A 223054-nucleotide genomic window follows, 5' to 3' on the forward strand; every position below is an offset into this window, starting at 1 on the left:
TAGATAATGCTGATCACGATGCCGGCGTGCTGATCACGGGCTATTGGTTCGGGTGATCAACTTCATCGGTGTCCCCAATCAAGCTTGTAGTCGTGTTCATCGTCACAGCCGGGAGTGGACTACCAGCCACGGTAGATCGGTGCGCTCACCGCCGAACATCGGAACGGTTGCGTCGGTGGCTATGGTTTCGGCCGCCAAGAAAGGGAAAGCCCGCCGGATGGCGGGCTTTCGGTCGAGAGTGGAAAACAGGGCGATCAGCTGCACCCGCCGCAGGAACACCAGTTCTGCGGCGTGATCGGATCGCACGGGTTGGTGGGCTCGCCTTCGGCCCCGACCGCGTGGGCGCCGAACCCGAACCCGCTGAACGCGTGCCCGATGACCGGACGGACGCTGATCGGCTGGGCGAGGTAACTGGCCGTCGGTGCGATCATGCCGCTGGTGGAGATCGGCGTGGCGATGGTCGGCAGGGCCACCGCGGCACCGAGCGTAAGGGCAATGGCGAGGACGGCAGTGCGCAGGACGTTCTTCATGGCTTACTCCGTTGGCTGTCGCGAACGTGCGACGCAGCCAGTGAACCCCGGCACCGAGCCGTCGGAAGTTGCGCCACCTTCTGCCGCCGCTTTCGGTGACGGCCGAGTGCTGGGCCGCGCTGCCGTGTCCGGACTCGACTGAACTGCACCTAGCAGGCACAACGCCAGCGCTCGAAGAAAGACGCCCGCGTCGCTGTCGTCATCTGGCATGAGGTCGAACTCCACGCCACCCGGCCCGGTCAGATGGATCGCGTCAGGGTTGCTGACCCAGCGGGAGGCAGACCACCCCGCCGGCCAGCCGAACGATGCGCCGGTCAAGCGCGCACCGGCCACACCAGCGCCTTCAGGCACTCGTGCTCCACGCCCTTCAGCTTGGCCATGGCGAACGTGTCGACCTCTTCGATATACGCGTCCTCTTCCCACAGGCCGGTGGCCACGTTGATGGCGAACTCCTTCTCGAAGGAGACAGCCCAACGAATGCACGCCGCGGACACTTCGCGACTGTCTTCCGGCACCCACTCGAAGTAGCCGGCCCACGACGCCAGGTTCGCGACCGTCTCCAGTAGCCTCGTATTGGAGACGGCGCTCTCGGCATCGGCCGCTTGAGCTGCGATGGTGCTGTTCGTGGCGTAGGACATCGGGCGGCTCCGGTTCGGGAGCCTCATCATTACCCGGTGGCAGCGGAGTCGAAGATCTGCCCAAAACTCTGCACGGGCCGGCCGTGGTGCGACCGAGCCGGGATGCTCACGAGGCGCCGAGCTCGCGCAGCGTCTTCTCGGGCCACATGGCGCAGGCTGCCCCGAACACCATGTTCTCGATGGGCATGTCGCCTACCTCCGGTCGGGCGCTCTCCATCCCCCGCAACGTCCTGACAATGTTCGCGACCGTCTCCGCTGGCTCCGGGTCGCCGGGCGGCACGCACAGAGTTTGCCCCCCCATCGCCCGCGACTGCATCATGGCGAAGTAGGCCCCAAGAACGAAGATCACCTGATTGTCCTGACTGGTTGCCAGAAACTGGTTCAGCGTCACGCCGGATCTGATCTTCCGGGAGAGCTCTGCCTTGTCAGCGGCCTGCGCCGTCGCGACCACGACCAAGCTGATGACCAGTCCCACAATCCACTTCTTCATTTGCCGCTCCATTTTTCAGTGAGTACCTTCGTGTTTGCAGGGTGTTCATGGCAGGGGGCGTGGACACTGCACGAACCGAAAGCCCTGCTTGTGCAGCAGCGCTGCATAACTGTCGTCTTGGGACACGACCACCATCGGTCCGTGGAACACCGTCCCGTAGTGACGTAGCTGCCGGATCAGATCGCCACGCGATGGAAGTACCGACTTGGCCTCAATCAGCACGCCAAAGTGGCCCCCGATGCGCGGCCAGCTCACGCCGATCGCCAATGGGCCGGCACGGCGATGCTCCGCGATGTCCTGCTCCTGGACGTAGATCCTCGGGTAGGTCGCGCTGATGATGAGGTCTGCGAAGCAGACGCTGCGCTGGTAATGGCTCGGGCGATGCCTGTCATCGCGAAGTGGGCTCTCCCACACGCTTCCCTTGACGCGCGGGTCCTCCCTGGGCGTCGCTCGCATGAACGCTTCGACCTGCTCCATCGCGGCGGCCCGCGCGGCGGCCTCGATTCCCCACTCGATGTCGTCTGGGATCCACCCCCTGCCATAAAGCTCGGGAAACGCCCGGCTCATCACCAAGTCGGCATTGTCGTCGACCCACACCATGACGTCATCGTGTCCGGCGGTGGTGACCTCCTGATCCCAGAAGCCCTGCTGCTGCACTTTGTCCCGTGACTTCGCCATCGTGTCCTCCTGGCATCAGTTCGCCGTGGCGGAATGAGCCCGCCATCCTACATGGCGGGCCGATCGCTGAGGTCCGCGCGGGTCGCGGTGCATCAGCCGATCGGGAGGCCGCGGCCTATTGCGGGTGGTCGGAGGTTCCCATCACGTACACGTGTCCAGGCAGGTCAGTCGACATACCATCCCCTGCCCCGACGAGCACGGGCTTGATCCAGGTGCGGCGTCGAAGCGACATCCGCTCCCCGTATGCTTGTTGCCGCCAATGGCCGCGGCGCCAGTGCACCTTTCGATTGGTTCCGGTCGCCGTTGTCGTGGATGGACTTTCGACTTCAGCGCCCACGAGGTGGACGACGGCGTACCCCTCGGCCGACAGCGCGGATCGCTGCTTTATGCGCTGGCGCGGGTTGGACGCGGCCCACTTGGCGACCAGCGTCGGCGGCGTATCACGTCCCGGCCCTGCCGGTGGAAGGTGGTCACGCAGGCTCTCCAGGTAGAAGAGGGCATTGACGACCAGGCTGGCGGCCTGGCGTAACGTGTCAGCGGCCTCCAGGTCCGCTTCGCGCACGTAGCTCATCATCGCTTGATAGGCGTCGGTCGCCCCGTGCGCGGCTTGGTGGGCTGCGTGCCGCCTGGCCAGTGCCGCCTCGATCGCTTGGTCGACCGGCAGAATGCGCTCCTCGGGTCGCAGATCGAAGAAGAGGCCCGGGTACATCACGCCGGTCCCGTCTTCATGGACCGTCGAGAAGCCCATCTTGATCCGCTCGCCACCGTCAGTTCCCCAGGGCGTCAGGGCGACGAATACGCCGTCCATGTACTCGTACGTTCCCTCCTGCGAGTCGAACTCCTGTCGGACGTCCAACAGCTTGCCGAAGTGGATGTAGATGCACGGATAGGGGAAATGGATGTCCTCGAGAGTGCACTCGCCTGTGTCGGTGTGGCGAAGCAACTCGGTCAGGGCCTCGTGCAGGTCGAATATCTGGCGGCCGCATAACTCGTACTGGCCGACGAGGGGCACCCAATCACTGTAGCTGAACTGCTTCGCGAAGATGGGTCCGATGGCATCCGGTGGGATCTCACCGCTTCGATAGCCCTGCATCACCAGCTCGACCTGCGGGGTGATGAGGTCGCGCTCAATGATGTGGTGGAGGGAGGCGCTGATCCGCCCGTCGGCCACAAGCTGTCCGGACTGGGCCACCGCCCGCGCGAACTGGAAGTACGACTGGCGTCGCAGGCGGATCGGCGCGTAGGGGGACGACTCATCTTCCACGGGGCAGATCTCCGCTGAGGGGATGCGTTCCAGAAGCTACCCGTCCTCGGACTGGCGCGCCAGCCTCTGGAGGTTATGGCCCAGTCTCCGGCGTCGTCAGGGGACAGCCTGAGTCGGGCGACGTACCTCAAGAAGAGCGGCACGCACACGCTCCAGTTCCTCCCGGCTGTGAGGCGTACCGCCGGCGTTCAAATCCAAATAATGCTGGAGAAGGTCGGCGCGCCACTGGAAGGTGTAGACCATCACCCGGAAGCGGAACTGCGAGGAGGCACCCGCCACGCGGAAAGGCGACCCCTTGAGCTGATCGACGTGCAATCCAAATGGCCGAACCGCGCCGGCGATGAAGCGCCGCACCGCGGTCAAGCGCTGCAAGCCGTCCATGCACTGCACGGTCGGGTCGAGGTCACCCACCGGATCGCTCTCCCACGCCGGCGCATTAAAGCGGATCGCGAATCCGGCCTGGTCGATGACACCACGCAGTGCGTTCTCGATGAACGCCTGTTGTTGGGATTCGGTCCAGACGTGCCCGCGCTGAAAGTCCGGGTTCAGCTCCACCGCCGCTCCGGAACCCTCCGCCAGCCACACGAGCATGCGTTCCACCAACGACCACGAGTAGTCCACCGCGTAAGAGGCAACGGACAAGGGGCGAATGCGCGCAACGAGTTCGTCCGGGGAGATCGGCGCCTGCGAGCTGCTCATCGCTTGTCGTCCGTCGACTCACCCATGACTCGGGGGCACGACCCGTGGACCAGCGCGACACGGCCGGGAAACTGCTCCGCCAACGCGGCGAAGGCGGCCAGCTGATGCTCGATCGGGCCGTCGCAGGACGGCCACCCGGCCGCATTCAGCCGATCATGATTGGCCACGAACTGACAGTCGCAGATGGGCGTGCCGTCGATGGTGAAATGGGCAACGTTCTTGGCCATGGGTTCTCCTGGCGGTGACGGGTGGCGAAGGCCATCATGTCGCTTCGTTGCCGGGGTGGAAGATCGGGCCAGAAGGGATAGAGGTGACCTCAGAGGCACACCGTATGCCTGGCTTCGTTGGCCGCGAGCTGATCGTCGAGACTGATGCCGGCGACGATCTGCAGCACGTCAGCCCACAACGCACGCGCCTGCACGCCATGCACCCCGTACTCCTCGGCGAGCATGTCCTTAATCTCGGACGCCTGGGCGTTGGACAGGACCATCGGCACCGCGACGCGACCGTCTGGGGGCGTCTGTGCGGCGCTCGCTTCCCGGATGATGCTCGACGAGTTGCGTTCGCTGGGCGGCGTCTCGTCGATGGTGCTAAGCGCAACGTTGTGTTTCATTGCAATCATCCTGGGCGGTCATTGGCGGAGCACGATGATCGTGCCGCGACGTCGGCGACGCGAAAGGTCGGGCAACATTTCACGCAGTCGCGACCACGCGCACAGCCAGTGCCGCGTCCCGTGCAGTCACGATCATGTCTCGCGTCCCTGGCGAGTTCCCGTGCCAAGCGCCTGGCACATCCGAACCTACAGGATGACGCGTATCCCGCGTTCCACCATCGGTGCGCTGCTGGCCACCCAGGTGCGGCGCATGCGCTGGCGGGTCCGCCCCCAGGCAGCCGGCGAGGCCACGGCTGCGAGCGCGCGCAGTGCATGACGCCAGCTGCAATGCGAAACGGGGAGCGGCTCGAGCTCGCGCAGCCAGAGGAGCAGGACCCTCGTGGCTCGGTCGATCTCCCGAGGGGTCAGCGGATGCCAGCGAACCCCTTGCAGGTGCCTGGTCGCATGTCGCACCAGGTGCTCCATGACCGCCGGCGTGACGTCCGGTGACGCCACGCGTATGGTCCGCACACCGCAGGCCTGCAGTCGGTCACGGTGGCCGGCGATCGCGTTGAAGGCCAGGGCGACGTTGCTCACCCGTTCCGGCAGGCGCTGCCGGAAAAGCGTCAGGCAGCCGTCGGTTCGGCGGACGTGCAGACTTATTTCCGTGGCGGACTCGCGCAGGAAGGTGACGGCGTACGTCGCGTTGATCCGGGCGCGGTGATGCCCCGCGGGGGATTCGACGGGAACGACCAGCCAGTGGAAAAGCGGCACGACCATCGCGACGAACATGACCTGCATGACGATGTCCAGTGTGAGACGCTCCGCCGAGCCAGGCACGTTCCCGCCCGTGCCTCTCACCAGGATCGCCACGCACGTGAGCGCCCCTGTCGCGATCGCCAGCAGGCAAAGCCTCGTCGGTATCCAGCGCAGCCAACCATAAGCTCGCCACCGCGACGGCGCGCTGTGGCGGGTACGTGTCACGAATACCCAGCGGGCGAGGTACAACATCAGCGCGGCGTCCACGCCGAGCATGAGGGGGCGAAGCATGTCCTGTGTTTCCTTCTCGGTCCCTTCTGAGATCGGCACCGACTACCGTCGGCTTGAACGGTGCCGGTCGCGCGGTCAGGCTGCCAGCGGTAGCCCGCTGGCTAACGCCATCATGAGCTCGCGAATTTTTACGCTGGGCCAGCCCGGCCGCCCGTCGTAGAGGCACTCGAAAATGCACTCCTCCCCGATACCTGCCGCCAGCGCGTCGCGGATCGCACAGGCCTGGCCGACCAGCTCGTCGCGCCGGGCGTCATCGGGGACGTTGCCCAGTGGCAGGTGTGTCGCATCGGCCAGCAGCCGTTGCAGCGGGTTGTCATAGATCATTGCGCGCTCCTTCCTTTCCTTCGCGTGAACTAGGCCGCGACCGACTGCTCGTAAGCGGCCACCTGCCGGCACACTGCGGCCGCAACGTCTCGTTTACGCCGCCACGTATCTTCGGCTGATGGATCAAACCCCAGCCGCTTCGTGTCGCGATCCGACAAGGCGAACATGTAGCGCACCCGCCCGTCCAGGCGCGAACAGCTCACGAACCAGCTGTCGAACCTGTCGAACCGGATGTAGGCGAAGGGTTCCCCGTCGAGCCCATACAGGCGCACGCCGCAGCGGTCGCGTTTGTAGCAGCCGGCCACAACCTGGCCGGTCGTGCGGGCGTGACGCAGTGCCTCGGCGCTGGTGACGTAGATCTGTCCGTTGATGGTCAGCGACAGCGCGACGGGAGCGGCGGTGGACACAGGGGAGATTCTCGATGGCGAGGGCATCGAAAGAATCCCCCCTCGGCGACTGGAGCAAAGACCGCCCAGGTTCTGCCGGCCCCCGGCTCAGCCAACCGTGCTGTGCCGCATTGGTGCTATAGGTGGCCGGCGCCACGCCATCGCACGCACCGCTGGCCAGATTGCTCCGCTCGCGTCTTGATGGGGCGGGCTAGATGTCCCGGGCCGCGGCGTCGGCGATGCGAAAGGTCGGCCCCCATTTCACGAGGTTGCGACCACGCGCACGGCCAGTGCCGCGTCGCGTGCGGTCTCGATCATGTCTCGTGTCCCTGGCGAGGTCCCGTCCCAGAACGCGACCAGGTGCGATGCGGCCCACGCCATGTCCCGGTTGCGGAGCATCCCTGCCGGTCGACCGTGGCGATCCCAGGCGGCCGGGAAGCGATGCACCGGCCATTGGTGCGCCTTGGCGTAGCGCTCTCCCATGCGGTCGGCACCGCGCGCCGTGCCGCTGACGACGTGCACGCCATCGCGCAGGCCACCCAGAAGGAGGTCGAGCTTGGATACCAGCAGGGCATAGTCGCGAAAGTCTCGAGAGCCGGCGATGATGACGCGCGCCAGGCGTGTCCTCCCCAGCAGTCGGTCCCAGACAAACGGAAGCCGGCAGTTGGTCGGCGCATCGGCGAACGCCGGCGCGATCTGCTCGTCTTGGAATCCAGCCAGGCCGCAGCCCACACGCGTCACCTTGAAGGTTGTGTCCGCTCGCGACGACGCGACATCCTTGAACCGCTCGATGGCCGCGAGCACCTGCGCCAGCGGCAGCGACTGCAGCGCCGCATCCTTGGTCGGCAGGGCGTAGGCCCGGCCGGTCAAACCCTCGCCGACACCGGGTACCGCCCCATGCCAACGCCGCGCGTCGGCCGCCGCACCGCGCCCGTGTCGTCCGGCGAGGTTGGAGCCAAACACCATGACCACGCCGGGATGGTCACCCGTCTCGCGACGTGCGGCAGTGTTCATGTCGCCGGCAGAGCCTTGCGAATGGGCGTCTTCTGCATCGCGTTCATCCGAGCCAGCATCTGCGCCAGCTCCGCCTCCCGCTCCGGGGTCAGCTCCGGGAGCTGGCTCGGCGGCGCCTCGCTGGCGAAGAGCCCATTGACCTGCACGAAGGCCTTGAACGTCACCTCCAGCTCCCTCTCCCATGCCGTTCGGATCACGGCAAAGGCGAAGGTGGCCTGGGCGTACTGCGAGCGCGTGAGCATGAAGGCCACATGCTTGCGTGACCTGCCACGCCGGTACTGCCGCACGTCCGACGTGTTGGCCACCATGGCGACCACCTGGCGCAGCAGCCTGGCGTCGAGTGACCCGGTCACCTCGAACTTGCACAACCCCACGGATCCGCCGTCATCGGCGGTGATGTCGTCCATCGACAGGCCGTGATGGCGCAGAAGCTTGTCCAGGTGTGTCCTGGCGTTCTCGCGCTCGCCCGCCTCTCCGCGTTCGGCCAGCGCGAGGATCTTGCGCAGCCGCCGCACGACGCCTTCGGTCGATGGGTCAAGCATCGGGACGATCACTGGGCAACGGGCCCAGCTCCACGGCGTCAGCGCGCGTCTCTGGCACGATGCGCACCGCTCCCATGTCGGCGAGCGTCACGGTCTTCGCTGGGCGAGCACGGGCGTCCCATTCGGCGACGAACGCGGGGCACTCTGTGCAAACGCCCTCGCCCGCCGAGCGATCGAGCCGCAGCCAACCGCATGGCTCACCCGTCAGCTCGTTGACGCACGCGCTGACGTCCGTGCAGCCACACCCCACACAGGTCGCGATCGCATGCCGTAGGCACGGGACGATGTGGCTTTCGGGTTCCGGATAGGACACAGCAACCTCCTCAGCGTGCTGACGGGCACTCGGTCCATGCGACCGACGTGGCTGTTGACGGTACTGGCGTATCGCCTCGTGGCGACGCCAAAACGCACGGGTTGCTGCTGGGTCTTTCATGGGCCGCCGCAGGCCGTCGGTGCGCTCGAAGCGGTCACGCCGCCACGTGGTGCGCCGTTCGCTGGAACTCCTTCTCGGCCATCTTGCCGGCGTAGTAGCCGCGGTCGACGGGGACGTAATGCACGGCCCTGCCGCGCCCAGCCTTCGCGATCGCGCGCACGCACACCTTTTCGCTCCAGTCGCCGTGATCGAGGACGTAGGTCTCCCCGATGGCGATCGCGTCCTCGCCGCTCGCCGCGGCCTGCGCAGCGTTGCTCATGCCACTGCCCCGGCGATCAGCTCGGTTGCCAACGCTTCGGCCTCGGCGTCGGAGAGATCGCCGTCCGCGATCATGCGTTCGGCGAGCATCTCGCCGAACGGTTCGGCGACCTCGTAATAGAACATGCCGCCGAACTCCCTGCCTGCGGCCAGCCGGTCCATCATTGGGGCATGGCGAATCAGGGTTTCCATGAACTCAACCTCGGCGCGATCGACCAACCGTCCGGGGCTCCCTTGGGGAACGGTCAATGCAGCGGCGGCGCCCATCGCGATGTACGCAAGGGTCAGCGGGTCCGTGGTGGTGGTGGTGGTGGGCGAAGCGGTCATGTCGGCTACTCATGTCGGCGGGTTGACCACCATCTTGAGGGCCAGAGCCACGCGCAAAACATCAGGACGTTTCGGCAGCGCTAGCCGACGAGCCGGCGCGCCCGGCCCAACGCCACGGCCCTTGCCTCCTCGCTACGCAGTACGGCGGCCGGGAGTTCGGCGCGCCCTATTACGCGGATGCGTGCGATCTCAGCGAGACAACCGGCGATGCCGCGCCCGGAGACGTGGGTCGCCTCTTCGCGCAGGCACCACCGGAAGCGCACGCCGTCGCGCTGGTACGCCGCGTCGTAGAGCAGCTCGTCGAGGAAGTCGTCCCACTCTGGCCCGGGCTTGGGCGGGTCGGCCGGGCGAAGCCACCCCGTGCACCGGTACTTGGCGCCGTTGTAGGTGAACACGGTGCCGACGGCCGGCGCGAGGCGTTTCCCACGCCCGGCGATGCGTTCAGGCGGGAGGCGCGCCTCCTGCCAATGCGCGTCCGTGGTGGACGGATCAGCGCGCGTCACGCCGTCGCCGGAGTTGTTGGTCATGGTTGGTCCGTGGTCGTGGAAGGCCACCATCGTCAGCCGCTGCGCGCCGCGTCGAAGTTGGCGCCGCTTCTTCGTACCAATAGTCCTGGGCAACCGCGCCACCGCCTCGCGCTACACCCTTCGGCTGCCTATTACATGCCCGACTTCGGCCGGCCGGGCCGCGCCTACCTGAGGGCGAGCAAAGCGCCTTCATGGATGGCGAAGGTCGCCTGGGTCTTCCCGCCGCCGACCAGCGACCACACCTCGGCACCGGGCTTGCCCGGGACCCGCGCGTTGACGCACAACACGCCGGTGTAACTGGTGCGCTGGGTGCTGAACGTGGCCAGCGCGGTGTTCCCGTCTTGGATTGGCCCATCCACAGTGAAGGCGCGGCCCTTGATGGTCAGGTCCGTGCCGTTGGTGGCGATGTAGGCGGCGAGCTGAGTCATTCGCTACTTCTCCATAGTGGTGCTAGTGGCGCGCGGCTACTCGCGCTTCAGGTTCACGTACCCGGTCAGGGTGTACGTATCCACCCACGACGCATCGCATTCGTTGCAGTAGACCTCCTGCGTTGCGCGGCCGCTCTCGACTTCGACTCCATCGCCGGTGATGTCGGTGCTTCCGCAGCAGGGGCAGTGTGCGCCGCGGTCGGTGGCGTAGTCGGTTGGGGTCTTGGGGGTCTGTTCTTCCATTTCATCTCCTTGGGTCAGCTTGAGGGGGGCACGCTGCGCACGGCCAGGTCGCTATGGCGGCTGGCGTCCTAGTCGCAGCGCCAGCGCCCCGCAGGGATGAACTCGTCCGCGATACCCATGGCTTCGTATCGACGGTACCGAGCCAGCTCAAGGATCTCCACGCCGCCGACGCGGGTGGACCGCGGCGACGCGGGCAGTGCAGGCGGCAGCACGCGCTTGGGGAGCGGTGGGACGCTGTGCATGCGTGCCAGCGCGGCACTTCGAATACCTGGCGCCGCCACATACCCCAGTGCGAGGGCGGAGATCACTGTTGCAATGCTGAGGACGTCCATGGGATGGCTCGGTTGGCCTGTATGCCCTCATTTTGTCCGAGCGGCTCCGACTTCGAAGATCGCGCACCTATCTGAAGCCGATGCCGTCGGTGGCGCCCCCTTCCCGGCCGGCGAGCTGCACGCTGTTCACTTGAGCTGTGCTAGTGTCTCATTTGAGCCATACCGGAACGCAAGCAATGACCGAAGCCAACCGCCGCCCTCCGAAGTACCGCAAGACCCCTGCGACCGGACAGTTTGTCGCTACGCCTGTCGCGGTCGGACGCCACGCTGAAAAGGTACATGGGGTCAAGGAACTCCGGCTGCTCGGCGCTGCGGGTACCTTCCGCAAGTCACCTGCATCGGGTCTGCACTACCGGGCAATTTTCGAGTCCTCACTCGACGAGCGCGTCTGCATCGCCAAGGCTGGCCTGATGCCGCTGACCGTCAAGACCCTTTCCAGCGACATGAAAATGGACCAGAACAAAGTGGCCCTCATCCTCGGTGTGCCACGGGCAACGCTCAACAGGAAGCTGAAGGCTCGCCAGCGCCTCGATGTCCCTGTGAGCGAACGGGTGCTCGGCCTGGTGCGTCTGGTGGGTCAAGTCAAGAAGATGGTGGAGGAGAGCGGCAACCCCGAAGGCTTTGACGCCCCCACGTGGGTGGGCGAGTGGCTCGAACGGCCCCTCCCCGCGCTCGGAGGCCGAAAGCCTGGCGAGTTCATGGACACGGCATCCGGACAGGAGCTGGTGTCCAACCTGCTCGCCCAGACGCAGGCCGGCGTCTACGCATGAGCGTGCCTCTATGGCGCATCGGTTCGGACACTCCCGACTACACCGCAGATGACATCAGCGGCGCGGGGGCCAAGAAGACAGGAGGTCGGTGGAATCGCCCTGGGACACCTGTCGTGTACGCCTCGCCAAGCATCGCCCTGGCTTGCCTGGAGACGATCGTTCACCTGGGTGCCTCCAGCCTCCCCTTGAACCGCTTTCTCGTCCGCCTCGATGTGCCCGATGCCGTCTGGAAGAAGCGCATAACGCTCGACCCGCCGGTCGGGTGGGAGGCCGAGCCCGCCGGTGCGGTGTCGCTCACCGCTGGCGACCAATGGTTGTCGAGCATGGACTCGGCCCTGCTCCTGGTGCCGTCGGTCATCATTCCGGAAGAGTTCAACGTGCTGGTGAATCCGCTGCATGCCGGAGCCCGGAGGATCGTGGTGACCAAGCTGCGGCAGTTCCGCTACGACACGCGCCTCATGGGCAAGTAGTCGGAATCGCTCCCCGAGGCGGCGGTATCGCCCTCGCCACCACCTGTCCGCTGGCGACTACAGATGCACCGGAAGGCGGCCGGCATGACCGACGGCGAACACAGGCCGCCTCCTGCGCCGTGATGGCCACGTTCCCCTGCAGCATGTGAGTGTATCCGCGTGCATGCTGCAGTTCCTGCCAGGAGGCCATCGGCGCCGTCAATGGCTGCACCCGGCCGGCCGCGCCGTTGGGCGGCATGACCTCCCCGTCGAAGCGAACCACGACCTGGCCCGCCTCCCGGGTCACACGCAAGACCGAGTCGGCAGATGTTCGTCTCTCGATCAACACCACCGCGTCCGTGCTCGCCACCGACTTCTGTCGACTGCTGTTCATCTGTTGCCCTGCTGTTGTTGTGCCCGGGTGGTCCGTGGGTGTCAGGCGGCGCGCGGCCACCGCTCGACGGCGGCGGGCATCTCGAACCCTTTGGCGTCACGGAACCGCTCGGCCCCGGCACGAAGGTAATCGAGGACCCGATCGGCGACCAGCCAGCGCCGGCCAGCACGTTCGGCGGCCAGGCCGGTGGTGCCCTTTCCGCCAAAAGGATCCAGCACGAGCTGGCCCGGCTGCGTGAGGTAGCGGATCAGGAAGTCGGCGACCGACGTGGGCATGACCGCGCCATGCGAAGCCACACCCAGCCGCTCGGCGTCGCGTCGCGTGGCGATGGCATCTGCACAGCGATGACCACGCATCAGCACGTTCTTCGGGATGCGCCCGGCCGTCTCGCGACCAAAGGCACCGGCCCGACGACGGTAGGCGCCGTCGGAGTGGTTGACCGCCCGCGCGGTACCGCCGGCGGCGATCAGTTGCAGATGCTTATCCGTGTGCGGCTCAAGGACTCGGCGATTGTCCGCATAGGACGCAAGCGGGTCGTTGCACATCAGCACGATCGGTTCGTAGCCTACGTTGAGGTGAATGCGTTCCTTCGAGGCCCAGGCGATCGGACCAGGCGCCTTGCTCAGGTTGACCCAAGGCATGCGATCCATCAGGTGCAAGCCGCAGCGATCCTCCAGGGCGATGATGACGCGCTCGATGTACGTCGAGCGGGCCGGGCTGCCCGGCTCGAAGACGTCGTTGGAGAAGTTGAGGGCCAGCGATGCACCCCGGGCGAGCGTGCGCACCAGCGGCTCGATGGAGCGCACGATGAAGTCCACGTAGTCGGACAGTGGCACGTTGCCGTAAGCCCGCGGCTTGCGAAGCGGGAATGGCGGCGAGGTCAGCAGGAGGTGTACCGGTTCGTCGAGTCGCGTGACGACATCGGTGTTGTCGCCCCAGATCGCGACACCCAGGTCGGTGGAGAACGCCACCAGCTTCACCGGCACAGCCGGCACGTGCAGGCCCTTGCGCGTGCGTTCCACCAGCTCCCATACACCTCGCTCACCTTCCACGCGGCGCAGCACGCCCATGTGCTTGAGGGTCTGCGTGTGCCAGCGAATCGCGCGCTCAACGCGACTGTGCAGTTGGCCAGCCTGTCCGATCGGTGCCCGCGCCCTGCGGGCGGCCTCGCTGATGCCGGCGCGCTCGGCGACCACGCGATACAGGGTCGTGTTGTCCAGCCGGCCTTCGTCGCTGTCGGCATAGGCGGACGCGACGTGCGCGAAGAGCGGGTGGGCGATCGCGCTGTCCATGGCGCTACGCCGCCCGGGCCGTGCCGTTGACGATCACGGTCGGGCTACGCTGCGGGGACGGCTCGCCTGCCAGCCGCGCAGCCGGGATGGTCGCTGCGTACCGCTTGGGCGAACCGCGCTTGGTCAGGTTGAGCGTGACGGCTCCGGACTCGGGATGCACCGACTGCACGATCGCTGTGCTGTAGGTGGTCCCGGCCACGCGGACGTTGCGCAGTCGCATGCCGACCTTCAATCGCATCGAGGCGATGGCGGCGGCAGACGCCGCATGGGCGCGATCGGCCTCCACCACGTGGCGGAAGTGGTAAATCTCCATGCCGACCATCCTGTCGACCACGGCACCGAACGTGGGTACGTCGTTCCAGCCGTCGGTACGACCGTGCACCTCGCCGAAGCCGTCATGGATGAGGGTCAGGTACCACTCGCCCCCGGTGGGCTTGGCGCGCCGCACCAGCGCCCACGCGCCTCGCCCGGCTGCCGCCAGCGTCTCCTTCAGACGACCTACCTGCTCCTTCTGGACGTCCAGCGCGATGCCGGCAGCCTGCATCAGGTCGGGGAAGCGATGCTCCGTCACCGGGAGAGCCGCATCCCACGCCGGGCGGCACGAGCGTGCGAACTCGTCCTGGTAGAACACCTTCGCATCCAGGGTCTGCTCGACGACGGCGCGCAAGGCGGTCTGGGAAAGAAGCTGGGCGGTGGTCATGGCGGTCTCCGGCGTGGGGTAGTCGGAGAACAGATTGAATGAGGCCAGCGTCCCTCGAAGATGGGAGCGATTCCGCGACGTTGGCCACGGCGTCGCGGCGCAGCGCCCCGTGCCGACGTGCTACTGAGGCTCGGCGGCGTGCTTCTCGAACAGCGCCCTGCCTTCCGCCTCGGGCAACTCGTTCAGGATGACCACGTCCGGCCCGTGCTCGCGGCGCAGCGCCTCGCCCATCGCGGCGAGGTACGGGCGCGGCAGCGTGAAGAGACCCTCCCCGGTCAGGAAGAGGCAGTGCACCTTCATGTGCCGCTTGAACTGCCGGTCGATGTCGCGCCGGGCCAGCTCGTCGGCGACCAGCACGTCGAGGTAGCTGTCGAGCGAGGTGTGGTTGTGGGTCTTGCTGTCGTAGGTCCACGTCTGGGTGAGGGCGAACTCGCGCGCCCGGTCCAGCAGCTGGCGAACCTTTGGGTCGGAACTGACCGGGGTCACGTTGGTCGACGCACCGAAACCGCGGTTCTCCAGTTGGGCCACGCGAACGCCGTCGACGTACAGGGTGGCCACGAAGCAGATCGTCTCCTCGGACATCTGCTTGAGCTCGCGCAGGCTCTTGAACTGGAAAGTGGGGGCGGACATGCGGCGCTCCGATGGCGGGAATGGACCACCACCATGCGGCCGGCTGCTCGGCCCGAAACATCGAGCACTTCCAGCAGGCGGGTGGGTTCCGTGCCGCCGGCCGTTGGTCCGGTGACGACGCCTCCACCCGCCGATTCAGGTCCGGTCCTGTGCGAGGAAGGCTTTGGCTGAGTTGCGATCCACCACGTCCACCTCGCCGATGAACTGCTCCACCAGGTCGACCACTGCGAGCAACTCGCCCAGCTTGAGGGGACGAAGGCGATAGCCAAGGCCGCCGGCGTCGGCGCCCTGCCCTTCGCCACGTTCCGCCGCGTGCTGCAGCTTCACCGGGAGGATGAGCGCAAGGTCCGGTTCGGACAGATCGGTTGCAGCCACCAGCTTCGCGAGCAGCACCAGCTCCGCCGGGGTCAACTCGAGGCGACGCGGCAGCGCCTCCCTGACCAGGACGTTGTAGCGGGCGACCACGCGATCCAGTCGCTTGGAGATTGTCTTCGCCGGTACGCGCCCGCTCTGGAGCAGCTCGCCCACGTGAGGGCGGATGTAGATCGACGTGCGGTTGTCACTCGCGGTGGTAGCCATGGACGTTCTCACCAGTTGGTGCGCGTAAGGTACTCGGTTACTCATACCTTTGCGCGGCAGGCACTCGCGTGCGCCCGAGGCGTACTCGGCGGCACCAAACAGCGGCGGCCACGCAAATGAGTGCTCTTTTCCTTTCCTTCCAATCACTTAGTGTGGCTGGCGCAACGGGTCGCTTGGCGACATGCGAAACACGCCTCGCCCGTGAAACATTGCGGCGAATGTTCCACGGCTCTTTTTCCTTTCTCACATCAATCGGTTGCGTGCGTGCGCGCGAAAATGTTCCACGGCGACCCTATTTCAGCAGCCCACTGGCTTGGCGTAGACCCAGTTCGGCGTGGCGTGAACCACGATCCAACGGTGACCCTCCCACGCAAAGCCGTCACCGGACACCGCCTTGCCGCGCGTCTCGGTTCGCGTGAATTGCCCGCAGTCGTGCCACGGGTTCGCACTGTCGACGCACCGGCGCTGGCGGGAGCCGTCCGGGTTGCGCGGGCAGCTGCAGACGTATTCGGCGGGCGCTGGCGTCACTCCCACGCGTCGTCGTCCCAGCTGACGATCTCGACGTCGCCGGCGATCACGCCCAGCACGACCAGATCGTCGACCGAATCCTCCCAGTCCGAGGCGGTCTCGGCCAGAGCGAGCTGCTCGGCTTCCGCCGGCGAGGCCGCGTCGTGCGACGAGACGTGCGTCGTTCCTCGTCCATCGGCCTGGCGCACGAACACCGTGTAGGTGGCCAGAGAAGGAACCACAGGCAGCTCGCGGTCGTCGATCCCAACGTCGGCGTCGCAGTCGTCGCAATGGCCGCTCTTGTCGTAGATGGTGGTGATGCACCACTCCTGCGCGTCGACGTCCCAGCGTACCGCCGCCTCCATGACGACATTCGTGCCGCCGCATTCGGCGCAGACCTTCTCCACGCGGGGTTCAGAGGGGGATGCGGCCGTAGCGGTCGCGGTGGGTTCGGTGGCGGTCATGGCGCGCTGCTCGTGGTGAGGAGGCCTCGACTATCGCCCCGATGCCAGGCGATCAAAGTTCAGGCAAAAAAGAAGGCCGGTTGCCCGGCCCGACTATCGACTCCCCTGCCCTGCCGCTCAGGCGACCCGGCGCTGTCCGCTGGCGACGATCCGTTGTCCCGTCTCGCAACGGGAGAGATAGGGACACTTGCGGCACGCGCCCGGAGTGGACGGCCCGCACGCTTTCACCTGCCCGCGCACCACGGCGAAATAGCGCGCATGCAGGTTGGCCAGCTCCTCATCACCCAGCAGCTCCACCCGCTCGTACCTCACCGTGCCCTGGCAGACCAGCCGAATCCAACCGCAGGGGGCCACGGGCGCATCCGCTCCCGGCACGCGCCCATGCCGCAGCACCGCCGCCTGGACGGACAGCTCGATCTGGTCGTATCCGTACACCGCCCGCCGGCCGCGCCGCTTCGTGTCGACCGGATACAGGAGGCCGTCCGTACCCATGAATACCTGGTCGAACCGCGCCCCGAAACGACGCGGGACCTCCGTGCGGTGGTAGGTCTCCGACAGGATCAGCCGCCCGCCGGCGATCATGGCCGGCATGGCAGAACGCTCCTGCCGCTCGTACACGGCCTGACTGCTCTCCCGGCCGGCCCGGCGCGCCACGTCCGCCCGGTAGAGCAGATAAGCGGCGGCCAGGCCAAGCAGGAAGAGGACATCGAGCCAGGACATCAGCCCTCCTCGCTTGGGATCGCCGCGTCCCATCCAGACGGGAGGTTGCTCACGACCCAGTGCGTGCGCTGTGCCGACTCCGATTCCCACGTCACGTCCGCGTCCGCAAGCGACTTGCCGTCCATGCCGGTGATCGCGCCCAGCCGGGCGAGCCACGCTGCGCGGCGCTCCTGGACGTAGGCGTGCAGCCAGTGGGCGGTCTTGTGGAGACGATCGAACCCGGTCCCGTACAGCAGGCCGTTGGTCTCCCAGGCCGCCGAAAGGGCCGCGTCGGTGAGTGCCCGGCCGATCAGGGCGGCGTTGGCGTGCACGCCCAGGACGTACTGCGCCTTCTCGCGAACCATGTCGACGTCGCCCAGCGCAGCCAGCCTCCAGCCGGTCTCCTTCCGGCTCTGGTCCGTTTCCCCACGGATGGCGAGGATCTGCGCCTGCAGGGACTTCACGGTCGCGCGGCCCGCGTCCGCTGCCGACAGGACGAACTCGCCCGCCAGATCGACCTGCGCCTGGGTCTCGGTCGCCGAGAGACGGTTCCTCGCGTCCATGAGCGCCCCGTGGACGTGCCGGTAGTGACGCTCGGCACGATCCTGCTCCTCGAAGAGGACCAGGTCCCGGGTATCGGTCATTTCCACACGCAGCTTCACAGCAGTCAGCTCGTTCTCGATGGCCATCGTCGATTCCTCCTTGATTCTCACCCAACCAGGGCGCGCCGTATCCGTTCCAAGGCGCGCTCGGCTGGGCCGTGCAGCCCTGGCCAGCGCTCCAAGAGCCTGACCATCCACGGGCTGATTGCATAGTAGGCACGCACCACGCCCCGTCCAAACGCATGCGTGAGCAGCACCCGGTCACGCCAGTCCCGCAGCTGCTGGGTGCGGGGATCGTGTCCACCCCAGACCGCCGTGGCGATGAAGCACCGGCGGTCCTGTGCGGGCTTGGGCTGGTTGTGGAGCGCCGAAACCTCCTGGTGAAAGCGCTCGTGCTCCTGGACCCCCGCCTTCGCCGCCTCCGCCTGCTGGGCCGTGGTCAGCTTCCCGAAGCGCGCCTCGTGCAGGATTTTCACCTCGCAGAAGCCCAACCCGGCCAGTACCGTCGCCGGGAGGTAGTCCCGTTCGCTATAGGCCTTCACTCGAACCTCGGCTGGAGCACGTCCGACAGCACCGACCGCAGGGTCTCTTCAAGGCCCAACAAGCGCGTCACGGGCGGGCGGCTGTCGTAGCGGGACACCTTCAGCCCCTTGAACTCAGTGGTTTTGAGCTCCTCGAGCACCGCTTGCTTGTCGATCAAGCCCATCGCCAGCGCTTGGTCGGAGGTCCACACACGGCCAGAGGCGATCTCCTCCCGGCTCGCATGCAGCCGCGGTCCGCGCGTGGCGAAGAGGTCCTCGACGAAGGCGGCCCCCATCGCCTTGACCATCTCCGTGTTGAGCGCCGCGTCCTCGGCCGACGTTTTCGACCACGTCGAAACGCCGCCCTTGAGCACGCCTGAACGGAAGACGTGCTCGGTCAAGCCGAACCGGGCCGCTGCGTCGCTGGCGTCGAGATAGCGCATGATCGCGCCGATCGAGCCGACTACCGAGTACTTCCCGGCGTACACCCGGTCGGTGTGCATCGCCACCATGTAGGCCGCCGAGGCGCCCATCTGGCGGATTAAGGCATAGATGGGCTTGTGGTGCGTGGCACGGCACTGGTTGATGGCTGCGACCATCCGCTCTGCCTCGGTTGGCGACCCGCCCGGGGAGTTGATGTCCAGCAGCACGATCTTGACCTTGGCGTTGCCGCAGGCCCGCTCCAGCATCCCTGCGACCTTGTCGGCAGAGGCCTGCGACGCTCCGGAGATCTCGCCCTCGATCGGGATGACGGCCACCGCGCTCGTGGTCGGGTCCGGGTCGGTAGCCGGCGTTCCGGCCAGACTACGGATGAACATCCCGTAGGACAGCATGGCGCCGAGGGCCAGGCCGATGAACACGCCCCGCTTCAGCTTGCGCCAGTTGGCTTCCCTGCGTTCCCGCGCCTCGCTGCGCACCATGTGGTTCGCCACCGCCTGCGCTGCGTCGACCACGGCGATCCGCCAGTCTCCCTGCTCGACGCCCTTCTGGTCGTGGTCTTTCGTGTCGGTCACTTCGATCTCCTCGTGGGGTACGCCGGCAACGCGGCGCGTTCGGGTCCATCTGGCCCGGTGGTGGTCAATTTGCTTGCCTCGGTACCGGCGACGGGGCGGGCGCGTGGGTTGGGAGGACGCGGACCGTTGCGTGCGTGGTGCCGGTCGCGCTTGGCCCGCCCGCCAGGTTCAACAGGCACCGCCACGGCGCCCGGAGCAGCGCGGCTAGCGGGACATGGTGGCCTCGGTGATGCGAGAGGTAGTGCCCGACCGTGGCCCACACGGTGGACGAGGCGTTGTCCGGCGAGACCGGCAGCGGGCGAACGTTGCGTAGCTGATCCATGGTTTCCTGAGGCGTCCTGCGATGTGGGGTCAGATGTAACCCGACAGATCACCGGCACCAAACGCCATCGCGGCAGCCTCCCCCTGTTCCGCCGCCCCCGCTTGGCCGAGCGCGATCTGCTCCTCGTACTGCTTGACCAGGCGTTGGGAGGCTCGGCGCAGGTCGACCAACGCCGCCCGCTTGGTGCGAAGAGCCGCTGCCCGGTGCTCGGTCTCCCGAACCAGGTCCCTCTCGTACGGCCGAGCGTGGGCTAGTAACCCGGTCACCTGATAGCCGTAACCAGATCCTTTGCCACCGCGTCCTAGCGGGATGTAGCGGTATGCCGTTCTGCCCGTCGCGGCTTTGTTCTGCGTGAACCAGTAGATCTCCAGGCCACCCTTGTGTGCCCGTACCCCGAGGTTGAGGGGGGAGTATTTGCCGGCCTTGCTGTCGACGGCCTCGCCGGGCGGTTGAGTGGCGGCTTGATTGCGCAGTTCGAGTCGAGCCTCTCGGAAGGCTGTCATCAGGGCTGTGGCTTCGGCCTCGACCAATGCCTCGGCCAGTTGGAGGTGGGCTGCGATAGCTCGCAGCTCTTCGAGGCCTTGGGTGGCCTCTACGGGGGAGAGGCTCAGGTGCGTCGTGTTTTGGGGCGTGTTCCCATTCATCTATCTATCATGGGGAAACTGAGTTTCCCCAATCAGGAGAAACCGGCCCGTTTCGGCCGCCCGTTTCGGTCATGGCGGCGAAGGGCTTTCCCCATGACAGACATGGGGAACGGGGGTGTTTCCCCATGGGGGGGCAAGTGCCGGACCGGTTCTGGCAGGCGCTGCGCATAGGGGCGGCGGTAGCCATCTGTCACCCGGCCGGGCTGTCCGATCACCCCACCCGCCGCCGCCCTAATGGCCGTAACCGCCCTCTCCAGAGCCTTCCTTTCGCCGGCCGGAATCCGCTGGTGCAGATTCTAATGCCCGGCAGACGGCGTCACTGCGCGGTTTTCCAGGTGTGCACCCACAAGATGGTGCAGAACATGGCCCGGTTTGGTGACCGCATCAGCGCATGCGACGTTTTCTGCACCACCTCCGCGGAGCCACTCGCTCGGGTGGCAAATAGACGCTCATATTCAAAGACTTATACTCAAGGAGTTGGCATGGAAAACTGCACCACCCCCCCCGCGCTTGTCGGTTTGGACGTGGGCTACGGCAATCTCAAGGCCTGCGGCATGGTCCCGGGCTCCGATTCGTTGGACGTGGTCAAGCTGCCGGTTGGCGCAGCACCGCTCGATCAGGCCCCCACGCTCCTCAACAACGAGCCGGACCTGCGGGGCGGCGAGGCGGTTACGATCCAGGGCCTGCCTTGGGTGGCGGGCACCGATCCGATGATCTTGCAGGGCTTCACGCGTCAGGCCGACCGTTCGTACATCACGTCGCCCGAGTACCTGGCGCTGTACTACGCCGCCCTGGCCCGGCTGGGATACAGCCACGTCGGGATCCTGGTCACCGGCCTGCCATGCGACCAGTACGACGGCCCGGACAGCAAGATGATCCGGCAGCGCCTTGGCGAGCGCCTCAAGGGCGAGCACCGGATTTCGCCGAACCGTACCGTCAAGGTCGATCGGGTCTTCGTGATGGCCCAGCCGATGGGCACCTATGCATCGGTCTTCCACGATCAGTCGAGCCTGGACGACGGGCGAACGGTGCTGGTAATCGACGTCGGGTTCTACTCAGTTGACTGGGTTCTCATGCAGGGCGGCTCCGTTCGCGGTGGGACCGCGCAGACCAACCCGGCGGCGACCGGCCGTATCCTCGAGCTGGCCGCGCGCCAGATCTCCGAGAACCACGGCGGCGCGCAGCTCAGCGTGAACCGACTGGAGGCAGCCTTCCGTGCGAGCCACGATCAACTACGCCTCGGCGTCCATACGGTCGCGTATCGTCAATATATCGACCAGGCCGCAGCCGGTGTCTCCCGGCAGGTCCTCTCCGCCGTGCTGGCGTCGGTGCGTGATCTGGGCGATGTCATCGACTGCGTGATCCTGACCGGCGGCGGCGCCACCTTGTTCGAGCCGGCGGCGCGTGGCTGCTTCAGAGGGTCCGAGGTTCGGGTGACGAACGACCCCGTGATGGCCAACGCCGAAGGGTACCTGTGGCTTGCACGGCGCGCACATCGTGAAGCCCAGCGCAAGGCGTCGCAGGCCGCGCAGGCTGCGCACCAGAAGCGCGCCTGACCATGGCGCGCGCACCTGGCAAAGCCGCGCGGGCGCGGCCTCGCACCATCGTCTACTGGGATCGCGATGGCCGCGACGGCGAACTCCTCGGGGAGCTCGATCGCTATCAATCGCGAAGCCGCGGGGCGCGGCTGAAGTACCTCGCTCGTTTGGGGCTCCTCGTCGAGGCCAAGGGTGGCTTCTTGGAGGGACGCCGTCTGGATGGGGCGCTGGTCTTGCCATTGCCGGGCGGCTACCCCCCTACCCCGACCACGCAACGTGAACTCGGGGAACCGCCCGAACCTGTCGAGCCAGGTGGCGTGGACGACCTCGCGGGCGCTGGCTTGGACGGCCTTTTGGCGGCAATGGAGGAGGTTTAGCCTCCCTCCGTTCGCCCTGCGTCCTTTTCGGCATCACTCCTGGTCTCTCGCGACAGCCGTTTGTTCTCCGCGTCACCCACATTTTTGGGTTTCATTGCCAGAAATGTGGGTGTAGCCTCGCGGGGAATCAGCCGTATTGGCTATTTTTTGCCCATTTTCCAACGAGGTTGTACCCGATGGCCCTCACCCCTGATCTAGCCGCCGAGCTACCGGAACCGCTGGCCGCGACTGCCGATGACTTTTGCCGATGGGCCGAGGAAGGCCAGTCGATGCTGCAGCGCCTGTCTGAGGCTACCAACGAACCGAACGAACGGCGTGTACTCCGTACGTTCCGAAAGTATGAGGCGCTTGATCTCGGCGGGATCAGCGAGTTCCGCTGGAAGGAAGCCCGCCGCAAGCTGGCCCTGGGCGATGGTACCGGCACCCAAGCTCGGGTCACCCTGGAGGAGATCCACAAGATACAGGAGTTGGCTGGGGTCCGTCCCCACAAGCCCTTGGGTTCGCGGACAGCTCGCGTCGCGGTCGCGAACTTCAAAGGGGGGGCCACCAAGACAACCGTCGCGCTGCACCTTGGCCAGGCGTGTCCGCTTCGCGGCTACCGCACCTTGCTTGTTGACGCCGATCCCCAAGGGACGCTCAGCCGCCTGATGGGTTTTCGGCCCGAGACGATCGAGCCCGAAAACACCCTGACCAGCTTGTTCGAGAACATTGCGCGAAAGGACGGGGAGAGGGTCGGTCTGCGCCCACAGCCGACCCACATCGACGGCCTCGACATCATCCCCGCCTCCCTCGATATGACCGGTGCCGACATCCACATCGCCGCAGCGTTCATGCAAAAGCTCGAGGGCGCTTCGGAGTTCTACCGGCTCTTCGACGCTGCGTTGGAGGAGATCGAGGACCGTTACGACATCATCATCATCGACACGGCGCCGGCCTTCTCTTTTCTCGCGCTCAACGTCCTCTGGGCCGCAAATGGCCTTGTAATCCCCCTGCCCCCGAGCTTTCCCGACTTCTCGGCCACCGTCGACTTCTGTGGCATGTCGGGCGACCTGGTAAAAGCGCTTTCACGACTCAAAGGCATGGACAAGCGATGGAGCCCGTGCGCCTTCACCCATTCCCGATCGGACAACAGCGGGTCGGCGAACATGGTTCGGGAGTTCAGTAGCCACCTTTTCGGCAAGTACCGGATCGACCAGGGCCTCCCCAAGTCGTCCGCCTTCGAAGCGGCGCTGGGGCAGATGCGCTCCGTCTACGAAGTAACCAGCCACGACGTGGACAGCCGCGCCCTTAATCGCGCGCGCGATGCGTCCGATCAGCTGGCCAGTCGGCTCATCGGGCTCATCGAAGCCGAATGGGCTCTACAGATCGCGCAGGCGACCACAAAGGAGGCAACTGATGAGTAAGGTCAGCGACCGTCGTAAGGGGATCCTCGGGTCCGTGCTCGCTGGGGTCGCGCAGCCGGCTGCGCCCGCGCAAGGGGCACAGCCCGAAGCCGAAGCCCCCTCCTCCGACCAGGCCGGTGTCGAGGCGCAGGGCGCTCCAGCCGCCCCAGCCCCCCAGCGGCGCTCGTACATGGGCGGCCTGTTTACCGGCGAGGCCGCTGGTCTGGAAGCCCGGGTAAAGGACCTCGAGGCGAAGTACGAAGGCGCCCTTATCGTCAAGAAGATCGACGCCTCGCTGGTCAACATCGGCCCGTTCCGTAACCGGCTGCAAACGTCCTATGACCGGACGCGCTCCGAGGCGTTTAGACAGCTCGCCGAGCAAATCAAGGCAAGCGGTGGGAACGTCGACCCGGTTTGCGTGCGTGTCGCCGACGAGGGCTACGAGATCATCTACGGGTATCGCCGGTGGCAGGTGTGCCTGCAGGACTCGCTTCCACTCCTCGCGATCGTTTTTGAGACCCTGACCGACGAGGAGGCGATGGTTCTCCAGTACTACGAGAACCAAAGTCGCGAGGACCCGTCGATCGTCGAGCTCGGCCGCCAAGCCGCGGACTGGTTGAAGGAGGCTGGGTATGGCAACCGCGACAAGGTTGCGAAGCTCCTGAGTGTTTCGCCCCAGTACGTTTCCAACTTGGCTTTGATTGGCACCCTTCCGGACGAGCTGATGGATGTCCATCCCGACGTCCAGACCATTTCGTTTCGGTCAGCGCGAATCCTCGCGACGATGCAGCGGGACAACGCGAAGGGATTGCACGAGCGCCTGCAGCAGCTTCGGCGCAAGGTGCCAATTCCATCACCGGCTGAGGCGACTGCGTTCCTTGTCGCGGCGACGGCAAAGCCGGCACCGAAAAGCGCCGCGTCGGCGCGCCCGCGTCTACAGGCCGAAGTAACGAATGGAGTGTTCAGCATCCCGACGCGCGAGCTCAGCGACGGCGATGCAAAGCGACTGATGAAGGTGCTGCGGGAGGCGGCCAAGAAGGCAGGCTTCGACATCGCAATTTGAGCGACTTGTAAAACACGTTTTACAAGTGGGTGCGGAATCCGACTTGTAAAACGTGTTTTACAACCTCCCTCTACGAACTTGTAAAACGCGTTTTACAACTAGGTCCGACCGTTTCGCCACAGGCCTCCATCGTCGAAGACCGGGGACCTGCGGCAAAGCGGCCAACCGCTGAATAGCCATCCAACTGGATGGACCTAAAGAGAAACCGATGAGCTAACTGACGAACGGCCAAAACGAAAAAGCCCCCGGAGGCAACCGGGGGCTCGATCGAAGACTTGGTGCAAACACACTAGGAACACGTTCTGGCTAGGAACGGTTCAATCCTACCGGTGTGATCGCACAAGGTCAAGGTCTGCTCGTCCTCAAAAAAGGGAGGACACCATGACGACCCATCACCAACCGGAACCAAGCATTTGCGCCACCGCCGCGCATCACCTTCAACTCCTGACCCGTGTGCGTCAGCACATCGCCAGCGTTGCCTCGGCCGTCGTGTTCTTTGCCTTGGTCGAGAACACCCCCCTGGACGACGGGGAGAGCACAACCGCCTTGTCGGCATTCGAACTGGCAAGCCTTACCGGCATGACCCCGTCAGCCGTACAGCGCGCGCTGAACAACTTGCGCATGGCTGGCCTGATCGCGCGCCATCAGCTCGTCAAGCAGAAGGGCTGCGTGTCCCTGACACTCATTACGCCAAAAGGACTTGACATTATAACGCCATCCGTGGCAGGCGTGAATAGCACCTCGTTGCCGGCCAGCGTTCTCGCGGAACTGGTCGGCGAATCGCTCGCTACGACCCAAGCCTGCGCCCGGGCCTGGGCTGAGGGCACACTCCCCAGCTCCATCGACCTGGCCGACTACCGGGGTGGGGCGGCTGCCTACGAGAGGCTCATGGCGCTCCTGCGAGCCAACGTCGAGACGCGGACGCGCGCCCTCGAGCAAGCCATTGCCGATACGGAGGCAGCCAAACAGGCCGAAGCGCAGGGCAGGGTAACCGTCCCGCTCTCCGACGGCTCCATGCTCGAACTCGATTCAGCAAAATTTGCTGAAGTTTCCCCGCGATCGGTCGATTTAGCTTTCGTGAAAGACGTCCTGTTCCGCGTGATGGCGCGCGGGCACCGACTGACCCCGGACCTCGCCATTCGGTTGGCGGGCGAAATCTGCTATTCCCGCGCCGCCGGCTTCGTACGCGACCACGCTTGGGAGGCCGGGGTAGCGGTGCTAGCTTCGTGTGTAACGCGACCGACATGGACCAAGCCCCGTAGCATTACGCCGGCCTGGTACGCGTCGGTAGCCAAATGCAGCTCCGTTCGTAACTTATCCACAGCCCCTTCGGATGTCGTTCACTAACTGGTTTTGCTTCTAAAACAGCTTCTCTCTAGAAACCAGTTAGACATCGCGAACCGACGAGCCTGTTCAAATCGAGCACCACGCCGACCCATGAGTACAAGCGAATCCGTATTCTTCCAGGACCTCGTGAGTTACGGCGAGATCGCGATGGCGTTCATCCGCCGGCTCACCAGCGTCGCGCCGGATGCCACGCAGAGCATCTGTCAGCTGTCGAACGCACGACTGCTCTACGTCCTCGAACGGCTCGATCAGTCCGCGGTACGCCGCCTGCTCAACGAGTTCGGCTGCCCATTCCGCGCCCAGGAAGCAGACGTTGCCTCCGCGATCGCTGCCATCGACGCCGGCAAAGCCCCGGTGACCACGACCGCCAATGTGCATCCTTACTTCGCGGACAACCCGACATTCGCCCAGGAGCTCGCGTCACTCCAGCAGCAGTATTGGACCCTCGTGCGATACGAGGCCGAGCGCTACCCAATGGCCGCAGCCTCGGTCTTCGACTTCACCGACCGCGCATTGGTCGCCCGGCTGGGCCGACTCCGCTTGCAGGAGATCCGGGCGCTTTCGCGCTATCCTATTGCGATGCGTCTCAAGGAGTCACCGGCTTTTGAGCTGGCCGTCGGCCTTGAAGGGCAGGGCGCTACAGAGCCTCGCCGCCTCGCCGTCGCCGGTATGGCCGCAGCCTGCTATGTTCCCCCGTCCTCCCCGGTACTCCAACGATGACCAACCCCCGCCCACTGCGCTCGCGCCGCCTTGTGGCCAAATCTCTGGCTGACCCGGCCATCATGTTGACGGTGCTGCAGGCGAAATCGCTCGCCGGCTACCACCCGGCGAACTACGTGCAGCAGGCCGAAGACCTCGCGATGTTGGGCATTCGCGCAAGCCTGGTCGCTGAACTCACCGGGCTGCCGCTCAGCAACGCCACGCGCATCGCCAAGGCCGTCGGCAACGCCAAGACCGGCCGCCGTAAAACCAGCCTCGATGACATTTTCCGCACGGCCTACAGCCAACAGCAGACCTCGGTGTTCCTGGTCATGATCGAGCGTCAGCTAGCACTCAATCCAGCACCGAGGCTCCTGTCGGTACACGTCCTGGACGCCATCCGTTCGCTATGTGCATGCCTGCCGTCACAGCGGAAGCAAGACTGGGAACGCATGGTCGAGGCCGCCATCCACTTTCAGGACGAAACATTGGCCTTGGTCACCTGCAGCGCGTGCCATACACGACACGTCGTACCGGCCGGAGGCGCCACCTCAGCCGGCGCCCGCATCAACGAGAGCGACCGATCCTGCCCGCTTTGCCGCATCGCCGCATCTTCGACTGAGATCGTGCGCACAGGCGGGACTGAGGCCGTGGTGGTTGGGGCCCGGGTTCGCACTTCGACCAAGACCGTCATCCCCACCTTGACCGCGGACCTGCACGAGCGACGCCAACGCCTTCGCGCCGCACTGCCGGCCATGCCGTCCACCATCGTCCGGTCGGCCGGGAAACGGTAGCTCCATACCGGCTCGTTTCACCCTTCGTGGTCGCGACCTCCGCCCTAGCATGCGGGAATGCGCGCCCTCTCGATCATCCTTCCGGTTCTGCTGGCCCTAGCGGGCGTTCACGCGTCGGCATCCGCCCAGGATGCCCATAGCAGCGCAGGGGTGAGTATTACTCCGCCGGAACGCGGGTGGTTCTTCTACCACGACCCCAAGCCTGAGCCGCCGAAGGCCAAGCCGAAAAAGCCTCAGCCTTCGACCGCCACCGCGGCGCCGACGCCGCCGAGGGTCGGCTCGGCCGCGTGGATCGCCGCGAACATCGACAGGATTCGCGAGGAAGCCATCGACGATCCGACCAATAAGGCCAAGATGGAGCTGTACGCGTACGTCCAGAAGCTGGCGATGGACAAGTCGGAGGTATTCGCCAACGCGTACATCCGGACGATGAGCTCCAATCCGTCTCTGGATGAGACGATCAGTAACCCGACCTCGAGTTTTGCACTGCGCGAGATGGGCGATCAGCGCGAAGCGAACATGCAGGAGGTGCTGAAGAAGATCGCGGCCGAGACTTCCCTCTGGTATTTCTTTCGCAGCGACTGCCCTTACTGCCACCGGGAAAACCCGCTGCTCGGTTTCCTGCAACGCGACACCGGAATCTCCATCCTGCCGATCAGCCTGGACCGCAAGCCGATGCAGGACGGTAGCTTTCCTGATTGGATCCCAGACGCAGGGCAGGGCGCTTTCCTCAACATCGCGAGCACGCCGACGATTTACCTTGTCCACCCGGCGACCCAGAAGGTGGCAAGCCTCTCGGTTGGACTGCGATCACTCCCAGATCTACAGCGGCGCATTGTAGAGATCGCGCGCGAACAGAACTGGATCGACGAGGCCGACTACCAGCGCGCCATGCGTGGAACGCCCCAGCGCTTCCTGACCACAACCTTCGACCCTTCGAGCATCACCGATCCCAGCGACCCCGCTCAGGTATTGCAGGCGCTTCGCGCCGCCGGCACCCACGGCGCGACGGAGGCGGCAGGGGATCTCCACTCGATCAACGAGGCGTCGAGCGCCAATTCAACGCCCTGGACGGAAAAGGAATAACCCGATGCGAAGCCTCCTCCTCATTCTGCTTCTGTCCATCCTCACCGTGACCATTGGGGGGCTGGCACCAGTCGCAGCCCAGGACATCGGCGTTGGCAAGCAGTCGAGGAACATCTTCGATTCCATGACCAACACCACCGATCCCAAGGTGGTAATGGGTGCACGCCGGGGCGTCATCACGGGCGGGTCCTTCGTGGCCAAGAACCGCATGATGAACGTCCAGCTCGTCTCGATGAACGCGCCAAGCGTCTCGGTGGGGTGCGGCGGCATCGACGCCTTCATGGGCAGTTTCAGCTTCATCTCAAAGCAACAGATGGTCCAGGCACTGCGTTCGATCGCATCGGCAGCCGTCGGCTACGCGTTCAAGCTGGCCCTGGCCAGCATGTGTCCCAGCTGCGAGAAGATGATGGCCACGATGCAGGACACGATGAATGCGCTGACCTCGAACAACATCAACAGTTGCGAGGTGGGGCAAGCGCTAATTCAAGCCGGGGGCGACAACTCGATCGCCAGTGCGATCGAGAAGGCGGGCGCTCCCATTCGCTCCAGGATGGGTTGGGCGGATGACTACGAGGCGTCAAAGAACCAGGGCGGAAGCCGGACGCCGATGATGGACGTGCTGAACAAGTCGCCTCAGATCTACAGCCAGGTTGTCTCCGGCAACATCGTTTGGCAGTCGCTCACGGCCCAAGGCACGGGCCTATGGTTTGGCGATGACTCCCACGAGCTGCTCGAGGACATTATCTCCCTTACCGGCACGATCATCGTGTGTATGCCCAAGAACCCCGGTTCGTCTGGGCCCGACTGCGTAGTGTCCAAGACAGGCACGGAGACCAAGGACCAAGATGGCCGGCTCGTGCAGAGAGTCATCGAACCCTCGCTGACCTTGGAGGAGCTCGTCGACGGCTCGACCGGCAACAAGGCCATCAAACGCTGGACATGTGCCGGTCAGGACACCTACGACCCGAAGGGTTGCAACGACATGGTGCTAAAGGACTACACCAATTATGTAGGCATGCGCCAACGCGTACGGGACGTGTTCCTCGGCACTGGGGCCAACAGCACCGGCGGCATGATCGACGCCATGGCAATGGGGGACCGCACGCCGACCGCGATGGAGAAGGCCTTCATGAGCGGAGGCGGCGCGTATACGCAGATGGCGCTGAACCTCGCCAAGAAATCGCCGACAGCAGCGAAGATGTTTGTGCAGCAATTTGACGATCTCATCGCGGCCGAACTCGTGCGGAACATCGTCTTCGTCAACATCGACGCCGCGCTGTCTGCCCTGTCACGCCGCGATGGTGCGGACACTTCCGAAGTGCGCAAGCTCATCGGCGAGGCGATGGATCGCAACCGTGCCCAGCTGGGTGAGTACTACCACCGCGCGCAAGGCCGCAGCGCGATGTTCGACTATTTTTCGAACCTCAACTCTGTCGTCGAGAAGCGCGATCCCATTCAACGCCCGATCGGCTCGCTGAACTAAGGACGGCCATGCTCATTCCGCTCTTCCACAATGTCGGCGGCACGTGGACGATCTACTCCGTCGGCGACGGCCTCTTCATGAAACGTGTATTGGACGGCGTGGCCGCCATGTCCAATAGCGGGCTCTTCCTCTCACTGGGCGCGCTTGGCCTGATGCTGGGGTTGTTCATCGTCGCCTTCCAGCATGTGGTGTCAAACGGGCAAAAGCTCGAAGTGGGTTCGCTGCTGGTCGCCTTTGTGATGTTCTGCATCTTCTTCGGCATGCGAACCAACGTCGTGATCGAGGATCTCGGCGGCGCTCCTGGTTCGGTGCAGAACGGCGTCTATGCGGTCGACAACGTACCGTTCGGTCTGGCAGTGGCGGGGAGTCTCGTGTCGACGGTGGGCTTGACCTTGTCCGAGAAGATGAGCCAGGGCTATGGGCTCCCCGGCGGACCGGCTGACGAGAATGGTGTCAGCGGGTTCGGGCGCAGCCTTGAGTGGATAAATGCTGTCCGCAACTGGGAACTCCCGGAGTTTGCGGGGTCTGGCAGCGGCGACGTGGTGTCGCGGTTCAAGCGGAATGTCACCGACTACGTCGCGAACTGCACGCTTGTGGGCGCGGACAACGGCAAGATCGACCTCCCGCGGGCGTTTCAAGCGGCCGATCCCTTTCAAATGGGCAGCACGAGCGGCGGCGGAATCGGGTACGACAACATGTATGCCACCACAAAGTGGCAAAACCCCGACGGCTCTATTGGCGATAAGGATTGTGCGAGCGCCATGACGGATCTCGCCTCCGACGCGCATGGCAACGCATTGTTCTCTGCGTTCGCGAACGCAGCGGCACCCCGGATGAAGCGGCTGGCGCCTGGTGTCCCCGCCGACACGCAGATGATGGATGCATTTGCTGACCTCGGCATCTCGGGCGACAAAGCGGCGGACTACATGGCCGCTTCCGCGGTGAATGCCGTCTGGACCATGGCGCTTAGGAAAGGAAGCGATCCGTCCGGGATGGACGTCATGTCACAGGTCATGATTAACCAAGGCACCGAGCAGCGCGCGACGCAGTGGGGTGCCGACGAGAGCATGTTCCGGCAGGTGATGCGCCCGACGGCGGCGTTCTTCGAGTCGATGATCTACGCCATGGCGCCATTCATGGCTCTGATGATTGGTCTCGGACCGTGGGGCATCCGCAAGATGGGCCAGTACATGATTCTTACGATCTGGGTGGCGCTATGGCAACCGGTTCTCGCCGTGGTCAATCTGTTCCAGATGACGATGGTCGAGCACGCGGTCGTTGCCATGTCGCAGGTACCGCCGGGCGCCACGCCGCTTGCGATGACCAGTCTGGCCGGCGCAGCCAACTTGCAGCACCAGATCGTGAATTGGATCGCAACTGGCGCGACTATCGCTGCGGCGACGCCCGCGATCACCATGATGTTGATCTTCGGTGGTGCGGTAGCTGCAACGTCGCTATCCGGTCGGCTGCAGGGCGCGGAGTTCAGCAACGAGAAGCTGGCTACTCCAGACATCGCCAAAGACGCGCCGGTGATGGAGATGAAGTCTATGCAGACGCATAGCCAGACGGCGGGTACGCACGTGACCGGTGCAGACAAGGTCCAGCCGACGTTTAGCGGCAGCGAAGTCAGCGAGCAGGCGATCAGCTCGACCAGTTCGGCGCTGCAGTCCGCGTCGACCACGATGACTGCCCAGAACGCGAAGGCGATCCAGGCGGGTATTACAAATCGCGAGGGCGTCACGGTGTCCGGTGGGTCGGCCATTTCCTCAACGGCGACGCAGAACCAGCAGGAGGCCGCGAACTTTATCAAGAGCCAAGGGATGACGATCGGCGCCAATCAGGAAGCTGCATGGGCAGCCGTGATGGCGATCACCGCGCAGGGTGGTGTGGACGCGGGTCTGTCCGCGGCGAAGGGTCTGGGCCTGAACATGGGCGCCGGCGCTCGTGGCTCGTCTAGTTTCTCGGAGAAGGATGCGAGGACGTTGCTCGAGTCGGTCCGCAACGAAGTCAGTCGTGGGGGCTCGTTCAGCGCAACCTTGGCGAAGGCGTCCACGGACTCCGTGAACCAGATGGCGAGCAACGGTTCCGAGTCCGTCCAGTCCGTCATGGGCTCGAAATCGTTCCAGGCGGCGCGCAGCGACATGCAACAGAAGCAGGACGCGTACCAGGAGGCGGTGTCGAGTCGCGGTTCCTTCAATATGGGGCAGACGCTAGGGAGCCTGGAATCGGCTCATCTCATCCAAAAAAGCGGACACGGCGCCGAAGTAGTGGCGAAGGCACAGGAGTTGGCCGGTGCCGATGCCATGCGCGATGCGCAGCATATGGTCGATAACGCACCGTGGGGATCGAGTGACGCGGGTGAGCGCAGGATCCAAGCCGCACAGTTGGCTCTCAAGGGTTCAGACCTCCCAGACCAGAGTGTCCTGCGACCCGGCACCGACACCGATCGCCAGGTCGCGTTGATGCAGTCGCTCCGTTACGCCGGCGGCGCCTTTGGTGGGGCGGTCAACGCAGCCGCAACGGGTAACGCGCGCGCGAATGAAGGCTTGGCTAGCGACGTTCACCAGGGGGAGGCTACGACGGCGGTTAATCGTGCCCGCCCTGGGACTGATGCCACCGAGGGATCAATCTCGGGGCGTGCCTCGGCGTTCCTTTCGGGTGACACAGCGGGTGCCTGGAGCGCGGTCGCGAACAAGGCCGGCGTTGGGGATGTCGAAGCGCTTCTAGGCAGCAAGCAGACACTGGATGAGTTCCGACAGAACCCGTCATCCGGTGCACTCCTCACGCAAGTGGATGGATACCACGATCAGCACCTCCAGGAGCAGAAGGAGGCCGGCAAACCCGTACGCGAAGCCAATACGTCGCGGGCGCTGGAGAACGATACGGGCGGATTCGCGCGCGCCTTCAAAACTGGCTACAACGACCTTGGCCAGGCTGTGAAGAACAATTCGCCCCTGAGCATCGGCGCGTCGCTAGCTGCAGCACGAAGCGCTGCCAATGGGGTGCCGGCCGGTCAAATTGAGCAGAGCTTGAAGGGTTACAACGAGGAGTCCACGCGGTTCTTGGGAATGAGCATGGCCTCGAATGGCCTCGGCCCCATGGCGGGGCTAGCTGTCGCGAACCTGGCAGAGCATGGCATTTCCTTGACCGGCCTCCACGGTACGACGGAATCGTCGATGCTCGCTGCCGCGACCGACCAGAAGGAAGGGGCGCGTATCAATAGCGCCTTCCAGGAGCGCCTGGCCAGCTTGCAGGCGTCAGACGGTGCTTATCAGAGTCCGGCGCTTGTCACGGCACGGGCTGTGGCCGACACGATCTATGCGAAGCACGGTGCCACGCCTGAAATGGCGAAGGCCTACGACCAGGCCTACGCCAACCTTTCCGACAACGAGAAGACCTACTTCACCAGTTACGTCGGCGTGTCGAACAACAGCAATATTGGCGGTGGTATCGGGGACATGAGCTCGGCGCAATCGCGCGCAGGACTCAACCCGGATGGGCTTGTGAACCCGATGGCTGCGCATCCTCTACCGGGTACGACGGAAGGGGCGAATGGCGCGGGCAACTGAGGGTTAGGGGCGCCTTGCGACGTGGATCTGCGGCCCCCAAAGGCACGGTGTGCTCCGGGCCACTACCAAAGGTTGCGCCGATCGAACTCCTCGGAGATGCCCATCGCCTCGTAGCGGCGGCGGCGCGCCATCTCCAGGGCGACATCGCCCTCATCGTCCACCATGCGAGGCAAACGAGGCGGCAGGGCGCGCTTGGGGAGGCTTGGCACCCCATGCTTGCGGAGCATCAGAGCGCGGCGAAGCTTCGGCACGACGAAATACCCCAGCGCGATGATGCTGATTGCCGTTGCGATGGTGAAGATGTTCATCGTCGTGCTCTCGGTGTGGTTACGCTTCAACTATACGTGCGGCCAGGTGGGCGGAAGTTCGCGGCGAAATTGACAGCTGCGGAAACGCCAAGTAGCCTCACCAACAGTATGGCATCCCATGGATGCTTAGTGCCGAGGCCCACTCATGGCCGCACCTGTCCTCCGAGACAGGCCACACGATCAGCGCACTTCGCCCGTGCGCCATTTGGCGGTTCTTTCCGCCAAATGGCGGAAGAACCATTTTTTCATCATCTTCGTCAGGAGAGCTGACATGGTTCTTGCGTCCAATGTTCTTACCCTAGATGTTCTTACCCTGGTCGGCTTCTGTGTTCTGGGCTTCTGCCTCAGTCGCATGGGCACCGTCCGTCGTTCCAAAGTTGCTCCGCCGCGACTTCCGGTTGGCAGCAAGGCCGCGATCGTGGACGTCATTTCCGAAGGCTGGGAGCCGCTGTCGAGTCGCGAGCTCTTCGTCAAGCTCGGGATGGCGGACGGCTTCGCGATGGCCGAGTACCCGCTCTCGAGCAAGGCCCTTTTCGAAAGGCTGGGCATGGCGGATGGGTTTCCGGCCGCACCCGAACCGGAGCCCGCCAAGGCACAGCCCGCCAAGGAGGTCTCCGTGGATCTTCCACCCGAAATCCTCTGTGAGGAGGAGCCTCTGCATCAGTGGGAAATTGCCTACGTGGAGCGTGCAGACGCCTAAAGTTTCACCTTAACCACTTAAAGCCGAATCCCTTGGGGTTCGGCTTTTTTTTGTCTCCAGCTCGGTGCGAGTCCGGCGCCGACACGATTCTGCCGAAAGGAGGGCTGCAGGAGGCTTTGTTTTAACCGTCCACATCGAGGGGTGCGCCGTACCTTGTGCGCTCCAACGCTTGGAGCCCATCCCCATGGAACGTGTTTCGCTTCCGCGCCACGTCGACGCACCGCAGCGATTCCTGCTGTGGACGGTCGACCAGGCCATCCCTTTTCTCCTGTTCGTCGGGTTCGGCATTGTCCTCGACATGCTCATGCTCTCGATCATCGGCGGCATCGCGGTCAGCTACTACTTCAACCGCTACAAGGAGTCGAGGTCGGACGGCTTCATCAAGCACATGTTCTGGTGGTACGGCATGGCCCACACCGGCGCGAAGGTTCGCTCCGTGGTCAATCCCTTCATGCGGAGGATCTTCCCCGCATGAAACTCTCGACCTATTTGGCCAGCTGGGACGCCACGCGCCTGGAGAACCGCTTCGGGCGGTACGTGATGGTCCTTTTGTCGGCAACGACGCTCCTGCTGACTGCCTTCGTGATGAACAAGGACCCAATCATTGTCGAGATCCCGCCCGGCCTCACGGACAAGGGCACCGTGATGGTGGACGACGCGAGTGACGCGGTGAAGGAGTCATGGGCGATGTACTTCGCAGACCAGCTCGGCAACGTGACGCCGCGTACGGCCGACTTCGTAGACAAGAAGCTTGCGCGACACCTTTCGACGTCGATCAGCACACAGGTTCGCCAGCTTATCGCCACGCAGGCGAAGGAGGTGAAGGACGAGCAGGTCACGATCCAGTTCAGCCCGACCGACGTTTTCTCGCTCCCCGACAACACGGTCGTGGTGACTGGTGAGTACACGATCCGCGGTGTCCGCCAGGACGAACGCCGGTTCGTGCAGACGTTCGAGTTCGGCATCCGCGTGCGCAACTACCTCGTCGTTATGACGAGCCTCGACGCCTATGAGGGGCCGTGGCGTCCGCTGGAAGAGCGCCAAAAGAGGGCAGCGGCCATCGCCGCCCGTGAGAAGAAGCAATGAGGAGAGCAAGGATGCGTAAGTCCTGCACCAAAATCGTCGTCGCTCTGAGTGCGATCGCCCTTTCGAGCATTGCCGCGGCACAGGTTACGCCGGGCTTGCCCGTGCAGCCGCTGAATCCACCGTCGGCACCGGCCGCTACACAGCAGGCGCCCGCTTCGCGCCCGGCACTCACGCCGCAGGAGCAACAGACCATCGCTGGCCTGACTGGACCGGCGCCGCAGAGCGCCGCGAGCACGCGGCCCGCGGCCATCCACGCGCCGCCGCCGACCCTGACCGTCAAGCCCGGCGTGACCACGATCTTCGGAATTGCGCGGTCTCAGACCAATCGTCTGGTGGTCCCGTTCAGGACGCCGGCCATCACCACATCCAGCGCGGCCGACATCAGCGTCGATCCCGCTGGGGTGGTGTACGTCAAGACCGACTCCAACGAGCCGGTATCGCTATTCATCTACGATAAGCCTGATCCCACCCTTGCCATCGCCGTCTCGATGGTCCCGGCCGATATCCCTCCGGTCAGCGTGCAGCTGCGCGTGCCCAACTACTACCCGCGCGCTGCTTCCGAGCCGGAGGTCACGCGCGCAGGTGACCGCGCAGCCGCGAGGGGCTGGGAGACCGAGCAGCCGTTCACTGAGACGGTCAAGGGTCTCTTCCGTACGCTGGCGCTCGGTAAGGTCCCGGATGGCTATTCGTTCGGCAAACCGGACGCCGGTTCCGTCGCTCGCGCACGTTGTGACATGCCGGGGCTGACGATCGAACCCATGCAGCTGATGACCGGCTACAACATGCTGGTCGTGGTGTCACGCGTGACCAACCTTCAGCCGGTCGCGGTGGATGTCGTGGAGACGGGCTGTCGAGGTGACGACGTCATCGCGGCCGCCGCATGGCCGGCGGTTCGGCTCAGGCCCGGCCAGGCGACGGAACTGTACGTTGCAATTCGGGCGCAGGTTGAAGACGTAGGCAGTGAGTCGCGGCCGGTATTGGTTAGGGAGGGCCGTTGATATGTTCAATCCGAAGAAGCAGTGGGACGCCCTCAGCGCAACCAGGAAGCAGTACGTCGTGTGGGGTATCGGCATCGTGATGCTTATGGTGCTGGGTACCTTCATCTTCGGTTCGCCCGCGCCGAAGCATGCCGCGCCCGGTGCAGTCAGGTTGCGCATGGCCAACGAGCTGCTGCCCGCTGGGGCAGCGCGCGACCTTGGCGTATCCAGCCTTGCCACCGGCCTGGCCGAGCAGGCGCGCGACCAGAAACAGCTGTTCCAGTCGGTGGACAAGCTCCGCCAGCAGCAGGAAGCCCAGAAACGTCAGGGCCAGACCAGCGCCGAGCGCGATAGCGCCCAGCGCACGCAAGAGGAACTGGCTGCCCTACGGAAGCAGATCGAGACGTTGCAACAGGGTGGCGTCGCTGCGGGTGCCACAGCAGGGCCGCAGCCCCCGACCCCAGCGGCCCAGGGCGACCTTGCTCCCATGGCGGGCACGGCGCCCGTGTCATCGTTCCGTCCATCGGGCGCGTCCAGCGGCGCGATCCGCGAGATCGGCATCGCGCCGGCGCCGGCGGCAGCCTCCGCTGGACAACCCGCTGTGGCCGGGCGTCCAGAGGTTCCCCCAGTACCCGGCACCGCGTCCCGCGAAGATGCGACGAAGACGCCGCAGGCCGACAACAAGGTGCCCACGCAGTACCTCCCCTCCGGTTCCATGATGCAGGTGGTGAGCATCACCGGCATGGATGCGCCAACCGGCAGGCAGGCCATGAAAGACCCTCTGCCGATGCTCTTCCGCGTGAAGGCCTCGGCGGTGCTGCCCAACAGGTATCGCGCGGACGTACGGGAGTGCTTTGTGGTCGCCTCTGGGCACGGCGACCTCGCGAGCGAACGCGCCTATCTGCGCTCGACCAGTATCTCGTGCATCCGAACGGATAAACGCGTCATCGACGTGCCGGTGGAGATGGTCGCGATCGGACCAGACGGCAAGGCAGGCATTCGCGGCCGGCTGGTGAGCAAGCAGGGTCAGATCATCGCGAAGGCGGCGGCGGCGGGCGTAATGCAGAGCATCGCCCAGGCGTTCAGCGGCAGCAGTTACCGGCTGAACTTCGGCGCCCAAAATCAGGACTACGGGACCGCGCTCGAGCAGGGTGTCGGCGGAGGCGTCGGCTCGGCGTTCGATCGGATCGCCAAGTACTACCTGGACATGGCTGACCAAATGTTCCCCGTGGTCGAAGTGGACGCAGGCCAGAAGGTCACCTTCATGCTGGTCAAGGGCGCCCAGATGGGCCTCGTCAAGTAGCCGGAAACGCACCCAGGTAATCCCCCCGATTCTCGGCTTCGCGCCGCAGGGACTCGCCCATCATGGCGACGTCAAGGAGACACGCATGTCCGCTATTCGCAATCTCACCCTTGGTTCTCTCGCTCTGGCATTGCTTGCCGGGTGCGCCGCCTCCGGAGGCAGCAAGTTCGCCTGCCCGAATCCGACGGGCGTCACGTGTATGAGTCCCATGGAGGTGTACGAGGCGACCAACCACGCCGACGAGGTCAAGGGCGTCGACCCGAAAGAGGCCGCGAAGCTCTCTCGTGAAGGCCGCGCTGCGGGAAAAGTTGCGGGAGCTGAGCCGGCGCAGGCCTCCGTCGTTGCTTCGCCGGCACACGCTCGTTCGCAAGCGTCCGCGCCAAGCCGCGCCGTCACCACGGCACGGCGCCCTTACACGAAGGCGCCGCCGCTGGCCTTGGCACTGGATGGCGCAACGCTGGCGGTGGTGGCGCCGGGTACGGCGCGCCTGGCCACGACTTCGACACCGTCGCTGCCGCCCGCTTCGTCGACCGCTGTCCGCCCGCGACCGGGTGTACCGGCGTTGGGCGCTGATGGTTCGCCGGATGCGTTCCGGCAAGCAGCAAAGATCATGCGGATCTACCTGCGCCCTTGGGAGGACGACGCTGGCGATCTGCACATGAGTGGATTCATTTTCACGGAGATTGAGCCGCGGAAGTGGTCGGTAGCGCAACGCGTGACCGACGACTCTGGTCTGTTCCGTCTTCTTGGAACCCCCGGTAAGGACGCGGCGCAGGACGCATCGGCTGGCGTTGGTAAAGCCACTCCGACGGCACACCGCACGGGATCAGAAGGTGGCGAATAACCAAGGATTCCCGACATGAACGCAACGACCATCAACCCGGCCACGGCCGATTCCCTGACCGACGCGTCGCAGCCGCAGAAGCAGCTGTCGCACGCCGACCGCGCCACGCTGTTCATCGCCGATTACGGCCTGCTGATTCTGCTGCTGTGCATTGCAAGCGCGACCGCCTTCGCCGGCACCGGTGACGGCGCCGAGTTCGACGACATCTACGCAAAGATCCGCGGATGGCTGGAGGGGACGCTCGGCAAGGTCATGGCGGTATCCGCCTTTGGCGTCGGCATGGGCGTCGGCATCGTGAAGCAGTCGCTGATGGCCCTGGCCATCGGCATCGGTTTCGCAGCTGTGCTCGCCTATGCCCCGAAGATCATCGACACGATCTTCTCCTTCGCCATCTGACGCGGTGGCTGGGCCGGCCCGTTCTGGGCCGGCCCGTTTCAACGATTCCCACAGGATTGGAGGGCACGTGCCTAGTTACGCTGAGCGCCAGGAGGCGCTGATTCGCCAGTTTGGCGTCGTCCACGCCTTTGACGCCGACGAGGGACTTTTTGTCATCTCGCCCGACCGGATCGGATTCGGCGCGATGGCATCGCCCCTGTCGGGCATCGACACGTCGACGATGGAGGCGCTCAACACGCTCCTCAACGTTCCGTACCCGACCGGCGCGCTGCTGCAGGTGATGCACTACGCGTCGCCCGACATCGAGTCGACGATTTGGGACTTCAACGAGCTCCGCAAGCACGAGCAGGAGCCGACGCTCCGCATGATGTCGGCCGAGCGCGTGCGCTACTTGCGCGAGCTGACCCTCGAGCCGGCCGGCCAGGTCGCCGGCGCGCGTCTGCGGCAGCTCCAGGTCATGATCTGCGTGTCGCTCCCTCATGGCACCGGTCCAATGGGCGACGCGCAGTTGCAGAAGATCCGTGAGCTGCGACAGAACTTCGAGGCCGCCTTGAAGGCCGTCCGTCTTCCCTTCCGTCGACTGACCAATCGCATGTACGTGCGGTTCATGGAGACGGTGCTCAACCACAGCCCCAACGCTATCTGGCGGCGCACAGCGGTTGCCGAGTGCGAAGAGGACGTCTTGCTCTGCAACCAGATTCTCGACCCGGACACGGCCATCGAGTACAGCGCCGATGCGATCAAGCTCGGCGAGCACGCTCACGTGCGCGTCATGAGCGTCAAGCGCTACCCGGATTCGCTCTTTCCCGGCATGGCCCAGTACTACATGGGCGACATCATGCGGGGCACAAAGGCCATGCGCGATCCGGTGCTCTACACGGTGAATATCCTCTACCCGGATCACGAGTCGCGCCGCAGTGCGTTGACCAACGACTTCGGGTGGGCCACCAAGAATGCCAGCGGCCCTCTCGCGCGTTTCGTGCCCGAATACGGCCGGCGCGCCGAGAGTCTGCGGCTGATGGTCGAGGCCTTCGACAGCGGCGATCGCATCATCTACGCGTACCTGGGCGCCGCGGTCTTCAGCCGTACAAACGACCTGGCCATTCAGGCCGCCGGCGACGTGCAGGCGATGCTGCGCACGCTTGGGTTCCAGGCGCTCTCCGACCGTTACGCGCTCCAGCCTCTGTTTGCCCAGCTCTTGCCCTTTGCGGCGGAGGGGGCCATCCAGAAGTTTCTGACGCGCTATCGCACGTACGCCACTCGGCACGTCGTGCCCATGCTTCCCGTGATCGGTAGCTGGCGCGGCACGCGTCAGCCGCTGCTGACGCTCATCAGTCGCGATGGTCAGCTGATGCCGTGGTCGCCGTACGACACCGACTCAAACAACAACTTCGTGATCGCGGCGAAATCGGGCTCCGGCAAGAGCTTCATGGCCAATGCGATCGTCAGCAACTTCATGAGCATCGGCGGCCGCGCCTGGATCATCGACAAGGGCTTCTCCTACAAGAAGACCTGTCTTGACCGCGGCGGCCAGTACATCGAGTTCGAGCCGGACTCGGACATCTGCATCAACCCGTTCTCGATCGTGAAGATCTTCGAGGACGAGGTGGAGATCCTGCTGGGCATCCTGCAGATCATGGCCGCGCCCAAGGGCGGATTCGACGAATACCAGAGTCCGGGCGTCCAGCGGGTGCTGACGGAGCAGTGGGCGATTCACCAGCATGGGCTCATGATCGACCACCTGGAAGAGGCCCTGCTAGCCGAGCCGGACACCCGCCTGCAGGACGTAGGGCACCAGCTGTTCCCGTTTACCTCCAAGGGCCAGTACGGGCGCTACTTCAACGGCCCGTCGAACGTGAACCTGGACAACCGTCTGGTGGTGCTGGAGCTCCAGCAGCTGACCGGCCGCCAGCACCTGCAGCGCGTGGTGCTGCTCCAGCTCATGTATCAGATCCAGCAGGGCATGGATAACCTGCCGGTCGAAATGCCGAAGGTCCTGCTGATCGACGAGGCCTTCAACCTGATCGCCACCGGCGAGACCAAGGACTTCATCATCAGCTGGTACCGCCAGCTGCGTAAGTTCGGCGCGGCCGCTGGCATTTGTACGCAGTCTGTCAACGACTTCTACCAGAACGAAGGCTCGGCGGCGATCGTCGAGAACTCGGCGCACAAGCTTCTGCTCGCTCAGGAGCGCGACTCGATCTCGCTGGCCAAGAAGAACGGCCGCCTGTCGCTGTCGGAGGTCGAATACAGCCTTCTGGAGACGGTGCACACGGTGCAGGGCGAGTATTCCGAGATTCTGCTCGTCGGCCCATTCGGCACAGGCATCGGTCGCCTGGTCGAGTCGCCCTTTAACACTCTTATGTTCTCCTCGCACGCCAAGGACAAGGCGGCAATTGCCAGCTACCAGCAGGCGGGCCTGTCGCTGGAGGACGCGATCTGGGCTGTGATCCGCGACCGCAAGGGCGGCGGCGAGGGGCGGAGGTCGGCGGCATGAGCATCGAGATGAGCAAGACCCAAGGGTCGGTCTCGTGGGGCGCGGTGCGCTGGGCTGTCGTTCTCGGATGGCCAGTCGTGGTCGCCGCCGTGGCCTTGCGCCTGGCCGGTCTCACGGGTTTGTCCGAAGAGCTGGCCGAGCGCCCACGCATCGCGGTGATGGACGTCCAGGCCGCCGTCCAGGCGTCCCTGCGGCCGGGCAGCACTGACAAGGAGCTGCAGGACGCGGTCGCGCGAGTGCAGGACGCGGCGCGCCGGCTACGTTCGGCTGGCTACGTTGTGTTGGATACGTCCTACGTCTACGCCTTCCCCGGCGAGTACGAGGCGCGCCTGCCGGAGCAGGAGAAGGCTGCGGGGAGTGCCCATGAACAGCACCGCTGAGCTTGAGAAGCCGCGCTGGAGCCGGAGGAAGGCGATCAACCTGACGTGCCTGGTCGCCATTGCCTGGATCGCGCTGATCGAGACCGTGGGCGCGTTCGTTCACCTCGGTTACGACCCGCAGGTGACCCGGTGTCTACCGTGGAAGGTCTACGCGGTTGGCCAGCACCGCCCGGACGCCATCGAGGCAGGGAGCATCTATGTCTATCGCGCGCACCGCATTCCACTGATGCGGGAGGGGTCGCACGTCATCAAGTACGCCGCGGCTGTCGCCGGCGACCGGGTCCACGTGGACGCCGCTGGTATCGCGATCAACGGGCGCTACTGGGGGCCACTCAATCCCTCGGTCATGGAGAAAGGAAAGGTAGGCATGACGGATGTCACGAAGGACTACACGGTGCCCAATGGGTACGTGCTGATGCTCGGCACGCAGCCGCGGTCGTGGGACGGACGCTACTGGGGTCTGCTCAAGACCTCGCTGATCGTCGCGAGGGCTCGGCCGCTATGGTGACGAAGCAATGCATTTCGGTGGTGGCGTTCGTGCTAGCCATCCACTGCGGGCTGGCCACAGCGCAGACGGCGCCGGCGGGCGCCGCCTCCGTGAACGCGGCCGACCGCGCCGGGCTGGTGCGCGCCGCCGATGCTATCGACCATCCGGAAGCCTACGCCGGGTCTGGGTGGCAGGCGTCTGCCGACGCGGCGGTCGCGGCGCAGAGGGCCCGCAATGGCGAGGATCTCAAGGCGATCGCTGACAGCTCGCCGGAGGCCATGCGCAAGGTCCTTTCCGACGCCGCGCGCACGATGAACCTGCCGTCGCCGGTGGCGGCCGCGTCGGGCAAGGTATTTGCCGAACGACCGAAGGAGCAGCGCACCTATCGCCTCTATGTCTCCCAGTCGATGGGGGCGGGCGGACTTCGCGCGGCCATGGCTTACGCCGCCGGGCGCGCCGACACCGTGCTGGTGCTGCGCGGCCCGCTGAAGGGGCAGACGGTTTCCCAGCTGCAGGTATTGCTGGCCGGGTACGTCAAGGACCAGGCGGTCAAGCACGAGCCCATCCCGAACATCGAAGTCGATCCGACCGTCTTCACCGACCACAAAGTGACCTCGGTGCCGACGCTCGAGAAGCTGGACGCCAGCGGCAACGTGGTGGCCAGCGTGCGCGGCGTGCTGGATTTGGCGTGGATTGACCGAGAGGTCGCCGGTGGTGCTAAGGGCGACCTCGGCTCACACGGTCAGACCTACCCCGTGAGCGAAATCGACCTGCTCCAGGCGTTCGAGCAGAAGGCACAGGACTTCGACTGGGAGACCTGGAAGGCGAAGGCGGCCGAGAGCTACTGGAAAAAGGCGCCGTTCACCGAGCTTCCGCTCGCGACCGCGCGCCGCGTGCGCGAGATCGACCCCACGGTCGTCGTGCCGAAGGACATCGTGACGCCGGATGGCAAGGTGATCGCGAAAGCGGGGGATGCCTTCAATCCGCTGGAGTCGATCGGCTTCCACCAAACGCTGGTCATCTACGACGCGACGGACCCTGCGCAAGTGGACTTCGCGCGCCAGGCGCTCGCCGCCGCGCGCGGTGCGAAGGTCAAGCTCATCACCACAGCGGTGGACCGGGAGAAGGGCGCAGACGGCTACGTCGACATGGAGGTGGCGATGGACCATCCGGTCTACATGCTAAACGCCGCGGTGCGCGACGCGTTTCATCTGGAGCGCGTGCCGAGCACCGTGACGGCAACCAAGAATCGTTTTGTAGTGACTGAGGTGCCGGTGCACCAGGGAGGGAAGTGATATGGCGTTGCTGTTGACGCGCCGGCGAGGGCAGGGCGTTACCGTGGAGATTCCGAAGGGCGACGGCACCGTCGACCGCATGCACCTCAAGTTCGTCCAGTTCCAGAGTGGCGCTTGCCGTGTCGCTTTCGACGCCCCGGCACACGTCACCATCATTCGCGACGAGCTCATTGCCGATTCGGCGAAGGATGGGCAACGTGGGTAGGACGAAGCTGAGAGCCCTGCTACTGCGCGCGATCGTCGGCGCGAGCCTACTTCTCGGGGCGGCGACGATCGCCCATGCCGGCGACGCGAGCGACATCACCGGGACTTCGGCCACGTGCCCTGACTCGAAGTTCTTCTCCGGGGCGATGATTCGCAACGTCTGCTGGAAGTGCTTCTTCCCCATCAAGATCATGGGCATCCCGATCGGCGGTGGCCAAACGCCGGACGACACGGCCGCACCCTTCTGCCTATGTCCGGGCAGGACGATGGGCATTCCGTCGCCCGGTATCACCTTGGGCTACTGGCAGCCGCGGCACCTCTTCGAGATGGTGCGTCAGCCCTGGTGCAGCCCGGTGTTCGGCAGGGCGCTCATCCAGAAGAAGGCCAAGCTTGGCGTCACGGGCCTGGCGCGCTGGGGTGGTTATGAGCCCGGCGGCCAGCAGCATCACGAGTCCGAGGGCAGCTACTACAACTGGCACTGGTGGGCGTACCCGGTCAACATTCTGCTCGATTCGCTGATCGGATCGGTGTGCACCGGCAAGGGCGGGTACGACATCGACATCATGTACCTGAGCGAGATCGACCCGACGTGGAACGACGACGAGCTGTCGTTCTATACGGCCCCGGAGTCCAAGCTGTTCGCCAATCCGATCGCGATCGCGGCCTGTGCCGCCGACGCGGTTGCATCTACCGTCCACAAGCCGATCCAACTCTTGTTCTGGTGCGCCGGTACGTGGGGGCACGCCTATCCGTTCAGTGGCAACGTCGTGGACGACGACAGCCCGCCGCGCACAACGTCTCTTCTCACCTTCCGCGCGTTGGGTGCTCTGCATCGCCGGACGCTCGCGAAGAAGACCTACGGCAATAGTGCCGTCTGCCACAACATGATTGAGCCGATCATTCCGAAACAGCAATATAAACTTCAGACGTTTTATCCCATGCCGGAAAAGCGCAGTAATCACTGGTTAGGGGCGAGCACGTTTGAATGGGGAGAATGGCGGAATATCCCAGTCAAGGGCGAAGATTACGTCATTATGGAGTGGTCTTACACCGAATGCTGTATGACCTTCTGGTGAGCTTTGGGCGGTTATCTAGGCGTAATGTAGAGTCTAATTAGAATAATGGAAATGGATTATCTGCCGTGATTATTTCGCCATCTCGGTACGTCGCCTTGGCGCTCTGCGCCGCGCTTTCCTACGCGGTAAGCGTCGGCGCGTTTGCGCAGGATACGACGCCCACCGTGGCGCCTCTGAGCGCACAAGCCACTACCTCCGCCACTCAGAGCGGCAGTAGCGATGGCGACGCGCTGCTCGCGGCCAAGCCGAACGTCGGCTACACGGAGGGTGGCGAGGCGGGGACCGGGGTGGCCAACATCAACGGCACGCAGATCGACATGAATCGCCTTGTGCCCGGGTCAAGCACGACGGACAAGGACTACGTCAAGAAGCTCCAGGACGCCAACAATCATGAGGACCTGCTTGACCTCAAGGCGACCTACGACCAACAGAACGCGATCTCCGGCAAAGGGACCAGCGTCTTGGAGCAGGCATCCAGCACGGTAGGTGCGTCGGCGACCAACAACAGCGTGACGAAGGCGGACGTCGCGAACGACGGTACGCTGACGGGCTCGTTGGACACCCTGGCCAATGCCCAGAACGGAAACGTGCTCGGCGAGGCGTTCTCGGACTGCAAGGACACGACTGTCGTCACGCCGGTGCAGAGCGAGGGCTACATTACCGACTACAAGACGTGCGAGAAGATCCTGACGCCGCGGGAGCAAGGTGTCGTTTGCACGCGCACCCGCGTGGGTACCGTCTCTACGCCGCGTCAGCCGGGTACCAAGACGGCGGATCTGCTCGTCGAGCAGGGGGCGACTGGGCAGGTGTGCACCCGCAAGACGACGGCGAGCTACTACCGCGACACGCTGCACCAGACGCGTGACGGCGACCTGAACATCACGACGGAGACGGGCGGGCTTTCGTGCCGGCGCATTATGAGCGCGAGCTCGTCCAGTGCGACCACGACGGGAACTGCGCAGGGCGATCTGCCGATCAGCACGGAGATGGGTGGGCTCTCATGCACGCGGACGATTAGTGTCCAAGGAACCGTATCAGAAGCGTACGCGACGTACTTCACCTTGAGCCATTATCAGGGCGGACCGCCTGGCCAGGTTGGGCTGGTTACCAACAGGTCGGTTGATATGTCTGTCTATAATGCGATCACCAATACGACACCAGTTCCTGCCGGCACGGTGTTCAACCGTTATGTTTTACAGGCCGATCCGGGCGTTTCCATTACGAATGTCGTACTTCGTGGTTCGGTTGTTAGCTGGACCGAAAAGATACTTACGCAGTACAACAATGGATACTTTTTCTCCCTTTATTACAACGTCGGTTCAGTAACCGCTTCCGTGGGTGATAGCGGCAACTGCGGTGACCCTGGTAGTTCTCAGTGCCCGACGAAATGGTCTTGCAGCGCATCGGCGCCCTACGTTGTAAATGGACAGACGGTCACCACGGCACTTGCTCAGAGTAAAGCGCCGCTGTATCCCGGCGCCTCCTCGACATGCGTCGTGGCCGCGTTGAATCGTACCTGCGGCGGCACTGCGTCAATGGGGTCGTCCATCTCGATTGGCGACAAGGTGCCGACCGGGGCGACCTACGGACAGTTCGTGCCTGCAGGGCGCACGAGCCTCGGCGAGGCCCTGTTCAACTTCGTCCTGCCCGTCGCTCAGGCTGGCGAAGTGAGCTCGATCCGAGTGACCAATTTCCAATGGTCGGTCACCAACCCGCAGCGCGGTGTAACGGTCTCGCTGACCCAGACGCCGACGCAGGCCAACGGTTGGGTCGCGGGCTTTTCTGTGGCCCGTACGGACTTCTCGTACGTCCCGGCAAAACCCCACATCGTGATGACGTGGAGCGTCACGACTGCGACCACCAACGTGAGCGTGGGTGACACGGGAAACTGCGCGGATACCGGCAGTACCGCGTGTCCCACTAAGTGGACGTGCACGCAGAATGCCCCGACGACGCTCAATGGGCTGGCAGTGTCAACGACGCTCGCGGCGTCGAAAGCGCCCCTGTTCCCTGGTGCGGCGAACACCTGTGTGGTCGGCGAGCTGAACCGCGTGTGCAATGGGTCATCCTCGATCGGCACCAGCATCGGTATCGGCGACCTGCTGCCGGCCGGTACGACCGCAATCTCGGCCTTCAAGTGGTACGTGACCAATCCCGACGCGAACTTGTCGGTTGGCCTTGTGTCGGCGCCGACGCTGCAGAACGGCTGGACCGCCACCTTCAACGTCACCCGCAAGTACATCAGCGGTGGGGCGACACCGGCCAAACCGCATATCCACATGACATGGGATGTGCTCAGCGAGCAGAAGATCGCGACGGGGACGGTGGATGCGGGTGACTGTAACGCTTCGGCCGAGAGCCCCAGCTGCAAGATGGTGTGGACGTGCACCAAGAAGGCACCGGGAACGACTGACAGCGGCGTCCCGCTGACCTATAGCGACATTGTCAACACCGGACGGGGCGAGCTCTACCCGGGCGAAGGCAACACCTGCATCAACGCCGAATACGGCCAGGTGTGCTCTGGCACCGGCGGCAAGCGCACATCCGTGTCGATCGCGGACCAGGTGCTACCCATCACGCGCCAGCTCTACAGCTTCAAATGGGTGGTGTCGCTTCCGATCACCGGCGTGACCGTCACGATGGTGCAGGCGCCAAGCTACGCCAACGGCTGGATCGCTGTGTTCGAGACGACGCGCACCTCTTGGGCAGCCGAGCCACCGGGGCAGCCGAAGGTCACGCTGACGTGGGATATGGACGGCTACCCGGTGTACGGGTTCGAGATCAAGGACAGCGGCAATTGTTCTTTGATGGGCGATGCGTTCTGCCGCGTGTACTGGACGTGCGACACCCGCGCGCCCGTGACGGTCGCTGGCGGCGTCATTCCGGCGGACGTCGTGCAGCAGCAGCCGCCGCTATTCGATGGCGATGGTGGCACGTGCATGGTGGCCACGCTTCACTACGACTGCCAGGGCATTACCCAGACCGAGGGCACGGTGTGCTGGGATGACGATGACGGTACGCGCCATTGCGTCGAGGCGCCGCCGCCGGGGTCCGGTTCGCCTGATTCCTGCGAGGATCTCGAAAACGATCCGACCTGCAAGCTCCAGTCCACCGACTGCGCTGACGGCGGCCGCGGCTCGAACGGCTTCTGCTACATCGAGACCAATCAGTACGCATGCACGAAGGGCGTTCCGGTCACCGATCACACGGTCACGGAGGTAACCACGTGCTCGGGCAACCAGGCGTGCCTTGACGGCTCCTGCACCTCGCCCGACAAGAAGGACGAGGAGTCCTACTCGCGGAACAAGACCCTGGCCACGCAGGCGAAGGCCAACACGGTGTTGACCGACTGGCAGTACACGGGCACCCCGTCGGCCCCGACATCCCTGCAATCGACAACGACCCAGACGACGGACCCGTCGCTGGTGCCCGCATGGGCGAACCCGTAGGAGGCGGGTAGGTAGATGAAGAAGATTCTCAGGAAGCTCGCTGGGCTCTTGGCCGGCATGGCATTGGCCGGCCTGGCCTACGGACAGTCCACCACCAAGCCGCAGATCCCGCCCGGCTGGACCGAGCAGGAAGCGATTCAGTGGCAGACCCAGCACCAGGACAAGTTGCCCGATGGCATGGGCGGTGTGGAATCGCTCAACCTCGACCTGAACAAGCTGACGTTCATGGCGGGCAAGAAGCTGGACTGCAAGAACATGCTCGGTGGCCTGCTCAAGTGCTGCAAGAAGCCCGTCCCGGATGCGAACAAGAGCTGGTGGGACGCTTACCGGAAGAACCAGAAGAAGGCGACCGCGGTTAACGCCACCAAGCTGCTGGATCATGTGCAAGGCGCCTGGTCGCAGATGGACGCCGGTGCTGACCACTGGGATCTGTCGCAGTCCTTCACCTCGAGCTTCGAGAACCTTCTCGGTGGCGGCGGTGATGTGTCCGGTAACGAAACCGGCAACATGGCCGAGGTCAACAAGGCCTTCATGAATGACCAGAACACGCGGGTCAAGCCAAACCTGCAGTGGTATTGCGACGACTCGGACTTCGAGACGGCCGTGCAGCGTAACGCGGGTACCTGTCATTACCTGGGTTCGCGGTGCCAGAGCAAGGTGCTGGGCACGTGCCTTGTGAAGAAGGAGATCTACTGCTGCTTCAATTCACCGATGAGCCGCATGATGCGCGAGGAGCTCCTCAAGCAAGGCGTGGGAGACATGGGTACGGCCAAGAACCCCAACTGCGCCGGCATTCCCATGGCCCAGATGATGAGCCTCAACATCGGCAGCGAGGATGATCTCAATGAGATTATCGGGCGCATGCAGATGGGTGGCTTTCTACCCGACGACGTCATGGACCCGAAGGTTGCCGAGGACCTCTACACCGGCTCGGGCAACAACTACGGTAACCCCAACCGCGTCCCCGTCAGCGGTCGCACTGAGCAACGCCTTGACGACATGGATTATCAAGGCTCCACCGCGGCCATTGAGGCCGACGTGAACAAGACCGTCCCCACGCAGACGTCCGATGCACCCACCGGTCCGGGCGAGATCACTTTCGCCACCGGGTTCTACAGCGTCACCGGCGGCAGTCCGGTCGCTGTTTCGATCACGCGCAATGGCGGTAGTGGCATGGTGTCGGTGGTGGTGTCCACGCAGTCTGGTACCGCTCAGGACGGGCGCGACTACAGCGGCGTCAACCAGACCGTGTACTGGGGCCAGGGCGACGTGGCCAGCAAGACGGTCACGATCAATACCAACGCCTTTACCGGGACGGCCAAGCGCGTGTTTCGTGTGGCGCTCAGCCAGCCGACAGGTGGTGCCGTGGTGACGCCATACACGACCGACGATGTTGAACTACTTCCGGAGAACTGATCGTGAGCCTGATGTCCGCCGCGGCGATGCCGCTGTTCTACGAAAACCTTGCCGGGGAGCTGCCCCCGGACGCCGGCAAGCGACTGCGCCAGTTCCTGTGTACCGAGAAGGCGCTGGGTGACGGCCTGGTGGCTGCGGTGCGTCGCGCCTTTGCCGCCTCAGGAGCCACCCCTAGCGACTCGCTGGACCGTGATCGCCGCGCGTTCGTGCTGCGCTGCGTGAGCATGGTGCTCGATCCGTTCGCGCCGCCCACCTTCGGTGACGGTATCAACTGGCAGAAGCCCGAGTTCCTGGCCATGCTCGAGGCCTGCGCCCTGTTCAGCGCCCACCTCATGCGCGACCTGTTCGCGCGCTTCAGCCAGGTCTCGGGCGCGGCCGACGCGGACAAGCGTGATGGCGTGATCTACCTCAACGGCCGGCCGCTTTCCCCAACCGACGTCGCCGAGCGCATCTTGATGGTCTACCAGCTCACCCACGTCGAGGCGATGGAGCGCGTGCTCGATGCGGCATGGGAGGAGCGGACCAGCGCCCGCTACGCCGACCGCGCCGTCACGACGATGGTCGACGGGCGTGTTGTGTGGTCGACCGATCGGGACGCTTTCAGTGCAGGGCCGGACGGCCTGGTGTGGCAGCGCAGCGGCACGACCTGGTTCGGTGCAGGCCACGTGTTCGGGTCGCGTCCGGACGTGGTTTTCGCGGATCACGCCGTCATGCGGATGAGCCACGCTTCCCTGCAGTCCACAAAGGATCTGTGGCGGGCCGGCCCGCAGGCCGCTCGACCGCAGCTGGTGTAAGTCGTGAGCCGCGAGCGCTGGCAACAGGACTTTGACGAGCTGCGCTCGCGCCGGCCGACCCGGTGGGCGCCGTGGATCGGGGTGCACATCGTGGTGGTGCCGGCGATCGTCGGGCGTGTCTTCGGCCTCGTCACGATCGCGTTCGGGTACCTGATGGTCAGCCGGGCCATCCTTGGCGCGCCGGCCTACGTTCGGCGCTTCCTGCTCGCGCGGGCGTGGGGCAGGGTGGTACGTGGCCACCTCCTGGCCTCCATTGGCGTTCTGCTCTGCGCCGGCGCGGCCGCGCTGATCGGCGCCGACCGGGGCTTCGATGAGGTTGCGCTGGCTGCCGCGCTCAGTGGTGTCGTCTGGCTGGGCTGGCTCGGCCTCAGCAAGCGCGTCCGCGAGGCAGATGCTGTCGCCGCATCGCTTGTCGGGGATGCCGGCGTGCGCGCCGGCCGACGCTGGTGCGGATAGCTCCAGCCGTTCTCCGTACGGGTGGTAGCCCAGTCCGATGGCGCGGCCTCAGCCGCGCGGAGAGAATCCCGATAGGGTGCCTTCCATCGGCACGTCGACCGTGAAGGGGGGGAAGCACACCTGCGGCTCGACCACGTGGCAGCCCTGTAGCCGCACCGACACAAGACCCGTGGCCGTGGCCGCAACCGGAATGCGCATCGTAAAGGGTTCGAGGTATTCCTCGGCCGTGCCACCGAGCCCGTCGGCAGCCATGACTCCTCGAGGCAGGAACGGTGCGCCGGTCAGCGTGCCGGACGCCGATGCGCGTACCTGGATCCGGTCGCGGTAGACGGCGTAGCCGGGCGCAACGGCCCACGTGAGCACTAGCCCGGTGTCGATGCGCGTCGCTCCAACCAGGTGAAAGGCGTCTCGCGCTTCAAGCACCTCAGCGGCCGATGCCGCGATGGGCGCCAGCAGAGCCAGCACGAGGATCCAGCGCATCAGTGCGCCTCGGTTCGGTAGGTGTTGTGAAGCACGGCGTCGCTGCGTTGCTCAAGCACAAACTTGAGCACGCAGGCGTCGTTCGCGGCGTCAACGGGGTCGCGCGTTAGAGCCGCGGACAGGCTCGCCTTGAGCCAGTTGGACGTCGAGGGGTCGGCCAGGATGGCCTCGATGGATGGTGGCATGACACAGGCTCCGTGGTGGAGTTGGTACAGTACGGTCGCTGCCACGGTCCGGATGGGCGAAACACGGGCATCCGTGCGCCATGTTCTGGTCCGGCGCGGCGGTCGCTGCAGCGCCGCGCCAGACAACATCACCGCTTCGCCGGCTCTTGCGGGAACTGAATCATGACCAAGCCGACTGCCACCGGCCTTCGCCGCTATCCCCACACCGACGGGTATTTCCCGGACCTGAGCGCAGCCGAGACCGCGCCCGATACAGCGCTGCCGTGTGTGTGCACGGACCATTGTGCCGATCGCTGTGCCGGTGAGTGCGGGTGCCAGGCGTGCGGGACGGCTTTCAGCGAGTTCTGCAGTGAAGCAGGCCAGTTCGGTGCGGACGGTCATATTGTGGACGAGCAGCGGGCGCTGGCGAAGTATCGAAATATCGGTAACTAAGCTTCCGCGCGGCACATTAGCCGGCAGGCGTAGGACGGTAACGTGCCCAGCTGGAGGCGTCCTCGATCGTCAGCCGACCGCCCGCCGACGCGGCGCGTTCGGTTCGCTCCGTGTTTGCCGCGTTCCATGTCGGCCGCCGACAAACTTCCGCCGGCGCGCCGTTCGTCCAGAGCACGACGACCCAGTCGCCTTCCAGGTTTGAAGCGGTTTTTGTCATGCGCAGTCGAGCTAGAGGAGAACCTGCGCAATGCTCCCACCGGCCTGTCTCAGTGCGTGCGAGGGCGCGGGCCAGACTCAGAAGCCGTATGGCTCCGCTTCCCAATCCTTGAGCACGCGGTAGTCGCACTCGGGCATGACGATCGTTCCGGCTTCGGCCGCGCGGATGACACGCCGGCCGGCATCGGCCTCGACCCGGTTGCCGTGCAGCATGTAGAAGAACCAACCGAAGGGGACGCCCGTGCGCCGATCCAGCTTTTCCAGCGTGCCGTAGAACTCGTAGTCGCTGCCTTTGGCCGCGTTGACCTTGGCAAGCGGGCGGTTGAAGGCCCACATGGGGACCATGTCCAGGGTGCGGCGGCCATTGCGCGGATCTGTCCAGTCGGTGAGCTGGAGAACCCACTGGTCGCACAGGCGGTGCGGGCGGGCGCTGGAGCGCTGCCAGTCGCGGAAGAAGCGCCGGTGCTTGGCGGGAAAGCGATCCCAGCCTGGAAACAGCTCGTCTGCGGTCTGGATCGTGGACCCCGGCCCCGACGACGACGTCACCCGATAGCGCCGGCCGCGGAACTGCTCGCGCTTCACGTCCTCCATCGCGTCCGCCACCTGCAGCCAGGCCTCCACATCGACGATGCGGCGCAGCCGGTAGGCGCGCGGCCGCACGGGCAGGCGTTGGGCAAGCGGGAGTTCGAGGCCCTGGTCAGCCTCTCGCTGGAGTTCGTCGAGCGTGCGCGGCATGCGCCAGGCGCCACCGGGCCGCAGTTCGCGATCGAGGACCTCCTCCTCAAGGTCCACTTCGATCTGCAGGAAGTCTGACGGGTCGCCACTGTGTCCAGCGACGACTGCGTACAGCGTCGTGATCTGGCACTTGCTCAGGCGGTAGCCGGCGGCGTCGAGCCGAGCGCACGTCGCCCGCACGTTGCCGCCATCGCGCGCCACTTGTCCGGCCAGCCACGCCTCGTGATCGTCGGCGACCAGCGTACCGTCGGCGCCGAACACCTTGCGGCGGTGCAGCCACGTGTCGCCGCGCGTCGTGGCCAGGCGCGCAGTGGCCAGGGCGGGCTCGCGGCGGAGGTGGTCGAGCAAGGCCGAATGGTTGCGTGTGGGCTGGCACGTGGACACCGCCTCTTCGAGGCGTGGGTGTTGGCGGAGGTAGGAAGGAACCGGTTGCATCGCGTGTGTGACCAGACTCGCCAGGTGGGCCGGGACGCCAGGCGCGCCGGGAGGCGAGCCTCTAGTACTGCGGCGTCGGCGCAACCGCGCGCGGACGCTGCACGGAGAATAGCGCGTAGCTGGCGGCCAGCAAGGCCATGGGTGCAGGCACCGGGTGTCGCTACGGGCGCCTATTCACGCCGCGTTGGAGCGCAGATAGTGGTCGTAGGCCGGGTTCAGGCAGATCTCCTCGCCAGCCCAGCGACGGTTGAGAATGCCCAGCAGGCGTCCGTGTAACGCTTCTATTCCTCTTGGTCCCGCTCGCGTCTGATCCACGCTGGTGTGTTCTTGTTGACGGGGTTACCTAGCAGGACGTCTGGGTGGTAGGGGGCACCGAACAACTCCTCGAGGACGCTTTTCAGTTTATTTGGGAGGTGCCCTTCGTAGGTCAGCGGCGGGGCGCCAGCCTCGCGGAAGAACTGCGCAGGCGTGCCGGCAGTAATTCCAAGCGACCCGCGCGCGTTGACGATCAGGTGGGCGTTCTCGGCGAAGTCGGTCGTCTCCAGCACAAAGAGGATCCCCATCGGCGGCGGCGCGTGACGCCGATCTGGGAAATGGTGGACTGCCGCGATACGCGCCCTGACATCGAGTACACGCGAAGACTGCTGCTCGGCCGCTTCCCATACCTGCGCCGAAACGTCTTCAAAATCCAAGTCGCCGGAGCCGATGTTGTGCCTCCTGTAGATCGTGGTCTGATCAATCACGTCGTTGGCTATCCGAAGTTTGCCGGCTGGCACCATCAGGCTCGCCGCCAGCACGTCGGCCAGTCTCGCAAAGTCGACCCGATCGTAATTGACCCAGGGCAGCGAGGAGTCGGCGAAGGCGCTTAGGTCGGGCGCGACCATCAGGACCATAGCTGACCGGTTGAGCCGCCGAGGTTTTGGCGGGACTGCTGATAGAGCCTCCGTACGATGCCGTAGTGCCTCCAGCCACATGGGATCGAACGCACCGAGCGGAAGGCGCTTCGCGAGGCGATCAAGATCTCTCATAAGGCTTCGCCCATCAGAAGAGATGGCGTTGTCGAGGATGTCGTGGAACTCGTCGCTGGCCTCATTTAAGTCTAGAAGAGCATCGGTTCCAAATTGGTCGAGCAGATCGTCGTTGTCGAGGAAGGAGGCCCACGCGGCACTGCCGTTTGCGATCGCTCGCTCGACGCCACCGATCACAGTACACAAACCGCCAAACACATCGACGTCGTCGTAGCCCGTTTCGTCGTCGTCGTCGATCTCGGTGGTTTCCAGATCAAGGGCGGCCATGGCTGCGTCCCACAACAGAGCGACGTCGACGCCGTACTTGTGGGCCACAGGCGCAGCGGAGTCCACGTTCGGTTTTGGAACGAGACTCGCGCCGGCTTTTTCGGCGGCTATTGCGGAGCTGTATGGCTTGCCATACAGAAGCAAAGAGATCGCATTCCTTGCTTTGGCTAAAGGCAGGGCGAGACCAAACTCTTCGACTGCCGCCAAACGAACGGCGTCGACTGTCGATTTCACAGAACTGGTCATGAGGTGCTCCAGAGCGGCATGCACGAGCGATCCGTTTAAGGCTCAAAAAGCCGCCACTGGAGGAAACGAAAGTGGTTTGCTTTGCGCGTCGGAGTCGGATCAGCTCACCCTGCGCGGGGTCCGTCAATACGGCTGTCGGTAGGCTACTACAAGCCTGCGGACAGGGAAAAGGGCTGCCAGCAGGCTGTCGAATGGATCTCATGCGCTGTGTGATGGCTACGTGCCAGCCAATTGCCGGTAGCGCTCGAATAGAAAGGCCACGCGCGCCGCATCGTCTTTGGCGCCACGGTATTTGTATGCAGCGTCCACCGACTTATCCAGCGCGCGATGCGCCTCGCGAAGATCGCCAGGCATCGCGTTGGGATCGTAGAGGGCGGCCAGCGTGGCATCCGGATGCACCCGGCGCGCCGCCAGAACGGCATCGGCAGCCTGGGCGATGGCGCGGCGCTTTTCCTCGGCAACGTCCTGGGGCCAAGGATAGTTGTTGTAGACGATGTTGACGGAGTACTGGTAGTCGCTCTTGAGTCGACCCGTGACACAGCGAACCCACGACATGTGCATCGTGCTCGTCAGGATACCGAAGTCGAAAAGCGTCGCACGATCGACCAGGCGAAGCTTGTCCCCGCAGAGGACGGTGTCGTCCAGGAAGGCAATAGGGATGAACTCCCGCCGCTCCGACGAAACTTGCGGCAGCGCGAGGTAGTTTGCGCTCGGAATGAACTCTGTGTGGAATCGTCGCGGCGTGTCCGCGAGCTTGAGCGTTGGCGCGCTCTTGCTCTGGGCACGGAAATGACGAACGGCGGCAACTCGCCGCATGGCCAACGGAAGGGTCTTGAGGGCGTCAGGTTCGGCGTCCCCCAGCCACAAGCACCAACGTTCCAGGCCATTGAGGAACTCTTCGCCACCGAGCCAGCGGCGAAAGTAGGGTGCCGCTCCTGGCTCCTTGGCAATAAACTCGTCACGCTGCTCCGACGTGAACAGGTAGTTGCCGCCGTCGATGGGCTTGTTGCCCGATACCATCTCCGGTACCGCGCACAAGGGCTTGCTTCGTCGTTTCAGGACCACGTTCGGCGCGTCGGCTAGATACGGATTGATGTGCTTAGCCGGGAGCGCTGTCGGTTCACCCTTGATCCCGTTCTGGTACAGGTAAAGGGTGTGCTTCTCCGGCTCACGCAGTCCGAAACCGACGATGACGCAGTGCACCGCGGCTACCCCCTTGCCCTCATTCGTCCACTGGAACGTGCGGTGCGCGAAACGGATGTGGACGTTGTGTTCCAGCATCCACGGCCACAGCACGCCTACCTGTTCGCCCTGGGTGATGCTGTTGGTCGAGACGAAGGCCACATCGATGTGCGGGTGGCCTTCGATGTACTGCGCCGCTTTGACATACCAGGCGCCGACCAAGTCGAGCAGGCCTCCGTTGGGCAGCTTCGCAAACACCGGCGCCACGTCCGCTCGCTGCGCGTCGGACATGTACTTGGCGCCGACGAACGGAGGATTACCGAGGACGTAGTTGCACCGCTCCGGGGGCAGGACGTCGCGCCAGTCGGTCTGCAACGCATTGGCACACAGGATCGTCGGCGAGGCCACCAGGGGCACGGTGGCGCGCGTGGTGCCAAACCGCTCGGCCGCCTCCAGGTTCATCTGGTGGTCGGTGATCCACAGGGCGACACGCGCAATGTGAACGGCCGCGTCGTCGATCTCCAAACCGTAGAACTGCCGCACACTGACCCGGCAGAGGGTCGACACGTCCAGCACGCCGCGTTCGTTGCCCCACAGTTCGGTGATGAGCGCCATCTCCAGCCGGCGCAATTCGCGGTAGGCGATCACCAGGAAGTTGCCACAACCGCAGGCTGGGTCGAAGAACGTCAGCGTCGGCAAGCGGTCGTAGAGAGCCCGCAAGGAGGCGCGCGTGCGCTTGGGCGCCACCAAGGCCTCGTGCAGCTCGTCCATGCACAGGGGGTTGAGGAGGCGCAGGATGTTTCGCTCGCTGGTGTAGTGGGCGCCCAGCTCGCGGCGGGTGGCGGTGCGCTTGTCTGTCGGGTGCTGCTGTTCCAGCACGCCCTGGAACATGGCGCCGAAGATGGCTGGTGAGATGCCGGTCCAGTCCAGATCGGCGCACAGCAGCAGGAGTTGCCGCAGCGCATGATCGAACGCGGGGATGCGGGTGCGCTCGGCGAACAGGCTACCGTTGACGTATTCAAACGCGGCCAGATCGGCGTCGAGCGTGGACTGGCGCTCTTCGTGAGGCGTGTCGAGCACCTGGAACAGCTCGGCGATCCGCACACCGAGATCCTTGCCGTCCTCGCGACTGTGCTGCACCAGCCGCGTGAACTGGCCGTTGCTGCCGAAGATCCCGGTGTCGTCGGCGAACAGGCAGAACAGCAGTCGGGTCATGAAGACTTCGAGGTCGTGGCCGGTGAAGCGGGCCTCGAGCAATGCCTGGTGCAACTCGGAAACCTGGTAGGCGGCCTTGCGGTCCGCTTTCGACTCCTCGGTGATGGCGGCCGCGTCGTCGACAAGGAAGCCGAACCAGTCAGCACGCTTGGGCAGGTCCTTCAACGCGCATTCGTGCGTGCTGCCTTCGCGCAGATCAGTGAGGCGGAAGCGAGCGAAGTCGGAGGTGATGATGTAGCGCGGCCGCTCCGCCTCGTGCAGGGCCAGTGCGTAGTCACTCGCCTGTGCGAAGGCCGCCTCCAGATCCTTGCCGCGGCTCTTGTGCTCAACCACCAGCAGGCCGGGAATGAAGCTGTCGATGAAGCCGCGGCTGCCGCCGAGCTTGGTCACTGCCTTCTCGTAGAGGGTCGCTGATTCGGGCTGGATACCGAAGCACTCGTAAAAGCGTGCCCAGAATAGCTTGGCGTCAGCCTGCTCGCGGGCTGCGCTGGCCCAAGTCTTGGCGAAGGCGCTGAGGCGCCGGCGGATGTCATTACGGGTTATCGCGGCCATGCCGGCCTTTCCTTTCCGTGGGGTCTGTGTGCGGCAAATACGAACCGGCCACTATCACGTTACCACTGGATCGGGCGACGCCCGAAAGAAGAGGCCAAGGGCTGGCAGGAGGCGGTTCGCCCTCGCGCGAGGGGGGGCGCTTCCAGGCTGGCGTTGGTCGACGGTGTGGGCCTGGGAACCGGTAGCAGGCGCCGTTGGAGTGCCCCTGGCAGGAGCCGTCGAGGGTGGGTGCGGGTGCCGCCGGGAGGAAGCGGCGAAGGGCGCGTTCGGGTTCGAGAGAGGGCCGGTGTCGCGCGGAACCGGCCGAACCGCGACGCCAATTCAGGCCGTGTCGGCGCGTAGAAAATGGTCCTCGTAAGCTGGGTAAAGGTGTACTTCCTCGCGGGTCCAGCGGAGGTTGAGCAGTCCCAGCAGACGGCCGTAGTTGCGGGCGAACGCCAGATCACCTGCACCGTGCTGCCAGCTCTCGAAGAGCGCGAGGATCTCGCCGGACAGGTGCCGCATCTCAGCCGCGTGGGTCTGCGCAAGCGCTTTCGTCGCGGGATGGCGCTGCAGCGACGTGAGAAGCTCTGCATCTTCGCGCCGGACGTGTTCGACGATCAGCCCGCGTACCTGACGCAGCCGCGCGCGGCCGGCTTCCTTACCGAGGCCGAGGTGGCGAATTTCATCGAGCAGCTGCCGCATCCAGACGTGCTGGTCGCGCAGGAGGTCAGTGAGCGGTTGCATGTAGGGGATTCCGTTAGGGGAACCCGCAGTGTGGGCGGTGAGGACCGCAGCGGGCACTGATGCAGGTCAGTTCGCAGGAGCGACTTGCCGCATGCGCATGCACGGACCAGACGGTGCGCGCTTTGAAACCGCTGATACCGCCGGCGCTGTAGGTTGGCCATCAGAATCGCCGTCAAGTTTGGGGACCGCCAGCCGCTAGTGGATAGTGGTGTCTCTCAACCACGACAGGACGAAACATGAAGGTACTCAGACTCGCTCTCGCCATTCTATCCACCGCGGTGCTGGCAGCGTGCGGCTCCGCCAGGGATGCAAGCAAGAGCAACTTCGAAGCGGCCATCAACAAGCACTTCGCGGACGACTGCACTCCGTTGAGCTTCGGCTTTGGCCAGCTCACAGGGGTCAAAGGCACCGATCACGGCTACCCGGTGATCGTCCGCGACACGAATTACGCTTTACAGCCCAACACCGCGGCGCGCACAGCATTCGACGCGCTGGCAAAGGCAGGACTACTCACCTCCAAGCCTGCACAGATCCCCTCGTCCGGGCAGGAGCCGGAGACCGGCACGGCCTACGCTCTGACCGAAAAGGGCAAGCAATCGCTGGTCAAGCCCGGCAGCGTATCTTTCTGCGTGGGGCACCGTCGCGTCGATGAGGTGGTGCAGTTCAGCGAGCCGTCCGACGGTCTGGGTCAGACCATGTCCGCGGTGACCTACACCTACACCGTTGTCGATGTTCCGGAGTGGGCCAGCGATCGGGCCGTTCGCGCTGCCTTCCCCAGCCTCAACCAGCTGCTAGAGCCGCACCAGAAGGCGCAGGCCACCATGGTGCTCATGAACGACGGTTGGTCGATGTAAGCCGACCAAGGTGGGGACAGCTGCTGTCCCCACTTGCATCACGAGCGCGCACGGACCACTGGCGAACGCTGTGTGGCAACTCGGAGCCTCGTCGGTCACTCCCGGTCGGGATCGTCAAGCCATGTGTATTCCGCGCCGGCGAGCCAGGCGGCCATGCGCCGCGAGCCTCCGGCGCGTCGAGTGCGACGGTTTCCTCGACGTCCCACTGGCCGCGGTCGAAGGGCGGCTGCTAGAGCAGGTAGACGCGCGCGCCACGCCGTCGTGATAACGCGCCCCGGTCGGGGAGCGCAAGGGGAATCACCGCCAGTTCCTGACGCAGGCGCAGCAGAGACAGGCGCTGGCCCGCCAAGCGGTAGAGCGAGTCCCCGTCGCTGAGCGCACTGAGACTGAGGTATTCGGACCGGGATGGCGGTACTGCCGCTGGGTGGCCTCAACGATCGGGGTCCTCGGCAGGCCAGAGCCGCTGCAGCTTCCGGAAGCGGCGCTCGCCGGCGCGCCGTGCTTCGGGGTGGGCGGCGTACTTCGCAGGCATCCGTGGATCCTTCCACCGCCCAGCCTGCTGCACCTCGGCGTCGGTTGCTCCGGCCTCGACCATGTCCTGGGCACCACCAACCCGGGTCGAGTGCCCACTCAGGTGCGCCACGGAGACGCCCGCCAGGCGCGCCGCGCGGCGGAAGATCACGCCAACTTCCTGGGTGGTTAGCGGTGGCCAGCGTACGCGCTCGCGGTCGGCGGCGTCGGTGATGGCCTCGGGTACAGGCCGAGGCTCGTGGTCCGCGTCGTGCTCGCGCACCGCGTGGAAGACGAACGGCGACGGCCCAGCGACGGAGCGCCACGCCTCAAGGTCCTGCACAGTCTCGGGACGAAGGTAGCGGATGAGGCCAACTCCCTCCTGATCCGTCTTCGTCTTGCCGAAGCGGTAGGTGCCGCTGCCGTTCGACTCCACCGCAATGCGGTCCCACTCGGCCGACACCAGCTCGGCCGAGCGCATCATGAGGTCATAGGCGGTGTTGATCAGCGCGGCGTCGCGCAGGTCGCGGCGGCGCTGGGCGGCAGCAACCACCTCGCGGTCCTTTGCCTTGGCGCGTCGGCCAGGTCGCGGCCGCTCAGGATCGCGCAACCACGCCGTGGCCTGCTCGACCGCGCCGAAGCCGAACGGCTTGGCCTGCTTCTGTTCGCCGGACAGTTTTTTCCGCACGCGATCGCGCCACCACAGTTGGGCGTTCTTGCCGTCCATGGGATCGGGGCAATGGCAGCGCCAGTTCATGTGGGTAATCGACCACAGGTGGTGCTGCAGCGTGGCCTTCTTGCGTCCGGCGGCGATCAGGATGTCGATGAAGTCGGCGACGTCGTCGAACGCCGACGGCAGCACCACGCGATCGAAGTGGAGGCAGAAGGCCAGCCAGTTGAGCCAGTCGGAGGCCAGGCCGCGCGCGCTGTTGGCCGCATGGACCTCGTAGTCGAAGCGCTCGCGGTGATCCCGGTCCGCCCGGGTCGCCTTCACCTGATCGGCGGTCAGCTCCAGGCGCAGCTGGTCCACCGTACGTGGCGCCAGGCCGGAGCCACCGGGCACAGCCACTTGTTCCGGGGATCCCAGCAGCAGCGCGACGGGTGGGCTATGCCGTGCCCGCGCCCTGAGCTGGGCACGCTCGGCAGCCCAGGGTAAGGGTGGGTAGCGCGGCTCCTTTGGGGCGCGCGGTTTTGGCGGCCGCCCACGGCGGCGCGGCGCGGGCGTCTCAGTCATGGGAGCTAATCCAGCCGTCAATCGCCGCTTTCAGGCGCGCCTCGGCGGCGCGCTTGTCCGAGGGCACGGGCGATGCCGCTTGCTCGGCGGCGCGCCACGCGGCGGCGGCGGCCAGCACGTCGCTCGCCGGGGTGGCGCCGACGCTCAGCAGGGCCGCGGTGTCGCCGGCTTCGGCGCGCTGCCAGCCGTCGGGCGCGCCGCGCCAGACTTCGCCCGTCTCGCGGTCGACGGCGAGCCACTTGCCTGGCGCGCGAGTCCTGAGGGAAAGGGTGACGGAGTCGGTCAGCTCCGGCACCGTGCCGCCGTCGCGCAGCCGCCGGGTCGGGGTCACCGCATGTTTGCGGAAACACGCGATGAGATGGGTGTCCGTGAGCCAGCGGCCCGCGCCGTCGCTGGCCGGATCGTGAAAGCGGCGCATGTAGTTGGTCAGCGTGTAGCGCTGTCCGCAGTAGGGGCAGGGGCCAACGACGTGGGTTCCGCTCGGGTGGGCCATCTCAGGCGTGCTCCGGGTTCACGGTGAAGCTGGCCAGCTGGCGCTCCGGCGTGCGTTGGGCGTGGGTCTGATTGAGGCACTTGCGCTCCCCCACGCGGCCGCGGCCGGCCAGCAGGCCGGTGCGGCCCCCGGTAGGTGGTGGTGTCGTCGCGTGTTGCAGGTTTTTCATGGTTGCCATCGCGGTCTCCTCACGATCAGTCTTTGCGGTCCTACGCCTTCGCTTCGGCCAGACCGCCCAGCGCGGCGCAGCGTGCGCAGTAGCGTTCGTTGAGATGCGACCGCGTGCCCCACGCCGCCAGCGGCACGGCGGTGGCCATGGTGCGGGCGCCGCACAGGGCCAGGACCGCCTTCGGCGCCCGCGACAGGTGGTAGTGCCAGGCGCCGCTGATCCCCTCGGCCAGGGCCAGCGGCCCGTTGAAGTAGCGCAACGCCTCCTTCGGCGCGGCGAAGCTTGGTTCGGCCAGCGTGGCACCCTCGGGACTCTGCAGCTGCCAGCGGTCGTTACTGAGGCGCTGCACCAGCGCCAGCGTGGCGGCTGCGAGCGTGATCCGCTGGACGTTCCGATCGACGCGGTGAAGAGTCGGGGCGGGGAGCCGTGCCGGCGCCGGGTCGCCCGGCTCGGGGCGGGAGCGCGCCAGTTTTTGGTCGGCTAGGCGTCCCGTCCGGCCGGCGCTCTGCCGCCGGCGGCGGCCGGCGCCCTCGGGGTCGATGGTATGCGGCGTCGCCGGCAGAGTGGGCGGCGGGCTCGCGACGCCAGCGACAACATACTCCAGCGCGGCGCGTTCGACCGCGCGCTCGGCCAGCTGCAGGGCGTCGTGCTCGCTGAGCGGGCGGAAGATCTCGCCGAGTTCGCGCATTCGGCCGGCGGGGAGCGCGCCGGTGGTGCGCCACGTGAGGAGATCGCGGGCGCACGGCACCAGGTGGTCTCGCGCAAACGACCGCGCGGTGTGCAGGATGGCGTGCGGCTCAGTGGGCGCCACGGGGCGACTCCTTCACCCGACCAGGAGCCGGGCCGACGGTTTCCGCGGCGTCGCCGGCGATCGCCGCACGCACTTGCGCTCGAATCGCCTCGCGCGTAGCGTCCGGGGCGCGATCCCACAGGACATCCTTGGCGAACGTCAGGAAGCCCTGCAGTTCGGCATCGTCGCGGCCGCTGGCCACGTCGATCGCGCGCTCCAGCGGCGAGCGCCGCGTCGCCAGCGCGGTGCCGGCGAGGCGGTCGTACTCGGCCCGCAACGTCGGATGCGCCAGCGCCAACTCGAGCACGTAGTGCAGCGCTGCCGCTTCGACCGCCACGCGGTCTCTGACCGCCCTCGGCACACTTTCCATGGTTTCCTCCCGCGCCCGGCCCATCCGGCACGCCGAGTGTACGCCCTATTTATCATGCTGCAACAAGGGCCATTGTCTATGCATGATACATATCTCTCGAAGGCGTTAGCTGTACGCCAGTAATGCAGTGCTTTTCAGCGTTATTGACAGCGGATCGGCGCGGCGCGCATGATGCGGCCCAACGCGGCCGTCAGCCGCACTCGAGTGCCGATTTCATGCCCCCTTCGCCCCGTTCCCGCCGCAACGGCGCCGACAGAGACGCTCAGGCACGCGCCGCGTGGCTTGCGTTGATCGACCAGCTCACCAATGGCCAGCCGGGCGCCCGACGGACCTGGACTGGCGATGAACTGCTGGTGGCGCTCTGCGCATTCGGCGACACCGGCCAATCGGTGGTGGCGCTGACAGGACGCCTAAACGCGTCCGCGTCGGCTGCTCCGCGGGCGCGGGAGCAGGTGGACGTGGAGCGCTTCGGGATGGTGCACTTCACGCCGGAGACTACGCCCGCCGGCCGATCCGTCGTGGCCTTCCCGACCGTGAGTGGGCAGGTCTGGCTTACCCCCGCCGCGCTGACCTACCTGCCGTGCCCGGCGTCGCCGGCGGACGGCGTCTTCGTGCTCACCGTTGCCGACCCCGTCACCGCACCGCCGGGTCAGAAGTTGCCCGCGCCCGCTTACCTGCAGGAGGCCGACGGCGCGGGGCAACGCCCGCGATGGGTCGCCGGCGGCCTGGTGCTGGCCAAACACGGCAGCGCGGTCGAGACCGGCATTCTCGCGGCGCCGGACGAAGTCTGGTTCGATTTCCCAGCTCTGGTGCGATGGGTCGGCCGGACCCTCGGCACACCGCCGCCGCGCACCACGGCCGAAGGCCTCGACGATCCGGCGCTCTTCGACACGCTCGTGGAGGCGCTGGCGCGCCACCGCGCCACCGCCGGCGCCGCACGCCAAGGCGCGAAGGCCACTCAGGGGGACGTTGACGCGATCGCCCGCGCCGCGATCGCGATCGGCCTGCAGCCGACCGTGGCGATGCTGACCCGTGTGCTCGGCCGCGGCTCCGCGTCGACCCTGCACCCGCTGCTCAAGTCTTTCTACAGCCGCGCCGTGTCCGAGGGCTTGCTGCCCGGGGCCGAGGCCGTGCCCGTGCACGATGTGCCCCCAGCGTTCCTGACCCTGCTCGATCAGCTGCGCGCTGCGGTCCGCGCGGAGGCCGAAGCCGCGCTCGCGCCCCAGCGCGCCGCGCTCGCTGAGCGCGAGGCCGCCGCCGCGGCCCGCGAGGCGGCCCTCGCCGCCGACCAGAGCGCCCTGGTGAAGGAACGCGAGGAGTTGGCCACCGTCGAGAAGGAACGTACTCGCTACGTCAGCCACCTCGAAGCCCAACTCGCCGAGGCCATCCGCGAGCGTCAGGAGGCGCGCGACATCGCCGCGGGCCACGAGGCGCTCATTCATCGGCTCGAGGCGGAAGCCGCCGCGGCGCGCATGCAGCAGGCCGACGTGGCGGCACGCACCGCAGCCGAACTCGACCAGCTCCGCGAGGAGCGGGCCGCGCTGGCGGCCAGCGAGCGCGCTCAGTTGCAGACGATTGCGCGTCTCGAAAGCGAACGCGACAGCCTCCAAGCCGCGCGCCAGGACCTCGCCGACCGCCTCGCCCAGGCCGGCCGCGACGCCGCCGCCGAGCGCGAGGCTGCCGAGCGCCGTCTGGCCACGGCCCAAGCGGCCGCCGAGGCGCGCTGGCAGGCCTCCCACCAGCAAACCGTCGACGCCCTCGACAGCGCTCGTTTGCAGTGCGATACGGTCACCCGCAAGATGGGTGCCCTGCAGTCCGCATTCGACGAGAAGCGGGAGGCTCTCGCGGTCGCCTTGGCGGAACGGCAGGCGGCACAAGAGGAGCGCGAGCGACTGGCCGCGCTTCTTGGCCGCTTGACGGACGCACCCACTCCCAGCATAGCGAGCGGTACCGATGAGCAGTGAGAACAAGCGACCCGGGTTCATTACCGGGCGGCAGGTGGCCTACGTTGTCGCCGGCATCGCGGCCGTCCCCGTGTTCGTCGGTGGATTGGTTCTGTCAGCGATGGGCATTGACGTGACCGGCAGCAAGAAGGCGAAGGCGTCCGCCGCCGGCACCGCGGCGCCTCCGCCGGGGCCGTCCCTGGCCGAACTGATAGCGCGGATCCAGCAGGGCGCGATGTTCGCGATCGACACCAACATCCTGATGGAGAGCGGCTATCTCGGCGCCTTGGATCGCTTCCTGGAGGCGTTGGCGGCACGTGGCGCCCACATCACCATCGGCGCCGCGCAACGCGAGGAAATCCAGAAGCTGCGGAAGGCGGGCACGCCCGAACAGCAGTCGAAGGCTTCGGCCGCGAGTCGTTGGTTGACCGCCGGCACCCAGCGTCAGGTCATCCGGTTCCTGGATGCCTCGTCCGGTCGCCGGGAGACCTATCTGGACGACGTCCTGGTGCGAGAGGCCCGCGCGCACCTTGCGCACGCCGCAGAGGAACACGCGTTCGTGTACGTGGTGACGGACGACGTCGAACTCACCGGGCGGCTCTATTCGATACCTCTGGCGCTGCAGCGCGATCCGTCGGCCCTCGTCGTTGTCACGGGCCGACAATTTGCAGCGCTCACATCGCATTCGCTGGACTGACCGCCACGCTCCCGTTACGCCACGCAAGAGCAGTGCGTTACCCGACGGCGGACGGCCCGTCTCTTGCATCGCGGTCAGCGGAACGTTCAAGTGAGCATGGGACGACAAAATCGGTCATCCGGATTTGGCTGTGTTTCACCACAATGAAATCCGGTTTATCAGCTGATTAGTTTTTAAGGAGTTGAGCCGTGGATGAGCGTCGAATTGGCCGGTTTTTCGTCCGGCAGGAGCTGTTCGAGCGGGTGAAGGAGTGCATGGGTATTGCGCTGAAAAGACCTGTATCAGACGAGGAAGCAGCGGGCTTTCTGGCGCGGGACCCGCCGCTTCTAGGCCGCATCGTCGGATACGACGAGGTGGACACGGAAGATAGCCAGCGCATTTGGGAAGGCTGCCGTGCTGACCGATCTCTATCACGCTGACGTGTGGTTGACCACACTCGAATCCGGATTCCCAAAAAATGTCCGTTCCATTCGTTGAGGTGTCCTCCCACGATCACGGCACCCTGGAAGGTAGGGCGCATGCGATCCAGGAGGCTGCGAGAGCCGCGTTCGTCGCGATGTAGGGGTTTGGGGAGCAATGGAACGGAAAACCGGGATAAGGATAAATATTCTTTGTCTGTCATGGATTTAGGGTCGTGCCCGGATATGGGAAAAATTGGGTCATAGGCCTCAAACATGGCTTACGCATCCCGCTGCTTGCCCCGCTTATTAGTCGATGGAAAACCCCCGGCTCTGCCGGGGGACTCTCAAAGTTTGACGGCTCCGGGATTTCGCTCCGCGCTGTGTTGCTTTGTGCTCTTGATCTTCGCCGATTGCGAATAGGCCCCTTTGAGGGGCCAGCAATCGTAAAGCCCCCGGCTTTGCCGGGGGATACTTACTTCGAGCCGTCGCCGGCGATGCCTGCTCGGCCAGCTAAGCAGTAAGGCGCGACTCGGCGGCGGTAGCCCGAGTTTCAAGCGACCGCATGGCTAATTTTGCCCAACCCCCAAAAATGTAAAGCGCGTCTTTCGATGTTCAATGTTGCCGGCGTTTTCGAGGCGGTGCAGGTGTCTGAGTTAACCGAGCCTCTGCGGCTTTCGCCCGGGCTTCGAGCGACTGCACCGCCGTGCCCATCCCTTCCAATTGACCGCGAACTGCGGCCAACTCGATGACCATCCGATCCCGCTCTGCGACAGTAGTGGCCAGTGCTTCAAGGCGGATATCACGCTCAGCCAACTCGCGACGATGGCGCCCTGCATCCAAGCGTAACTCCGCCAAGCTGGCCTGCTGCTGTTCCAGTCGCTCTCGCGCTTTGGTCAGCTGGTTTTCCGCGCGCCGCTGGCCTTCGCGTGCGGCGTCGATCTCCTGCAGCATGCGTGCTTGCGCGATCTCCAGTCGCTCATTCGCTTTATCGCGTTCGATCTGGAAAGCCGCATCTCGGCTCGAGATCGCGGCTTGGAATTCCTCGGCCTGTTCGGTTTGAGCTTGACGGATACGTTCGATCTGTTCAGCCGTCTCGGTCTGCAAGGTGATGAACCTTTGTTGCAGCGCCTGCCCATCCTGCAGAGCTTGGTTCTTCGCACCCATCTCGGTCTCCACACGCGCTTGCTGCGCGGCAACTTCATGTCGAAGTGTTTCGCACTGTTCGGTCAGTGCTGTCGCCATCTCCATGGCATCGGCGCGCGTTTGCAGGGCTGCATTCCGCTGCTGCTCGGCCTCCGCCAAAGCGGTCTCCAAGGCGCCCCGCTGTTCGGCAAATACCGCTTCGCCCTGCTCGACAGCGGACACCCACAGGGTGCGCATCGCATCGGCCACAGCGGCCGGGAGATCGGCGCCGAGGGCGTCCGCTTTTGTACGTTCGTCCTTCCACAGCTTCAACTCGTCATTGATCGTCGTGCGGCTGCCCTGCTGGATGGCCGTATAGATCTGGTCGACCGTGATTTCGTGGGGTCGTTTGCCGCCGACAACGAGCTGGGCAGCGGCTTCGCGGGTACGTTGGCGGGTATCACTGACACGGCTCATGGGCATTCTCAGTTGCTGGCGGGTCAATTTCGCAGGATATGAATCATGTATATCATAGTATTACGTTATATGTGTAATGATTAAATCAAGAAAGTTATGATAATCCCTATAATCGAAAGTAATTCAGCAGTACGCTGGTGGTCCCGCGGCATTGGACATCGGTAAGCATGACTGAACATCCTTTGAGCCTCGCCGTACCCCAGGCCCTGCCTCCTGTCCTGTCGGGATGCGCCGGAACCAACCGTGCTCCGGCGAACGTGGCCAGACAGATTGCGGCCAATGACGACGTGGCGGCGATCGGCCTGTGGCTGGCGGAATATCACGACTCGCCCCATACCTTTCGCAGCTACCGCAAGGAGGCAGAACGGCTGCTGCTCTGGGCCACGCAAATACGTGGCAAGCCGGTGTCGAGCCTCACCCGCGAGGATGTGATCGCCTACGAAGCATTTCTCTGCCATCCGCCCGCCACTTGGTGCGACGACAGTCTGGCCCGTCGTGGTGAGCATCGGCGCCTGTTCACGGGACCATTGGCCGAGCGCAGCCGACGTCAGGCCTTGGGCATCCTCGCAGGGCTGTTCAACTATCTCGTACGCGCCGGCTATCTCGCCGGCAGTCCGTTTGTGTTGCAGCGGCGACGCGCGCGTCGCGGGATGCCCCGTGCTATCGAGCGCTATCTGGACCGATCCCTTTGGGACGACGTGCTTCACAGCATCGACGGTTGGCCACGGTCGACGAACCGGAATTGCCAACGCTACGAACGCGCTCGTTGGGTACTGCGTTTCCTGTACGAAACGGCTTTACGGGCTTCCGAGGCCGCCGCGGCCTGCGAGAGCGATTTCCAGCGCGTTCGTGGTCGGTGGTGGCTCCATGTCGTGGGCAAAGGCGACGTCGAGGGTCAGATCCCCCTCAGCGACCATCTCATGGAGGATTTCGCGCGCTATCGGGGCTTCCATGGGTTGCCGCCCGCGCCGGCCGACAATGGCAAGATACCGGCCATTCTGGGGATCGCCGGCCGCGCTTCTGCGCTCACTCCCACGGCGATCTATCAGATCGTCAAGGCCACCTTCCGGCATGTTGCGGATACGCTCCAAAAGGAAGATGCCGCCAAAGCCTCCCGAGTGCGGCGGGCGTCGACTCATTGGCTACGGCATACGGCCGCTACGCATCAGGCCGAAGACGGAACACCGATCCACCACATCCAGCAGAATCTTCGCCACAGCTCGATCGGCACGACATCGATTTACCTCCACGCAGAAGAAGATTCACGGCATGCAAGCACAACGAGAACGCGAGCCGACGCCTCGCAGCAAAGAGAAGGAGACCTGCCATGACTGACCCCGACGATCGTTTCGGCATGCCCGCCAGTGCTTTCAAGGCGGCCAGGGAAAGTCATGGGCTGGATAGCCCCGTTTTTCGGGCGGGCATGTATGTACCCACCCGGCATGAAGTGGCCACGTTGTCTGCCACCCAACTTTTGCCGATCGTGATCGACTGGATGTGGGAAAGTCCGTCCGAACTGATTCCAGACAATAAACAGATTGGGGAACTTCGCGCCCTGCTGGCGGCCCGTCCTGATGCGGATGAGCCGACACTGCGAGAACTCATCACCGCGTGTGATGATTATTTGAAAATTTGATAGCGTGCTCTTTTCAACCGGGTTCAGTTGGAAAATTCGTCCGAAGGGTGCGGTTGTTTAGTTCGCCTTCGGCAGGCCTTCGCGACCGGCGGCCAATTCGCTGGCTGGCCATATGGTCAACCACACGCCACGAAACGGCTGTACATAAAGAGCTATGCGTCGATCGAGAGATGTCACCGTGGCTGGGTAGCTCACGATCAATCCTTGTGGATGTGCTTTTGCCCACACCTGCACCGATTCGCCTTCGGACAGCTGCGCAATAGGTAGTGTCAATCGGCCCAGAAAGTCGAACTGACCGTCGTACGTTTCCAGATTGGCGACGGGTCGACCCTGAGCTTCGGCACGTGCCAGTAACACGGCCACAGGCTTGAGATCGAAAGCTGGCCACCAGGTGAGCGTGAATAGACCATTGGCGGCAACGGCACCCAGAAGGCCCACCAAGGCAATGCGGTGCAACTCACTCCTTCCTGGCAGAAGCAGACCACCCAGCAAGAGATAGAGCACGCCGAACGCGGTGCTGAAAGCCCCCAACGCGACGAGTTGCGTATCACGTATCAGCCCGTGCGCGATGAGCTGCGGAAGCGCCATCAGGAACAGACCGGCGCCAACGGCTAAGACAGCCAGTGGCCAGGGACTCAGCCAGCGGCTGGTCGCCAGCGACGCATGGTTCGGCTGCCATCGAGTCACGGCGGCGGCGAACAGCAATGCGAAACCTGCACATTCGGGCAACAGGTAATACGGCTGCTTGCCGCTGATCAGGGAGAACACCAATAACACCGGGACCAGCCAAGCGAACACGAAACGCAGTCCCGGTTCGAACGGACGACGCAGGGCACACAGCGCGAACCACAGCCTCGGCCAAAGCGCGAACGGAAATACCAACAACGGTAGCACCGGCAGGTACCACCAGAGCGGTTTCGCATGCGCGAACGCTTCCACGACTCGCCCTGCCGTTTGATGAAACAGCAACTGCTCGCGATAGGCCGGACCACCGATCGAGGCAGCCGTGAGCGCCCACGCTAGCAACATGGCGCATCCGGTCAGCACCGCCAGTAGTCCGCCGGCGTACCACCGTCGTGACTCACGCCGCGCCCAATCGTTCCACAGTGGCCCGAGCAACCAAGGGAAGGCGACGTGCAACAGCATCACCGGACCTTTGGTAAGCAACCCGATTCCGAGCGCCAGGGCGAACCCAATGAAACGGGGCGCTTCACGACGCGAGCTAGGGGTAAGGCTGACCAAGGCAGCAAGAACACAGGCGGCGAGCAGCACTTCGTACATCGTTTGCAGGCCGAACAAGAAGGCGTAGGTGAAGGCGCATAGCACCCACGGCGTGGCTTGCGCAACCGCCACGCGTTCAGGGAACAAGCGGCGTGCGAGCACGGTGGCAAGCACCAGCTCGGCAGCCCCCATCATGACTTCGAGTACACGGGGCCAGATGTCGCCCACTCCGGCGATGGCCCATCCCGCATGAATCAGCCAGTACAGCATCGGCGTTTTATCGCTGTAAGGTGCGCCGTTGAGCATTGGCACGATGAAACTGTGCTGATGCCACATTTCCCAGGCGACCGAGAGTGTCCGGGTGGAATACATCGGCATCGGGCCGTGCATGAAGATTGCGGCCAACGCGGCAGTGATCCACAGCGGAAGCCAAGGCCATAACAGACGCAGCGCATCGAAACGGTTTGAATGGGACTGCATAAGGCAACCGGCTAGTGGAGAAAGCGTGCGACAAAACACGCATGCCAAAGTGCTCTACATCGACCGAACGTATTCGGTCGATGCGATGACCCTGTCAATGGTTGAAGGATGACAAGGGTGGCGAAGCCGTGGGTATGCCGAAACTCAGCCACTCGGCAGTGATGGCAGCCACGTCTGAAGCACTCATGGTCTCGGTATCGATGGCCGTATTTTTTTGCCCGTATGGGCCGTATTTTCTCAAACAAGTCACCGAGAACAAGCCTAGTGTTGGGGTGCCGCTGGCGACGGCCAAATGCATCACGCCACAGTCTGCGCTGATGAAACCGTCCATGTTTGCGATCATCGAGGCAAGACGACGCAGATGACGCGTGTAGTAAGAAGCAAAGTTGCCGTCTAGCAGTGTCTGGCCATGTTCCGCGATCAGCTCGACGATCAGCACTTCGGGCTTCAAAGTTCGCAGAGCACCGACATATTGCTTCCACCAATCTTCACCGTATCGTTTGGCACCAGTGGCGTTGGCGAATATCCCGATAACCGGTCGGCTTATTCCTGACCGCTGTCCTGAGGCGTCAAGTACAGCGACGAGCGCCTGCCGGGCTTGCTGCTTCTCGCTATCTGATAGCCCCAAATTGAGTGGTGGGTAGGCTCGATCTACCTTTCCCGTGTAGGCTGTGCGAAGCAAAAAAACACTGCGATGTGCGAGGTGCTCCGGGCATGGCCAGTTGTGCCAAGCCGAGTCCCTTTTCCCGAGGGCATCCGGAAAGCCCAATTTGAAACGGGCCTTGACGAAGGCCAGCAGCAGCCGTCCGGACTGCGAACCGCTGCAGGCGTCGATGGCCAGATCGTAGGAATTGCTTCGCAGTTGCCGAAGCAGCGTGATCGTCAGCCATAGATGTCGTGCGATTTTTCGCGGCAGGCTGAATACCCGGCGAACCTGGAAGCGGTGCGCGAATAAGTCCTCCGCTGCACCACCGCCACAGACCAGGTCAATTTCCGATCCGGGATACAGCGCCTCGATTTCGGCGAGCAACGGACTGAGCAAGATGGCATTGCCGAGCCGGTGATTGGGACGACATACGAGTACACGGTGGATACCGCGAGTTGGCAGCTGGCCCGGCTCGCAAAGTCGGCTTCCGACGGCGCCAAAAAGGCGGCCAAAACATTGCGCAACGACGCGATGGCGCAAAGCCTCCCAGCGCCGAGAAGTGGAACCTGTTGGTGAGTGGGATATCTGGGATGGTGCGTCGCTATTTTTCATCGAAATTTTATCAATACTGTCAAAAGTGGGGCTGTCGCTGCAGCGGCCCTTGCTTAGCCTCCGCTTAAAATCACAAGAGGCTTCTTGAATTTAGTTTTCGTGAAACACCAGCTTTGACTGTACGACATAGGAAATCAAAGCGCCTGTGACTCCCGCGATGAGGAATATCAGGCCCCCCGACAGTCCCATTTTTGTTCCCAATGCGGTGAGCCCCGAGACGACTGCCGCATTGCCCAGCTGGAGCACCGCATAGCGCGGAAGCGCCTGTCTCTTTGGCGTATCACTTTGGAACGTGAGCCGGCGCTGCATCCAGAATGTCGGCGGGATCGGCAGTAAAGTTCCAAAGATCGCCGAAACGACCTCGCCGACGCGAAACCCATAATGCAAAACCATCGAAATGCAAAAATAGAGTAGGAATCCCGTACCACCTGCTAGAAGAAAGAAGAAGGTTCGGCGGACGCCATCATTCAAGGTGATCGATCGGAGGAACATGCTTGAATAGCTCATTGAATGTTGACGCGGAGAGGGAGCACTTGCTTTTCGCTGGCGATAGCCGATTGAATAAGCACGCTATCCATCCTTCAGATAGTTGCCGCACGCTGTGTCGGCAAGATCACCCACAACAGTACCCCGCTCACGATGGCCAGGACGCCGAACACCCCGAACGCGATGCCTGCGGTGGACTGCTGCCAAATGACGCCGAACATCAACCCGGCAGGGATGGCTCCTAACCCCGAAATCATCGTGAACCATCCGAAGGCGGTGCCGCGGTCCGCTTCCGTCGCCAATGTGCTGACCAGCGTTTTTTCCGCGCCTTCGCCGATGCCGCTGAGCAAGGCATAGACGACCACGACGATCCACAGGCCCAGGATATTTTCCACGAACGCGAACAGCAGCAAGCCCACGCCGTAGGCCAACCAGGTGGAGGCCACGACCGTGACTTTGTTGAAACGGTCGGAAACCTTCCCGGCACGCCAGGCGACCCCGGCTTGCACGGCGCACAACACGGCCCAAAGCAGGAGCACCTGGACGTTACCCATACCGATTTCGTGAGCACGTAACAGAATGAAACTCTCCGACGCACTGGCGAAGGCAAAAAGCAGGAAGACGGTCAGGAAGCGCCGCGACGGAACAGTCAACGCACGCCAACGCAAAGGCGCTGGCGTCGTTCCGGGCTTGATCGTTTTCGCCGGCACATCCTTGACGAGAGTCATCAAAACCACCAGCGCGAGGGCCGCGGGAATGGCCGACAGCATGATGACCACGCTGATGCGATGGCTGATCCACAGCAATGCCGCTGCAGCGATCAGGCTGCCGCCGACCGCACCGGCGTAATCCAGGGCGCGATTGATGCCGTACGCATGCCCTCGCAATGCCGCCGGCGTGGCATCGGCCACCAACGCATCGCGGGGGGCACCACGCACCCCCTTGCCGACGCGGTCGAGACTGCGCAGCAACATCACGACCGGCCAGTTGAGCGCGAGTCCCACGAGCGGTCGCGCGATGCTCGACAGACCATAGCCCATGACGACGAAGATCTTGCGCCGGCGCCCACGCACATCCGAGCGACGACCGGCCCAAAGACGAACTCCGCTGGCGACCGCGTCCGCCACGCCGTCGACCAGGCCCATCGCCACCGGACCCGCACCCAACGTCGTGACCAGCAACAGCGGAATCAGCGGCGCAACGATCTGCGATGACAGTTCGTTGAGGAAGCTCACGAAGCCGAGCACGATGATGGTCTTGGAAACGGTTGACCTCATCGGTCGTCTTCAGCGAACCGGATGCGGTTCCGTACGTCCCCATCTTCCGGGTTAGAAGCAGTCCGTGGCTTATCGGGTCGGCCGTCATGCATGGTTGGAGTCCGCAAGGGTGAGCGTTAGCGGCTCACCGGACTGCTGTGGCCATCGCACCGTCCATCCCAACCGTTCGCAAAGACGACTGATCAAGCTCAACCCAAAGCCATTGTCGGACCGCCGTTGGTCAATCCTCGCGTTCGTCATCTCACCAACCTGCGGCCATGGGCTCAGCTCGATGCCCGTGGATGCGATGACTATGGACACCACGGCCCCGTCCGAGAGCTCGCCCGCTCGGCGTAGCAATTGCCCAAACACCAACGTCACAGCACGTTGGGGCGCCAACACGGTGATGCTTGCATCGCCGTGCAGTTGCACGGGTGTCGATGGAGGCATCGTCTGTGCGTCGACGAGGCGCTGCCATGTGGCACGCACAGGAATGGGTTCGGCAACGATCGCCACCTCCGTCTCGTGACGGGCCAGGTAAAGCAGCGTATCGAGCAGATCCGTCAATTCGGCGGTACGTCGACGCACGCGCTGGATGGCGCGCTGACCGGAAGGACCTACCGTGGCGTCTTCTGCGAGCAGATCGACGCTGGCCTGGATCACCGACAGCGGTGAACGCAATTCATGGCTGGTGTCGGCGGTAAACTCCCGTTCGCGCGTCAGGAACGCATCCAGGCGTGCCTGGTAGTGCTCGAAGGCGACCGCCAGCGCACCGACCTCGTCATTGGCGAAGTGGGTGCGAAGGCGATCGTCGCGGCGGGGCGGCGCCGATGCTTCGACCCATTGCGCCAGTCGCTGAACCGGTGCAATCAACCGCCCGGCCAAGAGCAGGCCCAGCGCGCCGGAGACCAGCGTACCTATGAGGATGACACCGGCCATCAACCAACGCAGAAACGTTTCGCGCTGGGCGATGTCGCTCAGATCGATGACGAAGTACAACCGCTGGGTGCCGTCGTCGGAGACGGCGACATACGTCTCCCGATCCCCTTCGCGATCCAGTATGTGTGTCCCCGGTGGCAGGGCGGCCATTTCCGCGGGCACATCATGGCGGTCGCTCGCCCGACTCACATACGCATAGATCCGCTGGGAGGCTGGCAGGGGTGTACTTGGTTGAGTGTGGAGGTGCGCGATGAGGTTGCTGGTTTCGACCTGCAGCAACTCCGTCATCAGGATGCGTTCGAAGTCGGCCATGGAGGTCAACGCCACAGCGGCGAACAAGCTCGACAGCACCACCCCGAAGGCGAGGAACGCCAAGACAATCCGGGTGCGGAGCGTGAATCTAAGGCGCATCGTCATCCGCCAAACGGTAGCCGATCCCGTGCACGCTATGCAGCAGCGGCTTGTCGAACGGCTTGTCGATGGCCTGGCGCAGGGCATGCAGGTGTGTGCGCATGGCATTGGCGTCGCCCACTGCCTCGCCCCATAGTGCCCGGGCCAGGTCGGCGTGGCTGACCACGAGCGGCGAACGACGCATCAAAACCTCCAGCAAGCGCAGGCCTGCACGGGATACCGAGACGGAAACACCTTGGCGCCTGACCCGAAAACGGGCGGCATCGTATTCGAGATCGGCGACCCGCAAGGGCGCGCCAAGGGGGGGCTGCACGCGCCGATGCAGAGCATGCAGCCGCGCCACCAGTTCCTTCATGGCGAACGGTTTGACCAGATAATCGTCCGCACCCTCGGCGAAACCGCGCAGCTTGTCGTCCAGCGTCTCGCGAGCGGTCAGCATCAACACCGGCACATCGTGCTGGGCGGCGCGAAGCTGGCGGCAGACCTCCAGACCATCCAGCCGCGGTAGCCCCAGATCCAGCACGATCAGATCGTGCGTGCCCGTCAACGCCAAGCGCAGCCCGGTCATACCGTCGAAAGCATGATCCACCGCGAAGCCATGCAGCTCCAGGTAATCCCACAGAGTGGTTGCCAAGTCACGGTTATCTTCGACAAGCAGCACACGCAACATGGCCGCTAAGCCTCCGCGGGGTGGGTGTCGCCCGGCGTATCGCGCTGGAAACGACCGTAACGCAGGGCCAGCGTGGGCAGCACCAGCAGATTGAGCGCGGTGCTGGTGACCAATCCGCCGAGAATGACCAGCGCCATCGGCCCCTCGATCTCGCGACCCGGAGCGCCACTGCCGATCGCCAGCGGCAACAGCCCCAAGGCCGTGACCAGCGCGGTCATCAAGATGGGCGACAGGCGTTCTTGCGCACCGCGCAGGGCAGCCTCCGGTCCCCATGTCATGCCTTCGACATTGACCAGATGATCGTAGTGCGACAAGAGCATGATCGAGTTGCGCAGGGTAATGCCAAACAAGGTGACGAAACCCACCATCGAGCCGATGGAAAGGCCGCCGCCGGTGGCGAACACCGCCAGTACCCCACCGACCAGCGCGAACGGCAGATTGACCAGCACCAGCAACAAACTGCGCGTGCTGCCGAGCACCATGAACAACAACAAGATGATGGCAACACCGGCGATCAGCGAATTGATCAGCAGATCATGCGTGGACTGGCTCTGCGCCGCAGCCGCACCGCCAAACTCCACGTAGCTGCCGGGCGGCAGCGCGACCTTGGCGGCAATCTGCTGTTGGGCGGCGGCGACAAAAGCCGAGACGTTGCCCCCGCTCACGTTGGCGGTCACGGTCTGCACGCGCCGGGCACCATCATGCAAGACGACGTAGCGCCCCGCATCCTCATAGACGTCGGCCAGTTCTTTCAGTGGGACATACGTGCCGGCGGCGTTGCGAATCGGCAAGGCACCCACTTCGGCCACCTTGCCACGTTGTTGGGGCGCGAGGATGACCGAGACATTGAACACGCGGTTCCCGTCGTAGACCTGGCCGACCTGATCGCCTTGGTAGGCGGTGCGGATGGCGTCGAGCACCGTCACCGCATCGAATCCCCAATGCGCCAGCGCTTGCTTGCGCAAGCGTACGACCAACTGCGGCGTACCCGGCGGTGACTGCACTTGGACATCCGCCGCGCCGGGCAGCTGCGCCAGAATCTTCGCGACGTCCGCCGCCTTGGCGTCGAGCGTGTCCAGATCGTTGCCGTAGATATTGACCGCCACGGCGGCGGTAAAGCCCGACAGGGTTTCTTCGACACGCTCGGTCAGGAAGGTCTTGACCGCGAAGTTGACGCCGGGAAATGGTGCCAGCGCCTTGCGAATATCCGAGACAGCCGCTTCTGCCGCATCACCGCTGAGAGGTTTGAGATCGACGTTGAACTCGCTGTATTGCGTGCCCCACGTGTCGTCGGCCTTTTCGGCACGCCCGGCATTTTGCGACACCGAACGGACGAAGGGCAGCTTCAGCAGTGCGGCGGTCACATGGTTGCCGATGCGTATCGACTCCTGCAGCGAGGTCCCCGGCACCGCCGACATGTGCACGATGAAATGGCCTTCGCGCAATTCCGGCAGAAAGCTGCCTCCGAAGAACGGCAGCGCCGCCACCGCCATCAACGTCACCACTACGACCACCGTCATGACCACGCGATAGCTGGTCTCCACACGCAACAGCATGCCGCGATAACGATCCTTGGTCCAACGCACCAACGGCGCTTCGCTTTCCGGCAAGGGGCGGTTGGCCAGCAGCAAGTAGCACAAGGCGGGGGTGACCGTCATGGCGACCAGGAGCGAGGCCAGCGTCGCCAATACATAGGCAATGCCCAAGGGCGCGAACAGGCGCCCTGCGATGCCTGACATGGTCAGCACGGGAATGAACACCAACGCGATCGCCAGCGTCGCGTAGACCACCGCGCTGCGCACTTCCAGCGAAGCGTCCAGCAGCACCGTGAAGACGGCGCGGGGTACCTCGGCATGCCGATTCTCGCGCAGCCGGCGGTAGATGTTCTCCACCACGATCACCGCATCGTCCACCAGCAAACCGATGGCGATGGCCAGGCCGCCCAAGGTCATGGTGTTGAGGCTGAAGCCGAAATATTCCAATACCGTCACGGCGGCGAGCAACGACAACGGGATCGCCACCAGCGAGATCGCGGCCGTACGCAGGTTGTACAGGAACAGCATCAGCACGATCACGACGAGCACGCCGCCGATCATCAGCGAAGATTTGATGTTGCCTGTCGCCGTCGTGATGAAGTTGGCGGGACGAAATAGATCGGCATGCAAGGTGATGCCCTGCGCGGTCAGGCCCGGCTTCATACTGGCCAGCGCTTTTTCGACGCTCTGAGTGACCTCAAGTGTATTGGCACCGTACTGCTCGGAAATCACCAACTGGACGGCCGGATGGCCCATGATCGAGGACGCCCCGATGGGCGGCTCCGGGGCAACGACCACCTGCGCGACGTCACCCAAGGTGACATTTCCACCCGCCTGATGCCGCACGATGGTACCGGCGATTTCCTGCACGGTGAGCGCTTGCCCGGCGCTCTGCAGGACGATGCGCTGATTGGATGTGTCGATGAACCCGGCACCACGCACACCCGTGGCCCGACGCGCCGCCGTCAGGACGTCGTCGACCGCGAGATTGTATTTGAGCAATTGCTCCGGGTGGATCTGGACCTGGTATTCCTTGGTATCGCCCCCGAACACCGCAACCTTTGCGACGCCCGGTACCGCCAGCAACGCCGGTTTCAGCGTCCAGTCGGAGAGCGTGCGCAGCTCCATCAGCGATCGCTTGTCGGAAGTCAGGCCGATATCCAGCACCACACTGGTGGAGGAGGTCAGCGGCGACATCACCGGCACCTGCACGCCTTGCGGCAACTGGGTGGCAAGCGCACCGAGACGCTCCCCGAGATTCTGCCGATCCCGATAGATGTCGCTGCCCGGATTGAAGGTGATGGTGATCACCGACAAGCCCTGGATCGATTGCGATCGCAGCGCCTGCAGCCCCGGCAGGCCGTTGATCGCGTTCTCGATCGGTTGGGTCGCCAACACCTCCACCTGTTCGGGCGCCAACCCTGGCGCTTCGGTCTGAATCGACACCTGCGGCGGGGCGAATTCCGGAAACACGTCGTATTTGCTACGCGACAGTGTGAGCGTGCCATAGACAATCAGGATGCCCGCCAGCACCAGCACCACACCACGAAACCGCAACGAGAAGCGGACGATCGCCGCCAGCAGCCCCGGCGCGTCCTGCCTCATTGCTTGTCTCCGTCTTCACCTACGGCAATGCGTGACCGCTGCTCTTCCGAGAGCAACAATTGCGCGCCCGTTGCCACAATCGGTTCGCCCCGAGCAAACCCCTGGGCCACGAACCAGCCGCCGTCCACCGGGTTGTCGACCGGTAACGCATGGCGCACGAAACGGTCAGGCTGGTTGCGGCTATAAATCCACGATCGACCCTGCCACCACACAACCGCCGAGCCGGGAATCATCGTGCCTTGTAACGACGTGCCCGAGGGCAGATACGCGGTGACCGCCATGCCCGGCAAGAGACCTTCGGCCGACACGGCATAGAAGAAACTGGCCCCCTGCAGACGGGGATCGGTGCGTGGCGCGGGCGAGATCAAGGTGGCGGCGTGAAAGTCACCATTGACGCTCTGCACGCGCGCTTGGGCAGGGGGCTGGGCGAGTGCGGTGGTCGCCGGCAACACCACCTGGACCAGGACTTGCTGGCGAGTGACCAGACGCGTGAACAGCGGCATATTCGCATCCGCCGCCTTGGCCAAGACGTCGCCCCATTGCTGGCTTGCGGTCTGCTGCGCGGCGGTCAGCGCGGCTTGCGCCGCCCGCCAAGCGGCTTGGTCGGCATGCCATACCGCGGCGGCCGCCTGCAAGACCTTGTCGGAAATATTGCGTTCGTCGCGATGCAACGATTGCAGTCGCTGGTATTCGGCGTGGGAAGCCTGCAGCGCCGCCTCGGCCTTGTCCACCTGGGTTTGGGCGGCGACGTTGGCGTTGCGCAACGCGATCAGATCCGCTACATCCAGCACCGTTCCGAACGTTTGCAGCATCGGACGATGGGCCATGGCCTGTTGCGCGACCACGACGATCCCGCTCTGCTTCTGATCCGCCGTATCCAGCGTGACCGCCGTTTGATCCTGCACCTGCGACACGCGCGACGGCGCCTTCACCGGAGCCTCGCGCTGGGCCTCCGTGGCGCGCTCCTTCTGGCCAGCCAGGAATCCCCAGACCGCCAGAGCCAGCACGATGGCGCCCAGGATGGCCGCGAGAATGGATTTCTTGTTCATGGCTGGGAATCCTGCATGCGGGGCGCGTTTTCAAGGGTGTGAATGTCGGTCGCAAGTGCACCCAAGGGGTGCCGCATGGCATCTTCGAGCGCGCCCAGCGATTGCTGGGCCTGCAGGAGGGTATCGAGACGGGCCAGTTCGGCCGCGGCCAATTCCACCTGGGCGCCGATCAGACTCAACCGATCCGTTTCGCCCGCCTGATACAGCGCCTCGGCTGAGCGCGCCGCTTTGCGTTGGGCCGCCAGCAAGGTATCGGCGGTACCAAGTTTGCCGACAACCTGGCGATAGCCGGCCAGCGCTTGGTCGACTTCGCCGATCGCCTGCGCTTGCACGGCAAGAAAATTGGCGGCCGCCTGCTGGCGATGCGCCTGGGCTTCGGCGATCGGCCCCTGATTGTGGTTGAACAACGGCAGCACCAGCGATAGCCCCAACGACCACTTGGCCTGTGCGGCATCCCACAGAAAACCCGGACCGAGCGTGATGTCGGGATATTGCTTGGCCACTTCGCCTTGCAACGCGGCCTGACTGGCTTCGTAGTCGGCCAGCGCAGCGCGGACATCGGGGCGATCCCGCAGCGCTTGACGTTGCACGTCATGCGACGGCAACGCGCTCAGGGGTGGCATATGCTCGAACGTCGTCATCGACAGCGTGACGCCATGGAGCGCACTCACCGGCAGACCCAACGCCGACGCCAACTGCACCCGGTTTTCAGCAAGACGCTTCTGCGCTTCCTGCAGATTCAAGCTGAGCTGGTTGAGCGTGATGTGCGCCTGGATGAGCTCCGGCTGCGACGCTTCCCCCGTTGCAGTCCGCCGTTCGATCAACCTGACCAGCTCCGCTTGTCGCTCCTGTTGTCGACGCAGCAAGGGCACGGTGGGATACACGCCAAGCAAGCTGCTGCGCACGCGACGGCGGACTTGCCACGCGGTCTCCGCGATATTCAAGCGTGCCGCTTCGGCCAGTTGCTGCGCCTGTCGAATCCGGTCGCCGCGTTTGCCTGCCGTCTCGATCGGTACATTGATTGTTGGGCCCACCGTCCAGGGCGACACGCCAGCAGGGGCATCGACGTTGTATTGATTGGTGAAATCCAACGTCGGATTCGGACGGGCGCCGGCCGTGATCACTGCTGCCTCGGCGGCGCGCCATTTGGCGCGTGCCACATCGAGATCCGGCTGATAGTACAGAGCCACCCAAGTGAGGGAGCGCAGATCCCACGAGGATGGCCCCGTGGTCGGGTGGTACGCGGAGTCGTTTCGCTGCAGAAACGCCTGCAGACTCGGATCGTGCAACGAGCGGTGCTCGAACGCAGTGACGGTGGCGGCCGGTTCAATCGGCCGTGGCCGATAGCTTGCGCAGGCTGTCAAACCGAGTGCCAGGCCGACGACCACGATGCGTGTAACGTGCTTGTTCATGAATCTTCCGCGCAGGAGATCAATCGGTTCTTCACGGGAACGTGCCTGGTGCGACATACGCCTTCGGGCAACTGCCATCACGCATCATCGGTGTCCCCCTCATGGCATCGCCCGTGGGGGTGGTGCCGTTTCGTGTCGGCTGATAATGACACCGGTCGCTTCGCGGCCCAGCTCACGAAACGGCAGCCCCTCGCTCCGCAGTTGTCCCACCAGGTTGTCCGCGACCAGGGCGATCGCATCATTGCTGGAGCGCCAGCGCTGTTCGAACGTGGCGAGGTCGGCGATGTAGCCGTCCGGCCGCGACGCCAAGCCGGGCGTCAGATCATCGGAATTTTGGTCGACCACGGTGATGGGGCGCCCAAGGTAAAACGGCAACCCTCGTAAATACGCATTCACCGTGAATACCTCGGTGTGCGGCCCGAGCTCGGGCTGGATGAGACGAGCGACGGGTGCGGCGGAGCGCATGTCGACGAAGGGCTGCGATGCCACCAGCGAAAGCTGCCATCCGATCAGGGTGGCCAAGGCAAGCCCATGAATGGCGGTGCGGCGACGGTCACGATGCAAGGCCCACGTACCCACCATCGCGGCGACCGCCATCAGCAACAAGGCCAACGACACCCCGCTCAACACGTCCTCCAATACCTGTTTCGGAATCGCCGTGCGTGCAGCGAGCATGACCACGATGGCTATCGCAGCGCTGAGGGTCGCCAGAGTGGCGATCAACCAAAAACGGCGCGCCAGGGCCTGCAGCGGCAGAACCGTGGCCGCGCGTCCCAGCAACAGCGCCAAGGCAGGAAACACCGGCAGAATGTAGAACGGTAGCTGGGAATGCGAGGCCGAAAAGAACACGAAGACCACGCTCACCCAGACCAACAGGAAGCGTTGTGCGGGTTGGCTGGCACCGATAGCACGCCACCCGGTCCTGTTCCATGGCAACAGCAACGTCCAGGGAAACATGCCGAGGATCACGACGGGGAGAAAGAACCCAAAGACCTTGGAGCGACCGTCGGCCGAGGTCAAGAACCGCGTGAAATGCTCCCGGATGAAGAAATAGTCGAAGAAATCCGGATGCAGGCGGCATATCAAAATGAACCACGGCGCGCACAGCACCAGCAGCACCAGTACACCGGGCACGAGGGACACGCGCCGCAGTACCCCCCAGTCACGCTGCCACAGCATGAAGATGCCCAGGATCATGCCGGGAAACACCACGCCGATCAGTCCTTTGGAAAGCACCGCCAGGGCCAGCGCTGCCCACATCAGCAGGTTCAGTCGTGTGCGCAGATGCCGCGCGGTCGGATCGAACTGCGCCACCAGAAAACACGCCATGCCCACCGCGAGAAACGCCGTGACCCCCATATCCAGCGTGTTGATATGCGCGGCGAAAGCGAACAGTAACGAACTTCCGAGTATGGCGGCCGCGTAACCGCCTGCTTCACGACCGAATAGCCGCGCACCGGCCCAGCCGATCGCCACGATCGCCAGCAATCCGGTGAGCGCGCACCACAGGCGTGCGCTCCACGGATGCGCCCCGAAGAGCGCATAGGCGGTCGCGCTGGCCCAGTAATGCAAGGGCGGCTTATCGAAGAAGTTGAAACCATCCAGGCGGGGCGTGATCCAGTCGCCGCGGGTCAACATCTCGTAGGCGACTTCTGCATACCGCCCTTCATCCGGTTCGCCAAGCGAGCGGCCTGCCAGTCCGTAAAACCAGGCCGCGAGCCACCCGATCCCCAGCAACAAGGCGGCCCCGCTGAATCGCGCGTACCAGGCACCCGCGGTGCGAGCGTCATTTTGAACCGTGTGCTTGACGCTCATCGAGGATCCTTGATGGGGAGCGATGCGGCGACCACCGATGGCGGTGTGTCGGTGCCGCGTGGCGAGGGCATCGCCAGCACCTGACACGCCGCCTCGATCAGATAGATCGGCCGCTGTTTGACTTCCGCGTATACACGGCCGAGATATTCGCCGAGCACGCCCAATGCCAGCAGTTGCAGACCGCCCAGCACCAGAACCACCACCATCAGTGAGGGATAACCCTTGACCGGATCACCCCACAGCACCGCCTTGATAAAGACCCCTGCGCCATAGCTGAAGGCGCACACCGACGTCGCAACACCCACGGCCGTGGCCAGTCGCAGCGGCAGAATGGAAAACGACGTGATGCCTTCCACCGCCAGATTGAACAGCCGCCAGTAGTTCCATTTGGTGCGACCTGCTTGGCGAGGGCTGCGCTGGTACATCACCGCCGTATGGGGATAGCCGATCCAGCCGAACAGGCCCTTCATGAAACGTTGGCGCTCACGCAACTGGCGCAGCGCGGCCACCGCACGCGCCGACATCAGGCGGAAATCACCAGTATCGTGCGGCACGTTGAACGCCGCCATGCGCGCCATCAAACGGTAGAAGAGATGTGCCGTCGCTCGCTTGAACCAGCTCTCGCCTTCACGGTGTTCGCGAGTGGCGTAAACCACGTCGTAGCCAGCGCGCCAGCGCGCCAGCAGTTCAGGAATAAGTTCGGGCGGATCTTGCAGATCGGCATCAATGATGACGATGGCATCGGCCTCATCCGTCACGGCGTCGAGACCCGCGGTCAGTGCGGCTTCCTTGCCGAAGTTGCGGCTCAAGCGCAGCGCGCCGATGCGCGGGTCTTGGCCCATCAGCCGGTTGAGTACGAGCCATGTGCCATCGCGACTTCCGTCATCGACATAGATCACCCGCGCATCGAGCGCCATCCCATCGAGCACGCCGACAAGACGCGCATGAAACAGGGGGAGCACTTCCGCTTCGTTGTACGCGGGCACCACAACGGTGAGACGGACGGATGGGGCCACGAATATCCCTGCGCGCTATGACATCGTCGGCACAGTAATGAGCAACCCGCGCGTCCCCACTCAACGACTTCTCAATTATTCGTTAAGCGTGCTCTGGACAATTGAATCTGAAACGACCGGCCAGCGGGTCGTGTGGACGACGACGATTGACTGATCGCCTGGCACATTCACACCGGGTATCGTCACCACCTCGTTCTTGACTCTATGCTGGCACTGACGAAGCAGCGATAACGAAGCTCCTGGTCGCTGCAAAAGAACAAACTCTCCGGGCAATTTGAATGACGTCGGCCTCTGATTCTCACCGTCTGAACATCCTCACTTCTGAAGAGGTTGAAGACCTGTATGGACTGCCCAAATTTACCGACGACGACCGGAACCTTTACTTCGACCTAAGCCCAGCGGAAAAGGCCGCTGTCGACGCACGCACTCCTGCCGTCGGCCTGTATTTGGCATTGGAGTTGGGCTACTTCAAGGCCAAGCGACAGTTCTTCACCTTCGAGCAGGGCGCCGTGGCCAATGACCTGTGCTACCTGCTCGGGCAGTATTTTCCGGGCCAGACCGTCGAATCGATCAAGGCGCCATCCAGGCCCACGCGCGGTGCCATCCAGCAAACCGTTCTCGACCTATTTGGGTACCGCGTGTGCGACAACGTCGCCAAGACGGAGCTGGAGCAAAAAGCCCAGCGAATCGCAACACTGTCGACCCAACCGCTGTACATCCGGCGTGAGTCACTGCAGCACCTGAGCAACGAACGGATCGTGGCGCTGCAGTACACGACGATGCAGGACATGGTGGGACGGGTGGTGACGCACGAACGCCATCGCGTCACCCGCCTACTCGAACAGGCGATGACCCCAGCGGTCGAGCGAAGTCTCGACGACTTGCTGCGGGCCGACGAACAGATGTATCGGATCAGTGCGCTCAAGCGTGAACCGAAGGACTTCAGCTACAAGGAGCTCAAGCGCGAAGTCGAACGGCGAAAATTCTTCCAGCCGCTGCACGAGTTCGCCCAGAGCTTTCTCGTCGCGGCCGGCTTGTCCAACGAGAGCGGCAAGTACTATGCGTCGCTGGTCAAGTTCTACACGGTCTACAAACTGCAGCGCATGCCCAAGGGCACGACGCGCCTGTACCTGCTCTGTTTCGCTTTCCATCGCTTCCGACAGATCAACGACAACCTCATCGAGGCGTTCATTCATCTGGTCGACCAGTATGAAAAGCAGTCCAAACACGCCGCCGAGGCGGCGATGCAGCAGACGCTGGTGGACGCCAGCGAACACTTGCAGGCGGCGGGCGAGGTGCTTCGCCTGTTCATCGACAAGTCCATCGCCGTCGACAGCCCGTTCGCCACCGTCCAGAAGAAAGCCTTTGAACTGCTGAAGCCGGAGCGCTTTGCGGCAGTGGCCGACTACCTGCGCAATGTCGCTTTCGACAAGACTGCCTTCCAGTGGTCCTACTACACCACAACGCTGTCGCACCGATTCAAGCGCAACCTTCGGCACATGTTCTGCGAACTGGACTTCGCCGGCCGGGTGGAGGATGCGCCGCTACTGGATGCGGTCACGTTCCTGCAGGAGCTGTTGCGCGCGGGCAAGTCGCCGCGACAGACCCAACCGTCACTATTTCCCACGGCGATGATTCCGAAGAGCCTGCAGCGCCACCTCTTTGCCGAGACTGACGAGGCAGGCGATGCGAAGGATCAGGGCAAGCGGTTGGAAGTCGATCGTTATGAGTTCCTCGTCTATCGGCTGTTACGGAACGCGCTGGAAGCCGGAGACCTGTTCGTCAAGGACAGCAACGAATTTCGTCGCTTCGAAGATGACCTGATTAGCGACATGCGCTGGGAGCAGCGCGAAACAGTCCTACAGGAGATTGGTGTACCGCTCCTGATGGCCCCCATCGAGGACACGTTGAGCACGTTCCGTGAGGCGCTGGAAACCCGGTTTGCGCAAGTGAACCAGCGTATTATCGACTCCGCCAACAAACACATCAAAGTCACCGGCCGTGCCGAGAAACGACGGTGGAAGCTGATCTACCCGACGCCTGAAGAACCCGTCAGCGGCTCGTTCTATAGCCAGTTACCCGGCACCGGCATAGCCGACCTGTTGAGATTCGTTGCGGGAGCGACGGGCTTCCTGGGGGCCTTTACCCATGTGCTCGATCGCTATGTCAAGCATGCCCCCGATGCCCGCGAAATCCTGGCTTGCGTGGTCGCGCTTGGTACCAACATGGGCTTGTGGAAGATGGCGGAAGTTTCGGGCCTGAGCTTTTCGTCATTACAGGGCACCGCACGCAACTATCTGCGGCTGGAAACCCTACGGGCCGCCAACGATGCCATCACGAATGCCATTGCGACCTTGCCGGCGTTCCATCTGTACGACATCCGCGACGAGATGCATTCCAGCAGTGACGGGCAGCGCATCGAAACTCAGATCGATACCATCAATGCCCGATACTCGCCGAAGTATTTCGGGTTGCAGAAAGGCGTGAGCGCGTACACGCTGGTGGCCAACCACGTACCGATCAACGCCCGTATCATCGGCACGCACGAGCACGAGAGTCACTACGTTTTCGACCTGCTGTACAACAACACGTCCGATATCAAGCCGGAACGACATTCGACCGATACGCACGGTACCAACCAAGTCAATTTCTGGATCTTGCGCACCTTCGGATATGGCTTCGCGCCGCGGTACCGCGATCTGCACAAGAAGATGCAAACTCTGGTCGCCTTCGAGCATCCCAGTCATTACGCCGACATGTTTATCAAGCCGGCACGCAAGGTCTACGACGAACTCATCGTGAAGGAGTGGCCCAACATCCAGCGCATCATGGCCTCACTGGCGCAGAAGGATGTGACTCAGGCCACCATCGTCCGCAAGTTGAGCAGCTACGCCCGCCAGAACCAGACCAAGAAGGCCCTGTGGGAACTCGACAACATCTGCCGCACGCTGTACATCCTCGACTTCATCGACGACGTGGATTTGCGGCAAAGCGTGCAAAAAGCGCTGAACCGAGGGGAGGCGTATCACCGGTTCCGCAAAGCGGTCGCCTACGTCAACGGCGGCAAGTTCCGAGTTCACACCGAAGCCGAACAGCAAATCTGGAACGAGTGCTCGCGCCTGATTGCCAATGCGATCATCTTCTACAACACGGCACTACTGTCTAAGGTATATGCACAGAAGGTGGCCGCTGGCGACCAGGAGGCTATCGCCATCTTACGAGGAATCTCCCCGGTAGCTTGGCAACATATCAACTTGTTTGGCACGTTCGAATTCAACGAAACTACCACCAAGGTCGACATTGATGCGCTTGCCGCCAGATACGCCGATCCAGACTACTGGAGCAAGGCCTTGAAGGAGATGCAAGAAGTGCCTCTCGGCTGATTTTACATTTTTGGGGGTTGGGCAAAATTAGCCAACCAGAGGCGGTGGGGCCGTCTCCGATGCGCCGCGTTCTGCCGGAGGCTCGGCTCCCTTGGCAGCTGGCGCACGAACGGTCGTGAGGAGTTCGCGGGCGCGTGCGAATACGGCCTCGTTTTCCTGGTAGGCACGGTCTGATCGCTCCCGGGATGCCGGGCTAGGCTTCCAAATGGCATGGACGAACCATCGCGTCCTCCCCGGCTCGGCCGGGGCCAGGGGTACCCCGTTCTGCCAAATGCGGGTGGCGATGAGCGGGTATCTTCGCGCCGCGATGCTTGGTAGGGCGTTTGCAACGTCAAGCCACCGGCTGGATCGTGCAACGTCGTCGGGGAGGGACGCGCGAAGCGACATATCCACCGGCAGCCATGTCAAGTCGCCCTCGTTATACATGGGGTTCGGGGAGCAATGGAACGGAAAACCGGGATAAGGGAAAATTACCACTTAAAAACATTGATTTAGATGTTTTTCGGATGATGACATCTCCCCGTCAGTCATCCTCGCCATCGTCCGGATTCCGTAACGGACGCAACTCCCCGCGGGCTACGGCCTCGGGCACGGCAAAGGAATACCGTCCAAGCATGTTGATGTGGTCGTGGGTTAGCGGCGAGAGTCGTGCGACATCCTCATCGCGTACGGGAAAGCCTTCTTGACGTAACTGGTCCAATGCCGCCTCCATGTAGATGGTGTTCCACAAGACAACCATGTTGAGTACCAGACCCAGCGCCCCTAGCTGGTCCTCCTGACCTTCTTGGTAGCGCTGCCGAAGTTCGCCGCGTTTTCCATGAAAGATCGCACGCGCAACGCTGTGGCGTCCTTCACCGCGATTGAGCTGAGTCAGTGTTCCGCGTCGTTTCGCTTCGTCGTCGATATAGGTCAGCGTATGTAGCGTTTTTTCAATCCTTCCAAACTCCGCCAATGCTTGTGCCAGGCGAGTGGGACGGTCGCCAATCTGCAAGGTCCGCATGATGCCGTTTGCCGATACGCACCCCAGTTTCAACGAGCCCACGAGCCGCAGAATGTCATCCCACTGCTGCTCGATCAATGGCATGTTCACACGCTGGCGTGCCACGGCGTTGAGATCACCATAGTCCGCCTGCGCATCAATACGCCAAAACCGCGTGCCGCCGACATCGGCCAAGCGCGGACAGAATCGATACCCCAATAGACGGAATAATCCAAACACCACATCGCTGTAGGCGCCGGTGTCGGTCATGATCTGGGTCGGTTGCAATTCGGTCGGCTGTTCCAGCACGACGCCCAGCAAGATCAAGCTGTCGCGTAACGTGCCCGGCACGGTGATGTCATTGAGGCCGCTGAACTGATCAGAGATCAGGTTGTACCAAGTCACGCCGCGCTCTCGACCAAAATACTTCGGGTTGGCGGCGGCATGGACGGTGCGCACGGGAACGACGAAGCGCATGCCGTCGGCCGAAGCCACCTCTCCCCCTCCCCACTGCTGGGCGAGTACCAAGCGGTTCTGGGCCGCCACCAAGATGGCATTGGCCGGTGTGATGGTGTCGTTGCGGAAGTAATTCTGGTCGACCCACGACAGACGCGACCGCTTCAGGGCGGCCATATCCGAGCGAATGAGTGGTTCGAATCCGGTATTGCTCGCTTCGGCCAGCAAGACGGCGCAGATACTGATCGGGAGATCCGCGGCGCGAGCGGAGCGTTCAGTGAGATGCGTGAAGGCATCGGTGAAACCGGTACGCGCGGCGATCTCCAGCAAAATTTCCTCGATGTCCACACGCGGAAGACGCGCATTGACCGCGGTGCGCAATGCCAGAAGGGACGCGGGTTCTTCGAGCTTGTCGAGGGAACTGACGACCAATTCGTTCGTTCCTTCGAAGCGCACGGCTGGGTTGTCCGGCAGTCGGGAAGCGACTGCTCGATAGGTGTCATCCAGTTCTTTGGTGATCGCGAGGAGCGTCGGCGAGGGTGTCGGTGATAGACCCAGCGTGCGGCAAATGATGGGACGCGCGGTTTCCCATTCATTGCCGTTGAGCAAGCCTGCGCGCGGATCGGCATACTTCCAGCTGGGAGCGACGAACACGTCACGTCGGCGCAATGACGTGTACAGTTCATCGAGCACGCAGAAGGTATAGGCCCGGTGATCGATACTGCCGTCCTCGCGTACTGCATAGCGCTGCCAGCGTTTGCGAATCACCTCGCGAGGGACATCGTCATCGACCTTGAATCGTCCGGGGTGCGTACGAAGCCACTCATAGGCAGCAACAACCGCCTCACCCGCCGGACTTGCTCCGAAACGAAGGTTCTCCAAGACGAAGGGCAGAAAGCGGCGAATGCGTCGGTAGCGCTCACTCAGTTCGCTATAAAACACATCGTCGGGTGGCCGCACCAAGTTGCTCACTTCCTGAAGCGCCCGTGCAAGGATGTCACGAGGCACCTTGGCGAACAGCGTCTTGCGCAACGTCTTGTCAGGGAGTGTGGTGTCCAACACCACTTGGCAGGCATCGGCCAATAGGGTGGCAGCCCGATCAAGGTCTTTCAGCGTGCGCAAACGCGTCTTTCGATCCTCTTTCCGTGCCGTGGCAAATACGTCCCGCAGTAGCATTTCCAAGACTTCGACGGCATCGTCGTGCGCGGTGGCTTCCAGGCAGTGCACGAAAGCTACCAGGGTGGCCAAGCGCCGAATATCGGGCAAACGGCTAACCGCGCTGGCTTTGGCAGCTCCCGCAAAGCGGGCCAGTGCCGTGACTCGACTGGCCGGAAGATGGGCTACGGTAGGTAGCTCGATGCCGAGTTCGCGGACCACCTGCAGCCGGGTCAGCGCTTGGATGAGTGACGGGCCACTGACTCGGACGGGACCTGATCGCAGCTGATCCAGATGCGAATTTCGGCTGCCGGCCGGCACGGTCAGCAAGCGCTCCAGTCGTTCGCGCTGCTCATCGGAGAGGCTGGTTCCCAATCGCCGCCATAGGTGCTCTTCGACGCGACTCTTTACACGGGCGACAAACCGTTCGAGCGTGCTGCGACCGGGCAGCAGCACCTTATGTGTCAAGAGCCATGCCGTTGCCCGCTCAAACAGAACGCTGGGTCGCTCCGTTCCCGTCCAGCACAACGCATACAGCCAACGCCCCAATCGAAAGCCGACGGACGGTTCGGTGATTTCGACAAAGCCGCAATGACGACGAATATCACTCTGATGATCCCATCGTAGCTCCCCCGTGCGATAGCCATGGAGGGAGGGATCGGTGTCCGTAATCCCCAACTGTTTGGCAACGGTGGACAGCACCAGCGAAGGAAGATCCAGTGGGTCATCGAGGAACGCGCCAAGGTAACGGAGTGTCGTGAGCTGTAACGCGATACCTAGACGATTCGCGTGGCCGCGCCTGCGAGCGATATACACACGATCTGCATCGTCGAGATGGAAATAGCGCGCCAAATCATCGCTGGAAGGTGGGCCGTTGTATCGACCATAGCTCTCACGTTGTTCCTCGGTGACGTAGCTCACAGGCATCAGGGCTTCTTCCATAGAAAGTCGATGCGGGTATGCCATCACAGAAAAATGTGTCTGACCAGAGTGTGCTGCCATCTACCCCGTTCACTCACTCGGCAAGGCCTTATTCCCAGCGACAATCGTTCGCAGTGTTGCGAATCGACGCATCGAGTGTGTCTTAACGAACAGTTGAGAAATGGTTGAGGGGCAGCACGAGCCTCGCTCGCTACTGTGCCGCGGATGTCATAGCGCGCAGGGATATTCGTGGCCCCGATCCGCCTCACCGTTGTGGTGCCCGCGTACAACGAAGCGGAAGTGCTCCCCCTGTTTCATGCGCGTCTTGTCGGCGTGCTCGATGGGATGGCGCTCGATGCGCGGGTGATCTATGTCGATGACGGAAGTCGCGATGGCACATGGCTCGTACTCAACCGGCTGATGGGCCAAGACCCGCGCATCGGCACGCTGCGCTTGAGCCGCAACTTCGGCAAGGAAGCCGCACTGACCGCGGGTCTCGACGCCGTGACGGATGAGGCCGATGCCATCGTCATCATTGATGCCGATCTGCAAGATCCCCCCGAACTCATTCCGGACCTGCTGACACGCTGGCGCGATGGCTACGACGTGGTTTACGCCACTCGCGAACACCGTGAAGGCGAGAGCTGGTTCAAGCGAGCGACGGCACATCTCTTCTATCGATTGATGGCGCGCATGGCGGCGTTCAACGTGCCGCACGATACCGGTGATTTCCGCCTGATGTCGGCGCGTGCGGTGGCCGCGCTGCGCCAGTTGCGCGAGCGCCAACGTTTCATGAAGGGCCTGTTCGGCTGGATCGGCTATCCCCATACGGCGGTCATGTATCAGCGCAGCCCGCGCCAGGCGGGTCGCACCAAATGGAACTACTGGCGGCTGTTCAATCTGGCAGTGGAAGGCATCACTTCGTTTTCCATTTTGCCACTGCGACTGGCCACGGCAGTGGGTGTGGCCACATCGGTGTGCGCTTTCAGCTACGGCGCAGGGGCCTTCATCAAGGCCGTGCTGTGGGGTGATCCGGTCAAAGGGTATCCCTCGCTGATGGTCGTGGTCCTGGTGCTGGGCGGTCTACAACTGCTGGCATTGGGCGTGGTCGGCGAATACCTCGGCCGTGTGTACGCCGAGGTCAAACAGCGGCCGATCTATCTGATCGAAACGGCGTGTCAGGTGCCGATGATGCCCCCGCTACACAGCACGGCACGCGCCGACGCGCCGCCATCGGTGGCCGTCGCATCGCTTCCCACCAAGGACCCTCGATGAGCGTCAAGCACATGGCTCAGAACGATGTTCGTCCAGCGGGTGCGTGGCACGCGCGATTCAGCGCAGCCGCCGTGCTACTGGGGATCGGATGGCTCGCGGCCTGGTTCTACGGATTGGCTGGCCGTGCGCTCGCCGAACCCGACGAGGGACGGTATGCGGAAGTGGCCCACGAGATGTTCACGAGCGGCGATTGGATCACGCCCCGCCTGGATGGCTTCAATTTCTTCGACAAGCCGCCCTTGCATTACTGGGCCAGCGCGACGGCCTATGCGCTCTTCGGTGCGCATCCGTGGAGCGCACGCCTGTGGTGCGCGCTTACCGGTTTGCTGGCGATCGTGGCGATCGGCTGGGCCGGGGCGCGGCTTTTCGGTCGTGAGGCGGGCGGCTACGCGGCCGTCATCCTCGGCAGCTCGTTACTGTTCGTCTTTGCCGCGCATATCAATACGCTGGATATAGGGGTTGCGGCGTTTCTCGCCGTGGGCATGGCGTGTTTTCTGGTCGCGCAATTCGATCCGACCGCACGGCATCTGCGCACGCGACTGAATCTGCTGATGTGGGCAGCGCTGGCCTTGGCGGTGCTGTCCAAAGGGCTCATCGGCGTGGTGTTGCCCGGCATGATCCTGGGCATCTTCATGCTGTGGCAGCGTGACTGGGGGGTACTGCGGCGCGTGTCCCTCGTGCCCGGTGTACTGGTGCTGCTGGTGCTGTGCGCGCCTTGGTTCATTTTGATATGCCGCCTGCATCCGGATTTCTTCGACTATTTCTTCATCCGGGAGCATTTCACGCGGTTCTTGACCTCGGCCGACGGTCGCTCCAAGGTCTTTGGGTTCTTTCTCCCCGTCGTGCTCCTCGGCCTGTTTCCCTGGACGTTGCTGTTGCCGTGGAGCAAAACCAGTTGGCGTGCCATTGGTGCCGGTGGTCCCGCACAACGCTTCCTGCTGGTATGGGTGGGCGTGGTCTTCGTGTTCTTTTCGTTCTCGCATTCCCAGCTGCCGTTCTACATTTTGCCGGTGTTTCCTGCTTTGGCGCTGCTGCTGGGTCGTGCAGCCACGGTGCTGTCGCTGCAGGCCTTGGTGCGCCGTTTTTGGTGGGTCGCCACGCTCACGACCCTGGGTGCCGCCACCGCCACGGCAATCGCGCTCGCCGCGCGCACGGCGATCCCGAAAGCCGTGTTGCAGGATGTGTTGAGCGGCTTGTCTTTGGCCTTGGTGCTGATGGCGCTCGCCGCGATGGTGGGCACCTGGGCGTTGCATCGCGGCCGGCGCCGTACGGCCATCCATGGGCTTGCCCTGGCCACCTTGATCGCGTGGCAGCTCACGCTAGTGTCATCGCAGCCCTTGAACGACATGCGTTCCGCGGATCCGGTCGCTCGCCTCATCCAACCGGAGCTCGGACCGCACACCGAAGTATTCACGGTGCATGCCTATTTGCGGGCGTTGCCGTTCTACCTCGGGCGGCCAGTTACCGTGGTCGACCAGGATTCCGATGATCTGACGCCCGGCTTGGCGTCGCGGCCTGATGGCTACATCGCCGACCTCGCCACGTTCGAGCAGCGCTGGCGCGCCAGCCACGATGCGATCGCGTTGGTCGCGGACGACCTGGTGGGACAGCTGCGCAGCGAAGGGCTGCCGTTTCGTGAGCTGGGCCGGGAAGCCACCGGTGTCATTATCACGCGACACGAAACGGCGCCGCCCTTGCGGTCGACGCCATGACGGGGCGCCGATGATGCGTGATGACACTGACGGGAAGGCAGGGTTCGCACGATGCCCTTTCCCTCGAAGGAACCGACTGATCTCCTGCGCGGAAGATTCATGAATAAGCACGCTACACGCCTCCTGGTCATCGGACTGACGCTCGGTTTGACCGCCTGCGCAAGCTATCGGCCACGACCGCTGGAACCGGCCACCACCGTCGCTGCCTTCGAGCAACGGTCGCTGCGCGATCCGGGGCTGCAGGTGTTTCTGCAACGCCATGACGCCACGCCGACCACGACCACGACGCCATCCTCCTGGGATCTGCGCTCCCTCACGTGGGTGGCTTTGTACTATCAGCCGGATCTTGATGTGGCGCGCGCGAAATGGCGCGTTGCCGAGGCGGCGGTGATCACGGCCGGCGCCCGTCCGAATCCGACGTTGGATTTCACCAATCAGTACAACGTCGATGCACCCGCTGGCGTCGGGCCCTGGACGGTGGGCCCGACGCTCAATGTGCCGATCGAGACGGCAGGTAAGCGCGGCGACCGGATTCGACAGGCGCAGCAACTGGCCGAAGCGGCACGCTTGAATATCGCGGAGACCGCGTGGCAGGTACGCCGTCGCGTGCGCAGCAGCTTGCTTGGCGTGTATCCCACCGTGCCCTTGCTGCGTCGACAACAGGAGCGACAAGCGGAGCTGGTCAGGTTGATCGAACGGCGCACGGCAACCGGGGAGGCATCGCAACCGGAGCTCACCCAGGCACGCATCACGCTCAACCAGCTCAGCTTGAATCTGCAGGAGGCGCAGAAGCGTCTCGCAGAAAACCGGGTGCAGTTGGCCTCGGCCCTGGGCCTGCCCGTGAGTGCGCTTGATGGCATCACGCTGTCGCTGACGGCGTTCGAGCAGGTACCACCCCTGAGCGCGCTGCCGTCGCATGACGTGCGACGGCAAGCGCTGCGGGATCGACCCGACGTCCGCGCGGCACTGGCGGACTACGAAGCCAGTCAGGCCGCGTTGCAAGGCGAAGTGGCGAAACAATATCCCGACATCACGCTCGGTCCGGGCTTTCTGTGGGATGCCGCACAGGCCAAGTGGTCGTTGGGGTTGTCACTGGTACTGCCGTTGCTCAACCACAATCAGGGCCCGATCGCCGAAGCCCGAGCGCGTCGTCAGCAAGCGGCCGCCAACTTTCTTGCCGTGCAAGCGCAGGCGATCGGCGAAGTCGATCAGGCGCTGGCCGGTTATCGCCAGGTCGTCCGCAAACTCGCCACGGCCGATGCCTTGCTGGCGGCCCAACGCAAGGCATCCCTTTCCGCCGAAGCGCTGTACCGGGCGGGCGAAACGGATCGGTTGAGTCTGATCGGCGCCCAGGTGGAATTGGCCGCGGCCGAACTGGCCCGTCTCGATACCCTCCTGCAGGCCCAGCAATCGCTGGGCGCGCTCGAAGATGCCATGCGGCACCCCTTGGGTGCACTTGCGACCGACATTCATACCCTTGAAAACGCGCCCCGCATGCAGGATTCCCAGCCATGAACAAGAAATCCATTCTCGCGGCCCTTCTGGGTGCCATCGTGCTGGCGCTAGCGGTCTGGGGATTCCTGGCCGGCCAGAAGGAGCGTGCTACGGAGGCCCAGCGCGAGACACCGGTGAAGGCGCCGTCGCGCGTCTCGCAAGTGCAGGATCTGACGGCGGTCACGCTGGATGCCGCGGATCAAAAGCAGAGTGGGATCGTCGTGGTCACGCCACAGTCCATGGCCCATCGTCCGATGCTGCAGACGTTCGGTACGGTGCTGGATGTGGCGGATCTGATCGCGTTGCGCAACGCCGACGTCGCCGCCCAGGCCCAGGCGGACAAAGCCGACGCCGCGCTGCAGGCTTCCCACGCCGAATACCAGCGACTGCAGTCGTTGCATCGTGACGAACGGAACATTTCCGACAAGGCCTTGCAGGCGGCCGCCGCGGTGTGGCATGCCGACCAAGCCGCGTCGCGGGCAGCGCAAGCCGCGCTGACCGCCGCGCAACAGACCGCGAGCCAGCAATGGGGCGACGTCCTGGCGAAGGCGGCGGCCGCGAATACGTCGTTGTTTACGCGTCTGGCCACCCGCCAGCAAGTCCTCGTCCAGGTGGTGCTGCCCGCGGTCACCGCACTCGCCCCCCCTGTCCAGGCGCGCGTGCAGACCGTCAACGGGGACTTTCACGCCGCCACCTTGATCTCGCCCGCGCCACGCACGGACCCCCGTTTGCAAGGGCTCAGTTTCTTCTATGCCGTGTCCGCTGAGGGTCTCCTGCCTGGCATGGCGATCACCGCGTATCTACCCTCGGGCACGGTGGTCCAGGGAACGATGATTCCCGGCTCGGCGGTGGTGTGGTGGCAGGGTCGCTCGTGGGTCTATAGCCGCAACCAGCCCGATCGTTTTGTGCGCCATGCGCTGCCGGTCGACAACCCGGTGGACGGTGGCTGGTTCGTGGCCCAGGGATTTGCGCGGGGCGAACCGATCGTGGCGACGGGCGCGCAACTGCTGCTGTCGGAAGAGCAGCGTTCACGCATTGCCGTCGGTGAAGACGGAGACAAGCAATGAGGCAGGACGCACCGGGTCTGCTGGCGGCGATCGTCCGCTTCTCGTTGCGGTTTCGCGGCGTGGTGCTGGTGCTGGCGGGCATCCTGATCGTCTATGGCGCGCTCACGCTGTCGCGCAGCAAGTACGACGTGTTTCCTGAATTTGCCCCGCCGCAGGTGTCGATTCAGACCGAAGCCCCGGGGTTGGCGCCTGAACAGGTGGAGGTATTGGCGACCCAGCCGATCGAGAACGCGATCAACGGTCTGCCGGGACTGCAGGCGCTGCGCTCGCAATCGATCCAGGGCTTGTCGGTGATCACTATCACCTTCAATCCGGGCAGCGACATCTATCGGGATCGGCAGAATCTCGGGGAACGTCTCGGCGCGCTCGCCACCCAGCTGCCGCAAGGCGTGCAGGTGCCCGTGATGTCGCCGCTGACCTCTTCCACCAGTGTGGTGCTGGATATCGGTCTGACCTCCGACAAGCGATCACTGATGGAGCTGCGCACGCTGGCCGACTGGACGCTGAAACCGGCGTTGCTGGCGGTACCGGGCGTCGCGAAGGTCGCGGTGTTCGGCGGTGACACCAAGGAATACCAGGTCCAGATCCGCCCGGAGCAATTGCTCAAATACAATCTCGCGGTTGACGACGTCCTGACGGCGGCGCGGCGGGCCACGGGGGTGCGTGGTGCCGGTTTCATCGACACGCCCAATCAGCGCATCGTCCTGCAGAGCGACGGTCAGGCGCTCGCCGTGCAGGAGATCGCCGGTACCATCGTGCGGCATCAGGCGGGCGGCAATGTCACCTTGGGCGATGTCGCGCAGGTGGTCGTCGCGCCGGAGCCGCCCATCGGAGCGTCCTCGGTCATGGGCCATCCGGCTGTGCAACTGGTGATTTCCGAGCAATACGGCGCCAATACGCTTGTCGTGACTCAGAGCGTGGAAAAGGCGTTGGCCAGCATGAAGTCCGGTCTGACCGCGCAGGGCATCACCCTGCATGCCGATCTGTTTCGTCCGGCCAATTTCATCACGACCGCAACCGGCAACATCAAGTCCTCGCTGCTGATCGGCGGCGTGCTGGTCGTGATCGTGCTGATGCTGTTCCTTTACAACCTGCGCACGGCCGCGATCTCGCTGGTGGCGATCCCGTTGTCGCTGCTCGCCGCCGTGACGGTGCTGGAATACTTCGGCTTCAGCCTCAACACTATGACCTTGGGTGGATTGGCCATCGCCATCGGTTTGCTGGTGGACGATGCGGTGATCGTGGTGGAGAACATCTACCGCCGACTGCGCGAGAATCGCCATGCCGAGGTACCGCGTCCCGTCTTCGCGGTGCTGCTGGACGCCTCGCTGGAAGTGCGCAGCGCGGTGGTCTATGCGACGCTGGCGATCGCGCTGGTATTCATTCCCGTGCTGACCATGTCGGGCATCGCCGGCCGTCTGTTCGCGCCGTTGGGCATTGCCTATGTGCTGGCGACACTCGCCTCGCTGCTGGTGGCCATGACGGTCACCCCAGCCTTGTGCTACTTGCTGTTGGCCAACCGCCCGTTGCCGGAACGCGAGGCTCCCTTGGTGCGTTGGACCAAGGACCGGTATCGCGGCGTGCTGTTGCGGGTAGAGACCAGCTACCGTGCGGTCATGACCGTGGTCCTCGTGCTGACGCTGATGGCGGTGGCGGCGCTGCCGTTCTTCGGGGGCGGCTTTCTGCCGGAGCTGCGTGAGGGCCATTTCATCGTCCACATGTCGGCGGTGCCGGGAACCTCGCTGCAGGAGTCGATCCGTATCGGCAACCATGTGACTGCCGCGCTGCTGAAGCTGCCCTTCGTTCGTTCGGTGGCGCAGAACGCGGGACGTGCCGAAAAGGCGGATGACACGTGGGGCACGCAATACAGCGAATTCAACGTCGATCTCAAACCTCTCAGCGGCGATGCCGCCGAAGCGGCCGTCTCGGATATTCGCAAGGCGCTGGCACCGTTTCCCGGCGTCAACTTTGCGGTCAAGACCTTCCTGACGGAACGTGTCGAAGAAACCCTGTCGGGCTTTACCGCCGCCGTGGCGGTCAATATCTACGGCAACGACCTGGACACACTCGACACCAAGGCGGCGGACGTCGCGAAAATTCTGGGGCAGCTGCCTGGCGCAGCGGATGTCCAGGTGCAGTCACCGCCGGGGACGCCGCAGTTGGTGGTGCGCCTGCGCAAACAAGCGTTGGCCCGCTGGGGGTTCGATGCCGTGACAGTGCTCGATGCCATCCGCACCGCGTATCAAGGCGACCAGGTCGGTCAGGTCTACGACGGTAACCGCGTGTTCAATGTCTCAGTCATCCTCGCGCCTCAACAACGCGGAAAGGTGGCCGAAGTGGGGGCATTGCCGATACGCAACGCCGCCGGCACGTATGTCCCGCTGAAGGAACTGGCCGACATCTACGAAGATGCGGGGCGCTACGTCGTGTTGCACGACGGCGCCCGACGCGTGCAGACCGTGACCGCCAATGTGAGCGGGGGCAACGTGTCGGCCTTTGTCGCCGCCGCCAAACAACAGATTGCCGCCAAGGTCGCGCTGCCGCCCGGCAGCTACGTGGAGTTTGGTGGTGCAGCGGCGGCGCAGAGCCAGTCCACGCATGATCTGCTGATCAACTCACTGATCGCCGGTGTCGCCATCGTCTTGTTGTTGTTCATGGTGCTCGGCAGCATGCGCAGTTTGTTGCTGGTGCTGGCCAACCTGCCGTTCGCGCTGGTCGGCGGCGTGCTGGCGGTGTTCGCCACCGGCGGCGGCCTTTCCATCGGCTCGATGGTGGGCTTCGTCACCCTGTTTGGCATCACCTTGCGCAACTCGATCATGCTGCTGTCGCACTACGACCATCTGGTCAACGTCGAAGGCATGACCTGGGGGCCGGAGGCCGCCCTGCGCGGCGCGCAAGAACGCCTCTCGCCCATTTTGATGACGGCGCTGGTCACCGCCTTGGGGCTGCTTCCACTGGCGATTGGCAGTGGTGCTCCGGGTCGCGAGATCGAGGGACCGATGGCGCTGGTCATTCTCGGCGGGCTGGTTACCAGCACGGCGCTCAATCTGCTGGTGCTGCCCACGCTGGCCCTGCGTTACGGTCGTTTCCAGCGCGATACGCCGGAAGACGCCAACCCCGCGGTGGCCTAACGATCATGTTGCGCGTGCTGCTCATCGAAGACAATCGCGACTTGGCCACCACTCTGTGGGATTACCTGGAGTTGCATGGTTTCGCGGTGGATCATGCCTACGACGGCATGACCGGGTTGCGTCTGGCGTTGACGGGCACGCACGATCTGATCGTGCTGGATCTGGGGCTGCCACGTCTGGATGGCCTGGAGGTCTGCCGTCATCTGCGCGCTGCCCAGCACGACATGCCGGTGTTGATGTTGACGGCCCGCGAGACCCTGGACGACAAGCTGCGCGGTTTCGCCGAGGGTGCGGACGATTACCTGGTCAAACCGTTCGCTATGAAGGAACTGGTGGCGCGGCTGCATGCGCTGCATCGACGCGTGCAGCCCCTGCTCGGTGCGCCCCTGCAGGTCGCTGATCTCGAATACGATGCCGCTCGTTTTCGGGTTCGCCGTGGGGGTGTTTCCGTCACGGTGACCCGTGCCGGCCTGCGCCTGCTGGAGGTGTTGATGCGTCGCTCGCCGCTCGTGGTGAGCCATGCGGATTTGGCACGGGCGCTGTGGGGCGAGGCGGTGGGTGACCCCAATGCCATGCGCACGCACCTGCATGCCCTGCGGCAAGCGATCGACAAACCCTTCGAGAAACCCCTACTGCACAGCGTGCATGGTATCGGCTACCGTTTGGCGGATGACGATGCGTCCTAGATTCACTCTCCGCACCCGGATTATCTTGGCGTTCCTCGCCTTCGGCGTGGTGTTGTCCAGCTTGTTCGCCGCCGTGGCCCTCACCTCGATGGCCGACTTCGAACGCATCCTGATGACGGAGTTGCTGCAGGTCGAAACCAGCAACCTGATCGCACACCTTCACATTCAACCCAGTACGCCCCTACCAGCCTCGCAGCGGATCTATGCGTATGTGAGCCGAGTGAGCGATCGCCATGATGTACCCGCAGAAATGGCCGGCCTGCCACCGGGGACACACATACTGGATCGCGAAGGGAATCGGGAAACCTATGTCGCCGTCTCGGACGACGGCGCACAGCGGCTGTACTTCGTCATCGATCTGAGCGACATCGCCCAGCGCGAAGTTTTCCTGCGCTGGTTGATGGCCGGTGTCATCCTGATCGGCACGCTAGTCTCAGGCGCGCTGGGCCTTCTCCTGGCCGGTCGGCTGATTGCCCCGGTTCAGCGACTGGCGCAATGGGTCGAGGCATCGGCGCCGCCCCGTCGTGATAACCGGCTTCGTACCCACTTCGCCAATGACGAGGTCGGTGCATTGGCGGTCGCCTTCGAGCACTACCAGGCACGTTTGGATGCGTTCCTGACGCGCGAACGGGAGTTCACCGCAGACACCAGTCATGAATTGCGTTCACCGCTGTCGGTGATACAGGCAAGCGTCGATCTACTGGCGGAAGACCCCACGGTAAGCCTTCCCGGCCAACGTGCCATCGAGCGGGTGCGGCGGCGTACCACTGAATTGACCGATCTGCTCGATGCACTGCTTTACTTGGCCCGTCACGAGACGGACATGGCGATCGTTGCCGAACCTGTTCCGGTGTGGGCCATATGGCAACACCTCGTCGACGAGCAGATGCAGGCCACGTCGACGTCGGTGAAATTGCACGGCGATGCCAGCGTCACCGTGCTGGCTCCCCCACGTGCCGCATCGTTGGTGTTTGGGCAATTGCTACGCCGAGCGGTCGAACTTTCGAATGGGGCCGCGGTATCCGTTGCCATTACCTCCGCGGGCATCGAACTCAGCCCCTGGCCGGAGGCTGGTGAGAAGACGCCGCCGAATGTCGACCAACAGCGGTCCGACAATGGCTTCGGGTTGACCTTGATCAGTCGTCTATGCGAACGGTTGGGATGGACGGTGCGCTGGCCACAGCAGCCCGGTGAGCCGTTGACGCTCACCTTTGCGGACTCCAACCATGCATGACGGCCGCCCCGATACGTCACAGACCGCCGCTGACTCGGGAAAGAGGGACCCATGGGACCCCATCCCGTTCGTTGAACGCGAACGATGAGGCCAACCGTTTCCAAGACCGTCATCGTGCTCGGCGTCGTGAGCTTTCTCAACGAACTGTCGTCGCAGATCGTTGCACCGCTGATCCCGCTGTTGCTGGTCACGACGTTGGGTGCGGGTCCGGTGGCGATGGGCCTCGTCGATGGCGTGGCGGATGCGGTCGCCAGCGGGTTTCGTTTGTGGGCCGGTCGTCGCTCAGATGTGCGTGGGCGCCGGCGCAAGATCTTCGTCATCATGGGCTATGGTCTGTCGAGCATCGCGCGACCGCTCGTGGGACTGGCGCTCAACTGGCCGATGGTGCTGTTGCTGCGCAGTCTCGACCGCGTCGGCAAGGGGGTGCGTGGTGCCCCCCGCGATGCGTTGGTGGCCGATGCCACGCCGGCGGCATTGCGGGGGTATGCGTACGGCATCAATCGCGCCTTTGATTACGCCGGCGCGGTCGGCGGCAGCCTGATCGCTGCGGCGGCATTGCTGTGGATCAGCCATCGCATCAGCGTGGTCATCATGCTATCGGCCATTCCCGCGGCCCTCGCGCTGGTGGTTTTGATGACTCTCGTCAAGGATGTGCCGGCGAAAACGATCAAGCCAGGAACGGCGCCAGCGCCTTTGCGCTGGCGTGCGTTGACCGTTCCATCGCGGCGTTTCCTGACCGTCTTCATGCTTTTTGCCTTCGCCAGTGCGTCGGAGAGTTTCATTCTGTTACGTGCTCACGAAATCGGTATGGGCAATGTCCAGGTGCTTCTGCTTTGGGCCGTGTTGTGCGCTGTGCAAGCAGGGGTCGCCTGGCGTGCCGGAAAGGTTTCCGACCGTTTCAACAAAGTCGGGGTCGTGACCTTCACCTGGTTGGCCTACGGCGTGGGCTTGCTGCTGTTCGCGTTCGTGGAAAATATCCTGGGCCTGTGGATCGTCGTGATCGTCTATGCGTTGCTCAGCGGCGTCGGCGAAGGCGCGGAAAAAACGCTGGTCAGCACCTTGGCGACGGAAGCTGACCGCGGTACCGCCTTCGGGTGGTTCACGATGATTTCGGGGTTGGGAGCCATCCCTGCCGGGTTGATGTTCGGCGTCATTTGGCAGCAGTCCACCGCAGGTACCGCGTTCGGGGCGTTCGGCGTCCTGGCCATCGTGAGCGCGGTACTGTTGTGGGTGATCTTGCCGACACGGCGTGCGGCAACTATCTGAAGGATGGACAGCGTGCTTATTCAATCGGCTATCTCCAGCAAACATGCGACTGCTCTCTCGTCGCGTCAACACTCAATGAGTTATTCAAGCATGTCTATCAGATCGATCGCCTTGAATGAGGGCGTCCGCCGAACCTTTTTCTTCTTCCTCGCGGGCGGTACTGGATTCCTGCTCTATCTGTGCATTTCGATGGTCTTGCATTATGTGTTTCACGTCGGCGAGGTCGTTTCAGCGATCTGCGGAACGTTACTGCCCATTCCGCCGACATTCTGGATGCAGCGCCGGCTTACATTTCAAAGTGATGCGCCGAAGCGACAGGCACTCCCACGCTATGCGGCGCTCCAGCTGGGCAATGCGGCACTCGTTTCGGGGCTCACCGCATGGGGGACAACCATGGGATTGTCGGGAGGTCTGATCTTTCTCATTGCAGGAATCACGGGCGCTTTGATTTCCTATGTCGTCCAGTCAAAGCTGGTGTTTCACAGCCACTGATACGGTAATTGCATCGACCGAATGCGTTCGGTCGATGTAGTGCACTTTGGTGCGCATTTTCCGCCGCACCATGTCTCCCATTAGGGATGCTCTGATCAATGAAGTTCGAAACAGCCGTCCAGACGGCCGTGCCAAAACTTCCGGTCTTGTTACATAGAAAGATGACTTTTGAGCAGTTCCAGCACTGTCACGGTGCCGTTTTGCGCCGAATCACCATGATTGGGTGCCTCACGGGCGCACCTCCCCTACGGAAGTCAGCAACGTTCGCCGTGCCATCCAAAGATTTGAGAGTGCGAACAACGTCAGTACCTGCGCGGTGTTCTTGAATAGTCCCTTGAAACGCACTTTTTGATAGCCGAACTGGCGCTTCACCACCCGGAACGGGTGCTCTACCTTGGAACGAACCGCTGCCTTCATGTGTTCGGTGTGCTTCACCGCTTCCTTCAACTCACCTTCGGGCATCGCCTTGACGCTGCCGCGTTTGGCAGCGATGTACCAAGTGCGACCGCGCTTGGCTGCTCGCTTCTCGGCACCCTGGTAACCGGCATCGGCGTACACCGTCTTCTCTTTGCCGTGCAGCAGCTTGTCTACTTCCGTCACGTCACCCACGTTTGCTGGTGTGGTGGTCACCGTGTGCACCAAGCCCGATTCAACGTCCACTCCGATGTGCGCTTTCATGCCGAAGTACCACTGCTGGCCTTTCTTCGTCTGATGCATTTCGGGGTCGCGCTGCTTGTCGCGGTTCTTCGTCGACGACGGAGCCTGGATGATCGTGGCATCCACGATAGTGCCCTGACGCAAGAGCAAGCCCTGTTTACCGAGGTAGGAGTTCACCGTTTCGAGAATCCGAACCGCCAAGCCGTGCTGTTCCAGAAACCGGCGGAATTTGAGAATCGTTGTCTCATCCGGGATCGCCTCCTCGTTCAACTCCAACCCAGCGAAGCGCCGCATTGACTCGATCTCATACAGCGCGTCTTCCATCGCAGGATCGCTCAGCGCATACCATTGCTGCATGAAGTGGATGCGCAGCATGGTCGCTGCTGGCATGGGCGGTCGGCCACGTCGGCCAGACGTCGGATAGGCGGGTGCGATCAACGCCAACAGCGCTTCCCACGGCACCACCTTGTCCATCTCTCCAAGAAATTTCTCCCGCCGCGTCGGCTTCTTCTTGGACTCGAAACTGAGCGAGGCAAAGGAACGTTGCTTCATCGACGGGTGCTTCCTGAGGTCTGTCGCTATGATGCCGCAGATCGGGAATAAATCAGAGCATCCTTAGCTGGTTGTCTTATGTCATTCCGTTCAAACCGTTTCGACGCGCTGCGCATGCTGTGGCCCTGGCTCCCCCTGTGGATGGCTGTCGCGTTGGTCGCGATCTTCATGCACGGCCCGATGCCGATGTATTCCACCCGTACGCTCGCGGTGGCGTGGGACATGTGGCATCGGCACAGCTTCATCGTGCCATCCCTCAACGGCGCGCCTTACAGCGACAAACCGCCCATGCTGTTCTGGCTGATTCATGTGGGATGGGCTGTCGGAGGCGTGGGCGACGTCTGGCCCCGTGTGCTCGAAGTTTTGATGGGGGCTGTCGAGTTGGTGCTTGCCACCGTGCTCGCACATCGTTTGTTCCCCGAACGCGCGGCGGTCGCGCGAACGACTCCATGGGTGTTATTCGCCTTCAGCTATGCGTTCTTGTTCGGCCTGCAAACCATGTACGAAGTGCTGCTTGCCGCCAGTGTTCTTGGTGCCTTGGTCAGTCTTGCCCCGAGCTCGCGTCGTGAAGCGCCTTGTTTCATCGGATTCGCACTGGCGATCGGCGTGGGGTTGCTTACCAAAGGCCCGGTGATGCTGTTGCACGTCGCCTTTCCCTGGTTACTGGGTCCACTGTGGAATGACTGGGCGCGGCGTGAATCACGGCGGTGGTACGCCGGCGGTCTGCTCGCTGTACTGACCGGATGCGGCATGCTGCTAGCGTGGGCGCTCACGGCCGCCTCGATCGGTGGCCCCACCTATCGCGAGCAATTGCTGTTCCACCAGACGGCAGGGCGCGTGGTGGAAGCGTTCGCGCATGCGAAACCGCTCTGGTGGTACCTGCCGCTACTGCCGCTGTTGGTGTTTCCGTTCGCGCTATGGCCGAGGCTGTGGTTCGCACTAGGGGCCCTGCGGCGTCCGTTCGAACCAGGACTGCGTTTCGTGTTCGCTTGGCTGGGTCCGGTGTTACTGGTGTTCTCGCTGATCAGCGGCAAGCAGCCGTATTACCTGTTGCCGGAATGTGCGGGTTTCGCCTTGCTGTTCGCCGCCGCCGTGGCTCGGAAACATGCTCCTCCGGGAAGGAGCCGTTGGCTCGGTCCGTGGCCGTTGGCATTCTTGTCCGTGGGAGCTGGTCTGTCCCTGTTTGCACTTCCGCAGCTCATTGCGCGCGGGGTAGTCCGTGATCCGCAGCTCGCCACGCTGGGGGCTTTCAGCAGCGCGTTCGGCGTGTTCTATATTTTGCTCGGTGGCCTGCTTCTGCCAAGAAGGGGCGAGTTGCACCGCATTGCTTTGGTGGGCCTTGTGGGTGCCGTCGCCGCCAACGGTCTATTCACGCTCACCTGGTGGCCGGCTTTCGATCTCAAGCCGGCGGCGGTGTTACTGGCACGTGCCGAAGCTCAGGGCAGACCCATCGCCAATGTGGAAACGTACGACGGTCAGTTCGACTTTCTGGGCCGATTGACACGGCCCATGACGCAGCTGTCCGAAGGCGAGTCGGTGCAAGTGTGGGCAAAGGCACATCCCCGAGGATGGATCGTGAGCTACCCAGCCACGGTGACATCTCTCGATCGACGTATAGCTCTTTATGTACAGCCGTTTCGTGGCGTGTGGTTGACCATATGGCCAGCCAGCGAATTGGCCGCCGGCCGCGAAGGCCTGCCGAAGGCGAACTAAACAACCGCACCCTTTGGACGAATTTTCCAACTGAACCCGGTTGAAAAAAGCACGCTATCAAATTTTCAAATAATCATCACACGCGGTGATGAGTTCTCGCAGTGTCGGCTCATCCGCATCAGGACGGGCCGCCAGCAGGGCGCGAAGTTCCCCAATCTGTTTATTGTCTGGAATCAGTTCGGACGGACTTTCCCACATCCAGTCGATCACGATCGGCAAAAGTTGGGTGGCAGACAACGTGGCCACTTCATGCCGGGTGGGTACATACATGCCCGCCCGAAAAACGGGGCTATCCAGCCCATGACTTTCCCTGGCCGCCTTGAAAGCACTGGCGGGCATGCCGAAACGATCGTCGGGGTCAGTCATGGCAGGTCTCCTTCTCTTTGCTGCGAGGCGTCGGCTCGCGTTCTCGTTGTGCTTGCATGCCGTGAATCTTCTTCTGCGTGGAGGTAAATCGATGTCGTGCCGATCGAGCTGTGGCGAAGATTCTGCTGGATGTGGTGGATCGGTGTTCCGTCTTCGGCCTGATGCGTGGCGGCCGTATGCCGTAGCCAATGAGTCGACGCCCGCCGCACTCGGGAGGCTTTGGCGGCATCTTCCTTTTGGAGCGTATCCGCAACATGCCGGAAGGTGGCCTTGACGATCTGATAGATCGCCGTGGGAGTGAGCGCAGAAGCGCGGCCGGCGATCCCCAGAATGGCCGGTATCTTGCCATTGTCGGCCGGCGCGGGCGGCAACCCATGGAAGCCGCGATAGCGCGCGAAATCCTCCATGAGATGGTCGCTGAGGGGGATCTGACCCTCGACGCCGCCTTTGCCCACGACATGGAGCCACCACCGACCACGAACGCGCTGGAAATCGCTCTCGCAGGCCGCGGCGGCCTCGGAAGCCCGTAAAGCCGTTTCGTACAGGAAACGCAGTACCCAACGAGCGCGTTCGTAGCGTTGGCAATCCCGGTTCGTCGACCGTGGCCAACCGTCGATGCTGTGAAGCACGTCGTCCCAAAGGGATCGGTCCAGATAGCGCTCGATAGCACGGGGCATCCCGCGACGCGCCCGTCGCCGCTGCAGCACAAACGGACTGCCGGCGAGATAGCCGGCGCGTACGAGATAGTTGAACAGCCCTGCGAGGATGCCCAAGGCCTGACGTCGGCTGCGCTCGGCCAATGGTCCCGTGAACAGGCGCCGATGCTCACCACGACGGGCCAGACTGTCGTCGCACCAAGTGGCGGGCGGATGGCAGAGAAATGCTTCGTAGGCGATCACATCCTCGCGGGTGAGGCTCGACACCGGCTTGCCACGTATTTGCGTGGCCCAGAGCAGCAGCCGTTCTGCCTCCTTGCGGTAGCTGCGAAAGGTATGGGGCGAGTCGTGATATTCCGCCAGCCACAGGCCGATCGCCGCCACGTCGTCATTGGCCGCAATCTGTCGGGCCACGTTCGCCGGAGCACGGTTGGTTCCGGCGCATCCCGACAGGACAGGAGGCAGGGCCTGGGGTACGGCGAGGCTCAAAGGATGTTCAGTCATGCTTTCCGATGTCCAATGCCGCGGGACCACCAGCGTACTGCTGAATTACTTTCGATTATAGGGATTATCATAAATTTCCTGATTTCATCATTACACATATAACGTAATACCGTGATATACATGATTCATATCCTGCGAAATTGACCCGCCAGCAACTGAGAATGCCCATGAGCCGTGTCAGTGATACCCGCCAACGTACCCGCGAAGCCGCTGCCCAGCTCGTTGTCGGCGGCAAACGACCCCACGAAATCACGGTCGACCAGATCTATACGGCCATCCAGCAGGGCAGCCGCACGACGATCAATGACGAGTTGAAGCTGTGGAAGGACGAACGTACAAAAGCGGACGCCCTCGGCGCCGATCTCCCGGCCGCTGTGGCCGATGCGATGCGCACCCTGTGGGTGTCCGCTGTCGAGCAGGGCGAAGCGGTATTTGCCGAACAGCGGGGCGCCTTGGAGACCGCTTTGGCGGAGGCCGAGCAGCAGCGGAATGCAGCCCTGCAAACGCGCGCCGATGCCATGGAGATGGCGACAGCACTGACCGAACAGTGCGAAACACTTCGACATGAAGTTGCCGCGCAGCAAGCGCGCGTGGAGACCGAGATGGGTGCGAAGAACCAAGCTCTGCAGGATGGGCAGGCGCTGCAACAAAGGTTCATCACCTTGCAGACCGAGACGGCTGAACAGATCGAACGTATCCGTCAAGCTCAAACCGAACAGGCCGAGGAATTCCAAGCCGCGATCGCGAGCCGAGATGCGGCTTTCCAGATCGAACGCGATAAAGCGAATGAGCGACTGGAGATCGCGCAAGCACGCATGCTGCAGGAGATCGACGCCGCACGCGAAGGCCAGCGGCGCGCGGAAAACCAGCTGACCAAAGCGCGAGAGCGACTGGAACAGCAGCAGGCCAGCTTGGCGGAGCTACGCTTGGATGCAGGGCGCCATCGTCGCGAGTTGGCTGAGCGTGATATCCGCCTTGAAGCACTGGCCACTACTGTCGCAGAGCGGGATCGGATGGTCATCGAGTTGGCCGCAGTTCGCGGGCAATTGGAAGGGATGGGCACGGCGGTGCAGTCGCTCGAAGCCCGGGCGAAAGCCGCAGAAGCTCGGTTAACTCAGACACCCGCACCGCCTCGAAAACGCCGGCAACATTAGAACATCGAAAGACGCGCTTTACATTTTTGGGGGTTGGGCAAAATTAGCCTGGTTGAGCCATTTCCTACGGTGGCAAGGGAACGGGACGTCCCGCATGTCGCCAGGGTCGAAAGCGGCCCCGCGCCTGCTACCGAGGATGGCGCCGAGGCATTGACGCCGCCCGCCACGCTGGCGCCGCCGAAGGTCCAGCTCGACTCGACCACCGCCCTGCCGGTGTTACCGGCGATCCCGCCGGATGAGGAGCCAGGTGGTGATGGCCTCTCTGCGGCGCCGCACGATGCGGCACCGCCACCACCACCGCGCCACCTCGATGTGGCCGACACGACGATCGTCGCCTCATCGACCCGCTATGTCGCCGTCTCCCAGGTCCAGGGGACGCTGCGCTCGGGCAGCAAGAAGCCGGGCGCGGTCCGCAAAGTTGCGATCGACCAGGTGATCGAGTGGCTGCGTGGTCGCAAGGGCGTCGCTGTGCCGGCGGACTGGCGCGAGCGATCGTCATGGGAGGTCGGGACCGACACCGGCGCCAAGCAGTGCTGGTGGGAGACGGATGGCAGCCATGTGGCGATGCGCCTGGATGAGCCTTGTGGCCAGCTGCCGGGACGCCATTGGCGCGTGGAGTTCGTCCTGGCGCTCACTGCGAAGGAGGTTGTCGTCGGCACCCGTCTGAGCGTGCTTGTCCAGCGCGGGGTGGAACCACAGGTCAAACCCTCTGTTCCAGGCCTGGTCCGCCTGATGAACAGCAAGCTGGAGTTCCTCGCGGACGGAACACCGGGCAACGGCACGGCTGAGTTCGTCGCCAGCGACGCCGACGTGCGCCATCTTGTCGGGTTGATTAGCGACCGCCACCGGACCATCGCGCTGGTCATCATTCACACGGCCACCGCGCGCTCACGGGCGGCGATCTCGGCGGCGACCCTGGCCAAGAGGGTCGCCGGCATTGCTCGCGTGGTGATGATCGACACCGGCGGAGCGCAGCGGCTCGCGCACGCGCTCGGTCCGGCAGGCGTGATCCCCCGCAACGGAGTGCGCCTCTACGGTCGCCAGTTCGACGCGGATCTTGCCAGCGCGAGCTGTCCCGTCCTTCCGCCCGAAAGCTGGCCAGGCCGGGACGCTGTGGGCCAACTGGAGGACGCCTGCGCAGTGGTTTCGGTGTCGGTCGACGACGCCGAGATTGACGTGCCCTCCTTTGCGCATATCCGGCAGCTGATCGCGCGCGAGCGGCGACGCCAAGAACGCGAACGCCTGACCAGTGCCAGCGAGGAAGTCGTCGACGAGATCGCGAGCCTCCGCGCGGCCCTGGCGGCGGCCGAAGGCGACGTAGCCGCCGCCGAAGAACTCGCCGCCGAGCAACAGAATCGCGCCGAGGAGACCGAAGAGCAGCTGCGCAGCGCGTTGGCGAAGCTGATGATCGCCTCGGAGCGGATCGACCAGCTGCAGGCCGCGCAGCGTGCCGCCGTCAACGACGTGCCGCTTCCGGAAACTTGGGCCGCGTTGGAGCGATGGACGGTGGAGCAATTCCAGGATCGGGTGGTCTTGACCGCGGGCGCGATGCGCGCCGCCCGCGCGTCGGTGTTCGAGAACATACCTCTCGTCGCCGAGACGATCGCCCTGCTAGGCAACCAGTACTGGACGGTAAAGACCACCGGGTCGGAGGAAGCGCGCCTCGATCTCGTGGAGGCGCAGAAGAAGTTGTACGTTGAAATCAGCCCCGCAGGCGAAGCGCTGAACAACGCCAAGCTGAAGGGGCAGTACCAGACCACGTATCAGGGGAGGCGTTATACCCTGGACCAGCACGTGAGTGGATCCAGCTCGCGCGATCGCCGCCGCGGTTTTCGTCTGTACTTCACGTGGTCGGACGACTTACAGAAGGTGATTATCGGCAGCTTGCCTGAGCATCTCGACAATACGCTCACGTGATCGGACAAGCGCCACTTTTCTTGTGGCGAAAATTCCACCCGATACAGCGAGATCCCGGCCGTTCGCCGGCTAGGCCTCGCCGATCGCTTCGGATAAAAGGGCCGACAGTCGCTCGTGCACCCAGGCTTCGTCGGCCGGTCCCGCGGCGTCCTGCACGACGTCGGCCTCGCCGGCGAAGGCCATCATCAGGTCGCCGTTGTCAGGGTATTCGGCTCGGAGCGCCGGCAGCCGGGCCGCGAGGCTGGCGATGCTGCTTTCGAGTTCGGCGCGTGATGATGACATGGCGCCATTTTTCCCTTGCGCGCCATCGACGCGCAACTGTAGCGGCGCTGATTACGCCATGGCTTGCGCATCAGGGTGTCGTCGGCTCCGCGCTGTCCCCGGATACGAAAAAGCGCACCTGCGCCATAGCGAGGTGCGCTTCAGATCATGGGCAACCGAACAGCAAGATCAGGTGACGGTGCTGCCTTGTTTTAGGTGCAAAAAGTAACGCTTCGCGCCATTCGGCAACACATTGATTGTATTAATAAAAAGATCTTGCGAGTTTAGCAAATATCATTTCAATCAAAGAGTTGCTGTTACCCCTTTTTGAGACCCTAATTCGGGCTGATCGGCGGTGGTCCGCGATGATTTTGCTGCAAATAGTGACACTTCGACCTTGCGGTGGGTCGGATTGACTCGGCGGGGCCGGCATCGTCAACGGGAGGAACGCGTGCGAGGCCTGGCCGATTTTGCGGCCTTCTTGGCCGCTCCTGGGCGCTTAACCTTCGTGGCCTGACCTTGGGCCCGAAGGATCGCGGGCAGATCGCCCAACGTGGCCCATTGGCGCTCCAGCGTCTCGACACGCGCCCGGTACGCCGCCACGTCTTGCTGCGCCGTGGTCAAACTGGCGCGGACGGTGGTCAGTTCGTGCCGATGCTTCTCGCGCTCGGCAGCACGTTCCTTCTCCACAGCGGTCAGCCGGGTGCGCCATCCCTTGCTCTCCTGGCGGGCGCGATCCACCTCGGCGTGGCCATGATCTTCCGCGGCGCGCAGTTGCTGGGCCAGCGATTCGCGTTCGGCGGCCGCGGTGGCTTCCTGGGCCTGCAGGCGCGCTGTGACGCTGAGGTACTCCGCTTCCAGTCGCCCGTTACGCGCTTCCAGCGCTTCCCGCTGCTGGGTCAGATCCGCCAGTTGTGCGGCTTGCTGCTCGACGAGCCGTTGAATATCGGCCAAGCGTGCCGCCATGGCCGTTTCGGCCTGCTGCGCCTGCGCGAGCGCTTGCTGGAGTTGCGCGTGCGCCTGTTGAAGGGTCTCTCGTTCACGATCAAGCGCCACGCGATCGTCGGCGAGTTGTTGCCGCTCACGGGCAAGGTCGGCATGCACGGCCTCGCGCGCCTGCTGCCACGCCTGTGCCCACCATTGTTCCGCCAGGGTGGCGATTCCGGCGGGGACGTCGGGGATCGATGCCATCGCCTGCTGTGCGGTCAATCGGGCGCCCAGCGCCTGCCACCACGAATCGAGTAGCCGGGTGACGGTGTTCGGCGAGCCGGTACCGAGGTGGGCGCGGATCCGCTCCACCGTGGGGCGCTCGCCGGCGGCCACGAGGGCGTCGGCGGCGGCGTGAACCTGCGCTTCGGTGATGCCTTTGGCCATGGCGAAGCTTTCCTCTGTGCGGCGTGACCGGGTTTGGTGCTATACAAGCGATAATAGATCGTTATCGCAAGTAGGCCTTTCTAATCGTTACTTATCTTACATACTACATATGAAAAGAAACAGCGATTTGCGACTTCCCACCCTGCCTCCTATCGCTCCGCCGGAGCAATTGGCCACGGAAGCGGCGGCGGCCGTGCGCGACATCCTGGCCGAAGCGGCGTCGGCGAACACCGCGCGCAGTTATGCCAGCGCGCTGCGCTACTGCGCCGCCTGGTATCAGGGCCGCTACGGCCAGCCGTTTGCCCTGCCATTGCCCGAGGCGGTGGTGATCCAGTTCATCGTCGACCACCTGGCCCGTCGGAGCGAATCGGCGCTCACCTGGGAGCTGCCGCCCGCACTGGATGCCGCACTGGTCGAGGCCGGCCTCAAACAACGCCTGGGGCCGCTGAAGTTGAGTACGATCAGCCATCGGATCGCCGTGCTGTCCAAAGCGCACCAGTGGCGTCGCGTGGCCAACCCGTGCGAGCAGCCGGCCGTCCGTCACCTGCTGGCCCGCGCCCGCCGCGCCGCGGTCAAACGCGGCGACCGCCCCACCAAGAAGACCGCGATCACCCAGCCCGAGCTGGCCGCGCTGCTGGCCACCTGCGATGCCTCCCTGACCGGGGTGCGCGATCGCGCGCTGCTGCTGTTCGCGTTCGCCAGCGGCGGGCGCCGACGCAGTGAAGTGGCCGCCGCGGACCTGAGCGATCTGCGCCGGGTCGGCGAGCGCGCGTTCGTGTACCACCTGGGGCACAGTAAGACCCAACAGGCCGGACCGAGCGTCACCGCCACGCCCGACAAGCCCATCCTGGGTCCCGCGGCCGACGCACTGGCCGCTTGGCTGGCGGCGGCTCAGCTCACGGACGGCCCGATCTTCCGTCGGCTGTGGCGGCACCGCATTGGTGGCGGCCTCTCACCCGCCTCGGTCGCAGCCATCGTGCAACGCCGCGCCGCGATGGCTGGGTTGGAGGGGGACTTCGGCGGGCACAGTCTGCGCTCGGGCTTTGTCACCGAAGGCGGCCGCCAAGGCATCGCGCTGCCGGCGTTGATGGCCATGACCGAGCACCGCGCGGTGGGCAGCGTAATCGGGTACTTCCAGGCCGGTGGCGTGACCGACAATCCCGCGGCGCGCCTGCTCGACGATGGCATCCTGCATGCGTCGCACGCATCGTCCCCCTCATCGGTTTCGGGCGACGATGCGTCATGACCGCCGGCGCGTGCTCCACGCGGGCTATCCGCGCACAAACATCACCCCGCCTGGCGCATCCGATGACCCGATTCAAAAGATGGCCATGCGGGTGCGTAAAAATTCCTCATCCGACACGGACAATTCCGCCAGGTTTTTCAGTGCGGGCAAACGACGCACGTCATCCATGGCCATCGGAAAATCCAGACGCGGGTTGATGCGGTGGTAGGCGGTACCCAGCAGGCCCGCCGCCAACAGATTGGTGTACTGCGACTGGCTTTCGTCGATGACGTTGTGGAAGTGCGCACCCCAGGCCAGCAAACCGCCGTTACGCAAGCGTTCTGGGGTATAGGGCATGGCACATTGCTCACCGGTGCCTATCGACAATACGGCCAGTTGTGCCAGGCACGTGGCACCAAGGTCGTGAGGCGGCGCGATACCGCGCCGACTCGGGCGGCTGAACTGGAACGCCTCCACCACACCGAGTAGCGCGGGGTTGTTGGCGTAGAGCCCACCATCGACGAGATCGCTCAGGCGTTCCGTCGCGTGGGCGGCGAAGAAGGTTGGCGCCGCCGAGGTGGCTAATGCCAGATCGGCGAGACGATCTTCGCCACGCCATGGGCCTGGCTTCGCGTAATCGCTGCGGAAGAGATGGGGTCGTGCATTGGTCAGCGAGGCCGCGGTGACGCAGACATCCGTCTGCACCGCGCCTAAGGTGAGGTCGCCGAAGAACGCATGCATCGCCTCGCGTAAGGCGTCGCTGCGGTAACGGGGGCGGAAATTTCTCATCCACCCGAAGCGCCGCATCGTTGAACCGAAGATGCGCGGCACGTGTCTTTCATACAGGGCGGATATCTCGCTCACCGGTCGGCCCAGTGCCAGCGCCAGTGCGATGATCCCGCCCGTCGACGTACCACAGATGAGGTCGAAACGCGCCCCCAGCGGCAGCGCGTTATCAGTCAGCGTATTCAAATACGCTTCGACGCATTCGAGAATCTTGAGTGTCAAATAACCGCGGGCGCCGTCCCCATCCAGGGTGAGCACCGAAAACAACCGGGCGGTACCGGCACGAGGCGATGGGGGTTGCGCTAAATGCATGGCAGAGGGTGTGCTGGCTTGGACTCTTCGATGCATGAGAGGAAACGCGAAGGCTGCCCTTGTCTTGACGAGTTCGTTATGCGCCTCGCGTGGGTTGAGGTGCTGCACTAGGTCACGTCAGGAAAGCTACACGCCGTGCGGACTTTTTGCTTGGCGCGCCTGCTACACCATCGAACTGATGTCCGAGGCATAGCTGGGATAGGCAAAGATGATGCCCTTGAGCTTGTTCGCCGTCAGTCCAGCGCCCATGGCCATGGCGAGCAGATTGATCTGTTCCTCGGCGCCGGGGCCGATCAGATGCGCGCCCAGGATGTTCCCGCTGCCTTTCTCGACCAACACCTTGTAGGCGCTGTGTCGCGCGCCCACGCGCAGGGAGGAATACCACTGCGCGGTTATCTCGAAATGCGCGTCAAAGTCCAGCCCCTGCTCGCGTGCCGCGTCTTCGGACAGCCCGACGGACGCCACGGGCGGAAGCGTGAAGACGACGCTGGGGATCGGCGGGTAGTGGATCGCGCGCTCGTCTTTTCCGGCGAGCAGGTTCTTGCCCGCGATCCGGCCCTCGTTGGCCGAGACCGGGGTGAGATTGGGGCCGCTGTCCGCGCAGTCGCCGGCCGCGAAGATCGCCGGGTTGGTCGTGCGCATGAAGGGACTGACTTGGATGCCCTTACGGCCGTAGGCCACGCCCGCGGCGTCCAGGTTGAGATGCTCGATGTTGGGCACGCGCCCGGTGGCATGCACCACCCTGTCGCAGGCAATGGTCTGGGTGCCTTGCGGCGTTTCATAGGTCACGATGAACCCGGCGCCGTCCTGCTCGATCGTCAACACCCTGGCCTCGGTCCGCAGGTCGATGCCCAGATCGGCGGTCGCTTCGGAAAGCATGCCGACCATGTCGGGGTCGAAATTGCCCAACGGGCGCTTCATCATTTCTAGTACCGTGACGTCCCTTGAGCCGGCGCGTTTGCAGATGTGGGCAAATTCCATCGCGATGAATCCGCCGCCGACGAAGACGACCCTGTCCGGCCGCTCCGGCAATTCGAGGAAGTCGGTGCTGGTGATCAGCAGGTTTTCGCCCGGGATATTCAAGGTCATCGGCCGGGCGCCGGTGGCAAGGTGAAAATGCCGAGCGGTCAGGAGTTCGCCATTCACTTCAATCGTGTTTGGTCCGGTGAAGCGGGCCTGGCCATGCAGGGGAACGACACCGGCCCGCTGCATCCCGGCTTCGATCCGACCTGACATGAGGTCGGTAAAGCTGCGCTTGAAAGCGATCATGTCGGGCCAATCGACAGCGGTTTGCGCCCGAAGCCCCTTGCCTTTCAAGTTGCGCGCCCAGTCGACGCCCTCGGTCACGGCGATCAGCATTTTTTTGGGGTCACACCCGCGTAAGGCGCACGTACCGCCATAAGGCAAGCTATCGACCACGGCGACCTTCCAGCCTGCCGCCGCAGCCATGCGGGCGACGCCCGTACCGCCGGTACCGGCCCCGATCACGATCAGGTCGAAACTCTCATTTGGGTTCATGCCATGCTCCTTTACTTCCGACGGACGTCGAGCAGCGCTTCGAGGTTGACAGCGATCGTGGACGCAAGGCGCTTGGCCTGGATGGCGGCGTGCCCGCGGAATTGCTCGTCCACGGTTGCCACAAATAACGCCAACCACCGCTGAAAGTGGTGGTGGTGCAAGGAATGTCGCGTGTGCAGCGCCATGTGCTGGGCAATCATGTTGCGTCGATAGCCCTCATGGTCACCGAGCAGCATCTTGCGCCAATACGCGCGAATCTTTGGTATATGTTGCTGCAGGTCAACGTCTTTGAAGATCGGTCCAAGCGCGGCATCAACCCTCACCTTGGCGTAAAAGGCGTCCACGAAGTCGGCAATGGCCTCCGGTGAGTTCAGTTCACGCGAATCCATGGCGATCGTTTTCACCTGGCGCTCAAGGGCATGCGGATGCGTCCGATCGGCCCTCGACGAATTCAAGCCGGCCGTGCATCAAACCGCTCATACGCGTCCTCCAAACGCACGTATCGCCCGCCACACGGATAGCCCGAACAAGCTGATCAACCCCAGTGCCGCGATGACCCAGTGCGCACTGAAAAAGGCGCCGGCCGTCGTACCCGCCAAGAGCGCGGCCAGGATCGGGAGGTGACACGGGCACGTCAGCACAGCCAGCCCGGCCCACAGGTAACCCGTGATGGATTTGCGCTCGTGACCGTTCATCGCCGTGCCTCTTCGTGTCGACCAACCTCTGCCCGCAGCGCGCTCAATTGCGCCTCCAACCCCACCAATGCCTGCCGCCGCTCATCGACGATTCCGCCTACCTCTGCCAGGCACATCACCGTCTTATCGGCATTCGATGCATCCAGCGACCGGCACAGTCGCGTCACGACGTCCAGGCCGACCCCTGCCTCGACCGCGGACCGCACGAAACAAAGCCGGTGCAGGGCGTTCGCGTCGAACACGCCATAACCTCCATCGGTGCGCGCGGCCGGATGCAGCAGCCCGCGCACCAGGTAGTCACGCACGATATGCACGCTCACGCCGGCGTCTTTAGCCAGCTGTGACACGGTGTAGGCGTTCATCGAACACCCCGTCTCCTCATCCGGCACAGCAGGAAAGTTGCTTGACGTCCTTGGTGAAGGTCTGTGCCGCCAGTTTCAGGCCCTCGACCATCGTCAGGTACGGGAACAACTGATCGGCAAGCTCCTGCACGGTCATGCGCGCCCGGATCGCCAGTGCGGCCGCCTGGATGATCTCGCCGGCTTCCGGCGTCACCGCCTGCACCCCGATGAGCCGGCCGCTACCCGCTTCGGCCACCAGCTTGATAAAGCCATGGGTGTCGAAATTGACGAGCGCCCGCGGCACGTTATCGAGTGAAAGTGTGCGGCTATCCGTCTCGATACCCTGCAGGTGCGCTTCCGCCTCGCTAAGGCCTACGGTCGCGACTTGGGGCTCCGTGAACACCACCGCCGGCATGGTGGTGAGATCCAAGGTCGCCTCGCCCCCCATCAGGTTGATGGCGGCACGTGTACCGGCGGCGGCCGCCACGTAGACGAACTGCGGCTGGTCGGTGCAATCGCCCGCAGCATAGATGTGCGGCGCACTGGTTCGCATACCGCGATCGACCACGATGGCGTTTTGAGCATTCACCGCAACACCCGCCGCCTCCAGCGCGAGGTCACGCGTGTTGGCGGTCCGGCCCGTGGCCACCAGCAACCGATCGGCACGCACTTCGCCGTGCCCGGTGGTGAGCACGAATTCACCGTTGGCATGGGCAACTTGGCTGGCCTGGGTGTGCTCCAACACCTCGATGCCTTCGGCACGGAACGCCGCCGTGATCGCCTCGCCGATGGCCGGATCTTCGCGAAAGAACAAGCTGCTGCGCGCCAAGATGGTGACGTGACTGCCCAACCGCGCGAAGGCTTGCGCCAATTCCACCGCAACCACTGACGAGCCGATGACGGCGAGCCGCGGCGGAATCGCGTCACTGGCTAATGCCTCGGTGGACGTCCAATACGGGGTGTCCTTCAAGCCGGGGATGGGCGGCACCGCCGCGTGGGCACCCGTGGCGATCAGGCAGCGATCGAAAGACACCTCCGATTCACCACGCCCCGTCGTCGACGTGACGACGAGCGTGTGTGCGTCCTTGAAACGCGCTTCGCCACGCAGCAGCTGGATGTTGGGGTTGGTATCGAGAATCCCCTCGTACTTGGCGTGACGCAGTTCGTCGACACGACCTTGCTGTTGGGCGAGCAGTCGGTCACGCCGAACCACCGGCCCCGTACTGGAGATGCCGTCATCGAACGGACTGCTTCGACGCAGGTGGGCCACGTGCGCGGCGCGGATCATGATCTTCGACGGCACGCAGCCGATATTGACGCAGGTACCACCGACGGTTCCGCGCTCGATGACGGTCACCCGGGCGCCGAGTTCAACGGCCTTCAGCGCTGCCGCCATGGCCCCGCCGCCCGTGCCGATGACAGCAACGTGCAGTCGCTGCTCCGAAGCGGTGGGCGTGCGGTCGACATCGCCACGCGGCTTGAACCAACCACCCAGCGAGCCCAAGGCCTGGTCGAGCATGGAGGACTTGCGCGCGAGTGTGTCGGCTTGCGGTGCCGAGGCGGCGGCGATCCGGTAGTTTTGCGGCAGACCCGCGTTGAGTTGCTCCACCGTCAATGGCTGGGTACTACGGACGTGCGCCACATTTTGCGGGTAGGCGACGTCAGCGGCGACGACGTCAGGCAACGCCCGGAGCGCTTTTTCAACATGTCGGGCGCAATCGGCGCACGTCATGCCGATCACAGAGAGGGTTTGTTCGTTCATGATGTTCCTGGCAAATGAACGCGTGTCGCTTCGGTTCGAAGCAGAGCGGCACACCGTTGAATCAATAGAGGGCCCCATCAACCATCGCAGTGACGGCACCTTCCGTTAGCAGCAATAGGGCACCACGACGATCAACAAAAGCACGATGCCGATGACGATCGCGGCCGTGATGAGGTCGGTTTTCTTGGCACTCAGCCATGCTTTCATGGGTGTCATCTCCGATAGGGTGATCCAACGAACGCCGGTACTCCACGGGGTTTGATCCCACATCTCCACCCGCGGAAGGTGGGGTGAGTGTTCAACAGCAGGCGTCGTCTCGCTTCGCACCGCGGTGCCCCTTTCCCGGCGGCGATACCAGATCCCAGATGGATACCGCGACCATCAAGACCAGCCCGGGATAGAGCAGCCACGCCGCCATGCGCAAGGCCCCGATCAGCACCAAGACCGGTCCGATCACGCCAAGGGCCATGCGTAACCACTGCCGATGACGGAAGCCGGCGATCCCGTTGGCAAGCAAGGCGACCATCGCAAACAGTGGCAGCAAGTAATGGATGAATACGCCCTCGTACTGGCTCAGAAAGCCCAATCCGATCGCGGCGCCCAGGCTGGCGAGTGCAGGAAAGCAAGCAGCGCATCCCATCGCTGTGACGATGGCCCCGATTACGCCCGCTTTGTCGGCGGTGCGTGTGAGTGGAGTGAGAGACATGGGAATGACCTCGGGCGCTTCAATTCTTAACGGTGGAGGGGTAGCCCGCATCCGTCGTGGCGCTGACGAGTGCCCGGGTGCTGGTCTTGGCATCATCGAAGGTCACAACGGCTTCCTTCTTGTCGAACAGGATCTCGGTCTTTTCGACACCGGGAACCTGGGACAGCGCTTTCTTGACGGTGATGGGACATGCGGCACACGTCATACCGGACACCGACAGGGTGGCGGTCTTCGTAGCCGCCCAGGCAGGCGCGGAAATGGCGGTGGCAAGGACGATGAGAGCGGCAAGTTTCTTCATGGGTGGATCCTCCGACGGGTCAGTAAAACAGCGTGGCGAGATAGGGAAAGGTCAGCGCCACGAGCACCAGGGCTGCGACGATCCAGAACAAGACTTTGTAGGTGGTCCTGACCTGCGGCACAGCGCAGACGTCACCAGGCGCGCACGCCGTAGCAGGCCGGTAGATGCGTCGCCAGGCGAAGACCATCGCGATCAGCGCTGCACCGATAAAGTACGGGCGGTACGGCTCAAGCACAGTCAGGTTGCCGATCCAGGCGCCACTGAACCCAAGGGCGACCAAGACCAGGGGACCAAGGCAACAGGTCGACGCCAGTAGTGCGGTGATACCCCCGGCCAGAAGAGCGCCGGAACCTGTTTTCTTGACGACTTGGGTATTTTTCATGGAGGGCTCTGCGTGGATGGGGGCGACTATGGGAGCACTCTATTCGCGTACTTAGGTACAGAGTCAAGCGCAAGAATTTTTAGCGTCAACCCGCTGCAATCAGTTGGTGCTTCAGCAGACTGCGCAGACAAACCGCGAGATCGAATGCTCCGTCGATGGCCCGAGCCGCCGCATACGCGGCCTCCAGATCACGCGTATCGATCAGCGCGGCGATGCAGGCGAAGCTCGCTGCGTCCAGCACGGTCATCGCCACCTCGCCGCCGTCACGCCACAACACGACCTGTTCGCCGCGACCATCCAGCTGCAGCCGCTCGCCTTCGGGGGCGGTGGCGTAACGCCAGATCGTCAGCACCGGATGCGTACTGCCCAGCAGGCGCACGCTGGGATGCAACCGCCAGGACAACGATGTCGTGTCATCGAGCGTGGCCGGAGCCAGTGGCGATGCTTCAGCGGCCAGTGCGGACTGCTGGCGTAGCCACTCCAACTGCGCCACATCAGGCAAATAGGCAAGTGCTGCCGCTTCGGGCATCGTGGCCAGAAACGCGGCGAAGGCGCCGCCGAACGCCTGCAGGTTGCCGCGCGTCGACGGATGATGCAGGCGATAGCGCGTCGCTGCGGCCTCGAAGAAGGCCTCGCCGACCAGCGCTTGCACCGCGGGGTACGTGGCGCGCAGCGTTTCGATCTGCGTACTGGCGATGGCGTTGCCGTACACCTGCAACCGTGCAGCGGGGGCGAGGCCGGCACCGACAACCCACTGCGCGAGGTCACTGCCGCGATCGAGCACGGCGTTGGCGAAACCGCGTTGCAACTCAAGCAATGTGGGTGCGGTGACCATTGAGCAGGGCCTCCGCGCGGCCGGCTTCCGCCAGCAACACCTCAAGTTCGGGGATGTCCTGATCCCACTCAATCAGGGTGGGTACGGGGCCGAACAGATCCAGTGCCCCGGCATAAAGCGCCCAGACTTCGGCATCCACCGGCCGGCTGTGGCTGTCGATCAATAGCGGTACCGCGAGATCGGTCTTGCGAATAAATCCACCCAAGTGGATCTCGCGCACCGCCGCGCGCGGCATCGCACGCAGATAGGCATGCGCGTCGAAGCCGTGATTGACGCTGTTGACGTAGACATTGTTGACGTCGAGCAACAGGCCGCAGCCACTGCGACGTATCAATTCGGCGACGAACTCCCACTCGCTCATCTCGGCGTGTTGGAACGTGAGATAGCTGGAAACGTTCTCGACCAGGAACTCGCGGCCCAGCGCGTCCTGCACCTGCTGCACGCGCGTCACTATCAGGTCCAGCGCCTCCCGGGTGAACGGTAGCGGCAGCAGGTCGTTGAGGTGGATGCCGCCGATCGCGCCCCAGCAAATGTGATCGGAGACCAGCCCCGGTTCGAAGCGTTGCACCAGCGCACACAGCGTCGCCAGATGCTCGTCGTCGAATGTGTCGGCTGATCCCAGCGAGAGGCCGACACCGTGCAGGCTCAGCGGATAGTCGGCGCGCACATGCTCGATCGCCGCATGCAGTGCTCCGCCGTCGGCAAACAAATTCTCACTGTGCACCTCGAACCACGCCACGCGCGGACGTTCGCTCAACACCCGCTGCATGTGTGGCGCACGCAGACCGATCCCGACTCCAGAAGGAGCCGAGATCGGTGGCGCCGCGAGCGTGCTCGCGTCGTGCATCGTGGTGTTGCTCAGCCCTTCTGTGCCGGTTCGAGTTTGCCGCCGTCGATCTTCTCGCACAAGCCCTTGGGCACCGCGACGAAAGAGTTTGGATCGCGGGCCTTGGTGTCCTGGCTGGCGCAGGAGTGGCCTGCTGCTTTGCAGTCGTTCTTCTGCGCAGCGTTGATGCCGTAACACTTCTCCATATGACTCATTGACATCGGTTTGCTCTGCATGCCTGCGGCCGCTGCGACTGTGGTCAGACCCAACGTGAGTCCTCCCGCCAGAACGGATTTCAGAATCGATGCGGTATTCATTCTCAACTCTCCAGTACGTGGCCAGAAACACTCTGGCCTTCTTTGAAAATGACAATCGGTAACCCATGCAGAAACTTTCCCGTGTCGACCAGCAGCCATCCTCATCTTCGAACCGCGCGTCCGGTCAATCTCCGCCCATGGCGCAGAGCCTACTGCCGTACTTCGGTACGACATCAAGCGTGGATTGCCAAGACCGCGGGAGCCTTGACCGACGTCCTACTGCCCATCGTGGCTCGGCCTGAGATGGAAGGTCGGATGTGCGCATGCGATTTCCGTGATGATGTCGCTTAGCAGCTGGCGTGCTTCCTGCTCGCAGCCTCCGCAGCCACCCGAGCAGCCGGTGAGCCACTGCAATGCTTCGAAACTGCGCACCCCGGCCACCACCGCGTGGCGAATGTCCTCCTCGGTCACGCTGTGGCACACGCAAACGTCAGTCATGATCCAACTCGCGTGGCGGAGCCGTCCTGTCGTAGCCTGAGACGCGGCGGATCGCAGATGTCGGTCCTGAAGCACGGAGTCGTACCCACGATCTGACGCGAAGTCGGCACGTCAACCCGCGGCCTCGGGCAGGAGCGCAGCGGGCGTCAACCACGCCTCCAGCTGCGGCAGCGCGTTCGGTCCGAGATGCTGCTGGAATGTGTTTCGCGCCACCCCGAGTAGCCGGGCAAGTCGAGCTTCGATAGGCAAGGCCTCGTCTGCCACAAGAACCTCTAGCAGCGCACACGCGAGATCGCATTGCAGCGCGGCCCCATCGGGCAACGGAACGCGTGCTTGCGACAGCCGCTGGACGAGACGGGCGGCCATGGTGTGCGCCTCCTCCTGACTGAGCTGATCGACCGTCTCGCGCCGGTACCAGTATGAAGGGTTCGGAAATGTGGCAAGCAACGCCGACGCCGTCGTGGCAGCTACCAAAGCAACCTGGCTGTCACCGCCGAGGGCAGCACGCAGGAGGCCGACCTGCTGGTCGACCCGAAGCTCACGCAGCCATTTGATCGCGATCACGTCACCGCGATGGTGCAGCCAAACCTCTGCAATATCAGGATGAACCTCCAGGCGTGCCAAAACGGGTTTGGCAAGGCACCCGCAACCGATCTGCGGCACCGCCTCGCACACGAGCGGCACCGTGTAGAAGTGAATGAACACGAACGTCTCCCAGGGGGTGAGGTGGGTGTACGCTATGTCCGTAGTCATGTACGGAGTCAATGGGTATGGGGAAGCCATCGGAACAACTGACCATCGGTGCGTTTGCCAAAGCCGCGGGGGTCAACCTGGAAACCATCCGGTTTTATCAGCGCAAGGGGCTGCTTCCGGAACCGGACAAACCCTATGGCAGCATCCGCCGCTATGGTGATACCGATGTCGCTCGTGTGAAATTCATCAAGTCAGCGCAGCGTTTGGGCTTCAGCCTCGACGAAGTCGCACAGTTGCTCGCCCTGGAGGACGGCACCCATTGCAGTGAGGCGGCACAATTCGCCGCGCAGCACCTGGCCGACGTGCGGGGACGCCTGAAAGACCTCAAGCGCATGGAAACCGTACTGGCTCGATTGGTCGCGCAATGTCATTCGCATCGCGGCACCATTACCTGCCCCCTCATCGCCTCCCTGCATGGCCGTTGAGACGTCCTGCCGGCGACGCCTGACAGCCTGGCGCACTCTTTGGTGGATCAGCCGGACATGAAGGCAAGCTGTTCGCCGGCTTATCGGCAATGCCCCGTCAGCAGCCGCGTGATGCGCGACCGAAACTGGTCAGGGGTCAACGTCGTGATCGGTTCGCGCTGCGGCCATACCTTCAGGATGGCGGCTCGGAAATTGGCGGGCGTGCTGCCTTGCTCGGGACCAATGATGTAGGTCGGCACCGTGGTGACCGCGTAGTGCGGGTACATCTGCCGCGCGACGTCTTCGAACCGACCATGATCGGTGGCGCCTTCGGCAAACACCAGCAAAGCCACCCATGCACCGCAGCGGTCGCAACGCACTTCTTCGACGGGGATGGTGCCGCCGGGCAGCGAGTGCTTTGCCGCCAAGGGTGGTGGTGGCGTACTGCTCGGACCGCGAATGGACTCCAGCGCCGTCACGATCTGGTGCGACAGGGGTTCCAATATCGCGCGCCGCTGGGCAAACATCGCCTCCCGTTCGTCGCCGGCGATGTCGGTGACCACGCAGGTTTCGCCGGACGCGGTACCTGTGACGCGCAGGCGTCCCAACTCCCCCAGTTCGGCGTGCCGAAAGACGTAGGCGATACCGTCCGGCAAAGGGTCGCGGTGAAAGGACACATCCGGTGGCAGCTTTAATCCGGCAGCCGCTTCGGCGGGCGATTTGCGTTGGGAGGTCATGCGGGATTCCGTGCGAACGCGTGGCGGCTTCCAACGACGTTAACGCATGTTCCGCAGCACCGGCCTGACCGGCTGCAGGGTGGGCAGCAACCGCGCCATGTACCGCTCGACCGGGAACAGGAACAGCCCGCGAAAATTCACGAGACGCTCCTGGATCGGCGCGATATGGCGCAGGTTCTCGGGCACCGCGAGGGCTGCGATGTCGGCGGGCAAGGTCGCGAGCGATTGCTGCATGCGCGCCGTGGTCCACGCCATGACGATGTTGCTCAACAGCGTGATGGCGGAGGAGACACTTCGGAGGCGCGCGTTGTGGCTCATCTGATGCCGCGGCACCTTGCCCGTTTCCAGCGCATGCTCCAGCACATGGACACGTTCCCCGTGATTGAGGGTGCGCAGGATTTCCCGGCGGAAGTCGGGTAGCGTGAACCAGCGGCACAGATAGAGCGTGAGTAGCAATCGGCCGATCTGGACGCCCGCGTCGTACAACTGCTCACCGGCCGCGGCGGAGCCGAAGCGGGACAGGATGTCGACCGCGCTCGCTTTGCCGACATGGGTGGAGGCCGCCATGCGGACCCATTCATCCCATACGGGCTCCACCTTCTCAGGATGCGCTCGGTTCTTGGCGATCACGCTGCGCAGCCCCTCGGGCACCGTCATCGCCGGGGTCACATACAGCTTGTGTGCGCTGGCATCACGCAGCCGTGGGCACATATCCTTTCCCACCGTTTTCGCCAAGAACATGCCGAATTCGGTTTGACCGTGCGTATCCACCGCCAATTGGTTGATCGTGACCGTGCTTTGGCGAAGGACCCCTTCCAAGGCCACACCCTGTTGCCGTTCGCCGAGCACGACGGGCTGGTCGTGAAAGATGCCCCAGCGGTCATGGATGTGCGTGTAGATGCCAATCGACTTCTTCTTCGTGCGCGGGTCGCGACGTGCCAGGGGGCTGCTCTTGACGGTTTCACGACTCATCATGTCCGCGGACGCCAGATCGGCGCGTCCCCAGGATTCGGCAATGGGGTGGCTGTGCATGTACTCGAAGACGGCGGTATTGGCTTCCCGTAAGCGCTTTTCTTGGGCGATCCAACGCATGCTCTGATTGACGGCATCCGCGGAGAGGCCCGGCATCATGCGCGCCGTATCGGCGGCGGACAATGCCGTGCCGTGCGCAAGAAGACCGGCATACACCAAGCGCAACTCATCGATCGAGCGCGGCTCGCGGCCCAGCAGCGTCCAGCTGAAGCGGGTGTGGCTGTCCACTTCCATCATGACGCCCGGCAGCTCTTCCGCTCCCATGCGCTCCATCAGGGCATCCCGAAGCACCATCACGGCTTCCGGCACGTCCTCCGCCGGGAGTTTGGGCAAGTGCACACCGTCTCTGTCCACGGTGACGTCGCCAGCCTGCGCGGCTTCACTCAGGTGCTGGAGCTGCTTGGACACTTCCTCGACCAGCGGACCGGTGAATTCCTTCGCGTCGCGGGGCAGCTTCAAGCGCGCGTAATGATGCGTCTTGCTCTTGGTCCATTCCGCGGACGGAATCAGCATGCTTTCGCGACTGCGGAAGCTGAAACTGTGCGCGACATACACGCTGCCGTTCTTCAGGGCACGGCGTAACGCCAGCAGCGTCGCCACCTCGAAGGCCTGCAGGGCACGTTGCCGGTCGGGATTTGCCAGCATGTCGTCCCACACTTTGCCGAGGTGAACCGGTATCGCCTCGGGCAGTGCTGGTTTGCGCTGCAGATAGATCTCGCGCAAGGCGTCCAGCGCCTGACGAACCGGGTGCGGCGCCACGCTCTCAAAGGGAAGCGCACACAGCATTTTCAACAGCGAGCGCGAGTGGCGGTTGTTTTTGAGGAGGAGTTGTTCACGGGTCAGGTGCGCTCGGCTGAGTTTCTTGCCGCCGCCGACCTGTTCCACCGCACGCAGAATCGCCGCACGCAGATCCTCTTCGCGAAGGGAGCGATCGAGGGCCAGCTCGCGGACTTCCTTCGCAAAGGTGGTCAGCGTGCGCGCACGCGCCTCGGCGGATTGGACCACGGCGCGCATCCCGTTGCCCCAAAGATCGGCTACGTGTTGGCGCGTCATGGCCAGCACCCGGTCCGTGGCGGTGCACAGCGCCGTCTGCAGGTAACAGGCGACCTCGATGGTCCGGCGCGTTGCCGCAATACGCTTACTCGCCGCGGGTGGCCGATCTGCCATCGCCTGGGCGTAATGGCGCTTGATGTGATCCGACACGGAAGGCATGGGGTGTGCGGCCACACCGAGTTGGGTCAGGTATTGGATCCGCTCGAACTGTTCGCGAATCTGGGGGAGCGACTGCCGGCGTGGTGCTTGCGCAAGCCATTCCTGAAAGGAAAGACCAGAGCGATGGGGTTCGTCGCAGGCCCGCACCCACGCATCGAGGACAGTGAAAGGGGCGTCCTTCTGCAGCACGGTGCCGAGTTCATCCTCGGCCAGCTTTAGCGCGACATCGATGGCGCTCTTCAGTGGGCGCTCGCCCTCAATGAGGATGCCGTGCTCGTACAGCCACGTTTTGACGTGTGTTTTCAAACGATGACGATCGAACTCGGACAGCACCTCGACACGCAGGTAGCGCACCAGGGCACGGCGCTGGTGTTCGGACATGCGACCAAAACCCAACGTTTCCATGGCGGCGTTCTGGTGCGCGAACAAGGTCGGCCGGCGGCGATATAGCGAGCGGAGCGAGGCAATATCCGGCGTCGTGATCTCCAGCGTTTTGCCTAGATGTGCCCATAGCTCGGCAGGGACTACTTTGACGGCCGCAAGCACGCTGCCAGTCATCCGGATGAAGCCGATCTGCAACGCCAGGCCCAGCCGGTGCAGCGCGTCGCGCTTGGCGAGAATGACGCGCCGTTCCTTGGCCGAGTAAGTGAAGAAGGCATGGAGCTCGAACTGATTGAGCTCCTTGGGAATGGTGCGCAGCCCAAGATACGGCGCCTGCCAGTACTGCATGCCTACCTCCGGCCTTTCCGTGGAGAAGATCTGAGGCTAACAGCAAACTGTTGATTTTATGAAGATTGCTTCCCGGGCGCCTACATTATTCCCCGTCAAATCAAAGAGTTGCTTGACGAGGCTAAGCGTTACTATTTGCACCTAAAACAAGGTGACACCATGAACAGCAAGCTGGAGTTCCTCGCGGACGGAGCGCCGGGCAACGGCACGGCTGAGTTCGTCGCTAGCGAGGCCGACGTGCGCCATCTTGTCGGGTTGATTAGCGACCGCCACCGGACCATCGCGCTGGTGATCGTTCACACGGCCACCGCGCGCTCACGGGCGGCGATCTCGGCGGCGACCTTGGCCAAGAGGGTCGCCGGCATCGCTCGCGTGGTGATGATCGACACCGGCGGAGCGCAGCGGCTCGCGCATGCGCTCGGTCCGGCAGGCGTGATCCCCCGCAACGGGGTGCGCCTGTACGGTCGCCAGTTCGACGCAGAGCTTGCCAGCGCGAGCTGTCCCGTCCTCCCGCCCGAAAGCTGGCCAGGCCGGGACGCTGTGGGCCAGCTGGAAGACGCCTGCGCGGTGGTTTCGGTGTCGGTCGACGACGCCGAGATTGATGTGCCCTCCTTTGCGCACATCCGGCAGCTCATCGCGCGCGAGCGGCGACGGCAAGACCGCGAACGCCTGACCAGTGCCAGCGAGGAAGTCGTCGACGAGATTGCGAGCCTCCGCGCAGCGCTGGCGGCAGCCGAAGGCGACGTAGCCGCCGCCGAAGAACTGGCCGCCGAGCAACAGGATCGCGCCGAGAAGACGGAAGAGCAGCTGCGCAGCGCGCTGGCGAAGCTGATGATCGCCTCGGAGCGCATCGACCAGCTGCAGGCCGCGCAGCGCCCCGCCGCCGACCAGGTGCCCCTTCCCGAAACGTGGGCCGCGTTGGAGCGTTGGGCCGAGGAGCAATTCCAGGATCGGGTGGTCTTGACCGCTGGCGCGATGCGTGCCGCCCGCGCGTCGGTGTTCGAGAACATCCCTTTCGTCGCCGAGACAATCTCCCTGCTAGGCAACCAGTACTGGACGGTAAAGACCACCGGGTCGGAGGAAGCGCGCCTCGATCTCGTGGAGGCGCAGAAGAAGTTGTACGTTGAAATCAGCCCCGCCGGCGAAGCGCTGAACAACGCCAAGCTGAAGGGGCAGTACCAGACCACGTATCAGGGGAGGCGTTATACCTTGGACCAGCACGTGAGTGGATCCAGCTCGCGCGATCGCCGCCGGGGTTTTCGTTTGTACTTCACGTGGTCGGATGATTTACGCAAAGTGATTATCGGCAGCCTGCCTGAGCATCTCGACAATACGCTCACGTGATCGGACAAGCGCCACTATTCCTTGTCCGAGCGGCGAAAAGGGCATGGGCTGTGGGTAAGAATAGACGTCAACGCATTGTTTCTACGGCGACATTGGGATTCTAGCTGTCAAAACTACACGTATCTCGGCTCAATCCCTTTTTGACAACCGGCTCAATGCAAGGCAGCCTTAGTGCGCGGCTGCGGCAGCCGCTGCCGTCGGAGTGGCCTCGGCTACCGTCAGAACCCGCGAGGGGCCGCACTACGTGGTTAGTGGCATCACCTTTCCGCCTCTCCTGAGCGCGCTCACGAGGCCCAGCAAGCGGCAATCCGACACCGCGGCTGATCCGACTTCGTGCACGCGCTGGAGATCGGCTATGAGTGCTCTTCCCCGTTCTGAATCGCGCTTCCTTCCCGACTCGGCGCTGGACTACTCCCGGCGCGCGAAGCATCTCGCGTGGGTCATTCAACGCCCCTTGCAGGAGGCCCAGGAGCTGCTGGCCAAGGCCTACGGTTACGCCGATGCCCACGAGCTTCGGGCGCTCCTGCAGCGCACGCTCGAGGTTGCCGAGTCGACGACGGAGGATCCGTTGACCGAGGCGAGTCGCCGTATGCAGCAGGGCTTCACGGTTGAGAATCGCCTCCTGCACCTCCTCGCCGGTGGCGACGAGCCCACCGTTCTGGCGAGGCTGAGCTCGCGCGAATGGCTGGCGCGAGACATCGGGCTGACGAATGTGTGGCCGTGGCACAAACGCGAGTTCGCCCGCGTCAAGGCCTCGATCCTCGTGGAGGAGGCCGCGGAGCCACGGGATCTTCTGGGAGCCACGCCCTTGGACTACGGCCGGGCATACCGGACCAGTGCGGGCGACTACACCATCGCGCTGACCGCTGCGGGACAGGCGGTGAAGGATGTCCTGTCGCGCTGGTACGAGCAGCAGGATGGTGTCGCACGGCCGCCGCGAGAGCACGCGGCAAGGCTGGCAGCCTTGCGAGCACGGCATCCGGCCAACCCGTGGCTCCACGCCGATAGGGTGCTTGGCATGGGCTATGACCTCGCAGTAGCTGGCGACCACGAAAGCGACGGCTGGGTGGACGTCCTCGCGGAGGCGAGGATCACGATCGGGATGTTCGAGCGCATCCTTTCGGTCGAACAGGCCGCCAGCTATGCAGGGGCCAAGCTGGTCTCAAGCGGAATGGGGTTCGGCAATGAGGCCTATTCCTACCCGTCCGTCTTGTACTACGCCGGCGTCGCTGCGCGCAACAGCGGCCACCTGGCGGAGGCCATCGGCCACCTCGAGCGGGGCTACATGATGGATACCCGCGATGGCGCCGGCACGCGGTTCGCGCTCCTCGATGCGTACGCCCGGCGCGCCCGGCGGGCGCAACCGGCCGCCTCGTGGGATGAGCTGACGTTTGGCCATGTGCTGCGGGCCGTGGGGCACTTCGAGGCAGGCGACTCCGAAGGGGCCGTGGAGTCCTTCGCCTACGCGCTGGTCGAGCGGCTCTGGCAGCAATTCAACAACGGGTACGAACACGCGTCACGATCGCTGGCTGGCCTGCTCAAGGCCGCGGCGCCCGTCGCCGGTGCGCATCCTGCGGCCTGGCACATGCTCGCTGCCATTGCCGACGACGCGGCGGCCAAGGCTGCGGTGAAAGCATTCACGGCCGAGGCGCTGCGATTCCAGATTGTAGATCTCGAGCCGGATGCCCAGGCGCTTGCCGAGAAACTGATGCCCGTGCTGGAACGCGTGGACTATGCCTAGCGGAACGCGTTGCGGAGCGCCTGACGGGAAGCTGCGCGTTGAAACGCGTACTCTCTGTCGTGCGTATAGTCTGGACATGCCGACGACCAGATTCACTAGCATGGAGACCCTATGGCACTGAAACTCGATGGCATGTCGCCGCGCGACCTCGAAGCGCTCATTCAACAGGCACAAGCTCTGCTGGCCACCAGCCGTAAGGCGCACCTCATCGCGGTACGCGCGAAGGTAGCAGCGCTGTGCGAGGCAGAAGGGCTTCAAATCAACGATGTATTTCCGCGGGCAGGCGGTCTGCCGTCCGGGCGCGCTGGCACCGGCACACCGAAGTACCGTAATCCCGAGCAGCCCAGTCAGACATGGACAGGGCATGGCATGCGGCCGCGGTGGTTCGCCGCCGCCCTGAAAAAGCCCGGAGTGAGTGCGCAGACGCTGCTGATCGACGCGCCAGCGCGTGGCCCTGATGCCTCCAAGCCCGCGAAGGCAGCGGCAAAGCGTGGAACAGCCCGTCGTTAGAACTAGGCGCAGCTCCGTGCCGCGGTTTGCTCCCCTATCGGGTAACTCCTAGTGCTCGGCGATCGCAACGGATAAGAGAGTGGACAATCGCTCGTGCACCCAGGCTTCGTCGGCCGGTCCTGCGGCGTCCTGCACGACGTCGGCCTCGCCGGCGAACGCGATCATCAGGTCGCTGTCGTCGGGGTTTTCGGCCCGCATCGCCGGTAGCAGCGCCGCGAGGCGAGCGATCATACGTTCGAGCTCGGCACGTGACGTTTGCATGGCGCCATTGTTAACGTCTGCCTGGTGGCGTGCAACCTCCCCGTCTTTGCGCCGATGACTGCCCTCTGCGACGCCCGTGCTACGTTATGTCCTCGCGGCAGGTCGGACGAACCGGTCGAAGAACTCGCGCAGCTGACCGCTTCGATGTCAGCTTGTGTCTGCGCCACGCGGGCCGACCTGGCGGAACGAATTGAGCAGGTGCCGATGACTCCCTACGACGAAGCCCTCGACTGGGTACGCCATCACCCCGAGGCACCTGAAGCACTCGGGCTGGCGAAGCTGATCCTCTCCCTGCACCACCCCGCTTATGCCTTTTCCTTTCGCGAATGCACCGATGGGATGAGGGATGCGCGCATGGCACTGTCTCTGCGCGTGGTCGGCCAGTTTGTGCGGATCGGGCGGGAAGACGAATCAATGCTGGCGGCGGCCTGTACGGTGGCCGAGTGGTACCCGGTCCTCACCCGACGCGCCGAGCAGATGGAGGAGGCCAAGCAGGCTATAGAAGCGCTGGCTGAATCCGAGGGCGAGGTCGACCAACGACGGGCCGACGACCCGGAGATTGCATGACGACGCCATTGGCCCAGGGCCAGTGGCTGTTCGAGTACTCGGTGGCTTCGGCCGGCTTCATCGGGGCCTTGGAGTCCGCTGCACGGCAGGCCCCTATCCTCGACGCGGCCGATGGGTTGGAGATCATTGCCCTGGCGCACTTCTCGCGCGGGAGCGACCGGATCTCGCAGTTCAGGCGCTGCAGCAGGTTCTCCTGGACGAATCGGCTTTCGCATGATCCCGGTGTCCTCGGGCAGCTGACTGGCCTCTATGGCGTCACCTTCACGGGCGTGTACGTGATCCGAGTGGCCACCGCCAGCACGCGGAGCTATTCGTCCGGCCACATGCACGAGTACGCGATCGACAGCGAGCTTCTAGATGGCCAATTCGTGCACGTGCCCGTGCAGCTCGTGACACAGGGTGGTCAAGCACACTACGCAGTGGCCTGAGGCGAGGCCGGTACTCCAACCTGCTACAGGCACGCGGGACGGACGATTGCGGCGATCAAGTGCGTGACGCCGTCCACGTGTTCAATGCGCCCATCAATGGCCACAGCCGCGCTTGAGCGGAGCACGAGGCGGCATCGCTCGGCGACGTCGGGCCAGACCACGACGTTGAGCCAGGCGGTCTCGTCCTCCAGAGTCAGGAACGTAACGCCGCCTGCCGCTGGCGGGCTCTGGCGCATGCCGATGATGCCCGCGACACGGAGCCGTCGCCGGTGGCCGGCGCGGGCGGCCTCAGCGAGCGTGGCAAGACCAGCGCCGCTCAGCGAAGCACGGAACAGGGCCATCGGATGACTGGCGGGCGAGAGGCCCATCGACGCGTAGTCAGCGGCCATCTCTTCACCAGCGGTCGGCGCGCGTAGCGTTACGGACGCCTCAGCCGTTCCGCCGAACAGTGGCAACGTCGCCTCGATGCCGCTGGTGACCCAGCGTGCAACGTGCCGGTGTCCGGCGAGGCCACCCAGTGCGCCGGCGTCAGCCAGTAGTGGCAGATCCCGCTGATCCAGTGCCGCGCGGCGCGCGAGGTCGGAGACGTCGCGGAAAGGCGCTTCACGGCGCGCTCGCAGGAGGCGCGCGGCGCTGTCGGCGCGAAAGCCAGAGATCTCCCGCAGACCCAGACGGATGGCGGCGCGCGGCCCGTTTCCCTCCAGCTGTGTCTCCCACCCACTGACAAGGACATCCGGCGGGCGCGTGGCGATGCCATCCCGGCGTGCCGCCTGCAGAAGTTGTGAACGCGTGTAGAACCCGAGGGGCTGGGCGTTGAGCAGCGCAGCGAGGAAGGCGCTCGGGTAGTGCGCCTTGAGGTAGGCAGACGCATAAGCGATGAGAGCGAAACTCGCCGCGTGCGACTCCGGGAATCCGTAGGCGCCGAAGCCGCGGATCATTTCGAACACCTGCTCCGCGAAGCCCTCGGTGTAGCCGCGCTCGGTCATGCCGGTCAGCAGCCGCGTGCGGAAGTGCTCCAGCGTGCCGTGGCGCTCCCACGCGCCCATCGACCGGCGCAACTGATCGGCCTCGCCCGGCGTGAAGCCGGCGGCGACCACGGCCAACTGCATCACCTGCTCCTGGAAGATCGGCACGCCGAGCGTGCGCTCCAGCACGCCCTTGACCGCCTCCGACGGGTAACTCGGCGCTTCCCTGCCCTGTCGACGGCGCAGATACGGGTGAACCATGCCGCCCTGGATCGGTCCGGGCCTGATGATGGCCGTCTGAACCACCAGGTCATAAAAGCACTGTGGCCGCATGCGCGGCAGCATCGCCATCTGCGCCCTGCTCTCGACCTGAAACACACCTACCGTGTCGGCGCGCCGGAGCATCGCGTAGGTGGCCGGGTCCTCGGCCGGAATGTCCGCCATCGACAGGGAGACGCCGTGGTGGCGCCGGATGAGGTCGAACGTCCGGCGCAAGGCGGACAGCATGCCCAGTGCCAGGATGTCGACTTTGAGCAGGCCCAGGGTCTCCAGGTCGTTCTTGTCGAACTGGATGATCGTGCGCCCTTCCATCGTCGCCGGCTCGACCGGCACCAGTTCAGCGAGTGGCGCGGCGCTGATGACGAAACCGCCGACGTGTTGCGAAAGATGCCGCGGCGTGCCGACCAGCTGCATGGCCAGCACCAGCAGGCGGCGCATCGCCGGCGTGTCGGTGTCGATACCCGTCTCGGCCAGGCGCGTCGGCATCGTCGCGGCGTCGCCCCATCCGTCCATCGCACGGGCCAGCCGGTCGATCAGATCAGGATCGAGGTCGAGCGCACGGCCCACGTCGCGCACCGCGCTGCGTGGCCGGTAGGTGGTGATCGCTGCGGTCAGCGCCGCGCGGTCGCGGCCGTACCGCGCATAGATGAACTGAATGACTTCCTCGCGCCGTTCGTGCTCGAAATCGACGTCGATGTCTGGTGGTTCATGGCGCTCTTTTGATAGGAAGCGCTCGAACAGTAGATGCCCGCGTTCGGGGTCGACCTCGGTTATACCCAGGGCGTAGCAGACTACGGAGTTCGCGGCCGAGCCGCGGCCCTGGCAGAGGATCTGGCGCGATCGCGCAAAGGCGACGATGTCGTGGACGGTGAGGAAGAACGCCTCGTATCCAAGGTCGGCGATCAGCGCCAGCTCGTGGTCGATCTGTGCCGCCTGCGGCGCCGGCACCCCGTTGGGCCAGCGCCGCGCCGCGCCCTCGGCCACCAGCGCGCGCAGCCACGCCGCCGGCGCAACACCGGCCGGCACGCTGTCCAGCGGCGGCCGGCACCCGAGCGTGCCGAGATCCAGCCGGCAGCGTGCGGCGATGCGCAGTGTCTCGGCGATCAGCGCCGGCGGGTACAGTGCCGCGAGATCCGTTGGCGCGCGCAGGTGGCGCTCGCCGTTCGGGAACAGCTCGCCGGCGGCGGCAGTGACGGATTTGCCCAGGCGGATCGCGGTCACGGTGTCCTGCAGCGCACGTTGGCTGCGCGTGGCCATGTGCACGTCGCCGGCGGCGACCAGCGGCAGGCCGGAGGCATCGCCGATCGCGTGCAGGGCCGCCAGCGTTTCCACGTCGCGATCGCCGCGATGCAGCTCGACGGCGAGCCAGGCACGGCCGTGGAAGGCATGCGCCAAACGACCTGCCCACGTCGCCGCGCCGGCGGGCACGTGACCGTGGTGGTCGGCGCCGCACAGAAGGGCGAGCAGCCCTTCCTGGTTCCGAATCACCTCCTCCCAGCGTGCCGCGTAGCTTCCCTTCGCGGCGCGGCCGCGCGCGGCGGTGATGATCCGGCAGAGGTTCGTGTAACCGGTGCGGTCGCTGGCCAGCAGCACCAGGCGCGCGCCGTCTTCCAACTTGAGCTCGCTGCCGACGATCAGCGGCACGCCGGTGGCGCGCGATGCCTCCAGCGCGCGGATGATGCCGGCGAGGCTGCATTCGTCGGTGATCGCGAGGGCCTTGTAGCCCAGCGCTGCGGCGCGGTCGAACAGTGCGCGTGCGCTGGCCACCCCGCGCAGGAAAGAGAGATTCGAGAGGCAATGCAGCTCGGCGTACATCAGGCGACCTCGACATACGGAAGGCCGAATCGCTGTGCTACGATCCTCCCCGGCGCCGGCCAGCGCCCGCTGCTCACCGACGGCAGACCCTCGCGGGATGGCATCCAACCCATACCACCTGATTCCCCTCTGCAGGCGAATCTTGGCAGTGAGCACCGGGCGTTCGCCTCCAGCGAGGAGTCAGCGTCATGCGTTTCATCCACACCACGACCGCGAAGGTCGAATCCCTCAAGAAGCAAGCCAAGCGCATCCAGCGCAACGGCGGCGGCAAGCATGCCGACCTGCTGAATCGCGTCGCGCGCACGGCCGGATACGAGCACTGGCACCACGTCACGCTGTGCCAGCGCGAGACAGAAGGTGTCAGGGAGGACCGATCGCTCCGCTCCACCATCGAGAAGATCCTCAACCTCGAAGAGCGCGGCGAGGTCGCCATCGTCGGCACCGGGTCGGAGACGTCGACCACGCAGCCTTTCCTCCTCTTTTCCACCGGCTTGGGCGACGCATGGCTGCTGGACCCGATCGGGCACAAGGCCTGTTGCCTCATGTGGCGCGGTGAGCGGCAATCGCCCACGATCCGCGACGAGCCGGAGCGACTGGAAATCCTCTGGGAAGGGCACTACGAGTTGCGTGGCGCGTTTTTTGAGGTCGATCTGGACCATCCTCTGATCGGCCACCGCGCCATTGGGGGATACCCGATGGACGGGCTGCGGGAGTTCCTGCTCCCGGCGCAGCCGGCCGAGGAGTCGATCGGCCAGGTGTTTGGCCAGGACGATGCTGTGCCCCTCACGCCCGACTTGATTCGGCAGTTGGAGCATGAGGGTTGGCAGGCGGAACAGCTCACCGCAGCAGCACGCCAAGGCGCCCTCTACTCGCCCACGCGGAACGGAATTCTCTTTCCGTCGATGCAGGAGCCGAAGTTCTAAGGACGACACGGCGCTACCCGAACCAGCCGTGCACGAACCAGGCGTCCGTGCGCAGATCCTGGTAGACCCACCACGTGGCGCCGGCGTCGCCGCGCGCCACGTAGTAGTCGCGCCGGCTGTCGGCGCCGTCCCACCAGCCCGACTCCATACGCTCCGGCCCGGCCAGCAGCCGCGCCGGATCGCACCGCCACGGCATCGGTGCCGGTAGCAGCCAGGCCGGACGCCGCCGCGGCGATACGGGCGCTGCGTCCTCACCGGCCAGCGCGACGCGGCGCTGCGCGCGTTCCGGCCGCGGATCGGCGACGGCGGCCAGGCCGTAGACCGCGGCATCGCCGAGCCGCGCGCGCAGGCGGTCGAGTAGCCCAACCAGTTGCTCGTCGCCGTCATCGCCGAAGAGCGGCGCTACCCCGGGTGCTTCCCGTGTCGCATCAAGACAGAGTTGCAGGGCGGCTACCGGCCCCGGCCACGATGCGGTGCCCACGCGGGCGACCGTGAGATCCAGCAGCTGACGGGGATCGGCGGTGCCAGCGGCGGCCGCAATGGCGATCACAGCGGTAGCGTGAGCGTCGGTACGCAACATCAGCGACCAGGCTGTCGCGCGCTCGCCGCGGCACGCCACGTGGGCCGCCAGGTCACCCAGCAGGCGCCGCAAGGGGAACTGCAGGATCTCCAGGCTGGTCAGCGGATCGTCCCAGGCGATCTCGCGCACGAACCGCGCCGGCGGAACCCAGCTCTCGCGTGGGTCGGGACGCTCGCCCAGCAGGCGCTCCAGCAGCGTCACCGCCGGCACGCCGAGTCGGCGTGCAAGGCCCGCACGCGGCAGGGCCAGGACGTCGCTCACTTGTCGGGCACCGATCCGGCGCAGCAGCTGGTGCGCGGCCGGCAGCAACGGGAGCGCCGACGCCGGCAGGTCGGCCAGCGCCGCGCGCAGCTCCTGCAGGTTGGCCACCGTGGCACCCGGCCGATGCCCGGCCAGCATGGCGGCCGCCGCCGGCGTCGGCGCGATCGCGGCGCGCCAAGTCACCGCGGCATCCTCGAAGGCGCCCCGTGCCGCCCGGCGCACGCCGGCCAGCCCGCCGAGCATCCGCCGGCTCCCGCCTACCTCGCCCAGCAGCGTGTCCGTTTCCGGCACCAGCACCACCTGTGATGTGATCGTCGCCAGCCTCGGCGCAAGGTCGGCCAGCGCCCTGCCTCGCGCGGCGGCATCGGTGTGGCGCACCTCGAGCGGCGACAGCAGCGCACGCGCGGTAGCCACGCGCATGCCCGGCCGGATGCCTGCCGCCAGCGCCAGCGGGCAGGCTTGCCGCACTGTGCCGTCGACGGCGACCCGGCCGACGCCGGCGGCGCCGGGCGGCACCTCAAGCGCGAGCGAGGGAAACTGGCAGGCGAGCCACAGCATCGCCCCACTCCAGGTGCACCGGTCCCACCGGCGGGCCGCGGCGTTTCATGACGTCGACCTGCAGCGCGCCGGTGCCGGCGCTGCGCAAGCCCAGACGCAACGGCACGCCGTTGGCGACGCCGGAAGGCCGGCAGAAGACGAATCCGAGGCCACCGCCGGCGGCGATCGCCAGGCCGAGCCGGCGCGCGAGGCGATCGTCCAGCGGCGACGGCCACCACAGCAGTGCCGCGGCGAACGCGCCGCTGCGCAGCACCTGCTCGGCCACCCAGCGTTGATCGCGGGCCTCGCGCGGGCGGGCGATGGTGATTGCCCGCGGCGAGAGGCCCAGATCCTGCAGAGCAGCCAGGCCAGGCTCCGCCGGCGGCGCGAGGAAGACCACCCGCCCGGCGCGCTCCGGCGACGCCAGCGCGCTGGCCAGCAGCCTCAGCTCACCGATGCCGGCGTTGGCCAGCTGCAGCTCCACCAGTGCGCCGCGCGGCCAGCCGCCACCGGGCAGCACTGCATCGAGGGATGCATACCCGCTGGGTACCGTGCCCCGGGGCTGCGCCGCCACCTCGCCGGCGCGGCGGACCCCGGCGACGCGAAGCTCGCCTTCCCACGGCAGATGGTGGACGACGGCAGACATACTTGACCTTCACCTGCGCGGCGCCGCGCGGCCCCGCCGGCGGCCGAAGGTGCCGATCACCACCCCGAGGATGTCCAGCGACTGCTTCGGCCGCAGCGGCTGGTAGCGTGGGTCCGTGTTGGCCGGCTGCAGGAAGCGGCCCTTGTCATCGCATGCGAGCAGCTTGAACGTCTCCTCGCCGTCGATCAGCGCGTACACGATCTCGCCCACATCCGCATGCTGGCGCACCTCATACACGGCGGTGTCACCGTCCAGGAGCCCCATGTCGACCATCGAGTCGCCGTGGATGGGTGCAAGACGGGTGATGAGGGGATTGGGTGCCAGCCAGGCGTCGATCGAGCGGCGCTCCTCCGGCATGGCGTCCCCGGTGTCCGGCACGCCGGCGGGCACGGGCCGGCCGATCGGGAAGCCGGCGAAGTTAGGGCCGGGCTTGAGCCGACCACCTGGGGCGCGGCCGACGATACCGGCCTTCTCCAGCCGGTCGATGATCCAAGCCAGGGTACCCTTGCTGGTGATCTTGTGGGACTGCAGCGCCTCGAGCAGTTCGCTGAGGCTCGGCAGGATGCCGTGCTTGGCGTAGTAGGCGCGCAGCGCTTCCTCAACCGCCGGGGCGGATTGCGCAAACGGGATAGTGCGGCGCGCAGCGGGCATGACGGCGGGTCAACTTGAACGGGCGTTCAAGCCTACTCGGTCCGGTCAGGACTGCCAAGCCCTACTCCGGCGGCGTGAACGGGTCGAGCAGCTGCGGATCGTCGTCACGCGCCGCGTTGACCCTGCGGGAAACCGGCCGCACAACCAGATCCGGCACCGGCGCCGCCAGCATCAGGGCCATCGCGTCGTCCGGCGTTGCACGCAGGTATTCCTCCACCAGCTCGGCCGGGATGCACACCGGCATGCGGTCGTGGATCGTCGCGGCGGCGCCGTCGGATGCCGTGACGATGATCGTGCAGGAGCCGGCCTCATCCTCATCCTGGAGCGGGTGCCGAGGCTCCCAGAGCCCAGCCGCGAACAGATCATGGCCGTCTGCCCTGGTCAGGTAGTAGGGCTGCTTCACCTTCCCTTCCAGTCGCCACTCGTAGTAGCCGGCCATGTGGATGACGCACCGGCGTGCCTTGAACGCCGCGCGGAACGCGGGCTTCGTGGCCACCGTCTCAATGCGGGCATTGAACGTCGAGTAGGACTGCTTGAGGTCCTTGACCCAGAACGGGAGCAGCCCCCACCGCAACCGGCGAACCGCGAGCTGATCGTCGGCGTCGAGAACCACCGCCGCGCGCTGGGTAGGCGCCAGGTTGTAGCGCGGCGTGAGGTTCGCCAGCTCGTCGGCCAGCGCCGGCGCCGGAAGGTCGCCGGGAAAGCGTAGAGGGAGCTGGACGAAGCGGCCGCACATGGGCGGGAGCGTAGCACCAGCGGCGGGACGCCTCTCTACCGCGGCCGCATCCGCCGGATGTCGGCGAGAATCCGCCGGCGCGCTGTCGGCGTGAACTCGAGCATACGGGCGGCGCGCCGTACCTTTTCGGGCAAGGTCTTGGCTGTCAGCTTCGCCAGCTGCTCACCGCGGCCCTGCGCCAGCTCGAACACCAGGTAGTCGCGCGTGGCGACGGCGAGAGCCCACAGGCGACAGATCACTTCCGGGTCGACGCAATCCTCGCCACGCAGCGGGAAGCGAAGCGTCCTTCCGTATGGGAGCGAGGAGGCCTTTGCCTCGAAGAACGCCCGGTCGCGCGAGGACCAGTTGAACATCACGCCTGGCCGCCCCGTGCGGACGGACTTGTGGTCGCGCTCGACGCTGTCGGTGTGCTTGAGCGCGCCTTCCCTGCGCAGCCCTTCGCGGCGACGCGCCAGCTCGGCGGTCGCCATGGCCAGCCCGGATGCCGACTCCCGCGCCGGGAAGTATTGCTGGCCGAACCGCCGGCTTGCAAAGGTCACCCGCCACAGGCGCGTAGCGCGCATGTAGGAGATGCCGACCGGGACCTGATGCGTCTTCCCATCGGCCGTGGTCAGTTCGCGGAGTGGGCCATCTTCCATCGGTCTGTTGTTGTCTCTTGGGCGCTTTTGTTGGTGGTGAATGATCGCTTCGAAGGAGGCATGTCCAATGCGCTCCAGGCTGCATCCCGCTACGGGTCGTGGGCAACGATGGACGCAGCACGACTCCCCCTGTTCCGGCTCACGCCGGCAAGTCACCGAGTCAAGGAGGACGCCGGGGCATGCCGATCATCCGGCCAACTGCCGCTGCATGTCTCGCGGCACGCCGAACTGGATGGTACGGAGCACGCGCGGTTCACTGGGTTGGGCGGCAAACCTGCCGCCGGCTTCGATTGACTTCGCTATAGGCAAGCACATCATCCCGGCGCAACTCGCCAACGCGCAGAGCGTGGCCCATAGGCCACGACAGTTCGACTGCACCCCATTCGCCCGGCGCTGCGTTCTTCAGATGCGCCCCGCCATTGCCTGCAACTTTCGGTGCGCAGAGACAGAAAATCTAAGCTGTAGTTTACAAATTGAGAATGGAGGGCAGCTAGCGATGAAATATAAGCCAGAGTTTAGAAGAGGGACCTTGGAGAGATGGCGGTCTATCCCGCGCATGCCATCAGTCGGCGGCTACCGGCTCCACAACGACAACGCTGTCCATGAGCGACAGGGCAAACGTGCGCCGACCATCGACGCTGCAGTCGCCGACGAGACAAAGCGTGCGCTTCCCCGCCGCGTCGGCCAGCTGTAGCCACCGCGGCCGCACCGTTCGCTCGCCCCGAGCGGTCACATCCCCATCGCGGTACTGAAAGACGATCCAGCACCCGGCAGCCATCACGCGACGCAGGTAGCCCTGGAGATCCTCGCCGGCCACCCTCACCGGCGGTGCCGCGTTCGCTGGTACTGGAGCCCTTGCCACTTGCTCCCATTGCTTGCGGACGGCATCGCGGCGCCGCTCGGCGCGTCGCTCTTCCAGCGCCTCGAGCATCCCGTACGACAGCATGCCCGCGAACAGACCAGCGGGGACGCCAAGGAAGGTCCAGCCGGAGCTGACGCCGCCGTGGTGCGAGCACGCACCGCGGCGACCAATGGCGTTGGATGATGTCCCATCCGCACAGCGGTCTCCCGGTACGACCGCGGCCACGCCGCCGAATACCGCCAGCCCGACGATAATACCCAGTACCCATGGCCAGCGAGGCGGGCGATTGGTTCGCTTAATCAGTTTCACGTTTACCTCGACCGGGATCCGGCGGCGCGTGCTGCTTCACTCGAGCGCAGCCTCGCTGGTACAAAAGGGGCCGGCATCAGGTCGCTATGGGTCATCGTGAAGGTCGCCGTACTCGTAGAGGTCGCTTGCCTTGTAGTACACCCAGATCACCGCCGCGCTGAAGACGAGCAGCGCCCAATCTCCAAGCCCCAAGGCTGCGAGTACCCAGACGCATGCAGGGACGGCGATCACGCCCGCGGCCATCCAGCGAAGTCGGCTGCGGTAACCTGCGCGACGGCGCCTTTCACGTGCTCGTACAACCCACATGCCATTCCCGCCGCCGTTGCACGATCCATCGGTGCCTCTTGGTCACAGCTCAACAAGGTCATATCCACGCGCCGCATCTGTCCTTTCAGGCCGCCGATGTAAGCCATCCGCATCGCGGCCGCCGACCATATTACCGAAGGTCGGCCGGTTGCGGCCGCGCCGAAGCGCATGACTCGAATTGCCACTTCAATTCCCTATTGTTGGGACTAGAACCCGGCGACGAACGTGTCCGCGACGCCGTGAATCGCACTCTCGAAGCGCGTGAACTTCGAGAGGAACGCGAGCTTCACGGTATCGGTCGGCCCATTGCGCTGCTTGCCGACGATGACCTCCGCAAACCCTTTGTCCGGCGAGTCTCGGTTGTAATACTCGTCCCTGTAGATAAACATGATGACGTCGGCGTCCTGCTCGATCGCGCCCGACTCGCGCAGGTCCGACATGACCGGACGCTTGTCGGCGCGCTGCTCCAGCGAACGGTTGAGCTGCGACAGAGAAACCACGGGCACGTCCAGTTCCTTGGCCAGCGCCTTCAGGCTGCGCGAGATCTCCGAGATTTCCGTGGCGCGGTTCTCCGAGCTGCCCGGGACCTGCATCAGCTGCAGGTAGTCGATGACGATCAGCGCGAGGCCGCCATGGTCGCGATGGATGCGGCGCGCCCGCGAGCGCAGCTCGCCAGGCGACAGGGACGGCGTGTCGTCGATGAAGATCTTCGCGCTGGTCAGCTTGGCCACGGCATCGGTGACGCGCGGCCAGTCTTCCTCGGCCAGATCGCCAGTTCGCAAATGCTGCGCGTCGATCCGACCCATCGACGAGATCAGCCGCAAGCCCAGCTGCGACGCGGACATTTCCATGGAGAACACCAGGACGGCCTTCTTGGTCGTGACCGCGGCGGACTCGGCGATGTTGAGGGCAAAGGCTGTCTTGCCCATGGAGGGGCGCGCCGCAACGATGATGAGGTCGGCGGGCTGCAGGCCCGCGGTGATCTTGTCCAGGTCAGTGAAGCCCGTCGCCACGCCGGTCAGCTGCCCACGGTTCTCGTAGCGCTGGACGATCAGCTGGAAGGCTGCCTTTGTGATGTCGGTGGAGTTGTGGATCTCCTTTCGACCCGTGGCGTTGCCTTCGGCGATCTTGAAGATGGCCTGCTCGGCCTGCTGGACGACCTCACCGACGTCCACGGTGAACGGCGCGAGGGCGCTCTGCGTGATCCTGGTGCTGGCGTCGGCCAGTCGGCGCAGCGTCGCCTTGTCGCGGACGATCTCGGCGTAGGCGACGATGTTCGCGGCGCTGGGAGTCACGTTGGCCAGGTGGATGACGTAGCTCGGGTCGATTCCCTGGGCACCCTTGTGGTTCGCCAGCCAGTCGGAGAGCGTCACCGCGTCGGCCGGCGTGCCCTGGTCGGCCAGGTCGCTGATGGCCTCAAAAAGCACGCGGTGGTCGCGACTGTAGAAGTCGTCCGCGGACACGATGCCGGCGATGGCATCACCCGCCTCGGTGCTTAGCAGCAGGCCACCAATCACCGCCTGCTCCGCCTCACGGGAGTTGGGCGGAACGCGGATGGCCCGGGTGGGCTCCTCGTAGGATGAAGGGAGATCGTGCAGCTGTGCGTTCATGGGCTCGGCGGTGGTGGCGACGCATCCAGCCTGCATCATGTTTTTCTGGTCACCAAACGGCCGCGTGCGGACGATCAGCTTGATAGGACGAGCTTCAAGCCTTCGACGTGCTCTTCCAGAACGCCGCGCGCGACATCCCACACGTCCGGCGCCAGGTGAAAGGCGATGCGGTCGCGATGGAGCATCAAGCGAACCGCGGTACCGATGGCATGCAGGTCGCCGTCGCCATACTGCGTCGTCGTGTAGCGCAGTCGCTTGACGATCGCGTTGCCCGCCTCCTGCACGCTCGCCGCGTGATGGCCCTGCCCGGAGACGGCGCACATGGTCGCGATCGCGATCAGCGCGCGGTCGATGCCGACCACCTGTGCCGGCGTCAGGTGCCAGGGCATCTCCTGCTCCTGCCGACTCAGGTGGCTGTAGACCACGGTGCCGAAGTCGCTGCTGCCGTAGGAGAGCACCCACGCGGTGGGCATGCGCATGCCGACGCTGGAGATCAGCTCCTCAGCGGCCTGCTTTCGCGCGTCGTCCGGGACACTCTCGGGGGTCAACCGTACGACGATGCGACGCAAGAACTCGGTCAGCGAGTGTCCACGCGCGTAGTGGATCTTCTGGACGGCGTGCTCCAGTGCGCTGAGGGTGTGCCGCGGCGGTTGGCCGGTCCAGTCGATCAGATCCTCCACCGGCACGCCGGTTTTGCGGCCGGTCGGGTCGAGCGCTGGCCGCGCGCGAAGTATCAGGAGGCCGGCCAGGTGCCGGAAGATGTCCTGTGCGGACGCTGCGCGCTCCAGAGCATTGGTGAGCATCGCAGTCTGCCCCGGGAGATAGCCCATCCCACCCAGCGTGCCCGTGAGGGCGATCGCGTCCTCAGCGCTCGCCTGCATGCGGTCCAGGTGGCTGAGATAGAGGGCGTCGAGGGAGGCAGCAAGAGCGGCCAGCTCGGCGGCTGGCGTGGCGGTGCTGGTCTGCATGGGCCGGCGTCAGTAACGAGCGCCATAGGGCTCGGACTCATTCCAGAGCCGGCGCCACTCGGTATCGTAAGCCGAGACCATGCCCGGTGCGCCGGCGACCACGATGACGTTCTCCGCGTTCCGACGCGCCGCCGAGGCCGTGTAGTTGAAGCTGCCGGTCTGCACGGTCGTTCCGTCGATCACCATGAACTTGTTGTGCATGATCGAGTAGCGCGCGTCGACGCGGACGGGGATCCCCATGTTTGCGAGGAACGTGGCTGAGGTGTAGCGCTCGGTTCTCTGGCTCTTGTCCACCACCACCTTCACGTCCACGCCGCGCTTACTGGCGGCGACGAGGGCGGCGGCGATCGGCTTGCTGGTGAAGCTGTAGGCGGCCAGTCGGATCGAGGTCCTGGCGGCGTCGATCGTGTCCACCACGACCGCTTGAGCGTTGCCGGGGCTGAAGCCGACCGTGACCGTCGACAGAGCCGGGCCAGGGGCGGCGGCGAGCGCTGCGTGATCGCCATCGTAGGCGAACGCGCTCACGAGAAGCCCAAGGGCAAACGCCGCGGCGAGGCCGGGAATCAGGGAAATCAGAGGACGTTTCATCGGCACAGGATGCCTCGCCTCCCGACCAGGCGCACGCCGAAATACCCCCATCCGCGCGCCTCGTTCTTCAGTGGAGCCGCGCTCCGCTGGGCGCCTTGGGCGGTGCCGCGCCAGCGATCGAATACGGCAGGGCGACGGTTTGGCCTGGCTGGAGGATCGTCGTGGCGTTGATGGTCGGGCCGTCTTGCGTCATCGCCAGCTCGCCGATGTGAACGGCCGCGTGGCCATTGGGCTCTTGCAGGTGGAACAGGATGCACGCACCGCTGCCATCGGCCACCGGTGCGCTTGCCACCACACAGTACGGCCGTCCGGTTGCGCCTTCGATGGCGTTCAAGATGCGCTCCACGCCCATCGCATCAGGCACCGTCTGCACGAAGCGCGCGTGGTTCTGCTCGGTGGTCAGCAGCAGGAAATGCACGTCCTGCAGCGCCCGCTCGACGGTATCGAGTGACTCGACCAGCGCGCGAGCGATTCGGCGGGCCTTGGCCAGGAGTTCGTCGCCGGCGGCGGATACCGCGGCTGGCTGGATGGTGAGGATGGCTCGGCTCATTTGCACTCCCTGTGAGATTGCATTTTATCCATTAGCGTAGCGCTGCTGCGGGGCGCCCTGTCCGCTCTGACCCTGACGGCCGCCGTACCCGCCGCCCTGCCCGCCACCTTGCCCGCCGCGTGCGTCCTGCTGGGCCGAGTAGGACGCGGCCACCTGCTTGACGACACGCTCCACCAGCAGTGGACCGACCTTGAGAAGCGTCGAAGTCTGGCGAATGAACAGGCTGTGGACCTCGCCCATGTCCGCGTAGCTGAGCTGCACGGTGCGCGGCTTGAACGCATCGGCCTTGCCCTTGCCCATGGTGAACTTGATCGTGCCGGCGTACTGCCCTTCCTGGTGCTCCACGTTCAGCCACTTGTCGTCGTGGCCGGACAGGTGGAGCTTGCGCAGGTGGCCGTACAACAGCGCGGTCAGGAGCTGCATCTCGACCTTGGTCAGCTGGAAGACGATCTTGTCCTTCCAGTTGTAGACCTTGTTGGATCCGGTCGCAGCGTCGATCTGGACGGTCGGGTTGTTGCCACGCGTAGTGCTGGCCTGGAACTCGAGCGCAGCGCGGCCGCCGTAGACGTGAGTGGAGTCGTACTCCCGCGGCTCGCCACGTTCGGGCGTGCGTGGCGCTGGCGCCTCTCGCGTCGACTCCTGCTGGGCAGACGAACGGAATGGGGACTCCGGCCGGCTCGATGGGGCCGGCGATCGAGCCGGCTCGGGGCGTCGGTCCTGGGCACCCGGGTGTCCGCTCTGGCGCGGGTTGTCCGCCGATCGCTCACCCTGCTCCGGGCGCCGGGTCGAAGATGCATCCTGCGCGGCGGGCGGGGTTGCCCGCCTCACTTCGCCCGTCGGAGTGTGCGGCGCCGGCATCGCGCGGTTGTACCGCGACAGCACGGCCACGTTGTTCGCCGGCTCGGTTTGCTGGCCGTTCGCTGCGCCCGTGCGCGGCGCCGTCGGCGACCACGGGCGATCTTGCCCGTTGGGCGCATTGAGGAGCCACTGGCTGATGTCACGCTTGGCCGTGCCGTCGCCGCGCAGTGCCGCCGTCGCGACCGTGCGGGCACGTTCCGGGCCCTGCTGCATCAAGACGCGGAAGGCCTGCTCGAATCCGGCGTCACCGAAACCGATGCGGTAGAGCGTCTCCAGAAAGCGGGCGGCCGTGATGTAGCGCGCCAGCCACTTCACCCCTTGCTCATTGCCGCTGTCGGCGAGCTTGAGCACGTCCTCCAGCTCGCCGCCGACCAGCGTACACAGGCTGATGAAGGCGTCCGGGTGGTTGAGAACGGGCTGCCCAGCCTTGGCGGCGATGGCATTGAACTCGGTCAGGGTGGTGGTCATGGCAGTCCTCGCGGTTTGGCGAACACGAGGCTACCGGGTGGCAGTCTCGTGGGGTGCGACGCCCCCGTTGTACCTCTGTCGGGTTGGTGCGAAAGATCGCACAACTTTTGCAGGGCGGTACCCTCTCTCCTCAAACGGCCGGGGGCAGCGTCGCTGGGAAGACCCAGCCACTCGCGCGATCGACCACGGAACTGAAACGTTCATCGTTGTCCAATCGCCGCATCATGTAGACGGGCGGATACAGGATCTCCGCCACCTCGCAGGTGCCGTGCTCGGGGTGATAGAACGCCTCGCCCTTGCGCGGCTTGTGGCCCTTCGGAATCTGCCCGCAATCGACCACCCTCGCCTCACGCACCTGGCGTGCCTGCGCTTCGGGCGTCAGCTGAATAGTGATCGGCACACCCAGTGCCTGCATGTAGTCCGTCATCGCTCGATCCTGTCGGACGATGATTGTCCCCGTAGCCCCTGCCTCGATCAGTCGGGCGGCCATCTGCACCGGGCCGTGGTCGCCGTCGAAGAGGTACGGGCTGGCTGATGTCTGGTCGCTCGGCCGATGATGCCAGTCGAGTTCCTTGATCGTTCGGTCGAGGGTCGCGTCGTCGGGGTGGTACAGCACCAGGCGCTCCATGGCCCGCGTGATTCCCACAAAGCACAGCCGGCGTTCCTCGTCGGCATCCTTGTCCGGTACCGAACTGGGGAATACGCCTCGGGTGAGGCCGACCATCATGACCAGCGGCCATTCCAGGCCCTTGCTGCGATGGAGCGTGGTCAGCATCACGTGGTCGCCCACAGGCGGCTCGTCGCCCTTGTGCGCCGCCATGGGGCCGAGTACTTCCAGAAACTCGTCGATGGAGCCTGCCCGCTCGGCGAGCTTCACAAAGGCGTCCAGGTTGGCCAGCGACTCGGTCGCCTGCTCCGGCGACGGCGCGGCGCGCTCGATCACGTCGCGCATGCGGGTGTGAGCCATGTAGGCGCGCACGATCGTCGCCGCCGGCGCGTGCGCCAGCGTGCCGCCCACCAGCAGGCGCAGCGCATCGGCGCGTTCGTCGAGGCTCTGGGCTCCTCGCGCATTCTTGGCGCGCATGGCGGCGGCGGCCTTGGCCAGCATGCCCGGCAGGTTCGCCCGCTCGGGGCCTTCAAGGAACGGCTCCATGTCCTCAGCCACTTCACCCAGAACCTCGTAACTGACGAAGGGGCTTGGCGTGGTGAGTAAGGAGAAGATGAAGTGGACGCGGTCCTCCGGCTCGACGATCCAGCGGCCGGCTACCAGGCTGACCGCGCATACCAGCGCGGCGATTTCAGGGAGGAACAGGAGGCCTTCGCGGCCGTACACGTGATACGGCACGCCGGCCTCCGCCAGCTCGATCTCGAACGGCACCAGGTGGCTGAAATTGCGCGCCAACATCGCGGTGTTGCGCAGGCAGCCGGCGTGCTCGTAAGGGGCCAGCAGTTCCACCACGCCCGAATCCTTGCCGTTCTTGAGAGGCACGCGCTCCACGCGCGTCCTCGGATTCGAGTTGTCCGCGACCACCAGGCCGAGCCCCTTTTCCTCGCTCAGCGTGATGAGGTTGTTGGCCATCATCGCGACCTCGTGACCGAAGCGGAATGTCCGGGTCATGGGGTAGCGCGTGCACGGTTGGAACACCTGCTCGAAGTGGCGGGTCATCAGCGAGACCTTGCCGCCGCGAAAGGCGTAGATGCTCTGTTTGGGGTCGCCGCAGCCGAGCACCGAGCCCCGCGTCCCTGCCAGACCCTGCACCATGAAGAAGCTGATCGGGTTGATGTCCTGGAACTCGTCGACGACGATCCGGTCATAGCGGTTCGCGAACATCGACCACAGCTCCGGGTGCGCTTCGAGGAACACCATCGGACGGTAGATCAGGTCGTCGAAGAAGATCACCTTGCGCCGCAGCTGGTCCTGGACGAGCAGCTCGAAGGCGGGGATGTACGCGCGGCAGTCGGCCGTGAAACCGCTCTCCTCGAAGATCTCCGCCGGCGGGCGCAGATCGGCTTTGACGAGCGTGATGAACTGGCTGAATCCCTGGTGCTGGGCTTGTGACGGCGGGAAGGAGCCGCCGGCGCGCGACCAGGCTTCCTTGAGTGCGCGGCGGGCGAACGCGTCGGCCTTCTTGCCTGACGTCTCGAGCTTCTCGCGCGGCAACATGCCGCCGGACACGAGCTGGGCGAGGATGCGGTTGCCGATGGAGTGGAACGTGCGCACGTCGGGGACCGGACCCTCACCGAGCGCACGGCGAAGGCGCGCCTCGAAGCTGAGCTGGGCGCTCTTGTTGAACATCAAGGCCAGCATGGCGCTGGGGTTGCCGCCGGTCTTGACCTGACGGCGCAGGTAGGCGACGAGCACGGTGGTCTTGCCCGATCCCGGCGCTGCCTCGACCAGCGCATGGCCGGTCTCGTGGCGCACGACGGCCTTCTGCTCCTCCGTCAGCTCTCGACGTCCTGTGTGACTCATGCCTGCCTCGTTCTTGCGTTCTACCCATGACGAATAACACGGCTTTCGCGCCCACCAAACTCACGTGGGTATTGCGCGGCGCCGGACAAAAGGACTCAGCCATACGTCCGCTCTGGGGCGCATGGATCAGGACTTTCTGACCACGAAAATGCCCGGGGCCGCAGATGCGGCCCCGGGGGTTTGGAGTGCTTACTTCGGGTGTCGGGCGGCCTTGATCGCCAACTGGTTGAACGGTTGGAGATGGGCGCGTTGGGTGTCGATGCCGATGTCGGCCGTGGTGAGGCCAGTGTCGGGTGCAAGCCGCGCGTCACGCGCACGAATACCGCGCGATGAACGAGGGAGAAGCAACGGCGCATTGCCGTACCGCCGATCCTGTTCAAGCATGGCCAGCACCCCCTTGCGGGTTGCCGCCAGCAGTCGCGTCAGTTTCATCAGGCACCTCCGGCCGTTGCCACAGCTGCATCCACACGATGCGGCTGCCTCGGATGAACACGCCATCCGATGTCGCCATCGGGATGATGCGCCCCTGAGGGTCGTAGACGCAAACCTGAGACAGAAAAATGTCCGGGTAGCGATCCGATCGGCTGGTGGCGCTGCGTGCGTCGTAGACGCCGGCGATGGTGGTTCCGTCTTCCAGTCCCACGATCACCGTTCGCGTCTGGCCCGAGTTTAACTGCAACCAGACGGCGTCCCAAGCCTGCACGAGTGTCGGCAGAGGCGCCACCCGCTGCAGCGTCCACTTGCCCTCGGTAAGCCATCGCAGGACCGCACCGGCGAGCCGGAACGGGAGAGCGACGAGGTTGTAGCGCGTGCTGACCGCCGACAGGAAGCCGAGCACCGTCGGGACGACCACGATGGTCATGCCCCAGGTGAACGGCGAACCGATCAGCAGTACCGCCAGCTCGTTCGCCGACCGCGTCTTGAGGACAGCGGAAGGGTCTTGACCGACGCTGGCCAGCACGGCCCAGCCGATGGCAAGCATCACCAGGCTGTGCACGAAGTAGCCGATCAGTGCGTGGTTGAGGTCCTTGGCCTCTTCCACAATCGCGAACCGGCGTCTGGTGCGGGTGAAAATGTATCCGGGCACGATCGCGATGACTATCACGAGCAAGCCCTTTAGGGTTGTTACGAACTCCATAGGGTCTCCTTGGCTGGCCATGCCAGCGGTTGTGAAACCCGCGGACGCACCTCCCCCGACGGGGAAGTGTCCCCGCGGGGTGGTGGGTTGCGCCGGCGATGCCGGCGGGGAGATGACGCCACGAGGGCGTCAGGGGTCAGGCGGCGTTGAGCACGATGGCGCGCTGCTGCCGGAGTCGGTCGAGGGTGTGGCTGGCGAGGACGTCGATGTTGCCATCGTTGACGACGTGGATATCGCAGCGTTGTGCCTGGTCCGGCTCGGTGTAGGTGCCATCCGAATCGACGCCGCAGCGACTGACCCAGATGACCTGGCCGCCGTTGCCGTGGATCCAGTGGAACTCCTCATCCAGTCGCACGCCGGTGACGATGACGCCGCGGCCGGCGAGGAGCGAGGTGGCCACCGTGGCCGCCATCTTGTCGATCCAGTACGAGTTCAGCACCTGACGGCGCTGCGTCCCGTGACGGATGAGGAGATCGCGGAAGGTGGTGCCGGGCGAGCCCGGCACGGGCTGATCCTTCATCGCGTCGGAGATCTCGAAGCCGGTAGCGGATCGGACCTCCTCCACGATCGCGTCGGACATGCCGATGATGCGGTAGCCATTGAGCTGCCGGATCGCTCGCGCGAGGGTGTCTTTGCCGGCACGCTTGAAGCCTGCGATGCCGATCAGTGGTGCGTGGGTTTCGTGGTTCATGTGTAGCTCCTGGTGAAACCCGCGGCGACGCAATGCCCCGAAGGGGCGTTACGCCCCCGTGGGGTGGTGGGTGATGCCGGCGATGCCGGCTATTTGGTATTGGCGCGCTTGAAGGCCGCGATGTCCCGCTCGCGTTGGTCGCACACCTTGGCGAAGGCCTTCTGGAAGGCTTCGGCGTAGGGGCCGACCACGGTCAGCGTCAGGCAGCGGTAGGGGCCGGTGAAGGAGTGGGCCATGAACCGAAGTTCCTGCTCATTCCCCTTCAACCAGGCCCAGTACGCTTTCGTGTCGCCGTCGAAGCCGGCGGGCGGGGAGAACATGGCGTTCTCGCCTACCGCGCCGGGGGTGGTGTCGATGCGGGAGTAATCGCGAAGCACGACTACGCCTGCACTTGCCTGCGTGAATTCAGGCGCTCGGTTTCACGCAACACCTGCTTCAGGCGCGAACGCCATTGCTGGAGCTGCATGATCGCGCGCGCGGCCTCCACACCCATCGTCATCACGACGTCGTTCCAGTCGATCGACTTCTCGCCTTCGGGGATGGCGAACGGCGGCAGGAGTGCCGTCGCGCGTCGCCCCGTCTTGCGAGCTGCCTCAACGAGTTGGTACGAGGATGCCTGCCCTGCCATGGCGCGATCGCGATCGCCGAAGACGATCAGGATCTCCGCCCAGTCAGGGAGGATGAGGTTGCGCATGCCGTTGGCGTCCAACGTCGACCACATCGGAATGCCCAGGTCTTCCACCAGCCGTCTTGCAGCGATGGAGGATTCCAGACCTTCACCCACGGCCAGCACACGGTGCGTGTGCCGGTCCAGATGAACCGCCGCGCCGCTTGGATCGCGGTCGGAGGTATGGCTTTCCGCCTTCCTGGCCATCGGCACGTCCGCCTTGCGGCGACCGTCCGGGGACAGGTAGGTACGATGGACGGTGACCGGCGTCCCGTCGATGTGCTGCAGCAACGCCACCTGAGCGGGAAACTTGCCCAGGTACTCACCGGTGTCGTAGTCCACGTACGGCAGCGCCGGGTGGAACCGCAAGTTGCTGAGTCCCTGCGGGCTCCCCAGACCACGAGCCTCGAACCAGTTGCGCATCGGTTCGGAGCGCGCGTCGCTGGGCGACAACGTGGTGTTCCATGTCCGCTCAAGACGCGTGCGGATGAGGGCGTCCTGTTGGGCGATCTCCTCCTTGTTCGGCGTCTTGATCGGCGTCGGCGGTGGCAGATGGTTGGTGGTGATGCGGCCGCCCAGGTGGTCGATAACCATCTGCTTGGCCTCCATGAAGCTGCAGCCGAAACGTGCCATGAGCACGCGAAAGCCGTTGCCCATTTCGTTGTTGCAGGTGCAGTGGCATCCGCCGGTCGAGTCGAAGTCCTTGGCGATCCGGAAATCGGGTTCCACGCGCCGGCGAGGGGCCGAGGCGTGAGGCGTGTTGCCGGAAGCACTGGAGGTGCGTTTCCCGCCACCGTGATCGGAGATGGGGCACTGGACCTTCTTGCGATGTCCGGCATCCACCGCGGCCTGCAGGCCGGGAATGAGTGCCGAGAGCACCTCTCCCCAACGACCACGCAGGTTGCGCAGCAGGGTGTTGGTGATCTCCCGCTCGCGCTCGTACGCCTGTCGGCGGGCTTCTTCTTTCGTCTTCATAAAGCCTCCTTCAGTGGGCCGTGGTGGATGGGGTGCCTCGCGTTGCTGTGTTGTAGGGCATGGTGTCTCCTCTGGATCAGCGGAAACCGTGCCCTGGCGGGCATGGATTCCCGCGTGGGTCGTGACGGCGTGGCCGTCGGTTGGTGTGTCGGACTGTGAGGCTCCGATTACCTTTCGTGGCAAGCCACGGAAAGCGCAGAAGGAAGGATGCCCTTCCCTATGCCCTCTCAAAAATGCGCCGGTGCTACCTCCCCCCGCTGTAGCCGGGGAGAGGTAGCGCCAGTGCGTCAGGCGGCCTTGAGCAAGCGCGACCTGACCAGGTTGAGCAGCACGAACGGCAACTCGGCGACGTCCGTGATCGAGTGCCAGTGCCGGAACAGATCCCGGCCTGCGTCGGTCTGGATACCGAGTCCGAAGACTTCGATACCCGCAACCTCAGCGGCCACGATCGCCAGCTCGGCTTCCGCCTTGCTGTCCGGTTCGCCATCGGTCAACACGATCATCATGCGCCGGCCGACCTTCTGGCCGAGAAGCATGCGATGCGCGAGGAGAACGCCCTCATCCAGCGGCGTGCTCCACCCCTCAGCTGCGAGGTGGAAGTTCTCCAGGTGCTTGAGCGCACCCGAGCCGAATGGCTTGAGCACGTGGTCACCCGGGAACGCGGTAGCGGCACACTGGACGCCGTCGATGCCGGCCATGGCAACGGTGGTGGCGTGGAGTGCCTGGCAGGCGAGTTCGATGCGGTTCTGGCTCGTCATCGACCCGGAGACATCGGTCACCAGTACCACGGCGGTGTCGACCTCCACGACTTCGGACTGGCGACGGAAGATCCGACCGTCACCTGTGCCAATACGCGACAGGTGCCGGTTGGAAATCTTCCGGCCCCGATCGTGAATCGACACGTCACGCTGGGTGAGTGCCTGCATCTCGGATACCAACTTCATGCGAAGCTGGCCCGTCACCGCCGTTGCCTTCCCCATGTCGTAGGGCGTTTGCGCCAGCTTGATGTCGCCGCTGGGCCGCGTCACGTCCTTCTGGTCCGTCAACTGCGCCAGGGAGACGGTACCGTCGGAACCCTTGTCGAGTTCGTCGGCCAGCTCCTTCAGCGCCTTGGCGATCGCGTCGCTCTTGTCCCCCAGCGCCTGGTCGATGTCCTGACCCGCGTTGACGGCTTCGAGGTTGGCGATAATCTGGGCGAGTTCATCGCCCTGCCCGTCTTCACTGGACTCCTGCGATGGTGCCGCAGGCTCAGCGTCGTCGGTGCCGTCGGTGCCTTCGTCGGCGTGGTCCGCATCGTCCTGCGGATCTTCTTCGGTAGCGTCAGCGTCCTCCTCTGCGTCGCCCGTGGGCGTTGCCGAGGGATCGGCCTGGTCACCGTCTTGGTCTTCGTCGTCGTCCGCACCTTGCGGCGTTGCTGACGGATCGGGTTGGGCGTTGGCTTGTTCGGCCTCTTCCTTCTCCCTCTTCCGTTCCTCCAGCTCGGCTACCACCAGGTTGCGGATGTCTTGCGACAACTCGATGGCGTCGGTCGTGTCACCCAGGTGCCTGATCCGCGGCAGGAGAGCGTCCAGCCGATCAATGAAGCGATCGGAGAACAACTTCCTGACGACGGCCTCGGCCTGTTGGGCGTGCAGCACGATCGACCCCACGCCGCGGTAGTCGCACCAGCACCGGTACGCGAGGTAGCCGGTCAATGCCACCACCGCCGGTACGCCATCGCCCACGTCCGCATAGTGTCCCGTCACGAACATCGCGTTGTTCAGCGCGTCGAGGTAGGGCTTGGCGGCGGGGTATTGGCGCAGGTGCGCATGCTCCTCGCGGATGTCCTCGATGACGCCGAGGATCCGATGGGTGAGCGGGTCCCCCGTGGCGGAGCGGCGGAACGCCACAAAATCGGTCGAGTTGATGTGCCCGACTTCGTGGTGCAACAGGCCGTACGCCAGGGTGAGCATGAGGACGAACGTGTCGATGTCCGTCCGGTTGCCCGGGATGGGAAGGTTCATCAGGTAAATCGTCTGGCCATCGGTGGCGCCGAGCGTGTGTCCGTGCTTGACGTTGACGCGCTTGGTGCCGCAGGTGGTCAGTGCGTTGGCGAGGATCGGCAGAGAGCCGAGCGCTGCCTTCGCAGAGCGGATCATGTCCTCGGGCCGCAGAGCGGCACCGAGGAACAGATCACGCAAGAGCTTCTTGTGCTCTTGAACGTGCATGGTAGGAACTCCTTACAGGGTGAGCGTCAGACCACGGCGACGGCCGGGGAACGACGGGGTGGGTTCGACAGAAGGTGCTGCGTCGGTGACGACCGCTTCCTCGGGCATGGCCGGGATGGCCAGCTCGGGTTGGACGGAGGTCTGCTTTGCCTCTTCCAGATAGTCCTGGAGCAAGGCCTTGCCCTTGGCGAGCAGCTGGTGCGGGTTCGACAACTCGGTCAGCACCGACACGGCTGTGTAGGTGTTGGTCATGTTGAGCGTGCCTTGAGCGGGCATGTGGTCCAGCACGTCCTGCAGCGAGTCGGCAGCCGGGCCTACGTCAGGGTGCAGAAAGGCGAATGCCTTCAGCTTTTTGACGAGCTTGCGGATACCGTCCAACTGCGACTGGAGCAGCTTCGACTTGCCTTTGACTTTCGTCAGCAGCTTGTCGGCGCCGTCCTGGATGGACTGGAGCATGTCCGGCAACGCCTGCTCGGCCATTTCCCGGTAGTGCTGGTTGGCCAGGCTTCCCGGGTTATCGCCGTCCGGCGCCGCCATCCGGAAGATGGAGATGCCGAACTTGCAGCGGTTGCGGACTTGCATTTCGGTGGGTCGGGACTGCGCGAGGATGAAGGCCCAGTCGGGATACTTCTCCTCCTGGTCCTGGTACGCCTCGGGCAGCCGTGCTACGAGCTTGTCCAGCGCCTGCTGGAAGTCGCCCTCGAAACCCGGAAGGGCGTCGATGAACTCCTTGGCCCGGTCGGAGGACACGGCAATGCCGGTACCCGCAAACGAGAAGCCTTCGGCCTTCAGGAAGCGCTCGATGGCCTTGCGGACGCTTTCCATACCGGCAAGCTCCTTGGGGTCGACGAGCACTTTGCGACCGTCGGACATGAGTGCCTTGGGGGGCATCTTGTCCTTGTCGACGTCCGGCAGATCCTGGTCGCGTTCGACCTTGACCGTACCGCTCCAGACGCGCAGGTTCGAGTTGATGATGACCAGGTGCTCCGCAGGGAGCACGGTGGTTTCGGTGGGGTTGTTCATGGTGGTGAGCCTCGGGTGTGTGACCGCCCAGGACTCACCCCCGAACGGGAGGAAAGTCCCGGTCGGGGTGGTGGTGGTGTGCAGGCTATGACCCCCTGCGTGGGTTTCTGCAAGCGACGCTTGCGAAAGGCTCCGCCACGGCTTGACGGTGCACACCCATGGGATGTGCACGGCGAAGCGGTGGGCCGGAGGAACCGGGTGCCTTGCGGCACCCGGTCTTCCGTGGACATCACATGGTCATGCGAAGTCCGGTCCTACGGTTACCCTGGCGAGCGCCGATGCGAATCGGGCGCTGCAGGACGCGAAGAGCGTACAGGCGTTCGAGGATGGCTTCGTCAACCATCCCCTTGGCCTGCGCTTCCGCGATCAGCGGTCTCATCTCGCGCGGGTTGCCGTCGAGGTTTCTGACATCGACGTCGGTTCCTGCGGTCAAGGCGAAGAGCAATCCGGCGCCCGCGGCATACGCTGCGGGAACCTCGCAGGTGAGGATGCGATCGTTGAACTTCGTGTCCAACGCGACCGACGCCCCACCAATCACCCACCAACTGGATTCGACAAGAGCCAGATCAGACAGCTCCCTCTCTTCCAGTTTCAGTAGATGCAAGGCCTGCACAAGCCCTTCAAGCTCCAGGGTGCCTCTGAGCTTGAAGGTCAGCGTGCCCTGGCTACCGGCGACTTCGTCGATGATGAAGTAGAACCCGCGTGCCAAGAACTCCTCCACCCGTGCGGTGACGAACGAGCCCGTAGGCTCGTTCACCAGTGCTGGCGGAAAGGTTTTTGACTTCATCCGGTTCAGGCTGGAGCCTTCCTGGACGACAACGGAGCCATCTTCCTTCGCCTCGATCTGAGCGTGCTGCCCCGACTGCCTGTTGTACAGCCGGATCATCACTTGCTCCCCGCGGTACCAAACACCAGGTCGTACAGTGCATGCACCGTGGCCTGTTCGGCGTCCGCGAGGACGGCGGTGTAGACCGGGCGCAGTGCGTACAGCGGCACATTGAAGCCCGGCTTCTCCAGGTACTCGAACGACGCGGTCAGGTCGAGCCAGTCGATCAGGTTGCGTCGACCGAAGTCCAGCGACAGGCGGTGCGTCAAGCCCTTGCCGTCCGCATAACCCGACATCGGGTCAGCGGCCTTGTGGATCATGGCCATGAACTTCGCATAGCCCTTCACCACATCGGCGTCCATCTCCGGATACAGCTTGGCGATGAACTCGGCCTCCTTCTCCTCGCTCGCATGTTCCATCACGAACTTGAAGAAGCGGTCCAGCACAGCGATGTTCTGCTGCCGGGTGCCGGCGTATCCCCCTGCCCGATCCTCCATGAACATGGAGTTGCAGGTGGCGAACACGCAGAAGCCGCGCTTGGCCACGATCACTTCACCCGTTTCCGGGATCGTGTAGCGGCCGCGGTCAATCAGGTCGTTGAGCGCCGCCAGCTCCGCCGGCTGCGCCAGGTCGATCTCCTCGATGATGGCCGGATAGCCACCTTCGGCCGCCTGCCACAGCGAGCCCGGTTCGACGACGATGTCCCCGCCCACAAGGGTGCGCGAGTAGACCGAGTCGGCCGAGGTCATGTTCGGCCCCCAGCTCATGCGTGCTGCCGGGATGCCTTGGCGGGCGAGCCGCTGTTCCAGGTAGGTCGACTTGCCGGTGCCCTTGGGCCCCATGATGAGCAGGCCACGGCGGGGTGCCGAGGGAAGACGCTCCCACTCGCGGTTCAAGCACACCGTAATCATCCGATCCAGGTCGACGTTGTCGAACTGGTAGTCGGGGTTGAGCGGTGCCAGGTGCGGATGGGTTTCGGTGCCGGTGTAGACGTACACGCCGTTGCCGGCGTAGGCGGCCAGGCCCAGCTTGCCGAGATCGGTGGTGGCGACCTTGTAGCGTCGCTTTTCGATCGCGTTCGCCTCGTACAGCTCGGGGAACTCGGTTTGTTGCTTGGCGAGGACGGCGTCGCTCACCATGATCGTGTTGAGGGCGGTGTTGTACATGGGTCTCTCCGAAAAAAAAGGAGAGGCCGCCCCCGAGGGGAGCGGTCTCCCCGTTGGGGTGGTCAGACGGCGATGGCCATCTGGTAGGACGGACCGAAGATCCGGTCGATGATTTCGTCGATACCGCGTTCGAGCGGGTCAACGATGGTGGTTTTCAGCCTCACTTCCTTCCGTGCGTCTTCGGCATCGAACCCGAGAGCATCGACGCACTCACGAAAGGACAGCGGCGCCTCCTGATCGGAGAGGATCCACGCGATGGCATCCTCGTTGCCAGCTTCGGCGTCGAGGATGGCCTGGCGCAGCACCTTCGCATGCGGCAGTTCCGCACCGTAGGCCTTCCTGATCCACAGACGCGCCTGATTGCGCAGGACGTCTGGGTCTTGCTGGCCAACGTCGACCAGCTCGCCCGTTTCCGGGTCGGGAAGCTCCATCTTGAACAGGCGGCAGCACTCCTCGAACGAGAAAGTCTCCGCCGCGTTGCCGCGGAACATCCAGGCGATGATCTCGGCAGCTCGTACCGACTTCCGCTCGCACATCGCCCGCAACGTCTGCAGGCTTTCGTTCAGGAGGATGGAGTGCAGACGGTACATACCGTCCTCGCTCCAGGTGTAGCCGTTGACCTCCTCCTCCTTCCGAGCGTGAGCGCGGTAGGCGATCTTCCGCGGCTGTGCGCGGAAGGAGAGCTTGAGGCGGTACTGGCAGCCCTTGACGCGCTTGGCCTTGGGCTTGGGTTGGCGATCCCGTTTGGCCCGGCCGCCGTCGCCGAACAGGAGCAGCTGGCAAACCTCTGCCTGCTGCTGCTCGGTGATGGTGGGGGTGGGATCGGGGCGCCTCCGGACGGAAGCGACGATACGACGACGAGCGCGCACCACAACAGGCGTGCGCAAGCGTGCAGCCCAGCGGGCCGCAATCTTGGTGAACATGGGTGGAACTCCTCTGGCGAAAGGCCGAGAGGAGTCCCGGGCGGGATCTCGTCCCGGCCGGGTGGGTGGTGTTACGTGCTGACTGTGACCCTCAGCGTGGGTTTACCTGCAGCGCAGGTAGGAACCGTATCGAGATCGCCAGAGGAGTGGGATTCGACGCGCTAGATTTACCACAACCGCGAGCAAAAAAAAACCAGGGCCGAAGCCCTGGTTGTAGGTGATGACGCAAGTGACTCGCGTCGAAGGTTTCTGGCTCAAGCGGCCGCCTTGATCTCCTGCAGCCCACCCTTCTCGTCGAACCGCACGATGAAGCTGCGGCCGGCGAAGCGGGGTGACTGGTCGGTAAGCTCATTGGCACGCTTGAGGCGCATCTCCAGCAGGTGCTCGGGCGATGTCGCCACCAGTTCCGCGTACGCGGCTTCCAGCTTGGCGACGTCGGCGTCCTCCTCGGTCTCCTGCCAAGCATCGAAGTCGTCTGAGTACGAACTCAGGAGACGAATGCCCGAGCGGATGGCCCCTTGCTTGACCACGTGGATGACGATGCGCCAGGACTCCTGGGGATCGGCACGGACGATCATGTCCACCTCATGCGCCTCGCCGGTGGCGACGTGCGTGATGCAGATGCGTTCGACGGCCGAACACCGGACGAGGTACTCGGTGAGGTCCACCAGCTGCGATCGCCCTTCGTCTTTGACTTCGACCTGGAAGGCGCCATCGTCCTGCTCTTCGGTTGCTGCCTTCATCAGCCAATGGTTCTGGCTAATGTAGGCGGTGGTCTCCAGCGTGTAGTGGCCGCTAGCGGCCGTCCAGGCCTGCGCCACCGAACAGTCATCGTCAGGAAGGAACACCATGCCCTTGGCCAGGATCTCCTCTTGGGAGAGGATCCCGTCAAGGGTCGGCCGCTCCTCTTCGGAGTTGGTCCAACCTGGCCTGCGTTCCTGCCAGTCCACGAACCACTCGCCAAGCGCGAATGGCACATCGTCGAGCAGCTCCTTGCAGTCCCACGTGGCACAGTGCACGGCATGCAGCTTCAGGAAGACTTGCGGCTCCATCGTTGCCTTGAGGCGACGCAACTTCTCCTGGGCGGCTTCCATGAGGCCCTGTTTGATCCTCTGGCGCGAGCCGGCGGCATCAACAAGGTGCAAACGGTCGGGTAGCCGTGCGCGGAAGGTCCGGTCGGCGTGGATCACCGTCTGGCCTCCGCGCTGGCGGTCCGTCTCAACGGGGAGTCCCTGCACGTAGATCGTGCCGAGGGAATCGGACAGGCTCAGGCGAACCTTGCCGATGCTGGTGGTGATGAACGAGTCGTCCTCGGCATCCGTGCGGGAGAGGAGCGTGCCGTTGAAGGCTACGGGTACCGGGAAGCCGCGGGCGACCTTGCCGAGCATGCCAGCCACGCGGGTGATGCGTTGCTCCCCGGTGCCGGACTCCAAGCCTTGCAGCTTGAAGCCGTAGAGCGTCACCGTGGTCCCCGCTTCGCTCTGTGCAAGAGGAACGATCGCGACAACCTCGCCGGCAAGCACGTGCTCCGTCATAGCGATGAAACCCCGCCCGAGAGTATCGGCCGTCCGAGTGGCAACCCGGATCGAGTCGCAGGCATAGAGTGCCGAGAGGAAACCCAGACCGAACGGGCGGTCCTCCTCCATCACGTCGGCCGCCCACTCGGAGGTTGCCTTCAGGAGCAGTTGTTGCAGGTCCGCGATGCCGTGGCCGTTGTCAGCCACGGAGAGCGTCTCGCCGTCGAAGGTCACGTCGATGCGAGTTGCGCCCGCGCGCCGTGCGTTCTGGAGCAGCTCGCCGTACACGCTGGCCGGCGAGAACGCCTCACGGAGGTTCTGGAACAAGGCCCGTTCGTCGGCCTGCAAGCGGATGGTGCTGGTATTCATGGGGTGTCTCCTTGATGGAAACGCTGCCCGAGTCGAATAGACCCGGGCAGCGTGGTGGGTGGGCCGCACGTGGCGGCATAGGGAGGGAACTGCGGTTACAGGGGGAAGCCGGAGATCCGGAAGCATTGGCCGTCGCGCAATCGCTCGACGTCATACGTCCCGTAGGGGCGCCGAACGAGCACACGGCATGCTTCGCGGTGGCCGTAGATCAGGAAGTCCGCCTGGCTCCCGGCGGCCAGCCTGGAAGGCGCTGATGCCGGAATGTCACCTTTAGCGGTCGTCATGGTCGATTCCTCGTGGTGAAACGCCACGGCGCAAGGCACGTGGCGTGTGGGGTGGTTGATACAGGTAGGGTGCCGCCGCTAGCGCGCCGGCGAAGTTGTGCTGCTTACGCTGCGCGGCGGTGGCGGGTCAGGAGCGCATCGACGTAGCCGAGGTCCTTGAGCCAAACGTTGATGCTCGGGAACGCCCGACTCAGGGCATGCACGTGGGCCAGCGTCTGGATGACGTTGTCCGCGTGGTCGCCCTCCGGCGTCAGCCGGATCGCCTTGCGGTCGTAGGACCAGGGTTCGACGCGTCCCTGCTCTGCCATCGACGTGAAGAACGCCGACTGGGCCAGTGCGTCATCCGCACCGTCGAGCACGACCTTGGCGTGGAACAGCGGCATCAGGCCGTCCCAACCGCCCGTCGCGTTTGCGAGGAGGCGGCGGTACTTCCGGATGTACTGTTCGGCCGTGATGTCACCGGACGGGCCACGAGTGCCCATGCAGGTGCCACCGCTTTCAGCCGAAGCCGAGGCGATGCAAACGCGCTCCATCACGTCGTCGTGGTCACCCAAAGCCGCAAGCAACCAGTCCCTGGCGAGGACTTCGCGCGTGCGACCATCGGCGCCGCGCTTCATCGTGGTCACGTTCGAGTCGCCGCCCTCGACGAGGGCCACGTAGAGCTTTGCCGGCGTGTTTGCGGGCAACGCGACGCGGGTGGCGACGGCGGTGGTGTCGATGACGATCGCCGCGTGGCGATACTCGAGGAAACTGCTCATGGTGATCTCCTGAAAAGGTGATCGCCGAGCACGCCACGCCCCAGCGGGCAGTGAACATGCCCGGCGAAGGGGGTGGAAGGAAGGGTTAGAACAGCGACGCCATAGCGGGCGCCGTGATCTCGGTAAGCCGTTGCTGGCTCACCGGGTCGAGGGTGACTGTGGAGCGGTGGAGGTCAACGATCTTCACCAGCCCGAAGGCGTCGGTTTCGAGGTCGGTTCGCGACGTGGCCTGGCTCAGCACCATGTCGAGTTCCCATCCTTCGTTCCGACGGCTCGGGGCCCAACCGCGCGCAGCGAACCACGCCTGGTCGGGGCCCTCCACGCTGCCGTAGTAGGCAAACGATGCGTGCAGGCGAACGCCCGAAAGCACTTCCAGTGCCTCGCCACCCGTGAGGGCATCGTCCATCGCCTTGCGGTGCATGGCGATGTAGTCCTCCGGGAGCATCTGCCGCTCGCTACCCGAGTCGCCGACCAAAAGGTCGCCGCGAACCGTCGCCGCTGAGCTGTGGCAGGCCACCTGCATCATGCGGTACCGAGCCAAGGTCGCGTGCAGCGACCAGACAGGGGCCAATCCAGCGACAGGTTCTTCCTGGATGAAGCTCACCCAGACGGCCTGGCCGGGGTAGGCGATGCTGTAGCCCATGCCGGGCCACAGCGCGTCGATCTCGCGCTCGAGGTGCTGGACGTCCACGCGAAGGTAGACGTGGCGGCGCTCGATGCGAGGAGTGGTGCTGATCGGGTTCATTGCGTTTCCTTGGGTTTGGTGCCCAACGGACTCGCTGCCCGGCGGGCAGGAGTAGCCCGTGGGCGGTGGTGGTGTGCCGACTGTGAGCTTCGGCGTAGCTTCGACCTGCAGCGCAGGTGGAAAGGTCTTTCCGATGCCGCTCAGAGCATGGGAAAGACCTCTCCCGTGAGGGAGAGGTGCTGGGTCATTCCGTGGCCGGTTCCGCCTCGGGGATCTGGCTGACCTCCGCGTAGTAGGCCATCCACGCGTTGATCGCCGCCGGCGCCGCCGCGAGGGCCGCGGTGGCGTCTGCATACGGTCCGTGCACGAAGGCTGGGGCGAACCCCATCGTGCCCCTCTCGCGCGCGACCACGGCCATGTAGAGGCCGTGTGGGCGGTGATCTTCAGTCAGGTGCTGGGTGGTGGTCTTCACCTCCCAGAGCTGGTCCTTCGTCGGTTGCCACGTGTCGTGGTGGTGGGTCATGGTGAATCCTCAGTGGACAGCCGCGTTGCCTCGTGGCTGTGTTGGGTTGCTGGGTTGACGCCGGATCGGTAGGCTTGGCGCCCCGCACGGAGGCCCGCCTTTTTGAAACGACGCGATGATGGATTGCTGGAACTGGATGCCGCCGAGCGGACACTGTTCGGTGCGTTCGTTCGACCCGACGTTCCTTCGATCCTTTCCGCGCAGGAACTGGCGCGGTGGATCGAGGAAGCGCGATCGGCGATGACACCGGCGACGCGGCCCGATCACTTCATCGTGCTCGGGCTCTTGACGCAGCTTGCCGACGAAGCCGGCGTGTCAGTGCTTTCGGGGCGTTGTTAGCACCGGCGCAACTTGCACGCGGCACTCTTCGTACAGTTCCGGGCACTGGTTCATGATCTTGGGCGTCGACTCCATGATCGCCATCACTCGTTTGGCGATGCGGATGTCGCTTCGCACCACGTCGATCAGGATGGCCAGGCCACGCTTGATCTCCGGCATTTCACCGAAAATCACCAGAATCATGGCCTCGGCCATTTTTCGCGTAACGGCGCCGTCGCTCCACAGCTCGTCCTGCCGCGGCTTGCGTTCGTAACTCATAGGATGTCCTTTTGGCGACGGATCACCCCCCTGCGGGAGTGACCCGCGTGGGTGGTGGTGGTCGCTCAACCTGCCAGGTGGCGGGATGGGTTCCGTGCAAAACGCAACTTGCCGTTGACGGCGCGCGTGAGGATCTCGCCCTCAGCGGCCTCGAAGTACGACTGCGCCTTCACAGCCGTGGTCTCGCCGCGCAGGACATGCAGCACCTCGTCGAGGGCCGCGTGTCGCTGCAACAGTTCGTCGTTATCCAGGCTAGTGAAGGACGCAAAGTCGAAGTCAGGCGTCATGTGTGACATGGGGTATCTCCAGCTCGGCGTGCCGACCGAGTAAGAAAAATGAAACTCCCCGTGGCACGGCGGGGAGGTTGTGACCCGCCGGTGCAGACGCATGCCCGCGCGGGCAAGATCGGCCCGGCTGGCAAGGTGGTTAAACGCAATCGGCCGCGGCGAGACGCCGTGGCAAAAAGAGGTGTTGCTGGGTGGCTGTCTCGAAGGACAGGTTCGGCCGTGAGGTGGGCCTCGTCACCAGAGGGTGCTTGCGCACCACTCGTAGAACAGTCGTAACGCTATCGAGTCAGGCGAACGCTGTCAACGGGCCTTCGCGCTGCGCGCGACGATGGCGGTTAGCATGCGCTGGAGCTTGGCCGGGTCATCACCGGGATGGTGTTCAACCAGGGCGATCACGCCGGGTAGCTGGCGCATGCGCGGGTGCGTGCGCGCCTTGGAAGCGAGATAGTCCGGATCGTTCGTCATCCCCATCGTCTCGACCAGAATGCGTTTGCGGTCGGGGAGCCACAAGATGAAGTCCGGATGGCAGACGGTGCCGTCTTCCAACAGTTCGGGGAACAGGGGCTTCTCCAACTGCACTTTCACGCCCAGACCCTTCTCGCGTGCCCAGTACGCCATCTGAGCCAACAGCAGCTCGGCGGTATCGCGCTCCAACGCGCTGTCTACCGGGAGGAGCACGGATTTACTCAGGCACGGGTGCGCGTAGGCGTTGACCACGACGTAGCGGCTCTCACCCTTGGGCTTGGCGATCTGCGCGATCGCCCAGTACGGCCCCTGCTGTCCGGTCGTGCGCCCCGGCAATTTGACGCTGCCCCGCACGCGGACTATGGCCGCGCGGTTCTCCGCTCCGCCCTGCCAGAGCAGCTGCCCCTCCGTCGCCGAGACCTTGACCACCTCGTGCACTATGCCGACGAACAGGCCTTGCGGCCGCAGGTTGGCCGGGAACTTCGCTTCCAGACCGGACATGGTGTGCAGGAGCCTCGGCAACGCTGGCAGGTACGTGCAGCCGACATCGCGAAAGCGCAGTCCGGGCGCGACCTCGCGCCCGCGAAGCGCATCCAGACCGGCATAGGAATCCTTGAGTCGACTGCGAGCGGGTTGGTCGCGCGCGGTCACGATGTCGTCGGGCGAAACGACGGTGTAGTCCGCATCGGTCAGTGCGGTGAAGAGAAGACGCGCGATCGCAGGGACGTTGCCGGCGGCGCTGTGCGGCGCTTCGCCGGGTGTCGGGGGGGTGGGTGCGGAGCCATCACTGGCCGGCTGGCGCAGAAGCAGCCACGGCCCCGCCGTGGCACTGGCAACCGCCGCGGGCGCCGGGCCTTCGTGTTTCCCTTCCGTCTGGCTGGCCTCGACCCAGAAGGGGCAAGCCGCGGCGTGCGGCGTCTCGCCGTGGCGCCACACGTGGATCTGACCTTCCCGCAGTCGCGGCGCCATCAGCGGCGGTGGGTCAGCATCGGCACCGGCACAGCTGCAGGCCAGCCACTGCTGGTGATCGCGCAGATCCATCAGCGCCTTTGTGGCCACCTCTTTCTCCGCGTCGGTGGGGTGCGGATCGTTGCCGAAGCAGTGCACAAGGGCAGCCGTCACCGCGCCCGGCAAAGGACGCAGTACAGCGTGGCGATCATGGACGTTGAGGACGGTCATGGAGTACCTCGTAAATGACCTGGTTCGAGCACACCAACAGGGTGTGCTCGAAAAAGGCCACTCAAAAGAGTGGCGAGGTTGGAGGTGCAAGCGACGGCCGTTGCCGGCCGACGCTCGCGGGGTTTTTATGGCTGCCGCTTCCGTGGCGGACGGACAATGAGGCCGTCGCGATCGCCAGTAGTGCAGATTTTTCTGAACTCACATAGGGTGCACGGCGAGTTGTATGCATCCAGACTTCGCTTGGCGAATCGCTTGCGACGGATGTCGTCGGCAACCCACAGGCGGGACTGAATGTACTCCTCGACTTGCCCCGGTGTGCGGGCATCGACCAGGTCGACGGGAGCGATGACCGGGCCTTCGCCGCGCTTGCCGGTGGGCACGGGACGCTTGATCGCGTTCAAGAACCCTAGCTTCTCGACGCGCTCGATCCCAAGCTCTTCGGCATGCGCTTCGACGACCAATTGCTGGCCCGTCAGCTGCCCCGAGGTGAGGACAAACCCTTCCGGGCAATCGGCACTGGGCGTCTTCACGTCCAGGATGCCTACCTGCCCTTCCGGCGTCATGACCATCAGGTCGAGGATCGCGGTGTAGACCACGTTCCTCGGAAGCTTCACACGCAGCTCGCGCTGGATGATCGGCTTACCCTCGCGATCCAGCATGACGCTGAAGCCCGAGCCCTTCCACCACTCGACGAAGCGGGTAATCAACAGCTGTCCCGATTCGACGATGGCTTCCTGGCCCTTCCAACGCGTGCTGATCTCGACCACGTGCTCGGAGGCCCATGTCGTGTACGTCTCCGTGAATGCAGACGCGACGTCGACATCATGACCGTACACATCCCCCACGAGGAAGGCGGATACGGCTTCGTCGAACGCCTTGCCGAAGCCCAGATTCACCGATTCCGCCTGCGACTGCAGGCGATCCCGGTAGCGGTAGGCGTAGGCCGCGGGGCACTTCTCCATCAGGGTGCTGGAGGAGTGCGAGAGGTAAACCACATCCTCGGCCACCGGCAAGGTGGTCACGGATGCCTGCGGCGCAGATGCTGCGGACATACTCATTCCTCCTCAGTGGTGGTGGTTGGCGTGGACTTGCGGGTGCTGCACAGCTCCCGATAGGTCACCCGTAGGTGCTCTGCCGAATCGAACTGCGCGGGCAGCGTGACACCCTTGCTACGCGCGCGGGCGATCGCCTGACGCACCAGGGCCGGCTGCAACTTGTCCCCGTTCAGAGCGGTATCGCTCGGTTCGGGATCAGTGGTTGCCGCCGGTGCCGCTGCCGGTATCGGCTGTGATGCCGCCGGCACGGCCGAGACGGGGGCGGCAGCGGCAGACGGGGACGACGTGTCCGAGCTTGCCGGTACCTCCTTTGCATCGGCCGGGACCAATGCCTCGGCCTCAGCCGTGGCGAGGATCTCCTTTGCCTTCGCAGGCAAGTGTGCCGTGCCGCTGCCGATGGCAACCGCCGAAGCGGTGGCGGCCTTCGGTGCAGCCCTCGGTTGAGCGGGAGTCGCTACCTCGATCTCGCCCGAGGCGCCGGGCAAGCCCAGTGCCTCGTACAGCCGCCCCCGGGCCAACGTCTCGCCTTCCTGGTGGGAAGACAGGCTGTTGATGACCTTGAGGTAGCTGGCCGTAGCCAGCGTGCGGTTGTTGGGGTCGATCAGCCGTGCGGTGAACTTCACGGTCGGCTGGTTGGCCATCCGCTGTCCGCCCTGCCCGTCAGGTACGAGCGTGTCGGGGTCGGGCAAATCGAATGCCCCGGGTTCGGCGACCACGTCGATGCAGTAGCCATCGAGCGGTGAGAACTTCTCCAGCACATACGGCGTGCGCTGATGCACACCGAAGGACTGAACGGGTACGCCGTCGCGAAGCACCGGCTGGCCGGAGCGATCATAGAGCGAACGAATCTCGCCCTCAGCGGGGGTGATGCCTGCGAACAGGCCGCGGGTAATTTGCATGGTGATCTCCTTGGTCGAGCCCAGGCGAACCTGGTGTCCTTGCTCGACTGCGTGTAATGCCCGGACAGGCGTAGGGGGTAATGAGTCAGAAGTTCACGGGGTCGAAGTGCGTGTCGAATGCGTCCGCCGGGAGGCAGGCCGCACGCTTGCGTGTTGCCTCGTCATCCTTGCCGTCGGCGTGCGACGGACGGGATGGCCGCAGTGGCGCGCGCCGGCCGGTGTGCTGCGGCCGCTGGGCCTGGGCACGTGGTTCCGGTGGCGACGCCTGTCGCTGGAGCGACGGCTCGGGGGGCGGCGCGGCCTCAGCCTTGGGTTCCTGGGGAACCGGCGGCTTGACCTCCTCCTCGGTAGGTGCCTCCACGAGCACGTTCACCGTGTGGGCACGGATGAACTGCCAATAGCGGCGACCAGCGGGGCCGTCCTCTTCGTCGACGAGTTGCTCGCCGACGATCAGGACACGAGCGCCCTTCTTCAGCCTCTCCTCGAAGTAGGTATGCCCACCTTCGGATGCACTGAATTTGACGTTGAACCAGGTCACCCTGGTACGGACGTCCCTACCGACGCGGTAGGACTTGCGGCAACCGATCCGAAAACGGCATCGGACCATCGGATTGACGTCGTCTGGCGACGGCGCGAGGAACTGTGCATCCTCCTTCAAAACTCCGGAAATGGTGTGTGTGTTGGTGTCATTGATCGCGGTCATGGACCACTCCCAATCGGTCGGTGGCTCGTCTTGCGAAGAGCGGATGGTCTCTGCCGTCCCAGTAGAACAGCCCTGGTGACGACGAGAAGGTGATGCGGGAATTGAAGGCTCCCACTGACCTTTTTTGTGGCGATCGCCACGAAAACCTGTGTTCGACAACTCCGCTCCTCCGCCGCGCACCCATGCGCGCATGGAAAAACACCCGGCAGGGATGACCTACCGGGTGTCTGGGTCAAGCGTTGCGCCACGCGTCATGCGGCGGGCGCCATCGGTACGGTCTCGCGGATGTTCTCCATGAAACCGGCGCGACGCGCCCAGCACATGATCGCGCCCGGCTCGATGCTCTTTTCCGAACGGCGGATCAGCTCCTCTGCCGTCGGCCGAGCAAGCCCATTGCGGCGCTCGTTGTCTTGCGAAATGACCATGATGTATCTCCGTCGGTTGAGGGGCCAAGTCCCCTCCCAAACGGCCGCAGCGCAGCGGTTTGGGAGGAGACTTGACGCCTCAAGACGAGGGAAAGGGATCAGCCCGGCCAAGGGACACACGGCGTACCGTGTGTCCCGGAGTGGGTGGGTTACTTGCTGCAGTTGTCGACCGGCGCCACGCCGCTGGCTGCGGCATCGACGCGAGCGTCGATGGACGCGGTGCCCTTGGCGTAGGACACGAGGCTGATCGTGCAGGAAACCTGATGATCCGCGAGGTCGCGAGCCGCCTTTGCACCGTGAACACCTTTTCCCACGAGTGCAACGACGAACAGACCGAACGCAATACCGATGATGTAACGCATGGTGAGCTCCAAACCCGCTGTGCCGATCGGGAAAAGAAAAAGACCTCCCCGTGGCACGTCGGGAAGGAGAGAACTCCCCGAGCGCACATGCGTATCCCGAAGGATGACGATGCACCCTCGGGGTAAAAGAAGACTGCGCAGACGTCGCCGTGATGAGCGCGCTGCCCGAAGGCATGATCTGCGGAGGTGTTGCATGCCTGCGGACGCCGGTGACCAGAGGTCACGTCGGGCAATACGCGAGACAGGAGCACACCACGATCCACGCAACACCATCCGGAGCTGTCCGGGGTGCGAGGATCGAAGTACATACGTCGGGGGTCACGTCATTCCCGTAGGAATGGGCGCACACACGCACACGTATGGCTGGCGAAGGCCAGGCTTTGATGGCAGCGGAGGCTGCTAGGGATCGCGCACGCTGGAAGCAGTGGCGAAAGACGTCGGCGCGATGGCCGTGAGTTGGATCAGAGACCTGTGTCGGGCACAGGAGCGGTCGGGATTAGAGAGTGGACCTCGTCACTCTATCGAGACATGCAAAGCATGCTCGTCAAAACGATGGCGTCAGGTTATGAGGTGAATCGCGGCGCTGTCAAGGCCTTTCGTGCGTGCGGTGAAGGGTGCGACGAAATCCTGCACGCAGCGTCCCTGGGTCCCTCGCCGACACTGGAAACGGCGTGGGGAAATGCGCCCGATTTGCGCCGGCGCGCCGACATCGGCTCTCGACAATGGCCCTACCCTAGCCGAGGAGCACCCTCATGAGTACCGAGCAAGCCCAGGCGCCAGCGCCTGCCGAGACCGCACCTGCGCGACCCACGCTCGATCGCGCCGCCGCCGCGGCTGCCAAGCGCCGCCGTCGCGAGGAAGAAGCCACCTGGCGGCCGGATCACTCCACGCCGTTTTGGATGTACCAGCTGAACCTGCAGACCGACAAAGCGGCCTACGTGTACCACATGGCCCTGGTCAAGGCGCAGCAGTCCCTCTACTTCTTCTACCACACGCTGCCGGACAACGTGGACGTGGTGGCTGCCGCCGAGAAAGACATCAACAGCCGCTTCGAGCTGATCGAGAAGCAGATGGGTGACGAGCTGGCACGCATCAAGGCGCTGGCCGACTCCGTGGCCGCCACGCCACCGACCGCGTACACCAAGGTGGAGACGTTCCAGGTCGCCATGTACACGCCCGAAGCCCGTCGCTTTGCGAGCATGGTCGAGACCTTCGACCAGCTCGTGCAGACCCTGGATGTGCTGTGGTTCGCCGCGGCGATCAATCGGCGGACGAAGAGTCAGCTGGTGCAGCAGTACCGCAACCTCCTGGTGGCCTTCGCTCGGGAGATCTACGTCAAGAGCCGGCGTGCCAAGAACGCCGTACGCGCCAACCGCATGCTTCGCGATGCCGAGCGCATCGAGCGGGCCAAGGCCAAGATCGACGGCATCAGGCTGCCGGAGGCTGACGCAAATGCCGAGGCCCAGGAGCTGGCTGCCGCCTGATGCTCAACGCCGCGCAGGAACAAGCGGTTCGGATGCAGGGGCATTGCCTGGTCACGGCATGCCCCGGTTCCGGCAAGACCAAAGTGCTTGAACACCGCGCGGCTCACCTCCTGTCCGAACCCGACGCCAACGTGCTAGGCGTCACCTTCACTGCCGAGTCGGCAGCCGAGCTTGAGCACCGCATCCGCCAGCAGGCGCCGCGCGCCGGCCGCCGCCTCCTCACCGGCACGTTCCATGCGCTCAGCCGCAAGATGCTCATCAAGGCCAACGTCCGGTTGCGCCTCATCAACGACTTCCAGCAGACCGACCTCCTGCGGCGCGCCTACCGCGACGCGATGGATCCGAGTCTGCAAATCAGCTTCGACGATGCGCGGGCGTACATCGACCGGATCAAAGCCCAGGTCGACCCAGTGCTACCCAGCCACGATCTCGAGCCCTGCGTCGACGTCTACCTGCGCTATCAGGAACTGCTGCGGCAGAGCGGCTCAGCCGACTTCGCCGATCTGATGCTGCTGGCGGTGCGCGGCATGCGCGACGGCAGCGTGCCGGCGTACAAGGCGAAGTTCATGCTGGTGGACGAGTTCCAGGACACCGACGCCGTGCAGTTCGCGTGGATCCGCGAGCATATCCGCCAGGGCACCGCCGTTACCGTGGTCGGCGACGATGACCAGTCCATCTACGAATGGCGTTTCGGGATGGGCTATCAGGGCATGGAGGACTTCCGCCGCCTGACCCAGGCCGCGCACGTGAGTCTGGACACGACTTACCGCTGCGCGCGGGAGATCATGGATCCGGCGGCGCGGCTGATCGCCTTCAACACAGAGCGCGTGCACAAGTCGCTGAACACAGCCAACCAGACCAAAGGCTCAGTTCAAGTGAAGCCCTTCGCCGACAAGGAGGAAGAGCGCTCGGCCATCGCCCAGGCCATCGTCGCCTCCGGGAAGCCGGGGGACTGGGCAGTGCTTGCGCGCACAAATGCCCAGCTGGAGTTCGTCGAGCAGTTCATCGCCGGTCGCCTGCCGGTGATTCGCTCCGGCGGAACGTCGTTCTGGGAGCTTCGCGGGCCGGCCATGTACCTGTCGCTCTGCCGCGCGCTGTGCAACGGCGCGATGGGCGACCTCGACCCCGTGCTCAAGCGCTCCGGCATCTCCGAGAGCCGCATCGAGACCATGCACGCGGAATACCGCAGCCGCGAGGCCGGCGCCGTTCAGCGCTTCCTGGCGGCCAAGAAGGGTGGCTCCTCAAAAGACCCCGAGGATCGTCTGCGCATCCTCATGAACCAGTGGCGTTCGATGCTGGCCAGCGGCGAGACGAACCTGGCCCTACACGGGATCGCGCACTACATGAAGACCAGCATTCGGCTCTACGAGCGCGACCGCAAGCCGGAGGACCAGGTGAAGGATGACCTGCGCATGGACAACTGCGCGGCGGCCCTCGCGCGTATTCATGGCACTCTGCACCAGCGCCTGCTCCTGCTCCAACAGGAGTCGAAGAAGACCGGCGAGGCCGTGCGGCTCATGACCTTCCACTCGTCCAAGGGCCTCGAGTTCCCGAACGTGTGGATCATGGGCTGCGAGGAAGGTGTGATTCCCTCCAGCAACAGCCCGCTGGAGGAAGAGCGGCGCCTGTTCTACGTGGGGATGACGCGTGCCAAGAGCCACCTTTTGCTCTCCTACGTCATCAACGAGAAGGCGCCGCCGTCTCGTTTCCTCAAGGAAGCTGACCTCCTCTGACGGCGGGACTGGCGCTCACCACCCGTACCTGCAGGCGATCGCTGCGCGCAATACCGATCATCGCGCGCGTGCCGGGTGATTCCCCGTCCCAGAACGCCACCAGGTGCGACGCCAGGAAGCTCATGTGCTGCTTTCGGATCACGCCGGCGGGGCGACCGTACCGATCCCACGCGGCTGGCACGCGTATCAGCTCCAAGCCTCGATCGGCCGCGCACTGCTCGCCCAACTTGTCGGCGCCCGCGGTCCGCCTCCTGTTGTGGTCTCGCGGGCGACCCGCCGTCGTGGGCGGGTCACCGTTGGTAACGGAGCGTCAGCGTGAGGCAGCCTGGTGCGGCGGAAAGAACAGCGCAGACCCGCGACGCCCTGGGTGCGCCACCACCGGCGCTAGGCGCGCTTCGCGAAGTGCGCGATCGCCAGCCACAGGGCGGCGCTGATGCCCACGATGATTACCGGTGCCGTCATCGGGTGAATGCGCATGGGCGAGAGCAGCAGGAGAAGGGAAAGGAGCGGCAACGTCACCATGGCGTGTCGCGCGGCGACGTAGAGCGTGGGAGACGCCATGCCGAACGTCAGTGCCTTGACCTTGCGCATGACGACGCCGTCGACGGCGCAGGGGATGGCCACCACCATGGCGAACTTCCACCACAGCCCCAGCACGCAGACGCGAACCAATAGCTGGTACAGCAGTGACCACGCAACGTTGAGGCGCGCTGCCGCCCACTCGCGCACGGGCTTGATGAGCCGGTTGATGCCTGCATCGCCTTCGTCGTGCTCCACCCCCGGCGTGAAGATCTGGTAGGACGCCTCGATCACGCGCGAGTTGACGAATGTCGGGTACCAGACCGCCTTGGCGGCAGCTTCGGCTTCGCCGGCTGCAACCACGCCGAGCACGGCCTGCGTGCCGGCCCGCTCCAGCTGGATCTCTCGCTCGATCCAGCCTTCCTTTACCAGGGCAAGGTAAAGGATCGCCCAGATCGTGATGAACATCAGGCCCCACTTCCACAGGGTCAGCTCTCGGCCGGTGGCTGTCGAACTCACGCTGCCTCTCCCAGTTGATGCTCAACCGTGCGCGGGTGCGCGTCGCCGCCGACATAGCGCATGTCACGGGGATTGAGGATGCGGTACGCAATCGTCGCGGCGAACCGGCGAGGACTGTAGAGCTCGTAGGCAGAGCCCTGCAGCACCCGCACACTGGCCTGGCCGTGGAGATCCATCCACTCAAGCAGCGGAGCGTCGGTTGTTGGATTCCACCGTTCCTCGGCGGTCCCGATCTCCAGCTCGAGGAGGCGGCTGATGTTCGCTACGAGGTGGGAGACGAACAACGCGACGGCGACGTCGCCGTTCGAGCCGGATGCGACCTGCACCGCATCGCGCAGGCAGTACTCGGCCAAGCTGGTGCGGGTGAAAGGGTAGACCACGCCGGGTGGCACCAACCAGATCAGGCGAAGCGCCGCTTCGTGGATCGTGGGGACGCGCTCAAACAGATCCCGGGCCACCTCGGACATGCGCAGGCTCGACATCAACGCGTCCAGCAACGCCGCCGCTTCCTCGGGTGGTGCGATCGCCCGTGGGGCGGTCTTTTCCTTGGTTTCCATGAGGTCTCCTTACGCGGCCGCCTTGGGCGCGAGTTCATCATTGAGAATGGGAATACGCCCCTTGAGCAGCCGCCCGCCGCTCACCTGGGCGAAGAACTCGAGGTTGGGTAGGCAACCCAGCAGGTCAGGCGACACGATGGGCACCTCGGTCTCCTTCATCGCCTCCGTCAGCTTGTAGCCGAACGCACCCGGGGTGTCGGACTTCGCATCGGTTGCCTGCGAGTACTCGATGTGGCGCACCATCGTCTGCGGGAACGTCTCGGAGACATATTCCTGCGTTCCGCCGTCGATCGTGCGCAGCACGATCTTGTTGTTGAGGTTGCCAAGCACCATGCGGGCCTTCGCCTCGCTGCCGACCTTGGCCGAGAAGTCCGCGAAGGTCTGCGTGGCGATGACCAGTCGGATCTGCGAGCCGCCCGCCTTGTTGAGCAGCTGGATCAGCTTGTCCGAGCACAGCTCGGCCGCTTCGTCGATGATGAGGGTGACCGGGCGCAGCTTCTCCTTCGTGGAATCCTCACGCTGCGGACCCACCTCTCCCTTGGCCGTCAAGAACTTGATGAACTCGGCATTGTCCTCGTAGTTGTAGCGGTCGCCCGACACCGACGTCATGTCGGAGATGAACATCGAGCCGATTGCCGAGGCCACCATCGAATCGGACAGGCTGTCCAGGCCCAAATAGCAGACCTGGCCGTTGCGGATGATGTTGGCGAAGTTCGTGATGGGCCGGCGATCGTCGAGGTTGCTGGTATCCGGCGAGAGCAGCTCACCCAGCGATCCGGCCGTCAGCATGGTGAGCACAGGCGTAAGGCTCGCGGTCATCTTCTGCTGGTGCGAGCGATCATGCTTGAGGTCGCTGAGAAGACCCTCGATCACGCCGCTCGGCGCCACACGCTGCACGACCGACAGGTAGTAGTTGTCGTACGCCACCGCCAGGCTCTTGTCGTCCTTGCTCGCCTTCAGGAACTGCGAGGCATCCTTGCGCCAGTCCGGGATGTGCTTGTCGAAGTGCGCTTCGCATGCGCGCGCCACGAGCCATTCCGGGCCATTGTCGACGAAACGCTTCAGGAGACGCAGCGTCGGCTTGGCGTTGAGCATCAGCAGGCCTTCGATCAGGTTCGTCAGAATCATCCACGAGTGCGCCGTGAACGGGTCGGCACCGGTCTCAGAGGGGATCAGGGAGGCGATGCGCGTGGCCAACTCGGTCGCGCGGTTGAAGTTCTTGAGCGGATCGAGGCGCCAGCTGTGCTCCGGGAACGCCGGATGGAAGAAGACGAAGTCGTTGCCCTTCTTCTGGCGCAGGCATGCGTGGTACGCGGAGGTGGCCAGCCCCTTGTCGCCCTTCGGGTCCCAGATCAGAACCGCCTCGCTTCGCGCTACCGCCTGGTGGATGATCGTGTCCAACATGCGGCTCTTGCCGGCGCGCGTGGTGCCCACGAGGAGCGTGTGACCGGCCGTGTGGGAGATTGGGATCGAAATCCGCCGTTCGTTGATGGCACCGAGCCCATGAATCCAGCCTTGCCCCACATCTTGATCGACTGGCGGCACCAGCATGGCGGGATCGCGCCGGCGGATCATGTGCGTCATCTGGGCTTCGGCCTGCCCCCAGGGGAAGCCGTAGCCGAGGAAGATCTCTTCCTTTCGCGTGGCGATGATCTTGTCGAGCTGGTCGCGCGACATGAAGGACAGCGGCACCCCTGTCAGGTGTTTCTGGATTCGGTGCATGCGCCATGCGCGCCGGCCGCGCAGCGTAGCCATAGCAAAACAGAACAAGGTGAAGGCGACGAAGACGGGGGCGCGCAGGTCCGTCGAAAGGCCCATCAGCGCGGTGATGACGCCGGAAGCGCCCCATGCGGCGGTCGAGTAATACTCGTAGATCGGCCGGAACGGATCTTCGAAGCTGAATACCGCAGCGCTCATCGGGTGATCTCCTGGACGGAAACGTTGGCTGCGGCGGCTTGCTGGTCGAGCGCCTCGTTGTAGGCGGTGTTCATCTGGAGTGGCGTCGTAGAGAGGTCGCCGCCGGCGCCCGGACCTCGGCTATCGACCAGGTAGGCGTTCTCTGCACCCATGAGGTGCAGCTGGAAGATCGTCGACACCAGACCGTGCTGTTTGGCGAAGTCGCGCGCGAGCTTCCGCCACACGGCCGGCTCGGCCGCCTCGGGCGCGATCATGCGTTCGCTGAGCAGTTTGTGCGCGTACTGACCGAACGCCAGGCGGAAGTGCGGACTGTCGGCCGCCTCCAGAGCGGACTTGCTGCGGATCTGCGCGGAGGTGTGTGCGCCGATGTACGGGCCGAGCGGAAAGATCGCAGTCGCGGCCCCCTGCCCGGTCGGTACCACCAGCGGCAGCAGCAGTCGCAGCGCCTCGGTCACCTGCGTCGAGAACCGGATGGCGTTGACCGTCGCTTCTCCGACTCGGATCTCCACGGTGCCGCGTGTCGGCGTGCGCGGATCGCGCACGATCCAGCCCAGCTTGTCCCAGATGGCGTGCAGTTCCGCCGGCGGGATGCCCAGCCCATCGACGGCCTGGCGGAAGCGTGCATGCAGGTGGCCGTCCTGCTCGAAGACGTCCCTGCCCTCCTTGAGCTGTCCTTGCTGGACGCGGTTTGCCATGGCGACCAAATACAAGCCACCGGGTGAGTGGCCACTCTGCTCAAACCAGGCCTGCGCCTGCGCGGCGTTTGCCGGGGGCCAGTCCTTCGCGGCTGCATCCGCGCGAGCCTGCTTTAGTTGCTCGTCGCGTAGGTCGCCTTCGAGCTGGCGATTGCGCAAGACCACCGTATCCTCCGGCACCGCCGGCGCGGCCGGCGCGGCCGGCTCAGCGGCCTCTGGCTCCTCGAAGCCATCCGCCGGCTCCTCTGGCAGTGGGAGGTTCGCGCCGAGTTCGGCACGATCCTTCTTGGCCCCCTTCTTTTCACCTTTCGCCGTTGCGCGCGGTGCCGCCGTACGAAGCGCGCCGGGGTCTGCCGACTCACCCGAGGCCGTCGACGAGGCGATGGGCGCAGGCGTCGCGGCGAGCGGATCGGCGGCAGGCGTGGTGCCGGCGGGCGGCGGCGAGCCGGCCGGCGTGGGGCCAGCGGGAGGCTCGGCCGATGGGGTGGAACCCGTTGTCGCCGCTGGCTGAACCTCTGCCGCCGCGTTATCGGGTGCGGTAGGCGCGGCCGGCGCGGGTGTTCCGCCGACCACATTGCCCTTGGGGTCCAGTAGCTGCACATGCAGCGCAGCCGGCGGGACGATGGCGTTCGGGATCAACTCCTCGCGCGTGAACAACATGCCGGTGACCGGCACCTGGATGGACTGTCCGCGGTCGGTGACCGTGACGTGTGCCTGCCAGGTCATGTACGTGGTCCCGTCCGCCTGGACGTTCGGTTTGAGGAAGCCGTGATCGTTCAGGATCTCCAGCACCTTCATCGGCTCATTGGGGATCGACGTCTCGCCGGCATCGCGCAGCGCCTGGATGGCCTTGACGGCCACGGCGGGGAACGCCACGAGTAGGCCTTCCGTGGTGCGGTAGATACCGGCGTCCACGCTGTTGACGATCCACTCGCCGATCTCGATCTTGTCGTGGATTGCCCGAACGATTCGGGCGGCGACGCCGCGGGAACCGCCCTGCCCGCCGGCGGCCTGGCGCGTGCGGGCATCCTGGATATCGCGGGACACGCTGGCGCTGTCGGCGCTCTTGATGATCGCCGCCAGAGGGTTGCGCGGATCTGAACTCCCGGAGAGCGCCATCATCATGGCGTCCACCGCCTCCTGGCCGTTGTAGTCGCCCAGCCAGTCCATCGTGGTTGCAGGAACGATCCGGTAGACCAACGCGGGCGTGAAAGCCTCGTGGCGCTTATGGCGCGCGCCGGGTCGCCAGTGGATCTGGTAGTACTCCAAGCGATGTTGTTCGATCCACGCGTAGAGCGAGCCGGTGTGCGGGTTCCACAGGAGATCGCCGGTACCGTCGATCGCGCCGACGTCCACGAGGGGCTTGCCGGTGTCATGCAGCATCGCGCCAAGCATGGCCGCGGCGCGCCAGCGGGGTTCGAGGTGCTTGCGCGTCGAGGGCGGGTGATCGAGGGCGAATACGGCGGACTCGCACTTGAGCGCGGCGTAGAACGCGCACTCGATCCCGTGTCGCAGCAACCCGCCCTGGCCGCAATGGTGGTGCGCCTCGGAGGCCGGCAGCAAGTGGACGTAGGCGGCGTAGGACTCGATCGCCGGCAGCAGCAGCTTCTGGAAGTCCTCGTGAGACATGCCCGAGGCGCGCTGCAGATCGTCGATCAACTCGCGCTGGCTCTCCAACAGGATGGCCGGCGGTACCGCCGGCACAGCCTGGCCCTTGTCCGGGTAGCTGGGGATCGGTGCGCCGTTGAAGAGCGGTGCGTTCGTCGGTGGTGTGAAAGGAGTGACCGGCGTCGCAGCGGCCGGCGCCGGCGGGGGCGGCGCGACGAACGGAGCCGGCGACGCCGCGGAACCACCGAAGAACTTCCTGATTGCCTGGAACACGCTTTCACCCACGTTGACCCACGTGGGCTCATTGTCCGAGGACGACACGGCGACCCGCAGGCGAAAGAGCCGGCTGTTACTTGCCGGTTTTGGCTTCCGCCCGCAGCTGGAGGAGCAGCACCGGGTCCTCGATCTCGTAGTCGCCCGTGCGACCGGTGGGCGCGACCAGGCCGCGCTTGGCCAGCTTACGCATGGCGCCCTGCACGCTGCTCGTTTTCACTACCTGCCCGGGCACGCGTTTCGACATGAAGGCCAGGCCGTCGGCGCCGTAGACGCTCGGATGATTCGGTTCGGCGAGCAGCGCCAGCACTGCGTGGTCGAGCGGCCGCAGTCCGTCGAGGGCGATGTGCGCGCCAGCTTCCTTGCGGGCGGCTTGCCAGGCGGCCAGTGCCTTGGGCACGTTGCCGTCGTTTGCGATCAGAAGGGTCAGCACCAGCTCGTTGAGGTACTCCGGCGTACCGCCCAATGCGACGAAGGCCTCCCGCAATGCCTTTCGGCTGACGCGCGCGCGCGAGCGATCGGCGAGGAAGGCAAGGCGATCGTCAACGAACGCCGTGCCCAGCGGCGGCAGCAGCAGCGACATGGCCGATTCGAACAACGGCGCGCGCTGGACGCGGAACATCTGGTTCAATCCATCGCGGGACGAGCCGGTGTAGAAGACGAACAGGTTGCCGGCGAGTTTCTGGATCGCCGTTCGGAAGGCCGCGACGAAGTTCTCGCGCTTCACGCCGGCCAAGGACTGGACCTCATCCAGGACCAGCAGCGTCGGCTTGCCGTCCACGACCGCGGCGAGCGCGTGAGCCAAGCGGTTCTCCAGTGCGTCTTCGGCCTCGAACCCCACCGGCACCATCGTGGCCTCCAGGTCCGCCCCCGGCGTCTTCGCCCGAGCCTTGACCTTGGCCAGCTTGAGTTTGCGGCGCCAGCCGGACCGCTGCCTCTCCAGCTCGGCCTCCAGGGCCTCCACGAGGGCCAGGTCCGGCGCGTCGCGGCGCGCCCACAGGTCGATGTAGATGGTCTGCCAGCCGAGGGTCTCGCGCGCGAACGGAAGCAGCTCGTGCTTTACGAACGAGGTCTTTCCTTGCCGGCGCGGCGCGAACAGGGTGACGCCTTGCTTGAGCCCGCTGCTATAGACCTTGGCGACGTCCTCCAGCAGGCCAGTGCGCGGGAAGTAGGGCAGATCGACGCTGATACCCATGGCGATTAGCTCCTAATATACAGGCGATGGCTAATTATACACGTTCGTATAAAGCTGGCTAAAACAGAAAAAAAGCCGCCCCCCGAAGGGGACGGCCGCTTTGCCCGGCGCCGGAGCGGGAATCAGAAGATGCCGCTTACGCTTTGGGTCAGGCCCGCGATGATGACCGGCTCGGCGTCCTCCCACTTGAGGTTTACCTTGTTGGCAGACGAGAGAATGCGGGTGCGGTAACGCTTGAAGTTGGTGGTCTCGTCGTAAGTCACGCGCTCGTCGCCCGAGCTGCCTTGCGCGAGGTGCTGCTCACCGTTGACGTGGACCGCACTGTTGGTGCGCTCGGAAATCTGGATGTCCACGATGGCCGAGAAATAGACGTCCTTGACCATGGAGCCGGCGATGAAGTCCGCGGCGCCGGCGGCCAGGCCAATGGCACCGATGCCGCGACCGCCGATGTTGCCATTGAGCGCCGCGGCCGCGGCCATGCCCGTCAACGCGCCGTCGAGCGGCGAGCCGAAGCCACCGCCGAAGCCTGCCTGGGAGGCCGTCTGGCTGCTCTGGCCCACCTGCAGCACGTTGGCCTGCAGCATGAAGTGGGCCTCGTCCGGGTTGGTCACCACGCGGTAACCGCGCCGCTCGATGGCCGACTTGACCTGGGCATCGAAGGTGAAGTTGGGCTTGTCGGTGGTATTGCGCACGTCGACATAGACGGTCTTGTCCGCCGTCGGCGTCAGGAAGACGCTCTCGGACATCTTGTTCTGGACGACGAGCTCGTGCTTGCTGATCGCCACCTGCGTTGCCGCGCAGCCGCCGAGGGTCAGGAGCGCGCCGAGCAGCGCAATGGAGCCGAGGATCTTCATGGTGGTTCTCCCTGTGGTTTTTAGATGGATCAGCTCGCCGTGGCGAGTGGTGGTGGTGGTGGATTGGGTGCCCGCGGGGCGTTCCGTTGCCTCGCGGGCGATGTGCTTCCAGCCGGCCCTCCCTGGACACCTGTGCCGATACCTTCGCCGTCATCGACGGCGGCTCCTGCCGCGAGTCGATGCCGTGCCCGCTCCGAGTGGGCACACCTCCTTGAACCTCCCTGTCTTGCCGGCCTGCGCCGCTGGGCGTCCTGCCCACGTTCAAACCTTCACACGCGATTCGGGGGTCACCAAATCACGACATGTTCTGTCGGCCTGTTAGTTCTGCCCCCGGATGCGGGCCATGGATGTCTGGACCGTGGTGCTGCCCAACCTCGCGGCGACCTCGTACCACTGGTAGGCGCGCAAAGGGTTCTGTTGGACGCCGCTAATGCCGTACTCATTCAGCGTCCCAAGGTTCTCTGCCGCGGTGCGGTTGCCTTGGTTGGCCGCTTGCACGAGTAGCTGGATCGCCTGGTTCGCGTTCTGGGTGACGCCCGTGCCGTTCAAGTACATCGTGCCCAGGTTCGCCAACGCCGCCGAATCGTTGAGGTCGGCCGCGCGCCGGAACTTCTCCACGGCCACGCGATAGTCGCCGGCGCTCACCGCCTGCAAGGCCTCGCGATTCAGCCGACTTGCATCCAGCGCGACCGCCGCTGGGTCTGCCGCGGCGGTCACTGGCGCCGGCGCCCGCTCGGCCTTCGCCACCGGGGCGAGCTGCGTCGACACCGTCGAGCGGGAGGCCATCAGCTCCGCACGGAGCGCAGCGATCTCAGCATCCCTGGTCGCCAGCTCTCTGCGCAGCTCCGCGATCAGCGCGGAGTCCTTGGCCGACGCCGGCCTATGGGGCGACACGGCGCGCCGGGCGTGCGGCGCTGCCACAGTCTTGTGGGTGGGTGCACGACGGACCGGCGCCGGGCGGCCAGCGTTGTGGATCTTCGCGGCGGGCTTCGTAAGCGAGACAGCACTCGGGGTGGCGGACACGGGCGCCGGCGCCGCGCCATGTGCCGTGTGGACAGGTGTGGGACTCGGTCCCGGCGCGCCGCCAGCATGGAAGGCATGCACACCATCCAGTGGATCGGTGAACATCACCGCCCGCATGATCTCCAGGCGCGTCTCGGCACGAGCCGGACGCGGTAGGACAGCAGGGAGGGCAAGTAGGACGGCGAGCGCCAGGCGCGTTGTGGGCATTGCGTCGATCCAGAAGTCGCAGGACCGTGCAAGGCTAGGCCGCCGAGATTGGCATGGCCGTTGGAAATGAGTCCGTTTAGGGCGCTCGTTTTCTCGCGCCCGTGGTTCCTCCGCCGGGACTCGAAACGAAGTGATCCCAGATCGCGGTCACGTCTTCGATCAACTCGACGGTCAGCGGCGCGCCGAACAGGAGCGTTTCGTCCGCGCCCGACTGCGTCGCTGAGTCGGCGCCGAGGTCGCCCGTGCCGCGAATGCGCAGATCGGCCTCCGCCAGCTCAAAGCCGTCCGTGGTACTGACCACCACCTCCAGGCGTTCGCGGGTCTTCGCCGACATCGGCTCGGGGCACCAGAGGTGGCAATGCCCCACGCCGCCGTTGCGGGCCACACGGCCACGCAGCTGGTGGAGGGTCGTGATGCCGTAGCGGTCAGGGTGGACGACGACGATGTCGTAGAGGTTCGGCACGGAAATGCCGACCTCGACCACCGTCGTGGTGAGCAAGATCTGCGCGCGCCCTTCCTTGAGATCGTCGATACCCGCGCGCTTGGCTTCGTTGTCGTCCTCGCCCGTCATAGCGCGCACGCGGCCCGGGTACATGGCATCCCACCGGGGAAAGGCCTCCTCGATGCTGTGCCTATCGTCGATCTGACCGGCGGCCTTGCCTTTGCCCTTCTTCTTCTTCGCGCTGTCGTCCTCGGACTCCCGCTTCGGGTACACAACCATGATCGGGCGCCCGGCGTCAATCGCCTCCTTGACGTAGGCGAACATCGGGCCGCCACTGCCTTCCCACAGATGGGTGTGGATCTCCTTCTTGGCGTGCGTCTGGCGCATCTGGAAGACCACGACCTTGCCGAAGCGAATCAGGGCCTGGGTGCGCGGGATGCACGTGGCCGACATCTCCAGCAGGTGCGTGCGCGTGGTGACGTAGTGCTCGCGCTGGGCGCGCGACCAGCGTTGCTGTTCATCGACCACCACCAGGGCGAACTCTCCTAGCGACCGGGTCAACACGGCGCTGGTGCCCACGACCACGGTCGCCGCCGCAGCGGCCGAGTCGCCGTGGCCATCGGCCACCAGGACGCAGGCGATGTCCGGGAAGATGCGCTGGAACTCCTCGGCCAGCTGCACCGCCAGCGGGTAGGTCGGGGCCATGATGAGCGTTCGCCCGCCGGCGTCGGCCGCGGTAGCCGCCAGCAGTTCGGCCACCCAGCTTTTGCCGGTGCCGACGTCGGCGGCGAGTACGGCACGCATGGCCACGGGCCGCGCCAGCTCCTCGGCAATCCCCTTGACGGCGGCGCGCTGGTCGTCGGTGAACTGTCCGGGGAAGGCGGCGGCGCGACGGCCAAGGGTGCGCAGAAGCAAGGGCGCCGCCGGCTGTGGGTCGTGACCGGACTGGGAGCGCTGGATCGCGCCAAGCGCGGCCAGTTCGAGGTAGGCGCGGCACGCATGCAGGGCATAGGCCAGCGACTTCGGCTCGTGCGTCTGCCAAATTACGTCCTCCAGAGACCATCCCTCGCAGCCCACGGCAGCGAGCAGTTGCTGTACCTGTGCGATGGGTTCCAGGTGCCGGGCCACGTAGGCCGCCGCATGCTGGACGTTGTCGGGCAGGAACGTGCGGACGATCGCGCGCGTGCGCTCGCGGTCGGCGCCACGACCGGGATACAGCGGACGCACTTTGCCCAGCCAGTTCAGATCGACGTTCTCCTTGCACGTCAGGCCCAGCTCGCCACGCCACTCCTTGCCGACCACGATCATCAACAGCTCCGCGCCGGGCAGGATGCCTTCGCCGAGTGCAGGGTCATCCCCGAAGAGCGTCACGCGCCAGCGCTCGCCCGTGGCGTCGGCCACCTGAAAGGTCACTCGCGGAATGCCGCGTCCCGCTCGGGTGGGCGCATCAACCGCGTGGACGTGCACAGCACACGGCACACCGGGTTCGACCTGGCGCAGATCAGTCAGGGGCTGGGTGAAGTCGTCGTAGGACGTGGGCAGCAGCAAGGGCGGGTGCCACGGTTTGGTGACGCCAAACGAGGAGAGCACGGCGAGCGCCGTGCTTTCGTTGTCCCGCGATTCCTTTGCCACGGCGACCTACGCCTTGAGCCTCTCGTCCCCGCCGCCGCCCCGCTCACTCTCATGCTTCGCCGGGCGGCGCCGGTTCGGAGCGCGCCGGACGAGTCCGATCAACGCGCCAACCATGACTACGAAGAGCACAACGAAAACCACAGTGGCGATTAATCGAATCATTTTCAAAACGCCAATTGACGACTACCGAATTAAACTCTACGCTTTTGCTTGCGATATTCGCTAAGCCATTGTTTTTGTTGGTCAAAACGGAATGTCATCATCCCCGAAGCTATTCCGCCCATTATCCGATTGACCATATCCATTGCCGCCGGAATAGCCACCGTTATTCTGCTGGTCGCGATTATTCCCGCCGTTTCCCCGCGAATGGTTGCCACCCTGATTCCCGCGCTGCTGGTAGCCGCCGTTGCCGCCCTGCCCGCGATGCTGGCCGTTGCCTTGCTGACTCTGCCTGCCGCGGTCCTGGCGAGCGTCGTCCGGGCGATCCTGACCGCCGCCGAGCATCTGCATTTCGTTGGCGATGATGTCGGTGGAGTAGCGCTCGATGCCCTCCTTGTCGGTGTACTTTTCCGTGCGCAACGCGCCCTCGATGTACACCTGCCGGCCCTTCGTCAGGTACTCGCCTGCGATTTCGGCCAACTTGCCGAAGATTTTCACGCGGTGCCACTCCGTGCGCTCCTGGCGCTCGCCGCTTTGCTTGTCCGTCCACTGCTCGGAGGTGGCGATGCGCAGACTCGTGATGGCCGTACCGGCGCCGGTGTGGCGCGTTTCGGGATCGGCTCCGAGGTTGCCTACCAAAATGACTCGATTCACACCGCGACTGGCCATAGGATTTTTCCTCTCGTTGGTTGGATTCGGTGTCGGTCATGGGGGCCAATCCGACACTCGCATTTAGCGTGGATCATCTTCTCGCTTCGGAAAGTTCCACCACCTTCTGAAACCGTCCATATTCCTGCCTTGCTTTCCCCTCTGCGATCACGCCGCTTTCGCGCGCGAGCGCCGCGCCGGCTTCGGTGCGCCATAGCCGTAGAACGACCACGCCACCGGGTCGATCATCATGGGTCGCGTCTGGACGTAGGGTGTCGTCTCCACAAAGTAGCCGTGGTGATCGAGCGCGCCCTTGCGCAGGAGCGTCCACAGGAGTGCGATGCCGAGTTGCGCCACCTGCTGATTGATCGGAAACTCCTGCCGCGTGATCGCTTCGGCCATCGAGCACGAAGGCTCCTCGCGGTCGGCGCGTTCCATCTGCGCCAGCTCCGGGTACAGGTCGAACACATTGGGCAATCGCTGGCCATCGGCAGGCTTGCCGAGGTGTCCGAGGCAGACCTGGCCCTGCGATGCACCGTTACCGAAGTCGAGCCAAAGTGCCCCACTCGCCTTCCGGCCCATGTGGCTTCCAATCTCTGCGCGCAGTAGTGCCTTGTCGGTGCACGTCACGAGAAGATCAGGGGTGCGGAAGTCACCGAGGCTCTTGGGCTTGAAGTAGCCGTGGCTGGCCTCCCAGTCGAATCCGAAGGCCATGTTGATCCGGTGCACTAGGCAGAGTGATTTCGGCAAGCCAATGTCGGAGGCATAGAACCGCTGGCGTCCGACGTTCGATCTGGACACGCGGTCACCGTCCGCGAGCGTTACCTCGAAGCCCGGATGCCCGAGCGCCATGACGGTGTGCTGGAGCCGGGCGAACGCCTCGGCGAAATGGCTTCCCGTGCCGCCGACGCCGACGATCATCACGCGGGGGCGGCGCGTGCCGCCGACCAACGAGGCAGGAATAGTGAAGGAACCCATCAGAGGCAACCCAAGTCGGTGAGGCGCTCGGTGTCGAGCGCAATCAGATACGGCGCGCAGACGAAACGCACCACCCACGACAGGCTCTCACGCGATTGGCAGCGCCCAAGAACGACCGCCAAATACGGGCCGGGCCGGGCGAGGTCACCGGCGTCGTCGGTGGACGAAAAGAACGCGTCGAGCGCCCCGTGGCTGTGCATGTCCACCAGCAGCGCGTCGTCCTCGAAGTCGTCGCGGTAGGTGACGTGGGCGCCGGACGAGGAGAGTGTCCGCGGACGATGGAGGCGCCAGCCGTCCTCGCCCAGTACGATTCCGCTGGCCACTTCGCTTTCGCCACCGGCCAGCGCCAGCTCGGCCAGCTTGCCGATCCAATTCCGATCCAGCCGACCGCCCGCCGGGGCGAGGAACTCGCGGCACGCGCCGTGTGGCGTGTCCACGGACGCCAGCCGCAGGCGCGCATGGAGCGCGGTGCTGCGCACTTCCAGGTACAGGCCGTCGGAGGCCACGAGCAGGCGTTTGCGGCCCACAGGAAGGTCAGGCAGCGCGCCGAAGCGCGGTACTGGCACCGTGGGGAACGCCGCCTGCAAAACTGCGTCGCGCGGATCGACGGCTGCGCTCATGCCCGACCGCCTTCGGCGATCCACTCGCCCAGCGTGACGCCGGTATCAGCCGCGCGCTTGTAGGGGAAGCCATCGACCACGCCAGCCCGCGCGCGCCAGAAGTCCTCGACGTCCATCGGGTCTTTGGCGCGGCCACGGCGAAGCGCAGCGGAGTTGTTGGAGTGCGTGAACGCCGTATCGAAGATCACGGACTCCCACTGTGGAATTTCCTCGACCGCAGGCCCAATCGGCAGCGTGGCATTGCCAGTGCACACCGACGTATCGCTGTAGATGTTGGGCAGGGTCGATTGGAGCAGGCGCGTGGTGGCATCGGGCCTGCCCTCGCCCTCGAACGAGGCGACCGACAGGCTGCGGTCGGTGACGTGGAAGATCAGGTTCGGCCAGCGCGTGACGATGACGGAGGGCTTGCCTTCGGTGTCGCGCAGGTGCATCGGGCGCACCTGCGAGGGTCGCCACCAGACCAGGCGCGTGGCATCGCAGAACAGAAGATGCTCGGGGAACACCTGCATGGGCGCCGGGTCTTCCCGGCGCGACAGCAGCAGACCCTGCACCTTGCGCTCGTCCTCCGGCGTGATGGGCCGACCGGCGCCGATCACCGGCGCGCCCTTGATGGTATCGACGCGATGGGCCGTGACCACTTCGAGGCTGTTGGAGTTTGCGCGGCAATGGAACAGCAACGCGAAGCTGGTGCGAATCTGGCCGGCGCTCCCCAAGGAGGCGTCGGTCACAGTGTCAACGAGAGGACGCGGCATCGTTGTACTCCTGAATGTAGGACAGCGCGGCGGACGCCGCTGCGACCTGCATGATCCCTTCCTTCGCCACGGCCAGAAGTTGCGCCGGGTCTTGCGCGTCGGCGGCAGCGATGAACAGGGCGCTTTCGCTCGATTCCTGGCCCAACTGCTCCTCGTACATCTCCGCCATGCCGGCGTGGCGCGAGACGAGCGCGCAGAATTGCGCCTGTCCTTCGCTGGAATACAAGACGTCCCGCGTGGCGCGGCGGCGACGCCGGGCCGACGAACGCGGCTGGTTCGGCAGCGCACCGACGATGGCGTGCAGGTGCGCCAGAAGCGCTTGCTTGGCCGCGTCGCCAACCAATGCCGCGTCCCGCGCGCCTGCATCCATCGCACGCGCCGCCCGGTCATGCTTGCTGTGGCGCAGGAAGGTCACCGCCACGTCGGCGAACTCCTCGGGAGGAAACCAGCCAACCTCGTCCATCGCGCTTTCGAGCGCCTCGGGCTCGAAGTGCGGCACGTCGCCTTCCCAGGTCGCCGTGCGACCCAGGTCTTCCAGCGTCTCAGTGAGCATCCCGCCCATGTAATGATCGGAGTCGCCACTGGCCACCAGCAGGAGCGACTTGGCCGAGACCTGATCCCACGCATGGCAGAGCGCCGCATAGAACGCCGGCTCGGTCGCCGGATCGGCGATCAGATCGACGCAGGGCCAACCGTCCGTGATGGCGACCACGCCATCGCGGTCCTTGCCCTCGTCGAACAACTGGTCGATGCCATAGAGCTGGCTGGACGCCTCCTCAATGGCGCGCATCACCGAAGCCGGCGCGAGCGTGTAGGCGCAGCGCGCCGACTCGGGCGCCGACAACCCCATGCTGTCCACCACAGCGTCCACCAAGCGGTTCCAGCCGGTGACCACTACTCGTAGCAGGTCGGGGGCGTTCCGGCTCGCGTTGAGCGCATCGAGTTCGCCGGCCGACAGGCAGCCCTCGGACACCAGCGCGCGGCACCATACCAGCAGCCCTTCCATGGTCGAACGCGACAAAAGGCTGCGCGTGGTGACACTCGCCAGCGCCACGCCCGCAATAGTGGGCGCCTGCGGCAGCGTGGCGCAGGCGGCGAGCAAGGCCAGCACTCCGCCCTCCCCGCTTGCCAGCGCCTGTTCGACCTGACCGGGCGTGACGCGGCCGGCACGCAGGCCGTGGATCACCCGCCGCGCCGCCGCGCCGCGCGCCGTGGTTCCCAGCCCGTTGGCGAGCGGGGCGCACGCGGTGCGCGTGACTGTGAGCGCGGACTTGCTGATGCGTGGGGGCGACCAGAGCGTCATTGTCAGACCATCGGCAGGTAGGCGGAATCGACAGCAGCCGGCGCGCGTGTGGCGGCTTGCCGCGTTACCTCGAACACTGCCTTCCAGCGGTCGGAGGTGGACACGTCCTCGTTGGTACCGGCCCACTGCCGGATACCCTCGATGGCCTTCTCCGCTGCTGCCCGCTGGGCGCGCGAGGTGCGCGAGGCGCCCTTTGTGTGCACGGCGGGCTTGAGGACCGGGTAGACGAGGTAATCGCCCTCGTTGGCCGGCTCGCCGAGCGTGGCTTGCGCGAGGAAGGCGTAACTCGGGACGTACAGGGCGAGGACTTCCGACGGCGACAGGCTCGGGTCAATGTCCTCCAGCACCGTCGCGCCGAAGCGGAACCGCCGCTGCACGCGGGTAATCGTGGCCACCCCGCTCATGCCTCTTCCTCCTCGGTGCCCGCATCCTCGGTGGCTTCGATCTGGCCGGTGGAGGCCGCTGCGCTGGTGGCCTCGGTGGCGGGCGGCTGCGACGCATCGGCGGGCGCGCCAAACATGTCGCCCGTCGGCGGCGGCGCCGGCTGCGGCTTACCGGCCACCTTGGTCGGCGTCGTCTTGGCCTTGGCAGCCTTGGCCTTGGCCGCTTCCTTGGCTTCCTCTGCACGCTTCTTGGCATCGGCATCGGCTGCCGCCATGCGGGCACGCAGCGCCTCCAGCTCGTTGAGCTTCGGCTCGCGCAGCGCTTGGAACTGCGCCACCGCGTCGGCGAGCGCCTGATCGAGGTCGGCGCCAGCAGGTAGCGCGAGGGTAAAGGGCGCGGCAAGGAGCGCTTGCAGGTGGGCCAGCTCCACATCGTCGGTGTCGGCCTTGATGCCTTGCAGGCTCGGCGTCACCAGCAGGCGGAAACCGCCATCCTCGGTTGCGGTCAGTCGGACGGTCACGGCCGATTGGCCGCGCAGGACGGGTTTCAGGGCGTTCAAGAAGCTCATGGCGTTCTCCGTGGAAGGTGCATCCATTGGAGCGCGGCTCACCGCGCCCCGAAGATGCGGATAGAAACGATCAGGCCGCGAGGCGGGCCTCGGCCTTGAACTTCAACTGGCCGATACCGCAGTCCGCTTCGGAGACGTCGTCACGCTCGCCTTTGTAGACCGGCTGGTACAGCGAGCCTCCCCTGTACGCGTATAGATACACGCACTCGCAAAGTGCGCCCGCCGCCGGGATGCTTCGGTTCACCGGGATCGCCACGTTGCCGACGTCCACCCAGGACTCACCGTCGAGCATTTCGATGGCGACGCTGCGCTTGGTGGCGTGCGGCGCTTTCACGCGCACCGTGGCGGACTCGACGAACTTCACCTTGAGGCAGTCACCGTCGCCGGCGCTGCGCCCGCCGGTGTAGGGAGCCGATCCGCACTTGAACACCACGCCCTCCGCGCCGGCGGCGAGCAGCGCATCGTGGTTGGCGCGCTTGGAGGTCGGAAAGGAGAACGCCGGGCTGAGCGTGACGTGTTCGGCGTGCGGCAGCACCAACCCTTCAAGGGTCGCGTAGCGACGGCGGAAGCCCTCGCCGCGCATGTCCTCGCCGTTGAGCATCAGGAGATCGAAGATGAAAAGACGATCGCCAACCAGCTCGGCGTCGAGGATCGTTTCCCCGTTGCCCGTCAGCGCCGCTTCGGCAAAGGCGGCGACGCCGGCGGGCACGTCCAGCAAACGGCCGCGCTTGTTGCGCAGGATCGCCACGCCGGACACGCCCGAGAGCAGCGCGCGCACGCCATCGTGCTTTTCCTGCATCAGGTAGGTGCGCCCTTCGATGAGGGTGTCCAGATCGAGGGCCGAGGGCGCGGCGAGCTGGAGGTCAACGTCCAGCCGAGGGCGCGCCGGGGCGGCGGGCGCGACAGGTGCGACGGCGCTGCTCGGTGCGGGGGTTGCGCCGCTGCGGATCAGCTGGTAACCCTTGCGTTCCTTTTCCCGTACCAGCTTGTCGCGTTCGTGCTCGGCCTGAGCGAGTGTCAGGTGTTCGAACTTGCACGAGGCTGCGCCCGATGTCCCGATTCGGCCGTAGCAGGTGAACACCTTGTAGTCGTCAGCCGTGCCCGACTGCTCAAGAGTGATCTCGTAGAACTTGTAGCTCCTGCCGTTGATGCACTCAAGGCGGGTCTGAAAGGCATTGTTGGACATGGCGCGAACCTTCGTGGTGGAGACCTTTCCACCGTCTCACGCGCCCCTGCGATCCAAACTTGCGGCACGTTTTAATCGCCCCGGTACAGCTCCGTGACGAGCGCGCCGCGCGCCTGCCACCCGTCGCCGTAGACCTCGCCGTCCTGTCGGTGCAGGACGCGGTCGAGGTAGATCACCAGGTCATCGCCTTCACCCGTGCGCCCGAGGATGCGGGCCGTGTCGACTCCGGACGTGCCGCGGCGCTTGATGGAGACCCATTCCGGGCCAATGCGTACCGATCCGACGACTTCATGCTGCATGCTTCAACCTCTGGCGGAATTCATGGGAGGTCTGCCCGCGCATTGCAGACAGGCCTTGCACAAAGCGCTCGATGATGGTGTCCAGGTGGGCAAACTCCTCGTCTCCCTTCTGCGGGGCCAGGAAGTCCACCACCGCGCCCGTCGCGTCTGCCTTGAAGTCGAGCATCATCGCTTGATAGGTGTCGAGGCTCCCGGGCAGCTCCAACGTTTCGAACAGGGCGTGGCGCGTCTGCTGCGGGCGCAGCATGCGGTAGCGGGCCTGCTGCTCGGTCTTAGTGGTCCAAGAGCGCGCCGCGAAGATGCCGCGCGAGGCTTCGGGGATGTTGAGACCCGTCTGGACGACGCCCAGCGTTGCCACCATGCACGCGATGTCGCCGCGCCGGAAATCATCACCCAGTGCCCGGTTGCGCTCGGCGATCGAAATCTTTCCGTGGAACGGCATGGCCGGCACGCCGGCGTCGTTGATATGCCTGGCCAGCAGCTCGGCCAGGCCGGGGTTCTCCACATAGACAATCGTCTTGTGTCCGTCCTGGACGTGATAGACCGCCCGCTCGATCGCGTATCGCTGCTTGCTGGTCAGGCGACCGTAGGGGCCGAACCCTTCGACACCGTGCTGCGGGTAATTGCCCGCCATGAGCAGTGCGCCGATGCGCGCGAGCAGGGCGACGAGGTTGAGTTGCTTCCCGTTGTGCGCGGCGTCGGCACGCGCCGTCCGGTACCAGTCGGTGAACTCGTCCGCCACGGTCAGCCAGTAGGCCAGGTGCTCCGTGTCCCACGGCACGACGTGGTGCACGACTTCGTGCGGCGGCGTGCGCACGTAGCGCGCAACCTCGGGCTCCTGGGCCACGCGGCGCTTGATGAACGGCGCTACCCATGCGCGCAGATCGGCCAGGCCTTCGACCTTGGGGACCTCTCGCTTGGCGCCCGAGCGGAGATCTTCCGCAAACTCATTCGTGACCCATTCGGTGACCACGTGGCGCTCGCGGAAGATATCTACGCCGCGGCGCGCCGGCAGCATGCTCGATAGCAGGACTGGCTCCATGAAAGGATGAAAACGGCCGTAGGGCTGAACCGCGGTCGCGTCGCCGCCGGCCCACTCGATCAGCGGCAGCAGGTCGCGCGGCAGGTTTGCGGACGGCGTACCGGTCATGCCGTAGCGGCGGCGCGGGCTGACTGCGTGGACGGCGCGCGTCTGCGCGGAGTCGGGGTTACGCAGCAGGTGGGCCTCGTCGCACACCATGGTCGCGATACGACGGCGCAGCAGGCTCGCGTAGGTGCGGCGCGCGTGCGCCTTGTTCACCGGCATGCGCAAGCGGCTGTACGCGATGATGTTGATTCGGCGCAGGGCGGCGCAGTCGTCAGCGGACAGGATGACCTGAAAGTCCTCGGCCGGGACGCCGACCTCGTGCAGCTCGGTCAGCAGCTCGCCAACCAAGTGCGCCTCGACGCAGATCAGGTTGTGCCGCCCGCCGGCCAGGCACAGGGCGATCGCGGTGCGCGTCTTGCCCAGTGCCATCTCAAAGCCGACGATGCCGCCGCGCGCCATGAGCAGCTCGACGACGTCCCCCAGCTGGTAGGACCAGCTCGCCACCCGGTCGGCCCCAGTCGTCGCCAGACGCGCGCGGATCGCCTTGGCCACGGCGGGAAACACCTTCTCACGGCTCGGATGGACTTCCGTCCACGCGCGGCCGCCGGCGTGCTCCGCCTCGAACGCGGCGGCGAAGGCAGGCGCATCGAGCACTAGAACTTCGCCTGTCGTGGGGTGTGTCGCGCGATAGGTGCCGCCCTCGGCGGTGAACTCCACGCATGCGCCTTGGGCGAAGACGCCCGAACCCCAGCGCAGCGGATTGCACTGGATCGCCTTGCGCGCTGTTGCACGCAGCGGCCCATTCAAGGCGACGCCCTCCACCAGCGCCATACGGCCAAGAGGCGAGCGCGCACGCGCATCCCGGCGCATGCGCCGACGCAGGTAGCCCACGATGCCCGGGTCGGGCAGCGGACGGGCGCCGGCGTCGCAAAGGACGTTTAGGAACCGATCCCACGCCGCGAGTGGGTTGTCCTGGGCCAGATAGAGCTCGAGGTCAAGCTGGCCCTGCCCGGTGAAGCGCACGCCGCGGGGGTACCGGCCTTCCTCGGGCAGACGGGGCGGGAGCTTCTTGCGGAGAAGCGCGTTCATGACCCGCGCATGGGTGAAGCCGCAGGCAAAACGCAGGTGGAGCTTGCGACCGCTGTGGGAGATCCACACCCGTCGGTCGCCCGTGACCGGCGTGGTGATCGCGGGCGCCGAGCTGTGCACCGCGGCGGACCGAAGCGTCGGGCGAACCTCGGAGGTGTTGGGGCACGACAGCGCCATCGACGGCAGCTCAGCGTCCAGCGACGGCAGCGTCAGGATGACCGGCCGATCGCCCACCGCGTCGCCGAACACGGCAACGCTCACGTCGACGTCGGTACCCTCCTCGCGAAACGATCCGGCCGGCAGGCGGAGCAACGCACGCAGGCGCCCATCATCGAGGTCCGAGCCGGACAGGTTCGCCGCATACGTGGTCGGCAGCAGTGCCACCACCACGGCGCACGCGGCCAGCGCGCGTTCCAGCGCATAGGCGTGGCTGACGGCGCTCGTGTCGGCGCCGAACTTCCCATGGGTCGTGGTGAACCCTCCCTGCAGCAGAGGGGATTCAAGGTGGATCGAGAACGGCGGATTGATGAGCCCCACGCCCCATCCCTTGGCGCGTTGCTCGGGCAGGCCCAACGCCTCCATGGTCAGCTCAAACCCGGCCGCTTCCGCCGCCGCCATCAGGGCCGCGACGCTGGGCTGGTGAATGTCGGCCCCGCCCAGTTCATGCAAGGCAGGGTCAGCGAAGCGCAGCAGGCTGCCGGTGCCGACGCTGTTATCCAGAATTGCCACCCGCGCGCCGGGCCGCCTGGACAGCGCGTCGGCCATCGCTGGCTGCGCAATGCGCCACATCAAGGCGGCTACCGGCTCTGGCGTGAAGAATTGGGACAGGTGCGCCTGGCGCGCAGAATGGAGGCCGGCCAACGAGCCGGGGCGAGCGGTGCTAGAACCAAGGCTACGCAGATCACGGAGCGGTGCGTACCAGGATGCGGAGGACAGTGCGGTTTCGGTCATGCCCACAGGCTGCCAGCGAACAGGCCGCTCCAAAGTCGTGCCGGCTTTGGGCGGTATCATGGGCGGCAAGCCTTGGTCCCTGCACATGCCCACGCGTTCCCCTGCCCAACGGCTTCGCGCCCACGTTCAAGCCAACATCCGCGCCAGCGTCGCTCGACTGCGCACGTCCGTCGTCGAGGGCGCACGGGTCGCGGAGAACCGCATGGCGTTCCTGGGCGCCATGGCGGTGGCGGCACAGCCTCTGTTCTACCTGATCTTCGGCGTGCTCTTCCCGCAGCCCTACGAGAACGCCTGGCTGCGCGCCGCCATCGCCGTGCTTGGGTTGCCGATCGTGCTTGAAGCGGCCATTGCGAGCCGTTGGCGCCGATACCTGTCCATCTACTGGCTCATCTACGTCACAGCGAGCCTCCCCCTGTTCAGCACCTACATGCTGCTGATGAACGGACTCTCCGCCGTGTGGCTGGCCTACCAGGTGGCGTGCGTCATGCTCGTCTTCATGCTGTTCGATGTGCGTGCCAGCCTGACCTCGGTGTTTGTCGGCTGCGGACTGGGCCTGCTCCTGGATTTGGTCTTCCACTATCCGGAGATCCCGTACCACACGCTCGGCCCGATCATCGCCGTGTGGGTGTTTGCCGGCGCCGGCGCGGTTATCTGCGACCTGAGCCGCGTGATCGCCTGGCGCGTGCGATCGGAGAGTCTGAAGTCGGTGACAGCCACCATCTCCCACGAGCTACGCACCCCGCTTGCGTCCATCCACCTGGCCGCCCGTGGCCTTGAACGCCACTTCCCTGAACTGCTCGCCGGCTACGACGCCGCCATCGCCGCCGGACTCATCAAGCCTCGCATGCGTGCGCGGTCCTTGGCGGTGGTGCGCGACCTGGCGAACACCGTAACCTCCGAGGCCGAGCATGCGCAGGTGACGATCGAGATGCTCCTGGCAGCCGTGCAGGTGACGAATCAGCAAGCCATGGGGCGCGTTGACGCCGGTGCCACGATCTCAGCCGCGGCAGAGCGCTACCCCTACGGATCCACCTGGGAGCGGGAGCGGGTCATGGTGACCGTCAAGCAAAACTTCACCTTCCTCGGCTGGCCGCCCGCGCTCACCAACGTCATCTTCAATCTGATCAAGAACGCGATCCACTACACGGCCAAGAAGAGCGACGCGATGATCTACGTGCAGGTCGACCGCACGGGCGATGGCCGCGGGCAGATCATCGTCTTCGACAGCGGTACTGGCATCCCGTCAGGTACCGTGCCGCTGGTGTTCGAGCGCTACGTCTCGGGTAGGGGGCGGCCCGATACGGCGCTGGGCATCGGGCTGGCCTACTGCCAAGATGTCGTGCGCCGGATGGGCGGTACGATCTCCTGCAGCTCCCGAGAAGGCATCTACACCCGCTTCACCATCACCTTTCCCATCCTTCCCGAGGACGCTACCAGTGCTGCGTAATATCCCCGCGACGGTTCCGCCGTTCTTTTTCCCGACACGCGTCCTGCACATTGACGATAACGAGACCTACCTGAAGGTCATGCGCCCACATCTGGACGTCGCGCTGGAGAGTTTTTCCTCCGCGGGCGAGGCGCTGGACCAGATCGCCGCGATCGAGGGTGCCCCCGGGGATCTGAGCTTGCTGGTGCGCCGGCGCGCAAAGGGTACCGAGGCCGAGCTGGTGCTGAATGTGTCGCTGATCCACCGGATCATGTACGACCCACGCCGCTTCACCATCCCGACCGTCGTCGTGGCCGACTACGCGATGCCGGAAATGACCGGGCTGGAGTTCCTGACGTCCTGTGCCGAGGGCCACGTCGGACGGGTTCTCCTCACCGGCCAGGCGAACAAGGAAACGGTCATCCGCGCCTTCAACGAAGGCCTGATCGACCACTACATCGAAAAATCGTCGGCCAGCGCCATCGACGACCTCTCGCTGGTCATCGACCAGCTCCAATGGCGCTACTTCTCCCGTAGGTTCGCCGCAGTCGCCCAGTCCCTGTCGCGTGAGGACTTCGGGTTCCTCTGGGATGCCCGGGCGTTCGGGGCCATCGTCGGCCTTCTGCCGTGGGAGCCCTGTGAGATGTACGTGCACAGCAACCCCACCGGGATCCTGTTCCTCGATGAATGGGCGCAGGGCGCCTTCATTGCGGTCTACACGCCCACAGCGCTGCTGGCCCTGATCCGGGCGGCCGAGCAGGCTGGCATGCCGGCCGAGGACATCTCGCGAATGGAATCGGAAGAGTGGGTGCCGATATTCCGCGAGGGGGCGAGCGGGTTTCTCGCCGGCGAGGTCAACTACGACCTGATCCCGGTGGAGGCCCTGCGCACCGCAGAGGGAACCTACCTAGTCGGTGTGCTGGAGGATCTGTCCCGCTTCAAGCTGGACCAGGTCACCTCCTACGAGGCGTGGCTGGACCAGCAGGAGGCGCAGTGATCGGGCGCGGGCCTGCTGCGCACACCGAATTGAATCGCCGCGTATCAGAGGTCTTTGGCCGCATTTGAAACGGAGGCCTTGAGCTTCGCCCGCATCCAATCGGCATCCACAAGACTCACAGCAGCGAACGATGACCCCGCGTCGTGAGGTGATGCCACAAGCAACCAGTGGTCACCCGTCCAGGTAACCTCAGACGCGCTCGCCCCAGACGGTCGGTGGGCATCATCGTCCGGCGCGCCGAACTTGGTGGTCATGGCGCTTACGATGAGGTTGAGCTTGTCGCCCTGCAGAGCACTCGCGCCGATCATGACTGCGTGATCGTCCTCTAGAGCGATCTGGAGGATGCCTGACTCTGAGCCGCCGTAGCCCTGTCCGTTGACTTGGCAAAGGACACCCGTCTTCTCAGGATGGCATTGCGCGTCGGGGTACTTCGCCGATATGGCTGCCTGGCTGTCCCCTAATTTCAGGCCCTTGATGTCGGGGACCACTTTGGCAGTGGCCGCAGTCGCGCCGGTCGCCGGTGCCTCCATGGTTTGGCCTTGATGATTCGGAGTCTTGCCACATCCAACCAAAATCAAGGCCAACCCCAGTGTAATTTCCTTGCGCATTCCCTGTTTCCTTCCTGTGCTGAGGTGCCGCAGTCTGCCATAAAACCACGGTCGCCCTTCCCGACTCACCGCATCAGCCGGAGGTTCGACCTCGTTGCGGCGCCCAGTCAGCGCCGATTGTTTGCGCGCTGCATCCACTCCGGCCTATCCAACTAGCCGCCGGCGCCGACGAACGTGCGCCGGTCGAAGGTGCCGGTCCAGATTCCCCGCTTCTTGAACTTCGCATCCGACTCTTCCGCGGTGTAAGCGCGGGTGACCTCGGTGTCGGCGATGGCCCACCCATCACCCACCAGCTGCGCGCCCAGGTCCAACAGGCCGACGACGCATTTGCCGACCATGCGGCCTAGATGATCGGTCCCTTTGTCGAAACACGCCACCTCGTTGCGGCCTAGAGCGCGTCGAAGGGCGGTCAAGCTCTGCTCCCCACAGTACCAATCGACCGAGCCGGTCCGGCACGGCACCCGGGCGTCAGGCACCGCGATGCCCCACAGCACGACTTGGCGCCCGTTCAGCACAAAGCTGTTGGCCGACACGACCGCCGGCAGCCCGACGATGGCGCCGCGCGCAGCATTGGCGCGGGTGCGCTCATTGGTGAAGTCCTCGGGTGTCTGGGGCGGCCGCGCCTGGCTGACCGGACGTGGCTGGGTCGGGGCGGGCTGTACGATGCTGTTGAAGGCGCGGCCGGCCGCGTTGGTGCCTTCGAAGCGATCCAGAAGTTTCTCGTCCGCCGCGACGACGCCAGCGTTGTCGGCCGGGGCCGGGGCCGACTCCCCGCCCCACTGCTGGTGCGCGATGAAGGCGAAGATAGCTCCGCCGGCCAGGAGGGCGGCCAGGAAAAGGCCTCGGTTCTGTGGTTTTTTGGTCTTGGCCATGCGCTTCGCTCCAGTGGTTTACGCGTAGCGTACGCATGGAGGCTCCGCAGGAATCTCCGAATCATGCTGAAATGAGCCTGTCTTTTCCGGACCAAAGGACTGGTGCCTGGGTCATCCTGTGTTCGTTACCGACGGACACCTTTGAGAGCCGAACGCATGTCCCGATCCAACCACCTTCGCGCCAAGCCGGCCGATCAATCGTTCGAGATTCGCCTGCCGGTACCCAACCCGGCCGAGGCTCACGCGTTGGCGCTGACGGCGGCCCATCTGGCGCACGCGACCCAGCTGAGCGAGATCCTGACCTCGTATGACGCCAACAAGGAGCTGGCCCAGCGACTCTCCGGCGAAATAGACGCGCTGCTGGAGCAGGCCGATGCCCAGTGGCGGGCGTTCCTGATGCGTTCGTGCGTTTCATCGGCCGAGTACGACGCCATGGATGCCATGGGGCCGCCCAATGCGATCAGCATCGACGGCGACAATGGGCTTCCGGTGGCCGTCTGGGCGTCGAGTACTCCCCGCGACCCCTCCGAATGGCCCCCAGGGCTGACGCTCGCGGTGGCCCGCCACGAGACGACCTTCATTCCTACCGTCCCATTTCGCCAAGTCGCGCTTGAGTCGCTGCCGGCGAGCGTGCAGAAGGTCCGGATCACCGACCCACGCCACACGGCCATGGCCGCGCTGGACGAGGTCTTTCGCGTCATGGCGCACGACTTGGACACTCACATCCGCGACGCGGTGCCCTCAATCGCCTGGCTCCGGCTGGCGCACCTGGTGGCCTTCTACCGGAAGGCCGCCAAGCTTTCGCGCGAGGGACTGTGCGAGGACGAGTTCCGTAACTGGGAAGAGCGCCTGGACGAGATCTCCACGCCGGTCGACCAGATGGCGCGGGTGATCGCAGAGGGCGCTCTCACTTCCCGGGCTCAGCACGTCGCCGCCCTGCAGCTGGTGGCCCGCTTCGTCGGTCGCACGATGGACATGAGCCAGCAGTCGAATCCGGAGGCCAATGAAAGTGACTGGTTGACGCCGACGCTCCAAACCGTGGATCAGGCGCGCAAGAGCGTGGAGGCGGCCATGCAGGGCTACAACCTTGCGCTGATGGCCTTCGCCGGCGTGGCCTCGCCCGGCGCCTCTGCCATGGCCATCACCCGGCCGGTACCGCACGGCCTGCCCGTGCTGGCCATCGTGCCGGAAGGCACGTCCGTGACGACTCTCCGCACCGCCCGCATGCTGCCGGCGCCGGCGCCGGCATCGGGATCGGCTCCGATCGCGTCCCTGGCGGTTACCGGCGCTACCGTGCCGGCACTTCCATCCAGCGGCGAGCGTACTGCCCACCGCCCCCGTAAACGGTAGGCCCTCGCCTACCGCGCGAGTTGGACCTCCGACGCGGGCAGGCTCTGCGCCTGCGCATCGCCTCTGACGCGCTTGGCCAGCTCGACGTTGATGCGCGCTTGCGCCATCTTGAGCACTTCCAACGGCGTGCGTCCGGCCAGGATCTTCTGCGCACCGGCGATCAGTTGCTCGGGCGGCACCTTGTCGACGGCCACCTTCTGGGCACGAAGCTGCGCGATCGGGAGGCTAGCCACCATCATCACGCGCACAGCCTTCTGAAAGGCCTTGGCATCATCCTCGGGCAGGCTGGCGGTAATCTGGTTGATCGAGTCGACCATGGCGTCCAGGGAGGAGCCGTCGATATGCATCGCGTGCATCGCGTCGCCGACCTGCGTGCCGGCGGCCCCTACAACTTGGCTCGCGACCGCGGCTGCCGTGGCGGTCGCGATGTCGCTGGCGCTCTGCCCCACCGTCGCGTCCGAGACGTACTCAAGCCCACTCTGGCTGCCAGTGCCCGCCGGAGCGGCTTCGCCCGACCAGGGCGAGGCCGGAATCGGTCGATCGTCGACCGTGGAGGCGGTGACCGCGGCGTCGTGCGCGGGCGCCGGCCCTTGGCGGTTGTAGCGCACGAGCAGTGCCAGCGCGACGATCCCGGCCACAACCACGCCCACGACGAGCGCCGGCGTCTTCGAATCCTGTGCGTGCATGCTTTTGCTCCTCTTCACTGAATGACTTGCGCCGCCTGGACCTGGATGTCCACGGTCGTGCGCCCTCGAAAACTGTTCACCGCCAGCTGGTAGGTGGCCAGCAACTCCTCGCCAACGCCCACCGGCACGCTGCCGCCCGGCGTCATCGCACGGAACCAGATGCCCGGGTGGCTTCCGTACGCACTGCGCAGCTGCAACTTGAGGTGGCTGCCGTCGCCCACCGCTTTGACCTGCTCGACAACGAAGCGATCGGTGAAGGCCGCCGGCTCGAACTCGCGGCCGTAGGGCTCCAGCGCATCCAGCTCCTCGATCACGGACATGTCAGGCGCACGACCCAGCGGCCCATCGCTCCAGGTCACCGGTCGAAGCGTCGACGGATCGGTCTGCGCCGCCACCGCCTCGCAGAAGGCATCGTGGAAGCGCACCAGGTCCGTTTCGGCAAGCGCGGTGCCACCGGCTCCCGCGTGCCCACCGTAGGAAAGCAGGAGGCCGGGATGTGCCTGCGCCACGGCCGCCAGCGCCTGGCGCACATGGACACCCGGTACCGTGCGCAGCGACCCGGTCAGGACACCGGGCTTGCCCTGCTTGGGTGACAGGCAGCACGTCGGCCGGCCAAAGGCCTCCACGATCCGCGATGCCGTGATGCCGTGAACGCCGCTGTGGCCATCCGGCAAATAGATCACCAGGCCCGGCATGCCCGCTTGCGCCTGAACGGCGGCGATGTCCATCGCGATGGCGGTCATCGTGCGCTCGACGCCCTTGCGCGCCTCGTTCTCGCTCTCGAGCAATGCGGCCAGGTAATCGGCCTGCTCCTGCTCGGTCGTGGTCAGAAACTGCAGCGAAGCCAGCGGGTCGGCCATGCGCCCACGCGCGTTGATGCGCGGCCCCAGGCCATGGGAGATGTCCTTCGTGCAGAACGGGCCATCCTTCTTCATCACCTTGCGCATCGCCTGCCACGGCGCACGGGTTGAGGCGTTGATGAGGCGCAGGCCGTAGCGGATAACTGCGCGGTTGTTGTGCGATCGCGCGAGCGATACCGCGTCCGCGGTGGTGCCGACGGCACTCCACGCGAGCAGCGGCGCCAGCGTCGGGGCGTCCGCAGGGAGCCGACCGCGGCGCATGAGTTGCTGGCGTACCGCGCACATCGTCAGCCACATCACGTGCACACCGGCGATCAGTGGGTCGGCGAACTGGGAGTCTTCTCGGGCTGGATTGACGCAGGCCAGCGCCGAGGGCGGGCCCTTCCCTTCAACGCCATGGTGATCGGTGACCACCGCGAGGAATCCGGCCGCCTTGAGACGGGCCAGGCGCGGCTCGTCGCCACTGCCCTGGTCGCCCGTCACGATCAGGCACGGCCGCGGCAGATCTTCGACGATGCGCTCGACGAACGCGTCGGAGACGCCGTAGCCCTCACGTTGGCGATGGCTCTGCAGGAGCACGATCCGTTCAGATGGCACGCCGAAGTACTCGGTCAGCGCCAGGAGGAACACCGCTCCCGCGTCCGCGCCGTCCGCGTCATGGTCGAACACTCCGGCCAGGTGCATGGCCGGGTCCATGACCGCATCGGCGATAGCGTTGGCGGCCACGTCGATGTCAGGCAGGAGATCAGGACTGTCGATCATGCGCACGCTGGGCGCGATCAGGTCGCGGATCGTCGTCGTCGGCGCACGAATGCGGGCCGCGATGATGCGGGCCTGCAGGTCGGTGAACCCTTCTGCCTGAGCGCGGGCAAGCACATCGGGATCAATGGGGCGGTCGCGCGTCTGGGGAAGCATGGGCGTGGTCTGGGTCATGCCAGTAAGCATCGGCGCGTGCGCTCGGCGCGAAAAATCGGTCAGATCTCTGCGAGTGCGTCCGCCTCCCCTAGAGGACGCGCGTCGCGCACGGCCGCCTTGAATCCCGCACTGGGCCGGAAGACGGGGATGCGCGTGCTGGGCAGCCACACGGGCTTGCCGGTGCGCGGGCTCTTCGCCTGGCGCCCCGGCCAATCCTTCGAAAGGAACTGGCCGAAGCCGGCGACCTGCACCGTGCCCCCTTTGGCCACGTGCGTCGCGACGATCCTGGCGAGATGGTTGATGATGGCCAGCGCGGAGGCGTGGCTGAGACCGGTTTCGGCCTGGAGCCGTTGAGCAAGTTCGGATTTGGTCACGTGGTGGATCTCGAACGGGACTGCCTCCTGCGGTCCCCTTTTGGCGTGGTGCGATGATGGCTCGCCGCGTCAGCGCAGCGGGATAGCGTCGTAGCCGAGCTGTGCGGCTGCAAAGCTCGCGAGGTGCAGCGCCTCTGGCGCATCGTCGACGGTGATCTGGAGCTGCCGTGCCCATGCGGCCAAGCGCAGCTGGTTGGCCTGCAGGTACTCGCTCGGTCGCGGGCGTAGACCGTCGGCGACGTGCGTTGCGATAGCGGCGTTGTTGATCGCGGCCACCTCCTTCCCGTCGCGCTCGAAGCGCAGCCACAGCCAGGTACGCACGCGGCCGTCGGCCCCGTTCTTGTTTCCGCTGTCGACGTAGATCACGTCCACCGTCGGCAGCAGCTCCCCCAAGCGATCCAGGGCGTCGGCGACCATCTCATGAGCGGCCTCGCGAGCCTCGCCCACCGGTGCCACGTCGGCGCTGCGCGACGCCGCGCCCTCTGCCGTGCACCAGGACCCGCGCGGGTTGAGTTTGAAGAGCTCGCGGCCGGCCCAGTAGACCTCCTTGGCGACACGCGGCGGCAGGGAGGTCTCCTTGGCCAGGCGGTCGATCGAGCGGTCTTCGTGCAGAACGTGGGGGGTCAAGTCCACGCGAGTGGTCTTGTTGCCAGAGACGCGCTGGAGCACCAGGGTGTTCTGGGAGCGCTTGGTAATATCGCCCGTGATGTCGGTGGTGACTGACAGCAGGCGCGGAATGTTGGTGTGAATGACCCGCAGGTGGGCCAGTATCTGGTGGTTGGAGTACACGGTTCTTCCTTCAGGGGGTCGCGGCCAGACGCGATACGCGTCGGGCAATCGCCTGGTCGATCTTTTCCAGGTAGATGCGCTGCATTGCCGGGTTGGGCGAATGGTAAAGGGCGATGGCCTTGGCCGGCGACTTGCTGCGCAGGAGGCCGTCCTTGTAAAGCCAGCCCTGCACGAGAATGTTCACGCACAGATCGTCGCGCAGGAGATCCTCGGAGATGCCGCGGGCGGCCAGGTTTCGCAGGTGACTGGAGTTGATCTGAGCTTTACCGATGTCATAGGTGCCGTTGCGGTTGGGCCGAGAGTTCTTGCCCACCTCGCCACCCTCGACGTCCAGGATCAGGTACAGCGGCATCGGTTCGATGTCGAATGCGGCCGTGGCTTTGGCCACGCACTCGCGGACGTGGGGATCGTCCTCCGGGAGCGCGCGGGACGAGTTCGAGCGAGGACTCTTGGCCGGCTTGGCCACCCGGACCACCACTGGCTCGAGCCTGCCGGCACCTTGGGCCGCCGCCGCGGGCTCGCCGAGCGAAATCGTCCGAATCGCGCCACCGTCGGCATGCACGTGCGCAGTCACCGCCGCGCCTAAAAGGCCGATCGCCATGGCTAGCGTGCTCCTGGTCTTGGCGTTCATCCTCCTCTCCTCGCTCCCGGTGTCGTCGTAGGACCGCACTTTAGGTGCTCGGACGGACGTTCCAGGGGCAAATGGGTGCCTTTGGGGGCCGTCGTTTTCTGGTTACATCCGGCCGCGGTGCTTGGGGGAGACCCAGCGCCGGCGCACATCGTCCATGCTTTCGTCGAGGGTGGCGTCCACCAGGTCGATCAGAAAGCACGCACGCACGGTGTCGTCGTCCATGAGCGTCTCATCGAAGAATGTCGCCGGCAGACTTGCCAGGTGGCGGTCGAAGTAGTAGCTGGCCGCGACGGTCGTGAAGTCGTGCTCGACGCCTGGCTCGTCGTCGGGGATGACGATATGCGCGACGACCTGTCCGTCGCGGACGATGTCGGCGGCCAGACCGGGACGCTTGGCGCGCGACATGTAGCGGATGTTGGTGGCGCTGTAGGGTGCAAATCGCTCAGTGGGCACGCAGATCTCCTGGGGGCGGGTGATGGGCCCAGAAGATCACGCAGGCTTTGCGGACAAAGTTGGCGCGGCTTGTCTCAGGAATCGCGACTCTCGACAGACCCGCGCGACAGGCGTCCGCGGAAGAATCCGATCGGTACGGAGATCCACGACGGTACCGCCCGGCCACGCAGCAGCCCCGGCTCGAACTTCCATCGTGAGACCGCGGCGATCGCCGCCTCGTCGATCTGCGGGGAAACACTGCGCGAGACGCTGATGCCCTCAGGGTGGCCATCAGGACCGACCAGCACGATGAGTACGACCCAGCCCTCGGCACCCTCGTCGTATGCACTGAGGGGGTACTGGGGCATGTCGGTGACACGGTAGGAGGCGATCTCCCGCGGCGGAACGTCTGGCCGCTTCAGGGGCGCGCTGACCAGGTCCTGCGGTCGCGCGGCCACGCGCACTGCCCGCGGCTGGACCGGCGTCGCCGGCGTCGGCGCCGGCACGCGCGGGGCCTCGACATGGCGCACCACCGACGGCGCTGTGGCCGGCGGCTTGGGGTCCTGGGCGAGCGTGGGGTTGTGGTGGATGATCGAGACGATCAGCACATCGGTGCGCGCGGCCGGCGGTTCGACCCGCGGTGGCGAGAGGCGCACCGGGAGAGTGGCGTAGATCACCAGACAGCTGTGCAGCAGCAGTGCGATGGTCCAGGCGGCGATGCGGGTCGGCTTCATGCCGGCACGATAGGGGCCGAGGGTGTGCACGTGGCCGGGAAACGGGCCGTGAAATTGCGGGCGTTTCAGCGCAGCCAACGGATCGGCGCCGCCTATTCTGACCATCCGCCGCGCCAAGGCCGGCGTTCCCTCAACCCCAAAGGACGGCCCATGCCCATCTTCACACGTCTCGCCCGTCGCGCCATTGCCTGCGCCCTCGCCCTCACCGCTTCGGCCACTGTTTTCGCCGGCACCGCAGCGCCGACCGATCACCCAGCGATCCGCGAGACGGTCCGTGCCATCAACGACAAGGCCGTCATCCGCTCGATCGACGACATGCCGATCGCCGGCCTCAAGCGAGTGGTTGCGGACGGCTCGGTGCTCTACACCACGGACGATGGCCGCTATCTGTTCTACGGCGTGCTGCTGGACACTCAGACCCACCGGAACCTGACCGACGAGGCCCTGGGCGACGTGCGCCTGGAGCTCCTCAAGACCATTCCAGCCGAAGACAAGATCGTCTTCTCGCCGAAGAACCCCAAGTACACGGTCACCGTCTTCACCGACACCGGCTGTCCCTACTGCCACATGATCCAGAAGAACCTGCAGGGTTACATGGATGCCGGCATCGCCATCGAGTACGTGCCCTTTCCCCGCGGCGGCGTCCAGTCGCCGGAGATGGCCACGATGACGTCGGTGTGGTGTTCGAAGGACCCGAAGGCGGCCTACGACACCGTGGTTGCAGGCGGCAAGGTGCCGCCGGCCAGCTGCGCGCGCGGCGCCGACATCGAGAAGATGTACGAACTGGGCGACAAGCTCGGCATCGAGGGCACCCCGGCGATCTACGACCAGACGGGCCGCCAGCTCGGCGGCTTCTTGCCGCCGGCCGCCCTGCTGGGCAAGCTGCAGCAGGGCGAGAAGAAAGCCAAGAATCCCGCCTCCGCTCCCTGACCCCCACCTGTGTCTTGCACAAGGCCCGCATCGCGCGGGCCTTGTCGTATCCGGAACATCTATGCGTCTTGAGTCCGCTTTCGCCATCAATCTGCGCATCGGGATCTCGGTGCTTGTCGGCGTCGCGGCCGCGCTGATCTCCTGCGTGGCCACAGGCCGGGATCTCACCGAGGGCGTCTCCCTCGGATCCCTCGTCAGCGCCGGCGTCCTGCTCGGCTCCTACGTGCTCGTACCCGCCCGGGCGGACGGGTCATAGTGGTCCCGAGACTTCGGCTCAGCGCCGACGGGAACTCATGGGGCTGTCGCCGGCTGCCCGCTCGATGCGGCACGCTGCGCTCGCCGACTGCGGCGTCCAACTGGCCAACCGGCCTTCCATATCGGCGATGCACTCGTCGATCGCCTTGTATCGAGCGTAACGCTCACTCGTGAAGCCCTTTGTGTCGAGCTTGTTCCTGCGCGTGAAGTCGTCGATGGACACCAGTGTGTAGTCGAACTGAGCGCCAAGCGGCAGCTCGTGCATCACCTGGTTCAACAGCGGCGCGGTAGCGATGTTGCAGCAGGTGAACTGCAGCAGCGTCGGCTGCCCAGGCGTAATGGGGGTGCGCTCGTTTGGCTTTTCGTCCGGTCCCTTGAGGTTCTCGTCAAAGACCACTTCGCCCGACGGCAGGGTCACCCGCAGGTGGAAGATTGGATTGTAGACGTCCATGTCGGTCCGGTTGACGAAGGTGAAGACGAACGTCGCATGATCGTCCACACCCAATGCCCCTTCGGCCGGCGGCACAAAGGCAGGCTTGGGCCACTCGAACTGGTCGACGGTGAATAGGCCGTCCTGGTAGGCCTGCGCGCGGGCCAGCTCCAGCAGCTCCTTGTCCAACTGCAGCGTGCGCAGGACCGATGCGTTGCGCACGGCATCGGGCGCGGCGGGATCGGCGGCCGGTGCATGGACCTGGTTGTCGACGTTCCCCAGCGTGCGCGTGGTGAAGCGGATGAACTCATCCAGCGGCATGCCGACCACTGCGGTGGCAGCTGGCAGTTCTGCATGCGGGTGCCTGATGAAAGCCTCGACGAAGGCGTCACGGGCCTTCGTCGCGCTGGCGACCTCGCGGCGCGGCGCACGCTTGATCGCCGCGTCGATCGCCGCCTCCAAGGTCTGGCCCTCGCGCGGCTGGATCCGCGGCTCGCTCTGGCACCCTGCAAGGACCGCCACGCCGAGCAGCATCAGCATACCGGCGCGTCTCACTGGACCGGCTCCGCGCGACGGCTCTCACCGCTCACGCCCTTGAGGAGCTCGCCGGCGAGGATGGTCCGCGTCCCTGTTCCGTCCGGCGGCGAGACGAAGGCTTGCGCCTCCAACGCCTCGAGGATTCGCGCCGCGCGGTTGTACCCGATGCGCAAGGTGCGTTGGACCGCCGAGATGGACGCCTTTCCGGTGGCCAGAAGCACCTGCTTTGCCGCCGCAAGCGTGGCAGCATCGGTGTCACCATCCGGGGCCACCGCCGGCGCGAACTCCAGCTCGGCCGTCCTGTTCTCCTTGACCGCCTGGTCGAGAACAGCGTCGCTGCTCGGCCGCCCCAGGCCGAAGATGGCGTCCAGCTGATCGAGCAGCTCGCCCACTTCCCCGTGGACGAACATTGCACGAGCCTCGGTCTCCAGCTTGAGGTCCCCCTCGGCGCGCTCCGCCGCGGCGTCGAGATCCACCATCGCTACGTCGAGGAAGTCGAGCTTGCGCACGACCAGTGCCTCGTCCAGCACGAACGATAGCCGGTTGCGGTAGACCAGGCCCAACTGCGTCACCTGCTTTCCGCCGCGCAAGTGCTCGCGCACTTCTTCGCTATCCAGACTCTCGCGCCGCCCGCGCCACACGGCGCCCTTGCTGCTGGAGGTGTCCTTGAGCTCACACTCGTCGCCAAGCGACCAGCCCTCCGGCAGCGTCCCAGAGGCCAGCCAGCCGGTGAGAATGGCCCGCACGGGGTTCTCCGGTGCCATGGGAAGCGCCGGGAAGCTACCCAGCGCTTCCCGCACGCTCGTCAGGAACGACTCCGCGCTCTTGCGGCTGGCATTGTCTACGCACACGAACCCGCGCTTGACGTCGATCCATGCGTCGGTGCGCCCAGGCTGGATGATCGCCCGAGGGAGCATTTCGGTGACGAGATCGTCCTTGATGCGTTTTCGCTCGCGTGCGCCGACCTTGCGGCCTTCCTCCTCCTCGATCTTGAGCACCTTCTTCTTCAGCGCGCGATTGACCGCAGAGGCCGGCAGCAATTTCGACTCGCTGGCCAGCGCCAGAAGCACCGCGCCGCCCACCTTCGTCGAGAACTCGCCCTCCGTCCCGGTCGGACTCACGAACCCGCGTGTGTGAACTTCGAGCGGGCCGCACTCTCGCAGCGGATGCTCGGGAAGAGCTTCGGGCAGGCGGTCGAGGTCCTTTGCCACGGCCTCGGAGATCCGAAAGAGGGTGATGTTCTTCGGCAGCATTGCGTGTCGTCTCCGGTCAATGTCCGCCGCGCAGCACGGCGTAATTCCAATTGGGCAAGGCCCGATGCGGGCCGTCGTAGCGTGGGAGCACCGACGGCGTGCTTCCGCGCGGTTTGCCGGTCGGCCGCTGCCTGGTCGCAGTGGCTTCAGGCTGGGCCGGCTCCGCCGCGGCGCGAATCATGGCGAGGCGCTTGGCACGCGCGGAGGCGTTGGGGCTTGATTGCATCTTTCTAGTTTCTCCTTTGGGTTGGTGCACGACCCGGCGAAAGGCCAGGGATTTTCCTCGCCCTTTCGGGGCAGATCAGTTCCCGGCGAAATACTCGGGCGCGTGCTGCACGCAGAACACGTTCAGCGCCTGCACGTGAGCGAGGGGGAAGTGGTATTTCACGGACGACTGGAACAGGCGGATCTGGATGCCTGCCACCTCGCCGCGGAAGTCGCGCCCCGGTGTCCAGTTACGCAGCTCCAAGTCCTCGAGCAGGCCCCGGACTGACTGGCGGACGTTGTCGGCGTCGATGTCCGGGTTCGCGAACGGGAGGCAGTTGGCCAGCGCGTCGAGGTGCGCGCGGATGCTGCTCTGGCTGGTGAAGCTGTAGCGTGCCGGCGACCAAAAGCCGTCGGTGCTGGCGCCGTGCTCCAGGACGAACCGCCCGGAGACCGGCTTGGTCTCCTTCTGGTACCTCAGACCGAACACGCGCGCGAACTTCTCCGCCGCCTGCTCATGCGCAATCTCCGTGGCACGTGGCGCAAACCGCGCCACCAGACGCTCGACCAAATCAACGCAGGTGAAGGGAGCACGAGCGGCCAGCGACTTGTGGGTGAAGTAATACTCACGGAGGTCATCGACCTCCAACGACAGCGGCGTGTCCGACGGCGAGAGCACCTCGCTTACCCGTTCCACCATGCGGATGAAGAGCCGAGACGGCACGCAGTGCATCCCATCCGACCGGGCCATCGGGTCGAACCGGGTAAAGGAGGCACAGCGGTTCTCCTCCAGCTCATTGGTCACTCGATCCATGATGGCTTGCAGCTCGGCGTGCGACGCGTCGAGCATTCGTGCCTCGGCGAGCAGAACCTCACGAGCACCGTGAGTTGCGCCATCCTGCGGGAATGCACCCTCCTCCGGGAACGCGATTGACCCCTGCGTGATCTCGTTAGACAGCATGTCGGCTCCTGATGGTCGGTGAAGATGCTTTCCACCGTAGACGCGGACGGCGTGGCCCGAAGTTGACTGCGGAAACAGCGAGGGCTCGCGCCACCACAGCGCGAGCCCTCCTGCCACCTTCCCTGGCGACCGATCGTCCTTGTTGTGCGGGCTCAACCGCTCCGTGCCTTCCACCATCCGGCGCCGTCCCCGGCGCCCACCTTCGATCAACCTACCTCGCCCTTGGGGCGCCACCAAACCGGGTTATGCAGCCCTAAGCGGGACCGACCGGAGGCTCGGCGCGTGCTCGCTCAGGAAAGCGTTGATCTGCGATGCCAGATCGAGGGGAATCAGAAACTCAACCTTGCGCTGATAGGCGCGCAGCTCGATCGGCCCGATGGGGCCGTAGGCATGGCGCTCGGGCGCCCAGCGATTGAGGTTGCCCGCCGCAACCAGGCTGCGGATGCCGTCGGCGATCCGGTTGGCGACGCCGCTGTCGATCGTCTGCACCACGTCCTGCAGCGACCGGCAGGCGTCGACGAGCGTCCGGTCATTCGAATAGGTCAACCGGCCACCCCAGCTATCGCAGTACATAGGCAGCGTCAGCACGATGCTGCCGCGACGCTGCGCTGGCTCGTCGCCGGCGGACAGGCCAAAGTGGCCGACCACACGCTCCGCCGCTTGGCACATCGTCATATTTGCAGCGCGGTCGGCAAACGCGGCATACAGCGCCTCGCCCAGCTCGACACAACTGAAGTCCTCCGACGGCACGCCCTGCGACTCGTCGATGGATTGACTCACGATGTCCTCGTGTCCGGTCAGCTCCAGGTGCTGGGCGCCTGCGAGTTCGGAGCGGATAACCTCGACAACTTGTGCGGCCGTGCGCCGCGCCATGCGGGCGAGAGCCGTGGACGGATCGTGCGGGAAGTGCTGGAACGGGCGCAGTGACGCCGGGCAGGAACGGTATTCGTACGCGTCCGCTTCCTGAGCGACGGCGATCAGTTGGCGGTAGCTGGCGGCAACGCGCGAATAGTTGCCTTGCAGATCTTCGAGTATGCGACGGGTGTTCGGGTGCATGGCGTGACTCCTCGGGTTTGTCCCAAGGATGCCCGCGGGGGCGGCGGGTCGAAGATCGCGGACACTCTGTTCGATCCTTCCTCGATGGCTCCCGGTTCTGCGCGTTGGCTCGTGCCTACGACTGGAGTTGGCGCAATAGGCGGTCGCGCTCGCGCACGGGTTCCACCTTGAACACCCACGCTCGGACCGCCCGAACGTCTCGTTCCCGGATCGTAAGACCCTTCACCGTCCAGTCGCGGATCGCGGCATCAATCTCGTGGTACTTCTCCTTCATCTCCAGGAGATACTTGAGGTCGCAATCATGGGCTTCCGCGAACTCCGACGTAATTTTCGCGCGCCAGCGTTCCGCGTATTCCTCGTGAACTGCCACAATCGCGGTCCAGGTCACGCCGGCGACGGCAAGGAGTCCGGCAACTGCAGCGAGGTGCGTCGCGTTGTTGAACCATGCTGCCAACGCGACCACCGCCCCGATGAACATCATCGACTGAGCGATCACCTTCTGGCGGAATCCGCCCACGCGGAGTATCCGGCAGTCCGGCGATCGCAGGAGTGCGCGCAGCTCCGTGTCCGCGGCGGCGTCGGTGAGCGGTTCATGTGCAAAGTTCATGGTGTTCTCCGTGGTGTGAGGGCCATTTCGCTGGAGGGGTCCCGGCTACGCGTAGCGCTGGTCGCGGTCGAAGAGTTCGGCAATGACGCGATCGACGGAGCATGCCGATGGCGCGTTCTGGGTGGTGGCCATCGCCAAGGCGCGCTCGCCTGCCATTCGCTCCAGCTCAAGCGTCCTGCGCGCCCCGAAGGGTGCACCCTCCGCGAGGAGCCGCGGTGTCTTGGCCATCGCCGCCGCCAGGATCTCAATCTGCGCAAACGCGCCGTCGGGGCGGGCTGTCGCGAGGTAGCGTATGTGCGTGAGGATCTTGCTCAGCTGGTCGAGCGCGGCGACGTCGTTCGGCTCCACGACGACGCCCGAGGGCGCGGGCGGTTGCCACGCGTCATCCAGGCCCGGCAGCTGGGGGTAACCGTTGTGGAACGACGGCTCGTCAACGATGGCGTCGGTCATGATCTGGTGTCCTCTTGCGCCTTTGCGATGGCGTCTTTGGTCAGGCCCGCTTGGTACGTGGACAGGTCGAATCCCGGTGTCCGGCAGGGACCTGTGCAGCGCAGAGCCCACCGATACGCTTCGGCCGCCAGGCCGGCCTCTTTAGCCATCCTGGCCGCACCCAACGCCGCTAGCGTGTCACCCGCGGCGAAGGCGGCCGCATACAGCTGTCTGGCCTGCGCCGGGTTGCGCGGTCGGTCGGTACCGGCGGCGTGGATGTTGGCGGCCGCGTGGAGCATCCAACGGTCGGTGTAGGTCGGCTGCGCCTGGCGCCTCAGAGCTGCGTGCGCGGCGGTGAGCACCCGATCCACGCTCTCCTCGCGCAGCTTCGCGAAGCGCGCCGGTGCGAAGATGGGCGCGTCCGCACGCGATGGGTCCGGGAACAACGCCGCCGCCGCGACCAGGTTTCCCTGCCCCAATGCCGCGCGCAGCCAGCGGCGTTCGAGGTCGGTGACTCTATCGCGCGCACGGGGTGACTTTGCCCCCGTGGCCTCCAGCGCCCTTTGCTCGGACTGCTGCAGGGCGCTGAATGCCTCCCAGGGATCGCCACCGGGGTGGATGGCTTCCACGGCCGCGACCAGAGCCCTGTCGGCGCGGTAGTTTGCCAACGTATCCCGCGCGACGGGGTAGCAACCTCCGGCCAACGCCAAGAGGAGGCCGGCTGCGACCAGAGTTCGCTTTCGCGGGCGTGGGGTCGGGTCCGCTGGAGACTTCATGCTCTCTCGTTTCATCGGCCTGTCACCGTCCAACCACAACGACGCCGGCAACGATCATGGCGACCACGAGGGCGAGCCAGCTTGCCTGCCGGCGTGCCTTGTCCAGGCCGTGATTTCGACCCCGCAGGTATGCGAGTCGCGTGGGATCTTCTTTGGCCAAATGCAGCTCCAAGCCGCGTGTCAATCGCTCGAAATCCGGCATCCGTGGCTCCTCGTCGGGCGCGGCGCCCCTGCGATGGGGCACATGGGGTCAGGTCAAAGGCGCATCGGCATGACCACGTGGCGGATGGACTTATCGTCTGCGGCGTGGACCAGCAGGCTCGTCGTCGCATCGCGCACGCTGATGCAGGCCGTTTCGCCGATGAAGGCATCCAACGCATCGGCGAGGTAGTGGTGGTTGATGCCGAAATCCATCGTCGGCACCGTCGTCTGCGCGGCGACGTCTTCGTTCGCGCTACCCTGCCCTTCGTTCTTGGAATGCAGACGGATGCCCTCCGGGGTGAAGGACAGGCGCAAGCTGTTGTACTTTGCCTCGGCCAGCAGCGCCGCGCGGCGCACCGCCTCGCGCAGGTCACCCGCGCTCACCGACACCGAGCCTGCGAAGCCGGTCGGAATGACGCGTTCGAAGTCGGGGAATGTGCCAGCCACCAAGCGCGTGGTCAGTATCGTGTCGCCCACGGCCACGCGCACCTGGCCCGTACCGGCCTCGATGGTGACGGCCGACTCGTCCTGCGGCAGGAGACTGATGATTTCGGCGATGCCCTTGCGCGGCACGATGGCCGAGTAGTCCTTGCCCACGCGCTCGGGCAGATCGACCTCGCCGACCGCGAGGCGGTGGCCGTCACTGGCGACACATTCGAGCCTCGCACCCGTCGCCTTGAGCAGCATGCCGTTGAGGTACGTGCGCACGTCGCCCTTGGCCATCGCCACGCTCACGCGGTCCATGACCCGGCGCAGCGCCTTGGCTTCGACGCGGATCGCCTGTGCGCCTTCGACCTTCATCGCCTCGGGGAACTCGGTCGCTGGCAGCGTGGAGAGTGTGTAGCGGCCCTTGCCACAGGTGATCGCCACCTTGTCCGCCGACAGCTTGACCGTCACCTCGCCGGCGTCCGGAAGCGCGCGCACGATGTCGATCAGCTTTTTGCTCGGCACCGTGATTGCACCGTCGGCGATAGCCTGCGACACGTCGCCGACGCTCTGCAGCTCGATCTCCAGATCGGTGGCCTTGACCGTCAGGCGGCTGCCCTCGCAGTTGAGGAGGACATTCTCCAAAATCGGCATCGCGCCGCCGCGCTGCGTGGCGCCTGCCACGGAGGAGAGTTGGCGCAGAAGAGTGGTGCGAGCGATTCGGAAGTGCATGGGCGTCGCCTCAGTGAGTGGTGAAATCACCATAGACGCGGGCAGTTGGATTCAAAGTCAGCCGCATTTCCGTACGCATCACGCGGCACTCGCCGCGACGCCGGCATCGCCGAGCAGCGAGCCGGTGGCCAAGTACGCCTGCAGGTGCGCCAGCACGTGCCGGTCGGTCAGCAGCCCCTGATGCGTCACCGGCAGGCGAATGTGCTCCGTGAGGCCCGGCCACGCTGTCTCGGCGACGCTAACCGTTCCATCGTTCGGCCCTTTCAGGGTCCGGACCAGACGACCAACCGTGTGCGGCCGCTCGCCGGCGATCATGGCGATGCGCGCCGGGACGCGCGGGTACGGGAGCCCCTCGCACAGCAGGCTGGACGAAGCACCCAGCACTGCACGACCGGCGCGGAATCCCGCAAGCCAGCTTGCCTGCGCGCTGCCGCGCAGCGGCGCGCCGAGACATAGGATGCCGCGAACTCGCTGCGTGACGGACGAGTGCCGGCACGCGCTCACCGCCAGGACGCCGCCGTAGCTGTGACCGATGACGACCACGGGGCGGCGCGCCTCGCGAATCACCTGTTGCAGGTGCGCCTGGATCACGGCCGGGGCATCGTGCCGGCTGTAGCTCAGTCGGCCCGTGCGATGACCGAGCGCCATCGCGGCGTCGGAAAGCGCCGTCATCGACGCGCCGCTGCGCATGAGGCCAGGTACGAGGATGACGTCAGGTTTGAGGTCAACGAGGGCACGCATGGGAAGGACCGATGGACAACATCGCGTCACGATAGGATTTCAAGGCACGCACAGGCCGGCGAAAGCAGCGGTTCGTCCCGTGGTGTTTCGCCAATAGTCGCGTGCGGACTCAGGCGGCTTTGCGCGGCGGGAAGGTCACCTTCCGGGCGTCGTCGAGGAGCCCCAGCAGCTGCACGAGGCCGGCGTCGTCCAAGGCGTCGCAGGCGCCGCAGGCCGTGGCCAGCTCTTCAATGTCTCGTGGTCGCCTGCGGTAGTCAGTCAGGCCCGACTGGAAGTACCACTCCACCGCGGCGCGGACGGTGGCGAGCTGTTGGGCGTCAAGCATGGCGTGCGACGGCCCGGCGAATGGCGATTCGGGAGGGAGGAGCGACGGGGAGCTGGTGGTCATGCGCCAGGCATCCAGTTCCACGGCACGCCGCCTTGGGCGATGCACTCCCTCTGAAGGTCGGCCCCGAAGCCAGATGCCCGGGTCTGGCCCTCCCGGTGGGCGATCGCGAACTCAACCATCGCAGCAGCTCAGGGGGCCACGATGATCGCCAGAACGATCACCACGCCGATGAGAACCGGGCTCGCGGCGCGCCCAAGGAAGCCCAGTGTCCGCTCCGGCCAGCGCTCTTCGCAGTACGCCAGCAGGCCGGCCATCACGGCGGCGAGCAACGTGGGAAGCGACGCGAGGTCGACTGGGCGAGCCTGCGGCATTACGTGGGACCAGAGGAGCTGACCGACGAGGACGGCGATCCCGACCAAGACGCCAAACCCAACGGCATGCGCAACGAGCTTGGCGCTGTGGGGGCGAGGGAGGCGCGACGTGTCGAGCACGCTGGTCTTCATGGACGATTCCTCGGGATCAGTGCGAGGAGATCGCAGGCTGGGCACGGCATGGTCAGGGGGTGCCCATGCGCCGAAGCACGCCACAGGGGGGAGGCGTCGTGCCCAGTCTGCAATCACTCTCCTCCTTGCGGAGGACCGTCAGCGACCCCTATAGGGGGATGGGGGCTGCCGACGTGCGCTCTGGATCATGCTGCCCGCATAGATCCGTACCAGGTCTTTCGACGAGGTCACGTGTGAGAGCGCGGCCACAGGGAAATCATAGGGGCCGGCATGCCGCGCCGAAGTTGCGAAACGATCTGGTTACAGGCCTGCGTTTCGGCTATGCGCGAGCATCGTGGCTTGGCTTGGCGTGTCCTCAGTGGCCAAACGCCAGAAGGAGGCTGGACGGCCTTTCAGTTATGGGCGTCACGACCGTCCATCTCTCGCATGGACGCTTCGACGTAGGCCTCGACGGCCTCGGCCGGCTGCGCGCCGAAGCGGTGTCCTGGCTCACCGTAGGCCGCCTCACACTCGGCCAACGTCCAGCCCATGCGCTCGGCCAGCAGCCGGCAAAACTCCGCTCGGAAGTCCTCTTCGCGCCAGTATTTGCGTTTCATGTACCTCTCCCGCCATGGTTCGGCGGGAATGGTAGTCGCCTCAGGACTTGCGCGCGCTCATGGCGCGGCCGGGTCAATGTCAAGGCCCAGCAGCGCGGCCAGCTCGATCGCGCGCCGGTCGGTGAGCTCGCGCACGCGCTGCGCCAGAAGCGCGGGTGCGGCCTCGCGGGTCAGTTCCGAGGCGCCCGGCAGGTCTTTCCGCATGAACGCGGCAACCAGCGGGAGTCCCAGAGAAGGCCGCTCTTCAAGGTGAAGGAGGATCGCCGCACGTGCGCGAACGCCACGCACGTCATGGGGCAGCGCCGCAGCGGTCTGCGTGCTGGACACGCGTGAGTCCGCGAAGGCGGCGGACGTCTCGACCGCAGGGTACGTTGCTACCAGGACGCCTAGCGCCGCCAAGGCGATCCAGATGGCCAACTCGCCGTAGGCCGCGGTTGGCGCGTAGAGCGACAGTACCAGCATCGCGGCGGCAATCAGTCCGAGGGTGCGGGCAAAAGCAGCAGGCATGGCTCACTCCGATAGGGGAATGTCGATCACGGTAGCGGCCGGGCAATCCGTCGGTGGCTGGAAACTACCGGCTTTCGGGCGCGCCTTCCGTCGCTCGATCAGTGCCGGCGGCGGCGGTTGCGGCCACGCTGCACCAACAGGGGCGCAATGCCGCGACCATAGAGCTGCGTGCCGATCGCGCCAGCACCGACCGCGAACACGATGCCGAGGGCGGTCAGCCCATAGCCGATTGCCAGGGCCTTCACCGGCTGCTCCTGCCAGTAGACCATCGCCAACCAGAGACGCTCGATCGTTGGCTGATCGAACCACCGGCTCAGCGTGCTGCCGATGGATGCGGATGCCGCCACCAGGGCGAACCACGCCGCAGCCTTGGGGATCGTCCGAGCGCGGTCGCTCGCAGTCGCAGCCCGCCATGCGGCGTAGGCGATCAGGATCTGGAACAGGAAGAACAGCAGACCGAAGAAGGGAACCATGGCACGCTCCAGCAGTGGTGTGTGCTTTGACACTCCCTCAGCCTGCCGCCCTTCGAAGTTGTGCCCGAATCCGCCGGGCCAGCCTCCGGGTCATTACCCTTCCCCATGAGGATCGCCGCACGGCGGCAAGATCCTCTCCCCGCGCTGATGAAGGAACATCGCATAGTTGCCAGCGTCTACCGGGTTGCCCTTGGCCACGGCCGCGCGAAGGAGGTCGGATACGCGTTGCTGCATACCAGGCGAAGTTTCATCCCAACCGCCACGGCCCTCGGCGCGCTTCTGCGCGAGTCGCGATCGCATCGCCGCCGCGAAGGCATTGACTGCGAAGTCGTCGGGGTGGAGCGGCTTTACGTCCTTCGATGCAGGGGCAAGCTTCGCCTCCTCGCGAATCTCCTGGAGGCGCGTCCGCGACACGTGCTGCTCGAGGAGCTCGATCTCCGTGATCGCGTCGCCTGCGTAGAGGCCCACGACCTCGCCGCGATCCCACAAGCCGTTGACGGCGGCCCTTGCCGCCACAGGATCGCCCGGGATCTGGACAACGATGGTCACGTAGCGAATGTTCCCTGCCATGGGTGCTCCTGGTGGCGATGCGTTCGGGGGGGGTGTTGCCTTTGTACGTAGCGCGGCGCCTGGCGAGCGCCCGGAAGCACGCTGTCTCTGGCCGCCCTTTCGTGTCGTCCTCGAGCAGCACGGAACCGCCGCCGAGGGGTCTTCCTCGCCCAATGCATATACGCCCGGTTCCGCAGGGCCGTCGTCCACGTGCCGCGGCACGTGGCGCGGCGGGTCGCCGGCGTGGCCGTCGGTCTTCTTGCCAACGAAATGCGCCAGGTGCGCGACCTGGCCGGCCGTCAGCGCGATTGCGCCCCGATCCCGACCGGCTCCTCCGGGTGCCATCCCAGCGTCGCGGCGTCCCGTGCCGACGGCAGAGCGCGCTGCGCGATGGCCTTCTGGAAGGCCTCCTCGTTCGGGCCGCCGATGGGCACCACATAGGCCAGCTGCCCACAGCTGCCGAAGTAGACTGCGCGCCGGCCAAGCACCTGCGCCTCCACGACGACGGTGTACGCCGTGGTCATCGCGGCGCCGCCGACACCGCCATAGCCGAGCGCGGTGCTGCCCCACAGCTGAGGAAACACCGTGACCAGACACTCCTGCTCGGCGGCCCTGCGGAAGCGCCTTACCGTCGGCCCCTGCGGTTGGCCGGTCGCGCGCTCCTCTTGGGCAACCTTGGCGCGCTCCTCACGCGTCAGCGCGCTTGACCATTCGTGGTAGCGCTCCCAGTCTCTTTCGTCGTAGACGATGACCGGCAGGTCGCGCAGGCGCGCCGCGTGCAGGGCCGAGGCGATGGCGAGAATCGGGCTTTCAGGTCCCATGGCTCGTTTCCTTCGGTGCGTTGATGGTGGTGGTAGGGGCGTCACACAGCGGGGCCAGCCAAGGGACGAGGCGGGCACCGGCCGGCGACAGCGTCGTCAGACGGCGGGTCCCGGCGCGGCGCCCGTTCTCCCATCCGTCCACGTCCGACCGGCTTCGATAAGGCGCCTCGAACCACGGCGTGCCTGTGTGCAGGGTGATGGCCTTGAGGTCGACGGTGCCGACGGTCGGGGCGAATGGCTTGTCCAGTCGGGACAAGGCGCCCGCAGGGTTCGCGTAGTTGCGCTCGATCCATTCGCGCACGCGCGCCTTCTGCGCCTCGTCACCCCAAGCATAGGCGGCGTCCCACGCATCCACGTGGATCACCAGCAAAGCGGTTCGGTCCTTCTCGATCACGGTTCCAATCGGAAAGAGGCAAGGCTCGCGCGATACGAAGCGCTTGGAGTGCGTGCGGTTGTAGTGGGTGGCTGAGCCGATCATGGCTTCCACCAGCGCGCTCACGTCGTCGAACGCCAGGGACGCTGACGCCGGGAGGTCCAGCAGCGACAACATGCGTTCGTGCGTCAGCCCAGCCGGTGCGACCGCTGCCCCCCAGCGCTCGGCCGATGGCCAGGCGAAAACCACCTGCTCGCCTGCGCGACGCTGGTACAGCGTTATGGCCACCTTGTGGGCGTGCGGCGCGCCGTCCCGGCGGAATGCCAGCGTGCTGCGCGCGCACCACGGGAATTGCGCGATGCGCGGGTCGCGCTCGGCGTCGGTCGCTTCGCGGTAGAGGTGCCACCGGTCCCGTCCATCGTGAGTCAGCGCCACGGGCGTCCATCCTTGCGCAGCACACCAGGCCTCGATGGCCGCCACGCGCGCGCCATGGTCTGCGAGCGCTGCATGCGCGGCGTTAAGTGCCGCGTTGCGTAGCGCGGCCGACGCGTCGGCCGGGACCGCCGGCAGAACGCCGTCGCGCTGACTCGCGCGGATCACCGCTCGGGCGAGGCGCGCGGCGCGGCCGGCCTCGACCGCATCGCGCGCCAGCCGGCCTTCCTGCAGCGAGGCTTCGATCCACCGCTGCCAGGGAGCTTCGGCCGCGTCCCGTGCAGCCACATGGGTCAGTGCCTGGCGGAACACCGCCACGTAGTCGGCATAAGCGCGGCGACTACGCCGGCTCTGCAGGTAGTACCGCAACTCGTCGGCGTCGGCGCGGTCGAGTACCAAGTGGGCATTCGGCTCCTCGAGCACGACGTTGACATTGCGCGTGCGTCCGCGGTTGAAGGCCTCGTGGGTGGCGACGGAGATGGTCGGTCGCCCATGGACATAGGTCACGCGAGCTACCTGGCAGGCCTGCTGCGGAACCCATGCCTGATACCTGTTTCTGTTGTAGGCGCCGGGCGCAGCGGACTCCGTCATCGCAGCTCTCAAGTTGACGGCCACCGTCACCCCCGCGCCGAGAAAGCGGTTGCAGTCCGCGCGGTACTCGTCGAAAGACGGCCGCTCCTCGGCGATGAGGCTGTCCAGGCTCACGAGTCGCAGGTGCGACCGCTGGAATCCCGGATCGAGCCAGTTGGAGAAGCGCGGGATGCCGCTGGCGTCGAGCAGCTCGGTGCGATCATGGAGGCCCCAGAGGATCACCAGCACGCGCGCGAAATCGGTGAGCCGGCCAAGCTGAGAGCGTTGGGCTTTGGCGTAGTCGATGTCTTCGCGCGTGATGGGCACTTCGTCGTAGGCGCGCCGGTCCCAGTTGAAGCTGCGGCGGGTGAAGTGCTCGGCCTGTTCGGCGGCGCTCGGCAGCAGCTGCGTGATGTTGGGCAGTACGTCATCGCAGGAGATCAGGGTGAGGCAGGCGCCGTCGCGGTACAGCAAGTGGTGGCGCATGGACTCCTTGGACATGGCTTCGTTGTAGCGTCCGACGGCCACCGACCGCTCCGTGCTGTCACCGTCCCGCTCCCTGATGAACTCCTTGTAGCCGCCACGGAAGCGCACCAGCACCACGCCGCGCGGCGACGGGATCATCTGGCGCACTAGGGCCGTGTCTTCCAGCGCTTTGGCGACCTGGTCGACCATCGTGTGGTCGAGGCCGCCCTGGTCGAGGCATAGGAGGAGTTCTTCGTCGAAACTCAGCAGGTCCTGGTAGATCACCAGTGCTTCGTCGCGCGCTGCCGGCTCGCCTGTGGCCAGCGGCAGCACATCGACGCCCCGGCCGGTGTAGATCTCCAGATTCGTGACCATGCCCCGGATGCGGTCCAGGTCGGACAGCTGATTCTTTGCCTTGGCCAGCAGCGCGCCGGCCTTCTCCTGATGGAAGCGCGCCAGCGCACCGGCCTGGTTCCCGAGCTCGTCGCTGTGCTCCTTGATCCAGGCCACATGGGCGTCGGCGGACGCCTTGAGCGCGTCGGCATGCTGGGTCATGGCCTTCAAACCGCCTTCGGTGGCCAGCTCCTTCCCCGTCGCGCCGCCGGCGTTCAGGCGTGGCTCCTGGCCTAGCCGCGGGGCCTCGGAATCCACCGGCGGGGGCTGGCTCATCGCCTCCTGGGTGAGGCGCATCGCGTCGATCAGCGCCGCCATTTCGCGGCCGCGCACGGCGGCGCCGTCGTGGGCCAGCTCCCAGTCCTTTTCGAAGTCGTCCGCGTGGATGCGCAGCGCGATCTGATAGCAGGGCTCCCACTCGGGGTGCGGCGCGAGCACGATAACGTGATCGTCGCCATCGGCCTTCTCGATGTTCTGAAGCAGAAGCACCAGGCCGGCGTCGACGCCGTTGTAGCTGCCGCGCGCGTCGTGACGGCCTTCGATGCGATGTCGGGCACGCCAATATTGCCCGGGCGCCGGCCCCGCGAGGCGCTCGATGGTCACGGCGCCCGCGGTCGCCCGTCGGGACATGGCGAGCCCCTTCACGAGCGCTGCTCCGTCGACGCCCCGGCGCCGGCGGCCTCCAGCTCACGGATGCGCCCGCGTAGAGTGCGCAGCGCGACATAAGCCTGTGCGGGCATCGGACTGACCTCGTCGGCCAGCGCCAGCGCGCGCTCGAGTGCGGTCGCAGGCTCGGGACCGGTCGCCGCCATCGCATCGCACGCGTAAAGGCAGCGCTGCCGACCCACGCCATGGGCCTGCAGCAGGTCGAACTCCCGGCCGGTGATGGCCACCCACTCACCATAAGCGCCCAATGTCTCCCAGCGGATGGCCGGGCCCACCGGCACGCGACGCGACAGCGCGCGGTCCAGCTGCTCGCGCAGCTCCTCGATCTCGTCTTGCATGAACTTGTGCTCGGCGAAGAGGCCCTCGGGGTCCACGCGCGCCTGCTCGGCCTGCCATCGCGGGACCACGGCCACCACGTCAAAGGTTGCTTGTGCCATCGGTCGATTTCCGTTGCTTGATGTCACTTACCATCGTCCGGCCGAGCGCCCGCAGCAAAGTTGCGGGTGTTTTCGTCTCACCCGCCGGAAGGCGCCTTGCGGCGGTGGCGCGCGTCGAACGCCGCAAGGTGCGCGCGGGCATCGGTCATGGCGAGGTCCGGATCGAGTCCGCAGCCTTCGAGCGCCATGCGCGCGGCAGCGCTGATGCCACCGTGCGTACTCAAGGTGGCGAGCTTGGCAACCACGATGAGGGCGCCAACCGCCTCGTGTGCGTCGCGCAGACTCTCGATCTCCGGTCGCCTGCGGATCCATTCGATCACTCGTGCCGCCGTCTGGGGTTCGGCGGGCGCGAGGGTGGGCGGAATGGCCAGCTGGGCAGCGTCCTGCAGGAGGTCCAGGACCGTGGGGCGATGTCGTTCTTGGCTCGTCATGGCGTAGGTTCCTGGCGGGCCGGTGCCGTTGCGCGTTGATCGTCGCTGTGCGGCGTGCCACCGAAGTTCAGCCGGTCGTAGATCTCGCGCAGAGTCGGCTCGTCGGCCGCCTCCATCTCGATCGAGGGAAACGCGACCCGGTAGAAGCGCCGCCGCTTGTCCACCAGCGAAAGGTCCGCAAAGCGCGTGCTGCCGAACACAGCGAACTCGCCGGCGGCGAAGGCGCCCAGCGCGCCCAGACGCTGCTGGCCGTCGAGCAGAAGGCCAGCCAAGGGCAGGCGGGCGCCGTCGCGCTCCCAGTCCCACGCGGTCGTGACGTAGTAACCCGTACCGAGGCCAAGGAAGATGCCTTCGACGAAGCGGACCTGCTGCTGGCGGGTCCAGACGGCCGGGCGCTGCCATGCCGGAAGAAC

General features: G+C 65.0%; 224 protein-coding genes and 2 pseudogenes (1 of these 226 cut by a window edge). 65 read left to right on the forward strand and 161 right to left on the reverse strand.

The features are described 5' to 3' along the window. Window positions 1-254: 254 nt before the first annotated feature. From AC3WTD_RS01120 to AC3WTD_RS01210, 19 genes are all read right to left on the reverse strand, one after another. On the reverse strand, window positions 255-530 hold the full coding sequence (locus tag AC3WTD_RS01120) for a hypothetical protein (RefSeq protein ID WP_235645376.1): 276 nt from the start codon (window positions 528-530) through the stop codon (window positions 255-257). Window positions 531-844: 314 nt separating this feature from the next. Beyond that, window positions 845-1168: a hypothetical protein gene (locus AC3WTD_RS01125; RefSeq protein WP_235645374.1), complete on the reverse strand. Its 324-nt coding sequence runs from the start codon at window positions 1166-1168 to the stop codon at window positions 845-847. A gap of 106 nt (window positions 1169-1274) precedes the next feature. Continuing rightward, a complete protein-coding gene (locus AC3WTD_RS01130) occupies window positions 1275-1658 on the reverse strand; it encodes a hypothetical protein (RefSeq protein ID WP_235645373.1) in 384 nt (127 codons plus the stop codon). Window positions 1659-1703: 45 nt separating this feature from the next. Then, the gene (locus tag AC3WTD_RS01135; RefSeq protein WP_235645371.1) at window positions 1704-2336 is read right to left on the reverse strand and encodes a hypothetical protein; all 633 of its coding nucleotides are present in this window, start codon (window positions 2334-2336) and stop codon (window positions 1704-1706) included. 115 nt (window positions 2337-2451) lie between these two features. Next, a complete protein-coding gene (locus tag AC3WTD_RS01140; RefSeq protein WP_235645370.1) occupies window positions 2452-3600 on the reverse strand; it encodes an AcrVA2 family anti-CRISPR protein in 1149 nt (382 codons plus the stop codon). A gap of 96 nt (window positions 3601-3696) precedes the next feature. Continuing rightward, window positions 3697-4299, reverse strand: a complete 603-nt coding sequence (locus AC3WTD_RS01145) for a DUF262 domain-containing protein (protein WP_235645369.1) — start codon at window positions 4297-4299, stop codon at window positions 3697-3699. After that, complete coding sequence (locus AC3WTD_RS01150) at window positions 4296-4526, reverse strand: hypothetical protein (RefSeq protein WP_235645367.1); 231 nt, start codon at window positions 4524-4526, stop codon at window positions 4296-4298. Before AC3WTD_RS01150 ends, AC3WTD_RS01145 begins: the two co-directional genes overlap by 4 nt. An 89-nt stretch (window positions 4527-4615) precedes the next feature. Continuing rightward, the gene (locus AC3WTD_RS01155) at window positions 4616-4912 is read right to left on the reverse strand and encodes a hypothetical protein (protein WP_235645366.1); all 297 of its coding nucleotides are present in this window, start codon (window positions 4910-4912) and stop codon (window positions 4616-4618) included. Between the two features lie 186 nt (window positions 4913-5098). Continuing rightward, the gene (locus AC3WTD_RS01160; protein WP_235645365.1) at window positions 5099-5941 is read right to left on the reverse strand and encodes a hypothetical protein; all 843 of its coding nucleotides are present in this window, start codon (window positions 5939-5941) and stop codon (window positions 5099-5101) included. A gap of 75 nt (window positions 5942-6016) precedes the next feature. Next, window positions 6017-6265: a hypothetical protein gene (locus AC3WTD_RS01165; protein WP_235645364.1), complete on the reverse strand. Its 249-nt coding sequence runs from the start codon at window positions 6263-6265 to the stop codon at window positions 6017-6019. Window positions 6266-6294: 29 nt separating this feature from the next. Next, on the reverse strand, window positions 6295-6672 hold the full coding sequence (locus AC3WTD_RS01170; protein ID WP_235645363.1) for a hypothetical protein: 378 nt from the start codon (window positions 6670-6672) through the stop codon (window positions 6295-6297). 240 nt (window positions 6673-6912) lie between these two features. After that, on the reverse strand, window positions 6913-7665 hold the full coding sequence (locus AC3WTD_RS01175) for an A1S_2505 family phage non-structural protein (RefSeq protein ID WP_235645362.1): 753 nt from the start codon (window positions 7663-7665) through the stop codon (window positions 6913-6915). Further along, window positions 7662-8207, reverse strand: coding sequence for a hypothetical protein (locus tag AC3WTD_RS01180; RefSeq protein WP_235645361.1), 546 nt, complete (start codon window positions 8205-8207; stop codon window positions 7662-7664). The genes AC3WTD_RS01175 and AC3WTD_RS01180 overlap by 4 nt, the downstream gene beginning before the upstream one ends. Before the next feature lie 467 nt (window positions 8208-8674). Then, window positions 8675-8899, reverse strand: a complete 225-nt coding sequence (locus tag AC3WTD_RS01185; protein WP_235645360.1) for a hypothetical protein — start codon at window positions 8897-8899, stop codon at window positions 8675-8677. Continuing rightward, the gene (locus tag AC3WTD_RS01190; protein ID WP_235645359.1) at window positions 8896-9225 is read right to left on the reverse strand and encodes a hypothetical protein; all 330 of its coding nucleotides are present in this window, start codon (window positions 9223-9225) and stop codon (window positions 8896-8898) included. The genes AC3WTD_RS01185 and AC3WTD_RS01190 overlap by 4 nt, the downstream gene beginning before the upstream one ends. A gap of 80 nt (window positions 9226-9305) precedes the next feature. Then, entirely contained in the window at window positions 9306-9752 is a 447-nt protein-coding gene (locus AC3WTD_RS01195; protein ID WP_492612766.1) for a hypothetical protein, read from the reverse strand. Window positions 9753-9916: 164 nt separating this feature from the next. Continuing rightward, complete coding sequence (locus AC3WTD_RS01200; RefSeq protein ID WP_235645357.1) at window positions 9917-10180, reverse strand: hypothetical protein; 264 nt, start codon at window positions 10178-10180, stop codon at window positions 9917-9919. A gap of 36 nt (window positions 10181-10216) precedes the next feature. Then, window positions 10217-10423, reverse strand: a complete 207-nt coding sequence (locus tag AC3WTD_RS01205; RefSeq protein ID WP_235645356.1) for a hypothetical protein — start codon at window positions 10421-10423, stop codon at window positions 10217-10219. A gap of 68 nt (window positions 10424-10491) precedes the next feature. Continuing rightward, the gene (locus AC3WTD_RS01210; RefSeq protein WP_235645354.1) at window positions 10492-10755 is read right to left on the reverse strand and encodes a hypothetical protein; all 264 of its coding nucleotides are present in this window, start codon (window positions 10753-10755) and stop codon (window positions 10492-10494) included. Window positions 10756-10931: 176 nt separating this feature from the next. Between AC3WTD_RS01210 and AC3WTD_RS01215 the strand changes: the two genes are divergently transcribed. Further along, the gene (locus AC3WTD_RS01215; protein ID WP_235645353.1) at window positions 10932-11525 is read left to right on the forward strand and encodes an Xre family toxin-antitoxin system antitoxin; all 594 of its coding nucleotides are present in this window, start codon (window positions 10932-10934) and stop codon (window positions 11523-11525) included. Further along, a complete protein-coding gene (locus AC3WTD_RS01220; protein ID WP_235645351.1) occupies window positions 11522-11995 on the forward strand; it encodes an RES family NAD+ phosphorylase in 474 nt (157 codons plus the stop codon). The genes AC3WTD_RS01215 and AC3WTD_RS01220 overlap by 4 nt, the downstream gene beginning before the upstream one ends. 414 nt (window positions 11996-12409) lie before the next feature. On the opposite strand, the gene AC3WTD_RS01225 is transcribed toward AC3WTD_RS01220, so the two are convergent. The 10 genes from AC3WTD_RS01225 to mobI form a co-directional block, all read right to left on the reverse strand. Continuing rightward, complete coding sequence (locus AC3WTD_RS01225; RefSeq protein WP_235645350.1) at window positions 12410-13660, reverse strand: site-specific DNA-methyltransferase; 1251 nt, start codon at window positions 13658-13660, stop codon at window positions 12410-12412. A gap of 4 nt (window positions 13661-13664) precedes the next feature. Further along, on the reverse strand, window positions 13665-14360 hold the full coding sequence (locus AC3WTD_RS01230) for a hypothetical protein (protein WP_235645349.1): 696 nt from the start codon (window positions 14358-14360) through the stop codon (window positions 13665-13667). Window positions 14361-14480: 120 nt separating this feature from the next. Beyond that, window positions 14481-14990: a hypothetical protein gene (locus tag AC3WTD_RS01235; protein ID WP_235645347.1), complete on the reverse strand. Its 510-nt coding sequence runs from the start codon at window positions 14988-14990 to the stop codon at window positions 14481-14483. A 135-nt stretch (window positions 14991-15125) separates the two neighbouring features. After that, a complete protein-coding gene (locus AC3WTD_RS01240; protein WP_235645346.1) occupies window positions 15126-15569 on the reverse strand; it encodes a hypothetical protein in 444 nt (147 codons plus the stop codon). 524 nt (window positions 15570-16093) lie between these two features. Then, a complete protein-coding gene (locus AC3WTD_RS01245) occupies window positions 16094-16540 on the reverse strand; it encodes a hypothetical protein (RefSeq protein WP_235645345.1) in 447 nt (148 codons plus the stop codon). 117 nt (window positions 16541-16657) lie between these two features. Next, entirely contained in the window at window positions 16658-17260 is a 603-nt protein-coding gene (locus AC3WTD_RS01250) for a hypothetical protein (RefSeq protein WP_235645344.1), read from the reverse strand. Beyond that, complete coding sequence (locus tag AC3WTD_RS01255) at window positions 17260-17928, reverse strand: hypothetical protein (RefSeq protein WP_235645343.1); 669 nt, start codon at window positions 17926-17928, stop codon at window positions 17260-17262. Before AC3WTD_RS01255 ends, AC3WTD_RS01250 begins: the two co-directional genes overlap by 1 nt. 20 nt (window positions 17929-17948) lie before the next feature. Next, the gene (locus AC3WTD_RS01260; RefSeq protein WP_235645342.1) at window positions 17949-18383 is read right to left on the reverse strand and encodes a CFI-box-CTERM domain-containing protein; all 435 of its coding nucleotides are present in this window, start codon (window positions 18381-18383) and stop codon (window positions 17949-17951) included. Beyond that, window positions 18380-19375, reverse strand: a complete 996-nt coding sequence (locus AC3WTD_RS01265; protein WP_235645341.1) for a S49 family peptidase — start codon at window positions 19373-19375, stop codon at window positions 18380-18382. The genes AC3WTD_RS01260 and AC3WTD_RS01265 overlap by 4 nt, the downstream gene beginning before the upstream one ends. Before the next feature lie 351 nt (window positions 19376-19726). After that, window positions 19727-20341, reverse strand: a complete 615-nt coding sequence (gene mobI, locus AC3WTD_RS01270) for a conjugative transfer protein MobI(A/C) (RefSeq protein WP_235645340.1) — start codon at window positions 20339-20341, stop codon at window positions 19727-19729. 482 nt (window positions 20342-20823) lie between these two features. Here mobI and AC3WTD_RS01275 point away from each other — a divergent pair, with 482 nt between their 5' ends. The 9 genes from AC3WTD_RS01275 to AC3WTD_RS01315 all read left to right on the forward strand — a co-directional run bounded on the left by AC3WTD_RS01275 (window position 20824) and on the right by AC3WTD_RS01315 (window position 33679). Further along, window positions 20824-21897, forward strand: a complete 1074-nt coding sequence (locus AC3WTD_RS01275; RefSeq protein WP_235645339.1) for a ParM/StbA family protein — start codon at window positions 20824-20826, stop codon at window positions 21895-21897. A gap of 535 nt (window positions 21898-22432) precedes the next feature. Next, complete coding sequence (locus tag AC3WTD_RS01280; protein WP_235645337.1) at window positions 22433-23659, forward strand: AAA family ATPase; 1227 nt, start codon at window positions 22433-22435, stop codon at window positions 23657-23659. Then, window positions 23652-24701 (forward strand): ParB/RepB/Spo0J family partition protein, encoded by a 1050-nt coding sequence (locus tag AC3WTD_RS01285; protein ID WP_235645336.1) that lies wholly within the window; start codon window positions 23652-23654, stop codon window positions 24699-24701. Before AC3WTD_RS01280 ends, AC3WTD_RS01285 begins: the two co-directional genes overlap by 8 nt. 381 nt (window positions 24702-25082) lie before the next feature. Further along, window positions 25083-26048, forward strand: coding sequence for a helix-turn-helix domain-containing protein (locus AC3WTD_RS01290; protein WP_235645335.1), 966 nt, complete (start codon window positions 25083-25085; stop codon window positions 26046-26048). Between the two features lie 90 nt (window positions 26049-26138). Next, the gene (locus AC3WTD_RS01295; RefSeq protein WP_492612767.1) at window positions 26139-26768 is read left to right on the forward strand and encodes a hypothetical protein; all 630 of its coding nucleotides are present in this window, start codon (window positions 26139-26141) and stop codon (window positions 26766-26768) included. Beyond that, entirely contained in the window at window positions 26765-27541 is a 777-nt protein-coding gene (locus AC3WTD_RS01300; RefSeq protein WP_235645333.1) for a hypothetical protein, read from the forward strand. The genes AC3WTD_RS01295 and AC3WTD_RS01300 overlap by 4 nt, the downstream gene beginning before the upstream one ends. Window positions 27542-27598: 57 nt before the next feature. Beyond that, window positions 27599-28627 carry a conjugal transfer protein TraF gene (locus AC3WTD_RS01305; RefSeq protein ID WP_235645331.1) on the forward strand — a complete coding sequence of 343 codons (1029 nt, stop codon included), beginning with the start codon at window positions 27599-27601 and terminating at the stop codon, window positions 28625-28627. Between the two features lie 4 nt (window positions 28628-28631). Continuing rightward, entirely contained in the window at window positions 28632-30110 is a 1479-nt protein-coding gene (locus tag AC3WTD_RS01310) for a conjugal transfer protein TraH (protein WP_235645330.1), read from the forward strand. 8 nt (window positions 30111-30118) lie between these two features. Further along, the gene (locus AC3WTD_RS01315; protein ID WP_235645329.1) at window positions 30119-33679 is read left to right on the forward strand and encodes a conjugal transfer protein TraG N-terminal domain-containing protein; all 3561 of its coding nucleotides are present in this window, start codon (window positions 30119-30121) and stop codon (window positions 33677-33679) included. A gap of 62 nt (window positions 33680-33741) precedes the next feature. Here the strand turns inward: AC3WTD_RS01315 and AC3WTD_RS01320 are convergent, their stop codons facing one another. Then, window positions 33742-33987: a hypothetical protein gene (locus tag AC3WTD_RS01320; protein WP_235645328.1), complete on the reverse strand. Its 246-nt coding sequence runs from the start codon at window positions 33985-33987 to the stop codon at window positions 33742-33744. A gap of 145 nt (window positions 33988-34132) precedes the next feature. Here AC3WTD_RS01320 and AC3WTD_RS01325 point away from each other — a divergent pair, with 145 nt between their 5' ends. The 17 genes from AC3WTD_RS01325 (at window position 34133) to AC3WTD_RS01405 (ending at window position 51347) form a co-directional block, all read left to right on the forward strand. After that, window positions 34133-34687 (forward strand): hypothetical protein, encoded by a 555-nt coding sequence (locus tag AC3WTD_RS01325; protein ID WP_235645327.1) that lies wholly within the window; start codon window positions 34133-34135, stop codon window positions 34685-34687. Between the two features lie 184 nt (window positions 34688-34871). Continuing rightward, the gene (gene traL, locus AC3WTD_RS01330) at window positions 34872-35162 is read left to right on the forward strand and encodes a type IV conjugative transfer system protein TraL (RefSeq protein ID WP_235645326.1); all 291 of its coding nucleotides are present in this window, start codon (window positions 34872-34874) and stop codon (window positions 35160-35162) included. Then, window positions 35159-35773 carry a TraE/TraK family type IV conjugative transfer system protein gene (locus AC3WTD_RS01335; RefSeq protein ID WP_235645325.1) on the forward strand — a complete coding sequence of 205 codons (615 nt, stop codon included), beginning with the start codon at window positions 35159-35161 and terminating at the stop codon, window positions 35771-35773. The genes traL and AC3WTD_RS01335 overlap by 4 nt, the downstream gene beginning before the upstream one ends. An 11-nt stretch (window positions 35774-35784) precedes the next feature. Further along, window positions 35785-36771: a TraK domain-containing protein gene (locus AC3WTD_RS01340; protein ID WP_235645324.1), complete on the forward strand. Its 987-nt coding sequence runs from the start codon at window positions 35785-35787 to the stop codon at window positions 36769-36771. Window position 36772: 1 nt separating this feature from the next. After that, window positions 36773-38053, forward strand: a complete 1281-nt coding sequence (locus tag AC3WTD_RS01345; RefSeq protein WP_235645323.1) for a TraB/TrbI/VirB10 family type IV secretion system protein — start codon at window positions 36773-36775, stop codon at window positions 38051-38053. Between the two features lie 85 nt (window positions 38054-38138). Then, a complete protein-coding gene (locus tag AC3WTD_RS01350; RefSeq protein WP_235645322.1) occupies window positions 38139-38897 on the forward strand; it encodes a TraV family lipoprotein in 759 nt (252 codons plus the stop codon). 15 nt (window positions 38898-38912) lie between these two features. Beyond that, window positions 38913-39293 carry a TraA family conjugative transfer protein gene (gene traA / locus AC3WTD_RS01355; RefSeq protein WP_235645321.1) on the forward strand — a complete coding sequence of 127 codons (381 nt, stop codon included), beginning with the start codon at window positions 38913-38915 and terminating at the stop codon, window positions 39291-39293. A gap of 67 nt (window positions 39294-39360) precedes the next feature. Then, window positions 39361-41790 carry a type IV secretion system protein TraC gene (gene traC / locus AC3WTD_RS01360; protein WP_235645319.1) on the forward strand — a complete coding sequence of 810 codons (2430 nt, stop codon included), beginning with the start codon at window positions 39361-39363 and terminating at the stop codon, window positions 41788-41790. After that, window positions 41787-42170: a hypothetical protein gene (locus tag AC3WTD_RS01365; RefSeq protein ID WP_235645318.1), complete on the forward strand. Its 384-nt coding sequence runs from the start codon at window positions 41787-41789 to the stop codon at window positions 42168-42170. Before traC ends, AC3WTD_RS01365 begins: the two co-directional genes overlap by 4 nt. Then, complete coding sequence (locus AC3WTD_RS01370; RefSeq protein ID WP_235645316.1) at window positions 42154-42678, forward strand: S26 family signal peptidase; 525 nt, start codon at window positions 42154-42156, stop codon at window positions 42676-42678. Before AC3WTD_RS01365 ends, AC3WTD_RS01370 begins: the two co-directional genes overlap by 17 nt. Then, window positions 42672-43952, forward strand: coding sequence for a TrbC family F-type conjugative pilus assembly protein (locus AC3WTD_RS01375; protein WP_235645315.1), 1281 nt, complete (start codon window positions 42672-42674; stop codon window positions 43950-43952). The genes AC3WTD_RS01370 and AC3WTD_RS01375 overlap by 7 nt, the downstream gene beginning before the upstream one ends. Before the next feature lies 1 nt (window position 43953). After that, complete coding sequence (locus AC3WTD_RS01380) at window positions 43954-44157, forward strand: carbon storage regulator (RefSeq protein WP_235645314.1); 204 nt, start codon at window positions 43954-43956, stop codon at window positions 44155-44157. Beyond that, window positions 44150-45232, forward strand: coding sequence for a TraU family protein (locus AC3WTD_RS01385; RefSeq protein ID WP_235645313.1), 1083 nt, complete (start codon window positions 44150-44152; stop codon window positions 45230-45232). The genes AC3WTD_RS01380 and AC3WTD_RS01385 overlap by 8 nt, the downstream gene beginning before the upstream one ends. Window positions 45233-45297: 65 nt before the next feature. Next, window positions 45298-48681, forward strand: coding sequence for a hypothetical protein (locus AC3WTD_RS01390; protein ID WP_235645312.1), 3384 nt, complete (start codon window positions 45298-45300; stop codon window positions 48679-48681). Between the two features lie 15 nt (window positions 48682-48696). Then, window positions 48697-50097, forward strand: coding sequence for a conjugal transfer protein TraN (traN, locus tag AC3WTD_RS01395; protein WP_235645311.1), 1401 nt, complete (start codon window positions 48697-48699; stop codon window positions 50095-50097). A 2-nt stretch (window positions 50098-50099) separates the two neighbouring features. Continuing rightward, window positions 50100-50891 (forward strand): hypothetical protein, encoded by a 792-nt coding sequence (locus AC3WTD_RS01400; RefSeq protein ID WP_235645310.1) that lies wholly within the window; start codon window positions 50100-50102, stop codon window positions 50889-50891. A 3-nt stretch (window positions 50892-50894) separates the two neighbouring features. Continuing rightward, entirely contained in the window at window positions 50895-51347 is a 453-nt protein-coding gene (locus AC3WTD_RS01405) for a hypothetical protein (RefSeq protein WP_235645309.1), read from the forward strand. Window positions 51348-51395: 48 nt separating this feature from the next. On the opposite strand, the gene AC3WTD_RS01410 is transcribed toward AC3WTD_RS01405, so the two are convergent. Both AC3WTD_RS01410 and AC3WTD_RS01415 read right to left on the reverse strand, forming a co-directional pair. Next, a complete protein-coding gene (locus AC3WTD_RS01410) occupies window positions 51396-51827 on the reverse strand; it encodes a protein-disulfide reductase DsbD N-terminal domain-containing protein (protein WP_235645308.1) in 432 nt (143 codons plus the stop codon). Then, window positions 51827-52012 carry a hypothetical protein gene (locus tag AC3WTD_RS01415; RefSeq protein WP_235645307.1) on the reverse strand — a complete coding sequence of 62 codons (186 nt, stop codon included), beginning with the start codon at window positions 52010-52012 and terminating at the stop codon, window positions 51827-51829. Before AC3WTD_RS01415 ends, AC3WTD_RS01410 begins: the two co-directional genes overlap by 1 nt. Window positions 52013-52174: 162 nt before the next feature. Between AC3WTD_RS01415 and AC3WTD_RS01420 the strand changes: the two genes are divergently transcribed. Further along, window positions 52175-52444 carry a hypothetical protein gene (locus AC3WTD_RS01420; protein WP_235645306.1) on the forward strand — a complete coding sequence of 90 codons (270 nt, stop codon included), beginning with the start codon at window positions 52175-52177 and terminating at the stop codon, window positions 52442-52444. A 294-nt stretch (window positions 52445-52738) separates the two neighbouring features. Here AC3WTD_RS01420 and AC3WTD_RS01425 read toward each other — a convergent pair whose 3' ends face one another. The 4 genes from AC3WTD_RS01425 to AC3WTD_RS01440 form a co-directional block, all read right to left on the reverse strand. Continuing rightward, complete coding sequence (locus AC3WTD_RS01425) at window positions 52739-53743, reverse strand: hypothetical protein (protein WP_235645305.1); 1005 nt, start codon at window positions 53741-53743, stop codon at window positions 52739-52741. A 368-nt stretch (window positions 53744-54111) separates the two neighbouring features. Next, complete coding sequence (locus AC3WTD_RS01430) at window positions 54112-55371, reverse strand: hypothetical protein (RefSeq protein ID WP_235645304.1); 1260 nt, start codon at window positions 55369-55371, stop codon at window positions 54112-54114. Between the two features lie 216 nt (window positions 55372-55587). Further along, window positions 55588-58320, reverse strand: a complete 2733-nt coding sequence (locus tag AC3WTD_RS01435) for a class I SAM-dependent DNA methyltransferase (protein WP_235645303.1) — start codon at window positions 58318-58320, stop codon at window positions 55588-55590. Window positions 58321-58641: 321 nt separating this feature from the next. Then, window positions 58642-59046, reverse strand: a complete 405-nt coding sequence (locus tag AC3WTD_RS01440; protein ID WP_235645302.1) for a hemerythrin domain-containing protein — start codon at window positions 59044-59046, stop codon at window positions 58642-58644. Between the two features lie 236 nt (window positions 59047-59282). On the opposite strand from AC3WTD_RS01440, the gene AC3WTD_RS01445 reads away from it, so the two are divergent. Further along, complete coding sequence (locus AC3WTD_RS01445; RefSeq protein ID WP_235645301.1) at window positions 59283-59900, forward strand: hypothetical protein; 618 nt, start codon at window positions 59283-59285, stop codon at window positions 59898-59900. 430 nt (window positions 59901-60330) lie between these two features. Here AC3WTD_RS01445 and AC3WTD_RS01450 read toward each other — a convergent pair whose 3' ends face one another. The 5 genes from AC3WTD_RS01450 to AC3WTD_RS01470 all read right to left on the reverse strand — a co-directional run bounded on the left by AC3WTD_RS01450 (window position 60331) and on the right by AC3WTD_RS01470 (window position 63466). Continuing rightward, a complete protein-coding gene (locus tag AC3WTD_RS01450; RefSeq protein ID WP_235645299.1) occupies window positions 60331-61440 on the reverse strand; it encodes a tyrosine-type recombinase/integrase in 1110 nt (369 codons plus the stop codon). A 196-nt stretch (window positions 61441-61636) separates the two neighbouring features. After that, a complete protein-coding gene (locus AC3WTD_RS01455; RefSeq protein ID WP_235645297.1) occupies window positions 61637-62137 on the reverse strand; it encodes a hypothetical protein in 501 nt (166 codons plus the stop codon). A 1-nt stretch (window position 62138) separates the two neighbouring features. Continuing rightward, window positions 62139-62315 carry a hypothetical protein gene (locus tag AC3WTD_RS01460; protein WP_235645296.1) on the reverse strand — a complete coding sequence of 59 codons (177 nt, stop codon included), beginning with the start codon at window positions 62313-62315 and terminating at the stop codon, window positions 62139-62141. A gap of 31 nt (window positions 62316-62346) precedes the next feature. Next, entirely contained in the window at window positions 62347-63117 is a 771-nt protein-coding gene (locus AC3WTD_RS01465; protein ID WP_235645295.1) for a hypothetical protein, read from the reverse strand. Continuing rightward, window positions 63104-63466 (reverse strand): hypothetical protein, encoded by a 363-nt coding sequence (locus AC3WTD_RS01470; protein WP_235645294.1) that lies wholly within the window; start codon window positions 63464-63466, stop codon window positions 63104-63106. The genes AC3WTD_RS01465 and AC3WTD_RS01470 overlap by 14 nt, the downstream gene beginning before the upstream one ends. Window positions 63467-63753: 287 nt before the next feature. Here AC3WTD_RS01470 and AC3WTD_RS01475 point away from each other — a divergent pair, with 287 nt between their 5' ends. From AC3WTD_RS01475 to AC3WTD_RS01485, 3 genes are all read left to right on the forward strand, one after another. Beyond that, the gene (locus AC3WTD_RS01475; protein WP_041676756.1) at window positions 63754-65430 is read left to right on the forward strand and encodes a DNA-binding protein; all 1677 of its coding nucleotides are present in this window, start codon (window positions 63754-63756) and stop codon (window positions 65428-65430) included. Then, window positions 65420-66106 carry a hypothetical protein gene (locus AC3WTD_RS01480; RefSeq protein ID WP_015447882.1) on the forward strand — a complete coding sequence of 229 codons (687 nt, stop codon included), beginning with the start codon at window positions 65420-65422 and terminating at the stop codon, window positions 66104-66106. The genes AC3WTD_RS01475 and AC3WTD_RS01480 overlap by 11 nt, the downstream gene beginning before the upstream one ends. Before the next feature lie 188 nt (window positions 66107-66294). Continuing rightward, window positions 66295-66525, forward strand: coding sequence for a hypothetical protein (locus AC3WTD_RS01485; RefSeq protein WP_157769735.1), 231 nt, complete (start codon window positions 66295-66297; stop codon window positions 66523-66525). Window positions 66526-67119: 594 nt separating this feature from the next. On the opposite strand, the gene AC3WTD_RS01490 is transcribed toward AC3WTD_RS01485, so the two are convergent. Then, window positions 67120-68106: a DNA-binding protein gene (locus AC3WTD_RS01490; RefSeq protein WP_063090038.1), complete on the reverse strand. Its 987-nt coding sequence runs from the start codon at window positions 68104-68106 to the stop codon at window positions 67120-67122. 167 nt (window positions 68107-68273) lie between these two features. On the opposite strand from AC3WTD_RS01490, the gene AC3WTD_RS01495 reads away from it, so the two are divergent. Continuing rightward, window positions 68274-69437: a tyrosine-type recombinase/integrase gene (locus tag AC3WTD_RS01495; protein WP_015447914.1), complete on the forward strand. Its 1164-nt coding sequence runs from the start codon at window positions 68274-68276 to the stop codon at window positions 69435-69437. After that, on the forward strand, window positions 69434-69742 hold the full coding sequence (locus AC3WTD_RS01500; protein WP_043795550.1) for a hypothetical protein: 309 nt from the start codon (window positions 69434-69436) through the stop codon (window positions 69740-69742). Before AC3WTD_RS01495 ends, AC3WTD_RS01500 begins: the two co-directional genes overlap by 4 nt. Before the next feature lie 57 nt (window positions 69743-69799). Here the strand turns inward: AC3WTD_RS01500 and AC3WTD_RS01505 are convergent, their stop codons facing one another. The 11 genes from AC3WTD_RS01505 to AC3WTD_RS01555 all read right to left on the reverse strand — a co-directional run bounded on the left by AC3WTD_RS01505 (window position 69800) and on the right by AC3WTD_RS01555 (window position 84895). Further along, window positions 69800-71443 carry an ArnT family glycosyltransferase gene (locus AC3WTD_RS01505; RefSeq protein ID WP_015447894.1) on the reverse strand — a complete coding sequence of 548 codons (1644 nt, stop codon included), beginning with the start codon at window positions 71441-71443 and terminating at the stop codon, window positions 69800-69802. Window positions 71444-71537: 94 nt separating this feature from the next. Further along, window positions 71538-72701, reverse strand: a complete 1164-nt coding sequence (locus tag AC3WTD_RS01510; protein ID WP_015447893.1) for a glycosyltransferase family 9 protein — start codon at window positions 72699-72701, stop codon at window positions 71538-71540. A gap of 90 nt (window positions 72702-72791) precedes the next feature. Next, window positions 72792-73193 (reverse strand): GtrA family protein, encoded by a 402-nt coding sequence (locus tag AC3WTD_RS01515; RefSeq protein ID WP_015447892.1) that lies wholly within the window; start codon window positions 73191-73193, stop codon window positions 72792-72794. Window positions 73194-73282: 89 nt separating this feature from the next. Continuing rightward, a complete protein-coding gene (locus AC3WTD_RS01520) occupies window positions 73283-74464 on the reverse strand; it encodes an MFS transporter (RefSeq protein ID WP_015447891.1) in 1182 nt (393 codons plus the stop codon). An 84-nt stretch (window positions 74465-74548) separates the two neighbouring features. Continuing rightward, window positions 74549-75757, reverse strand: coding sequence for a sensor histidine kinase (locus AC3WTD_RS01525; protein WP_235642846.1), 1209 nt, complete (start codon window positions 75755-75757; stop codon window positions 74549-74551). Between the two features lie 25 nt (window positions 75758-75782). After that, entirely contained in the window at window positions 75783-76463 is a 681-nt protein-coding gene (locus AC3WTD_RS01530) for a response regulator transcription factor (RefSeq protein ID WP_015447889.1), read from the reverse strand. A gap of 5 nt (window positions 76464-76468) precedes the next feature. Continuing rightward, entirely contained in the window at window positions 76469-79603 is a 3135-nt protein-coding gene (locus tag AC3WTD_RS01535; protein ID WP_015447888.1) for an efflux RND transporter permease subunit, read from the reverse strand. Continuing rightward, window positions 79600-80652, reverse strand: coding sequence for an RND family efflux transporter (locus tag AC3WTD_RS01540; protein ID WP_015447887.1), 1053 nt, complete (start codon window positions 80650-80652; stop codon window positions 79600-79602). Before AC3WTD_RS01540 ends, AC3WTD_RS01535 begins: the two co-directional genes overlap by 4 nt. Continuing rightward, window positions 80649-82064, reverse strand: a complete 1416-nt coding sequence (locus tag AC3WTD_RS01545) for a TolC family protein (protein WP_015447886.1) — start codon at window positions 82062-82064, stop codon at window positions 80649-80651. Before AC3WTD_RS01545 ends, AC3WTD_RS01540 begins: the two co-directional genes overlap by 4 nt. 99 nt (window positions 82065-82163) lie before the next feature. Then, entirely contained in the window at window positions 82164-83879 is a 1716-nt protein-coding gene (locus AC3WTD_RS01550; protein ID WP_015447885.1) for a glycosyltransferase family 39 protein, read from the reverse strand. Continuing rightward, window positions 83876-84895 (reverse strand): glycosyltransferase family 2 protein, encoded by a 1020-nt coding sequence (locus tag AC3WTD_RS01555; protein ID WP_015447884.1) that lies wholly within the window; start codon window positions 84893-84895, stop codon window positions 83876-83878. Before AC3WTD_RS01555 ends, AC3WTD_RS01550 begins: the two co-directional genes overlap by 4 nt. Window positions 84896-85173: 278 nt before the next feature. On the opposite strand from AC3WTD_RS01555, the gene AC3WTD_RS01560 reads away from it, so the two are divergent. Further along, window positions 85174-88278 carry a Tn3 family transposase gene (locus tag AC3WTD_RS01560; RefSeq protein WP_015447883.1) on the forward strand — a complete coding sequence of 1035 codons (3105 nt, stop codon included), beginning with the start codon at window positions 85174-85176 and terminating at the stop codon, window positions 88276-88278. A gap of 523 nt (window positions 88279-88801) precedes the next feature. On the opposite strand, the gene AC3WTD_RS01565 is transcribed toward AC3WTD_RS01560, so the two are convergent. Further along, complete coding sequence (locus tag AC3WTD_RS01565; protein ID WP_027484971.1) at window positions 88802-91795, reverse strand: Tn3 family transposase; 2994 nt, start codon at window positions 91793-91795, stop codon at window positions 88802-88804. Between the two features lie 243 nt (window positions 91796-92038). On the opposite strand from AC3WTD_RS01565, the gene AC3WTD_RS01570 reads away from it, so the two are divergent. The 9 genes from AC3WTD_RS01570 to AC3WTD_RS01610 all read left to right on the forward strand — a co-directional run bounded on the left by AC3WTD_RS01570 (window position 92039) and on the right by AC3WTD_RS01610 (window position 104146). Next, entirely contained in the window at window positions 92039-93064 is a 1026-nt protein-coding gene (locus AC3WTD_RS01570) for a glycosyltransferase family 2 protein (RefSeq protein WP_027484972.1), read from the forward strand. Continuing rightward, window positions 93061-94776, forward strand: coding sequence for a glycosyltransferase family 39 protein (locus AC3WTD_RS01575; RefSeq protein ID WP_027484973.1), 1716 nt, complete (start codon window positions 93061-93063; stop codon window positions 94774-94776). Before AC3WTD_RS01570 ends, AC3WTD_RS01575 begins: the two co-directional genes overlap by 4 nt. 99 nt (window positions 94777-94875) lie before the next feature. Then, window positions 94876-96291 carry a TolC family protein gene (locus AC3WTD_RS01580; RefSeq protein WP_007509092.1) on the forward strand — a complete coding sequence of 472 codons (1416 nt, stop codon included), beginning with the start codon at window positions 94876-94878 and terminating at the stop codon, window positions 96289-96291. Continuing rightward, a complete protein-coding gene (locus AC3WTD_RS01585; RefSeq protein ID WP_007509090.1) occupies window positions 96288-97337 on the forward strand; it encodes an efflux RND transporter periplasmic adaptor subunit in 1050 nt (349 codons plus the stop codon). Before AC3WTD_RS01580 ends, AC3WTD_RS01585 begins: the two co-directional genes overlap by 4 nt. Further along, a complete protein-coding gene (locus AC3WTD_RS01590) occupies window positions 97334-100468 on the forward strand; it encodes an efflux RND transporter permease subunit (protein WP_007509087.1) in 3135 nt (1044 codons plus the stop codon). Before AC3WTD_RS01585 ends, AC3WTD_RS01590 begins: the two co-directional genes overlap by 4 nt. Window positions 100469-100473: 5 nt before the next feature. Next, window positions 100474-101154 carry a response regulator transcription factor gene (locus AC3WTD_RS01595; protein WP_007509085.1) on the forward strand — a complete coding sequence of 227 codons (681 nt, stop codon included), beginning with the start codon at window positions 100474-100476 and terminating at the stop codon, window positions 101152-101154. 25 nt (window positions 101155-101179) lie between these two features. Then, a complete protein-coding gene (locus AC3WTD_RS01600) occupies window positions 101180-102388 on the forward strand; it encodes a sensor histidine kinase (RefSeq protein ID WP_231381761.1) in 1209 nt (402 codons plus the stop codon). Window positions 102389-102472: 84 nt separating this feature from the next. Then, on the forward strand, window positions 102473-103654 hold the full coding sequence (locus AC3WTD_RS01605) for an MFS transporter (protein WP_007509081.1): 1182 nt from the start codon (window positions 102473-102475) through the stop codon (window positions 103652-103654). A 90-nt stretch (window positions 103655-103744) separates the two neighbouring features. After that, complete coding sequence (locus AC3WTD_RS01610) at window positions 103745-104146, forward strand: GtrA family protein (protein ID WP_007509079.1); 402 nt, start codon at window positions 103745-103747, stop codon at window positions 104144-104146. A 228-nt stretch (window positions 104147-104374) separates the two neighbouring features. Here AC3WTD_RS01610 and AC3WTD_RS01615 read toward each other — a convergent pair whose 3' ends face one another. Beyond that, a complete protein-coding gene (locus AC3WTD_RS01615; protein WP_007509076.1) occupies window positions 104375-105355 on the reverse strand; it encodes an IS5 family transposase in 981 nt (326 codons plus the stop codon). A gap of 78 nt (window positions 105356-105433) precedes the next feature. On the opposite strand from AC3WTD_RS01615, the gene AC3WTD_RS01620 reads away from it, so the two are divergent. Beyond that, window positions 105434-107068: an ArnT family glycosyltransferase gene (locus AC3WTD_RS01620; protein WP_027485181.1), complete on the forward strand. Its 1635-nt coding sequence runs from the start codon at window positions 105434-105436 to the stop codon at window positions 107066-107068. 57 nt (window positions 107069-107125) lie between these two features. Here the strand turns inward: AC3WTD_RS01620 and AC3WTD_RS01625 are convergent, their stop codons facing one another. Further along, the gene (locus AC3WTD_RS01625; RefSeq protein WP_043795550.1) at window positions 107126-107434 is read right to left on the reverse strand and encodes a hypothetical protein; all 309 of its coding nucleotides are present in this window, start codon (window positions 107432-107434) and stop codon (window positions 107126-107128) included. After that, on the reverse strand, window positions 107431-108594 hold the full coding sequence (locus AC3WTD_RS01630; protein WP_027485182.1) for a tyrosine-type recombinase/integrase: 1164 nt from the start codon (window positions 108592-108594) through the stop codon (window positions 107431-107433). Before AC3WTD_RS01630 ends, AC3WTD_RS01625 begins: the two co-directional genes overlap by 4 nt. A 167-nt stretch (window positions 108595-108761) precedes the next feature. Here AC3WTD_RS01630 and AC3WTD_RS01635 point away from each other — a divergent pair, with 167 nt between their 5' ends. Further along, window positions 108762-109748, forward strand: coding sequence for a DNA-binding protein (locus AC3WTD_RS01635; RefSeq protein ID WP_015447915.1), 987 nt, complete (start codon window positions 108762-108764; stop codon window positions 109746-109748). A gap of 150 nt (window positions 109749-109898) precedes the next feature. Then, window positions 109899-111665, forward strand: coding sequence for a hypothetical protein (locus tag AC3WTD_RS01640; RefSeq protein WP_157769736.1), 1767 nt, complete (start codon window positions 109899-109901; stop codon window positions 111663-111665). Between the two features lie 69 nt (window positions 111666-111734). Here AC3WTD_RS01640 and AC3WTD_RS01645 read toward each other — a convergent pair whose 3' ends face one another. Together AC3WTD_RS01645 and AC3WTD_RS01650 are read right to left on the reverse strand one after the other, a co-directional pair. Continuing rightward, window positions 111735-111947: a hypothetical protein gene (locus AC3WTD_RS01645; RefSeq protein ID WP_015447917.1), complete on the reverse strand. Its 213-nt coding sequence runs from the start codon at window positions 111945-111947 to the stop codon at window positions 111735-111737. Between the two features lie 414 nt (window positions 111948-112361). Then, on the reverse strand, window positions 112362-113300 hold the full coding sequence (locus AC3WTD_RS01650) for a DNA-binding protein (protein ID WP_015447701.1): 939 nt from the start codon (window positions 113298-113300) through the stop codon (window positions 112362-112364). 109 nt (window positions 113301-113409) lie between these two features. Between AC3WTD_RS01650 and AC3WTD_RS01655 the strand changes: the two genes are divergently transcribed. Beyond that, window positions 113410-114546 (forward strand): site-specific integrase, encoded by a 1137-nt coding sequence (locus tag AC3WTD_RS01655; protein WP_015447702.1) that lies wholly within the window; start codon window positions 113410-113412, stop codon window positions 114544-114546. Window positions 114547-114618: 72 nt separating this feature from the next. On the opposite strand, the gene AC3WTD_RS01660 is transcribed toward AC3WTD_RS01655, so the two are convergent. From AC3WTD_RS01660 to AC3WTD_RS01725, 14 genes are all read right to left on the reverse strand, one after another. Next, complete coding sequence (locus AC3WTD_RS01660) at window positions 114619-115569, reverse strand: CBASS cGAMP-activated phospholipase (RefSeq protein WP_235645868.1); 951 nt, start codon at window positions 115567-115569, stop codon at window positions 114619-114621. A 216-nt stretch (window positions 115570-115785) separates the two neighbouring features. Further along, on the reverse strand, window positions 115786-117141 hold the full coding sequence (locus AC3WTD_RS01665) for a dihydrolipoyl dehydrogenase family protein (protein ID WP_008214509.1): 1356 nt from the start codon (window positions 117139-117141) through the stop codon (window positions 115786-115788). 11 nt (window positions 117142-117152) lie between these two features. Next, window positions 117153-117545, reverse strand: a complete 393-nt coding sequence (locus AC3WTD_RS01670) for a group III truncated hemoglobin (protein ID WP_231381787.1) — start codon at window positions 117543-117545, stop codon at window positions 117153-117155. Window positions 117546-117617: 72 nt separating this feature from the next. Next, window positions 117618-117836: a broad-spectrum mercury transporter MerE gene (gene merE, locus AC3WTD_RS01675; protein WP_008214504.1), complete on the reverse strand. Its 219-nt coding sequence runs from the start codon at window positions 117834-117836 to the stop codon at window positions 117618-117620. Continuing rightward, window positions 117833-118198 (reverse strand): mercuric resistance transcriptional repressor MerD, encoded by a 366-nt coding sequence (gene merD / locus AC3WTD_RS01680; RefSeq protein WP_008214502.1) that lies wholly within the window; start codon window positions 118196-118198, stop codon window positions 117833-117835. The genes merE and merD overlap by 4 nt, the downstream gene beginning before the upstream one ends. Window positions 118199-118214: 16 nt before the next feature. Next, window positions 118215-119939 (reverse strand): mercury(II) reductase, encoded by a 1725-nt coding sequence (gene merA / locus AC3WTD_RS01685; protein WP_015447704.1) that lies wholly within the window; start codon window positions 119937-119939, stop codon window positions 118215-118217. Window positions 119940-120237: 298 nt separating this feature from the next. Further along, window positions 120238-120645 (reverse strand): organomercurial transporter MerC, encoded by a 408-nt coding sequence (gene merC / locus AC3WTD_RS01690; protein ID WP_015447706.1) that lies wholly within the window; start codon window positions 120643-120645, stop codon window positions 120238-120240. A gap of 19 nt (window positions 120646-120664) precedes the next feature. Continuing rightward, complete coding sequence (gene merP / locus AC3WTD_RS01695) at window positions 120665-120943, reverse strand: mercury resistance system periplasmic binding protein MerP (protein WP_015447707.1); 279 nt, start codon at window positions 120941-120943, stop codon at window positions 120665-120667. A gap of 19 nt (window positions 120944-120962) precedes the next feature. Beyond that, window positions 120963-121325: a mercuric ion transporter MerT gene (merT, locus tag AC3WTD_RS01700; protein WP_015447708.1), complete on the reverse strand. Its 363-nt coding sequence runs from the start codon at window positions 121323-121325 to the stop codon at window positions 120963-120965. Window positions 121326-121410: 85 nt separating this feature from the next. Then, window positions 121411-122160, reverse strand: coding sequence for an HvfC/BufC N-terminal domain-containing protein (locus AC3WTD_RS01705; protein WP_015447709.1), 750 nt, complete (start codon window positions 122158-122160; stop codon window positions 121411-121413). Then, complete coding sequence (gene bufB, locus AC3WTD_RS01710; RefSeq protein WP_015447710.1) at window positions 122135-123007, reverse strand: MNIO family bufferin maturase; 873 nt, start codon at window positions 123005-123007, stop codon at window positions 122135-122137. Before bufB ends, AC3WTD_RS01705 begins: the two co-directional genes overlap by 26 nt. Window positions 123008-123018: 11 nt before the next feature. Then, window positions 123019-123303: a BufA1 family periplasmic bufferin-type metallophore gene (locus AC3WTD_RS01715; RefSeq protein WP_015447711.1), complete on the reverse strand. Its 285-nt coding sequence runs from the start codon at window positions 123301-123303 to the stop codon at window positions 123019-123021. Window positions 123304-123519: 216 nt separating this feature from the next. Further along, a complete protein-coding gene (locus AC3WTD_RS01720; RefSeq protein WP_015447712.1) occupies window positions 123520-123741 on the reverse strand; it encodes a (2Fe-2S)-binding protein in 222 nt (73 codons plus the stop codon). Window positions 123742-123852: 111 nt separating this feature from the next. Then, entirely contained in the window at window positions 123853-124446 is a 594-nt protein-coding gene (locus AC3WTD_RS01725; RefSeq protein ID WP_153021737.1) for a hypothetical protein, read from the reverse strand. Between the two features lie 65 nt (window positions 124447-124511). Here AC3WTD_RS01725 and merR point away from each other — a divergent pair, with 65 nt between their 5' ends. After that, the gene (gene merR / locus AC3WTD_RS01730; RefSeq protein WP_008209286.1) at window positions 124512-124919 is read left to right on the forward strand and encodes a mercury resistance transcriptional regulator MerR; all 408 of its coding nucleotides are present in this window, start codon (window positions 124512-124514) and stop codon (window positions 124917-124919) included. Window positions 124920-124999: 80 nt separating this feature from the next. Here the strand turns inward: merR and AC3WTD_RS01735 are convergent, their stop codons facing one another. After that, window positions 125000-125635 carry a hypothetical protein gene (locus AC3WTD_RS01735; RefSeq protein ID WP_008209284.1) on the reverse strand — a complete coding sequence of 212 codons (636 nt, stop codon included), beginning with the start codon at window positions 125633-125635 and terminating at the stop codon, window positions 125000-125002. A gap of 39 nt (window positions 125636-125674) precedes the next feature. After that, window positions 125675-128608 (reverse strand): Tn3 family transposase, encoded by a 2934-nt coding sequence (locus tag AC3WTD_RS01740; RefSeq protein WP_008209282.1) that lies wholly within the window; start codon window positions 128606-128608, stop codon window positions 125675-125677. Window positions 128609-128767: 159 nt separating this feature from the next. Here AC3WTD_RS01740 and AC3WTD_RS01745 point away from each other — a divergent pair, with 159 nt between their 5' ends. The 3 genes from AC3WTD_RS01745 to AC3WTD_RS01755 all read left to right on the forward strand — a co-directional run bounded on the left by AC3WTD_RS01745 (window position 128768) and on the right by AC3WTD_RS01755 (window position 132203). Further along, a complete protein-coding gene (locus AC3WTD_RS01745) occupies window positions 128768-129952 on the forward strand; it encodes a hypothetical protein (RefSeq protein WP_235645291.1) in 1185 nt (394 codons plus the stop codon). Window positions 129953-130307: 355 nt separating this feature from the next. Next, on the forward strand, window positions 130308-131693 hold the full coding sequence (locus tag AC3WTD_RS01750) for a hypothetical protein (protein WP_235645290.1): 1386 nt from the start codon (window positions 130308-130310) through the stop codon (window positions 131691-131693). A 111-nt stretch (window positions 131694-131804) separates the two neighbouring features. Next, window positions 131805-132203 (forward strand): H-NS histone family protein, encoded by a 399-nt coding sequence (locus tag AC3WTD_RS01755; RefSeq protein WP_235645289.1) that lies wholly within the window; start codon window positions 131805-131807, stop codon window positions 132201-132203. Window positions 132204-132251: 48 nt separating this feature from the next. Here AC3WTD_RS01755 and AC3WTD_RS01760 read toward each other — a convergent pair whose 3' ends face one another. Beyond that, entirely contained in the window at window positions 132252-132464 is a 213-nt protein-coding gene (locus tag AC3WTD_RS01760) for a hypothetical protein (RefSeq protein WP_235645288.1), read from the reverse strand. A 204-nt stretch (window positions 132465-132668) separates the two neighbouring features. On the opposite strand from AC3WTD_RS01760, the gene AC3WTD_RS01765 reads away from it, so the two are divergent. Both AC3WTD_RS01765 and AC3WTD_RS01770 read left to right on the forward strand, forming a co-directional pair. Further along, window positions 132669-133031, forward strand: coding sequence for a hypothetical protein (locus AC3WTD_RS01765; protein ID WP_235645287.1), 363 nt, complete (start codon window positions 132669-132671; stop codon window positions 133029-133031). Further along, on the forward strand, window positions 133028-133459 hold the full coding sequence (locus tag AC3WTD_RS01770; RefSeq protein ID WP_235645285.1) for a hypothetical protein: 432 nt from the start codon (window positions 133028-133030) through the stop codon (window positions 133457-133459). The genes AC3WTD_RS01765 and AC3WTD_RS01770 overlap by 4 nt, the downstream gene beginning before the upstream one ends. A 23-nt stretch (window positions 133460-133482) precedes the next feature. Here the strand turns inward: AC3WTD_RS01770 and AC3WTD_RS01775 are convergent, their stop codons facing one another. Then, window positions 133483-136518, reverse strand: a complete 3036-nt coding sequence (locus tag AC3WTD_RS01775) for an error-prone DNA polymerase (RefSeq protein WP_235645284.1) — start codon at window positions 136516-136518, stop codon at window positions 133483-133485. 188 nt (window positions 136519-136706) lie between these two features. Here AC3WTD_RS01775 and AC3WTD_RS01780 point away from each other — a divergent pair, with 188 nt between their 5' ends. After that, on the forward strand, window positions 136707-137441 hold the full coding sequence (locus AC3WTD_RS01780) for a hypothetical protein (protein ID WP_492612768.1): 735 nt from the start codon (window positions 136707-136709) through the stop codon (window positions 137439-137441). Window positions 137442-137454: 13 nt separating this feature from the next. Here AC3WTD_RS01780 and AC3WTD_RS01785 read toward each other — a convergent pair whose 3' ends face one another. The 5 genes from AC3WTD_RS01785 to AC3WTD_RS01805 all read right to left on the reverse strand — a co-directional run bounded on the left by AC3WTD_RS01785 (window position 137455) and on the right by AC3WTD_RS01805 (window position 141415). After that, a complete protein-coding gene (locus tag AC3WTD_RS01785) occupies window positions 137455-138840 on the reverse strand; it encodes a Y-family DNA polymerase (RefSeq protein ID WP_492612769.1) in 1386 nt (461 codons plus the stop codon). Beyond that, window positions 138800-139465 (reverse strand): translesion DNA synthesis-associated protein ImuA, encoded by a 666-nt coding sequence (imuA, locus tag AC3WTD_RS01790; RefSeq protein ID WP_492612770.1) that lies wholly within the window; start codon window positions 139463-139465, stop codon window positions 138800-138802. Before imuA ends, AC3WTD_RS01785 begins: the two co-directional genes overlap by 41 nt. A gap of 9 nt (window positions 139466-139474) precedes the next feature. Continuing rightward, the gene (locus AC3WTD_RS01795; protein WP_492612771.1) at window positions 139475-140116 is read right to left on the reverse strand and encodes a LexA family protein; all 642 of its coding nucleotides are present in this window, start codon (window positions 140114-140116) and stop codon (window positions 139475-139477) included. A 61-nt stretch (window positions 140117-140177) separates the two neighbouring features. Further along, window positions 140178-140852, reverse strand: coding sequence for an SOS response-associated peptidase (locus AC3WTD_RS01800; protein WP_492612772.1), 675 nt, complete (start codon window positions 140850-140852; stop codon window positions 140178-140180). 35 nt (window positions 140853-140887) lie between these two features. Then, entirely contained in the window at window positions 140888-141415 is a 528-nt protein-coding gene (locus tag AC3WTD_RS01805; protein WP_492612773.1) for a hypothetical protein, read from the reverse strand. A 24-nt stretch (window positions 141416-141439) separates the two neighbouring features. On the opposite strand from AC3WTD_RS01805, the gene AC3WTD_RS01810 reads away from it, so the two are divergent. Further along, window positions 141440-141784, forward strand: coding sequence for a hypothetical protein (locus AC3WTD_RS01810; RefSeq protein WP_492612774.1), 345 nt, complete (start codon window positions 141440-141442; stop codon window positions 141782-141784). A gap of 268 nt (window positions 141785-142052) precedes the next feature. Here the strand turns inward: AC3WTD_RS01810 and AC3WTD_RS01815 are convergent, their stop codons facing one another. The 21 genes from AC3WTD_RS01815 to AC3WTD_RS01915 form a co-directional block, all read right to left on the reverse strand. Next, a complete protein-coding gene (locus tag AC3WTD_RS01815; RefSeq protein WP_235645276.1) occupies window positions 142053-142661 on the reverse strand; it encodes a DUF3761 domain-containing protein in 609 nt (202 codons plus the stop codon). A 512-nt stretch (window positions 142662-143173) separates the two neighbouring features. Further along, window positions 143174-144577 carry a replicative DNA helicase gene (gene dnaB, locus AC3WTD_RS01820; RefSeq protein WP_235645275.1) on the reverse strand — a complete coding sequence of 468 codons (1404 nt, stop codon included), beginning with the start codon at window positions 144575-144577 and terminating at the stop codon, window positions 143174-143176. Window positions 144578-144651: 74 nt separating this feature from the next. Then, a complete protein-coding gene (locus tag AC3WTD_RS01825) occupies window positions 144652-145545 on the reverse strand; it encodes a hypothetical protein (protein WP_235645274.1) in 894 nt (297 codons plus the stop codon). 9 nt (window positions 145546-145554) lie between these two features. After that, window positions 145555-146133, reverse strand: a complete 579-nt coding sequence (locus tag AC3WTD_RS01830; RefSeq protein ID WP_235645273.1) for a phospholipase D family nuclease — start codon at window positions 146131-146133, stop codon at window positions 145555-145557. A 67-nt stretch (window positions 146134-146200) separates the two neighbouring features. Beyond that, window positions 146201-146683 carry a hypothetical protein gene (locus AC3WTD_RS01835; RefSeq protein WP_235645272.1) on the reverse strand — a complete coding sequence of 161 codons (483 nt, stop codon included), beginning with the start codon at window positions 146681-146683 and terminating at the stop codon, window positions 146201-146203. Window positions 146684-146707: 24 nt separating this feature from the next. Further along, window positions 146708-148009 (reverse strand): hypothetical protein, encoded by a 1302-nt coding sequence (locus tag AC3WTD_RS01840; protein ID WP_235645271.1) that lies wholly within the window; start codon window positions 148007-148009, stop codon window positions 146708-146710. Window positions 148010-148139: 130 nt separating this feature from the next. Next, entirely contained in the window at window positions 148140-150479 is a 2340-nt protein-coding gene (locus AC3WTD_RS01845) for an ATP-dependent helicase (RefSeq protein WP_235645270.1), read from the reverse strand. Window positions 150480-150668: 189 nt separating this feature from the next. Continuing rightward, window positions 150669-150911, reverse strand: coding sequence for a hypothetical protein (locus tag AC3WTD_RS01850; protein ID WP_235645268.1), 243 nt, complete (start codon window positions 150909-150911; stop codon window positions 150669-150671). Then, entirely contained in the window at window positions 150856-151617 is a 762-nt protein-coding gene (locus AC3WTD_RS01855) for a DUF6338 family protein (RefSeq protein ID WP_235645267.1), read from the reverse strand. The genes AC3WTD_RS01850 and AC3WTD_RS01855 overlap by 56 nt, the downstream gene beginning before the upstream one ends. 136 nt (window positions 151618-151753) lie before the next feature. After that, complete coding sequence (locus AC3WTD_RS01860; RefSeq protein ID WP_235645266.1) at window positions 151754-152308, reverse strand: hypothetical protein; 555 nt, start codon at window positions 152306-152308, stop codon at window positions 151754-151756. An 89-nt stretch (window positions 152309-152397) separates the two neighbouring features. Then, a complete protein-coding gene (locus tag AC3WTD_RS01865; RefSeq protein ID WP_235645265.1) occupies window positions 152398-152685 on the reverse strand; it encodes a hypothetical protein in 288 nt (95 codons plus the stop codon). A 2-nt stretch (window positions 152686-152687) separates the two neighbouring features. Continuing rightward, window positions 152688-153950, reverse strand: coding sequence for a DUF7146 domain-containing protein (locus AC3WTD_RS01870; protein WP_235645264.1), 1263 nt, complete (start codon window positions 153948-153950; stop codon window positions 152688-152690). A gap of 287 nt (window positions 153951-154237) precedes the next feature. Further along, window positions 154238-156157, reverse strand: coding sequence for a VWA domain-containing protein (locus AC3WTD_RS01875; protein ID WP_235645263.1), 1920 nt, complete (start codon window positions 156155-156157; stop codon window positions 154238-154240). Between the two features lie 12 nt (window positions 156158-156169). Then, window positions 156170-157180 (reverse strand): DUF3150 domain-containing protein, encoded by a 1011-nt coding sequence (locus AC3WTD_RS01880; protein WP_235645262.1) that lies wholly within the window; start codon window positions 157178-157180, stop codon window positions 156170-156172. A 229-nt stretch (window positions 157181-157409) separates the two neighbouring features. Next, window positions 157410-158066 carry a hypothetical protein gene (locus AC3WTD_RS01885; RefSeq protein ID WP_235645261.1) on the reverse strand — a complete coding sequence of 219 codons (657 nt, stop codon included), beginning with the start codon at window positions 158064-158066 and terminating at the stop codon, window positions 157410-157412. Further along, a complete protein-coding gene (locus AC3WTD_RS01890; protein ID WP_235645260.1) occupies window positions 158066-159172 on the reverse strand; it encodes an AAA family ATPase in 1107 nt (368 codons plus the stop codon). The genes AC3WTD_RS01885 and AC3WTD_RS01890 overlap by 1 nt, the downstream gene beginning before the upstream one ends. A gap of 62 nt (window positions 159173-159234) precedes the next feature. After that, window positions 159235-160095, reverse strand: a complete 861-nt coding sequence (locus AC3WTD_RS01895; protein WP_235645259.1) for a hypothetical protein — start codon at window positions 160093-160095, stop codon at window positions 159235-159237. A 254-nt stretch (window positions 160096-160349) separates the two neighbouring features. Next, on the reverse strand, window positions 160350-161981 hold the full coding sequence (locus AC3WTD_RS01900; RefSeq protein ID WP_235645258.1) for an ATP-binding protein: 1632 nt from the start codon (window positions 161979-161981) through the stop codon (window positions 160350-160352). A 388-nt stretch (window positions 161982-162369) separates the two neighbouring features. Continuing rightward, window positions 162370-163023 carry a hypothetical protein gene (locus AC3WTD_RS01905; RefSeq protein ID WP_235645257.1) on the reverse strand — a complete coding sequence of 218 codons (654 nt, stop codon included), beginning with the start codon at window positions 163021-163023 and terminating at the stop codon, window positions 162370-162372. 85 nt (window positions 163024-163108) lie between these two features. Next, on the reverse strand, window positions 163109-163768 hold the full coding sequence (locus AC3WTD_RS01910; protein ID WP_235645256.1) for a hypothetical protein: 660 nt from the start codon (window positions 163766-163768) through the stop codon (window positions 163109-163111). Between the two features lie 184 nt (window positions 163769-163952). Next, window positions 163953-164231: a hypothetical protein gene (locus AC3WTD_RS01915; protein ID WP_235645255.1), complete on the reverse strand. Its 279-nt coding sequence runs from the start codon at window positions 164229-164231 to the stop codon at window positions 163953-163955. Window positions 164232-164333: 102 nt separating this feature from the next. Here AC3WTD_RS01915 and AC3WTD_RS01920 point away from each other — a divergent pair, with 102 nt between their 5' ends. Continuing rightward, a complete protein-coding gene (locus AC3WTD_RS01920; RefSeq protein WP_235645253.1) occupies window positions 164334-164570 on the forward strand; it encodes a hypothetical protein in 237 nt (78 codons plus the stop codon). On the opposite strand, the gene AC3WTD_RS01925 is transcribed toward AC3WTD_RS01920, so the two are convergent. The 8 genes from AC3WTD_RS01925 to AC3WTD_RS01960 form a co-directional block, all read right to left on the reverse strand. Then, a complete protein-coding gene (locus AC3WTD_RS01925; RefSeq protein WP_235645252.1) occupies window positions 164547-164828 on the reverse strand; it encodes a hypothetical protein in 282 nt (93 codons plus the stop codon). The genes AC3WTD_RS01920 and AC3WTD_RS01925 overlap by 24 nt on opposite strands. A 65-nt stretch (window positions 164829-164893) precedes the next feature. Further along, window positions 164894-165124 carry a hypothetical protein gene (locus tag AC3WTD_RS01930; protein ID WP_235645250.1) on the reverse strand — a complete coding sequence of 77 codons (231 nt, stop codon included), beginning with the start codon at window positions 165122-165124 and terminating at the stop codon, window positions 164894-164896. Window positions 165125-165415: 291 nt separating this feature from the next. Beyond that, the gene (locus tag AC3WTD_RS01935) at window positions 165416-166759 is read right to left on the reverse strand and encodes a DUF8534 domain-containing protein (protein ID WP_235645249.1); all 1344 of its coding nucleotides are present in this window, start codon (window positions 166757-166759) and stop codon (window positions 165416-165418) included. Between the two features lie 125 nt (window positions 166760-166884). Beyond that, window positions 166885-167811, reverse strand: a complete 927-nt coding sequence (locus AC3WTD_RS01940; protein ID WP_492612775.1) for a PD-(D/E)XK nuclease family protein — start codon at window positions 167809-167811, stop codon at window positions 166885-166887. 2 nt (window positions 167812-167813) lie between these two features. After that, window positions 167814-168713 (reverse strand): hypothetical protein, encoded by a 900-nt coding sequence (locus AC3WTD_RS01945; protein ID WP_235645246.1) that lies wholly within the window; start codon window positions 168711-168713, stop codon window positions 167814-167816. 85 nt (window positions 168714-168798) lie between these two features. Next, complete coding sequence (locus tag AC3WTD_RS01950) at window positions 168799-169416, reverse strand: single stranded DNA-binding domain-containing protein (protein WP_235645245.1); 618 nt, start codon at window positions 169414-169416, stop codon at window positions 168799-168801. Window positions 169417-169667: 251 nt separating this feature from the next. Next, window positions 169668-169841, reverse strand: coding sequence for a hypothetical protein (locus AC3WTD_RS01955; protein ID WP_235645244.1), 174 nt, complete (start codon window positions 169839-169841; stop codon window positions 169668-169670). 149 nt (window positions 169842-169990) lie between these two features. Then, a complete protein-coding gene (locus AC3WTD_RS01960) occupies window positions 169991-170203 on the reverse strand; it encodes a hypothetical protein (protein ID WP_235645243.1) in 213 nt (70 codons plus the stop codon). A 752-nt stretch (window positions 170204-170955) separates the two neighbouring features. Between AC3WTD_RS01960 and AC3WTD_RS01965 the strand changes: the two genes are divergently transcribed. Both AC3WTD_RS01965 and AC3WTD_RS01970 read left to right on the forward strand, forming a co-directional pair. Beyond that, window positions 170956-171687: a hypothetical protein gene (locus tag AC3WTD_RS01965; protein WP_235645242.1), complete on the forward strand. Its 732-nt coding sequence runs from the start codon at window positions 170956-170958 to the stop codon at window positions 171685-171687. Further along, complete coding sequence (locus AC3WTD_RS01970) at window positions 171687-173420, forward strand: ATP-dependent helicase (RefSeq protein WP_235645241.1); 1734 nt, start codon at window positions 171687-171689, stop codon at window positions 173418-173420. Before AC3WTD_RS01965 ends, AC3WTD_RS01970 begins: the two co-directional genes overlap by 1 nt. Here the strand turns inward: AC3WTD_RS01970 and AC3WTD_RS01975 are convergent. The 19 genes from AC3WTD_RS01975 to AC3WTD_RS02065 all read right to left on the reverse strand — a co-directional run bounded on the left by AC3WTD_RS01975 (window position 173398) and on the right by AC3WTD_RS02065 (window position 194699). Then, window positions 173398-173616, reverse strand: coding sequence for a hypothetical protein (locus tag AC3WTD_RS01975; protein ID WP_492612776.1), 219 nt, complete (start codon window positions 173614-173616; stop codon window positions 173398-173400). The genes AC3WTD_RS01970 and AC3WTD_RS01975 overlap by 23 nt on opposite strands. Window positions 173617-173804: 188 nt before the next feature. Beyond that, the gene (locus tag AC3WTD_RS01980) at window positions 173805-174407 is read right to left on the reverse strand and encodes an IncC plasmid conjugative DNA transfer DtrJ family protein (RefSeq protein ID WP_492612777.1); all 603 of its coding nucleotides are present in this window, start codon (window positions 174405-174407) and stop codon (window positions 173805-173807) included. 47 nt (window positions 174408-174454) lie between these two features. After that, the gene (locus AC3WTD_RS01985) at window positions 174455-175015 is read right to left on the reverse strand and encodes a hypothetical protein (RefSeq protein WP_235645238.1); all 561 of its coding nucleotides are present in this window, start codon (window positions 175013-175015) and stop codon (window positions 174455-174457) included. A gap of 9 nt (window positions 175016-175024) precedes the next feature. Then, entirely contained in the window at window positions 175025-176932 is a 1908-nt protein-coding gene (gene traD / locus AC3WTD_RS01990; protein WP_235645237.1) for a conjugative transfer system coupling protein TraD, read from the reverse strand. Next, window positions 176929-179520, reverse strand: coding sequence for a MobH family relaxase (gene mobH / locus AC3WTD_RS01995; RefSeq protein ID WP_235645236.1), 2592 nt, complete (start codon window positions 179518-179520; stop codon window positions 176929-176931). The genes traD and mobH overlap by 4 nt, the downstream gene beginning before the upstream one ends. A gap of 64 nt (window positions 179521-179584) precedes the next feature. Next, on the reverse strand, window positions 179585-180703 hold the full coding sequence (locus tag AC3WTD_RS02000) for an ATP-binding protein (protein ID WP_235645235.1): 1119 nt from the start codon (window positions 180701-180703) through the stop codon (window positions 179585-179587). 122 nt (window positions 180704-180825) lie between these two features. Continuing rightward, window positions 180826-181557: a complement resistance protein TraT gene (locus tag AC3WTD_RS02005; protein WP_235645234.1), complete on the reverse strand. Its 732-nt coding sequence runs from the start codon at window positions 181555-181557 to the stop codon at window positions 180826-180828. Window positions 181558-181875: 318 nt separating this feature from the next. Further along, window positions 181876-182787, reverse strand: coding sequence for a tetratricopeptide repeat protein (locus AC3WTD_RS02010; RefSeq protein ID WP_235645232.1), 912 nt, complete (start codon window positions 182785-182787; stop codon window positions 181876-181878). 76 nt (window positions 182788-182863) lie between these two features. After that, entirely contained in the window at window positions 182864-184861 is a 1998-nt protein-coding gene (locus tag AC3WTD_RS02015; RefSeq protein WP_235645231.1) for a DEAD/DEAH box helicase, read from the reverse strand. Between the two features lie 243 nt (window positions 184862-185104). Continuing rightward, window positions 185105-185689 (reverse strand): single-stranded DNA-binding protein, encoded by a 585-nt coding sequence (ssb, locus tag AC3WTD_RS02020; protein ID WP_235645230.1) that lies wholly within the window; start codon window positions 185687-185689, stop codon window positions 185105-185107. 147 nt (window positions 185690-185836) lie between these two features. Next, window positions 185837-186646 carry a PRTRC system ThiF family protein gene (locus AC3WTD_RS02025; protein ID WP_235645229.1) on the reverse strand — a complete coding sequence of 270 codons (810 nt, stop codon included), beginning with the start codon at window positions 186644-186646 and terminating at the stop codon, window positions 185837-185839. Then, window positions 186646-187266, reverse strand: a complete 621-nt coding sequence (locus AC3WTD_RS02030) for a PRTRC system protein A (protein WP_235645227.1) — start codon at window positions 187264-187266, stop codon at window positions 186646-186648. The genes AC3WTD_RS02025 and AC3WTD_RS02030 overlap by 1 nt, the downstream gene beginning before the upstream one ends. Further along, complete coding sequence (locus AC3WTD_RS02035; RefSeq protein ID WP_235645226.1) at window positions 187263-188018, reverse strand: PRTRC system protein B; 756 nt, start codon at window positions 188016-188018, stop codon at window positions 187263-187265. The genes AC3WTD_RS02030 and AC3WTD_RS02035 overlap by 4 nt, the downstream gene beginning before the upstream one ends. Continuing rightward, a complete protein-coding gene (locus AC3WTD_RS02040; RefSeq protein ID WP_235645225.1) occupies window positions 187999-189321 on the reverse strand; it encodes a hypothetical protein in 1323 nt (440 codons plus the stop codon). The genes AC3WTD_RS02035 and AC3WTD_RS02040 overlap by 20 nt, the downstream gene beginning before the upstream one ends. A 2-nt stretch (window positions 189322-189323) precedes the next feature. Then, window positions 189324-189725 carry a PRTRC system protein C gene (locus AC3WTD_RS02045; RefSeq protein ID WP_235645224.1) on the reverse strand — a complete coding sequence of 134 codons (402 nt, stop codon included), beginning with the start codon at window positions 189723-189725 and terminating at the stop codon, window positions 189324-189326. Next, on the reverse strand, window positions 189722-190273 hold the full coding sequence (locus tag AC3WTD_RS02050) for a hypothetical protein (RefSeq protein WP_235645223.1): 552 nt from the start codon (window positions 190271-190273) through the stop codon (window positions 189722-189724). The genes AC3WTD_RS02045 and AC3WTD_RS02050 overlap by 4 nt, the downstream gene beginning before the upstream one ends. A gap of 70 nt (window positions 190274-190343) precedes the next feature. Beyond that, a complete protein-coding gene (locus AC3WTD_RS02055; protein ID WP_235645222.1) occupies window positions 190344-191459 on the reverse strand; it encodes a WGR domain-containing protein in 1116 nt (371 codons plus the stop codon). 71 nt (window positions 191460-191530) lie between these two features. Then, the gene (locus tag AC3WTD_RS02060; protein WP_235645221.1) at window positions 191531-191758 is read right to left on the reverse strand and encodes a hypothetical protein; all 228 of its coding nucleotides are present in this window, start codon (window positions 191756-191758) and stop codon (window positions 191531-191533) included. Then, window positions 191748-194699 carry an SNF2-related protein gene (locus AC3WTD_RS02065; protein ID WP_235645220.1) on the reverse strand — a complete coding sequence of 984 codons (2952 nt, stop codon included), beginning with the start codon at window positions 194697-194699 and terminating at the stop codon, window positions 191748-191750. The genes AC3WTD_RS02060 and AC3WTD_RS02065 overlap by 11 nt, the downstream gene beginning before the upstream one ends. 388 nt (window positions 194700-195087) lie before the next feature. Here AC3WTD_RS02065 and AC3WTD_RS02070 point away from each other — a divergent pair, with 388 nt between their 5' ends. After that, window positions 195088-196332 carry a sensor histidine kinase gene (locus tag AC3WTD_RS02070; protein WP_235645219.1) on the forward strand — a complete coding sequence of 415 codons (1245 nt, stop codon included), beginning with the start codon at window positions 195088-195090 and terminating at the stop codon, window positions 196330-196332. Continuing rightward, on the forward strand, window positions 196322-197308 hold the full coding sequence (locus tag AC3WTD_RS02075) for a response regulator (RefSeq protein ID WP_235645218.1): 987 nt from the start codon (window positions 196322-196324) through the stop codon (window positions 197306-197308). Before AC3WTD_RS02070 ends, AC3WTD_RS02075 begins: the two co-directional genes overlap by 11 nt. Before the next feature lie 44 nt (window positions 197309-197352). Here AC3WTD_RS02075 and AC3WTD_RS02080 read toward each other — a convergent pair whose 3' ends face one another. Next, the gene (locus AC3WTD_RS02080; RefSeq protein ID WP_235645217.1) at window positions 197353-197916 is read right to left on the reverse strand and encodes a hypothetical protein; all 564 of its coding nucleotides are present in this window, start codon (window positions 197914-197916) and stop codon (window positions 197353-197355) included. Window positions 197917-198068: 152 nt separating this feature from the next. Continuing rightward, on the reverse strand, window positions 198069-198788 hold the full coding sequence (locus AC3WTD_RS02085; protein WP_235645216.1) for a thermonuclease family protein: 720 nt from the start codon (window positions 198786-198788) through the stop codon (window positions 198069-198071). Window positions 198789-198944: 156 nt separating this feature from the next. Between AC3WTD_RS02085 and AC3WTD_RS02090 the strand changes: the two genes are divergently transcribed. Continuing rightward, complete coding sequence (locus tag AC3WTD_RS02090; RefSeq protein ID WP_235645215.1) at window positions 198945-200138, forward strand: hypothetical protein; 1194 nt, start codon at window positions 198945-198947, stop codon at window positions 200136-200138. An 8-nt stretch (window positions 200139-200146) separates the two neighbouring features. Here the strand turns inward: AC3WTD_RS02090 and AC3WTD_RS02095 are convergent, their stop codons facing one another. The 7 genes from AC3WTD_RS02095 to AC3WTD_RS02125 form a co-directional block, all read right to left on the reverse strand. After that, entirely contained in the window at window positions 200147-200824 is a 678-nt protein-coding gene (locus tag AC3WTD_RS02095; RefSeq protein ID WP_235645213.1) for a DUF6694 family lipoprotein, read from the reverse strand. A 14-nt stretch (window positions 200825-200838) separates the two neighbouring features. Next, entirely contained in the window at window positions 200839-202617 is a 1779-nt protein-coding gene (locus AC3WTD_RS02100) for a single-stranded-DNA-specific exonuclease RecJ (protein ID WP_492612778.1), read from the reverse strand. 41 nt (window positions 202618-202658) lie between these two features. Then, window positions 202659-202973: an HU family DNA-binding protein gene (locus AC3WTD_RS02105; RefSeq protein WP_235645409.1), complete on the reverse strand. Its 315-nt coding sequence runs from the start codon at window positions 202971-202973 to the stop codon at window positions 202659-202661. A 69-nt stretch (window positions 202974-203042) separates the two neighbouring features. After that, on the reverse strand, window positions 203043-203762 hold the full coding sequence (locus tag AC3WTD_RS02110) for a hypothetical protein (RefSeq protein WP_235645408.1): 720 nt from the start codon (window positions 203760-203762) through the stop codon (window positions 203043-203045). Window positions 203763-203772: 10 nt separating this feature from the next. Continuing rightward, complete coding sequence (locus AC3WTD_RS02115) at window positions 203773-204393, reverse strand: lytic transglycosylase domain-containing protein (RefSeq protein ID WP_235645407.1); 621 nt, start codon at window positions 204391-204393, stop codon at window positions 203773-203775. Window positions 204394-204495: 102 nt separating this feature from the next. Then, a complete protein-coding gene (locus tag AC3WTD_RS02120) occupies window positions 204496-204846 on the reverse strand; it encodes a hypothetical protein (RefSeq protein ID WP_235645406.1) in 351 nt (116 codons plus the stop codon). Window positions 204847-204920: 74 nt separating this feature from the next. Then, window positions 204921-205559 carry an energy transducer TonB gene (locus tag AC3WTD_RS02125; RefSeq protein ID WP_235645405.1) on the reverse strand — a complete coding sequence of 213 codons (639 nt, stop codon included), beginning with the start codon at window positions 205557-205559 and terminating at the stop codon, window positions 204921-204923. Between the two features lie 48 nt (window positions 205560-205607). Here AC3WTD_RS02125 and AC3WTD_RS02130 point away from each other — a divergent pair, with 48 nt between their 5' ends. Beyond that, window positions 205608-206489, forward strand: coding sequence for a DsbC family protein (locus AC3WTD_RS02130; RefSeq protein ID WP_235645404.1), 882 nt, complete (start codon window positions 205608-205610; stop codon window positions 206487-206489). A 61-nt stretch (window positions 206490-206550) separates the two neighbouring features. After that, a complete protein-coding gene (locus tag AC3WTD_RS02135) occupies window positions 206551-206745 on the forward strand; it encodes a hypothetical protein (RefSeq protein ID WP_235645402.1) in 195 nt (64 codons plus the stop codon). Window positions 206746-206763: 18 nt separating this feature from the next. On the opposite strand, the gene AC3WTD_RS02140 is transcribed toward AC3WTD_RS02135, so the two are convergent. The 22 genes and pseudogenes from AC3WTD_RS02140 to AC3WTD_RS02245 all read right to left on the reverse strand — a co-directional run. Continuing rightward, the gene (locus AC3WTD_RS02140; protein WP_235645401.1) at window positions 206764-207714 is read right to left on the reverse strand and encodes a hypothetical protein; all 951 of its coding nucleotides are present in this window, start codon (window positions 207712-207714) and stop codon (window positions 206764-206766) included. Window positions 207715-207725: 11 nt separating this feature from the next. Next, window positions 207726-207914: pseudogene (locus tag AC3WTD_RS02145) on the reverse strand (DNA translocase FtsK); the annotation flags it as partial. A gap of 159 nt (window positions 207915-208073) precedes the next feature. Further along, window positions 208074-208964, reverse strand: a pseudogene (locus AC3WTD_RS02150) (recombination-associated protein RdgC); the annotation flags it as partial. A 301-nt stretch (window positions 208965-209265) separates the two neighbouring features. Next, the gene (locus AC3WTD_RS02155) at window positions 209266-210129 is read right to left on the reverse strand and encodes a hypothetical protein (RefSeq protein WP_235645399.1); all 864 of its coding nucleotides are present in this window, start codon (window positions 210127-210129) and stop codon (window positions 209266-209268) included. A 243-nt stretch (window positions 210130-210372) separates the two neighbouring features. Further along, a complete protein-coding gene (locus AC3WTD_RS02160) occupies window positions 210373-211185 on the reverse strand; it encodes a hypothetical protein (RefSeq protein WP_235645398.1) in 813 nt (270 codons plus the stop codon). Window positions 211186-211300: 115 nt separating this feature from the next. Beyond that, a complete protein-coding gene (locus AC3WTD_RS02165; RefSeq protein ID WP_235645397.1) occupies window positions 211301-211792 on the reverse strand; it encodes a hypothetical protein in 492 nt (163 codons plus the stop codon). Window positions 211793-211837: 45 nt separating this feature from the next. Beyond that, a complete protein-coding gene (locus tag AC3WTD_RS02170) occupies window positions 211838-212242 on the reverse strand; it encodes a hypothetical protein (RefSeq protein ID WP_235645396.1) in 405 nt (134 codons plus the stop codon). Continuing rightward, on the reverse strand, window positions 212239-212889 hold the full coding sequence (locus AC3WTD_RS02175) for a hypothetical protein (RefSeq protein ID WP_235645395.1): 651 nt from the start codon (window positions 212887-212889) through the stop codon (window positions 212239-212241). The genes AC3WTD_RS02170 and AC3WTD_RS02175 overlap by 4 nt, the downstream gene beginning before the upstream one ends. A 130-nt stretch (window positions 212890-213019) precedes the next feature. After that, complete coding sequence (locus tag AC3WTD_RS02180; RefSeq protein WP_235645394.1) at window positions 213020-213199, reverse strand: hypothetical protein; 180 nt, start codon at window positions 213197-213199, stop codon at window positions 213020-213022. 53 nt (window positions 213200-213252) lie between these two features. Continuing rightward, window positions 213253-214356, reverse strand: coding sequence for a DNA polymerase III subunit beta (gene dnaN, locus AC3WTD_RS02185; RefSeq protein WP_235645393.1), 1104 nt, complete (start codon window positions 214354-214356; stop codon window positions 213253-213255). Between the two features lie 78 nt (window positions 214357-214434). Next, a complete protein-coding gene (locus tag AC3WTD_RS02190) occupies window positions 214435-215097 on the reverse strand; it encodes an esterase/lipase family protein (RefSeq protein WP_235645392.1) in 663 nt (220 codons plus the stop codon). Window positions 215098-215206: 109 nt separating this feature from the next. Next, a complete protein-coding gene (locus AC3WTD_RS02195; RefSeq protein WP_492612779.1) occupies window positions 215207-215485 on the reverse strand; it encodes a hypothetical protein in 279 nt (92 codons plus the stop codon). 128 nt (window positions 215486-215613) lie between these two features. Further along, window positions 215614-215928: a hypothetical protein gene (locus tag AC3WTD_RS02200; RefSeq protein ID WP_235645390.1), complete on the reverse strand. Its 315-nt coding sequence runs from the start codon at window positions 215926-215928 to the stop codon at window positions 215614-215616. A gap of 392 nt (window positions 215929-216320) precedes the next feature. Then, a complete protein-coding gene (locus AC3WTD_RS02205) occupies window positions 216321-216524 on the reverse strand; it encodes a hypothetical protein (protein WP_235645389.1) in 204 nt (67 codons plus the stop codon). Window positions 216525-216581: 57 nt separating this feature from the next. Further along, a complete protein-coding gene (locus AC3WTD_RS02210) occupies window positions 216582-217031 on the reverse strand; it encodes a hypothetical protein (RefSeq protein ID WP_235645388.1) in 450 nt (149 codons plus the stop codon). 98 nt (window positions 217032-217129) lie between these two features. Beyond that, window positions 217130-217504: a hypothetical protein gene (locus AC3WTD_RS02215; RefSeq protein ID WP_235645386.1), complete on the reverse strand. Its 375-nt coding sequence runs from the start codon at window positions 217502-217504 to the stop codon at window positions 217130-217132. A gap of 93 nt (window positions 217505-217597) precedes the next feature. Further along, the gene (locus AC3WTD_RS02220) at window positions 217598-218074 is read right to left on the reverse strand and encodes a hypothetical protein (RefSeq protein WP_235645385.1); all 477 of its coding nucleotides are present in this window, start codon (window positions 218072-218074) and stop codon (window positions 217598-217600) included. Between the two features lie 278 nt (window positions 218075-218352). After that, window positions 218353-218874 (reverse strand): hypothetical protein, encoded by a 522-nt coding sequence (locus AC3WTD_RS02225; protein ID WP_235645384.1) that lies wholly within the window; start codon window positions 218872-218874, stop codon window positions 218353-218355. After that, window positions 218864-221752, reverse strand: a complete 2889-nt coding sequence (locus AC3WTD_RS02230) for a hypothetical protein (RefSeq protein WP_235645383.1) — start codon at window positions 221750-221752, stop codon at window positions 218864-218866. Before AC3WTD_RS02230 ends, AC3WTD_RS02225 begins: the two co-directional genes overlap by 11 nt. After that, window positions 221749-222210 (reverse strand): hypothetical protein, encoded by a 462-nt coding sequence (locus AC3WTD_RS02235; protein WP_235645382.1) that lies wholly within the window; start codon window positions 222208-222210, stop codon window positions 221749-221751. The genes AC3WTD_RS02230 and AC3WTD_RS02235 overlap by 4 nt, the downstream gene beginning before the upstream one ends. A gap of 77 nt (window positions 222211-222287) precedes the next feature. Beyond that, window positions 222288-222641 carry a hypothetical protein gene (locus AC3WTD_RS02240; RefSeq protein WP_235645381.1) on the reverse strand — a complete coding sequence of 118 codons (354 nt, stop codon included), beginning with the start codon at window positions 222639-222641 and terminating at the stop codon, window positions 222288-222290. Beyond that, a protein-coding gene (locus AC3WTD_RS02245) for a DUF262 domain-containing protein (protein ID WP_235645380.1) crosses the window boundary here: on the reverse strand, window positions 222638-223054 show its 3' portion. Its footprint extends 138 nt past the window's final position; only the last 417 of its 555 coding nucleotides appear in the window; its start codon lies beyond the right edge, outside the window; the stop codon is at window positions 222638-222640. Before AC3WTD_RS02245 ends, AC3WTD_RS02240 begins: the two co-directional genes overlap by 4 nt.

The sequence above is a fragment of the Rhodanobacter sp. FW106-PBR-R2A-1-15 genome (assembly GCF_058789735.1).

What these genes read in the sequence shown, in the direction of transcription:
- AC3WTD_RS02055 (WP_235645222.1), bottom strand. Translation starts at nt 191,459, where the DNA reads ATGTCCAACAATGCCTTTCAGACCCGCCTTGAGTGCATCAACGGCAGG.
- AC3WTD_RS01275 (WP_235645339.1), top strand. Translation starts at nt 20,824, where the DNA reads ATGGAAAACTGCACCACCCCCCCCGCGCTTGTCGGTTTGGACGTGGGC.
- AC3WTD_RS02205 (WP_235645389.1), bottom strand. Translation starts at nt 216,524, where the DNA reads ATGAAACGCAAATACTGGCGCGAAGAGGACTTCCGAGCGGAGTTTTGC.
- AC3WTD_RS02085 (WP_235645216.1), bottom strand. Translation starts at nt 198,788, where the DNA reads ATGGCCAAGACCAAAAAACCACAGAACCGAGGCCTTTTCCTGGCCGCC.
- AC3WTD_RS01480 (WP_015447882.1), top strand. Translation starts at nt 65,420, where the DNA reads ATGAGCAGTGAGAACAAGCGACCCGGGTTCATTACCGGGCGGCAGGTG.
- AC3WTD_RS01940 (WP_492612775.1), bottom strand. Translation starts at nt 167,811, where the DNA reads ATGTCCGCAGCATCTGCGCCGCAGGCATCCGTGACCACCTTGCCGGTG.
- AC3WTD_RS01855 (WP_235645267.1), bottom strand. Translation starts at nt 151,617, where the DNA reads ATGGAGTTCGTAACAACCCTAAAGGGCTTGCTCGTGATAGTCATCGCG.
- AC3WTD_RS02170 (WP_235645396.1), bottom strand. Translation starts at nt 212,242, where the DNA reads ATGACCGACGCCATCGTTGACGAGCCGTCGTTCCACAACGGTTACCCC.
- AC3WTD_RS01860 (WP_235645266.1), bottom strand. Translation starts at nt 152,308, where the DNA reads ATGAACCACGAAACCCACGCACCACTGATCGGCATCGCAGGCTTCAAG.
- AC3WTD_RS02240 (WP_235645381.1), bottom strand. Translation starts at nt 222,641, where the DNA reads ATGACGAGCCAAGAACGACATCGCCCCACGGTCCTGGACCTCCTGCAG.
- AC3WTD_RS01280 (WP_235645337.1), top strand. Translation starts at nt 22,433, where the DNA reads ATGGCCCTCACCCCTGATCTAGCCGCCGAGCTACCGGAACCGCTGGCC.
- AC3WTD_RS01380 (WP_235645314.1), top strand. Translation starts at nt 43,954, where the DNA reads ATGGCGTTGCTGTTGACGCGCCGGCGAGGGCAGGGCGTTACCGTGGAG.
- AC3WTD_RS01590 (WP_007509087.1), top strand. Translation starts at nt 97,334, where the DNA reads ATGAGGCAGGACGCACCGGGTCTGCTGGCGGCGATCGTCCGCTTCTCG.
- AC3WTD_RS02115 (WP_235645407.1), bottom strand. Translation starts at nt 204,393, where the DNA reads ATGAACGCCAAGACCAGGAGCACGCTAGCCATGGCGATCGGCCTTTTA.
- AC3WTD_RS02225 (WP_235645384.1), bottom strand. Translation starts at nt 218,874, where the DNA reads ATGGGACCTGAAAGCCCGATTCTCGCCATCGCCTCGGCCCTGCACGCG.
- merA (WP_015447704.1), bottom strand. Translation starts at nt 119,939, where the DNA reads ATGAACGAACAAACCCTCTCTGTGATCGGCATGACGTGCGCCGATTGC.
- AC3WTD_RS01205 (WP_235645356.1), bottom strand. Translation starts at nt 10,423, where the DNA reads ATGGAAGAACAGACCCCCAAGACCCCAACCGACTACGCCACCGACCGC.
- AC3WTD_RS01565 (WP_027484971.1), bottom strand. Translation starts at nt 91,795, where the DNA reads ATGCCTGTGAGCTACGTCACCGAGGAACAACGTGAGAGCTATGGTCGA.
- AC3WTD_RS01180 (WP_235645361.1), bottom strand. Translation starts at nt 8,207, where the DNA reads ATGCTTGACCCATCGACCGAAGGCGTCGTGCGGCGGCTGCGCAAGATC.
- AC3WTD_RS02165 (WP_235645397.1), bottom strand. Translation starts at nt 211,792, where the DNA reads ATGAACTTTGCACATGAACCGCTCACCGACGCCGCCGCGGACACGGAG.
- AC3WTD_RS02195 (WP_492612779.1), bottom strand. Translation starts at nt 215,485, where the DNA reads ATGACCACCAGCTCCCCGTCGCTCCTCCCTCCCGAATCGCCATTCGCC.
- AC3WTD_RS01305 (WP_235645331.1), top strand. Translation starts at nt 27,599, where the DNA reads ATGCGCGCCCTCTCGATCATCCTTCCGGTTCTGCTGGCCCTAGCGGGC.
- AC3WTD_RS01370 (WP_235645316.1), top strand. Translation starts at nt 42,154, where the DNA reads ATGAACAGCACCGCTGAGCTTGAGAAGCCGCGCTGGAGCCGGAGGAAG.
- AC3WTD_RS01550 (WP_015447885.1), bottom strand. Translation starts at nt 83,879, where the DNA reads ATGAGCGTCAAGCACACGGTTCAAAATGACGCTCGCACCGCGGGTGCC.
- AC3WTD_RS01770 (WP_235645285.1), top strand. Translation starts at nt 133,028, where the DNA reads ATGACGACGCCATTGGCCCAGGGCCAGTGGCTGTTCGAGTACTCGGTG.
- AC3WTD_RS01805 (WP_492612773.1), bottom strand. Translation starts at nt 141,415, where the DNA reads ATGCGCGCTACGCGCCTGTGGCGGGTGACCTTTGCAAGCCGGCGGTTC.
- merD (WP_008214502.1), bottom strand. Translation starts at nt 118,198, where the DNA reads ATGAACGCCTACACCGTGTCACAGCTGGCTAAAGACGCCGGCGTGAGC.
- AC3WTD_RS01630 (WP_027485182.1), bottom strand. Translation starts at nt 108,594, where the DNA reads ATGACTGAACATCCTTTGAGCCTCGCCGTACCCCAGGCCCTGCCTCCT.
- AC3WTD_RS01190 (WP_235645359.1), bottom strand. Translation starts at nt 9,225, where the DNA reads ATGACCGCTTCGCCCACCACCACCACCACCACGGACCCGCTGACCCTT.
- AC3WTD_RS02035 (WP_235645226.1), bottom strand. Translation starts at nt 188,018, where the DNA reads ATGCCGCGTCCTCTCGTTGACACTGTGACCGACGCCTCCTTGGGGAGC.
- AC3WTD_RS02125 (WP_235645405.1), bottom strand. Translation starts at nt 205,559, where the DNA reads ATGAAGCCGACCCGCATCGCCGCCTGGACCATCGCACTGCTGCTGCAC.
- AC3WTD_RS01880 (WP_235645262.1), bottom strand. Translation starts at nt 157,180, where the DNA reads ATGAACAACCCCACCGAAACCACCGTGCTCCCTGCGGAGCACCTGGTC.
- AC3WTD_RS01490 (WP_063090038.1), bottom strand. Translation starts at nt 68,106, where the DNA reads ATGAGCCGTGTCAGTGATACCCGCCAACGTACCCGCGAAGCCGCTGCC.
- imuA (WP_492612770.1), bottom strand. Translation starts at nt 139,465, where the DNA reads ATGTCTGCCGTCGTCCACCATCTGCCGTGGGAAGGCGAGCTTCGCGTC.
- AC3WTD_RS02010 (WP_235645232.1), bottom strand. Translation starts at nt 182,787, where the DNA reads ATGCCCACAACGCGCCTGGCGCTCGCCGTCCTACTTGCCCTCCCTGCT.
- AC3WTD_RS01215 (WP_235645353.1), top strand. Translation starts at nt 10,932, where the DNA reads ATGACCGAAGCCAACCGCCGCCCTCCGAAGTACCGCAAGACCCCTGCG.
- AC3WTD_RS02090 (WP_235645215.1), top strand. Translation starts at nt 198,945, where the DNA reads ATGTCCCGATCCAACCACCTTCGCGCCAAGCCGGCCGATCAATCGTTC.
- merP (WP_015447707.1), bottom strand. Translation starts at nt 120,943, where the DNA reads ATGAAGAAACTTGCCGCTCTCATCGTCCTTGCCACCGCCATTTCCGCG.
- AC3WTD_RS01125 (WP_235645374.1), bottom strand. Translation starts at nt 1,168, where the DNA reads ATGTCCTACGCCACGAACAGCACCATCGCAGCTCAAGCGGCCGATGCC.
- AC3WTD_RS01210 (WP_235645354.1), bottom strand. Translation starts at nt 10,755, where the DNA reads ATGGACGTCCTCAGCATTGCAACAGTGATCTCCGCCCTCGCACTGGGG.
- AC3WTD_RS01375 (WP_235645315.1), top strand. Translation starts at nt 42,672, where the DNA reads ATGGTGACGAAGCAATGCATTTCGGTGGTGGCGTTCGTGCTAGCCATC.
- AC3WTD_RS01515 (WP_015447892.1), bottom strand. Translation starts at nt 73,193, where the DNA reads ATGTTCCTCCGATCGATCACCTTGAATGATGGCGTCCGCCGAACCTTC.
- AC3WTD_RS01705 (WP_015447709.1), bottom strand. Translation starts at nt 122,160, where the DNA reads ATGGTCACCGCACCCACATTGCTTGAGTTGCAACGCGGTTTCGCCAAC.
- AC3WTD_RS02180 (WP_235645394.1), bottom strand. Translation starts at nt 213,199, where the DNA reads ATGCCGGATTTCGAGCGATTGACACGCGGCTTGGAGCTGCATTTGGCC.
- AC3WTD_RS01720 (WP_015447712.1), bottom strand. Translation starts at nt 123,741, where the DNA reads ATGACTGACGTTTGCGTGTGCCACAGCGTGACCGAGGAGGACATTCGC.
- AC3WTD_RS01160 (WP_235645365.1), bottom strand. Translation starts at nt 5,941, where the DNA reads ATGCTTCGCCCCCTCATGCTCGGCGTGGACGCCGCGCTGATGTTGTAC.
- AC3WTD_RS01470 (WP_235645294.1), bottom strand. Translation starts at nt 63,466, where the DNA reads ATGGAAAGTGTGCCGAGGGCGGTCAGAGACCGCGTGGCGGTCGAAGCG.
- AC3WTD_RS01925 (WP_235645252.1), bottom strand. Translation starts at nt 164,828, where the DNA reads ATGAGTTACGAACGCAAGCCGCGGCAGGACGAGCTGTGGAGCGACGGC.
- AC3WTD_RS01580 (WP_007509092.1), top strand. Translation starts at nt 94,876, where the DNA reads ATGAATAAGCACGCTACACGCCTCCTGGTCATCGGACTGACGCTCGGT.
- bufB (WP_015447710.1), bottom strand. Translation starts at nt 123,007, where the DNA reads ATGCACGACGCGAGCACGCTCGCGGCGCCACCGATCTCGGCTCCTTCT.
- AC3WTD_RS02220 (WP_235645385.1), bottom strand. Translation starts at nt 218,074, where the DNA reads ATGGCAGGGAACATTCGCTACGTGACCATCGTTGTCCAGATCCCGGGC.
- AC3WTD_RS01315 (WP_235645329.1), top strand. Translation starts at nt 30,119, where the DNA reads ATGCTCATTCCGCTCTTCCACAATGTCGGCGGCACGTGGACGATCTAC.
- AC3WTD_RS01970 (WP_235645241.1), top strand. Translation starts at nt 171,687, where the DNA reads ATGCTCAACGCCGCGCAGGAACAAGCGGTTCGGATGCAGGGGCATTGC.
- AC3WTD_RS01615 (WP_007509076.1), bottom strand. Translation starts at nt 105,355, where the DNA reads ATGAAGCAACGTTCCTTTGCCTCGCTCAGTTTCGAGTCCAAGAAGAAG.
- merE (WP_008214504.1), bottom strand. Translation starts at nt 117,836, where the DNA reads ATGAACGGTCACGAGCGCAAATCCATCACGGGTTACCTGTGGGCCGGG.
- AC3WTD_RS01365 (WP_235645318.1), top strand. Translation starts at nt 41,787, where the DNA reads ATGAGCATCGAGATGAGCAAGACCCAAGGGTCGGTCTCGTGGGGCGCG.
- AC3WTD_RS01895 (WP_235645259.1), bottom strand. Translation starts at nt 160,095, where the DNA reads ATGTTCACCAAGATTGCGGCCCGCTGGGCTGCACGCTTGCGCACGCCT.
- AC3WTD_RS01435 (WP_235645303.1), bottom strand. Translation starts at nt 58,320, where the DNA reads ATGGCCGCGATAACCCGTAATGACATCCGCCGGCGCCTCAGCGCCTTC.
- AC3WTD_RS01650 (WP_015447701.1), bottom strand. Translation starts at nt 113,300, where the DNA reads ATGGCCAAAGGCATCACCGAAGCGCAGGTTCACGCCGCCGCCGACGCC.
- AC3WTD_RS02050 (WP_235645223.1), bottom strand. Translation starts at nt 190,273, where the DNA reads ATGAGCTTCTTGAACGCCCTGAAACCCGTCCTGCGCGGCCAATCGGCC.
- AC3WTD_RS01295 (WP_492612767.1), top strand. Translation starts at nt 26,139, where the DNA reads ATGAGTACAAGCGAATCCGTATTCTTCCAGGACCTCGTGAGTTACGGC.
- AC3WTD_RS01665 (WP_008214509.1), bottom strand. Translation starts at nt 117,141, where the DNA reads ATGAACCCAAATGAGAGTTTCGACCTGATCGTGATCGGGGCCGGTACC.
- AC3WTD_RS02070 (WP_235645219.1), top strand. Translation starts at nt 195,088, where the DNA reads ATGGCGTTCCTGGGCGCCATGGCGGTGGCGGCACAGCCTCTGTTCTAC.
- AC3WTD_RS01915 (WP_235645255.1), bottom strand. Translation starts at nt 164,231, where the DNA reads ATGACCCACCACCACGACACGTGGCAACCGACGAAGGACCAGCTCTGG.
- AC3WTD_RS01300 (WP_235645333.1), top strand. Translation starts at nt 26,765, where the DNA reads ATGACCAACCCCCGCCCACTGCGCTCGCGCCGCCTTGTGGCCAAATCT.
- AC3WTD_RS01800 (WP_492612772.1), bottom strand. Translation starts at nt 140,852, where the DNA reads ATGTGCGGCCGCTTCGTCCAGCTCCCTCTACGCTTTCCCGGCGACCTT.
- traD (WP_235645237.1), bottom strand. Translation starts at nt 176,932, where the DNA reads ATGAGCGCTGCGGTATTCAGCTTCGAAGATCCGTTCCGGCCGATCTAC.
- ssb (WP_235645230.1), bottom strand. Translation starts at nt 185,689, where the DNA reads ATGGCCAGTCGCGGTGTGAATCGAGTCATTTTGGTAGGCAACCTCGGA.
- AC3WTD_RS02100 (WP_492612778.1), bottom strand. Translation starts at nt 202,617, where the DNA reads ATGACCCAGACCACGCCCATGCTTCCCCAGACGCGCGACCGCCCCATT.
- AC3WTD_RS01255 (WP_235645343.1), bottom strand. Translation starts at nt 17,928, where the DNA reads ATGGCCATCGAGAACGAGCTGACTGCTGTGAAGCTGCGTGTGGAAATG.
- AC3WTD_RS01220 (WP_235645351.1), top strand. Translation starts at nt 11,522, where the DNA reads ATGAGCGTGCCTCTATGGCGCATCGGTTCGGACACTCCCGACTACACC.
- AC3WTD_RS01430 (WP_235645304.1), bottom strand. Translation starts at nt 55,371, where the DNA reads ATGACCAGTTCTGTGAAATCGACAGTCGACGCCGTTCGTTTGGCGGCA.
- AC3WTD_RS02065 (WP_235645220.1), bottom strand. Translation starts at nt 194,699, where the DNA reads ATGGCCGACGCGCTGTCCAGGCGGCCCGGCGCGCGGGTGGCAATTCTG.
- AC3WTD_RS01840 (WP_235645271.1), bottom strand. Translation starts at nt 148,009, where the DNA reads ATGACCACCACCCTGACCGAGTTCAATGCCATCGCCGCCAAGGCTGGG.
- AC3WTD_RS02160 (WP_235645398.1), bottom strand. Translation starts at nt 211,185, where the DNA reads ATGCACCCGAACACCCGTCGCATACTCGAAGATCTGCAAGGCAACTAT.
- AC3WTD_RS01810 (WP_492612774.1), top strand. Translation starts at nt 141,440, where the DNA reads ATGCGTCTTCCCATCGGCCGTGGTCAGTTCGCGGAGTGGGCCATCTTC.
- AC3WTD_RS02005 (WP_235645234.1), bottom strand. Translation starts at nt 181,557, where the DNA reads ATGAAGATCCTCGGCTCCATTGCGCTGCTCGGCGCGCTCCTGACCCTC.
- AC3WTD_RS02155 (WP_235645399.1), bottom strand. Translation starts at nt 210,129, where the DNA reads ATGCTGTCTAACGAGATCACGCAGGGGTCAATCGCGTTCCCGGAGGAG.
- AC3WTD_RS01795 (WP_492612771.1), bottom strand. Translation starts at nt 140,116, where the DNA reads ATGCCCGCTGCGCGCCGCACTATCCCGTTTGCGCAATCCGCCCCGGCG.
- AC3WTD_RS01610 (WP_007509079.1), top strand. Translation starts at nt 103,745, where the DNA reads ATGTCTATCAGATCGATCGCCTTGAATGAGGGCGTCCGCCGAACCTTT.
- AC3WTD_RS01775 (WP_235645284.1), bottom strand. Translation starts at nt 136,518, where the DNA reads ATGTACGCCGAGCTGCATTGCCTCTCGAATCTCTCTTTCCTGCGCGGG.
- AC3WTD_RS01655 (WP_015447702.1), top strand. Translation starts at nt 113,410, where the DNA reads ATGAAAAGAAACAGCGATTTGCGACTTCCCACCCTGCCTCCTATCGCT.
- AC3WTD_RS01905 (WP_235645257.1), bottom strand. Translation starts at nt 163,023, where the DNA reads ATGAGCAGTTTCCTCGAGTATCGCCACGCGGCGATCGTCATCGACACC.
- AC3WTD_RS01585 (WP_007509090.1), top strand. Translation starts at nt 96,288, where the DNA reads ATGAACAAGAAATCCATTCTCGCGGCCCTTCTGGGTGCCATCGTGCTG.
- AC3WTD_RS01575 (WP_027484973.1), top strand. Translation starts at nt 93,061, where the DNA reads ATGAGCGTCAAGCACATGGCTCAGAACGATGTTCGTCCAGCGGGTGCG.
- dnaB (WP_235645275.1), bottom strand. Translation starts at nt 144,577, where the DNA reads ATGAACGCACAGCTGCACGATCTCCCTTCATCCTACGAGGAGCCCACC.
- AC3WTD_RS01120 (WP_235645376.1), bottom strand. Translation starts at nt 530, where the DNA reads ATGAAGAACGTCCTGCGCACTGCCGTCCTCGCCATTGCCCTTACGCTC.
- AC3WTD_RS02045 (WP_235645224.1), bottom strand. Translation starts at nt 189,725, where the DNA reads ATGAGCGGGGTGGCCACGATTACCCGCGTGCAGCGGCGGTTCCGCTTC.
- AC3WTD_RS01335 (WP_235645325.1), top strand. Translation starts at nt 35,159, where the DNA reads ATGAAACTCTCGACCTATTTGGCCAGCTGGGACGCCACGCGCCTGGAG.
- AC3WTD_RS01985 (WP_235645238.1), bottom strand. Translation starts at nt 175,015, where the DNA reads ATGGAAACCAAGGAAAAGACCGCCCCACGGGCGATCGCACCACCCGAG.
- AC3WTD_RS02210 (WP_235645388.1), bottom strand. Translation starts at nt 217,031, where the DNA reads ATGCCTGCTGCTTTTGCCCGCACCCTCGGACTGATTGCCGCCGCGATG.
- AC3WTD_RS01320 (WP_235645328.1), bottom strand. Translation starts at nt 33,987, where the DNA reads ATGAACATCTTCACCATCGCAACGGCAATCAGCATCATCGCGCTGGGG.
- AC3WTD_RS02080 (WP_235645217.1), bottom strand. Translation starts at nt 197,916, where the DNA reads ATGCGCAAGGAAATTACACTGGGGTTGGCCTTGATTTTGGTTGGATGT.
- AC3WTD_RS01625 (WP_043795550.1), bottom strand. Translation starts at nt 107,434, where the DNA reads ATGACTGACCCCGACGATCGTTTCGGCATGCCCGCCAGTGCTTTCAAG.
- AC3WTD_RS01545 (WP_015447886.1), bottom strand. Translation starts at nt 82,064, where the DNA reads ATGAACAAGCACGTTACACGCATCGTGGTCGTCGGCCTGGCACTCGGT.
- AC3WTD_RS01165 (WP_235645364.1), bottom strand. Translation starts at nt 6,265, where the DNA reads ATGATCTATGACAACCCGCTGCAACGGCTGCTGGCCGATGCGACACAC.
- AC3WTD_RS01350 (WP_235645322.1), top strand. Translation starts at nt 38,139, where the DNA reads ATGTCCGCTATTCGCAATCTCACCCTTGGTTCTCTCGCTCTGGCATTG.
- AC3WTD_RS01960 (WP_235645243.1), bottom strand. Translation starts at nt 170,203, where the DNA reads ATGCGTTACATCATCGGTATTGCGTTCGGTCTGTTCGTCGTTGCACTC.
- AC3WTD_RS01635 (WP_015447915.1), top strand. Translation starts at nt 108,762, where the DNA reads ATGAGCCGTGTCAGTGATACCCGCCAACGTACCCGCGAAGCCGCTGCC.
- AC3WTD_RS02190 (WP_235645392.1), bottom strand. Translation starts at nt 215,097, where the DNA reads ATGCGTGCCCTCGTTGACCTCAAACCTGACGTCATCCTCGTACCTGGC.
- AC3WTD_RS01145 (WP_235645369.1), bottom strand. Translation starts at nt 4,299, where the DNA reads ATGAGCAGCTCGCAGGCGCCGATCTCCCCGGACGAACTCGTTGCGCGC.
- AC3WTD_RS01965 (WP_235645242.1), top strand. Translation starts at nt 170,956, where the DNA reads ATGAGTACCGAGCAAGCCCAGGCGCCAGCGCCTGCCGAGACCGCACCT.
- AC3WTD_RS01225 (WP_235645350.1), bottom strand. Translation starts at nt 13,660, where the DNA reads ATGGACAGCGCGATCGCCCACCCGCTCTTCGCGCACGTCGCGTCCGCC.
- AC3WTD_RS01740 (WP_008209282.1), bottom strand. Translation starts at nt 128,608, where the DNA reads ATGCAGTACTGGCAGGCGCCGTATCTTGGGCTGCGCACCATTCCCAAG.
- traL (WP_235645326.1), top strand. Translation starts at nt 34,872, where the DNA reads ATGGAACGTGTTTCGCTTCCGCGCCACGTCGACGCACCGCAGCGATTC.
- AC3WTD_RS02095 (WP_235645213.1), bottom strand. Translation starts at nt 200,824, where the DNA reads ATGCACGCACAGGATTCGAAGACGCCGGCGCTCGTCGTGGGCGTGGTT.
- AC3WTD_RS01290 (WP_235645335.1), top strand. Translation starts at nt 25,083, where the DNA reads ATGACGACCCATCACCAACCGGAACCAAGCATTTGCGCCACCGCCGCG.
- merC (WP_015447706.1), bottom strand. Translation starts at nt 120,645, where the DNA reads ATGTCTCTCACTCCACTCACACGCACCGCCGACAAAGCGGGCGTAATC.
- AC3WTD_RS01945 (WP_235645246.1), bottom strand. Translation starts at nt 168,713, where the DNA reads ATGCAAATTACCCGCGGCCTGTTCGCAGGCATCACCCCCGCTGAGGGC.
- AC3WTD_RS01980 (WP_492612777.1), bottom strand. Translation starts at nt 174,407, where the DNA reads ATGTTCATCACGATCTGGGCGATCCTTTACCTTGCCCTGGTAAAGGAA.
- AC3WTD_RS02040 (WP_235645225.1), bottom strand. Translation starts at nt 189,321, where the DNA reads ATGACGCTCTGGTCGCCCCCACGCATCAGCAAGTCCGCGCTCACAGTC.
- merR (WP_008209286.1), top strand. Translation starts at nt 124,512, where the DNA reads ATGGGGAAGCCATCGGAACAACTGACCATCGGTGCGTTTGCCAAAGCC.
- AC3WTD_RS01155 (WP_235645366.1), bottom strand. Translation starts at nt 4,912, where the DNA reads ATGAAACACAACGTTGCGCTTAGCACCATCGACGAGACGCCGCCCAGC.
- AC3WTD_RS01460 (WP_235645296.1), bottom strand. Translation starts at nt 62,315, where the DNA reads ATGGCAACCATGAAAAACCTGCAACACGCGACGACACCACCACCTACC.
- AC3WTD_RS01185 (WP_235645360.1), bottom strand. Translation starts at nt 8,899, where the DNA reads ATGAGCAACGCTGCGCAGGCCGCGGCGAGCGGCGAGGACGCGATCGCC.
- AC3WTD_RS01455 (WP_235645297.1), bottom strand. Translation starts at nt 62,137, where the DNA reads ATGGCCCACCCGAGCGGAACCCACGTCGTTGGCCCCTGCCCCTACTGC.
- AC3WTD_RS01875 (WP_235645263.1), bottom strand. Translation starts at nt 156,157, where the DNA reads ATGCACGTTCAAGAGCACAAGAAGCTCTTGCGTGATCTGTTCCTCGGT.
- AC3WTD_RS01310 (WP_235645330.1), top strand. Translation starts at nt 28,632, where the DNA reads ATGCGAAGCCTCCTCCTCATTCTGCTTCTGTCCATCCTCACCGTGACC.
- AC3WTD_RS01745 (WP_235645291.1), top strand. Translation starts at nt 128,768, where the DNA reads ATGAACAGCAAGCTGGAGTTCCTCGCGGACGGAGCGCCGGGCAACGGC.
- AC3WTD_RS01520 (WP_015447891.1), bottom strand. Translation starts at nt 74,464, where the DNA reads ATGAGGTCAACCGTTTCCAAGACCATCATCGTGCTCGGCTTCGTGAGC.
- AC3WTD_RS01240 (WP_235645346.1), bottom strand. Translation starts at nt 15,569, where the DNA reads ATGGCTACCACCGCGAGTGACAACCGCACGTCGATCTACATCCGCCCT.
- AC3WTD_RS01930 (WP_235645250.1), bottom strand. Translation starts at nt 165,124, where the DNA reads ATGTCACACATGACGCCTGACTTCGACTTTGCGTCCTTCACTAGCCTG.
- AC3WTD_RS01825 (WP_235645274.1), bottom strand. Translation starts at nt 145,545, where the DNA reads ATGCAGACCAGCACCGCCACGCCAGCCGCCGAGCTGGCCGCTCTTGCT.
- AC3WTD_RS02235 (WP_235645382.1), bottom strand. Translation starts at nt 222,210, where the DNA reads ATGGCACAAGCAACCTTTGACGTGGTGGCCGTGGTCCCGCGATGGCAG.
- AC3WTD_RS01735 (WP_008209284.1), bottom strand. Translation starts at nt 125,635, where the DNA reads ATGACCTCCCAACGCAAATCGCCCGCCGAAGCGGCTGCCGGATTAAAG.
- AC3WTD_RS01760 (WP_235645288.1), bottom strand. Translation starts at nt 132,464, where the DNA reads ATGCAAACGTCACGTGCCGAGCTCGAACGTATGATCGCTCGCCTCGCG.
- AC3WTD_RS01885 (WP_235645261.1), bottom strand. Translation starts at nt 158,066, where the DNA reads ATGATCCGGCTGTACAACAGGCAGTCGGGGCAGCACGCTCAGATCGAG.
- AC3WTD_RS02030 (WP_235645227.1), bottom strand. Translation starts at nt 187,266, where the DNA reads ATGAGCGCAGCCGTCGATCCGCGCGACGCAGTTTTGCAGGCGGCGTTC.
- AC3WTD_RS01780 (WP_492612768.1), top strand. Translation starts at nt 136,707, where the DNA reads ATGCGTTTCATCCACACCACGACCGCGAAGGTCGAATCCCTCAAGAAG.
- AC3WTD_RS01900 (WP_235645258.1), bottom strand. Translation starts at nt 161,981, where the DNA reads ATGAATACCAGCACCATCCGCTTGCAGGCCGACGAACGGGCCTTGTTC.
- AC3WTD_RS01150 (WP_235645367.1), bottom strand. Translation starts at nt 4,526, where the DNA reads ATGGCCAAGAACGTTGCCCATTTCACCATCGACGGCACGCCCATCTGC.
- traA (WP_235645321.1), top strand. Translation starts at nt 38,913, where the DNA reads ATGAACGCAACGACCATCAACCCGGCCACGGCCGATTCCCTGACCGAC.
- AC3WTD_RS01560 (WP_015447883.1), top strand. Translation starts at nt 85,174, where the DNA reads ATGACGTCGGCCTCTGATTCTCACCGTCTGAACATCCTCACTTCTGAA.
- AC3WTD_RS01505 (WP_015447894.1), bottom strand. Translation starts at nt 71,443, where the DNA reads ATGCAGTCCCATTCAAACCGTTTCGATGCGCTGCGTCTGTTATGGCCT.
- AC3WTD_RS01645 (WP_015447917.1), bottom strand. Translation starts at nt 111,947, where the DNA reads ATGTCATCATCACGCGCCGAACTCGAAAGCAGCATCGCCAGCCTCGCG.
- AC3WTD_RS01755 (WP_235645289.1), top strand. Translation starts at nt 131,805, where the DNA reads ATGGCACTGAAACTCGATGGCATGTCGCCGCGCGACCTCGAAGCGCTC.
- AC3WTD_RS01765 (WP_235645287.1), top strand. Translation starts at nt 132,669, where the DNA reads ATGACTCCCTACGACGAAGCCCTCGACTGGGTACGCCATCACCCCGAG.
- AC3WTD_RS01535 (WP_015447888.1), bottom strand. Translation starts at nt 79,603, where the DNA reads ATGAGGCAGGACGCGCCGGGGCTGCTGGCGGCGATCGTCCGCTTCTCG.
- AC3WTD_RS01285 (WP_235645336.1), top strand. Translation starts at nt 23,652, where the DNA reads ATGAGTAAGGTCAGCGACCGTCGTAAGGGGATCCTCGGGTCCGTGCTC.
- AC3WTD_RS01950 (WP_235645245.1), bottom strand. Translation starts at nt 169,416, where the DNA reads ATGACCGCGATCAATGACACCAACACACACACCATTTCCGGAGTTTTG.
- AC3WTD_RS01175 (WP_235645362.1), bottom strand. Translation starts at nt 7,665, where the DNA reads ATGAACACTGCCGCACGTCGCGAGACGGGTGACCATCCCGGCGTGGTC.
- AC3WTD_RS01495 (WP_015447914.1), top strand. Translation starts at nt 68,274, where the DNA reads ATGACTGAACATCCTTTGAGCCTCGCCGTACCCCAGGCCCTGCCTCCT.
- traN (WP_235645311.1), top strand. Translation starts at nt 48,697, where the DNA reads ATGAAGAAGATTCTCAGGAAGCTCGCTGGGCTCTTGGCCGGCATGGCA.
- AC3WTD_RS01130 (WP_235645373.1), bottom strand. Translation starts at nt 1,658, where the DNA reads ATGAAGAAGTGGATTGTGGGACTGGTCATCAGCTTGGTCGTGGTCGCG.
- AC3WTD_RS01955 (WP_235645244.1), bottom strand. Translation starts at nt 169,841, where the DNA reads ATGGTCATTTCGCAAGACAACGAGCGCCGCAATGGGCTTGCTCGGCCG.
- AC3WTD_RS02140 (WP_235645401.1), bottom strand. Translation starts at nt 207,714, where the DNA reads ATGCTGATGCTGCTCGGCGTGGCGGTCCTTGCAGGGTGCCAGAGCGAG.
- AC3WTD_RS01135 (WP_235645371.1), bottom strand. Translation starts at nt 2,336, where the DNA reads ATGGCGAAGTCACGGGACAAAGTGCAGCAGCAGGGCTTCTGGGATCAG.
- AC3WTD_RS01910 (WP_235645256.1), bottom strand. Translation starts at nt 163,768, where the DNA reads ATGAACCCGATCAGCACCACTCCTCGCATCGAGCGCCGCCACGTCTAC.
- AC3WTD_RS02200 (WP_235645390.1), bottom strand. Translation starts at nt 215,928, where the DNA reads ATGAAGACCAGCGTGCTCGACACGTCGCGCCTCCCTCGCCCCCACAGC.
- AC3WTD_RS01935 (WP_235645249.1), bottom strand. Translation starts at nt 166,759, where the DNA reads ATGACCGTCCTCAACGTCCATGATCGCCACGCTGTACTGCGTCCTTTG.
- AC3WTD_RS02215 (WP_235645386.1), bottom strand. Translation starts at nt 217,504, where the DNA reads ATGGTTCCCTTCTTCGGTCTGCTGTTCTTCCTGTTCCAGATCCTGATC.
- AC3WTD_RS01250 (WP_235645344.1), bottom strand. Translation starts at nt 17,260, where the DNA reads ATGTCCTGGCTCGATGTCCTCTTCCTGCTTGGCCTGGCCGCCGCTTAT.
- AC3WTD_RS01870 (WP_235645264.1), bottom strand. Translation starts at nt 153,950, where the DNA reads ATGAAGACGAAAGAAGAAGCCCGCCGACAGGCGTACGAGCGCGAGCGG.
- AC3WTD_RS02060 (WP_235645221.1), bottom strand. Translation starts at nt 191,758, where the DNA reads ATGCAGCATGAAGTCGTCGGATCGGTACGCATTGGCCCGGAATGGGTC.
- AC3WTD_RS01620 (WP_027485181.1), top strand. Translation starts at nt 105,434, where the DNA reads ATGTCATTCCGTTCAAACCGTTTCGACGCGCTGCGCATGCTGTGGCCC.
- AC3WTD_RS01200 (WP_235645357.1), bottom strand. Translation starts at nt 10,180, where the DNA reads ATGACTCAGCTCGCCGCCTACATCGCCACCAACGGCACGGACCTGACC.
- AC3WTD_RS01715 (WP_015447711.1), bottom strand. Translation starts at nt 123,303, where the DNA reads ATGAATACCGCATCGATTCTGAAATCCGTTCTGGCGGGAGGACTCACG.
- AC3WTD_RS01345 (WP_235645323.1), top strand. Translation starts at nt 36,773, where the DNA reads ATGTTCAATCCGAAGAAGCAGTGGGACGCCCTCAGCGCAACCAGGAAG.
- AC3WTD_RS01420 (WP_235645306.1), top strand. Translation starts at nt 52,175, where the DNA reads ATGACCAAGCCGACTGCCACCGGCCTTCGCCGCTATCCCCACACCGAC.
- AC3WTD_RS02025 (WP_235645229.1), bottom strand. Translation starts at nt 186,646, where the DNA reads ATGGGTTCCTTCACTATTCCTGCCTCGTTGGTCGGCGGCACGCGCCGC.
- mobI (WP_235645340.1), bottom strand. Translation starts at nt 20,341, where the DNA reads ATGAATGGGAACACGCCCCAAAACACGACGCACCTGAGCCTCTCCCCC.
- AC3WTD_RS01410 (WP_235645308.1), bottom strand. Translation starts at nt 51,827, where the DNA reads ATGCGCTGGATCCTCGTGCTGGCTCTGCTGGCGCCCATCGCGGCATCG.
- AC3WTD_RS01445 (WP_235645301.1), top strand. Translation starts at nt 59,283, where the DNA reads ATGAAGGTACTCAGACTCGCTCTCGCCATTCTATCCACCGCGGTGCTG.
- merT (WP_015447708.1), bottom strand. Translation starts at nt 121,325, where the DNA reads ATGAAAAATACCCAAGTCGTCAAGAAAACAGGTTCCGGCGCTCTTCTG.
- AC3WTD_RS01325 (WP_235645327.1), top strand. Translation starts at nt 34,133, where the DNA reads ATGGCCGCACCTGTCCTCCGAGACAGGCCACACGATCAGCGCACTTCG.
- AC3WTD_RS01230 (WP_235645349.1), bottom strand. Translation starts at nt 14,360, where the DNA reads ATGACCACCGCCCAGCTTCTTTCCCAGACCGCCTTGCGCGCCGTCGTC.
- AC3WTD_RS02135 (WP_235645402.1), top strand. Translation starts at nt 206,551, where the DNA reads ATGCGTCTTGAGTCCGCTTTCGCCATCAATCTGCGCATCGGGATCTCG.
- AC3WTD_RS02000 (WP_235645235.1), bottom strand. Translation starts at nt 180,703, where the DNA reads ATGGGTATCAGCGTCGATCTGCCCTACTTCCCGCGCACTGGCCTGCTG.
- AC3WTD_RS01245 (WP_235645345.1), bottom strand. Translation starts at nt 16,540, where the DNA reads ATGACCGCCACCGAACCCACCGCGACCGCTACGGCCGCATCCCCCTCT.
- AC3WTD_RS01500 (WP_043795550.1), top strand. Translation starts at nt 69,434, where the DNA reads ATGACTGACCCCGACGATCGTTTCGGCATGCCCGCCAGTGCTTTCAAG.
- AC3WTD_RS01530 (WP_015447889.1), bottom strand. Translation starts at nt 76,463, where the DNA reads ATGTTGCGTGTGCTGCTTGTCGAAGATAACCGTGACTTGGCAACCACT.
- AC3WTD_RS01510 (WP_015447893.1), bottom strand. Translation starts at nt 72,701, where the DNA reads ATGAAAAATAGCGACGCACCATCCCAGATATCCCACTCACCAACAGGT.
- AC3WTD_RS01890 (WP_235645260.1), bottom strand. Translation starts at nt 159,172, where the DNA reads ATGTACAACACCGCCCTCAACACGATCATGGTGAGCGACGCCGTCCTC.
- AC3WTD_RS01235 (WP_235645347.1), bottom strand. Translation starts at nt 14,990, where the DNA reads ATGTCCGCCCCCACTTTCCAGTTCAAGAGCCTGCGCGAGCTCAAGCAG.
- AC3WTD_RS01195 (WP_492612766.1), bottom strand. Translation starts at nt 9,752, where the DNA reads ATGACCAACAACTCCGGCGACGGCGTGACGCGCGCTGATCCGTCCACC.
- AC3WTD_RS01340 (WP_235645324.1), top strand. Translation starts at nt 35,785, where the DNA reads ATGCGTAAGTCCTGCACCAAAATCGTCGTCGCTCTGAGTGCGATCGCC.
- AC3WTD_RS01440 (WP_235645302.1), bottom strand. Translation starts at nt 59,046, where the DNA reads ATGCAACCGCTCACTGACCTCCTGCGCGACCAGCACGTCTGGATGCGG.
- AC3WTD_RS01835 (WP_235645272.1), bottom strand. Translation starts at nt 146,683, where the DNA reads ATGAGCCGAGCCATCCTCACCATCCAGCCAGCCGCGGTATCCGCCGCC.
- AC3WTD_RS01850 (WP_235645268.1), bottom strand. Translation starts at nt 150,911, where the DNA reads ATGAAACTGACGCGACTGCTGGCGGCAACCCGCAAGGGGGTGCTGGCC.
- AC3WTD_RS01830 (WP_235645273.1), bottom strand. Translation starts at nt 146,133, where the DNA reads ATGAAACGTCCTCTGATTTCCCTGATTCCCGGCCTCGCCGCGGCGTTT.
- AC3WTD_RS01750 (WP_235645290.1), top strand. Translation starts at nt 130,308, where the DNA reads ATGAGTGCTCTTCCCCGTTCTGAATCGCGCTTCCTTCCCGACTCGGCG.
- AC3WTD_RS01845 (WP_235645270.1), bottom strand. Translation starts at nt 150,479, where the DNA reads ATGAGTCACACAGGACGTCGAGAGCTGACGGAGGAGCAGAAGGCCGTC.
- AC3WTD_RS01415 (WP_235645307.1), bottom strand. Translation starts at nt 52,012, where the DNA reads ATGCCACCATCCATCGAGGCCATCCTGGCCGACCCCTCGACGTCCAAC.
- dnaN (WP_235645393.1), bottom strand. Translation starts at nt 214,356, where the DNA reads ATGCACTTCCGAATCGCTCGCACCACTCTTCTGCGCCAACTCTCCTCC.
- AC3WTD_RS01595 (WP_007509085.1), top strand. Translation starts at nt 100,474, where the DNA reads ATGTTGCGCGTGCTGCTCATCGAAGACAATCGCGACTTGGCCACCACT.
- AC3WTD_RS01785 (WP_492612769.1), bottom strand. Translation starts at nt 138,840, where the DNA reads ATGCTGTGGCTCGCCTGCCAGTTTCCCTCGCTCGCGCTTGAGGTGCCG.
- AC3WTD_RS01540 (WP_015447887.1), bottom strand. Translation starts at nt 80,652, where the DNA reads ATGAACAAGAAATCCATTCTCGCGGCCATCCTGGGCGCCATCGTGCTG.
- AC3WTD_RS01605 (WP_007509081.1), top strand. Translation starts at nt 102,473, where the DNA reads ATGAGGCCAACCGTTTCCAAGACCGTCATCGTGCTCGGCGTCGTGAGC.